The organism is Streptomyces sp. NBC_01142, from assembly GCF_026341125.1.
In the GTDB taxonomy this organism is placed as follows: Bacteria; Actinomycetota; Actinomycetes; order Streptomycetales; family Streptomycetaceae; genus Streptomyces.
In genome coordinates this window covers 1,542,039-1,772,724 of the sequence record NZ_JAPEOR010000002.1, presented here as the reverse complement: position 1 = coordinate 1,772,724, position 230,686 = coordinate 1,542,039, and the positions used below count along the sequence as shown (strand labels likewise).

Here is a 230,686-nt window from a genome sequence, read left to right as displayed (position 1 = left end):
GCCAGCCGCAGAAAGGACTGTGAACAAGGCTTGACTTGGATCAAGCCGTCGTTCCTGTGGATGATGTACCGCTGCGGCTGGGGCACGAAGGAGGACCAGGAGACGGTCCTCGCCGTCGAGATCACTCGCGCGGGTTTCGACTGGGCGCTGCGCCATGCCTGCCTCTCGCACTATGACAGTGACGTGCACCCCGACCAGGCAACCTGGAAGCGGGAGTTGAAGCGCGCCCCGGCACGTGTGCAGTGGGACCCCGAGCGGGATCTGCGGCTCAACCCGCTGCCGTACCGCTCTCTTCAGCTCGGGCTGTCGGGTGAGGCCTCGCGGCGGTATGCGGACGAGTGGACGGTGTCGATCACCGATGTGACCGAGAAGGCGCGCCGGATCCACGCCCTCGTACGGGACGGTGAACTGGAGGCCGCGGACAGACTGCTGCCCGAGGAGCGCCCGTACCCGGCTGGGGAGGAGCTCCTCGGGCAGTTGGCCGGCTGAACGCCCGCCGGACCCTGGTTGGACCAGGTCGGACCCCGGCTGAACGCCGGTTGGACCCGGATTAGAACAGCGAGTACAGCAGCTTGTTCGGGGAACCCACGCGCGGGTCCTGGACCTTGCCGCTTGTCGCCTTGTTCACCACGGCGTCCCGGACCTGGGCCGGGGTCGCCGTCGGGTGGGCCGACAGATAGAGCGCCGCGACGCCCGCTGTGTGCGGGGCAGCCATCGAGGTGCCCGAGATGGTGTTCGTCGCCGTGTCGTTGTCCTTCCACGCCGATGTGATGCTCACGCCCGGTGCGAACAGGTCCAGGCAGGTGCCGAAGTTGGAGAAGGAACCCCGCCGGTCGGAACTGTCCGTCGCGCCGACCGTGATCGCTTCGGGGACCCGCGCCGGGGAGAAGTTGCACGCGTTCTGCGGCAGACCGAGGAAGTTGCCGTTGCCCGCCGCGATCGAGTAGCTGACTCCCGAGGCAACGGACTTCTTCACCGCGTTGTCCAGCGAGACGTTCGCCCCGCCGCCCAGGCTCATGTTCGCCACCGCCGGCTTCTTGGCGTTGGCCGTCACCCAGTCGACGCCCGCGATGACACCGGCCGTTGTGCCCGAGCCGTTGCAGTCCAGGACGCGTACGGCGATGAGCTTGACGCCCTTGGCGACGCCGTACGTCCTACCGCCGACCGTGCCCGCGACATGGGTGCCGTGGCCATGGCAGTCCTGGCCGTTCTGGCCGCTGCCCACCGTGTCCGTGCCGACGCTCGCGCGGCCGCCGAACTCGCTGTGGGACGTGCGGATTCCGGTGTCGATGATGTACGCGTTCACATTCGACGCCGGGGTGTTGTGGGTGTAGGTCTTCGACAGCGGCAGGTTCCGCTGGTCGATACGGTCGATGCCCCAGGTGGCGTTGGGCTGCGTTTCGTTGATACGGACCGTGGCGTTCTGCTCGACATACGCCACACGCGGGTCGGAGGCGAGGCCGGCGGCCTTTGCCTTGGACATCGTGGTGGAGAAGCCCTGGAGGACGCTGCGGTAGGTGTGCTTCGGCGTGACGCCCAGATCGGCGGCGCGCGTCGTGCCGTCCTTCAGGACGACGATCCAGCTGTTCTGTACGGCAGTTGCAGTGGGGGCGAGACGAAGATCGCCGAGGGGTGCGCTCTGCGCAGTGGGGGCACCGGCGAACTGGAGACCGGCCGCTAGGGCGACTGCGGGTATCAGCGCCCCGAAGCGACGGGCAGTGGCTCTCATCTCGTGCATCTGAACCTTTCTTTGACCGATCACGGACAAGGACGGGTTGTGCATCGTGCCAGGTGGTGCCGTTGCGCGGACCAGAGTCTCGCGCTGTGACCTGCGCCACAAGATGAGGGCATGACAATAGAATCGACGAGGGTCGGGCCGCGAACTCCCGCTGGAACAGGGCGGGTTGGTCTATCGGCGCGGTCCCCTCAGCCGGTGTGCAGCTCCCATGTCAGCATCGTGAAGATCCCGTCGCGCTTCGCCCCCGCCGCACGGTAGGTCGCCAGCGCCGGATCGTTGCCGGTGTCCACGCCGACCCACATGTCGTAGCAGCCCCGCTCCCGCGCGACCTCGAGCAGTGCCTCGGTCAGCGCCCGCCCGATGCCCCGCCTGCGGTACGCCTCGTCCACCGACAGCTCGTACAGGCACATCTCCGTCCCCTTGTCGGGGTGAAGCATCTCGATGCCCGAGACCATCCCGGCCGGTGTCCCGTCGGCATACGCGATCAGCATCAGATGCCCGGGTGCGGCGAGAAACCGCTCGGCCCACTCCGCACGCGCCGGACCGTCGTAGAGGTGCTCGGCAGCCGTGAGCTCGGCCACGGTGGTCGCGCGCCGGATGTCCATACGGTCTCCTCTGGCGGCGGTGCATACCGCGTCTGGTGTACGGCGACCGTACTGCGTACTACTCGAGGAGGCTCGTGAGTTCCGCCTGGCGGCAGCCGAAACCGTATGGGTGCTCCGCTTAGGGTTTCCAGCATGCAGATCCGACTTCCCCGGCCGCGCGGCCGATGGCTCGCAGGCGTCGCCGCCTTCGCCGTCCTCGGCGGCGCCGGCACCTGGACCGCGGTTGCCGATGACAGCGCACCCGCCGTGCACCGTGAGGACCGGGTGCAGGAGATGCCCGGGGCGAAGATCGACACCTCCTACTTCACGACGGGCGGCAAGGACCGCCGGCCCGCCGTGCTGCTCGGGCACGGCTTCGGCGGGAGCAAGGACGACGTACGCGCCCAGGCCGAGAAGCTGGCCCGCGACGGATACGCGGTGCTGACGTGGTCCGCCCGCGGCTTCGGAGAGTCCACCGGCCGGATCGGGCTCAACGACCCGGACGTCGAGGGCAAGGACGTCTCGCGGCTGATGGACTGGCTGGCGAAGCGGCCCGAGGTGCAACTCGACGCGGACGGCGACCCGCGCGTCGGTGTCACCGGTGTCTCGTACGGCGGGGCGGCCGCCCTCCTCGCGGCCGGACACGACAAGCGGGTCGACGCGATCGCGCCCCAGATCACCTACTGGAACCTGGCCGACGCCCTCTTCCCGGACGACGTCTTCAAGAAGCTCTGGGCCGGGATCTTCTTCTCGACGGGCTCGATGGCGGCGACCGGCTCGCCGGACTCGGCCGACGCGCCCGCGCCGGACGGCGCACCGGACGGCGCACCGGACGGCGCACCGGACGGCGGATCTGGCGGAGCGGCTGGTTCGGCCGGATCGTCGACGGCCGAGGACGCGGCCGGGGCCACCGGGGCGCCCCGGGCTCCCGGCCCCGCCAACCCGGGCGGATGCGGGCGCTTCGAGCCCGCGTTGTGTGCCATGTACGAGCGCGTCGCCGTCGCCGGAAAGCCCGACGCCGCCGCCCGTACCCTCCTGGAAAGCCGCAGCCCCTCCGCGGTCGGCGACCGCATCAAGGTCCCCGCCCTCATCGTGCAGGGCCAGTCCGACTCGCTCTTCACGCTCGCACAGTCCGACGCCATGGCCAGGAAGATCAGTGCCAACGGCGCGCCCGTCTCGGTCGAGTGGATCGCCGGCGGCCACGACCGCGGGGACCGGGAGACCGACCGTGTCGAGGGCCGGATCAGCTCCTGGTTCGACCGGTATCTCAAGCAGGACAAGGGTGTGGCCACCGGACCCGCCTTCCGTGTCAGCCGGACCGGAGGCGTCGACTCCACCGACGGCCAGGCTCTGCTGCGCGGCGCGACCGGTGACCGCTACACCGGTCTGCACAGCGGCGCGCGGCAGGTCGCGCTCACCGGCCGCAAGCAGACCTTCCACAACCCCGCCGGCGCCAACCCGCCCGCCATCTCCGCGGTCCCGGGTCTCGGCGGAGGCGTCTCCCAGCTCTCCTCGCTCGGCCTCGGCCTCTCCCTCGACTTCCCCGGGCAGTACGCCCGCTTCGACTCCCGGCCCCTCCAGCAGTCCGTGCGGATCACCGGCTCGCCGACCGTCCGCGTCAAGGTCACCGCCGAAAACGGGGACGCCGTCCTCTTCGCGAAGGTGTACGACGTCGCGCCCGACGGCCGCCGGCAGGTGCTGCCGGCCCAGCTCGTCGCACCGGTCCGCGTCGAGGGCGCCGAGCAGGGCAAGGAGGTCCAGCTGACCCTGCCCGCCGTGGACCACGAGGTGGACTCCGGGCACCGGCTGCGGCTGGTCCTGTCCGCGACCGACCTCGGTTACGCGTCTCCGGCCGACCCTGGCTCGTACACCGTCGAACTTCTCGACGGCGCCGCGCTGGCCGTACCCACCGCACCCGCCGTGCAGACCCAGGCGGCCGGGCTGCCCTGGTGGGTCTGGGGTCTCCCGGCCGCGGGAGCCCTGGTGGCGGCCGGGCTGCTGATCACCGCCCGCCGCCGCGTCGTTGCCCCGCCCCCCGACGCCGACCTCGCGGAAGTGCCTCTGGAGATCACCGGGCTGACCAAGAAGTACGCCAAGTCCGCCGACCGGTACGCCGTACGGGAGCTGTCCTTCCGTGTCGAGAAGGGCCAGGTGCTCGGCCTCCTCGGCCCCAATGGCGCGGGCAAGACCACCACCTTGCGCATGCTGATGGGGCTCATCCGCCCCGACGACGGCGAGATCCGTGTCTTCGGTCATGCCATCAGGCCCGGAGCGCCCGTCCTCTCCCGGGTCGGCGCGTTCGTCGAGGGCGCGGGCTTCCTGCCGCATCTGTCAGGACGCGAGAACCTGGAGCTGTACTGGCGGGCAACCGGCCGGCCCCCTGGCGACGCGCATATCGAGGAGGCTCTGGAGATCGCCGGCCTCGGCGACGCCCTCGCCCGCGCCGTACGCACGTACTCGCAGGGCATGCGCCAGCGGCTTGCCATCGCCCAGGCCATGCTCGGCATGCCGGATCTGCTCATCCTCGACGAGCCGACGAACGGACTCGACCCGCCCCAGATCCGCGAGATGCGAGACGTGATGATCCGGTACGCGGCCGCAGGCCGGACCGTCATCGTCTCCAGTCACCTCCTGTCGGAGGTCGAACAGTCCTGCACCCATCTGGTGGTCATGGACCGCGGACGGCTGGTGCAGGCAGGACCGGTCGCGGAGATCACCGGCGAGAGCGACACCCTGCTCGTCACCACCGCTGTCGAACTGCCGGATCCGATGGTCGAGAAGATCGCCGCGCTGCCGGGCATCGGCTCCGCGGTCCGCACGGACGACGGTCTGCTCGTACGTCTCGACGGGGCCACCGCCACCGCGATGATCTCCGAACTCGTCCGCCTGGACGTGCCGCTGACGGGCGTCGGTCCGCACCGCCGCCTCGAGGACGCGTTCCTCACCCTGATCGGAGGATCCGCATGAGCGCGCTGGTCGAGTCGGCCCCGGGCTACCGGGCACGGCACACACTGCCGCTGCGCGTCGAGGCAGTACGGCAGCTGAAGCGAAGGCGGACGCTGGTGATGGCCGGCGTCCTGGCCGCCCTGCCCCTGGTGCTGATCGCCGCCTTTGCGATCGGCGGGTCGCCGGACGGCTCCGAGAGCGGCCGGGTGACCCTGATGGACACCGCCACCGCGTCGGGCGCCAACTTCGCAGCCACCGCGCTGTTCGCCTCGGCGGGCTTCCTGCTGGTGGTGCCGGTGGCGCTGTTCTGCGGGGACACGGTGGCATCGGAGGCGAGCTGGTCCTCCCTGCGCTATCTCCTGGCCGCTCCGGTCCCGCGCTCCCGGCTGCTGTGGTCCAAGCTGGCGGTGGCGCTCGGCTTCAGTGCGGCGGCGATGGTGCTGCTGCCGGTGGTCGCTCTGGCGGCGGGCACCGCGGCGTACGGCTGGGGGCCCTTGGAGCTGCCCACGGGTGGCTCCCTGGCCACCGGCGACACGCTGCCGCGTCTCGCGCTCGTCGTCGCGTTCATCTTTGTCTCCCAACTGGTCACCGCAGGACTGGCGTTCTGGCTTTCCACCAAGACCGACGCCCCGCTGGGCGCGGTCGGCGGAGCGGTCGGGCTGACGATCATCGGCAATGTGCTGGACGCGGTCACCGCGCTCGGTTCCTGGCGGGATGTGCTGCCCGCGCACTGGCAGTTCGCCTGGATCGACGCGCTCCAGCCGCAGTTGGAGTGGGGCGGCATGGTGAAGGGCGCGGCGGTCTCGGTGGCGTACGCCCTGGTGCTGTTCGCGCTTGCCTTCCGGCACTTCGCCCGCAAGGACATCGTGTCCTAGGGGTCGTGTCCCAGGCGTGTTCTCAGAGCCGTGTCCCGGAGCCGTGCCCGAGCCACCCAGGCCATCCGTTCACCCAGGCCATCCGTACCGCCAAGGTTGGTCAGGCCGTCCGCGCCGCTCAGGTCGGTCAGGTCGGTCAGGTCGGTCAGGGTATGCACCGCCTCATGTCCCGTCACGCCCAGCCGCGACGAGCTGCTTCCGCTCCCGCGCGGAAACGGCTCGTCGTGCCGAGGGTGGCCAGCAGCTCACCGACACGGCGGCTGTACGTACGCCCGGACATGCCGAGCCGGGTCGCCGCCGTCTCGTCGGTGAGCCCGGCCAGCATGGCCTGGAGGACCGGTTGCAGATGGGGCGGCAGCGCGTCGGGCGCGGCCTGCCGGCTCAGTTCGTCGCCGCTGTCCCACCAGGAGCGGTGGACCCGGACCAGGGCTTGGACGATGACGGGGTCGCGGATCAGCAGCACGCCGTTGTAGTGCAGTTCGAGGTTGAGAGGGACCGCGGCGACCGTGCGGTCCGCGACAACCATCTTGAACGGGATGGAGTCGGCCACCCGCGCCCCACCGGGGCAGAGCCAGGGCGCGGGGAGGTGGGTCAGCCCGTGGCGGGGCGCGATCCGCCGGACTGTCGTTGCCTGCACGGCCGCCGCGCGGACACACGCCGCGGCGAACTCGAGGAAGGGCTCCGGGATGCCGTGGCCGAGGGCGCCGGCCGGGTCGTCGAAACTGAGGAGCTCATGGCGGGCGGAGCGGACCAGGTCGGTCAGGGCCGCGGTCACCCGAGCCACACCCTGGACGGGCTGCCCCGGCACCTCCCGCAGGGCAGACCGGGAGGCCTCCCGGCCGAGCGCGCAGCCCGGAACAACCGTCACGGCCGATCACCCCCGCCATCCGCGCGGCCCCTCCCCTGGGAGCCGTCCTCCGCCACTCCATGTACGCATACGATTGCGTACCGTGACAAGTGCCTGTTCGGTAGTGGCGAGTCCTTGCCAGCTCCTTCGGTTCCGCCGACGCGGCGCGGCACGCCGAGGTGGGCCCCGAGTGGGGGATTTGTGGGGCAGAACGGGGTAACTCCCGTCCGCCGTTGCCGCATTGAGATTCATCCGCAACGTCCTCGTCTGCTCCTTCTTGCCGCCTCGAACGTCACATTCACAAGTGCTGACGATCCAAGGGGGAGTCCGGATGAAGCTCTGCGCAAGGACGTACAGGGGTGCGGCGGCCGTGATGCTCGCCGGCAGCCTCCTGCTGACCGCCGGCTGCGGCGGAGGCCAGGACGACCGCGCCGGCTACAGCAAGGGCAAGCAGCGGGCCGACGACGGTGCCGGGCCCGCACCCGCGCCGGTCGCGCCGGACGGCGGCGGAGGAGCCCCCGCCCAGGGGGTGGAGGGCGGGACGGAGACGGAGCGCAAGGGCGACGCCTTCCGGGAGTCCAGGCCGCCGGCCGACTATCTGTCGACCTTCGCGCTCGACGTGGACACCGCCTCGTACGGCTACGCCCGCCGCACGCTCGAGGACGGAAAGCTCCCCGAGGCCGGTGACATCCGGCCCGAGGAGTTCATCAACGGCTTCCGCCAGGACTACCCGCGGCCGGAGGGCAATGGCTTCTCGGTGACCGTCGACGGAGCGCGCCCCTCCGGCTCCGAGGGCGAGGGCGAGGGCGGCGGCGAGGAGTGGTCCCTGGTACGCGTCGGGCTCTCCACCCGCCCGTCCGGGCGCGAGGGCGAACGGCCGCCCGCCGCCCTCACCTTCGTCATCGACATCTCCGGCTCCATGTCCGAGCCCGGCCGGCTCGACCTGGTCAAGGAGTCGCTGGGGATCCTCACCGACCAGCTGCGCGACGACGACTCGATCGCCCTGGTCACCTTCAGCGACGAGGCGGAGACGCGGCTGCCGATGACCCGCGTCGACGACAACCGCGACCGTATCCACACGGTGATCGACAGCCTGGAGCCCGCCGACTCCACCAACGTGGAGGCCGGTGTCCGGACCGGCTACGACGAGGCAGTCGAGGGCCGCAGGCGTGGAGCCACCAACCGCGTCGTCCTTCTCTCGGACGCCCTCGCCAACACCGGCGAGACCGACGCCGACGCGATCCTCGACCGGATCGAGGACGCCCGCAGCGAGTTCGGCATCACGCTCTTCGGTGTCGGCGTGGGCAGTGAGTACGGCGACGCGCTGATGGAGCGGCTCGCCGACAAGGGCGACGGCCACACCACGTACGTCTCCAACAGTGAGCAGGCCAGGAAGGTCTTCGTCGACCAGCTGCCCACGCATGTCGAACTGCGGGCGCGGGACGCCAAGGCGCAGGTGGCCTTCGACCGGGAGACGGTCAAGCAGTTCCGGCTCGTCGGGTACGAGAACCGTGCGGTCGAGGACGAGGACTTCCGCAACGACCGGGTGGACGGCGGTGAGGTCGGGCCGGGCCACACGGTGACGGCACTGTATGCCGTACGGCTCCGGGAGGGCGCGAGCGGGCATGTCGCGACGGCGACCGTGCGCTGGCTCGACCCGAGGACACGGGCACCGCACGAGCAGACGGGATCGGTCGAGACGGACGCGGTCGACGGCGCGCTGTGGGACGGAGCCTCCAAGCGGCTCCAGGTCACCGCGGTCGCGGCGTACTTCGCCGAATCGCTGCGGGGCGGTTCGATGCCGGGAGCACCGGGGCTCGGTGAGCTCGCCGAGCGGGCCGGGAAGCTGGCGCGCTCGACCGAGGACAGTGCGGTGCGTCAGCTGGCCGAGGCGATCGAGCAGGCGCAGCGGCTGAAAGGGTGAGCGATTGAGGGGCTGAGGGCTGAGGGCTGAGCGGTTGAGGGGCTCAGCCCTCAGGAGCTGAGCGGTTGAGCGGTTGAGGGCAGACCCGGCGTTTTCGATTCTTACCCGAAACGCGGCTGCAACACCCGCCCCACCGCGTCATGATGTGGTCATGGCCACCCTTCTGCTCGCCCTCGCCGTTGTCTGCAACGGCCTGTACGCGGGATTCATGCTGATTTTCCAGACCGGGATCATGCCTGCGCTCGCCCGGCTGTCGGACGACCAGTTCGTCGCGTCCATGCGCCGCATCAACGAGTCCGTGCCGCGCGCTGTGTTCCTGCTGGTCTTCGTCGGACTGGTGGCGTTCCCCGCTGTGGCCCTCGCCGTCCCGGTCGACGACCGCTCGGACAGCCAACTGTGGCTGATTGTCGCGGGCCTGGTGTGCGGTGTCCTCAACCACCTCATCACCATCGGCGGCAACGTTCCGCTCAACAACGCCCTTGCCTCGTCCGAGTCTGCCTCGCCGCCGATCCCCGACAGCGAGGTCCGCGCGGCCTTCGAGTCCCGCTGGAACCAGCTCCACCTCGTCCGTACGGTGCTCATCGTCGCGGCATTCGCGCTGTTGGTCGCCGCCTCGCTGGCGTGATCGTCGCGGCCGCCGGCCACGCTGTCCCCGCAGGACCGGAAACAGCCCCTGACATGCGGGTTGATCTGCACGGATCGCTAGAATCGCCCACCCGGAGGAGGACGCGGGCGACAGTCGGAGGAACCGTGATGACAGGTGATCAGCACTCTGAGCCGCAGGCGTCCGAGAGGATAGGCGCGAGAGAACTCTCGTCGCTGGAACTCCTCCTCACCTCGGGCAAATCTCTGTGCCGCGGTGATCTGGCCGAGCGGCTCGGGATATCCGAGGGGCAGACCGGAGAGGTGGTGGAGCGGCTCCTGTCGGCGGGGCTGATCCGGGAGAAGGACGGCGCAGGGCTCGGCGGGCGGACCCTGGTACCCGGCGCCTCGGATTTTGTGTACGCACGGCTCCTGGAGATCCAGCAGGAACAGCTCGCCGGGCAGATCCAGTTCCAGAAGTCCACGACCTCGATCGTCAGAGCGCTGAGCGACCGGCTGCACGCCGGCGACGACGACCATCCGCAGTGGAAGGTGCTGCGCGGTTACGAGCCAATCTCGGCGGCACTCGAAGGCGCCGCCTACCGCGCCCGCCGCAAGGTGCTGAGCATGCACCCCGGGATTCCGCTGTCACCGGAAGACCTCGCCGACAGCAGGCCGCGCAATCAGCGGGCTCTCGACCGCGGTGTGGCCATGCGATCCATCCATCTCGCCTCGATGACGCGGGTACCGCACGGGCGCTCCCATCTGGAGGCGCTGGCCGAGTCCGGTGTCAAAGTCCGGGTCGCGCAGTCACTTCCCTTCCGGCTCATCGTCATCGACGACGCGATCGCCTACACCTCGATCAACGGGACCGACGGTGAGCCCGCCGCTCTGGAGCTGCGCGGCCCCGAACTGGTGTCGATGCTGCGCGAGGTCTTCGAGTTCTGCTGGCTGGATGCACAGCCTGTGCGTACCGCCGAGTCCGAGCCCGAAGGCCATCTGCTGTCGGAGCGAGGGCTGGCCATTGTGCAGCTTCTCTCCGAGGGGCGCACCGACAGCGCGATGGCCCGGTCGCTCGGGGTTTCACCCCGGACCTTTCGCCGGCTGATCGGTCAGGTCATGGAGCAACTGGGCGCGGAGAGCCGCTTCCAGGCCGGCATCCGTGCCATGGAGCTCGGACTGCTGGGACGCTGGCAGCCGCCGGACGGCGAGCCGCGTTCCCGCTGATCGTGAGGGGCGGCACGGCGGTCGCGCCACTCGGCCAGGCGAGGTCCCCGCACGGCTGAGGAGTGTGGGACAGCCGATGGCTGCGCGACGGCCGAGGGCCGCGAGACGGTTCATGACTGCGGGACACGTCATGACTGCGAGATGGTTTGTGCGACGAGGTGGCTGATATGAGGCAGGAAAGACATTGCCTGCCAGTCGTCTTGTGCACTTACTTCCCCTATCGGTGTGGACGGACGATGTAACGTGCCGCGATTCCCCTCCTGAACCGTGGCGACGCGCCGGCCTCTCGGCGCATCACGATGGGTCAGGTGTGCGGCACACCGTGTGATCACACATTGCGGCATAAGTATGCAGTGACACGGATAGCAGTCCAACGGGTATAGACAACTTGGCGAGTTCCTTGCGCCGCGTACCAGTAGATGGCCGAACGGCGTCCCACCGCCGCAACAAGGGGTTGGCCTTGGTGTGCCGTGTCCGCAGCCGGACAGGCTCAGGTGCCGGTCAGACGTTGAGTCGGCGGGCTGTCCAGTGATTGGCTCAACGGCCGGAAGCAGGCGACGAGTCACAACTCGGCACAGCAGGGGGAACGTTGAAGTACTCGATTTCCTGGAACGGCGGAGCAATTCTCACCACCGACCAGCGCTCGCTGCCGCATCAGGAGAGCCCGCTGCGGCTGACCACGGTGGACGGCGTCATCGATGCCATCCGCACCCTGGCGGTCAGAGGCGCACCCGCCATCGGTATAGCCGGCGCGTTCGGGGTGGCGCTGTCGGCCCTCCGGCACGGCGCAGAAGGCGCAACGGCAGAAAGCGCTACGGCAGAGGGCGCTCAGGGGGGCGACGCTCAGGGGGGCAGTGCTACGGCAGAAGGCAGTCCCGCGGTGGGCGCCCTGGACGAGCGTGCCCAGGCGGCCGTGCGGGCCGACGCCGCCCGCATCGCCGACTGCCGGCCCACCGCCGTGAACCTCTCCTGGGCCGTGGCCCGGGTGCTGACCCGGCTGCCCGAAGGCCCGCAGGCGATCCTGGCCGAGGCCGAGGCGATCCTTGCCGAGGATGCGCGGGCGAACCGGGCGGCAGCCCGCCGGGCCGCGGATCTCGTCGAACAGCTCTGCCCCGACCGGCCGTTGCGCGCGCTGACGCACTGCAACACCGGTCGCCTCGCCACAGCGGCTGGGGGCACCGCTCTCGGCGCCATCCTCGAACTCGCCGAGCGCGGACGGATTGTGGAGGTGCTGGTCGACGAGACCAGGCCGCTGCTGCAGGGGTCGCGGCTCACTGCCTGGGAGCTGGCCGAGGCCGACGTTCCGTACCGGATCTGCGTGGACTCGGCCGCGGCCTTCGCGATGGCGCAGGGGCTGGTCGACGTGGTGCTGGTCGGGGCCGACCGGATCTCCCGCAACGGGGATGTCGCCAACAAGATCGGTACCTACGGTCTTGCGCTCGCCGCGGCGCGGCACGGCATCCCGCTCGTGGTCGTCGCGCCGGAGTCCACCGTCGACGAAGCTCTGGAGAGCGGCTCGGGCATCGTGGTCGAGGAACGCAGGGCCGACGAAGTGACCTCGGTGGCAGGCACTCGTACGGCCCCGGCCGGAGCGGGGGTCTACAACCCGGCCTTCGACGTCACTCCGGGGGAGCTGGTAACCGCCGTCGTCACCGAGAGCCGCGTACTGGAACCGGCCCGGGACGACCTGGCCGCGCAGGTGGCCGCCCACACCGTTCACATCCCCGACCACCCCATTGAGGGCGTGGATTTCCAGGATCTGATGCCCGTCTACACGCAGCCCTGGCTCGTGGACCGGCTCGCGCGCGCCGTGATCACCCGGTTCCGCGGCGAGTTCGACCATGTTGCGGGCATTGAGGCGCGGGGCTTTCTGCTGGGGATGGCCATCGCCCAGGCGGCGGAATGTTCCTTCGTGCCACTGCGCAAGCCCGGGAAGCTGCCCCCGCCGGTGCACGCGGTGGAGTACGAGCTCGAATACGGCACGGACACGCTGGAGCTGGGGGAGGAGGCACTCCCCGCCGGAGCGCGTGTGCTGATTGTCGACGATGTCCTGGCCACGGGTGGCACGGCTGCCGCCGCCGCGAAGCTGGTCGGGCAGTCCGGTGCCGTGCCGGCCGGCTGCGCGGTGATCCTTGAACTGACCGGCCTGGCAGGACGGGACCGTCTGTCCCTCCCGGTCTTCGCTGTACGCGCCATCTAGCCCGCCACAGCCCGGCAGCCGCTGCGCGGCGGCTCCTCACGAACTCGACGGCCCTCTACCGGCGCCGCCTGCGGCACCGGGCATCCGAAAGAGTCTGATATGTGTGGAATTGTTGGATTGTTCGTTGGCTGTAGTGCCCTGTCGTACTGTCCCAAGAAGATGATCCTCGACTCGGCGACGTCGGCAGCGACAACAACGGCGGGATCCGTCCCCAGCCCTGTTCCCAGCCCCAGCCCCGGTCCCGTTCCTGCTTCCGGTCCCGTTGCCGTTCCCGAAGTCCCCGACTACAACAGTCCTTTCCGGTCCTGGGACGCCCGCGCCAGCGTCCGCTCCACCGAGCGGCGGCAGCTCCGCGACGGCGATGCGGCGCGCCCCTACTTCTCCCCTGATCTTGTGCCGCTCGCCCGGCACAAGTACATCCAGGACCTCAGGCCCGACCTCTACGACGAGGTGCTGATCCAGCACCTCTACCGCTACCTCGACTTCACCATGAAACTCGAGCATCTCGTGGTGAACAGGACCGCCCTGGGGATCGCCCACGGGACCGTCGGCGTCGCGCTGCCGGAGGACATGCAGTTCGACGCGTACAAGGTGTACTGCGACGAGGCCTATCACGCCCTGTTCTCCATGGACCTCCTGCGCCAGGTGCGCAGGCAGACCGGGATCGAGCCCCGGCTGCCCCAAGTGCCGTACTTCATGCGCAGGTTGCAGGAGATGCAGGAGGCGGCGGGCCCCGAGAACCGCTCGCTGACGGAGCTGCTCTTCGTCATCGTCTCGGAGACACTGATATCGGGATCTCTGATGGAGCTGCCGCAGGACGCCGACGTCGTCCCTGCGGTACGCGAGGTGCTGCGGGACCATGCGCTGGACGAGGGACGGCACCACACCTACTTCGCGATCTTTCTGAAGTATCTCTGGGGGCAGCTGAGCCGGAGCGAGCGGCGCACCGCGGCGCTGATGGTCCCGCAGCTCATCCACGCCTTCCTGCGGCCCGATGTCGACGCCATGCGCGGCGAGCTGAAGGGGTACGGCTTCGCCGAGGACGCGGCGCGGCAGGTGGTGGCCGAGGTGCTGCCCGAGTCGCTGATACAGGAGTCGGCCCGCACCTCGGCCACGCAGACCGTCCGGCTGTTCTCCACCCTGGGGGCGCTCGAACTTCCCGAGGTCGTCGCCGAGTTCGAGGACCAGGGCTTCATCTGAACGCCCCGGCCCGGAACGCGGCGCACCGCTCCAGATAGGCCGGCAGCTCCCGGGCGCCGAAGCGGCCGCGGTCCCAGTCGCCGGGCAGAACCAGTTCGTCCGTGGCACACACATATGCGGACGCCGTGCCGCCCGCGACGAGCGCGACCGGCACCAGGTCGTAGAACGGCCCCTCGAAGTCGTCGGCGAGCTGCCACTCCTGCTCGGAGAGGCCGCTCAGCACCAGGCCGGCGACGGCACGGTCCCCTCGCACCAGCCCCGGGAACGGCCGGTCGTGCAGCGGTGCGGCCCGCCATCCCGCGGCGGCGGCGGGCCGGTGCTCCGGTACCCGGCCGAGCACCGCGTCGAGAACCTCGGTGAAGGTCAGGCTTCCGTAGACGAACAAGCTGTCCTGGCGTTCCGTCAGGCGCTCTGTGGCGGCCATGCGCGCAGCTCTCCTCCTCGACCCGTACGTGCGGTGTTCCTCGTGCGTCTCGTACTCCTGCTGCTCATCCGCAAGTTCACCAGTCGCCTTGTGCACGGCACCTGAAAGGGGGGTGGCCGCGTGCGGACGCGGCAGCAGACGGCCAGCCGGAGCGGTGGACCGGGCTGTGTCACGGACAGAAAGATCCTCTTCATGACTGTGGAGCGCGCCCTGCGAGAAACGACCCGAGTGGACGATGCGCTCGCTCTCGGCTGGGAGGACCTGCTGCGTTCCGAGGACCTCTTCCTCGGCGGCAACTGGCTGCGGGTCGCGCAGCGCACGGCCGGCTCCCCGATGCGCTATCTCGCGCGCCTCGACGGTGACGGGCCGGACGCGGCCCCGGCCGCCGCGCTCGCGACGGCCCTGGCGACCGAGAAGTCCCCCTGGGTGCTCGGCCGCCCCGACACCCTGCTGCAGTTCAGCGCGGAGGCGGGCCGGGAAGGGGCCGCCGAGCTGTTGGCCGAGCTGCCGGGGACGCCCGCCGACACCCTGCTGCCGAGCCTGGTGTGCGGCGGACGGCACATGGGGCGGAGCCGCGTACTGCGCAGCCCTGCCGCCGGCCGTGCCGCGGTCGGGGAACTGGTCGCCCGGGCCGAGGAGATCGCCGCGGAACACGCGGCCGCGTCGGTGGCCTTCCCCTTCGTGGAGGGCGGCGACAGCGTGTTGCGCGAGGTGCTCGCCGACCGTGGCTACCGCGCGCACCTCTCGGGCCGCTACAGCTCTCTGCCGGTGACACCGGAAGGCTTCGACGGCTATCTCCGCCGGCTCTCGTCCAAGCGGCAGCGCAGGGTGCGCACCGAGCGCCGGCGGCTGGTGGAGGCCGGGGTCGAGATGCGGACGGAGCCGCTCACCACTGAGCTGATCCCGCGGCTGGGCGTGCTGGAGGAGCAGCTGATGGCCAAGTACGGCATTGCCTGGACGGCCGCCCAGACCGAAGAGGTCCTGCGGGAGACGGTCACCCACTTCGGGGGTGACGCCGTGGTGATGCTCGCGATCGGGGACGGACAGATCCGCGGATTCGGCACGATGCTCCGCTTCCGTGACCACTGGTACGCCCGGCAGGCCGGATTCGACTACGGCTACCAGCAGAAGCTCGCCCTCTATTTCGAGACTTTGTACTACTTCCCGGTGGAGATGGCGGCCGCGTCCGGCATCACCACCATCCACTACGGCCTGGGCAGCGAGGAAGCCAAGCGCTCCCGGGGCTGTGTCGCCGAGGACCAATTCGCGTATGTGCTGCGGCTGCAGCCGGAGGGGACTCCCCATGACTGACCGGTCCGTGCTCGCCATCGTGGAGACAGGCCGTGGAGCGTACGGACTGGGGCCGTTGCTCCTCGCCAAGGAGCTGGGCTTCCGGCCGGTCCTCGTCACCGACGACCTCAGCCGGTACGCCGTCTCGGACAGCTCCCGCGCGGTCATCGAGGACACCACCCACGAGATCGTGTACGCCGACACCCGCGACAGCGCGGCGGTGTGCACGGCGCTGCAGGGCTACCAGGAACGCGGCGAGCTGTGCGGCGTCCTCGCGGTCATCGACTACTACGTCGCCGTGGTCGCCGAGGTCGCCCGCACGTTCGGGCTGCCGGGTCTCGCCCCCGAGGCGGCGCACGCCGCCCGCAACAAGCTGCGCACCCGCGAGGCATGCGCCCGGGCGGGTGTCCCCGCGCCGCGCCATGCCCAGGTCCTGTCACGGGACGAGGCCGTCGCGTTCGCCCGGGAGACCGGCTTCCCGTGTGTCGTCAAGCCGATGACGGAGGCCGCCAGCATCGGCGTACGGCTGTGCCGTACGGCGGAGGAGGTCGCGGCGCACTACGACGTGCTGAGCGCCGCCCCCACCGACCTGCGCGGCCTGCCCCGCCCCGCCGGCGTACTCGTCGAGGAGTACCTCACGGGCTACGAGGTGAGTGTGGAGGTGGTCACCACCGCGACGGGACCGCGGGTCCTCGGCCTCACCGACAAGACGCTCGGCCCGCACCCGAGTTTCGTGGAGACCGGCGAGACCTTCCCCTCCCAGCTCCCCGCCCCTCTGCAGGAAGCGGCGACCGCGGTCGCACTGGACGCGCTGCACGCCATCGGGCACGACTTCGGCGCCTCCCATGTGGAGATCAAGATGACCGCCGAAGGACCGAAGCTGATCGAGATCAACGCCCGCATGGGCGGCGCCCAGGTCGGCCGGAACATCAAGGAAGCCACCGGAATCGATCTCCAGAGGGAGGTCATCCGGATGCACACGGGACTCGACCCCGAACTGAGTCCGGTGGCGCAGCGTGCCTCGGCCTCCCGCTATCTGACGGCCCTGGACGGCGGAGTGCTGAGCGCGGTGGACGGCAGGGAACTGGTCGGGCGGCTGCCCGGGGTATGCGACCTGGACATCTACGTGCAGCCCGGGGACCGGGTGCAGCGCGCCCGGAGCAACGCGGACGTCCTCGGCCATCTCGTCGTACGTGCCGATACTCCGGCCGAGGCCGCGCGGTGGGCCGATACGGCGCTGCTCCAGCTCACGGCCCGGGTGAGCACGGACACGACCTCCGCGACCGGTGGCGCCGCCGGGGCCACTGTCCGGGCGGGCGCGGCCGTCCGGGCCGGCGCTTCCCGGTGAAGGGTCTCGGCGCCTCCCTTCCGCGCGGGAAAGGCGTGCGGTGGTTCGGGGCGGCGTGCCTCGTCAACGCCGTCGGCACGGGCGCCTACTACCCTTTCTCGCTGCTCTTCTTCCAGGCGGAGCTCGGCTTCTCCCTCTCCCGCATCGGGGTCGGGCTGACCATCGCCGCGCTGATCGCGTTGCCCGCGCTGCCGCTGATCGGCAGGCTCATCGACCGGTTCGGGCCCAAATGGGTGCTGTTCGGAGCCGCGTTGATGCGGGCCGCCGCCTTCGCGCTCTACCTCTTCGTCGGCCGGTTCTGGGAGTTCGTCGCGCTGAGCGTCGTCGTCGCACTGAGCCTGCGTACGGAGCAGACCGCGTCCCCGGTGCTGGCGAGCACGCTGGCGGGCGAAGGACAGCAGGGGCGATGGCTGGCCCTGTCCCGCTCCATGTTCAACGCGGGCTTCGGCTGCGGCGCGCTGCTGGCCGGGCTTGCCGCCTCGGGCCGGTCGGACGACCTCGCCACCGTGGGCGCCGTGAACGCCGTGTGCATCGCCGTGGCCACGCTGCTCTATCTGCCGCTCGCCGCCGGGCGGAGCACACCCGCTCCGGCACGTGAGCGGAACGTGGCGGCCGACAAGCCCTGGCGGCACGGAAAGTTCCGCGCCGTCGTGGCGGCCGGAGCCGGACTGTGGATGATCGCCATCGCGGTCGAGTCCGCCATGCCGGTCTACCTGATGCGACACCTCGACACGGGGCCGTGGCTGATCGGCGTGCTGTTCGCCATGAACACCGTGCTGCTCGCGGTGTGCCAGGTGCCGGTCGCGTACCGCCTGGAGAAGTACCGGCCCGGAGCGCTGGTGGCGATCGGGGCCGTACTGCACATCGGTCTGCTGGCGGCCCTGGGTATCGCGGGCGGATTCGGCGCCGGGACGCAGGTGGGTCTCCTGCTGTGCGGCATGGCGCTGTACACGCTGGGCGAACTCATCTCCTCGCACTCCCTGCTCGTCCTTCTCACCTCGATCGCGCCCGAGCACCGGCGCGGCTCCTTCCTCGCCTTCAACCAGATGTTCATCGGCCTTGCCAACGCGGTGACCCCGCTGATGGTGACGCTCTTCCTCGACCACTCGGCGACCGGCCTGTGGTGGGCACTGGCGGCCTGCGCGATGGCGGTCACCGTGATCGGCCGTACGTGGGGGGCCTCGGCCGGGCGAGGGGAGCCGGGGAACGCACCGCGGTCGGATGTACCGCCGGGTGTACCGCCCGGTGTGCGGCCAGAAGTCCCGTCAGATGTTCCGTCAGATGTTGTGCACATCCAGCAGGATCCCAAGGAAAGGACAACCAGGTGACTCTCACCACTCCGGACGTCTCGCTCGGCGGACCGGCCCATGTTCTCATCGACGAGGCGCTCTCGCGCTTCCCCGAGTACCGCGCGTTCCGGCGCGGCGAGCTCAGCCGGACCGACTACTGCGCCTGGGTCGGATCCGGCACGGTGTCACCGTCCGAAACCGGCCTGAACGACGACCAGTTCAACCTCTCCAGTCGGCTGCCGGTCAACGAGTGGGCCTACACCGAGCGGATCCTCGAAGAGCTCAGCGACGCCGGAGTGATCGGCTCGACGGCCTACCCGGCCGACGAGTTCGCGACGCTGAGCGCCGCCGTCGCCACCACCTTCCGGCACGGCCCGCACAACACCTACATCTTCCCGGAGGAGGCGCGTCTGCTCTTCGCACTCGCGCACATCCTGGAGCCGCGCCGCACGGTCTTCCCCGGCTCGTACTACGGCTACTGGGCGGTGTGGGCGATGCCCGGCATCATCGCGGCCGGGGGCAGCGCCACGCTGATCGACATCAACACGAGCACGATGCAGCGGGCGAGGGACAACCTGGAGGCCCTGGGGCTGAACAAGGGCGTCGACTACGTGACGGAGGACGCCATCGCCTTCGGCCGCACGCTCGACCGGATCGACTTCTGCGTCCTGGACGCCGAGGGCCCCAAGGACGCCGAGGACCCGCTGCTGCGGGACAAGGCCATATACGAGCCGATCATGCAGACCACCAGCAGGGCCATCCGTCCCGGCGGAGTCCTCCTGGCGCACAACATGCTGCTCCAGAACCTCACGGACAACCGCTACTTCGCCGGCCGGATAGCGAACAACGAAGCGCAGTACGCGGGCTTCCACAGCCACCTGGACGAGTACTACGACGTGCACGCGGTGTACCCGACGACCGAGGGCGTGGGCGTCTACCGCCGCTCGGACAAGGGTTAGACGAACGGCGACCTGGTGTTCATGAGCAGTCAGCGCACGCTGATCCGCCGGCTGGAAGCCGAGGATCTCACCGCGGTACGGGAGATCTACAACCACGCGGTGCGCCGGTCCAACTCCACCCTGGACACGGAGGAGAAGACCCCCGGCCAGATGCTCCAGTGGCTGGACCACCACGGCGACCGGTACCCGGCGGTCGCGGCCGACATCGACGGCAGGCTCGTCGGCTACGGCTCGCTGAGCCAGTTCGCCTCGCGCGGCGGCTACCGGGCCAGCGCCGAGATCTCCGTCTACGTGGATCCCCGGTTCCAGGGCGTCGGGGTGGGTACGGCGCTGTGCGGCTGGCTGACCCGGCATGCCGAGGACACCGGGTTCACCGGTGTCCTGGCGGTCATCACCTCGGACAACACCAGGTCGAGACGTCTGTTCACCCACGCCGGATACACGTACACCGGCGTCCTCAACGACATCGGATACAAGCGCGGGAGCCTGGTCGATCTCGCGCTCTACCAGCGTGGCTTCCCCGCCAACCGGGCGCGCTACGGCAGCCCGGGGGCGGGGGACGCGGGTACGCCGGCGGCCGCATGTCTGCCGGACACGGACTCCGCGTTCGCCCGTGCCGTCCACGGTCAGGCCGACGCGGTCACCGCACTGCTGAAGCGGGACGAGGCGCCCGCCCTGGACACATCCCGTCCGATCGTCCTGGCGGGCGCCGGGCCCTCGCTGCACTCCTGCCACACCGCGGCGGCCTGGGCCCGGCTCCTCAGCGCAGGACGCGTACGCCCCGTGGTGCTGCCCGCGCACACCCTGTCGGCGGAGGAGCCGCTCCACGCCGCCGACCAGCTGGTGCTGGTGCACTCGGGAACCCCCGAGGAGCTGCCCGCCGGGCTGCGGGCCGCGGCCGGGTTCGTGGTCGCCGACCACGGTGTGCAGGGCGGCATCGCTCTCGGCGGGGGCAGGGGCAGGGGCGGGCGAGCCCTCGCGCGCGCCGTGGAACTGACCGTACTGGCGCAGATGATCGCCGCGAGCCTGGGGGGCGGCGCGGCACAGGAGCTGACGTCCGCTCTGCGTACGGTCGCCGACGCGCTGCGCCGCACTCCGGGCCTCCCGCCGTCCGACGGCGCCGTCCACGCGCTTGCGCCGGGGCACGGCATGCAGGGCCACCCGGCCCCGCTGATCGTCGCGGGCAGCGGACTCGATGCGCACACCGCCGCCGAGGTCGCCGAGAACATCAGGCACGGCACGTACCGCTGGGCGGAGGGAATCCACCTCGACGCGGTCCCGCACGCCGTCCCGGAGGCCTGCGGATTCACCACGGCCGTCTGTCTCATCAGACCACCGGGGCCTGCGGGACGGCAGGCGGACCGGCAGGCCGATCTGCTGCGCTCCCGCGGCGTACGGGTGCTCATCAGCAGCGACGACGAGGAATCAGACATGCCCTTTCCCGAAGTCCCACCCCTGGTGAGGCCGTTCGTCACGGTGCTGCCCTTCCAGCGGCTGGTGTCCGCAGGGGCGGTGACGAAGTGAGCGTCACCGAGGCCTATCTCCAGGAATGCCTGTCCACGGACAGCGGCCTGCGCGACGTGGTGAGCCGTACGCAATTCCCGCCGGCCTTCCAGGAGTGCTGGGGCCCGCGGATGCTGGCCCGACCTCTGTTCGTACCGGAGCAGGAACTCGCCGCTGCCGCCCAGGACATCGAGACGGTCTTCGGCATCCTCGGCTCGCTCCCCTTCCGGCTCTTCGGCGGGGACCTGGACCGCTACTGCTCGCTGCTCGGCATCGACCCCGAAAGGGCCGCCGTGCTCCGGCGGTTCGCCACCGCAGAACCGGTCCGCTACGGACGCGCCGACCTGTATCACGACGGCACCGGCTTCAAGCTGCTGGAGTTCAACGTCGCCAGCGATCTGGGCGGCACCGACCGGGCCGAGATGCAGCGGTCCCTGTTGCACACCCCGCCCTTCGGCGACTTCGCGGACCGGCACGGGCTCGGCTACGTCCACACGGGGGAGGAGATCGTACGAGCGCTGCGCGCCGCCTGCCGGCCGATCACCGGGGAGCGCACGCCACGGGTCGCTCTGGTGTGTGCGCGGGGAGGCCTGGCGAGATTCCGGCACCTTCTGCTGGCGTTCCGGGAAATGCTGCTGCGTCTCGGCCTGCCGATCAGGCTGTCGGAGCTCGACGACGTCGAAGAGCGCGCGGGCGGACTGCTGGTGGCGGGCGAGTCCGTCGACGCCGTCTTCCGGTTCTTCACCGTCGACGACATCTGCGCGGACCCCTACGCCGCACGGCGGGCGGAGCTGATCCTCCGGGCGCACGAGGAGGGCCGGGCGGTCCTGTGGACCCCCATGGACAGCTCCCTCTACTCCAACAAGGGCGCCCTGTCCCTGCTGTCCGACCCGGACCACCCGTACTACCCGGACCACCGGGAAGACCGGGAAACCAGCGCCGTACTCACCGATGCGGAACGGCAGGCCGTCGACCGGCTCCTGCCGTGGACGCGGCTGCTGGCCGACGGACCGGCCCGCGTCGGTACGGAGACGGTCGACCTGGTCGACCACTGCATCGAGCACCGCACCGAACTCATCGTGAAGCCACTGCGGGACTTCGGAGGCACCGGCATCCTCGTCGGCTGGGAGCTGAGCCCCCACGAGTGGGAGTCGGCCCTGCGGGACTGCCTCAAGGACCACTACATCGTGCAGAAGCGGGTGACGCCCCGCGCCGAGCCGGTCGTGGATCCGCGGACGGCCGCTGTGACCGACTGGATCGCGACCTGGGGGGTGTTCGTCACTCCTGCGGGTTATGCCGGGACCGATGTGCGGGCCTCGCCCGTGGACTCCGGTGCCATCGTCAACTACGGAACCAATCAACAGACCTGCACCACAGGGGTTTTCACGTACTGAGGCCACGGAAACACACCGAGTCCCCCTGCCCGTACGCGTCCCGTCCGGCTCACGGCCGTTCGATACAGTGACGGAGCAGCTGCCCCACCATCACCAGGAGTGACGTGTCGTCTCCCGCTCTCAGCCCCGAAGCCTGGCTCGCCCAAGCGACGATCGCCCCGGAGGTCCTGGCCCTGCGCCCCGACTACCGTGCGCTGCTCGTCGTCGCCGAGGGACTGCGCCCCGGCCCCAGTGACGAGACCAGCGAGCGGCTGCTGGCCGAGGCCGAGCGCACGGCCAGGGCCCTGTTCGCGGACACTCCGCTCGAGGAGCACCCGCACGTCGCCGCCTGGCGGGAGGCGTTCCGTGCTGCCGGGATGAAACCCCAGCGCACCCGGCCCAGCGTGGACGCGCTGCTGCGCAGGCTGGCCGACGGGCTGCCCCGCATCAACCGGCTCACCGACATCTACAACGCGGTCTCCATCGCGCATGTGCTGCCGCTCGGCGGCGAGGACCTCGACCACTACCAGGGGCCTGCCCGCCTGGTCCGGGCCACCGGCGAGGAGACCTTCGACACCAGCGCGAAGGGCGAGGCGGTCGTGGAGTCCCCGGACAAGGGCGAAGTGGTCTGGCGCGACGACCTGGGGGTCACGTGCCGGCGCTGGAACTGGCGCCAGTGCACCCGTACACAGCTGACCGGCAGCACCACGCGGGCACTGTTCATCCTGGACGCCCTCGGACCGATGGACGACGCCGCGCTCGAGCGGGCGGGACAGGCGCTCGTCGAAGGGTTCCGGGAGGCCGATCCGCAGGTGCGTACCGCCGTACGGCTCGTCACCACGGCGGCGAGTGAGCAGGTCTCATGCTGATCCATCCCTGGGACGCCGCGTTCCACGACGGGGAATGGCGCCAGTGGCTGTCCGAGGGACGCGACTTCGGGCAGCTCGTGGTGAACAACGCCCCGGGCGAGCCGCCGGTGGTCGTCCCCAGCCACTTTCTCCTCGAAGGTGACACGGTCCTGCTGCACTTCGCCCGGGCGAATCCGGTGTGGAAGGCGCTGGAGGCCGCACCCACGGTGCTGATCAGCGTCATCGACGACTACACCTACATTCCCTCCGGCTGGCGGGCCAAGGACGGCGAGCCCGAGCAGAACGGCGTACCGACGGCGTACTACAGCGCGGTGCATCTGGTGGGGGATGCCGAGATCGTCGACGACCCCGCGGAGAAGGCGGAGTTGCTGACGCGCCAGCTGGCCCACCACCAGCCCGAGGGCGGGCACGCGCAGGTGGCCGCGGGAGCGCCGCCGTACGGACGTCAGCTCTCGGTCATACGGGGCATCCGCGTACAGCTCACGTCCGTCGCGGCGAAGTTCAAGTACGACGACCACCGCCCCGGGGAGCAGCGCGAGCGCATCGCCCACCGGCTCGCCGACCGTGCAGGGCACAACGACGCGAATGCCGCCAAGCAGCAGCTCAGGCGGCTGCGCGAGAGCATCGAACGCGACGGCGGCGGCCCGCCCGCTACGTAGTTCTCCGCCGCGATGTAGTTCCCGGCCGCGCTCCCGCTGCCGTCCCCCGGCCACGCACCCACCCGGCTCAGGAACCCGACAGGGACAGGAAGTTGTCCAGCAGGGTCCGAACCTGATGCCGGTACGCGGGGTAGTGCCGGGGGACGTCGGCCCGGGCGGCGGCCACGACGGCGGCGTCCACGGCCTCACCGGGAGGGGCGTCCGCGGCCGCGCCGAGCCAGGCCTGAAGCAGCCGTTCGTCGACTTCGACGTGATACTGCACGCCGTAGGCGCGGGCGCCGATACGGAAAGCCTGATGGGGCGAGCCCGAATCCGCGTACACCAAGGACTCGGCACCCACGGGGAGTTCGAACGAATCGGCGTGCCACTGGAACATGTGCTGTTTCTCGGGCAGACCGGAGAACAGAGGGTCACGAGTGCCCGCATCGGTCAAACGTACGGGCTGAAATCCGAAATTCACCTGCGTACCCCGGTGAATGACGGCACCCATGGCATGGGCCAGCACCTGCGCGCCGAGGCATATGCCCAGACAGGGCTGTCCGCGCTCCACCACGCGCCGGAGCAGCTCCTTCTCCTGCGCCAGGTAGGGGTGGAGGTCGTCGTCCGCCGCGTGCTGACCACCGCCGAGGACGATGACGGCGTCATGGCCGAGGCCGTCGGGTATCGGGTCCTTCTGCGCAAGGACGACGTCGTACTCCACGCCGGCCTCCCGCAGCGCCGACCCGATGTCCCCCTCCGACGCGGTGGAACTGTTCTGGACAATCAGAATCCGGGACAAGGGGGAAAGCTCCTTAATGGCAACGGGTTATCCATTGAAGTAAGAAACCAGAAGCCCGGCAGCGACCGCCCACATCATGCAGCCGACTGCGATATCCAGAATTTTCCAGGCCAGCGGCTTCTTGAAATAGGGAGCCAGCAGAGTGGCTCCGTAAGCGAGACTGAAGAACCATACCGCCGATGCGATCATGGCTCCGATACCGAAAGCGAACCGCTCGAATCCGGCGTAATGGGAGCCGACGCTTCCGACCAGCACCACGGTGTCAAGATATACATGCGGATTCAGCAGGCTGAGCGCCAGGGCGGCAATAGCGGTGGAGCGCAGAGTCCCGACCGGTGCGGTGGCCTCCACGTCCATGCTTTTCACCTGGGCGGCGGATCGGAATGCCTTCACGCCGTAGAAAAGAAGGAACAGCGCGCCGCCCCAGGTCGCGATCGCCGTCACGGTGGCGCTGGCCGCGATGGCCGTACCCACGCCCGCCACACCGATGCCGATCAGCGTGATGTCGCAGATGGCGCTGACGCCGGCCACCGCCAGGACATGCTTCCGCATCAGTCCGTGACGGATCACAAAGGCATTCTGTGCGCCGATCGCGATGATCAGGCCGGCTCCGACGGCGAATCCCTGTACCAGGGGTACGGCAGTCAAAATTTTCCCTTTCCTTGCACGGAACCCTATTCCCTTGCGTGAAGTGTGTTCCGGCTGTGTTCCGGCAATATGTGGATTCGCGACCACCATTTGCGCCGACGGTCTCAGAGCTTGAATCATGTAGTTCTGTCGCGAAGAGTGTCAAGCCCGACTGTCCACGGCCATCCCCATCTCCCCGGCCGATGCTGGCCATAACGGCCATGGCACCAACTGGCCAGTGCGGCGTGTGCCGATTCCTGGTAAATGTCTGAGTGGCGACTGCGAGGATCTTGCATGCGACCGACGGCGGCCCGGATGGGTTCAGGCCGTTTTCATCCCGCCGAATCCTGAGGAGTGGCCCGGTGGCAATCACAACCGATCAGGAAACCCAGCAAGCCCAGGAAGCCTTGGTGCCGGCCCTGGTGTCGATGTCACGCGCGCTGTACGGGCGCGGCTGGATGGAAGGCACCTCGGGCAACCTCTCCGCCAGGCCGTCGGCCGACAAGAACCTGACCCTCGTGACCGCGAGCGGGCGTTCCAAGGGCGAGTTGACCGACGAGGACATCGTGACCGTGGAGGTGTCGACCTCGAAGCCGCTGCGCACCGGCGGGCCGCGCCCCTCCGCCGAGACCGCCATTCATACGGCGCTGTACCGGTCGGCCCCCGGGTGCGAGGCGGTCATCCACGCGCACGCGCCGCACGCCACGGCGGTTGCCTCGCTGGCGGCACGCCGGGGCGAGACCTCCGTCCGTATCTCCGACTTCGAACTCATCAAGGGATTCGGACTGGCAGACCCCACCTCGGTCACCGTGCCGGTCTTTCCCAACTGGCCGGACGTGCCGCGGATCGGCTCCGACGTCGAGGCCCACTACAGCGCCTTCGCCGAAACGGCGGCCGGTGGTACGCCCGCCGCCGACGCACCGCCCCCCGTCCTGCTGATCGCCCATCACGGCGCCACCGTCTGGGGCCCCACCCTGGAAGCCGCCCGCAACCGGCTGGAATGCCTCGAAGGCATCTGCGAACTGCTGCTCCTGACGACCTGACCGAGAGGACCGGACACCATGACACTGCTGCGGACCATGCCCGTACAGGACCCGAGCAGCACCCTGTTGAGCACCGAGGACCCGGCCGAGATCACCAAGCACCTCGCCGAGGCCGGCATCCACTACGAACGCTGGAACACGGACCGGGGCCTGGCCGACGACGCCGGTCAGGAGGAGATCCTCCAGGCCTATCGGTCCGAGATCGACGCCGTCAGCGCCTCCAACGACTACGAGTTCATCGACGTCGTGCAGATGCGCCCGGCGCCCGAGGACCCCGAGTGGCCCGAGAAGGCCCACGCCGCACGGTCCCGCTTCCTCGAGGAGCACCGGCACGCCGAGGACGAGGTCCGCTTCTTCCCGGCCGGCCGCGGCTGCTTCTATCTGCACATCGGCGACCGCATCCACGCGGTGGTCTGCGAGGCGGGTGATCTGCTGTCGGTGCCGGCCGGCACGGTGCACTGGTTCGACATGGGAACCGTCCCCGAGTTCACCGCCGTCCGCTTCTTCCAGAAGGAAGACGGCTGGGTCGGCGACTTCGTCGAGAACTCGATCGCCTCGAGGTTCCCGACGCTCGACCAGATCATGGCCGAACGGTGATCCGAGCGGTGATCCGTACGGTCGTACTGGACATCGAGGGGACGACCAGTTCGCTCTCGTACGTCCGGGACCATCTCTTTCCGTACTCACGGCAGCGGCTGGAGTCCTGGCTGAGCAAGCCGCTGCCCGAAGTGGCCGAGATCGCCGCCGAGATCCGCAAGCGCATCGGCAGCCCCGAGGCCTCGGCGGACGAGCTGGCCGAGGCGCTGCGCGGCTGGATCGACGACGACGTCAAGGAACCGGCGCTCAAGTCCCTCCAGGGGCTGATCTGGCAGCACGGTTACGCCTCCGGCGAGCTCACCTCGCACGTCTATGACGATGTCCTGCCCGCCCTGACCAGGTGGCAGGAGCAGGGCGCCACCCTGTACGTCTTCTCCTCCGGCTCGGTGCTGGCCCAGCAGGACTGGTTCCGGCACACCGGCAGTGGAGACCTGCTGCACTTCTTCTCCGGGCACTTCGACACCCGTAACCCCGGCCCCAAGGCTGATCCCGCCTCGTACGCGTCCATTGCCTCCCAGACGGCGACGGAGCCCGCGGAGATCCTCTTCTGCTCCGACAGCGAGCCGGAACTCGACGCCGCGCGGACGGCGGGGTGGCACACGCTCGGGGTCCAACGCGCGGACGGATTCGCCACGGCCGTCCACCGCCACTCCACGGTCCCCTCGTTCGACGGGGTGGACCTCCTCGCTCGCCCCCAGGAGACACACGCATGAGCCAGGCAACCGAACCCGTCCGGGCCGAGATCGGCGTCATCGGAGGCAGCGGGTTCTACTCCCTTGTGCAGGACGCCCGCGAGGTGCCGGTGAGCACCCCGTACGGAGACCCCTCGAGCCCTCTGATGATCGCCGAGGTGGCAGGACGCTCCGTCGCCTTCCTGCCGCGCCACGGCCACCACCACGCTTTGCCGCCCCATCGGATCAACTACCGGGCCAACCTGTGGGCGCTGCGCTCGGTCGGCGTCCGGCAGGTGCTGGCCCCCTGCGCCGTCGGGTCTCTGCGTCCCGACTACGGGCCCGGCCGGATCCTGGTCCCGGACCAGCTGGTGGACCGTACGCAGGGGCGGATCCAGACGTACTTCGACAAGGGGGCTGTCCATGTCCCCTTCGCCGACCCGTACTGCGCGGCCGGCCGGGAGACGGTGCTCAAGACCGCGGCGGACAGCGGTGTGACGGATGTGATCGACGGCGGAGCGATGGTGGTCATCGAGGGACCGCGCTTCTCCACGCGCGCCGAGTCCCGCTCATACGCCCGCCAGGGCTGGCCGATCGTCAACATGACCGGGCACCCGGAAGCGGTCCTCGCCCGTGAACTCGCCCTGTGCTACACCGCCATCGCGCTGGTCACCGATCTGGACGCGGGCGCGGAGGCCGGCCAGGGAGTGAGCCAGGCCGAGGTCTTCGAGGCCTTCGGGAAGAACATCGAAAAGCTCCGGAAGCTTCTGCTGCATGTGATCGGTTCCCTGCCCGGCAACCGGGACTGCGCCTGCACACAGGCCCACGAAGGGCTCACGCTGCCCATCGAACTGCCGAACTGAGCGCCGCTGCCGCTGCCGCTGTTGCCGCCGCTGCGGCTGCTGTGCCGCCGTACCGCCGTACCGACTGAGACGTTGCCGTACCGACCGAGAGGGCTGGAACACCCATGTCACTGGTGAACGCGCACAACGAGTGGGACCCGCTGGAAGAGATGATCGTCGGAGTCGCGGAGAACGCCCGGGTGCCCTCGCCGGATCCCGGACTGTTCGCGCTGGACTACTGCGAGAACCACGCCTCCCAGGAGGAGATACCCACAGGTCCCTACGACCAGCAGGTCGTCACCGAGGCGCATGAGGACCTCGAAGCCTTCGTCGATCTGCTCAAGGGCGAGGGCGTGACCGTGCGCCGCCCGGCGATCACGGACCACGCCAAGTCCTTCGGCACGCCCGACTGGTCGACCGACGGGGAGTACAACTACTGCCCCCGCGATGTGATCCTGCCGATCGGGCAGACCATTATCGAGACTCCCATGGCGCTGCGCTCCCGGTTCTTCGAGCCGTTCGCGTACAAGGAGATTCTTCTCGACTACTTCAAGAGCGGCGCCAAGTGGATCTCGGCGCCCAAGCCGCGCCTGCTGGACGACACCTACCACGTCCGCCCCGAGTCCGGCCTGCCGCTCGCGAACCTTGAACCGGTCTTCGACGCCGCCAATGTCATGCGCGTCGGCAAGGACATTCTCTATCTGGTCTCGTGCAGCGGGAACGAGCTGGGCGGCCAGTGGCTCCAGCAGATCCTGGGCGACGAGTACCGCGTGCACTTCATCCGTGGTGCGTACGAAGGCACCCACATCGACACCACGATCATGGTCGTACGCCCCGGTCTGGTCGTGCTGAACCCGGAGCGCATCCGCGAGGACCAGATCCCGCCCGTCTTCAAGAACTGGGACATCATCTGGGCCCCAGAGATGGGGGACACCGGCTACGCCTGGTCCTACCCGCGCGCCTCCATCTGGCAGGGCATGAACTTCATCATGGTCAGGCCGGACCTTGCGGTGATCAACGACCAGCAGGGCCCGCTCATCCAGGAGATCGAGAAGCGCGGCATCGAGGTCGCTCCCTTGAAGATGCGTCAGGCACGCACCCTCAGCGGCGGCTTCCACTGTGTCTCGGTCGACGTCAGGCGCCGGGGCACGTTGGAGGACTACTCCGCCTGATCCAGGAGCCCCATCCTGGAGCCCGAACCTGGAGCCCGAACCAGGGCCCCGTCCAGGAGTTGTCCTGTCCGCGCCCGCTTCCGCCCTCTCCGGGCGGCGGAGGCGGGCGCGGCTCTGTCTTCGGCCGCACCATTCGCCACACCCTTAGGAGAAGTAACGGTGAGTCGCCGCCTGTTCACCTCGGAGTCCGTGACCGAGGGTCACCCCGACAAGATCGCTGACCAGATCAGCGACACGATTCTCGACGCGCTTCTGCGGGAGGACCCGACCTCCCGGGTCGCCGTGGAGACGTTGATCACCACCGGTCTGGTGCACATCGCGGGCGAGGTGACGACCAAGGCGTACGCCCCGATCCCCAAGCTCGTGCGCGACAAGATCCTCGAGATCGGTTACGACTCCTCGAAGAAGGGCTTCGACGGCGCCTCGTGCGGCGTCTCGGTGTCGATCGGCGCGCAGTCGGCGGACATCGCGCAAGGTGTCGACACCGCGTACGAGAAGCGGGTCGAGGGTGCCGCCACAGGTGAGGGAGAGGACGAGCTCGACAAGCAGGGCGCGGGCGACCAGGGCCTGATGTTCGGTTATGCCTGTGACGAGACGCCCGAGTTGATGCCGCTGCCGATCCACCTGGCGCACCGGCTCTCCCGCCGGCTGTCGGAGGTCCGCAAGAACGGGACCATCCCGTATCTGCGTCCGGACGGCAAGACGCAGGTCACCATCGAGTACGACGGTGACAAGGCGGTCCGTCTGGACACCGTCGTCGTCTCCTCGCAGCACGCGTCCGACATCGACCTGGACTCGCTGCTGGCTCCCGACATCCGTGAGTTCGTTGTCGAGCACGTGCTGAAGCAGCTGATCGAGGACGGCATCAAGCTGGACACCGATGGCTACCGGCTGCTGGTCAACCCGACCGGTCGTTTCGAGATCGGCGGCCCGATGGGTGACGCCGGCCTGACCGGCCGCAAGATCATTATTGACACGTACGGGGGCATGGCCCGCCACGGTGGTGGCGCGTTCTCGGGCAAGGACCCGTCCAAGGTCGACCGCTCGGCCGCCTACGCCATGCGCTGGGTCGCCAAGAACGTGGTGGCGGCCGGTCTGGCCTCGCGCTGCGAGGTCCAGGTCGCGTACGCCATCGGCAAGGCCGAGCCGGTCGGACTCTTCGTGGAGACCTTCGGCACCGCCACGCTGGAGGTCGACAAGATCGAGCAGGCCATCGCGGAGGTCTTCGACCTGCGTCCGGCCGCGATCATCCGCGACCTCGACCTGCTGCGCCCGATCTACGCGCAGACGGCTGCGTACGGCCACTTCGGCCGCGAGCTGCCGGACTTCACCTGGGAGCGCACCGACCGCGTGGAAGCCCTGCGCAAGGCCGCGGGCCTGTAGCGACGGCCACCGGACCGGGCTCGGAGCTGTTCCCCGCACCCCCGCGTCCCCGCCTCCCGCCGGAGTGCCCTGCCGGCCCTCCGTCCCGGAGCGCCCCCGCGACCGACCGGGGGCGCTCCGGCTGCCGGCTGCCGGGTGCCGCGGTTTGTCGCCCCGTCGCCACTGACGTGCAGGGAAGGCCGTCCGCGGGGGAGGGCAGATCATCGTGCGGGAAGGGCGCCCTTGGTAGGACTCGCACCTGCCGCCAAGGGGTTGGAAGGCGCTTCGACACGCATCCGACAGGCACGGCTTGCGTTCCACGTGGCTGCCAGGTGCCGAGCGTGTCCCATTGGGCGTTGCCGCGTTTCCCGCGTTCCTGCGCCGCCGGTGCGCCCCTAAGCCCGCCCCGGTCGGCGGGGGCCGGCCGCGGCACAGCGCACGCAGGTGCTCGCCGCCGGGCGCACCTCCAGACGCTCCGCCGGGATCGGCTCGCCGCACCCCTTGCACCGCCCGTAGTCGCCTCGCTCCAGCCGTTCCAGCGCCCGGTCCAGCTCGGCCAGGTGGTCGCGCGCCTGTGCCAGCAACGCGGCGACATGGGCCCGCTCGAAGGCGGTGCTCGCCCCCTCCGGGTCGTGCTCGTCATCGATCGCCACCAGGGCATTCGCCTCGACGATCCCGTCGAATTCACGGCTCAATGCCGCGATCTGCGCGCTCGTGCCGGCACTCTCGGCCGCCAGCCGCTGGCGGACGGACTCACGCTCGACCGGGGGCAAAGCGGCATGAGGGGACGAATCGCTCACCCATCCGACAACATCGGCAGTCGGGTTCGCATTCCGCGCGCCCACGGCTCGGGTGCCGAAGACCCGTCCGTGGCTGCCGCGCCACTCAGGTCAGGGCTGAAGCCCGGTGACCTCCTCTCCCCGGAGGGCAAACGAACATGTTCTCCGGCTCGGCCTTCCGGCGCGCCTGGCGGCATGCTCGACAGGAAACCCTGACGTCCGAGGAATTCGCCCCGCCGCTCGGCAAGCGCGTGTACGACCTGCGGGACACTTGCCTGACGGCGTGGCGCAACGCGGGGATCCCGCCGGCACAAGCCGCCAAATGGGCGGGCAAGCGTGCCGGTCCTGCTCGCCACGTACGCCCGATGCATCTCTGGTCTGCCCAAGGATCACCAGAGGTGGACCGAGGCGGGGGGAGCTCCCCCGACCTGGCGGAGGATCGCTGAACCGCCCCGCGAAACGTCGACAGGTATGCGACAGGGCCACCCGCAGGAACCCGGTGGCAGCCGGGCGGCACCGGGCCGCCCCTCGTGATCACTGAGAGCGGTCCGGTGCTTACGCGTCTGCTACCGCCGCCTCGCTACACTTCCCTGACCAGCAAAAAGGCCCTCCCGTGAGGAGGGCCGATCGGCCTCGCAGTATGTGCGCCCCCGGCAGGACTCGAACCTGCGGCCAAGCGCTTAGAAGGCGCCTGCTCTATCCACTGAGCTACGGGGGCCGGATGGTGGCCTCGGTGGCCCGGAGCCCTGATCGGGCGGCCCGTGACCTTGCCGGGCTCAAGGATAGGGCTCCGATCGCCTTGACCCGGTTGCTTCACCTGCGTGGCACGATGTGGAGGTTCGGTGAAGCGAACCGATAATCGCAGGCAGGTGCGATTCCTGCACCGCTTTTGACGTCTCGCGTCCCGGGTGTTGTGCACTCGTTATGCCTGCGCCCCACTCATCCCGTCTGTCCCGTCTCTCGGGTCGGCGCGCAGAGATACCCATACGCTTCAAAAAGCCGCCAAAGTTGGGCATTCTTCGCATGTGGTGACCTTGGATGCACGGCCTCAGCTCATCGATGCACTTTCCGCCCTGCGCGACCGTGTCGCCGCCGTGCGTCTCCCTCTTCCCCTTCCTGGTGCCCCACGCGCCCGGCAGACGCGCGTCGAGCTGCTGGCGCAGCTCGACGACTACCTCGTGCCTCGGCTCAAAGAGCCCGAAGCTCCACTCCTCGCGGTCGTCGGCGGATCCACCGGAGCCGGAAAGTCGACGCTCGTCAACTCCCTTGTGGGGCGGAGGGTCAGTGACGCGGGGGTGCTGCGGCCCACCACGCGCACGCCCGTGCTGGTGTGCCACCCCGACGACCACCACTGGTTCGCGGGGATGCGGGTGCTGCCCCACCTCAGCCGCGTATGGCTGCCGCAGCAGGAAGAGACGGAGGGGGTGCACGAGGGCGCGGGCGATGCCGCCGAGGAGAACTCGCTGCGGGTCGAGACCGCCGCCGCCCTGCCCCGCGGACTCGCCCTCCTCGACGCCCCCGACATCGACTCGCTGGTCGTCGAGAACCGGCTGCTGGCCGCCGAGTTGATCTGCGCCGCCGATGTGTGGGTGATGGTGACGACCGCCTCGCGCTACGCCGACGCAGTGCCATGGCATCTGCTCCGTACGGCCAAGGAGTACGACGCCACGTTGGTCACCGTGCTGGACCGGGTGCCGCACCAGGTCCTCGCGGATGTCTCGCGGCAGTACGGGGCGCTGCTCACCAAGGCCGGTCTCGGCGAGGTGCCGCGGTTCACGATCCCCGAGCTGCCCGAGTCGGCCGGCGGCGGCAACGGGCTGCTGCCCAACAGTGCCGTCGCGCCGCTGTTCAACTGGCTGGCCCACCGGGCGCAGGACCCGGCGGCCAGGCAGCAGGCACTGGCCCGTACGGCAGCGGGTGTGATCGATTCGCTCAATGCGCGGATGCCCGAGCTCGCGAGCGCGGTGGCCGGGCAGTACGCGGCGGCCGTACGGCTCACGGGGGCGGTCGATGAGGCGTACGAGACGGAGCGCGCGCGGGTCCGCGGCAGGCTGCGCGCCGGCGCAGTGCTCTCCGGGGACGCACGGACCCGGTGGCGCGGCTACCCCCGCTTCAGCTCCGCGGGCGAGCTCCTCGACTCCTTGGTCGCCAGCCTCTCCGCGCTGCTGCAGTGTGCCGTCGCCGCCGCCGACGAGCACGTACTGGAGGCGTGGCGGCGCGAGCCGGCCGCTGCGGCGGTCGCCGTTCAGGGCCGCGTCGACCTGGAGTCGGTGGAGCGGATCGGGATCGCCGTACGCCGATGGCGACGGGAGGTGGAGGAGCTCGCCGAGGAAGAGGTGCGCCGGCTGGAGCGGACCGTCGCGCCCGACCCCGAGACGGTGGCCGCGCTGCTCGCTGCGGCGCTGTTCGGCGGGCGCCGGGCCCGCACCGCGGGGGAGCGGCTCGCCGAGCTGATCGGGGCCCAGGGCGCGCTGCGGCTGCGCGACAAGGGCGGCGAGCTGGTGGCGGCGCACATCGATCGCGTACTGCACAGCGAACGGGACCGGCGTCTCGCGCCGCTGGACGCACTCGAAGTGAGCCCTGAGCCGCAGGCAGAACTGATCGCCGCGCTGTCCGTACTGCAGAAGGAGAGGTGACCGCGGTGACCGCCATCACTGACGACGAGAACGAGACCGGCGACCGCTGGGACGACGGGCTGATCGCCCGGCGCGCGGCGGAGCCGGACGAGGACGGGGAGACGGAGGCCGAAGCCGCGGAGGCTCTCCTCGACGAGGAGCATCTGCCGATCGGCGGGCCCTACGTCGGGCCGCTGCGGGTACGGCTCGACGCCCTGCGCGAGCTGATCGGGCTGTCACAGACCCGGCTGGACGGGAAGACCCTCGCCGAGGCCGGCCGGGTCCTCGACGAGGCCGCCGCCCGGCAGCGGCTCTCCGCCCGGCACACCGTCGTCGCCATCGCGGGAGCGACCGGGAGTGGGAAGTCGGCGCTGTTCAACGCGCTGGCCCAGGTGCCGATCTCGGAGACCGGACTGCGCAGGCCCACCACCTCAGCGCCCATCGCCTGCACCTGGTCCGACGGTTCGGCCGGGCTCCTGGACCGGCTTGCCATCCCGCCCCGGCTGCGGCGCCGGCCGCTGGCGGGAGGCGACGAGGAACTGTTCGGACTCGTCCTGGTCGATCTGCCCGACCACGATTCGGCGGTGGTCAGGCACCGGGAGCAGGTGGACCGGGTGCTGGCACTGGTCGATGCGGTGATCTGGGTCGTCGACCCGGAGAAGTACGCGGACGCCGCCCTGCACGAGCGGTATCTGCGGCCGCTCGCCGGGCATGCGGAGATCACCTTCGTGGTGCTCAACCAGGTGGACCGGCTGCCGGGCGAGGCCGCCGACCTGGTGCTCGACGATCTGCGCCGGCTCCTCGACGAGGACGGCATGGCGCTCGGCGAACACGGCGAGCCGGGCGCCACGGTACTCGCGCTCTCCGCGCTCACCGGAGAGGGAGTCGGTGAACTGCGGGACCTCATCGGCAAGTTCGTGCAGGACCGCAACGCCGCTGCGCGCCGGCTGTCCGCCGATGTGGATGCGGCCGCGACGAAGCTCCGCTCGGTGTACGTCGCCGACGGGCGTACCGGTCTCGGCGAGCGGTCGCGCGAGGACTTCTCGGCACGGCTGGCGGAGGCGGTCGGCGCGGCGGCGGCCGGCGAGGCGGCGGAGCGCGAGTGGACCAGGAATGCGGGACGGGCGTGCGGGACGCCCTGGCTGCGGCTGTGGCGCTGGTACGAGCGCACCCGGATGCCGGGGGGCCGGCTGCCCGAGGCCACGGTGCCGGTCGAGGAGGAACTCACGGCACGGCAGCGGGTCGAGCAGGCGGTGCGTACGGTCGCGGACGAGGCGGCGCAGGGGCTGCCCGCGCCGTGGGCAACGGCGGTGCGCGAGGCGGCGGTGCGCGGGGCCGAGGGGCTGCCGGAGGCGCTGGACGAGCTGGCGGTGCGCGAGGTGGATGTCCGGGGCCGGCGGCCGCTGCGGCCCGCGTGGTGGCCGGCCGCGGTACTCGCGCAGGCGTCGATGACGCTGCTGCAGATCTACGGCGGGCTGTGGCTGGTGGGCCAGATCGTCGGCGTGCTGGAGCCGGGGCTGCTGGCGCCGGTGCTGGTGATGCTCGCCGGGATCGTGGGCGGGCCGCTGGTGGAGTGGGCGTGCGCGGCGGCCGCACGCGGGCCCGCGCGGCGGTACGGGCAGGACGCGCAGCGCCGGCTGCAGGAGGCGGCCGCGGGGTGCGGGCGGGCGAGGGTGCTCGATCCGGTGGCGGCGGAGCTGCTCCGGTACCGGGAGGTGCGGGAGCAGTACGCGACCGTGTCGGGGTCGGGTTCGGAGTCGGGTTCCGGGCCGGGGACGGGGGGGACGGGCGTGGGGTCCGGCGTGGCGGCGAGAGCGCGCGTCAGGTGACGGAGAGGGGGGCGGGCGGGAGCCGCCCGGAGTGTCCGGCCCGGGGTGCCCTTTCGGGTGGCGGAGTTGTCCACAGAAGCGCGGTGGTCCACAGGCGTCGGCGGGAACTTCCCGTCCGGTCCAGCATGGAGACCGGTCGGTAGCGGCCGGTCAATGCAACCGGACGGGGAGGTGTGCCGTCATGAACGACACGATGGTGACGGTGGTGGGCAATGTCGCCACGAATGTGGAGTACCGGGAATCGGCGACAGGAGGGGTGGCGCGATTCCGATTTGCGGTGACGCCGCGTCGGTGGGACCGGCAGAGCGGGAGCTGGTCGGACGGACACACCAACTTCTACACGGTCTTCGCCCGGCGGGCGCTGGCCATGAATCTGGCAGGCTCGGTCTCCGTCGGTGAACCTCTTCTCGTACACGGGAGACTGAAGGTGCGCGAGGAGGAGCGGGACGGGCAGCGCAGAACATTCGTGGACATCGAAGCGGTGGCGGTGGGACACGACCTGTCGCGGGGAACGTCGGCATTCCGCCGGGTGGTGAAGGGGGAACCGAATCTGACGGAGCGTCCCCTGGAGGTTGCTGCGCCGGCTCCTGTGCCCTGACCTGGCGGCCCGGGTCGTCCGGGCCTGTCCTGGGCGGGAGTTGTGAAGATTTGCCGAATCCGAAACGGGCAAACGGGGGTGGCGGGTCGGCGGCGATAACGATTCCGAGTCGGAATGGTTGTCTGACGGTATGACGGGGGACGGGGGTGCGCGGCATCCTTAGGATTTCCGGGTACTCACGGGGCACTTGAGTCTGCAGGCGAGGCACTCCCCCCACGCGTCACGCGAAAGGCCTCGCCCGGAGGGGAATTCTGTGTTTGCTGTGTTCTCTGCGTCAGCTGTACGCAGGCGGGGCGCTGCTCGTCGTCTTACTGCCGCGGCCATGATTTCCGGCCTGATCGCGACGGGCTCCATGGCGGGTGCGAGTGCGGCCGCCGCAGACGAGAGCCCTCAGCACCAGGGCGGCGCGGTCGCCACTCTCGACGGGCTGAAGACTTTCGACCGCGCCGTGCTCCGCGCGAACGGCAAGAACCACGAGATTCCCGCCGGGCTGTTCGAGATGACCGTCGACGGGGGCGGCCGGCTCAAGACGTACTGCATCGACATCCACAACCCGACCCAGGACCAGGCGAAGTATCTGGAGACCCCCTGGAACCAGACGTCCCTGGGCGGCAACAGGAGCGCGGGCAGGATCCGCTGGATCCTGCAGCACTCCTACCCCCAGATCGACGACCTGGCGGCGCTGGCCAAGAACGCGGGCACCGGGTCCCTCACCGAGAAGACCGCGGCGGCCGGCACCCAAGTGGCGATCTGGCGCCACTCGGACGGCGCGGACGTCCAGGCCATCGACCCGCAGGCGGAGAAGCTCGCGGACTGGCTGGAGGCCAAGGCGCAGAACGTCGCGGAGCCCAAGGCCTCGCTCAGCCTCGAGCCGAACGCGGTCTCCGGCAAGGCGGGCGGCCGCCTCGGCCCCGTCACGGTCCGCACCGACGCCGGGCAGGTCACCGTGAACCCGCCGGCCGACGCGGCCGCCAGCGGCATCAAGATCACGGACGCGGCCGGCAAGCCCGTCACCTCCGCGGTCAACGGCAGCAAGCTGTACTTCGACGTCCCGTCCCGGGCCGCGGACGGTACGGCGACGCTGACCGCGCAGGCCACCACCTCCGTGCCGGTGGGCCGGGCGTTCGCCGGGGTGACCAAGAGCCAGACCCAGATCCTGGCGGGCTCCAGTGAGTCCACGGTCTCCGCGAACGCCACCGCGACCTGGGCGAAGGCGGGCGCGATACCGGCCCTGTCCGCCAAGAAGAACTGCGTCAAGAACGGCGTGGACATCACCGCCACCAACAAGGGCGACGCGCCGTTCACCTTCGAGCTGATGGGCTTCAAGCACTCCATAGCGGCCGGTGCGTCCAGGACCGTCACCATCCCGGTCGCCGAGGACCAGGCCTACGACTTCACCATCACCGGACCCGGCGGCCTCACGAAGAACTTCAAGGGCGTGCTGGACTGCAAGACCACCGGCAGCACGATCACGACCGCAGGGGCGCCCGCGCCCCAGCCGAGCCCCGCCTCGGCCGGCGGCACCACCGCGGGTCTTGAGGGCGACCTCGCCGAGACGGGCGGCTCCACCGCCACCCCGAAGATCGCGGGCATCGCGGTCGTCCTGGTCGTGGTCGGCGGCGGCGCCGTCTTCTTCCTCCGCAAGAAGACGACCCCCACCGGGGAGTGAGCGAGCGTCAGCGCAACGCGAGGCCGCGCTGACGAAGGCCCCGGCAGGCCAGGCTCACGCCGAGCGTCCCGGGGCCGGCCTCTACCGTCAGCACTCGTGTGCGCTGCCCGTCGAGCTGTGAGGATGCCGCCGGTGCCGCCCGAGGTGTCTGACCCTCCATCCGGCCGCCGCATGCTGCCTTGTTGATGAGTCGTGCGCTCAGCGGGGTCCCTTGGTCGATCCCTGGCCGCGGCCGGGGTGGTCGCCGGAGTTCCCCTTGCCCGGCGCGCTCGTGGTGGAGGCGGCTGTGGTCGTGGGTAGCGCGGTGGTGGGTTCGTTGCTCTCGCCGCCGGTCTTGGAGGCGCTCGCCGAGGGGTTCGGGTTCGCGGACCCTCCGGGCGTGGCGGACGGGGCGGCGGTGGGTCCGGCGGTCGAGCCGGGCCGGTCCGTGGCCGTCGTCGAGCCGTCCTGTTCCTGCTTCTGCAAGTGCTTCTGCGTCCGCTCCTGCTGCCTCCAGGGCAGCGGGCCGCCGGAGGGCACCGAACTGAAGAATCCGGCTGTCGCGACGGCGATGAAGACAGCACAGAGCGCCGCGGCAGCGAGGACCGCACGGCGGAACAGCCGGCTGCGGCGGCCCGATGGATCGACGAAGACCGAGCCGTCGTTGTGCCCGACGTCGTCAGGCACAACCCCGTGACCGGTCGCCGCCGTCTCCTGCCACCCGTGCGCCGCCGCCGGATCCACGTATCCGTCATAAGCCTGGGCCCCATCGCCGTTCGGGTGGTACACGGCCGGCGGGCCCGGGGTGACGCCACCGTCCTGGTAGGCGCCGTTCCCCGCGTGTACGCCAAGGGTGCCGTCCGCGACGTTCGCTTGGTTCGCGTCGTACACACTCTCGGCGCCGCTTGCGCCGTACGCACCGTAGTTGCGCTGAGGGTCCCAGGACATGGGGGCAGAGTGTAGAGACTCCCTGCTGGGCACCGGCATGCGGGCCCTGGCCTGTGGACTGTCCGTGGACACACGAAGGGGGCGGTCGCACTCGACCGGCAGCTCCTGCCGTGCGGGGATGCCCGAAGCGACAGAAGATGGGTGCGTCCTCACGTCACCGGGCTTGTGCACGAAAGGCGGGTGCCATGACCTCCCTTGCCGGCGATGTATCAGGAGGCGCGCTCGGCACCCTCGCCAAGCGCGCCTGGCAGGTCCTCCTCGGTGCCGGAATCGCCGCCATCGCCCTGGGTGCCTGCATCCTTGCCTGGCCCGAGGCGACGCTGGTGGTGGTCGGTGCCCTCTTCGGTGTCTACCTGCTGGTCAACGGCGCTTTTCAGCTGGCGGGCGCCTTCGGGTCGCATGTGCCCGGCAGTATGCGGGTGCTGCATTTCGTCACCGGAGCGCTGAGCGTGCTGCTCGGACTGCTCTGCTTCCGCGGAGCGGCACAGTCGTTGTTCCTCTTGGCCCTGTGGATCGGATTCGGCTGGCTGCTCCGCGGGATCATGCTGGTGGTCGTGGCGGTTTCCACCGAGGGGCTGCCCGCCCGCGGCTGGCAGGTGTTCCTCGGCGCCGTCACCCTCCTGGCCGGCGTCGTACTGATCATCTTCCCGTTCGGCTCGCTCGCGGCCCTCGCTCTGGTGTCCGGCCTCTGGCTGATCGTTCTGGGCGTGGTCGAGGTGGTCTACGCCCTTCGTCTCAGATCTCTGGCAGCCCGCCACGCCGCCTGACCCAGCCGCCCCACGTGTGCCCGCACCGGACTTGACCGGACGGGTGCCGGCTTCCCGGTGTCTTCTGCCGACGGCTTCCCCGGCCGTCCCTGGGCCGTGCAAGCCGCCCGGCAGTGACCGATGGCGACATTCAGTGCCAGATCGACGACGAGTGCGATCAAGGAACGACCAGGTCATGGACCCTCGGCCATACTGGTTTCCTTCGCGGGGTGGCGGTCAGGCAAGATGGGGTGTATCTGCCCACCCACTCCTCCTGCCGGACGGTTTCTCTTGGCTGAGTTCATCTACACCATGCGCAAGACGCGCAAGGCGCACGGCGACAAGGTCATCCTTGACGACGTCACCTTGAACTTCCTGCCTGGCGCGAAGATCGGTGTGGTCGGCCCGAACGGCGCCGGTAAGTCCACCGTTCTCAAGATCATGGCGGGGCTTGAGCAGCCCTCCAACGGTGACGCGTTCATCTCGCCCGGATTCAGCGTCGGCATCCTCATGCAGGAGCCGAAGCTCGACGAGTCGAAGACGGTCCTCGAGAACGTCCAGGACGGCGCCGCCGAGATCATGGGCAAGCTGCAGCGCTTCAACGAGGTCGCCGAGCTGATGGCGACCGACTACTCCGACGCGCTGATGGAGGAGATGGGCAAGCTCCAGGAAGACCTGGACCACGCCAACGCCTGGGACCTCGACGCCCAGCTGGAGCAGGCCATGGACGCGCTGGGCTGCCCGCCCGGTGACTGGCCCGTCACCAACCTCTCCGGTGGCGAGAAGCGCCGCGTCGCGCTCTGCAAGCTGCTGATCGAGGCGCCCGACCTGCTGCTCCTCGACGAGCCCACCAACCACCTGGACGCCGAGTCGGTGAACTGGCTGGAGCAGCACCTCTCGAAGTACGCGGGCGCCGTTGTCGCCGTCACTCACGACCGGTACTTCCTCAACAACGTCGCCGAGTGGATTCTCGAGCTGGACCGCGGCCGCGCGCACCCGTACGAGGGCAACTACTCCACCTACCTGGAGAAGAAGGCCGCGCGCCTCAAGGTCGAGGGCCGCAAGGACGAGAAGCGCCAGAAGCGGCTCAAGGAAGAGCTGGAGTGGGTCCGGTCCAACGCCAAGGGCCGTCAGACCAAGTCCAAGGCCCGTCTTGCTCGTTACGAGGAGATGGCCGCCGAGGCGGACAAGATGCGGAAGCTGGACTTCGAGGAGATCCAGATCCCGCCGGGCCCCCGTCTGGGCTCGATCGTCGTCGAGGTCGAGAGCCTCTCCAAGGCGTTCGGTGAGAAGGTCCTCATCGACGACCTGAGCTTCACCCTGCCGCGCAACGGCATCGTCGGCATCATCGGTCCGAACGGCGCGGGCAAGACCACGCTGTTCAAGATGATCCAGGGCCTGGAGACGCCGGACGCCGGCTCCATCAAGGTCGGCGACACCGTCAAGATCTCCTACGTCGACCAGAGCCGCGCCAACATCGACGCCAAGAAGACGCTCTGGGCGGTCGTGTCGGACGAGCTGGACTACATCAACGTCGGCCAGGTCGAGATGCCGTCGCGCGCGTACGTCAGCGCCTTCGGCTTCAAGGGCCCGGACCAGCAGAAGCCGGCCGGAGTCCTCTCCGGCGGTGAGCGCAACCGCCTCAACCTTGCGCTCACCCTCAAGGAGGGCGGCAACCTGCTGCTCCTCGACGAGCCGACCAACGACCTCGACGTCGAGACCCTCTCCTCGCTCGAGAACGCGCTCCTGGAGTTCCCGGGCGCCGCAGTGGTCATCTCCCACGACCGCTGGTTCCTGGACCGAGTGGCGACGCACATCCTCGCCTACGAGGGCGACTCGAAGTGGTACTGGTTCGAGGGCAACTTCGAGTCGTACGAGAAGAACAAGATCGAGCGTCTCGGTGCGGACGCGACCCGCCCGCACCGTGCCACCTACAAGAAGCTCACCCGGGGCTGAGTCGGACATGGCCCGCCACATCTACCGCTGCCCCCTCCGCTGGTCGGACATGGACGCCTTCGGGCATGTCAACAACGTCGTCTTCCTGCGCTACCTGGAAGAGGCGCGGATCGACTTCATGTTCCGGCTGGCGCCGGGGGACGGCTCCCCGTCGTTCTCGGGCGGGTCCGTCGTGGCACGGCACGAGATCGACTACAAGCGGCCGCTGGTCCACCGGCACGAGCCGGTGATCATCGAGTCGTGGGTGACGAAGATCGGCGCGGCGTCGCTGACCATCGCGTACGAGGTCAAGGACGCCGAGGGCCCCGGCGCGCAGATCTATGTGCGGGCCTCGACCATCGTCGTGCCCTACGACATGAGTGCCGAGCGCCCGCGCCGGATCAGCGCGGAGGAGAAATCCTTCCTCCAGGAGTACCTGGACGACGCTGACGAGGGCGCTCTCGTCGCATGAGCGTGCCCGTGCAGAGTCTGCACCTTGCCGATGCGAGGGAGGCGGAGGATCTCGCCGCCTTCCTCGCCCGGTTGATCCACTACGATCGCGCCGCCGCGGTCAGGCTTCAGGCCTGGGGCGCCGGCAGGAATGAACACAGCCTCGCCGTTTTCGGGCGCCCGCCCTCCTTCGAGGTGCTCGCGATCCGTACGGCGCGGCTCGACGACCCCGTCGAACTGGATGTCACCGTCTCCGCGGGCGAGCTGCTGGAGTCCATCGGCGGGGAGAGCGGGGCGGAGTTCACCGTGCCCACCGCCGTCACCGGGCCCCCGTGGGCCGGTGTGCTGCCGCCCCGCGGCGGCTGGCGGGAGCTGACCGGGCTGCCCGAGGTGGGTGCGATGCGGGGCGCTGTGGCCGCCGCCGTCGCCGAGTTCCGCATCCGCGACGAGGCGCTGCCCGAAGAGCGCCGCACCCGCAGCGAGCGGGACCGTATCGGGCGCGAGATCTGGTCGCGCACCGTCGGCGGGACCGGGCTCCCGCTGCGTGCCGTGCACGCCGCCCAGTCGCTCGGCTTTCTGCGCCCGGGCGTCCCCGTTGCCCTGCTGTCCGCGGGCGCATGGCTCAGATTGCGTACACCCTTCGGGTCGATCGCCGTACGCACCAATGGTCTCGGCGGACTGAGTGTCACCCCCACCCGACCCGGTTAACCTCCGCCCAATGGGGCAGGCGCGCACGCACATGGTGCATCGTTGAGCGCGATACGCAACGCAATGCGGGGGTACGGATGACGGAAAAGTCCAGCGCCGTGCAGTCGGTGGACCGCGCAGTGAGCGTGCTCGAGAGCCTCGCCCGGCACGGTGAGGCGGGCGTCACGGAGATCGCCGACGAGCTGGGCGTGCACAAGTCGACCGCGTTCCGGCTGCTCGGGGCGCTGGAGAACCGCGGCCTGGTCGCCCAGTCCAAGGACCGGGGCAAGTACTACCTCGCGGCGGGAATGCTCCGCCTCGCGGGCGCCGCCGCCATCCGGCTCGACATCTCGCAGGAGGGCACACCGCTCTGTCGTGAACTGGCCGACGAGGTGGGCGAGACCGTCAATATCGCGATCCTGGACGACGACGCGGCCGTCAATGTCGCCCAGGCCCGCGGGGCCGCCTCGGTGACAACCTACAACTGGCTCGGCCGGCGCACGCCGCTGCACGCCACCTCCAGCGGCAAGATCCTGCTCGCGTACGCCCCGGTGGCCGCCCGGGACCGGGCACTCGCCGCCGGACTCGAGCGGTTCACGGAGCGTACGGTCACCTCGGCCGCCGAGCTGGGCGCGCAGCTCACCACGGCCGCCGGGCAGGGGTACGCCCTCGCGGTCGAGGAGCTGGAGATCGGGCTGAACGCGGTCGCGGCGCCGGTGTACGCGCACGACGGGGTGGTGACCGGGGCGCTCAGCGTCTCCGGGCCCGCCTACCGGATGGGCGAGGAACTGCTGCCGAAGCTGGCCAAGCGGACGATGGCGGTGGCCGAAGAGCTCTCCCGCCGTATGGGCTACGGGGGTTGAACCCCGGCGGCTACAGGGGCTGAACCCAGCGGCTACGGGAGTTGAACCCGGCGGTCTGTTTCGGCCAGCGGTCCGCGGCTCGCGGCGGCGCCCTCTGGTGTTACATCGAGGGAAATCACACCGTGTGTTGACGCTCAGCCCTTGACGGTGACCGTGCGGCGTTCCCACTATGTCTCCCATCGCGCAACCCGTCGTGCACAGCGCAACAGCTGGGGGTTGAGGCATGCCCAGTACATCCGCCGGCGCATCCGTCGGCACGCCCGTCGTCATCATCGGGGCCGGCATCGTCGGCTGCTCGCTCGCCGATGAACTCACCACACGCGGCTGGACCGACGTCACGGTCCTGGAGCAGGGCCCGCTGCCCGCGCCCGGCGGCTCCACCTCGCACGCACCCGGACTGGTCTTCCGGACCAACCCGTCCCGCACGATGACCTCCTTCGCCGCCTACACCGTCGAGAAGTTCACCGCGCTGGGGGCCTTCGACGCGGTCGGCGGCCTCGAAGTCGCCACCACCGAGGCGCGGTTGGCGGATCTGCACCGCAAGGCCGGGCTCGCCGCCTCCTGGGGCGTACCGGGCGAGGTGCTCGGCCCGCGCCGTTGCAAGGAGCTGTGGCCGCTGCTGGACGAGGAGCGGGTCCTCGGCGGCTTCCACACCCCGGGCGACGGGCTGGCGCGCGCCCTGGACGCGGCCCGGGCCCAGATGGAGCGGGCCAGGGCCCGCGGCGCCCGCTTCCTGGACCGGCACACCGTCACCGGCATCGAGCGGGAGCGCGGCCGCGACGGCAGCCGGGTCACCGCAGTCGTCACCGACCGCGGCTCCTTCCCGGCCGGCCATGTCGTCTCCGCGGCCGGGTTCTGGGGCCCCGTGATCGGCGCGATGGCCGGGGTCGACGTACCGCTGCTGCCGCTCGCCCACCAGTACGCGAGGACCGCAAGCCTGGACGGCACGACCGAGGGTCCGGACGGCACGACCGAGGGTCCGGGCGGCACGACCGAGGGACTGCCGATCCTGCGGCACCAGGACCGCGATCTCTACTTCCGGCAGCACGGCGACCGCATCGGCATCGGTTCCTACGCCCACCGGCCCATGCCCGTCGACCCGTTCGCCGTCCCGGCCTACGACGACGCACCCGTCATGCCGTCCTCCCTCGCCTTCACCCCGGACGACTTCGCGTCGAGCTGGGACGACGCGGTCGAGCTCCTGCCCGCCCTCGAGGAGAGCGCGGTGGACGAGGGCTTCAACGGGGTCTTCTCCTTCACCCCGGACGGGATGCCGGTCCTGGGTGAATCCCGCCGGCTGCGCGGTTTCTGGCTCGCCGAGGCCGTCTGGGTCACCCACTCCGCCGGAGCCGCCCGGGCCGTCGCCGAGTGGATGACCGACGGACGGCCGGGCACCGACATCCACGAGTGCGACATCGCCCGCTTCGAGGAGGCACAGCGCTCACCCGCGTACGTCGCCGAGCGCAGCGCGCAGAACTTCGTCGAGGTGTACGACGTCATCCACCCCCTCCAGCCCCTTGAGCAGCCCCGCCCGCTGCGTACCAGCCCCTTCTACGGCCGGCAGCAGGAGCTCGGCGCGTACTTCCTGGAGGGCGGGGGCTGGGAGCGGCCGCACTGGTACGCGTCCAACTCCCCGCTCACGGAGGAGCTGCCGGTCCCCGGGCGGGACGCGTGGTCGGCGCGGTACTGGTCGCCGATCGCCGCCGCCGAGGCGAAGGCCACCCGCGAGAGGGTCGCGCTGTACGACATGACTCCGCTGCGCCGCCTCGACGTGACCGGGCCCGGCGCGCACGCCTTCCTCCAGCGGATGACCACCAACCAACTGGAGAAACCCGTCGGCTCGGTGACGTACACCCTGCTGCTCGACGAGACCGGCGGCGTACGGTCCGATCTGACGGTGGCCCGGCTGGCGGACGAGAGCTTCCAGGTGGGTGCCAACTCGCCCGCCGACCTCGACTGGCTGCTGCGGCACGCGCCCGCCGCCGTGCAGATACGGGACATCACCCCCGGCACCTGCTGCATCGGAGTCTGGGGGCCGCTCGCCCGCGAGCTCGTCCAGCCGCTCACCCGCGACGACTTCGCGCACCGAGCCTTCGGCTACTTCAAGGCCCGGCAGACGTACATCGGCCAGGTGCCGGTCACCGCGCTGCGGCTCAGCTACGTCGGCGAGCTGGGCTGGGAGCTGTACACCACGGCAGATCTCGGGCTGCGGCTCTGGGACACCCTCTGGGAGGCGGGACAGCGCCTCGGGGTGGTCGCGGCGGGCCGCAGCGCCTTCAACTCCCTGCGGCTCGAGAAGGGCTACCGGGCCTGGGGTCAGGACATGACCGCCGAGGACAGCCCGTACGAGGCGGGGCTCGGCTTCGCGGTACGGCTGGACAAGGGGGACTTCACCGGCCGGGACGCCCTCGACCCCGAGCGGATGCCGCGCCGTCTCACCTGCCTCACCCTCGACGACCCGGCGGCCGTAGTCCTCGGCAAGGAGCCCGTGTACCTCGACGGCGCACCCGCCGGATATGTCACCAGCGCCGGATACGGCTACACGATCGGCCGCTGTATCGCGTACGCCTGGCTGCCGCCGCTGGAGCCCGGCACCGCCGTCCATGTGGAGTACTTCGGCGAGAAGGTCGCGGCGACCGTCGCCGAAGAGCCCCTGTTCGACCCCAAGATGACTCGCATCCGCCGCTAGAAGGGATACACATGGCGCCCGCGTACGACGTGATCGTCCTCGGCCTCGGAGGCATGGGCAGCGCCGCCGCCGCGCATCTCGCCACCCGTGGCGCGCGCGTGCTGGGCCTGGAGAAGTTCGGCCCGGTGCACAGCCGCGGCTCCAGCCACGGTGGTTCGCGGATCACCCGTCAGTCCTACTTCGAGGACCCCGCCTACGTCCCGCTGCTGCTGCGCGCCTACGAGCTGTACGAGGAGCTGGAGCGGGACACCGGCCGCGACATCGCCACCCTGTGCGGCGGGGTGATGGTCGGCAGGCCCGAGTCCCGTACCGTCTCCGGCTCCCTGCGCTCCGCCGAGCAGTGGGACCTGCCGCACGAGATGCTCGACGCGAAGGAGATCCGCCACCGTTTCCCGACGCTGACGCCCGCCGACGACGAGGTCGCGCTGTACGAGGCGCGGGCCGGGCTGCTGCGGCCGGAGAACACCGTCGCCGCCCACCTCCAGCTCGCCACCCAGCGCGGCGCCGAGCTGCACTTCGAGGAGCCGGTCACCCGTTGGGAGCCGTACCGCGACGGAGTCCGCGTCCACACGGCCGAGAACACCTACACCGCGGGCCAACTGGTCATCTGCCCCGGTGCGTGGGCGCCGCAGCTGCTCACCGACCTGAAGGTGCCGTTCAGCATCGAGCGGCAGATCATGTACTGGTTCCAGCCCGAGGGAGGTACCGGGCCGTACGTCCCCGAGCGGCACCCCATCTATGTCTGGGAGGACGCGGCGGGCGTCCAGATCTACGGCTTCCCCGCCATCGACGGACCCGACGGCGGCGCGAAGGCCGCGTTCTTCCGCAAGGGGACCGTCTGCACGCCCGAGACCATCGACCGCACCGTCCACGACCATGAAGTACGGGAGATGGCCGAGCAGTTGGGGTCCTGCCTCCCGACCCTGCCCGGCACCTTCATCAAGGCCGCCACCTGCATGTACTCCACCACCCCCGACGAGCACTTCGTCATCGCCCGGCACCCGGCACACACCGGTGCCGTCACCGTCGCCTGCGGATTCTCCGGGCACGGCTTCAAGTTCGTGCCCGTGGTCGGCGAGATCCTCGCCGACCTGGCGCTGGACGGCACCACGCACCACCCCATCGAGCTCTTCGACCCCGGTCGCATCGCGACCGCGCCCGCCTGATGGAGGCCGCCACCATGACGACCACGCCGACCACGCCGCTCTCGTCGAGCCTGCTCGCCACGCTCCCCGGGCACTGGTACACCGATCCCGGGCTCTTCGCGCGGGAGCAGGAGAAGATCTTCGAGTCGCTCTGGTTCTGCGCGGTGCGCTCGGGCGATCTGGCCGGGCCCGGCGCGTTCCGTACGGTCCAGATCGGGCGCGAGAGCATCGTGATCACCCGCAACCGCGACGGGGAGCTGCGAGCCTTCTTCAACGTCTGCCGGCACCGCGGGGCCCGGCTGTGCACCCAGGAAGCGGGCGAGGTCCGCCGTACGCTGCGCTGTCCGTACCACGCCTGGACCTACGACCTGGACGGGCGGCTGGTCGCCGCGCCCAATCTGGCGAAGATGCCCGACATCGACCGCGCCGCGTACGGCCTGCGCACCGTCGCGCTGCGGGAGTGGCTCGGCTACGCCTGGGTGTGCCTGGCGGACGAGCCGCCGTCCTTCGAGGAGTCGGTCATGGGCGGTGTCGTCGAGCGGCTCGGCGACACCGCGGCCATCGAGCGCTACCGCACCGAGGACCTCGCCCTCGGCAAGCGCATCACCTACGACGTCGGAGCCAACTGGAAGCTGATCGTCGAGAACTTCATGGAGTGCTATCACTGCGCCACGATCCACCCCGAACTGACCTACGTGCTCCCGGAGTTCGCCCGTGGATACGCCGCCCAGTACTACGTCGGACACGGCGCGGCCTTCGCGGAGGGCGCGAAGGGCTTCACCGTCGACGGCGGCGAGGGCTTCGACCGGCTGCCGGGGCTCGCCGACGAGCAGGACCGCCGCTACTACGCCGTCACCGTCAAACCGCAGGTCTTCATCAACCTCGTCCCCGACCATGTGATCGTGCACCGGATGTTCCCGATGAGCCATGACCGTACGGTCGTCGAGTGCGACTGGCTGTACGCGCCCGAGATCGTCGACTCCGGGGCGGACATATCCCGCTCCGTGGAACTGTTCCACCGGGTCAACGTCCAGGACTTCGACGCCTGCGAGCGCACCCAGCCCGCGATGGACTCGCGCGCCTACCGGGCGGGCGGGGTGCTGGTGCCCAGCGAGCACCACATCGGCGCGTTCCACCGCTGGGTCGCGGAGCGGGTGGGCTCCTGACCGCGCCGGCCGGCGGTGCTCCGGCCGGCGGTGCTCCTGCGGCGGTGTTTCGGCGGCGGTGATTCGGCGGCGGTGATTCGGACGGCGGCGTCTCAGCCGGTGGTGTCCTGGCCGGTGGTGTCCTGGTCGGCGGTGTTCACCATGGAGGCCGCGGCGTAGGTGAGGTAGTTCCAGAGGGTCCGCTCGTGCTCCTCGGAGAGCCCCAGCTCGTCGACCGCGGTGCGCATGTTCCTCAGCCAGGCGTCGTGCGCGGCCCGGTCGACGGTGAACGGCGCGTGGCGCATCCGCAGACGGGGGTGGCCGCGGTGGTCGCTGTAGGTGCGGGGGCCGCCCCAGTACTGGATCAGAAAGAGGACGAGCCGCTCCTCGGCCGGGCCCAGGTCCTCCTCCGGGTACATCGGCCGCAGCAGCGGGTCCTCGGCAACGCCCTGGTAGAAGCGGTGAACGAGGCGCCGGAAGGTCTCCTCGCCGCCGACCTGCTCGTAGAAGGTCTGCTCCTGAAGGGTGCCGCGCGGAATCTCTTTCACGTAATAGGCCTCGCAATGTCTCTCTGGTCAGCCCCGAGGGGTGTCGGCCGGGGGTCCGGCCCGTGGCCGAGCCGCAGTCGGGTGCAGCCCCCCGGGAGTCTCCTGGGAGCCCCCTGGGAGATGCGGCACCTGTCCATGGTCTCAGACGGCCCGGCCGAGGACCCCGGACCTAGGACTACTCAGCCACTCGCCTCAAGGACCGACACGCAGGAAAGTGGAGATATGGGTGCACACGTGGACCAGTACGCCGAGCCCGCCGTCGAGGCACGACGCTCGCTGGTGCGCGACATCGTCGCCGACGGCGGTCTGACCGACCCGGCCTGGCGGGCGGCGTTCGAAGAGGTGCCGCGGCATCTGTTCGTGCCGTACTACTTCGCGAGCCGGTCGGGCGCCTACGAGCGGCTGTGGTGCGAGGACCCGGATCCGGTGCGACGGGTGCGGTGGCTGAGAGGGGCGTACGAGGACGGGCCGCTCGCCACCCGGGTGCGCGACGGCCGTCTCTTCTCCTCCAGCAGCCAGCCTTCCCTGATGGCGCGGATGCTCGAAGAGCTCGATGTACGGGACGGGGACGCCGTTCTCGAGATCGGCGCGGGCACCGGCTACAACGCGGCGCTCCTTTCTCACCGGCTGGGCGACGGCCTGGTGACGACCGTCGATCTGGAACCGGAGATCACCGAGTCCGCGCGGTCGCATCTGGCCGTCGCCGGCTACCGCCCGGCCGTGATCACCGGCGACGGGGCGCGTGGCTGTCCCGAGCGCGCGCCCTTCGACCGGATCATCGCGACCTGCACCCTGCAGTCCGTGCCCTTCGACTGGCTGCCGCAGTGCCGGCCGGGGGCGCGGATCCTGGCGCCGCTCTCCACCGGGCTGATCACGCTGCGCGTGCGGGACGAGGACGGGCAGGGCCACAGCGCGGAGGGGCACTTTCTGCGGACCTCCGCCTACTTCGTACCGCTGCGGGGCGGCGTGCTGCGCCCGGAGGGGCACATCGGCGGGCTGCCGCGGCGCGCGATCGAGAACGACCTCTTCCGCTTCCTGCTGACCCTGACCGCGGGCAGCCTGGATCCGCACGAGGCGCTCTCGCTGTGGGAGCGCGAGCGGCGGCCGCAGCGGGACCGGTTCGGGGTCACCGTCAGCGGACGCCACCAGTGGGCCTGGCTGGACGACCCCGAAGGGCCGTACACCTGGCCGCTCGGCACACCGGCCGGCTAGCGGCGCCGGATGCGCCGGCCGCGGCGGGCGCCGAGGAGCCCTGGCCGCGGCGGATGCCGAGGACGCGCTAGCCGCGGCGGACCGTGATGGTCGTCCAGGCCCCGACATGGACCCGGTCGCCGTCGTTCAGCGGGATCGGGACATAGGGCTGGATCGGGTCCTCGGCGAGGTTGACCGTGGTGCCGTTGGTGGAGTTCTGGTCGACGACCGCCCAGGATCCGTCGGGCTGCTGCACCAGCACCGCGTGCTGGTGCGAGACGCCCGGGTCCTCCGGCGGCACGGACAGGTCGACGTCCGGGGACTCGCCCGTGGACTGCCTGCGGCGGCCGATGGTGATCTGGCTGCCCGTGAGCGGGAGGTGCTGCTCGGGGGAGTACGCGGGCAGATTGAGGCCGGTCGCCTCGGGGCCGCTGCGCTGCATCATCGCCAGGAAGTACTCGCGATCGGGCGCGACGACGGCGGTCCAGCCTGCGGGGCTCTGGTACTGGGGCGGCTGAGGGTGCCCCTGGTGGCCGGGCTGCTGGGCGTGCTGTTGGGCGTGCTGCGGCGGCATCGGCTGCTGCGGGCCCTGCTGCGGCCCCTGCTGCTGGAAGGGCGACTGCTGCTGCGGCGCCTGGGGCTGGAAGGGCGACTGCTGCTGCGGTGCCTGGGGCTGCGAGGGCGGGGGCAGCATCCAGTCGTCGCCGCCACCTGTGTGCTGGGGCTGCGGCGGCGCGGGCGGAGCCGACTGCTGGTACGAGGGCGGCGCCGGCGGACCGGGCGGGCCCGGCTGCTGCTGGAAGGGCGGCGGGGGCGGCGGACCGCCCTGCTGCTGGAAGGCCTGCGGCGGCTCGTTCATCAGCGGCTCGGCCGGCCGGTTCATCTGCGAGGGCCGCGAACTCTGGTACTCGTACGGATCACGCGGCTGCGGCGGTTGCTGCTGCTGAGGGGGCGGCGGAGGCGGCCCCTGCTGGGACTGGAAACCCGGCGGCAGGTTCAGCCCCGCGGACTGCTGCTGGGGCGGGGCCAGGGGCGTGTAGGACGTCGCCGTATGCGTGAGGAAGTTGTACCGGCACTCCTCGCAGAACGGGGCCATGGCCTCGCGCGGGGTGCGGCACTGGGGGCAGAGCTCCGCCTGTGCGGTGGCGTTCGGGTCGCCCTGGCCGGGGTATCCGTAGCCGGGCGGCGGTGGCGGGGGCGGCGGCATGGCACCCGCGGGAGCGCCGGCACCGGCCATGCGGTGGCCACAGACCTCGCACCAGTCGTCGGAACCCGACTGGTGTCCGTTCGGGCAGGTCGGCATGTCGGCGCTTCCCCCTCTCCTCGTCCGGCCCGAGGGCCGTTCACATCGGTACTTTTGCTGCTACTTCTTCACGCGAACTGTCTTGGTGGAGCGCGTTTCGAGGGTCATCTCGTCGGCTTCCGCGACCTTCGCCTTCAGTCGCACAGTACCGGTCGCCGCATCGACGACGTCCACCACCTTCGAAAGGAGTTTCGCAGTGTCCTCGTTCCCGGAATCCGCCGCGAGCTGCACCGCACGGCCCAGCTTCGCGGTCGCGCCGTCGAAGTCGCCCGACTTGCGGGCATCCAGACCTTGTTGGATGACTTGTGCCAGTTCGGCCTGTCCTGTGTAGTGCGCGACCTGCGGATTGATCGATGTGGATGCCGTCATGTCGTCCGTCCACACCGCCCGAACGAGACCCTGCGACAGCACCTGGGGAGCGCCGCCGTCCGCCGCCGGAATGATCAGCGACGCCCGGGCCGCGAGCATCTCCTGCCCGACCCCGGCCTCCGGGACCTGTACGCACACGTGGTAGTCGCGGGACTCGTCGCCCCAGGAACCGGTGGGGTAGTCCCCGGCCCGCGGCCCCGCCTCCGTACGCCGCCCGGTCAACTCCTCAACCGTCGGGGCCACTTGCTTGACGAACTTGATCTCCACGCCGACGGGCGTCCACAGCCGCAGCGCCACGTCCGCGACCTCCTTGCCCATCGCGTTCTCCATCATCCGCGTGAAGTCCGCGGACAGCTCGTCCGGGTTCGCGACGATGTCGGCCGTGCCGAGCAGTGCGGAGGCGATGGCGGTGACCTCCTTGACCTCCCAGTCCGTGCCGACCCCGCGGGCGTCGCAGGTGAAGCGGCCGGCATTGGCGTCGAGCGCGGCCCGCAGATCCTCCGGCGACTCGTGCTCATTGCGTCCGTCGGTGAGCAGGATCCCGTGGCGGATGGCGACATCGGAGGAGGACAGCAGCCGGTCGGCCAGCCGCAGCCAGGTGCCGATCGCGGTGCCGCCGCCCGCGCTGAGCCGACGCAGGGCCTCCTTGGCCTGGGTGCGGGTCTGCGGGTCGGCGACCGCGAGACGGCCGTTTCCGGGGTAGACCTCGTTCGCCACATGCGTACCGGCGACCACCGCGAAGGCCGTGCCGTCGCGCAGGGTGTCGATCGCGGCGGCCGTCGCGTCACGGGCGTTGCGCATCTTCGTCGGCGGATAGTCCATGGAGCCGGAGCAGTCGACCATGATCACTACAGCGGCGCTCGGCCCCTGCCCCGGTATGTACGAGGGGGAGGCCGACGCTCCGGTCAGCGGCGCGCCGCCGCTGGTGCCGCCTCCGGTGGAGGTGACCGTGACGATCGCGTTGACCTCGCGGCCGCCCTCCGGCAGGTATGCGTTCTGATACACCTCGACGGAGAACTGCGGCACCTGGGACTTGGAGAAAACGGCCATCTGCATCGGCTCCTTGAGGCTCCACTGTGGCAGAGATGAGTAAAGAGGGGCAGCGGGCGGCAGGCAGCGGGTGGCAGCTCGGCGCCCGGCAGCCCGACGGGCGGCAGTTCGGCGGACCGACGGACAAAGAGGGCTCAAGCGCTGTTGTAGGTCGATCCTGCCCCTTGCGACGGCACGGCGAACGGCAGGACCGCCACTGTTACGTTGTCGTGGCCCCCACCGTCGAGCGCATGCCCGACCAGCACCTGCGCACTGTGCAGCGGCCGTCCCGCAGCATCCACGGGGATGGCGCGGGCCATCTCCTCGGCGCCCTCCGCGTAGTTCCACAGGCCGTCCGTGCAGACCACGACCACACCGGAGCGATCCGGCTTGAACGAGGCGGTGTGCGGCTCGAGTTCGTACGCATCGGCCCCCAGCCAGCCCGTGATGGCGTGGGCGCGCTCGTCGGCGTACGCCTCCGCCTCGCTCATCAGGCCGGCCGCGACCATCTGGGCGGCCCAGGAGTCGTCCTCGGTGAGCCGCGCGGGCGGGCCGCTGCGGTCGTCGGGCACCCAGTAGGCGCGGCTGTCGCCGACCCAGCCGACGACCAGCAGACCGGCGGCCGTCACCGCGCCCACGATCGTGCACGCGGGCGCGTTCTGGTGGCGGTGCGGATCGTGCTCCATGGCTTCCCCGTGACCGGGCTCGGCGGCGAGGGAGTTGACGGCCTCGGAGGCGGCGACGATCGCCTCGTGCATGGCCTGCTGGGGATGCGTGCCACGGGGCAGCGTCTCCAGGAGCACCTCGTTGGCGGCGCTCGCGGCGGCGGCCGATGCCTCGTCGGGGCGGGTCGCCGAGGAGACGCCGTCGCAGACGATCGCGACCACGGCCGGGGAGCCGTCGGGCAGGGCGGTGGAGGACACCGCGAAGGAGTCCTCGTTGCGGTGGTGACGCAGCCCGCGGTCGCTGACAGCGGCGACGGAGCCCAGCTCCTGCTCCATGTGGTCGCGTTCGCGGGGCTGGGCGTGGCCGCAGTTCTCGCAGTAGCCGTCGGTGTCGACATGCCCGGCGCGGCACGCCACACAGAGCTTGGTGCCGGCCGGGGGAGTGGGCGCGGCCGGGGGGACGGGCACGGATTCCACGGCCCGCGGATCGGCGGCCACGGCGGTCCCGGCCTCGGGTGCGGCCAGCTCGAAGTCCTCCGACGGGCCGGGCGAGGTGCCCGGTGCAGGGCCGGCCGGGCCCGCCGAAGCGTCCGCGGACGACTCGTGGCGGGGCGGGCCGTCGAAACGCACCGGCGAGACGGGCAGTTGGCCGCCGCCCGAGTCCGTTCCCGGCAGGTCTTCGGGCAGGTGCACCGGCGCAGGGGTGCCCGCGGTGTCCGTCCCCGTGGCCCTCGGCCACTCCACGGGTGTACCGATCGCGATCGTGGGGTGGTCGTCCGGCGGCGCGGGCACGACCGACAGGTCGTACCCGCACGCACCGCAGAACAGGTCACCCGTCTCCAGCGGCTCCTCGCAGCTGGGGCAGGTCGACCCGGCAGTCAGCTGGTGCATCTGAGACATCACTCACACCCACGTCCGGGGGCGGAAACGGTTCGCCCGCTCCACCAGGTCTATCCGCTCCTCGCCGCGCTGGGCGAGCCGGGCGAGCACCCGGTACGAGCGTTCCAGCCCGAAGCGCAGGCCGCGCTCGTCCAGTTCGCTGCCGAGCAGCACGGTCTGTGCGCCTTGCGTGTTCGGTGCGTTCGGGTCGGACGGCCGGGCTCCGGGACTTCCGGAGAGTACCCAGTCCAGAGCCGTACCGAGTACTTCTGTGGACAACTGCTCGCGGCGCACAGCGTCCAGACCGAACTCCTTCAGGGCCTCCACCTGCGCGGCAGCCGCCGCCAGATCGTCTCTCAGCGCGTCGTGCGCGGCGCGTCGCCGCAGCCTCGCCCGTACCGCCGCGACCCGCGCCGCCGTGTAGTGGATCGACGCCTCCGGCACCGACTCCAGGGTCCGTACGGCCCCGTCCCGGTCGCCGGCCGCGAGCTGCACCCGGGCGAGTCCGAACGCCGCGCTGACATAGCTCGGGTCGGTCGTCCATACGAGGCGGTAATACTCCGCGGCGTTGTCCAACTGGCCGAGCACCTCGGCGCAGACACCCAGCGCCAGCTTGGGCGCGGGCTCGCCCGGGAACGCGTCGTAGATCGCGTCGAACGAGAGCGCCGCGACCTCGTTGTCCCCGGTCACCAGCGAGGTGAGGCCGCGGTACCAGACGACCCGCCAGTCGTCGGGCTGCCGGCTCTCCAGGGTCGCCAGCGCCCTGCCGGCGGAGTCCAGTTCGCCCATCTCCATGCGGGCGCGCAGCTCGCGCAGCAGGGTCTCGGGCGAGCCGGCGGCCGCGGAGTGCAGCGCGGCGATCAGTTCGGCGGGAGCGGAGGCCATCAGGCCGGCCAGGAAGCCGGCGTTGGGGTCGTTCGGATCGACGCGCGGTACGGGCAGCGCGAGCGAGGTCGCCCGGGCGTCGAGCACCGCGAGGTGCGGGGCGAGGGCCGGGTTCGCCGGGGGTGCGGCGAGGGTGCCCGGGGCCTCGGTGCGGGGCGCGGGGACCGCGGTATGGGTGGCGGCGTACGGAAGCACGGCAGGGGCGCCGCCGTGCCCGCCCGCGCCGTGCAGCCCGCCGTGCGCTCCGCCGTTCCCGCTCACGCCGGTGAACCCGCCCTGCGCGCCGGGCAGCTGCCCGGGTGGCCCGGCAAAGTTCACCCCTGCCGCGCCGTTCACCGCGTTGACCCCGACCGCGCCGTTCACTCCGACCGTGCCGTTCACCGCCGCGGACCGCGTCCCCCGGCGGCGGCCCGCCGGAGCGCCGGCCCTCCCGCCCAGCTGTGACACGTCACCCGTCAGCTCCGCGAACAACTCCGTGTCCGTGACCCGCAGTTCCGGGCCGAACAGCGTCGACAGCGACGGGCGCGGGCGGCCCGTCTGGATCGCCACGACCTCCCTGAGCACTCCCGTCAGCTGCTCCGCCATCTCCTGTGCCGAGGCGAAACGCCGCGCAGGATCCGGGTCCGTCGCCCGCACCAGCAGCCGGTAGAAGGACTCGTACGTATGGAAGACCTTGATGTTCTCCGGGTCCGGCAGGGAATCCACGAACACATTCGTGTAGCCCTGGAAGTCGAAGGTCAGCACGGCCAGCGTGCGGGCGACCGTGTAGAGGTCGGAGGCCACCGACGGGCCGGCCTCGGCGACCTCGGGCGCCTGGTAGCCGACCGTTCCGTAGATCGCGGACTCGTCGTCGTCCATCCTGCGGACCGCGCCCATGTCGATCAGTTTGAGCTGGTCCTGCTGCTGGATGGCGTTGTCGACCTTGAAGTCGCAGTACAGCAGGTTCCTGCTGTGCAGATGACCGAGCGCCTCCAGCGCCTCGATGCCGTACGCACACGCCTGCTCGACCGGCAGCGGATCCCGCTTGCCCGCCGGGTCCCGCCGTTCGTTGGCGATCTCCTTCAGCGACTTGCCGCCGACGTACTCCATGACGATGTAGCCGTCGAGCGAGCCGGTGCGCTGGTCGAGGTGCTCCACGAAGTTGTAGATCCGGACGATGTTGGAGTGCTCGATCTCCGCGAGGAAGCGGCGCTCCGAGATCGCGGCGGCCATGGCGTCCTGGTCGCCGGTGTCCAGCAGGCCCTTCAGCACGACCCAGCGGTCGGACACCGCGCGGTCGACGGCCAGATAGACCCAGCCGAGGCCGCCGTGGGCGAGACAGCCCGCGACCTCGTACTGCCCGTGCACGATGTCGCCCTCGACCAGCTTCGGTACGAAGGAGTACGGATGGCCGCACTTGGTGCAGAACCCTTCCGTACGGCCAGGACGCTCACCGCGCGAACGGCCCACCTGTGCCCCGCAGTCGGAGCGCGAGCAGTATCTCTTGCGTTCGGGGACCTCGGGGTTCGCCATCACCGCGGAGCGCGGGTCGGGGCGCGGCACGTCCGGTACGGAGACCAGGCCCGCGCCCAGACGGTTGCGGCCGGACGCACCCGTGCTGGTGCCGGAGCTGCGCACCGAGACCGACCGGGACGAGGTGCTGCTCCCGGTCAGCGAGCGCGACAGCCGCCCGGAGACGGACCGGCGCGAGGTGGACGAGCGCGACGAGGCCCGTGAGGAGCGTGAACTGCCGCGTGCCGAGGAGGAGCCCCGGCCGCCGCCCGTGATGCCGGTGGGCGGCGAGGAGACCATGCCGGTGGGTGAGACGACGGGGGCGAGCCCGCAGGTGTCGCAGTACAGCTCACCGCCGCCCATGTCCTCGTAGGAGCCCTCGCACCCGGGGCGCTGGCAGTCGTTCTTCTCGCTCACGAGTCCCCCCTGCGGTCAGTGGGCCCGGACGGTCCGGACTGTCTCGGTACCAGAGCTTCCGCGGCGGCCTGCTGATAGCGCAGCACCGCCTGCTCGGCGACGCGCAGATCGCACGGTGCGCTCCACAGCATCCGGCGGGCCGCGTCGTACCGCTCGATGAGCAGCGGGTCCTCCGCCATCCCGTGCCGGGCCATCTTCGCCTTGTACGCGTCCAGCCGGCCGCGCAGCTCGGCGCGGACCGCGAGCGGCGCGGTGACAGCGGTCAACGACTCGCGGGCGCGCAGCAGTTCGTCCTCCGCCTCGCGCTCCAGGGACTCGAGCAGCGGAGAGAGCCGGTTCCACTGGGAGTGCCTGCGGTACTCGGCGGCGGTGGCGAGCCGCTCGTGCAGCGCGGTCGGCGGACCGCTGACCGCAGGAACCTCGGAGGCCGCGATCTTGGCCAGCACCTCGCCGCGCGCCGACCGGGCCTCGGTCAGCGTCCGGTCGGCGCGCGAGAGTACATCCCGCAGCCGCATCAGCCGCGCCTCCGAGTCCTGCCGGACCTGGAGCACCGCCTCGATCTCGCGGCGGATGTCCTCCAGGGCGCGGGCCGCCCGGTCGTAGCGGTCGGTGTCGGGCCGGCCGCCGCCCGGGGCCGAACTGCCGGGCGCGGGCCGCCAGAACGCGAGCGGGTCGGAGATCACCTGGGCGCGGAGGGTCGACAGCTCATGGGTGATCGACTCCAGCTCGTCGCCCGCGGGGTGCTCCCCCGGCCGTACGCCGACGGAGTGCGCGAGCGAGCGGGTGCGCTGCAGCTCGGCGGAGAGGAGATCTATCCGGGCGGGCAGCGCGGACCACACCGAGTCGGCCGTCACCACCATGTTGAGCGAGCTCGCGTACAGCTTGTTCATCCGGGAGACCAGCTCCTCGAGCGAGAACTGCTCGGAGAGCTTGGCGGGCCCGGTGATCGAGGGCGCGGGGTGGGCGGCGGAGCTCGCGACCGTCACGCTGCGGCCGCGCAGCCGGTCGGTCAGCTCCACCAGGTCCTCACGTCCCGGCCAGCGCCGTCTGGCGCGCAGCTCCTGGGTGTCGTGCAGGGCGGCGGCGTACGCCTCGAAGTACCCCCACAGCAGGGTGATCTCCTGCTCGGCGGAGGCCCAGCGGTCCTTGGTGACGCCCGTCAGCTCGGCGCCTTCGAGGAGTCTGCGGCCCGCATGGTCCTGCAGGGCGAGGAGCGAGGTCTCGATGGCCTCGTGCTCCGCGCCGAGCCGCGCGAGCGCACGGTCCACCTCGTCCCGGTCCATCACCGGCCCTGGGGGTCGCCCCGCGAAGCTGGGGGAGGGTCCCGCGACGCCCATCGATCACCTCTCCGCTCTTCCTGGCAGGACTAGTCTTCCGCGTTCGGTCTGTCGCGTTGCTTTCGCATTGCTTTCGCGCTGTCTTCGCGCTGTTTCACGTGCTGCGCGTGGGTTGGCCTTCTTGGGTGTTCCGTCGGCTCCACGCGGTTCAGCCGTCCCGGTACTTCGGCTCCGGCGGCGCGGTGATCCCGGGCAGATCGGCCGCCAGCCACTTCGTGTACGCCTGCATCCAGGGGCCCTTGCGGTAGTCGACGAGCACGTGGTTCACCCGGCGCACCAGGTCGTTCTTGCCGAGCTTGGTGGCGACGCCGTAGTACTCGGTGGTGAAGGGCTTGCCGCCCTTCAGTTCGACGGCCGGATCCTGGGCCGCCTGGCCCGCCGCGAGGGCGTTGTCCGTGACCACCGCGTCGACCAGACCCAGCTGAAGCCTGACCAGACAGTCGAGCTGGTTGGGCACGGTGAGCCGGTCCTCGTCACCCGGCTTCCCGTCGTGCTCGTCCTTGAACGTCGCGCCGAAGCTGTTCTTCTCCAGGGCCTCGTACGCCGTCGAGCCTTCCGCCGAACAGACGTTCTTCCCGGCGAGGGACGTGTTGTACCCGGTGATGGAGGAGCCCTTGGGTGCGAGCACCTGCTGGCCCGTCTGGAAGTACGCGGTGGAGAACGCGGCCTGCTTGATGCGTTTGCAGTTGATCGTCATCGTACGGACGACGATGTCCACCGTGCCGTTGTCCAGCGCGGGTATGCGCTGGTTGGTCGGGATGGCGCGGAAGATGACGGCGTCGGGACTGCCGAGGATGTCGTCGGCGATGGCCCGGGCGAGATCGATGTCGAAGCCCTCGAGGTCGCTGGTGGCCGGATTGCGGTAGCCCCAGCGGTAGCTGTTCTGGTCAACGCCGACGATCAGCTTGCCGCGCTCCTTGATCGCGTCGATGTTCGGTCCGTCGTCGGCCGACGGGGGCAAGGAACGCTCCGGGTCCTCGCAGCTGTCCGCCTTGACGGCACCGGCCGATGCCAGGCCCTGGCCGGACGGCCCCGAACCGAGGGAGTCCGCGCCGCCGTGGGACAGCGGCAGCAGTGTGACGGCGGCGGTCAGCGCACAGGCCGCGGCCATCCCCGCGACGCCGCCCCAGCCGCGGAACCTGGTCCTCGCGCCGGTCATCGCTCCCCCTCTCACCGGTACTCCGAAAGCCTGCGGTTGATGCCGAGGACGGCGCCCGCAGCGCCCAGCACGGCCAGTGCCGCGGCTCCGATCGGCAGCCCGGTCAGCGCGCCGCGCCCGTTCTTCGCCGCCTCGGTGAACTCGCGCTGCTCGTGCCCGAGCGCATTCTCGAGCGCGGCGTCCACCTGGTCGAAGGACTGGCCGGTGGAGTCCTTGCTGCCGATGACCTTCTCCAGCGCGCCCTCGTAGTCGCCGGCCTTGTCGGTCTTGCTGGCGCTGTCGTGCCGGACCTTCCACTCGGACACGCCCTTGACGGCGTCCTCGACCGGTCCGCGTCCTTCGCCGTCGTCGGCGAGTTTCTGCGCCTGGCTCAGCTGCGTGCGGAGCTTGTCCATCCCGGTGATGTAGTCCGTTTCGTACTTGTCGCTCTTGCCGTCGTCGGTGAGGACGGCGCCCCGCGCGACAAGGGTGAGGTTCTCATTGGCGCGTGCCTTGAGGGAGTTGATCCGCGCGTCGTTGAGCACCTTGAGGGAATTCTGGCCGTGGGCCCTGGCGTCGTTCAGCTCGGCGCGGGCCACCGTGTGCCCCACGGCCAGCCAGAGCAGTACGACGGTGGAGGCGGCGGTGGCGGCGAGCAGCCCGTGGTTGAACACGCGGTTCGTGCGCCGGTAGTTGCGCCGCTGGGCCCAGACGAGCCCGCCCAGCGCCACCACGCCCACCACGATCGAGAAGAGGGGCCAGAAACGGGCGTCGTCGTCGTCCTGGTCGAGCCGGGCCGTCTCCGCGTCGTACAGCTTCTGCGCGGCGGGCAGCAGATCCTTGGTCATCTGCTCGTTCGCGAACCGCAGATAGGCGCCGCCGAGCGGCCTGCCCAGCCGGTTGTTGGCACGGGCCGTCTCGATCAGGCCCGTGTAGCGGGGGAGCTGCTCATTGAGGGCGGCTATCTGACGGCCGGACTCGCTGGAACTGTCGGTGTTCGTCGCGGCCTTGATCAGCAGCCGGGAGGCGCGTGCGATGTCCTTCTGGTACCGCTCGTGCACCTCGCGGGGCTCCTCCGCCCCGGCCAGGAAGCCGCTGGAGGCCGTAGTGTCCGCGTCGGCCAGCGAGCGGTAGATGGACGCGGCGTCCGCGCTCAGCGGCTGACTGCGGCTCACCACGTTGTCGGCCGCGGAGGCCCGGTCGGAGATCTCGAACGCCGTCACCGCGCCGAACGCGACCACCAGAGCGGCCAGTACGGCCCCGATGATCTGCAGCCGCCCGGGCTCGGTCGTCGCCGCCGTACGCAGCCGCTCCCTGCCCACGGCCCAGGCGCCGCGGCCCGCGGGCGGCTGTGCGGCCGGTGGCTGTGCGGGCGCGGGCGCATGCGTCGGAGCCGACTGGGGCGCGGTGCGCACATTCGGCGGGTATGTCACGTGACCTCCCCCTCGGTCGCTGACGTCGGCCCGCCCCCCGGCGGGTCTGGGGACGTTCCTGGCCAGCAGTATGGCCGCAATGACCGACACCTACACCAGGATTGACTGGATCTTGTTCCTTTCGCAGCAATCCAGGTCCTCGCCAGGCCGATCTCCCCACCATGAATACGCCTGCCGGCCTTGATCGGTTCCCGATGTGCGCCGGGTACAGCGGGGACTGGGCCATGCCCCGCACCCAGTGCACCGGCTTGGTCCGGATCGCGGGATCGTCCGGGTCGCAGCCCGTCCCGGCCCACAGCAACTGCCTGCACGCGTCGGCCACTTCCGCCGGGAAGGCCCCTTCGGGCTTCACGAACCCGTCCGCCCCGAAGCGCCTTCACGAACCCGTCCGCCCCGAAGTGCTCACGCAATGTCCCACGCGCCCGATCCTCACCCCGTGCTTCCGCTCTCCCTTTTCGGGGCGATGCGTACGTTCAAGGCGATGCGTAGTGCGCGCGCAGCCGGGCGCGGGCCTCGGCCGGGGCCCCCGTGCGGTCCAGGCCCAGCAGGGCCGCCCCCAATACCGGCGGGGCCGTCACCACCTCGATGACCGCCTTGGGGGCCTTCGCCGCCAGCAGCTTGCCGATCTGCTCGTCCAGCTCCGCGTGCCGGGCCGTCAGGACGCTGCCGCCCAGCAGCACCGGAACCTCTTCGTCGAGCAGTTCCAGGCGGGCCAGGGCGACCGTGGACAGCGCGACGACCTCCTGCGCGAGCCGGTGCACCAGCGAGCGGGCGACCGGGTCGCCCGCCGCGCCGATGGCGAAGAGGACCGGGGGCAGCTCATGCTTGCGCGCGGAGGGGATACGGCCCCGATGCAGCGCCTCGATCAGGGCGTACATGGAGTCCAGGCCGAAATGCGCAGGCAGCGCACGGGCCAGGGCCGTCGGCTCGCCGCGGCCGTCCTCCGCCCGCGCCGCGAACCACAGCGCTTCCTCCGCGAGACCCGAACCCCCGCCCCAGTCGCCCGAGATCCGGCCGATCGCGGGGAAACGGGCGGTACGGCCGTCCGGCAGCATGCCCACGCAGTTGATCCCCGCGCCGCACACCACCGCGACGCCGCGCGGCTCATCCACCCCCGCGCGCAGGATCGCGAAGGTGTCATTGCGTACCTCGGTCGAACGGCCCCAGCCGCGCGCCTGCACCGCCGCCGCCAACTCGCGCTCCTCGACCGGAAGATCGGCGTTGGCGAGGCAGGCGGAGACATGCGCGACGAAGGGACGCCCGGACCCGGCGGTGATACCGGCGTCCGGGAAACCGGCCGCGGCCGCGGTCGCGGCCGCCGCCACCGTCCGGGCAAGGGAGTCGACGGCCGCCTCGACACCGACCGCAGGCGGCTGGAAGCCACCGCCGCGGGCCCTGCCGAGGACGGTTCCGTCGGCGGCGACCACCGCGACGTCGGTCTTGCTGTTGCCGGCGTCGATGGCCAGGACGCCACGTGCGGTCATGCCCACGCGAGGTGCTCCCGGTTGTGCGCGATCAGCTTGTCGGTGAGCGCCTCGGCGTACTCGTACTGGCCGATCAGCGGATGCGACAGCAGCGCCTTGAAGACACGGTCGCGGCCGCCGCGCAGGGCGGCCTCCAGCGCCAGGTCCTCGTACGCCGTCACCTGTGCGACAAGCCCCGCGAACAGCGGGTCGAGATCGGGCACGGCGAGCGGAGTGGCGCCGCTCCCGTCGACCCGCGCCTGCACCTCGATCACCGCGTCGTCCGGCAGGAAGGGCAGCGTGCCGTTGTTGCGGGTGTTCACCACCTGCACCGGGCTGCCGCTCCCGCCCAGCAGCGCCGCCGCGAGATCCACGGCTGCCTCCGAGTAGAAGGCGCCGCCGCGCTTGGCGAGCAGCTCCGGCTTCTCGTCGAGTGCCGGATCGCCGTACATCCGGAGCAGCTGCTTCTCCATCTCGGCGACCTCGGCAGCCCGGGAGGGCTTGGTGCGCAGCTCCCGTACGGCCTCGTCGTGCGCGTAGAAGTAGCGCAGGTAGTACGAGGGGACGACACCGAGCCGGTCGAGCAGCGGGCGTGGCAGCCGCAGATCGTCCGCGAGGGCGTCACCGTGCTCGGCCAGCAGCTTCGGCAGCAGATCCGCGCCGTCGGGACCACCGATACGTACACCCGTCTCCCAGGTCAGGTGGTTGAGGCCCACATGGTTCAAGTGGACGTCGGCCGGGGCGACGTCGAGGAGTCTCGCGAACCGGCGCTGGAAGCCGATGGCGACGTTGCACAGACCGACGGCCTTGTGTCCGGCCTGCAGCAGCGCCCGGGTCACGATGCCCACCGGATTGGTGAAGACGATGATCCACGCGCCGGGATTCGTCCGCCGCACCCGCTCGGCGATGTCGAGGACGACCGGGACGGTGCGGAGCGCCTTGGCGAGGCCGCCCGCGCCCGTCGTCTCCTGCCCGATGCAGCCGCACTCCAGCGGCCAGGTCTCGTCCCGGTGGCGCGCCGCCTGCCCGCCCACGCGCAGTTGCAGCAGCACCGCGTCGGCGTCCGCGACACCCGCGTCCAGGTCGGAGGTGGTCACGATCCTTCCGTCGTGGCCCTGCTTGGCGAAGATCCGCCGCGCCAGGCCGCCGACCAGCTCGAGACGGTCGGCCGCGGGGTCGATGAGGACCAGCTCGGTCAGGGGCAGGGTGTCGCGCAACCGCGCGAACCCGTCGATCAGTTCGGGGGTGTAGGTGGAGCCTCCCCCCACGACAGCGATCTTCTTCGCCCGGGGGTTCGGGGGTTGTCCCCCGTGGGGATACAGCATGGTCAGCCCTTCACTCCGGTCAGTGTGACGCCCTCGATGAAGGCCTTTTGCGCGAAGAAGAAGACCACGATCACCGGTGCCATGATCATCACCGTAGCGGCCATGGTCAGGTTCCAGTCGGTCTGATGGGCACCCTTAAAGGACTCGAGGCCGTAGCTCAGGGTCCAGGCGGCCGGGTTCTCGGAGGCGTAGATCTGCGGTCCGAAGTAGTCGTTCCAGCAGTAGAAGAAGTGGAAGAGGGCCACCGCCGCGATGGCCGGCTTCGCCATCGGCAGCACGATCCTCACCATCGTCCGGAACTCGCTGCAGCCGTCGATCCTGGCCGCCTCCGTGTACTCCTTCGGGATGGTCAGCAGGAACTGGCGCAGCAGGAAGATGGTGAACGCATTGCCGAACGCGAAGGGAATGATCAGCGGCCAGAGCGTGCCCGCCAGGTCCAGCTGCTTCGCCCAGAAGAGATACATCGGGACGACGACCACCTGGGGCGGCAGCATCATCATCGCGATGACGAGCATCATCGCGAGGTTCCGGCCGCGGAAGCGGAACTTCGCCAGCGCGTACGCCACCGGGATGCTGGAGCCGACGGCGAGGACCGTGCCGAGCCCGGCGTACAGCAGCGTGTTGCGCCACCAGGTCAGAAAGCCCGGGGTGTTCCAGACCGTGGCGAAGTTGCCCCACTCCCAGGTGTGCGGCCACAGTTCGCGGGTCAGTGCCTGATCACTGCTCATCACCGCCGTCAGGAACACGAACACGAACGGCAGCAGGAAGAAGAGCGCGGCCGCGATCGCCAGTGAGTGGACGGCGATCCACTCCAGCGTGGCCCTGCGGCGTGCTTCACGCCGGGCGCCGCCGGTCTCCTCGGGGAGGGTGGACGGGAGCGGGGTGAGGGTCGGCCCAGTGGTGGTGGCCATGGATCAGTCCTCCGCCGTCATGAAGCCGGAGCGCCGCCGCATCAGGACTGCCGTGAACGTCATGGCCAGGGCGAACAGCACCAGAGCCACCACACAGGCCGCACCGGTGTCGAACCGCTGGAACCCGAGGTTGTAGACGATCTGCGGGACGGTCAGGGTGGTCCTGTCCGGATAGCCCGGCTCGAACTGCTGGCCCGAGCCGCCGATCACACCGCTCGCGACCTTGGCCGCCACCAGTGGCTCGGTGTAGTACTGCATGGTCGCGATCACTCCGGTGATCACCGCGAAGAGCACGATGGGCGAGATGTTCGGCAGGGTGACGAAGCGGAAGCGGTGCCAGGGCCCGGCGCCGTCCAGCTCCGCCGCCTCGTACTGCTCCTTCGGCACGTCGAGCAGCGCGGCCATGAAGATCACCATCAGATCGCCGATGCCCCACAGGGCGAGCAGCGTCAGCGAAGGCTTCGACCAGCTCGGATCGGTGAACCAGCCCGGTTCCGGCAGCCCGAGCGCGTTCAGGACCGTGTTCGCCGGTCCCGTACCGGGGTTGAGCAGAAAGACGAACGACATGGTCGCGGCGACCGGCGGGGCCAGGTACGGCAGATAGAAGAAGGTCCGGAAGAGCCCCGCCCCCGTCTTGATCTTCGTGATCAGCAGGCCGATGCCGAGCCCGAAGAGCACCCGCAGCGACACCATGACCAGCACCAGCCAGAGGGTGTTGCGCAGCGCCGGCCAGAAGAAGGGGTAGTCGCTGAAGACATAGGTCCAGTTCTTCAGGCCCACCCACGTCGGCGGGGCGAACCCGTCGTACTTCATGAAGGAGAAGTAGACGGTCGAGATCAGCGGGTAGGCGAAGAAGACGCTGAACCCGATCAGCCAGGGGGAGAGGAAACCGAGGGTGCGCAGGTTCGCCTTTCTGCGCTTCGCCCTCAGCCCCGGGTGGACGGTGCTCATCAGCCGGCCTGCTCGTTGTCCTTGTCGACCTGCGTGTCGGTCTTCTTCAACCCGCCGGCCAGGTCCTTCTCACGGCCGGCCTCGTACTTCACACCGAGGTCCTGGGCCGTCAGCAGGAACGCGCCGCCGTTGACCGAGGACGGGGCGTGGGCGCTCTTGGGGTGCTGCGCGATGTCCACGAACGTGCGGTACAGCGGGTCGTTGTTGAGCTTCGGCGACTTCAGTGCCTCCACCGTGGAGGGCACGTTGTGGATCGCGTTGGCGAAGGAGACGACCGCGCCGGTGTCGGTGGAGAGGTACTTCACCAGCTCCCAGGCGGCGTTCTGCTTCTTGCTGATGCGGGCGATGCCCAGGACGGTGCCGGACAGATAGCCCTTGCCGTAGTCGGCGACCTGGTCGTCCGGAACCGGGAAGGGAGCCGCGCCGATCTCGAAGCCCAGCTTGGCGTCCCCCGCCATCTTGCCTCGCCATTCGCCGTCGAGCTGCATGGCGACCTGGCCGGTGTGGAAGGGATGCCTGGGGCCCCACTCGTCACCGAGTCCGGTACGGAACTTCTCCAGCTTCTTGTAGCCGCCGAGCTTGTCGACCAGGCTCTTCTGCCAGGTGAACAGCTTGGTGGCGGCGGGGTCCGAGGCGAGGTTGGACTTGCCGGAGCCGTCGAAGTACTGCACACCGAACTGTGAGGCGTAGTGCTCGAAGGTGGTCTCGTACCCCTGGAAGTTGGGCATGAAGCCGAGCTGCCGGTAGCTGTCGCCCTGGGTCTTGGTGAGCTTCTCGGCGGCCTTGTCGAACTCCGAGAGGGTCTTGGGCGGCGCGGTGATTCCCGCCTCGGCGAAGGCCTTCTTGTTGTAGTAGAGGCCGTACGCGTCCCCGAGCAGCGGCACCGTGCAGCGCCTGCCCTCGTGCTCGGTGTACTTGGCCATCGGGGGCAGGAAGGTCTTGACCGGGTCGATCTTCGACTTCTCCAGGAAGGGCTTCAGATCCGCCAGCGCGTTGGTGGTGCAGAAGCGCCCCACGTTGTCGGTGGTGAAGGAGGAGACCACATCCGGCGCCTTCGAACCGCCCGCCCGCAGCGCCTGGTTGAGCTTGTCGTCGGTGATGCCCTTGACGACGTTCACCTTGATATGGGGGAACGCGTCCTCGAACGCCTCGATGTTCGCCTCGATCGCCTTGACCTCGCCGGGCGCGGACCAGCCGTGCCAGAAGGTGAGCGTGGTCCCGGCGTTCGGATCGTCCGTGGCGCCGCTCTCCGTCGACCCCGTACAGGCCGGGGCGAAGAGGGATATCGCGGCGGTCGCCGCGAGCGCGACAGCCGTGTTCCGGCGGATTCTGGGCATGGCGGTGTCTCCCTGTGACGAATCGAGGGGGCGAGGGGCGTACGAGGGAATCGGGGTGCGGGACGGGCTGGTGGCTAGGGGGTACCCGGCTGTTCAGCGGGAGGTGTCGAAGATGTCGTCCCGCGTCGTCGCCAGGGCGCTCTCCAGCGCCCCGCGCAGGACCGGGTGCTGTCGTACCGACCCGAGCACCAGGCGCGGCCGGGACGCGGCGAGTTCGGTGAGCTCGGCCTGCACGCGCGTCCGCAGCGGCTCCCCGCCCGCGGCGATCACTTCACCGGACAGGACGACGAGTTCGGGGTCCAGGACGGCGACCATGGAGGCGAGACCGGTCGCGAGACCCGTCGCGTACGCGTCGAGCAGCCGCCGGTACGGCCCCGAGTCGGCGTCGGCCGCCCGGGAGACCAGGGCGGTGGCGACCTCGCTGTGCGGACCGTGGCCGACGCCCTCCACGCCGAGCTCCCGGGCGAGACGGGGCAGCGCCTGTGCACCGGCCAGCTCCTGGAAGCCGCCGCTGTTCGCCTTGGTCACCCGGCGCACCAGCGGGGTGCCGGGGACCGGCAGAAAGCCGACCTCGCCGGCGCCGCCGGTGAAGCCACGGTGCAGCCGGCCGCCGATGACGAGGGCGGCGCCGAGGCCCTCCTCGTTCCACAGCAGCACGAAGTTCTCGTGGCCGTGCGCGGCTCCCAGGCGCTGCTCGGCGACCGCTACCAGGTTGACGTCGTTCTCGTACTCGACGGGCATCGGCAGTACCGCGGCCAGCTCCTCGAGCAGGGTGGGGGAGTGCCAGCCGGGCAGATGGGAGGCGTACCGCAGCCGCCCGGTGGACGGGTCGAACGCCCCGGGGGTGCCGATGACCAGGCGGTTGATGTCCGAGCGGGTGATTCCGGCGGCCTTCACCGCGCCGTCGAGCGCGTCGGTCACCTGCCGTACGACGCTCTCGGCGCGCCGCCCCGGGGTCGGCAGCTCGAACTCGCCGACGGTGGCGCCGGTGATGTCGGCGACGGCGGCGCGGATGCGCTGCGGGGTGACATCGAGCCCGGCGGCGAAGGCGGCCCGCGCGTTGACGGCGTACAGCTGTGCGTTCGGTCCTGGCCGTCCCTCGGTGGTGCCGGTGGCGACGACCAGGCCCGCGGCCTCCAGCCGTGCCAGCAGCTGGGAGGCGGTGGGTTTGGACAGCCCGGTGAGCTTGCCGATCCTGGTGCGGGAGAGCGGCCCGTGCTCCAGCAGCAGATCGAGCGCGGCACGGTCGTTCATGGCGCGCAGCACCCGCGGCGTACCGGGTGTGGTTCCTGCTGCCGTTCCGGGTGTCCCGGGTGTCCCGGGTGTGGTTCCGGCCACGGCGGATGCACCTGCCCTTCGGCTTGCTGCTCACTTCCCCACTGCACTGTTAGGAAAGTTTCCTATTCGGTGGGAGGAACGTAGGCCGCACGCCGGGGGGCCGTCAATGGCAAGCGCCCCCTAGGCAACCAAAGCGTTACCTGGGGGGCGCTGCGTGTGTGCGATGGGCCGAATCCGCTACTTCGAAAGAGCCGTCGGGGCGGGGATCGGAGACGCCGCCAGCGACTGGGGCGAGGTGGGGCTGGCAAGCGCGGACGGGGCCGACATACCGGCCGTCGGGTCGGTCGACGGGGCCTCCTCGGCCGCGGCCGGCAGACCGCCGACGATCCGTATCCCCGCCGCGTCGAACGCCAGCTTGATCCGCCAGCGCAGCTCCCGCTCCACCCCGATCGCCTTGCCCGGCATCGTCTTCGCCGCGATCCGTACGGTCATCGAGTCCAGCAGCACCTCGTTGAGCCCCAGCACCTCGACCGGGCCCCACAGCTGCTCGTTCCACGGCTCGGCCTTCGCCAGATCGTCCGCGACCTCGTTGATCACGCTGCGGACCTGGTCCAGGTTCTCCGACGAGCGGACCATCACGTCGACGGTGGCCGTCGCCCAGCCCTGGCTGAGGTTGCCGATCCGCTTGACCTCGCCATTGCGTACGTACCAGATCTCGCCGTTGTCGCCGCGCAGCTTGGTCACCCGCAGGCCGACCTCGATCACCTCACCGGAGGCGACGCCCGCGTCGACGGAGTCACCGACGCCGTACTGGTCCTCGAGGATCATGAAGACGCCGGAGAGGAAGTCGGTGACGAGATTGCGCGCGCCGAAGCCGAGCGCCACACCGGCCACACCCGCGGACGCCAGCAGCGGAGCCAGATTGATCTGGAACGCGCCCAGGATCATCAGCCCGGCCGTGCCGAGAATCACGAAGGAGGCGACGGACCGCAGCACGGATCCGATGGCTTCCGAGCGCTGGCGCCGCCGCTCGGCGTTGACCAGCAGCCCGCCGAGCGCGGTGCCCTCGACGGCCTGGGCGGAGCGGTTCATCCGCTCTATCAGCTTGGTGAGCGTGCGCCGGATGGCGATGCGCAGCAGGATCGCGATGATCAGGATGAGCAGGATGCGCAGGCCGGTGTTCAGCCAGGTGGACCAGTTCTCCTCCACCCAGCCCGCGGCATCGCCGGCCTGCTGGGCGGCCTCGTCGAGCGAGCCGGGCCCGGGTGACGGGGCGGCAGCCATGAGGGCGGACCAGGACACGGTGGGAACCTCCAGGCATTACGACGTCGGACCAACCACCCTAACGGGGCATCCCGTGTGCTCCGTTGCGATGCCCGAGGGAGAGAGAAGGCTCACCTGGGACTGAAGGAGAGAGGTGGAAAGAGTGTGCTGTAAAACACCTCGAGCCCGTTACCTGCACGTGGTGGCGCTCGGACCTGGCATGAGGAGACACTGAGAAGCAGATCGTCCCGGCGCGAGCCACGCGCCGCCGGCGTACAAGGAGGCATCCACCGTGCCGCACGTCCTGGTCCTCAATGCGTCGTACGAGCCCCTCGGCGTCGTACCGCTTCGCCGCGCGCTCATCCTCGTCCTGGAGAACAAGGCTCTCTGCCTCGAGGAATCCGGCGCCTTCATGCACAGCGCGACCCGCGTCATCGCCGCACCCAGCGTCGTACGGCTGAAGCGGTTCGTGCGGGTCCCCTACCGGGGGCCCGTTCCCCTCACCCGCAAAGCGCTCTTCGCCCGAGACGGCGGGCGCTGTATGTACTGCGGTGGCGTCGCAACCAGCGTCGACCATGTCGTTCCACGCAGCCGTGGCGGGCAGCATGTCTGGGACAACGTGGTCGCGGCCTGTCGCCGCTGCAACCACGTCAAGGCGGACCGGCATCTGCGAGAGCTGGGGTGGCGGCTGCGCCATCATCCCGCCCCGCCGAGCGGGCTCGCGTGGCGCATCATCGGGACCGGGCATAGGGATCCGCGCTGGCTGCCCTACCTGCAGCCGTTCGGCGCGGAAGACGCGATGGCCCGGATCGACGGCATCTCCGCCTGAGATCGGGGCCCCTTCTTTTTGGGGCCCTTCTTTTGAGGGCCCGGTTCGCCTCCGGGCGCGTTGAGCGTGTGTCGACGGTCGACCGCGCCCTTCGGCTCACTCGCCGAGGGGCGCGGGGCGGGCAAAGGCGGGGCGCGGGCTCCGGTGTGCCCGGGCGCTCACGAGACGGTCGACGGTCGCGCGCGCCTCGGTTCACTCGCCGCGGGGTGGAGGCGTGGCGCGGCCCGGGGGCTTGGGAGCCGGGGTGGAGGCGTGGCGCGGCCCGGGGGCTTGGGAGCCGGGGGCTGCGGTGCCCGGAGCACGGCTCACTCCGCGACGGCGTAGGCCTCCACCGACCAGAGCGAGTACCCGTACTCGGTGGCGCGCGCCTCGCCCTGGACGCGGATGAAGCGGGCGTCCTTCGCGTCCATGCGCACCGCCTCGCGTCCGCCCTTGCCGTCCCGCACCGTCGCCGCCGTGCGCCAGGTGCGGCCGTCGGCGGAGACCTGGATGCGGTACTGCCTCGCGTACGCGTCCTGCCAGTGCAGCACCACCTGGCCCACCCGGGTGGGCCGTGCCAGCTCCAGCTGCCACCAGGCGCCGTCGTCGACCGGCGAGGACCAGCGGGTCCCGGTATCGGTGTCGATCGCCGCCGCCGCCGGGAAGTCGGGCGTCTCGTCCCCGGACGAGGAGGCCTTCGCGCCGACGGTGCGCGCGAGATCGGGGCCTGCCGTGCGCGGATAGGCACGCACCGTGAGCGTGCGCTCCTGGCCGGCGAAAGTGAGCGGCACCCGGTACTCGCCGGCAGGCGTGTCCGCGGGGACGGAGACCTCGACCGGCACGGTCGTATGCAGCCCGCGCGGCACCGTCGTCTGCTTCGGCACCGTCACCTTGATCCCCGCAGGGGCCTTCGCGGTGATCGCGCCGCGCACCTCGCCGGGGCGCTGCGCCGTCAGCCGGACACCCGCGCGCTGCGGGTCGCCGCCGATCTCCGCGCTCGTCTCGCCGCGGACGAGATCGAGGCCGGCGGGCGGCTCGTCCGCGAACCAGGGCACCACGGAACGTACGGCGACGGGCTCGGCGCCTGCCGAGGCGACCCGCACCGCGTCGACCCGCAGGCCCTTGGTGTCGCTCTGGGTCCAGCCGCTCGCCGACAGGGGGCCGAGCGCGCGCCAGCCCTCGCCCGGGACGTGCGCCTCCAGTCGGCCCCCGGAGCCCGTGGCGCCGCTCGCGGGCCGGGTCATCGCGGTCACCGCCGTGACGGGCCGGGCCCGGTCCAGCCACACGGTGTCCTCGCCTGCCGTGTCCCCGACGCGGTCCGCGCCCGTCCACGCCGCGGACTCCTTCGCGGACCGGTCCAGGAACGGGTTCAGTACGCCCTTGCCGACCGTGGCCCGGCTCTCCTTGAGGGCGCCGCGCAGCGGCTCCAGAGCCAGCGAGGCCCGCCAGGCCGCCTCGCCGTCGCCGCGCCCCTGCGCCTGGAGCATGTCCACGCAGAGCTCGCCGGCCCGGCCGTACCGCGCCAACTGTTCCAGCCACGGCCGTACTTCGTCGTCGAGAGTGCCCTCCGCGGTCTGCTTCAGCCGCTGCGGCGCCTCCCGCATCACGGTGAACGCGGCGCGCAGCGAGGCCGCCGCCCGGTCCCTGGCCGCCGCGTCCGTGGTCGTACGGGACCGCCAGAACTCCTTCAGCAGGGGCTGCAGATACCCGGACTCGTCGGGGCTGAGGATGGAGGAGGAGTGGTTGCCGGCCAGCGCGCGCAGCGCCTCGCGGGTCTTCGGGTCGCCGCCCGAGAGGTCCTCGATGGCGGCCTGCCAGGACTCCTGGGGTCGGTACCCCTTGGGGTTCCAGGCGTAGTCGGCGGCGGTGAACAGCGGGATACGGGAGGCGGATGCCTGCTCCATGGCATTGGCGAGCAGCGCGGCGGAGCCGGACGCGACGGCCGGCTCCCGGCCCGTGTACGGGCCGAGGAAGATGCGGTCCTGGGCGTAGTCGTTGACCGGGTAGTTGTCCATGGTGACCAGCGGGTGCCCGAACGCCTCGCGGGCCCCGGCCAGTTCGCGTCCTGTGATGGTGCGCGGCACCACCCCGACACCCGTCCACGCCACCTGGACGCGGCCGTCCAGCTCCTTCGCGAGCGCCCGCCGGTAGTCGGTGACGCCGTCCTGGTAGTACTCCGTCGGCATCACGGTGAGCGGCTCGGCGCCCGGATGCCGGTCCGCCAGATGCTGGGCCACCTCGCCGGCCAGGCGCGCCTGTGCCCTGGCTGCCGCCTCCGGGCCCGAGCCGAAGACGTCCGCGTCCTTGTCGCAGTGCCACTCGCTGTAGCTGACGTCCTGGAACTGCAGCTGGAAGGCGCGTACGCCCAGCGCCCACATCGCGTCGATCTTGCGCTTCAGTGCCTTGACGTCACCGTCGTCGGCCAGACACATCGACTGCGCGGGCGCGACGGCCCAGGCGACGGTGACGTGGTTGGCGCGGGCGCGCTCCGCGAGCTCACGGAACTCGGCGCGCTGGGCCGGGGGGTAGGGGTCGCGCCAGCGGGCCTGCCGGAAGGCGTCGTCGCCGGGTGCGTACAGATAGCGGTTCTGCTTCGTACGCCCCATGAAGTCGAGCTGCGCCAGCCGCTGCTGACGGCTCCACGGCTGTCCGTAGAAGCCTTCCGTCATGCCGCGTACGGCGGTGCCGGGCCAGTCGCGTACGAGAACTCCCGCGACGGTCGGCCGCTCGCCCTGCCGCACTGTCAGCTGGCGCAGGGTCTGGACGCCGTGGAACAGCCCGTCCTCGCCGACGCCGTCGAGTGCGACCGTGTCGCGGCCGCCGACGCGGCCCACCGCGAGCCGGTACCCGCCGGAGGGCAGGTCGGTCCGGTCGGGTGCGCGCAGGGCGCGCAGCGCGTCCTGCGCGCCCGTACCGCCGAGGTGCAGGACGGGCCCGCGGCCGGGCAGCGCGGTGTGCACGGTCCGTACGCCGGATGCACGCAACAGCTCCTTCAGCTGCTCCACGGCATACGGATCGGCGCCCGGGTCCGCGACGAGGGTCGCCTCCGCACCCAGCGGCACCGGCGATCCCGCCGCGCGCAGCGTCTGCGGGCGCGGCCATACGGAGGGCAGCGCGGCCTCGTCCTCGGGGTCCTGCGCCGTGGTGGCGGGGGAGCCCGGGTCGCCGGGCTCGGCGACCGCCCCCTGCGCGCCGCCGAGCAGACTGCCGATGACGGCGACAGCGACCGCCGTGGCCGTTCGCCTCCTGCGCCCGAGCCGCACGCCGGTCCCCCCTCGTCTCCCCGTCACTCCGGTCGGTTTCGAGCCCACCACCCGCACAGTGAGGGTGTCAATGCGCGTGGCCGTTCTGCGCCTTTTGCCTGTTGTGATGGATGATTTGATCCAACTTCCGCGAGAGGAACGGAATGTGAGCCGGAACACGTTGACTCATCGAGTACGTCTGCGGTCGTGCCCACTGGGTAGGTCTGCTGTGTCCCATTCCCACCCGCTTGGAGTAACACCGTGGCCGCATCCGCACACCTGCTGCTCTCCGCCCTGTCCAAACAGGTCCCGGGTCCCGCCCCCCGGATCAGCAAACCGATGATCAGCAAGCTGCCCCTCACCAGCGTCCCGCTGACCATCGAGCCCGCCTTCGCCACCGCCGCCCCGCTCACCAGCGAGCCCCCGCTTCCCGACGCCGCTCCCCTGACCAGCGAGCCTCCTCTCGCCGCCGTCGCCTCCCTGACCAGCGAGCCGACCGCCCCCTGCGCGGCCGACGGCACGCAGTTCCCAGGAGTCTGAGTCCCAGGAGTCCCGATGGGCCTTGCCCGGCTCGCCGCGCTGCACGGAGTCGCCACCGCCTACGCGCCCGCCGAGGGGGTGAGTGTCCCGGTCTCCGACGCCACGGTCGTCGCGGTCCTCGGCGCCCTCGGCGTCGACGCCTCCACACCTCAGGCACTGCGTGGCGCTCTGGACCGGGCCGAGTCCGCCGCCGCACACCGGCTGCTGCCGCCGACGGTGGTGCTGTGGCGCGAGACGGGGAGTGCGGCCGGCCGCGAGGCCGACGACCGGGCCGCGAGGGCCGTCCACGACGGGGCGGCGAGGGTTGCCGGCCGCGAGGCCCACGACGGGGCCGCGAGCGTCGCCGGCCGCGAGGCCGACGACGACGCTCCGGCTGCCCTGGCGGAGCTCCCCGCGGGCACCGTCCTACGGGTCGAGACGGAAGAGGGCGCCGCGGTCGAGGGGCCCCCGTGGGGGCGGCTTCCCTACGGCGTGCACCGATTGCACGCCGAGGCCCCCGACGGGCGGAGCGCCCGGTCCACCCTTGTCGTCGCGCCCGCCCGGGCGCCCCGGCCCGGCGGCCGCTCGCACGGCTTTCTCGTACAGCTCTACTCCCTGCTCTCCGCCCGCTCCTGGGGCATGGGCGACCTCGGGGACCTCGCCGAGCTCGCCGGCTGGTCGGGGCGGTCGCTCGGGGCCGGCTTCGTACAGGTGAACCCGCTGCACGCGGCCGTACCGGGCACGCCGACCGACCCCTCCCCGTACCGCCCCTCCTCGCGCCGCTTCCCCGACCCCGTCCATCTGCGCATCGAGGACATCCCGGAGTACGCGTACGCGGCCGGCCGGGACAGGGAGCGGCTGGACGCGCTGCGCGAGAAGGGCGCCGTGCTGCGCGAATCCGTGCTGCGGAAAGGCGCGTTGATCGACCGGGACGCGGTGTGGACGCTGAAGCGCGAGGCCCTGGAGATCGTGCACCGCATCCCGCTCGGGCCCGGGCGCCGGGCGGCGTACTGCGACTTCCTGGCCGAGCAGGGCCAGGCCCTGGAGGACCACGCCACCTGGTGCGCCCTTGCCGAGGCGCACGGCCCCGAGTGGGACTCCTGGCCCGCCGAGCTGCGCGACCCGCGCTCGCCCGGGACCGACCGGGCCAGACGCGAGCTGATGGACCGGGTGGACTTCCACGGGTGGCTCGCCTGGCTCACCGACCGGCAGCTGGCCGCCGCCGGACAGACAGCACGCGAGGCGGGCATGGGCGTCGGCATCGTCCACGACCTCGCCGTCGGTGTGCACCCGGGCGGCGCGGACGCCTGGGCGCAGGGGGAGGCCTTCGCCGCCGGGATGTCGGTCGGCGCCCCGCCGGACGCCTTCAACGCACGCGGCCAGGACTGGGGCCTGCCCCCCTGGCGCCCCGATGTGCTGGCCGCGTCCGGATACGCCCCGTACCGCGGACTGCTCAGCGGTCTGCTGCGGCACGCGGGCGCCCTGCGCATCGACCACGTCATGGGTCTGTTCCGCCTCTGGTGGGTCCCTGAGGGCAGTCCGCCCACCGAGGGCACGTATGTCCGCTACGACGCCGAGGCGATGCTCGCGGTGCTCGTCCTGGAGGCCCACCGCGCGGGCGCCGTCGTCATAGGGGAGGACCTCGGCACGGTCGAGCCGGGTGTGCGCGAGGCCCTGACGCGCCGCGGTGTGCTGGGCACCTCGGTGCTCTGGTTCGAGCGCGACTGGGCCGGCACTGGCCGCCCGCTGGAGCCGGCGCGGTGGCGCGAGGGGTGCGTGGCCACCGCCACCACCCACGATCTGCCGTCCACCGCGGCCCGGCTGACCGGCGACCATGTGGAGCTGCGCCACCGGCTGGGGCTGCTGACGCGCCCGCTGGAGCAGGAGCGTACGCAGGACTCGGCGGACGTCGCGGAGTGGCTCGGCCTGCTCGGCGGCCTCGGGCTGCTGCCCGAGGGCACGGGCGACGAGGAGGGCCGGATCCGCGCGGTCTACCGCTTTCTGCTGCGTACGCCCGCCCGTATGGTCGGCGTCTGGCTGCCGGACGCGGTGGGCGACCGCCGCCCGCAGAACCTCCCGGGAACCTGGGACCAGTACCCGAACTGGCGACTGCCCGTCGCGGACGCCGACGGCCGTCCGGTCAGTCTGGAGGAACTGGCGGCCTCGCCCCGGCTGCACGCGCTGCTGGAGGTCTTCGGCCCCCGTACGGCACCCCCGGACGCGCGCCCCTGATGGCCGTTCGCTACGTTGGCACCGTGGACAAGAAGAACGCTTTGCGCGCCGGCGCCGTCGCGGCCGGTACGACGCTGATGATGCTGCTCATGTCGTCCCCCGCGCTCGCGAACACCCCCGACGACGGTGACGACCCGGGCCCCGGCCTGAGCGTGGTCGAGACGGTCGGCCTCTTCGTCGCGGCGCCGATCGGACTCTTCCTGCTGATCGCGGGCCTCGTGATGGTCCTCGACAAGTCCAGGAAGCAGAGCTGACGCACTAGCTTTTCCAGGGCGCCCCGGGGTGTGTACGCACCCCGGGGCGCCCTTGCCATGCCCTCCCGGGCCGCACACGGCAGGCGCTCTCAGGCCTCGCCGCTCCGTGCGGCCCGCCTCCTGGCCGTGCCCGCCCTGACATGCCCTCCCGGGCCGCGTGCCGGCCGACGGTGGCTCAGTGCGCGGCGAGCAGCCGCCGCAGCAGCTCGTTCAGCTGCTCCGCCTGCGCCTCGTCCAGCGCCGCCCCGAACACCTCGTGCTGCACGGCCAGCCCCGCCGTCACCGCCTCGTCGATCATTTCCAGACCGCGGTCCGTGAGCGTGACCCGCAGGCCGCGCCGGTCGTTCGGATCCGGGTTGCGGGTGAGCAGCCCGGCTTTCTCCAGCTTGTCGAGCCGCCCCGTCATCCCGCCGGTCGTCAGCATCAGCGTCGCCGAGAGCTGCCGCGGTGAGAGGGTGTACGGCTCGCCCGAGCGCCGCAGCGTCGCCAGGACGTCGAACTCCCCGCGGGAGATGCCGAAGCGGGCGTACTCCTTCTCGATGCGGTCGCCCATGGCGCGCCCGATCCGGTAGATGCGGCCGTAGGCGCCCATCGGGAGGGTGTCGAGATCGGGCCGCACGGCGGCCCACTGCTCGGTGATGGCGTCGACGGCGTCGCGGGGAGCCGTCGCGGCCGGGGAGTCCGCCGGAGAGGTCGAGTCCGCCGGAGAGGTCGAGTCCGCCGGAGAGGTCGAGTCCGCCGGAGCGGCCGAGGGGTCCGCCGGAGAGGTCGAGGAGGTCATGGGTCCAGTATCCGCAGAGAGTGGGTCATTCGCAAGAAAGTTGCTTGACGGTAAGTCGCTTACGAGTAAGCTACTTTCCATCGACCTTCCTTCCTCTCAGGGACTCGCCATGAATCGCGCCGGACTCGTCGCCCTCACCGCGCTCGCCCCCATCTCCTGGGGCTCCACCTACGCCGTCACCACCGAGTTCCTCCCGCCCGACCGCCCGTTGTTCACCGGCCTGATGCGCGCCCTGCCCGCGGGTCTCGCCCTCCTCGCGCTCACCCGGGTGCTTCCGCGCGGTGTCTGGTGGGGGAAGGCGGCCGTCCTCGGGGCGCTCAACATCGGGGCGTTCTTCCCGCTGCTCTTCCTTGCCGCCTACCGCCTCCCCGGCGGTGTCGCGGCCGTCGTCGGCTCGGTCGGTCCGCTCTTCGTGGCCGGGCTCGCCGCCCTGGTGCTGAGCGAGCGGCCGACCACCCGTACCTTGCTCACCGCGACAGCGGCGGCGTTCGGCGTCAGTCTCGTCGTGCTGCGCGCCGGTGCCGCGCTGGATCTCGTCGGCGTACTGGCCGGTCTGGTCTCCTCCGCGTCCATGGCCGCCGGCACCGTGTTCACCAAGCGCTGGGGCCGTCCCGAGGGAGTGGGGCCGCTGGCCCTGACGGGATGGCAGCTCACCGCCGGCGGGCTGCTGATCGCCCCGGTCGCCTTCTTCGTCGAGGGCGCGCCGCCCGCTCTCGACGGCCGCAACCTCGCCGGATACGCCTACCTCGCCCTTGCCAACACCGCGGTCGCGTACTGGCTCTGGTTCCGCGGTATCGAGCGGCTCACCGCCACCTCCGCCACCCTCCTCGGCCCGCTCTCGCCGATCACCGCGGCCGTCATCGGCTGGGCGGCGCTCGGTCAGGCGCTGTCGCCGGTGCAGCTGCTGGGCATGGGGATCGCGTTCGGGGCCACGCTGCTGGGGCAGTTCCGGCCGCGCGGCGGCGGACGGGGAGGAATGTTCAGTTCTGCTTCACGTAATGCTCAAAAAGGTTCGATGGACCTAAGTGATCTGTCGGTGCGACGGTAGAGCGCGTAACCGAGAGGCCCCCGGGAGGGGGAGAGAGGCAAGGGGCCCGATGGCAGTTCTGGACCACGTCCGCAGCGGAGGGGCGACCACCGCGAAGAGGCTGCGGCAGGCCTCCGGCCCCGGGCTCCTGCTCGCCGCCGTCGCGACGGTCGTCTGGTCCGGGAGCTTCGTCACCTCGCGCGCCCTCCATGACTCCGTCCCGCCCGTGCAGGCCGCCTTCTGGCGCTGGATCGTCGCCATCCTCGCCGTCGCGCCGTTCGCGATACGCGAGACCTGGCGTCAACGGTTCCTCGTCCGCCGCCACTTGGGCCATCTCGTCCTCGCCGCACTGCTCGGCGTCACCGTCTACAACACCCTCGTCAACCAGGCCGGCCTGTCCACCCCGGCCGGCAACATGGCCATGATCATGGCCGCGTCCCCCGTCCTGATGGCGGTGTACGAACGCCTCGGCGGCAAACGTCTCGGCGTGCGCCGCATTGCCGGAACCGCCATCGCCTGCGCCGGAGTTCTGCTGCTGGTCGGCAAGGGATCCCTGGCGATGGAGTTCGCCGCCGGCGACCTGTGGATGTTCGCCGCGGCGCTCAGCTTCGCCTCGTACAGCGCACTGCTGCGCCGCCGCCCCGCCGAGATCGGCGGACTCGCCTTCCTCTTCACCACGTTCGTGCTCGGAGTGCTGATGCTGGCCCCCGCGTTCGGCGTCAGCCTCGCCCTCCAGGGGGGCTTCGAACCGACGGCCGGCACGGTCGGACCGCTGGTGTACGTCGGCGTCTTCTCCTCCGCCGTCGGCTTCTTCGCCTGGAACAAGGCCATCGCCCTGATCGGCGCGGCGCGGGCCGGGGTCATCTACTATCTGCAGCCCGTCTGCGTGGCCGGGCTCTCCTGCGCCGTCCTGGGTGAGTCGACCGGCCCGACGCAGATCCTGTGCCTGGTGCTGATCCTCGGCGGCGTGACGCTGGGGGCGGGGGTCCGAGCAGGAACGGAACAGGAGGAAGCCGGTGTTGCTGTCAGAAGTTCTGACAGGCCGTGATCCCCGCCTCGATCTGACCTTGGAGGTCATGCTGCCCGGGCCTCGTCCGGGCGGACTTCGACCGTGCCACCCGTCGACGTCGGCCGATGAGCACTCCGCCGCCCGGGACGGCAGAGTGGAGGCCCTGCTCCGCCGACCCGCACGTGAACGCCGTCCGCCGGGCCACCGCGGGCCGGCGCGCGCCATCGAGCAGCATGCCTTGCTCCGGGCGGCCGAGGAGTGAGCCGGACCCGGTGGCGCGGCGTGACGGTGATCTTGGGCGGTTGAGGGTCCTCGCCGGGATGTGAAGCCCCGGCCGGTGCTCAGATCCCGGCAGTCGGCCGGTAAGGGCTGTGCATGGTGAGAAATCGAATGTCGAGGTCGGACTCCAGGTAGTCCATACGCCGCTCCCAGAAGGCCTGCATATGAGGGAGGGCCAGGTGGGCGTCGAGATCAGCCTGAGAGCGCCATGCCTCGTAGAAGACGAAGACCCCTGGCTCGTCGCGATCTTCGTGGAAGTGGTACTCCAGGCAACCGGCTTCCTGCCGGGTCGGCTCGACGAAAGACAGCAGCAACTCCTTCAGCTCTGCGGCCCGTTCGGGCTTGGGGTGGGCAGTGCCGACGAGCGTGAACGGCTGAGTCATGGCTCTCTCTCCTCGATAGGTACGATCAACTTCGTACCTAAAGCACGCTAGCGAACCCTGAAGGTATGATGCAAGCCGTACCTTGTGCCGTGATGAGGGAGGCTCTCAGATGCCCGACGACGAAGGCCACCCGGCCGTCGAGGAGATCGAGCTCGGCCCGGTGCTCGCCGCGCTGGCGGACCCGCTGCGCCGCCGGGTGGTGCGCGAGTTGGCGCTCGCGCCCGACGGCACAGCGCGGACATGCAGCTCGTTCGGGCTGCCGGTATCCAAGGCGACCGTCACACACCACTTCCGCACTCTGCGCGAGGCCGGGCTGATCCGGCAGGTCGACCGAGGCAACAGCAGGATGGCCGGTCTCCGCCGGGCTGACATTGACGGGCGATTCCCCGGGCTCCTGGGCATCGTGACGGCTGAGGCGGAGCACAGCGTCGGGGCACAACGGAACAGCCCCCTCTCACGGGGCTAGCGCTCAAGCTGCACGGTCCATGGCGGCACGCTTGCGGAGAAGCGCCCGCACGCGACGGTCACGAAGGCCGCCCACCGGGCGGATCCGGCGCTCCCCGCGGACCTGGCGGCCACGCTCGTGCCCCGGAAGGCAGGCGGTACTCGGAGCTGGAGCGGCGGCCGGCCATGGAGGAGGAGGCTGCGCACGCCGCTGCCGGGGGCCGGCCGCTCGCGGGCGGATAGGTTGCGGAGCATGACCGAGTGGGACATCAAGAAGCTCCGGATCCTGCGCACGCTGAACGAGCGCGGGACCGTGACGGCCACGGCCGAGGCGCTGCTGATGACGCCCTCGGCCGTGTCCCAGCAGCTGTCGAATCTGGCCAAGCAGCTCGGCGTGCAACTGCTGGAGGCGCACGGGCGGCGGGTGCGGCTCACCGATGCGGCGTATCTGGTGCTGCGCCACGCCGAGGCGGTATTCGCACAACTGGAGAGCGCGGACGCGGAGTTGACCGGCTATCTGCGGGGCGAAGCCGGGGAGGTGCGGGTCGGTGCGTTCTCCACGGCGGTGCCTGCGCTCGTCGTGCCGGCCGTGCAGCATCTGCGTACGGTCCATCCCGCGCTGGAGGTACGGGTCCGGGAGGCGGAGGCGGCCGAGGCGTACGCGCTGCTCGCCGACGGCGAGGTGGACCTGGCGCTGTCACTGGCGGCGCATGCGCCCACGGCCCGGGATCCGAGGTTCAGCCGGGTCCCGCTGCTCACCGACCCGCTGGATGTCGCCCTGCCTGCCGGGCATCCGATGGCGGCGGTGGCCGGGTTGCGTCTCGCGGACCTGTCGGGGGAGCCGTGGATCTTCGGCGGGAGCGGGCCGTGGTCGGAGATCACGCTCGCGGCATGCGAGGCGGCGGGATTCGTTCCGGAGCAGGCGCACAGCGCGGCAGGCTGGACGGCGATCCTCGCGATGGTGGAGGCGGGCATGGGCGTCGCGCTGGTGCCGCGGATGGCGGCGGCGGAGCGGCGCACGGGCGTGGTGATGCGGGTGCTGAGCGCGGACCAGCCGCGCCGCCATGTGGTGGCGGCGGTCCGCCGGGGGGCCGAGGAGGGGCGGGCGGTGGCCCGGGTGCTGGGGGCGCTGCGGGAGGTGGCAGCGGCGCGGTCCCCCCGGTGAGCACGGGGGTCCGTGCCGCCGCCCATGTGCGACGGGACGCCCTTCCCGACCGCGGTGTGGCCAACGAAAAGCTGATCCGTGCCAAGGCGGGGGAGCTCGGGCAGCGAGCCGCCGAGTGGATCGACGCCTTCGGTAGCTACCCGGACACGACCGAGCGCGCATGGGGGCTGGCCACCCACAGCGCCGACTTCACCAGCCGGATCATCCCCTACGGCGGCATCGAGCCGGTGCTGCTGTTCGTCGAGTGGAACTACTGGGCCAACGCCGTCGACGACTGGCAGGACTCCGGCTCCACCGCGACCCGCACGGCGGACGTCGCCGACCACAGCCTGCGCCCGGTACGGACCATCGAGGCGCCGGGGTCCCGGTTGCTGCCCCTGGGTCCGCTCACCACCGCACTCGACGACCAGCTGACCCGTACGCGTGCCATCCTCACGCCCTTCCAGCTGTGCCGCTTCACCGAAGGCACCAGGGATTGGCTGTTCGCTGTGGGCTGGCAGACGTCCAACGCCGAGCGGAACGTGATGCCGTCGCTCAACGACTTCGCTGCGATGCGGATGTCGGTCAACGGCACCCGCTTCACGCTCACATCAAGGTTCTCGCGGTGCCCGAGCACCAGCCAGGCAGGTCGCCCTGGACGAGGACGGGAGCCACCGCGCCGTGTTCGGCACGGAGCTTCTCGTACAGGCCCATCGGGTCGGCCTCGGCCTCGGGGCCGTACCGCCAGGTGTGCCGGGCAGCCCGGCGGCGGAGTGGGGGGGCTCACGATGCCTCCGTGGTCACGGCGAGGGACTGGAGATAGCGCATCAGCGCCATCAGTACGTCACGGCTGGAGCCGCGCAGGCGCGCGTCGCACTCGACGATCGGTACCTCCGCCGGCAGATCGAGGGCGGCGCGGATCTCTTCGACAGGGTGGACGGGCGCGTCCGCGAAGGAGTTCAGGGCGACCACGAACGGCACGCCGCGTTCCTCCAGACGCCCGATGACATCGAAGCTGACCTCCAGCCGGCGGGTGTCGACCAGCACCACCGCGCCCAGCGCGCCCTCGAACAGACCGCGCCACAGGAACCAGAAGCGCTCCTGGCCCGGGGTGCCGAAGAGGTACAGCACCAGTTCCTCGTTGATGCTGATCCGGCCGAAGTCCATGGCGACGGTCGTCGAGGTCTTGCGCTCCACGCCCTGGGTGTCGTCGACTCCGACCCCGGCCTGGGTCATCGTCTCCTCGGTGGTCAGCGGCCGGATCTCGCTCACCGAGCCGACCAGGGTCGTCTTGCCGACTCCGAAGCCGCCGACGATGACCACCTTGACGGCGGCGGCGGCCGTCTCGGGCAGCACGTCCTCACTCCGCGGCCCCACGGCCTGCTCAGAGCTTCTGAAGTCCATCGATCACTGCCTCAATCAAAGCGCGGTCGGGGAGTTGGGCGGGCGGGACCGGTGCGCGGGCCAGCACCCGGTTGTCGGCCAGCAAATCGCTGAGCAGCACGGTGACAACGCTCACCGGCAGGCTCAGATACGCGGAGATCTCGGCCACCGAGAGCGGTGCATGGCAGATCCGTACGATCGCGGCGTGTTCCGGTGGCATGCCGGGCCGGGGGCCGGACCTGGCCACGATCAGCGTGACCAGGTCGAGCGCGGTGGGTGCGGAGGAGCCGCTGCGGCCGCCCGTGATGACGTAGAGCCGCTCGGGACTGCTCTCCTCCCAGCCACCGCCCGGGTTGTTCACGCGGTCTGTCCCTCGTTCCGCGGCGTTGTGCTCAGGTGTTCGCCGATCCGCAGCACGAGGTCCCGCATCCGGTGGCCCATCAGCCCGGCGTCGACCCCCTCGTCGGCGAGCACGGCGAGATAGGCGCCCGAGCCGGCTGCCATCAGATAGAAGAAGCCGCCGTTCATCTCGATGACGACCAGGCGCATCTGGCCGTCGCTGTGCGGGAGTTCGGAGGCAACCGCGCCGGCCAGGCTCTGCAGACCGGCGCAGGCGGCGGCAAGCCGGTCGGCGGTGTCGGTGTCCGCGCCGTACTGAGCCATGCGCAGCCCGTCCGCGGACAGCACGACCACGTTTCTGGTCTGTGGTACGCCTTCCGCCAGGTCCTTGAGCATCCAGTCCATGTTGGTCTGGTTGGACTGCCGCTGAATCATGGCTGCTTGTTCCCCTTGTTTGTCTGGGTGGTCTCACCGGACACGCCGCTCTGGAAGGCCGCCAGCCACATGCCGGGCTGCACCGGGGGAGCGGACTCCGGCTCCGGCTCGGCCACGGCTGCTGCGGCCGGTGGAGCCGGGACGGCCGGCGCGGTGGCGGGGGCCTTGCGGCGCCGTTGCGGCAGGCCGTTCATGGTGCGTTCGGTCACGAAGGGGACCTCGTCGTCCATCGGTCCGATGGCCGGCCGCGGCTGCCGTCCGTCGGGCACCCCGTCGGTCGGGCGGGGGCCGGAGGAGGCGCCGATACCGTGCGCGAGGCCGGTGGCCGAGGTGGCCGTGGTGATGAGCGCCTGCGGAACGATGAGGACGGCGCGTACACCGCCGTACGCCGAGGAGCGCAGCGAGACCTGGAAGCCGTACGCCTGCGCCAGCCGGCCGATCACGGCGAGGCCGAGGCGAGGCGTCTCCCCCAGGTCGTTGACATCGATGCCCTGCTGAGCCTTGCTGAGCATGCGCTCGGCCCGCTTGCGGGCCTCCTCGCTCATGCTGACGCCGCCGTCCTCGATCTCGACGGCGATGCCCGACTGCACCTCGACGGCGGTCAGATGGACCTTGGTCTGCGGCGGCGAGTAGCGGGTGGCGTTGTCGAGCAGCTCGGCGAGCGCGTGGATCAGCGGCTCGACCGCGGTGCCCACGACCGCGACCTCGGAGACCGAGTGCAGCTCCACCCGCTGGTAGTCGATGATCCGCGACATGGCGCCGCGCATCACGCTGTAGAGGGGTACGGCCTTGCTCCACTGGCGGCCGGGCCGCGCACCGCCGAGCACGGCGATGGAGTCGGCGAGACGGCCGATCAGCGCGGTGCCGTGGTCGATCCGGAGCAGATCGCCGAAGACGTCCGGGCTCCGGCCGTGCCGGTCCTCCATCTCCCGCAGTTCCTGGGCCTGTTGGTGAACGATGGCCTGAACCCGTCGGGCGATGTTCACGAAGGCCCGCTGTGCGGACTCGCGCAGATCCTCCTCGGCGACGACGGCGTCGAGCACCGACTGGAGCACAGCCCGGTGCTCGGCCGGGGCGTCGAGCGAGGCGAGCACGTCCTCGGGAAACTCGCCCTTGCGCAGCCGCTCCACCACCTGGGGCAGCAGTTCTCCGGCCAGGCGCGCGGTCTCGGCCTTCTGTCGCGCCAGCACCGTCTCGTGCTCCACGAGCCTGCCCCTCAGCTCCGCGACGAGCTTGCCCCGGCGGGCCGCCTCGGCGCAGGCCACGGCCACCGCGAAGACGGCCACGACGCCGATCCAGACCACGGGGGTGCGGGCCGACGCGGAGACCAGGGAAACGGCTGTCGCCGCGGCAGCGACGGTCGCCGCGACGGGCAGCAGCCACACAGCGGAGGCCACGGGCCTCGGACTTCCGGTCGACGCTTCCTGTCGAACCATCAGCACCCTCAAACCATCGAACGAAAAAGATCATATGACGACGGGCGGGAGCATATCCGGGTCAGGTTACGGAGATTGACGCAGGGTCATGAAAATTGGCGCGTTGTTTTCGGCCGGGACGCACCAGGGCCCGGAACGCACGGGGGACATGCTCGGGACATACAGGGGCAGGACATGCAAGGGCGCCCCGGGCCGCACGGCCCGGGGCGCCCTTGTCGTACTCGTTGCGCCTCGTACTCGTTACGCCGCTGCCGCGTCCGCCGCCTGCGCCTTCAGCGCACGCTCGACACCCGACCGCGACTCCGAGACCAGCCGTCGCAGCGCCGCGTTCGGCTCGGCGGAGTCCAGCCACGCGTCCGTCGCGTCCAGGGTGGCCTGCGAGACCTGGAGGGAGGGGTAGAGCCCGACCGCGACCTGCTGGGCCATCTCATGGCTGCGGGACTCCCACACGCCCTTGACCGCCGCGAAGAACTTCTCCGCGTAGGGAGCCAGCAGCTCGCGCTGGTCGGTCTGCACGAAGCCCGCGATCACCGACTCCTGTACGGCGTTGGGGAGTTTGTCGGACTCGACGACCGACGCCCAGGCCTCGTCCTTCGCCTCGGCGGTCGGCCGGGCCGCGCGCGCCGTCGCCGCGTGGCGCTCGCCCGCCGCCGTCCTGTCCCGCTCGTACTCCGCCGCGATCTCGTCCTCGTCGAGCAGGCCGACCGCGGCCAGCCGCTCCACGAAAGCCCACCGCAGCTCGGTGTCCACGGCCAGGCCCTCGACCGACTCCGTCCCGTCGAGCAGCGCCTGCAGCAGATCCAGCTGCTGCGGCGTCCTGGCGGTCGCGGCGAAGGCGCGGGCCCACGCCAGCTGGTGGTCGCTGCCCGGCTCGGCCGCCCGCAGATGCGCCAGCGTCGCGTCCGTCCACTGCGTCAGACCCGCCTCGCGCCACCCGGGCGCCGCGTACAGGTCGATCGCCAGCTTCACCTGGCGGTGCAGTGACTGCACGACGCCGATGTCCGACTCCTTGCCGATCCCGGACAGGACCAGCGCCAGGTAGTCGCGTGCGGCGAGCTCGCCGTCGCGCGTCATGTCCCAGGCGGAGGCCCAGCACAGGGCGCGCGGCAGCGACTCGGTGAAGTCGCCCAGGTGTGCGGAGACGATGCCCAGCGACTGCTCGTCGAGCCGCACCTTGGCGTACGACAGGTCGTCGTCGTTGAGCAGTACCACCGCGGGCCGGCGGGTGTGCTGCGGGTACGGCACCTCGGTCAGCTCGCCGTCCACGTCCAGCTCGATCCGGCTCGTACGGACCAGCTTGCCCCGGTCGTCCAGGTCGTAGCAGCCGATCGCGATCCGGTGCGGGCGCAGCGTCGGCTCGCCCTTGGCGCCGGCGGGCAGGGCCGGGGCCTCCTGCCGTACGACGAAGGAGGTGACGTACCCGTCCTCGGAGAGCTCGATCTCGGGGCGCAGGATGTTGATGCCCGCCGTCTGGAGCCACTTCTGCGACCAGGTCGTCAGATCACGGCCGGACGTCTCCTCCAGCGCGCCCAGCAGGTCGGGCAGCCGGGTGTTGCCGTAGGCGTGGGCCTTGAAGTACGACTGGACGCCGGTGAAGAACGCGTCCTCGCCGACGTAGGCGACGAGCTGCTTGAGCACCGAGGCGCCCTTGGCGTAGGTGATCCCGTCGAAGTTCACCAGGACGTCGTCGAGGTCGCGGATCTCGGCCATGATCGGGTGCGTGGACGGCAGCTGGTCCTGCCGGTACGCCCAGGTCTTCTCCGAGTTCGCGAACGTGGTCCACGCGTTGGGCCACTTCGAACCGGGCACGGACGCCTGGCAGGCCACCGAGGTGTAGGTGGCGAACGACTCGTTCAGCCACAGGTCGTTCCACCACTCCATGGTGACCAGGTCGCCGAACCACATGTGGGCCAGCTCGTGCAGGATCGTCTCCGCCCGCCCCTCGTAGGCCGCGTCCGTCACCTTCGAGCGGAAGACGTACTGGTCGCGGATGGTCACCGCGCCCGCGTTCTCCATCGCGCCCGCGTTGAACTCCGGCACGAAGAGCTGGTCGTACTTGGCGAAGGGGTAGGCGTAGTCGAACTTCTCCTGGAACCAGTCGAAGCCCTGCCGGGTGACCTCGAAGATCGCGTCGGAGTCCAGGAACTCGGCGAGGGAGGGGCGGCAGTAGATACCGAGCGGGACGGACTGGCCGTCCTTCTCGTAGCTGCTGTGGACCGCGTGGTACGGGCCGACGATCAGCGCCGTGATGTACGTGGAGATGCGCGGCGTCGGCTCGAAGACCCAGACGTCGTCCTGGGGCTCCGGCGTCGGCGAGTTGGAGATCACTGTCCAGCCGGACGGTGCCTTCACGGTGAACTGGAACGTCGCCTTCAGGTCCGGCTGCTCGAAGGAGGCGAAGACGCGGCGCGCGTCGGGCACCTCGAACTGCGTGTAGAGATACGCCTGCTGGTCCACCGGGTCGACGAAGCGGTGCAGACCCTCGCCGCTGTTGGTGTACGCGCAGTCCGCGACGACCTTCAGCTCGTTGGGGCCGGCCTGCAGATGCTTCAGTGCGATCCGCGCGTCCCGGAAGACGGCCGCGACATCCAGCGGCTTGCCGTTCAGTACGACCTGGTGCACGGCCGGGGCCACCAGATCGATGAAGGTCTCCGCGCCGTCCTCGGCGGACGCGAAGCGCACGGTGGTCACGGACCGGTAGGTGCCGCCCTCCTGTGCCCCGCTCAGGTCGAGATCGATCGCGTACGAGTCGACGGTCAGCAGACGGGCCCGCTGCTGTGCCTCTTCGCGGGTCAGATTCGTGCCAGGCACGCTGTCATCTCCTCGGTTCGTGACGTTTGCGGCCATCCTTCCATGGGGCACGGGTCGGCCGCCCCCGGGAATCGGCGGCCGCCGTCGCCCCCGTGACGGCCTCGGCGAAGGCCCGGATCCGCTCGGTCTCCGCGCCCCGCCGCCAGACCATGCCGAGCACCGAGTCGGGCAGACCGTCGACCGGGACAAAGGCGATATCGCGCCGGGCGTGGTACTCCGCGGTCGGGCCGCACAGCAGCATCGCGCCACGGCCGGCGGCGACCAGGGTGAGACCCTCCTGAAGCGTGCCGACCGAGGGACCCGGCGTGCCCGTGGGGGCATGGGCCTCGATCCAGTACGCGGGGGCCGGGGCGGACGCCGTGATGAGGGGCTCCCGGTCGAGTTCGCCGGCGGTCAGGGACGGGCGGTCCGCGAACCGGTGGCATACCGAGACGGCGAGGGTCTGCCGCTGCTCGGAGAAGACCGGGCCGAGTACGAGATCGGGCTCGGCGACCGGCAGCAGCACGATCGCGGTGTCCACCTCACCGCGCCGCACCGCCCCGAAGGGGTCGCAGAACGGGATCTCGGTGAGCGCGGTGGCGCAGGCGGGGTGCGCCTCCTGGAAGGCGGCGAGCGCCCGCATCAGCCGGTCGTCGGCCGTGCCCTGGAAGCCGATCCCGAGCGTGCCCTCGATGCCGCGGGCCGCCGCCCTCGCGTCCTCGACCGCGCTGTGCAGGGCGTCGTAGGCGGGGCGCAGCCCGGCGAGGAAGCGCTCGCCGAGCGGGGTCAGGCGCACCCGGCGGCTGGTGCGCTCGACGAGCCGCGCGCCGATGCGGCCCTCCAGGGAGCGCAGCAGCTGGCTGACCCGGCTCTGGGACACGTACATCCGCTCGCCCGCCCTGCCGAAGTGCAGCTCCTCGGCGAGCACCAGGAAGCACTCCAGTTCCCGGATCTCCACTCCGTACCCCTCTGTATCCGCATCTCTGTGTCCGCATCCCCGGATCCGCATCGATGAGCCCGGCTCATAGAAGGATGAGATCTTCGCCGTTGTTCCCGGTGGGAAGTCGGCGAACGCTGGAGCACATGATCAAGAGTCCACAACTCGCCGTACTCACCGTCGCGTTCGCGACCTTCTGCGTCGTCACCACCGAGATGCTGCCGGTCGGCCTGCTCAGCCCGATCGCCGCCGGAATGCGTGTCTCGGACGGCGCGGCGGGGCTGACCGTCACCCTGCCCGGTCTGGTCGCCGCCGTCGCCGCGCCCGTACTCACCGTCGTCACCGGGAAGGCGGACCGGCGCACGGTCCTGTGCGCGCTGACCGCGCTGCTGGCCGCCGCCAATCTGCTCTCCGCCCTCGCGCCGAGCTTCGCCGTGCTGCTCGCCGCCCGGGTGCTCGTCGGGGTCTGCATCGGGGGAGTGTGGGCGATCGCGGCGGGCCTCGCGGTGCGCCTGGTGCCCGAGGAGTCCGCCGGCCGCGCCACCGCCGTGATCTTCAGCGGGATCGCGGTCGCCTCCGTCCTCGGCGTACCGGCCGGGACGCTGATGGGCGAACTGGCCGACTGGCGCGCCGCGTTCGCCGCGACGGGAGTGCTCGCGCTGGTCCTGACCGTGCTGCTGGCCGCCGCCCTGCCGCCACTGCCCGCCGCGGGCCCGGTCCCTCTCGGCGCGGTGACCGGGCTCTTCGCCGAGCCGCGGATACGCGCCGGTCTGCTGGTCGTGCTGCTCCTGGTGACCGGGCACTTCGCCGCGTACACCTATGTCCGCCCCGTCCTGGAGCGGGTGGACGGCATCGGCGCGGGCCTGATCGGCGGACTGCTGCTGGCGTACGGCGGTGCGGGCATCGCGGGCAACTTCGCGGCCGGCGCGGCCGCGGCCCGCGCCCCGCGCCGGACCCTGCTCGCCCTCGCCGCCGCGCTCGGCGCCGTGATGATGCTGCTCCTCCCGGCGGGTGGTTCGCTCGTGGCCACCTCCGTGCTGCTCGTCGGCTGGGGACTGGCGTACGGCGGGGTGTCGGTGAGCACCCAGAATCTGCTGACCGCCGCCGCGCCAACGGGCCGCGAGGCCGTGTCGGCACTGTTCGTCGGGGTCTTCAATGTGGCGATCGCGCTGGGGGCGCTGCTCGGCGGACGGGCGGTGGACGCGTTCACCGTCACCGCGGCGCCGGTGCTCGGCGGCGTACTGGCGGCCCTCGCCGCGGTGGTGCTCCTGCTGTCGCGGGACCGCACGCTGAACTCCACGTCCGATTCCCGCCGGAAACAGGAGCCGCGCGACGCCACGCTGTAGCCATGACACAAGCACTGTGGACCGCACTCCCCATCGAAGCAGCCGTTCTCGAGGAGCTCCGCGAAACCGACGACGCCGGGCTTCCCTGCGTCCCGTACACCGACGAGGAGGGCGGCGGTCCGCTGCGCTGCTGTCTGCGGCCCGTCCGGGCCGGGGAGCGGATCGCCCTCGTCTCGTACGCGCCGTTGCGCCGCTGGGCCGCCGAGACCTGGGCCAAGCCGGGCGCGTACGACGAACAGGGACCCGTCTTCATCCACGCCGACGCGTGCGCCGGGCCGGCGGCGATGGACGGCTACCCCTTCGCCAGCCCCGGAGCGCTGCGCGTGCTGCGCCGCTACAACGCCGAGGGCCGTATCGTCGGCGGCCGGCTGCTGGAGATCCCGCAGACGGCCACCGAGGCGTTCGACCAGGCCTTCACGGAGGCCTTCGCCGACCCGGAGGTGGCTCTGGTGCATGTACGCGCCGTCGAGTACGGCTGCTTCCAGTTCGCGGTCGGCCGCCCGCAGTGACCTGTCCGTCCCGGGCATGCACAGGGGGGCGATCACCTCTCGGTGATCGCCCCCCTGTGGCCGTGCGTGCGCCGGAATGACCGCGGTGTCAGCCCCGCAGCTCGTCCGCGACCAGCTCCGCGATCTGCACGGCGTTCAGCGCCGCGCCCTTGCGGAGGTTGTCGTTGGACAGGAACAGCGCGATGCCGTTCTCCACGGTCTCGTCCACGCGGATACGGCCGACGTACGAGACGTCCTGGCCGGCCGCCTGCAGCGGGGTCGGGATGTCGGAGAGCTCGACCCCCGGGGCGGCCTTCAGCACCTCGTACGCGCGCTCCACGCTGATCGGGCGGTCGAAGCGGGCGTTGACCTGCAGCGAGTGGCCCGAGAAGACCGGGACGCGCACACAGGTGCCGGAGACCTTGAGGCCGGGGATCTCCAGGATCTTGCGGGACTCGTTGCGGAGCTTCTGCTCCTCGTCGGTCTCGAAGGAACCGTCGTCGACGAGGTTGCCCGCCAGCGGCAGGACGTTGAAGGCGATGGGGCGCTTGTAGACGGCGGGCTCGGGGAACTCCACCGCGCCGCCGTCGAAGGTGAGCTGGTCGGCGGTCTCGGCCACCGCGCAGGCCTGGGTGCGCAGCTCTGCGACACCGGCCAGGCCCGAGCCGGACACGGCCTGGTAGGTGGTGGCGACCAGCGCGGTCAGACCGGCTTCCTCGTGCAGCGGGCGCAGCACTGGCATCGCGGCCATCGTCGTGCAGTTCGGATTGGCGATGATGCCCTTGGGGCGGTTCTTGATCGCGTGCGGGTTGACCTCGGAGACCACCAGCGGGACCTCGGGGTCGCCGCGCCATGCGGAGGAGTTGTCGATCACGACGGCGCCCTGGGACGCCACCTTCTCGGCGAGCGCCCGGGAGGTGGCGCCACCGGCGGAGAAGAGCACGATGTCCAGGCCGGAGAAGTCGGCGGCGGCCGCGTCCTCGATGGTGATCTCCTGGCCCTGCCACTCGATGGCCGAACCCGCGGAGCGGGCCGAGGCGAACAGTCGCAGCTCGTCGACCGGGAACTTCCGTTCGGCGAGGATCTTCCGCATGACTCCGCCGACCTGACCGGTGGCTCCAACGATTCCGACCCTCACTGACGACTCCTTTATCCCGATTCGTAACTGTTCTGCTGGCCTGGATCCTGCTCCATGATGCGTATGTCCATGGCTGCCTTGTCCAATCGGTTATCCGAAGGGCGAGATGAGCCGAACGTTTCGCACGGCTCCCGGGCACGCTCCGTGACCACCTGGAATATGTCCGGAAGCGGCTGGTGAAGGCGCTCCCCGGCACCCGAGGTGCCGAGGGGGCGGCCGAGCGGGGACCGGGATACCCGGGGACGGCATGCGCAAGGGCGGGCGCCCGTCACGGGCGCCCGCCCTCTTCCGTATCCTCCGCCCCTGCCGCCCCTTCCGCGCGAGGGCGCGGCGGGGCTACGGGGCTAGGGAGCTACGGCGTGACCTTCTCGATCACGACGCTGCCGCTGCCCGCGACCGTGCCGCGCCCGGTCAGCAGCTGCACCTCGCCGAAGAACTGCCGTCCCTCGGGAGCCGCGCCGCCCACCAGAACCTCGGCGCTGACCTGCGCCGACGCACCGTTGGCGAGCTTGACCGGCTGCGTGGCGTCGACCTTGAGCGAACCGAGCGACTCCGCGAAGAACACATCGCGGTAGTTGTACGCGGTGGTCCCGGCGGGGACGGAGTAGCCGTCGACCACGATGGTGTACGTCCCCGCGGCCGGCTTGGTCAGGCTGACCGCCTCCTCCGAGTCGCCGTCCGCGGCCTGGCCGACCCGGACACTGCCCAGGTAGACCGCCAGGTCCAGGTCGGCGCCGTTGTCGGAGACCCCGCCGATGGCGACGTCGAGCCGCTCCACGCCCGCACCGATGGTGACCGTGGACTCCTGCGACTCACCCTGCTTGATCGACGGGCGGGCGACCTTCGCCGAGCCCAGCGAGCCGCCGGCGAGCTTGCCGTCGATGGCGGCGAAGGCGTTGTTGACCGTCCACTCGACGGGGGCCGGCGCGCCGGCCTTCGCCTCGGGGAGCGTCTTGACGGCCGGGTCGAAGGTGGCGCCGAGCACCGTGACGTCCAGCTGGTACGGGTTGTGCAGCAGCGGGGACGTACGCCGCGACTCGACCTCTATCTCCCAGACGCCCGGCGTCGGCTCGGCGTACGAGCGCAGATCCGGACGGCAGACGTTCGCCGGGTTCGCGTAGTTGGCGTAGCAGAAGATCGTCGAGCTGTCGTCGACCGGGACACCGTAGGGGTGGATGCCGATGAACCGGGTCTGGCTGCCCTTGTCGAGCCCGCCGAGCGCGACCTCGAGGTTCTTCGCACCCTCCGGCACGGTGATGAAGTACGACGTGGTGCTGTTGCGCTGCACCGAGGCGGACGTGGAGAAGCTGTACTCCGGCTTGGCCAGCTCCTTGGAGACGACCACCGTGGCGAGGATCTGCTTGTCGACGCCCTCGGTGCGCGGGTCGTCCGCCTCGAGGACGGCGCTGTGCACTCCGGCGCTGCCGGGCTTGGCCTCGACCTTGACGGTGACCGGCTGGTTCAGCGGCAGCGAGACCGCGCCACTGCCGGGCAGCCGGAAGGTGCCGTCGTTGTACTTCCAGTCCAGCTCGTGCCGCACGGGGCGGTCCGGGCCGGTGGTGCGGGTGATGACGACGTCGTACGCCTTCTTCTGGCCGGCCTTCAGGCCGCCCTCACGGTCGTAGAGACCGGCACCGAAGCCCGGGGTCTTCAGCGCGAAGTCGATCGCGGTGTCGACCGGAGCCTTGACGGCGTACTCGTGGGCGGTGGCGCCGTCCTTGATGGCCTTCCACGCGTCCACGATGTTGATCCGGCCGGAACCCTGCTCATGCGCCTGCAGCCCGGGGATGCGGTCCGCGGTGCTGGTCAGCGCGGTGCGCAGATTCGCCGGGGTCAGGTCGATGCTGCGCTGCTTCGCGGCCGAGAGGAGCAGTGCGCTCGCGCCCGCGGCCTGCGGCGAGGACATCGAGGTGCCCTGCAGCATGGAGTAGCCGGCCGGGAGCTTGTAGCCGGCCTCGGCGACCGGGCCGCCGGGGGCCCAGGTCTGGGTGGTGTTGATGGCCGAGCCGGGTGCGGTGATGGTCGGCGTGAAGCCGCCGTCCTCGCGCGGGCCGCGGGAGGAGAACGGCATCATGTTGTACTGCTTCGCCACCTGGGACCCGTAGTTGGCGGCCCAGGTCTCCTTGGAGATGGCGGCGCCGACCGAGATCACCTTGTCGGCGACGGCCGGGTCGCCGAGGGTGTTGGTGCCCGGGCCCTCGTTGCCGGCCGAGATGACCAGTTGCACGCCGTAGGTGTCGATGAGGCGGTTGTAGAGCTCGGCGCGGGCGTTGTTGCCGTCGTTCAGCGGCGGCAGACCGCCGATGGACATGTTGACGATGTCCACGCCGCGGTCGATGACCAGGTCGGCCATGCCCTCGGTGAGCGCGATGTTGGTGCAGCCACCGCTCCAGGTGCAGGCGCGCGAGGAGACCAGCTTGGCGCCGGGGGCGGCGCCGTTCATCTTGCCGCCGAAGAGGCTGTTGGCGGCGGTGATGCCGGCGACGTGCGTGCCGTGCGAGCCCTCGATGATGCCGATGTTGACGTAGTCGGCCGTGGCGCCCGCGGCGTTGTGGACGACGTCCTTGCGCACCTCGATGGTGAACGGGATGCGCTCGACGACGTCGGTGGCCGGGTTGTCGGTGCCGAAGTAGCCGGTCTGGAAGCCGTTCTTGTACGGCTTCATCACGGTGTCGTTGGCGAAGTTCGCGTCGTTGTCGAGGTCGACGCGGACGGTCCTGGTGCCCTCGTCGTACAGCACGGCCCACACATCGGTGGTGTCGCCGTCCCGGTTGAGGTCACCGGCCATGTCGCCGCCCTTGGTGGCGGCTTCGGCGAAGAGGCTGAACCGGTACGCGCCCGCCGGGGCGGAGTACGTACGGCCCTCGACCGCGAACGTCGGGCCGCTGACGGCGCGCTTCATCTGGAGCCAGGTGCCGTCGCCGTCGGCGACCGGGTCGGTCGCGGTGACCCAGTCGACGATCTTGCGCTCGCCGGTGGTGGTCTTCTGCAGCGCCGGGTGAGCGACATCGACTCCCGAGTCGAGGATGCCGATGGTCACTCCGCGGCCGTCGGCCTTGGGGTTCTTCTTGACGAAGTCCACCGCACCGGTCTCGAAGGACGGGTTGTACGGGTTCTTCGCCGGGGTGTTCTTCCCGGGCGCCGGGTACTTCTCGGCCTGCGCGCCGGCGGTGCCCGCGGCCTTGGCCCGGTCCCCGGCCGGCGTCGGGTCGTCCAGCTCGATCTCGTGCTTGAGATCGATGCCGTGGACGCTGGAGAGCTTGGCGGCCGCCTTGAGGGCGGCCTCCGCCTTGGCGGTGGGCAGCGTGGCCCGCACATACCCGAGCTTGTCGTACGTCCTGCCGACCGAGGCACCCGCGACGGCGTCCAGCTGCCCGGCGACCTGCTCGGTCGCGCCGGGTGCGGTGGCCACCATCACGGTGACGCTCTTCTCGCCCTTGGCCTCGGCCTGGGCGAGAAGTTCGGCGTCGGCCGAACCGAGCTTGTCGGAGGAGGACGTGGCGGCCTTGACGCCGGAGGTGCCGGTGCCGGCCGGATCGTCGGCGGGCGCTGCGGCGAAGGCCGGTGCGGCACCCGCGGCGACCAGTGCGGTCACGAGTGAGGCGGCGGCCGCGATCCTGGCCACGCGTCTGTGCCCGGGTGTCGAACGTCCTGCTGTGGAGCTCTGGGACTCGGGGGTCATCAGCATCCCTGTTTTGTGAAAGAGAGGGTCCGGAATTCGGTGCCGGATGACCGCTCAGCCTTTCCTAAGTGACAGGGGTTTGTGGAGAGTTGGCAGAGACAGCTTGCTGCCATGGCGGATATCCGCCATGGCAGCACTAAGCGCCATGAGGGTAAATGGCCGTTATGGGCGTTCGGTGCCAGGGCGTGCGAGCCCGGCAGGATCCGGAAGGTGCGCCTCAGTCCTCGCGGCTGCGGGCGTAGTGCCGGGACGCCTTCGCGCGGTTGCCGCACTGCGCCATGGAGCACCAGCGGCGGGTGCCGTTCCGCGAGGTGTCGAAGAAGTGCAGGATGCACGCCCCATGGGCGCAGGCGCGGATCCGGTCCGGCGCCGTGCGCAGCAGATCCAGATGGCCGCGGGCGGCAAGCCAGCCGGGGCCCCAGGCCGGGTCGGCGAACTCCGCCTCCTCGCCGGGACCGTCTGTGGTGAGTTTGGCGCGGATGCGCCCATGTCCGAGCACCTCGTCGACGCGGGCGGTCGCGGTCGGGTCGCCGGGGCTGTCGACGAGTGCGGCGAGCGCGCCGCGGGCGGTCACGGTCCGTTCCAGGGTGGCCGCGTCCGCGGTGAACCGTTCCGCGAGGCCGTTGGCCGTCAGCCAGATGAGCAGCCCGTCGACCCCGGTCAGCAGGTCCTGGCGCACGCCGTCCTGCATCCACTGGGTGTTGAGCAGGTCGAGGGAGACCGGCTCACCGGTGAGCGGCCGCGGATCGGACATGGCGGGCATCCCTGGGCTCCTCCCGTAGCTGACCCCAGCTAACCCCTCAAGAGTACGTGACTGGTTGACGTGCTCGACTCTAACCTCTAAAGTCAAATTAAGTGGTTAGTTCGTATCGATCCTTCCGGAAGGTGTGCCATGACGGCGACCAGTGCTCTGCGTACCGGCCATATCGGCCTCAACGTCACCGACCTCGACCGTTCGCTCCCCTTCTACGGGGATGCCCTCGGCTTCGACGTGCTCGGGCAGGGCAAGGACGAAGGCCGCCGCTTCGCCTTCCTCGGCCGGGACGGGCAGCTCGTCCTCACGCTCTGGCAGCAGGCGAACGGGGCGTACGCGCCGGCGCTCGCCGGGCTGCACCACCTCGCCTTCGAGGTGGAATCCATCGAGCAGGTCCGCGCGGCCGAGGCGCGGCTGAAAACGCTCGGCGTCGACTTCGCCCACGAGGGCGTGGTCGCCCACGGCGAGGGTGCGGCCTCCGGCGGGATCTTCTTCCATGACCCGGACGGCACCCGCCTCGAGATCTACGCCCCCTCGGGCGCCGAGGGCGCTCCCGTGCCCACCGAGGCTGCGCCCACCTGCGGTTTCTTCTAAGGGAGTTGGTCACCGTGGACCCGTACCAGGAGCCGTACCACCATGGCTCGCTCGCTGTGCAGCGGCGCGTCGGCGTATCCGACCAGGCCGCGCACGTGGGCCGCTCCATCGGCGACGGCATCAAGCCGGTCGCCGCCGCCTTCCTGGCCCTCCAGCCCATGCTGGTGCTCGGCGCGGCGGATGCGAGGGGCCGGATGTGGGCGTCGCTGCTCACCGGCCCGCCCGGTTTCGTACGGGCCACGGGGGCGCACTCCCTCTCGGTCGCCGGCGGAGTCCACCAGGGCGACCCGCTCGCCGGCGCCCTCGCCGCGGGCCCCCTGCCCGTCGGCACGATCGCACTCGACCCGCGCACCCGCCGCCGGATGCGGCTGGACGGTACGGCCCGCCCGTCCGCCCGCGGTCTTGCGATCGAGGCCGAGCGGGTCTTCGCCAACTGCCCGAAGTATCTGCAGAAGCGGGAGCTGTACGCAGTCGCCCCGGACGGCGTTGGCCCGGACGCAGCCGGCCCGGCCGACCGCGCCCGGCGCGGCGGGCAACTCACCCCTGACCAGGAGAAGTTCGTCCGCTCCGCCGACACCTTCTTCATCGCCACCGGCACACCGGAAGGCGTCGACGCCAGCCATCGCGGTGGCAACCCCGGCTTCGTGCAGGTCACCTCGTCCACGACGCTGAGCTGGCAGGACTACCCGGGCAATGCGATGTTCCTGACGCTGGGCAACCTGGAGAGGGACCCCCGTGCCGGACTGCTCTTCCTCGACTGGAGCACCGGCACCACGCTCCAGCTCGCCGGTACCGCGCACACCGACTACTCCGATGCGGGCCGCACCATCCGGTTCACCGTCGAACAGGTCGTCGAGACCGAGGCGGCCAGCCCGCTGCGCTGGTCCGCCCCCGAGTACTCGCCCGCCAATCCGCCCGTCCAGGACCCGCCCGTCTGAAGTCGGTCGGCCTCCGTGCCTCTACCCTCACCAAATGAACAGGCAGTTGCGGAACAGGGAGTTGAGGGTCGCGGCCTACGCCGTGTGCGTACGGGAGGAGCAGATCCTGCTCGCCCGCTGGGTCGCGGGCGACGGCGCCAAGAAGTGGACACTGCCCGGCGGCGGCATGGACCACGGGGAGGACCCGCTCGACACCGTCGTACGCGAGGTCGAGGAAGAGACCGGCTACGCGTCCGAGATGACCGCACTGCTCGGCCTCGACTCGATCCGCCGTCAGTATCCCCGCAGACTCGGCGCCTTCGCCGACTTCCAGGGGCTGCGCATCATCTACGAGGGCCGGATCACCGGTGGCGAGCTGCGCCATGAGACGGACGGGTCGACGGACCTGGCCGCCTGGCACGCGCTGGACGCGGTGGCCGGCCTGGAGCGGGTCGAGCTGGTCGACATCGGGCTGGCGCTCCGGCGCTCCCGGCCCCCGGTCGGCCGGCTCGCCGGTAACGGCCGGTAACGGCTCAACCCTCGCGCCCGGGGCAACGCCGCAAGCCTCGCCGGAGTCCTGTCCGTCGACCGCAGTCGCAGAGCTGCCGACGCGCAGCCGAAGACAGGGGGCTGATATGTCAGTACGCAGGGTTCGGACGGCCTTGATCGCAGCCGTGGCCGTGGTGGCGGCCGCCACCACCGTCCTGGTGAACCCCGCCGCCGCGGACGTCGGAACGGACAGCGACCACCACCCGGCCCAGCAGGCGATCGAAGCCGCCGTGCGCGACGGTGTGCCCGGGGTCGTGGCCCAGGCGCGGGACCGCCGCGGCACCTGGAACGGCACGGCCGGCGTCGCCGACCTGCGGACCGGACGCGAGCGCCTGCCGCAGGACCGCTACCGCGTCGGGTCCATCACCAAGACCTTCGTGGCCACCGTGCTCCTCCAACTGGAGGCCGAGGGCGGTCTCCACCTGGACGACACCGTGGAGGACTGGCTCCCGGGTGTGGTGCGCGGCCACGGCCACGACGGACGCCGGATCACTCTGCGGCAGCTGCTCAACCACACCAGCGGGATCTACAACTACACCGTGGACCCCGGCTTCCGGGCGAAGGTCTTCGGCGACGGCTTCTTCCAGCACCGCTACGACACCTGGCGGCCCCGGCAGCTGGTGGCCCTCGCCATGCGCCACCGGCCCGACTTCGCGCCCGGCACGGAATGGAAGTACTCCAACACCAACTTCATCCTCGCCGGGATGGTCGTCGAGAAGGCGACGGGAAGTCCGTACGGCCGGGAGATCGAGCGCCGGATCCTGCGCCCGCTCGGCCTGCGCGCCACCTCCCTGCCCGGCACCGACGCCCGGATGCCGCGCCCCAGCGGCCGGGCCTACTCGACGTTGTCCGAGGACCCCGAGGCGAAGATCCACGACGTGACGGAACTGAACGCGTCAGCCGCCTGGGCGGCAGGCGAGATGATCTCCGACAACGCCGATCTGCAGCGCTTCTACCGGGCACTGATGAAGGGCGCGTTGCTGCCGCGGCAGCAGCTGAAGGAGATGACCACCACCGTCGCGATGGACCCGCAGAGCCCGGACAACCGCTACGGACTGGGACTGCTGCGGGTCAAGCTGAGCTGCGGCAAGGACGTCTGGGGCCACGGGGGCGGCATCCACGGCTCCTCGTCCGGGGCGATGACCACGCGGGACGCGAGCCACTCCCTCGCCCTGAACTTCAACGGCGACTGGTCGGGGGACACCTGGTCGGTCGTGGAGGCGGAGTTCTGCGGTCAGCGCGGGAGGACCACCACATAGGCGGCCGGGTCCCGGTCCGCCGCCGCCATCAGTGCGGTGCGGACCACCGTCGCCTGCTGCTCCTGCGACTCCCGCAGCTTCTTCGGCGTGATGTGTACGACGGTGATGCCGAGCCGCTCCAGATGCTCCCGCTTGCGGGCGTACTCCGACCACAGTGCCTCCTCGTCGTGGCGGGGTGCGCGGGTGTCGAGCTCCACGGCGACGGCCTGCTCGGGCCAGTAGGCGTCCACACCGCCGAGGTGCGGGCCGCCGGGCAGGCGCAGATCCACGTTCCAGACGGGGTCGGGGAGGCCCCAGGTGCTCACCATGTTGTACAGCCGGTCCTCGGTCAGTGCCCGCCCCTCGGCGAGCAGTGAGTCGACGGCGTCCACGACATGTCGCCGGGTGAGCAGCCGTGCGCGGCTCAACTCCTTGACGACGACGGCGGGTTCGCAGTGCCCGCCGCGTACCGCCTCGGTGAGGAGGCGGCGTACGGCATCGGCGTCGGTGAGCTGCGCGACGGCGTCCGCGAGCGCTCGGGGTACGGGAGCGACGGGCACGCCCGTGATCTCCAGCGGTCGCGGCAGGGCGTGAGCCCGCACCAGCCGGACGCACCCGGCCGACCGCAGCCGCCGGGTGCGCGGTACGAGGACGTCGATCCGGTCGAGGGAGAGCAGTGGGGGAGCGGACGGGAATCGGTGCAGGGCGAGCGCGGCGAGCCCGGTGATCACGGCCTCGCAGTACAGGACGGGGGCGGGGGGCGGCTCCGCCCCCTGGGCGGGCGCGGGCGGCCGCCCGGCGTACAGCAGCGCGCCGTGCAGCCGCTCCTCGTCGGTGGCCGGACCGGAATGCAGGAGATACACACCGGGCAGAAGCTGCTGCCACTGCCCGCCGGGCCGGCACTGTGCGCTGGTCCGTGCGGCGGAGACGCCGTGCGCCCGCAGCTGTGCGACGGAGAGCACGCGCCGCTGCACATCGGCGAGGTGGCTGAGGGGGAGGGGGGAGAGCGGGGTGTTGGGGTTCATGTCCCGGGGATGCCCGTGTGTGACCGCTCCGCTAACCGCTGTTACAAGCTCGTCGACAATTCAGGACAACACCGTCCTAAAGTACGGACGTTCGACTGCCGAAAAGGCCTCTTTCGTGCGGGGGTGCGACGAGGTCGCCGCGCCCCCGCCCCGGAGCGGGGGCGTCTTGTCCCGCTCACCCGCCTCCCGCACGATCGCTGCCCATCGCGGATTCGGGCGTGGGCGGTTGCGGCGGTTGCCCGTGCGGCCCGCGAAGTTGCCGCCCCGGCTGCTCGACGGCGCGAGGCTGCCACTCGCTCCGGCCGGGGCCTGTGCCGGGTCGGTGTCCGGCCCGCCCGGTCACCTGCCTGCGCGCGTGCTCCGGCGGACGTGAAGTCGCTGCCGCAGCGACGTGGCGGCGCAATGCTGCCGCTCTCGACCCCCGCCCCGGCGCGGGGGCGCCCCGCCCCCCGGGGTCCGGGGGCCTGACCCCGGTTCGGGAAGGGGCGGGGTGGGGAAAGGCGTCCCCTCAGGAACCCGCCCCCGCTGCCGCGTCGCTCGCCTGCGCCCGCAGCGCCCTTGCCAAGTCGTCCCGCGCCTCCAGAACCAGACGGCGCAGTGCCGGCGGGGCCTCCGCGTGGGCCTCCAGCCACGCGTCCGTCGCGTCCAGCGTCGCGGTGTTGTCCTGCAGGCTCGGGTACAGGCCCCTCACCACGTCCATCGCGATCTGGATCGACCGCTCCGCCCACACCCGCTCGATCGCCGCGAAGTACTTCGGCGCGTACGGTGCGAGCAGCTCCCGCTGCCCCGGCTGAGCGAAGCCCGAAATCGTCGCCTCCGCCAGCGCGTTGGAGAGCGTGTCCGACTCGACGACCTGCGCCCACGCCTGGTCCTTGACCGCCGCCGACGGCCGCGCCGCCAGGCACCGCACCTGGTGGCGCCTGCCCGAGGCCGTGTCGTCGCGGGCCAGCTCCGCCGCGACGACACCCTCGTCCGCCACCCCGTGCGAGGCCAGCGGTTCCAGGAACGCCCATCGCAGCTCCTGGTCCATGTCCAGGCCGTCGATCTTCGCCGTACCGGCCAGCATGCCCTGCAGCAGCTGCAGGTCCGCCGCCGACGATGCCGTCGCAGCGAAGAACCGCGCCCACGTCAGCTGGTGCTGGCTGCCCGGCCCGGCCAGCCGCAGCTCGCGCAGCGCGCCCTCCGCCAGCAGCTGCCCGCCCTCCTCGCGCCAGGCGGGCGCCGCGTAGTGCACGAGCGCCGACCGGGCCCACGCGTGCAGCATCTGCAGCACGCCGATGTCCGACTCGCGCCCCGCGAACCGCAGCACCAGGTCGATGAAGTCCCGCGCCGGCATCAGCGCGTCCCGCGTCAGATTCCACAGCGCCGTCCAGCACAGCGCCCGCGCCAGCGGGTCCGTGATGTCGTCCAGATGCGCCCGCAGCGTCGCCAGCGAGCCCTCGTCGAAGCGGATCTTGCAGTACGTCAGGTCGTCGTCGTTGACCAGGATCAGGTCCGGCTTCTCCGCCCCCGTCAGCTCCTCCACGACCGTCCGCGGCCCGGCGACGTCCAGCTCTGCCTGCGCGTAGGGCTCCAACTCCCCGCCGGGATTCCGCCGGTACAGGCCCACCGCCACCCGATGCGGCCGCAGCTCCGGATGAGAGGGAGCTGCCTCCTGCACCACCGCGAGCTGTGTGATCCGGTCCCGAGCGTCATAAGTGACCACGGGCGTGAGGGAGTTGACCCCGGCCGTCTCGAGCCAGGACCGCGACCACGCTGTCATGTCCCGCCCGGACGTCTCCTCCAGCACCGCCAGCAGGTCGCCCAGCCGGGTGTTCCCGTACGCGTGCCGCTTGAAGTAGCGCCGCGCGCCCTCCAGGAAGGCGTCCTGTCCGGCGTACGCGACCAGCTGCTTGAGGACCGACGCGCCCTTGGCGTACGTGATCCCGTCGAAGTTGAGTTTGGCGTCCTCCAGGTCACGGATGTCGGCCGTGACCGGGTGCGTGGACGGCAGCTGGTCGGCGCGGTACGCCCACGACTTGCGGTTGTTGGCGAAGGTCACCCAGCCATTGGTGAACCTCGTCGCCTCCACCAGGGAGAACGCGCCCATGAAGTCCGCGAACGACTCCTTCAGCCACAGGTCGTCCCACCACTGCATGGTGACCAGATCGCCGAACCACATGTGCGCCATCTCGTGCAGGATGACGTTGGCCCGGCGCTCGTACGACGCCTGGGTGACCTTCCCCCGGAAGACGAACTCCTCACGGAAGGTCACACACCCCGGGTTTTCCATCGCGCCGATGTTGTACTCCGGCACGAACGCCTGGTCGTACTTCCCGAAGGGGTACGGATAGTCGAAGTGGTCGTGGAAGAAGTCCAGCCCCTGCTTGGTCACCAGGAAGATGTCGTCCGCGTCGAAGTGCCGGGCGAGCCCCTTGCGGCACATCGCGCCGAGCGGGATCTCCAGCGTCGTACCGTCGTCGAACGTCCGGGTGTAGAGGTCGGTCTCGTAGTGGTACGGACCGGCGACGACCGCGGTGATGTACGTCGAGATGGGCTTCGTCTCCGCGAACCGCCACACCCCGTCGCTCTCGAGTGCGCCCGCGCCGTTGCTCCACACCGTCCAGCCCTCGGGCGCGGTCACCTCGAAGCGGAACGGCGCCTTGAGGTCCGGCTGTTCGAAGGTGGCGAAGACGCGGCGCGCGTCGGCCGGCTCGTACTGCGTGTAGAGATAGACCTCGCCGTCCTCCGGGTCGACGAAGCGGTGCAGTCCCTCGCCGGTACGGCTGTAGGCGCACTGCGCGTCCACGACCAGCACGTTCTCCGCGGCGAGGCCGGTCAGCGCGATCCGTGAGCCGTCGAAGACGGCCGGGTCCAGCTTCTCGCCGTTCAGCGTCACGGTGGTGACGGAGGGCGCCAGGAGATCCACGAAGGTCGTGACGTTCGGCTCCGTGGACCGGAAGCGGATCGTGGTCACCGAACGGAACGTGCGCGGCCCCGAGTCCTCCGGGGCCTCCCCGACCGCCGAACGCAGGTCGAGGGCCACCTCGTACCCGTCGACGGACAGCAGCTCGGCCCGCCGACGGGCCTCGTCGCGGGACAGATTCTCACCGGGCACGGGCACTCCTTCGTGTCTCGTTCGAACAGGACCGATCCTCCCATGTGCACCTGGCACGCGGTATCCGGGAATCCCCGGCCGGCCGGGGGTGTTGCCCGTTGGAGGCACACGCGACGTACTGACGAGGAGAGACATGTCCGAGAGCGGCAAGACGCCCGTTGACTTCTGGTTCGACCCCCTGTGCCCCTGGGCCTGGATGACCTCCCGCTGGATGCTCGAGGTGGAGAAGGTCCGCGACGTCGAGGTCCGCTGGCATGTGATGAGCCTCGCCGTCCTGAACGAGCCCAAGCTCGACGAGCTCCCGGAGGAGTACCGCGAGGTCATGAAGCAGGCCTGGGGCCCGGTTCGCGTGGCGATCGCCGCGCAGCACAAGCACGGCGACGAGATACTCGGTGACCTCTACACGGCGATGGGCACGCGCATCCACAACCGCGGCGAGGGGCCGACCCGCGAGGCGATCGCGGGCGCGCTGGAGGAGGTCGGCCTGCCGGCGGAGCTGATCGAGTACGCCGACTCCGACGCGTACGACACCGAGCTGCGCGCCTCCCACAAGGAGGGCATCGACAAGGTCGGCCAGGACGTCGGTACGCCGGTCATCGCGGTCCCGGGGGCGGACGGCGAGCAGATCGCCTTCTTCGGCCCGGTCGTCACCCCTGCCCCGAAGGGCGAGGAGGCGGCGAAGCTCTGGGACGGCACGTTGCTGGTCGCCTCCATCCCGGGCTTCTACGAGATCAAGCGCACCCGCACCCAGGGACCGGTCTTCGACTGACCGCCCCACCGCGTGCGAAAGGCCCCCGCGAGTCATGTCCTCACGGGGGCCTTCCGTTTTATCCGCCTGCAAGTGAAGGTTGAGAAGACGATCACGAGCAGGACGACTGCGGGCGCCTACGGCGCCGGTGTCACGGGACGAGCAGCAGGTTGGTGGCGTGCTGCTTGGCGGACGCGAAACGCTTGGCCACGTCCTGCCAGTTGACGACCTTCCACATCGCCTCGATGAAGTCGACCTTCTGGTTCTTGTACTGCAGATAGAAGGCGTGCTCCCAGGCGTCGAAGACGAGGATCGGGACCGAGCCCTGACCGACATTGCCCTGGTGGTCGTAGATCTGCTCGACGATCAGGCGGCCGCTGAGCGGCTCGAAGGCGAGGACGCCCCAGCCCGAGCCCTGCGTCGTCGCGGAGGCCTTCGTGAGCTGGGACTTGAACTTCGCGAACGAGCCGAAGGACTCGGCGATCGCGTCCGCGAGCTCGCCGACGCCGTCCTTCTCCAGCGGCTCGCCGCCGCCGTCGCCCGTCATGTTCGTCCAGTAGATGCTGTGCAGGATGTGGCCGGAGAGGTGGAACGCCAGGTTCTTCTCCAGGCCGTTGATCGCGCCCCAGGCATCCTTGTCGCGCGCCTCCTCGAGCTGCTCGAGGGTGTCGTTGGCGCCCTTGACGTAGGCCGCGTGGTGCTTGTCGTGGTGGAGCTCGATGATCTGCGGGTTGATGACCGGCTCGAGCGCCGCGTAGTCGTACGGAAGTTCAGGGAGTGTGTAGGTGGCCATGTCCGGTCCGGTCCCTCCGACTGCTTATTGCACATCTTATGCATCTGCACGTTAGCAGCAGGAGGGTCAGGAAATGATCAGGCGCTGGTCTTAGTACTGCAACGGTGCTTGCCGTGACGGTTGGGCAGGTCGGTCGTTTATCAGGTCATGGGTGGGGAACTTGCTGATGCCCGGTCGTGGGCCGGTGAACTGAAGGCCTTGCACGAGCGGTTCGTGCACCGTTTCTCCAGGTCGGAGCCGCGGGAGTCGGCTCTCGCCTATATGCGGGGGCTGATAGCTCCGCTGGAGCGGAAGAACGGCTGGACGCTTGCCGAGGAGGCCGGGCATGGCGGCCCGGACCGGATCCACCGGCTGCTGAACCGGATCGACTGGAGCGCGGACGAAGTCCTGGACGACGTGCGGGACTACGTCGTCGAGCACCTCGGCGATCCGGATGCGGTGCTGATCGTGGACGACACCGGGTTCCTGAAGAAGGGCATCCGCTCGGCCGGGGTCCAGCGCCAATACTCCGGAACCGCCGGCCGGACGGAGAACTCCCAGATCGGGGTCTTCCTCGCCTATGCCGGCGGACGCGGCCGCACATTGATCGACCGCCGCCTCTATCTGCCCACCTCATGGACCGATGACCGCGACCGGTGCCGGGCCGCGGGCATCGACGACACGGTCGCCTTCGAGACGAAAGTGGTGATGGCCAAGGCCATGGTCCGCCGGGCGATCACGGACCGGATCCCGTTCCGGTGGGTGACCGCCGACGCCGCCTACGGCTTCTCCAAGGGCTGGCGTTCTGAGCTGGAGCGGGCGGATGTCTTCCACGTGATGGCCACCACCCGGCATGACACCGTCGTCACCCGCTGGGCCATGGACCACCCCGTTCACGATCTGTTTCCCGGGCTGTCCCGGCAGAAGTGGAAGCGCCGTTCCTGCGGCAACGGCGCCCACGGCCCGAGGGTCTACGACTGGGCGAGGGTCGAGGTCCGTCCCTGGCACCGCGAGGACCGTCGTCACTGGGTGATCGCCCGCCGAAGTGTCCGCCGGCCCGAGGAGATCTCCTACTACATCGCCTACTGCCCGGCCGACACCACACTCGACGAGCTGATCCGCATCGCGGGCAGCCGGTGGGCGGTCGAGGAGTGCTTCCAGACCGCGAAGCAGGAGTGCGGCCTGGACGACTACCAGGTCCGCCGCTACGACGGCTGGCACCGCCACATCACCCTGGCCATGGCCGCACACGCCTGCCTCACCGTCCTGCGGGCCCGTGAACTCGACACCGGGAAAGCAGAAACGGATCCTCCCAGCTCATACCCCTGACCCTCCCCGAACTCAGACGCCTGATCACCCGCCTCACTCGACCCCGCCCAAGCACCGACCACGTCCTGCACTGGTCACACTGGCGCCGCAGACGACAACACCAAGCCCGCATCAGCCACTACAAACGACGCGGCCACACACCACCAGAAGCCAACAAACCATCAGAGCAAAGACCGTTGCAGTACTAGGACTCAAGGCCCCCTGACTCGGGGCGGGCACCCCGGATTCGGGCCGTCGGGACTCGAGGTCCGGCGATCACCGGCGTCACGTCCTGGGCACGCGGGCACGGGCACGGGCGGTGGCCAAGCGGTCCAGATGTTCCTCGTACGCCTGCGCATAGAACCCCGACCGCGCCGGGTCAGGTTCGACGACCGCCGTCGGGGCGGTCCAGGACGCTGCGTCCAGCCCCACTCCGTACCGCTCCGCCGCCGCCAGAACCGCGCCGCGCGCGCCCACCTCGCCCTCGACGATCCGCAGCGGACGGCCCAGCACCTCCGCGAACAGACGCATCCAGGCGGGCGAGCGGGTGCCGCCGCCGCAGATCGCCAGCGACCCGGTGAGGCCCGCCGCCTCCAGGCAGTGGCGGGCGGCGAACCCGATGCCCTCGCAGGTGGCGCGGATCAGATCGGCGCTGGTCGACTCCAGCGAGATGCCGGACAGCTCGGCGCGCAGATGCGGCTCGACGAAGGGGGCGCGTTCCCCGGAAGGCGCGAAGTAGGGCAGCACACGGACGCCGTGCGCACCGGGTGGGGTGGCATCGAGCAGGGCATCGACCTCCGTGTGGGGTACGCCCGTGGTGGCGAGTACCCAGTCGAGTGCCGCCGTCCCCACCATCGCGGGCATCGCGCGCAGCCAGTGGCCCGGGCGGTCCGTCGAGATGTACAGACCGGCCGGCTCACCGGACAGGTCGAGGTCCGCGGTGGCGACGAGGGACGCCAGACAGGTGCCGACGATCAGCAGACCGTCGCCCGGGGCGGTCACCCCCGCGCCCAGCGCGCAGGCGGGCAGATCGTACGGACCGTTGGCGATCCGCGTTCCGGAGACCCCGGAAGCCCCGGAGACCCCGGAAGAAAGCACCCCCGTCGCGACCGGATCGCTGACGGGGGCCAGCAGATTGCTGCGGTGGGCGAGCCCGAGCGCCTCGACCACCTCCGCCGAGTACGCCCGCGTCCGCGGGTCCAGGAAGGGCATCGACGCGTCCGAGACATCCGTCGCCCGTACGCCCGTCAGCCGCTGGAAGACCATGTCCTTGCAGTACAGCGCGGTCGCGGCCGCATCCAGCGACTTCGGTTCGTGCCGGTCCAGCCAGGCCAGCACCGGCCCCGGGCAGCCCGGGAACATCGCGCTGCCGGTGTGCCGGAAGACCGACTCGAAGACCCCCGATGCCTGCCACCGGTCGACGAGCTCATGGGCCCGGCCGTCCATCCAGGAGATCGCGGGGCGGACCGGGCGGCCGGAGTCGTCGACCAGCCAGACGCCGTCGCCCTGCCCGGTGAGGCCCACCAGCTCGACCGGCTCCCGCACGGAGGCGGTCAGCGCATCGAGGACGTCGAGGACCGCGCCGTACACCTCGTCCATGTCCTGCTCGACCCGCCCGCCGCGGATGTCCAGGGCCACCGGACGCGACTCGACGGCCAGGGTGCCGCCCCGCTCGTCGAAGGCCGCGGCCTTGACCATCGATGTGCCCACATCAATGCCGACGTACATCGCAGATCTCCTCAGGTCAGACAGTGCGCGAGAGGTTCGCCCCGGACATGACGGGCCACTTCGGCCGCGGCGATACGGGCCGCCTTCCGGGCGACGGCACGGCTGGCTCCGCCCAGATGCGGGGTGAGGACCAGACCCGGGGTGGTGAACAGCCGGGACCCGGCGGGCGGCGGCTCCTGTTCGTAGGTGTCCAGCGCGGCCGCCGTCAGCTGCCCGCTGTCCAGGGCGTCGCACAGCGCCCCGGTGTCCAGGAGACCGCCGCGCGCGGCGTTCACCAGCACCGATCCCCGGGGCAGCAGCGCCAGTTCGCGTGCGCCGATCAGTCCTTGCGTCTCGGGGGTGAGACGGGCGTGCAGGGTGACGACCCGGGAGCGGGAGAGCAGCGCGTCGAGCGACGTCGCGCGCATACCGTGCACATCGCCGCGTACGTAGGGGTCGTACACCTCCACCTCGGCACCGAAGGCGGCCAGCACCCGGGCGACCCGGCTGCCGACCGCGCCGTAGCCGATCAGCCCGACCGGAGCGTCCTCCAGCTCCGTACCGCAGCGGTCGTACGTGAAATGCGTGGCATCCCAGCTCCTCTTCACCGCAAGGGAGTGATGCGCCTGGGGGATGTGGCGCAGAGCCGCCAGCATCAGACCGACGGTGAACTCCGCCGTCGCCGCGGCATTGCGTCCCGGCGCGGAACACACCTGTACGCCTCTGGCCTGCGCCGCCCGGAGGTTGACATTGACGGGTCCGCCGCGGCAGACGGCGATCATCCGCAGGGAGGGGGCGGCGGCCAGCACCCGTTCGGTGAAGGGCGCCATCTGGGTCACACACACCTCGACCCCGTCGAGCGCCTCGATCAGCGCGTCCTCGGCATCGCTCGCCTCGTCGACCTCGGCGACCTTGCCGAAGGGCTCCAGCGGCCAGGGGAGAGTGAGTTCGGCGAGTTCCAAGGGGGAGCCGGCGAGGTCGTGCCGCAGCGCCTCGGCGATGAGGTTGTTGCGGACGAAGTGGTCGCCGGCAGCAAGGACTTTCACGTCAGGGCCTCTTCCGTCTCGGCGTCGAAGACATGCGTGTGCTGTGGATCGGTGGACACATGCACGATTCGGTCGCGCTCCAGTCGCACCTCCGGTCCGGTCTGCACGACCAGCGGACGGTCCACCCCGTCCAGCGCGAGGGTGGCGACGCCCGTCTCCAGCAGCGGCTCGTACGCGCCGACCGTCGCCCGTACGCCGTGGTCCGTGAGCCGCAGATCCTCGGGGCGGATGCCCAGCACCACCGACCGGCCGGCGGCCAGTGGGCGCGGCAGGGGGATGCGTACGGCAGGGGAGAGCCGCACCTGGCCGCCGTCCTCCTCCACCACTCCCGGCAGCAGGTTGATCACGGGCTCCCCGACGAAGTCCGCGACGAACAGATTCGCGGGCGCGTCATAGATCTCGTACGGCGTGCCGAGCTGCTGGATCACGCCGTCCTTCATCACCGCGATCCGGTCGGCGAGCGAGAGTGCCTCCTCCTGGTCGTGGGTGACCAGGATCGTCGTATGCCCCAAGTCCCGTTGAATGCGCTTGAGTTCACGGCGGGTCGTGTCGCGCTGGCCGGCGTCCAGATGGGACAGCGGCTCGTCGAGCAGCAGCACGTCGGGCTCCCGGATCAGCGCCCTCGCCAACGCCACCCGCTGTTTCTGGCCGCTGGAGAGCCCGGCCGGGCGCGCATCCAGCAGCTCGGCCAGGCCGATGCGGTCCGCCATCGCGGCCACCCGCCGAGCGATCTCCGCGCGGCCGCAGCGGCGGCGGGCCGCCAGACCGAAGCCGAGGTTCTCGGCGACCGTCAGCGGCGGATAGAGCGCGTAGTTCTCGAAGGCGACCCCGATATTGCGCTGCTGTGCGGGGAGCCGGACCACGGACGCGCCGTCGATCCGGATGTCCCCGCCCGTCACCGGCTCCAGGCCCGCGATCATCCGCAGTGTGGTGGACTTGCCGCAGCCCGAGGGGCCGAGCAGGCCCAGCAGCTCCCCGGAGCGCAGCTCCAGATCGATGCCGCGCACCGCGTCGACCACGGGGCGGCCCCGGGAGGCGTAGGTCTTGCGCAGCCGGTGCAGGGTCAGCTCAGTCACCGCCGCCCACCTCGCAGACCTGGTAGGGGACCTTGTGCTCGTCGAGGTCGCGCAGCGCCTCGGCCGGCGCGCCGTCGTCGACGAGCACCAGGTCGAAGCGGGAGAGCGGGGCGAGGCGGTGCAGCGCGACCCGGCCCAGCTTGGAGTGGTCGAGCAGCAGCACGTTCTTCGCCGCCGAGTCGAGCATGGCCCGCTTGACCGACACGATGTGCTGCTCCTGGTGGTACGCGAACCCGCCCGACACCGCGGAGGTGGAGGTGAAGCAGATGTCGACCTGAAGCAACTGCACGGCCTCCACGCACGAGACCCCCAGGAAGGAGGAGTGCAGCGGGTCGTAGTCGCCGCCGAGCGCCATCAGATGGATGCCGCGCTCCTCGGAGAGCAGGGTCAGCGCCTCGAGGAAGTTGGTGACCACCGTCAGCGGGGTGATCGGGCCGAGCCGGCGGGCGATCTCCAGGGTGGAGGTGGAGTCGTCGAGCATCACCGCCATGCCCGGCTCGATGAGAGTGAGCGCGTGCGCGGCGACCGCGGCCTTCTGCTCGCGCATCGTCTTCAGCCGGTAGGCGACGTTCGACTCGAAGACCCCGGACGGCTGGGCCGTGACCCCGCCCCTGAACTTCCGGACGACGCCCTGCCGTTCCAGCTCGTCCAGGTCGCGGTGGATGGTCATCAGACTGACGTCGAACCGCTCGGCCAGCTCGGCGGCGGTCCCCTCGCCCTGGGCGAGGACGTACTCGGCTATCGCCGCCTGGCGGGGGGCGGGGCCGCGCTGCTGCCGGCTGCTCATGAGGTGATCCCCTTGATCCTTCGTCCTGGTCTCCGCGGCCCGTCGGCCTCGAACAGCAGCAGGTTCTCGGGCCGCGCGGTGAGCCGGACCGGATCGTCGGGACGCAGGCCCGCCGTGTCGGCGCGGGGTGCGACGAGCGAGAGCTGCTGCTCGCCGATGCGGACGGTGACCTCGACGGCCCGCCCGAGGACTTCGGTGATGTAGACCGTGCCGGTCAGCTCCAGCCCCTCCCCGCCCAGGGCGAGATCGCGCGGGCGCACACCCAGCTGGACGGGTGTGCCGGGCGGTGCGGGCACGGTCAGCGCCAGTTCGTACGACCCGTCGACGGAGCGGAAGTTCCCACCGCCGGTCACCGTCCCCGGCAGCAGATTCATCCGCGGCCTGCCGAACGAGCGGGCGACAAAGGTGTCGTAGGGCCGGTGCCAGATCTCCTCGCGGGTGCCCGTCTGCACGATCCGTCCGTCCCTGATCACCCCGATCCGGTCGCCGAGGGAGAGGGCCTCCACCGAGTCATGGGTGACATAGAGGGTGGTGGTGCGGCGTACGGCCCCGATCGCCTTGAGTTCGGCGCGCATCGCCTGCCGGAGTCTGGCGTCGAGGTGGGAGAGCGGCTCGTCGAGGAGGAAGGCGCGGGCGGGCCGTACGAGCACCCGGCCGAGCGCCACCCGCTGCCGCTGGCCGTTCGACAGCTGTCCCACCGGCCGGTCCAGCAGGCCGCTGATGCCCAGGAGACCGGCGATGGTACCGATCCGCTCGCGCGCCTGGATCGCGGGGAGGCGGTGGCGCGGCGAGCGGAGCGGGGAGGCGAGATTGTCATATGCAGTGCGGTGCGGATAGAGGGCGTACGACTCGAAACACATCGCGACGCCCCGGTCGTACGGTTCGACGCCGTCCATGTCCGTTCCGTCCAGCTCGACCGTGCCCGCGGTCGGCTGCTCCAGGCCGGCAATCGTCTTGAGGGTGGTGGTCTTGCCGGCGCCGGACGGGCCGAGAAGACAGAAGAACTCGCCCGCGGCCACCTCCAGGTCGAGCCCGTCGAGGGCGGTGGTCTTCCCGTACGACGTGTGGATGCCGCGGAGTGCGATACCGGGCGCGGTCATGACTTCACCGCCCCGAAGGAGAGGCCGCGGACGAGATAGCGCTGGATGGTGAGCGCGAGGAGGAGCGGCGGGACGACGGAGACCAGGGCGGCGGCGGCCGTCAGGTTGTACTTGGGCCGGTCGCCGCCGAGGAAGGACAGGGCGCCCACGGTGACGGTCTGGGCCTCGGAGGAGGTGAGGATCAGCGGGAAGACGAAGTTGTTCCAGGCGAAGATGAAGGCGAGGAGCGAGACGGCGGCGATGCCCGGCTTGACGAGGGGCAGGGCCACCCGGAAGAAGGCCTGTTTGCGTGTGTAGCCGTCGAGGAGCGCGGCCTGTTCCAGCTCCGGGGAGAGGTCGGAGAAGTACGAGCGCATGATCCAGACGATCAGCGGCAGGGTGACCAGCTGAAGGACCCAGATCATGCCGACGTAGGTGTCGAAGAGGCCGAGCTGCTGGTAGAGCACGAACAGCGGGATGATCACGGTCAGTTCGGGCGCGAACCGGAACGAGAGCAGCGTGAACATCAGGTTCTCCGACCCGCGAAACCGCCACCGGGCGGCGGCATAGGCGGCGGGCAGCCCGATCACGAGGGACAGACCGACGGCGCCCAGCGACACGACGAGGCTGTTGAGGAAGAACCGTACGAAGGGCACGCCCTGGTCCTGGCCGGCTCCGAGGACGGTGCGGTAGGAGTCCAGGGTCGGCGTGAAGGAGAAGTACGTGCTGAACAGCTCGTTGGCGGGCTTGAGGGAGAGGATGACCATCCAGGCGATCGGAAAGAGCGCGAGGACGAAGTAGCCGATGAGCGCGGCATCGGCGACGATCCCGCCCACCCGTCGGCGCCGCCGCCCGGGCACACGCGGGAGGGCGCCGGCTCCGGCCGGGGTGTCCGGGGTGTCCGGTGCCGCGGGCCCTCGGACGGAGTTGGCGGCCTCGTCCGCGACCTGGTCCGCGACTTGGTCCGCGGCCTGCTCCGCGACCTGCTCCGTGGCCTCGTCCGCGGCCTCGCCCGGGATGTCGTTGCGTGTCACCTCCGCACCTCCGCCGCGCGGGTCTGGATCCGGCCCAAGTACCGCACCAGCACCATCGCCGCCAGATACACCACCGCCCACAGCACGATCGTGTAGCTGATCCCGAACGAGTAGCGCTGGAAGCGGATCGCCTCCAGATACGCGCGGATCTGGAGCACCACCGTCGAGTCGCCCGGCCCGCCCTCCGTCAGTGCGTAGATGATGTCGAAGACCTTCAGCGAGTCCATGAACCGGAAGATCACCGCCACCAGCACATACGGCCACAGCATCGGCAGCGTCAGCCTGCGGAAGGTGAACCACCAGCCCGCCCCGTCCACCGCCGCCGCCTCGAACGGGGACGTCGGCAGTGAGCGCAGGCCCGCCAGCGCCAGGATCGCCACGAACGGCGTGTAGACCCACGCATCCACCGCGATCGACGTCAGCAGCGCCCCGGCCGGGGTGTCCGTCCACTGCACCCCGCCAAGACCGAAGGGTTCCAGCAGGTGGTTGATGACGCCCACGGACGGCTGAAGCATCAGCTTCCACATGATCGCGGCGATCACCGGCGCGATCATCAGCGGCAGGATCAGAATCTTCTCCAGCACCCGCCCCACCCGCGTGGATCGGAACAGCAGCAGCGCCACCCCCACGCCCAGCACCGTCTCGACCGCCGCAGCTCCCACCGCGTAGAGCACCGTCACCCGCGCCGATTCCCAGAACGCGGACTGGCCGAAGATCCGGCGGTAGTTCTCCAGACCCACCACATCCGGCTGCGGCGTGCTCGCCGCGAAGTCGAAGACCGTGTAGTACAGGCCGAGCCCGAAGGGATAGAGGATCCCGCCGGTCAGCAGCAGCGCGGGCACGATCAGCAGATACGGGCGCAGCGAGCGGCGCCGGCGCGACACGCGGCGCGCCGCTCGCTTCCCCTCCTCGCGTGAGGCCGCCCCGTGGCCGGTCTCCCTCAGCGAGGACACCTCTCAGCCCACCTTCGACGCCAGGTCGCCCGCCAGTCCGTTCAGCACCGACTTCGCGTTCTTGCCGCCGTAGATCTCCTGGAGCGCCGCCGCCCAGCTCGTCGTCGCGTCGAAGAACTGCTCCTGCGGCGTGAACTGGATCGTCGTCCGGTCGACGACCGTCTCGAAGGTCTCGATGAAGCCCGGGATCGCCTTCATCTTGTTCTTGTACGCGGCGTCCTCGCTGACCGACTTCCGCACCGGGTCGATGTGGTGGTGCTGCACCGCGCCCTTGAGCAGATGCTCCTTGCCCGTCGCCCACTGCAGGAACAGCCAGGCCGCCGTCTTCTTCCTGCTCCTGGCGTTCATGCCGAGCGACCAGATCCACATGTTGGTGGCGAGCGAACCGCCCGGCCCCTTCGGCCCCGGATGGAAGGCGATCTTCCCCGAGGCCGGGGAGGCGCCCTTCACCGCCTGGAAGTACGCGGCGGTGTCGGCGTCGAAGAGCATCCCGGCCTTCTTCGCCCCCAGATCGCTGGAGCACTGGTACCAGGTGTAGGACGTCCAGGACGGCGGCCCGCCCTTCTTCACCATCTCCGCCCAGTCCCGGGTGAAGGCGACGGCCTCCGGCGCATTCATCGCCGGCTTCACCTTCCCGTCCTCCACGGTGAAGTCCTTGAGTCCGTTGCGCGCGTACATCGTCATGAAGCCCGGATGGATGGTGGCCCAGCTGCGCGAGCCGCGCACCGCCACCCCGTACATCCCGTCGAAGCCCGCGCCCGGCGCCTTGCGCTTGATCGTCCCGGCCAGCTCGCGCAGCTCGTCGAAGGTCTCGGCCGGCTTCAGGCCCAGCTTGGCGAAGACCTCGGTGTTGTACGCGACGACATTGGTCTCCCAGCCCCACGGCAGCGCGTACTGGCCGCCCTGCCCCAGCGGCGCACCCGCCTTCAGCGACCACTGGTCGGCCTGCAGCAGATTGGGGAAGAAGTCCGCCTGGTCCCAGTCGGCGCCGGTGGCCGAGGAGTTGCGCATCCACGGGCCGAGGTCCTCCAGCCAGCCCGGCGGGCCGTACTGCCAGACCATGTACGCGCCGAGCATGAAGACGTCGTACGAGGCGCGCCCGCTGGACAGATCGACGGTGAGCTTGTCGAAGTAGTTGTCCTCGGGGAAGACGTCGTACTCGACCTTGATGCCGGTCTTCTCGGTGAAGGACTTCAGGTCCGCCAGCAGCGCGTCGGTGTACGGATGCTTGTTGAGCAGCGCCTTGACGGTCTTGCCCTCGGCCCGCTTCCAGTCGAAGGAGCCGGTGACGTCGTCGGCCGCCGAGCCGTCGCCCTGCTTGCCGCCGTCTTTGAAACCTGCGCCGCAGGCGGTGAGCAGCGGGGCGGCCGACACGGCCGCGGTGAGCGCGAGGAACCTTCGCCGGTCGTGTGAGTGTGCCGCGGGAAGCATGTCCATCCGTGACCTCCACGGTCCGGCCGGAGATGTTGTTAACACGTTCTGTCGACTGGTTAACAGAGCTTGGAACAGCGGAAGTTGGGCGTCAATCCCTCGCGCAGCGGAAAATCTCGGTGCAGAGTGAGAAGTTCACAGGGAGAGCCGATATATGGATGGGCGTGCGACGCCTCTCGCCAGGCGCTGCGCGCGAGACCCCCCGCACCGAGTCGTGTCCGACGATGGTGGGCGAACCGGAGCGGCGCGGCCGGCTGCCCGAGCCCGTCGCCGCGCACGCCCGCACCCGTACCGAAAGGACGACATGACCACGAGGAGCACGACTCTGCTGCTGGCCCGGCACGGACAGACGGTCTGGCACGCGGAGAACCGCTACGCCGGGGTGAGCGACGTCGCGCTCACCGACGAAGGCCGCCGCCAGGCCCACCGGCTGGGCATGTGGGCGGCCCGGCACCCCGTCGATGCGATCTGGACCTCCACGGTCTCCCGTGCGATCGAGAGCGCCGAGCCCGCCTGCCGCGGGCTGGGTCTCGTACCGCACCGCGAACACGAGCTGCGCGAATGCGACTTCGGGGTCGTCGAGGGCCGCACCCTCGCCGAGTTCGAGGCCGAGGATCCGCAGCGGGCGGCGGCCTTCCGCGCGGACCCGGCGGCGAACCCCTTCCCGGACGCGGAGGACCCCCGGGCCGCGGCGGCCCGGGGGTCTTCTGCGTTGCGCCGCATCGCGGCGGCCCACGAGGGGGAGCGGGTGCTGGTGGTCGCCCACAACACGCTGCTGAGACTGGTGCTCTGCGAGCTGCTGGGCATCCCGCTCGGCGACTACCGCAGGGTCTTCCCGCAATTGCGCAACACCGCGGTGAGCGAGCTGCGGCTCAGCGAGGGCGGCCGCCGGGCGGCGCTGCTGTCGCTCAACCTTCCGTGCGCTCCGCAGCCGTAGCCGTCGGTTCCTGAGCCGGCTTGCGGTTCTTCTGCAGGATGAAGCCCGTCACGGCCAGCACCAGGGTCATCACACCGGTGGCGAGCAACTGGTCGCGGGTGCCGGGCTCGCGGAGCATGAGGACGAAGATGCCCAGCATGCCCGCGATGGCGACCCAGGTCAGCACCGGGTACAGCCACATCTTCACGACCAGCTTCTCCGGCGCCTCGCGCTCGGTGCGGCGGCGCAGCAACAGCTGGGAGACGGCGATGAACAGCCACACGACGAGGATCACCGCGCCGATCATGTTCAGCAGCCAGGGGAAGACGTCGTCGGGACGCCAGTAGCTGAGCAGCACGCACAGGAATCCGAAGACCGAGGACACGAGCACGGCGATGCGCGGCACCCCGCCGGAGACCCGGCCGATCGCCTTCGGGCCCTGGCCGCGGGCGATCAGTGAGTACGCCATGCGGGAAGCGCCGTAGATGTTGGCGTTCATCGCGGAGAGCAGGGCGACCAGCACCACGATCTGCATCGCGATGCCCGCACCCGGGATGTCGAGGTGGTTCAGCGCGGTGACGTACGGGCCCTTGTCGGGGTTGGCGACGTCCGGGTCGTCCCACGGCACCAGCGTGACGATGACCGCCATGGAACCGATGTAGAAGAGAGCGATGCGCCACATCGCGGTGCGCACGGACTTGGCCACTCCCTCGACGGGGTGCTCGGACTCGGCGGCGGCGATGGTGACCGTCTCCAGACCGCCGTACGCGAACACGGACGCGAGCAGACCGATGACCAGGCCCTCCGAGCCGTTCGGCAGGAAGCCGCCGTCGCCGGTGAGGTTGGCGGTGCCGGGGGCCTCCGTGCCGGGCAGGATGCCGAGGATCGCGAGGCCGCCGATGATCAGGAAGAGCGAGATCGCGCCGACCTTGAGGGCCGCGAACCAGAACTCGAACTCGCCGAAGTTCTTCACCGCGGCCAGGTTGGTGCCGCAGAACACCAGCATGAAGAGGGCGACCCAGGCCCATTCCGGGGTGCCGGGCAGCCAACCGCTGACGATCTTCGCCGCGCCGATGCCCTCGAGGCCGACTGCGACGGACAGGAGCACCCAGAAGGACCAGCCCGCCGTGAAGCCCGCCCACGGGCCGATCGCCCGCTCGGCGTGCACCGAGAACGAGCCGGAGGCCGGGTTCGCAGCCGACATCTCGCCGAGCATGCGCATCACGAGCATGACGAGCAGCCCGGATACCGCATAGGCGATGACGATGGACGGACCGGCCGCGGCGATGCCCGCGCCGGAGCCCACGAAGAGGCCGGCGCCGATGACACCGCCGAGGGCGATCATCGACAGATGGCGTTGCTTGAGTCCGTGCGAGAGCGCTGTGCCGACCGGGCGGTCGACGGGCGCGGGCGCGGAAGTCCGAGACATGTGCATGCCCTTGTTCAGTAGCTGAGACGGGGGAGCGGACCACAGTCTGGGGGCGTGTACCGCTTACACGGAACGGATGTCCGCTATACGGGCACGATGCTCACACATGGTGAACACACCCTCACATCCGCCCCACACGCAACTCCCGTACTCCCGCGATCAGCAGAACCGCCGCGGTCGCCCCACCCGACCACAGGACCTGCCCACGCGCCGCGTCATCGGTCAGCATCAGTACCAGCACGGCAGCCATGGCGGCCAGCGCCGCCCACGTCAGCCAGGGGAAGGCCCACATCTTCAGGGTCAGCTTCTCGGGGGCCTCGCGCTCGATCCGGCGGCGCAGGCGCAGCTGCGAGACGGCGATCAGCGCCCAGACGAACAGCAGTACCGCGCCGACCGAGTTGAGCATGTAAAGGAAGACGGAATCCGGCCACTTGAGATTGAGCAGTACGGAGACGAAGCCGAAGGCGACCGAGGCGAGGACCGCCCGGCGCGGCACACCGCCGCCCGAGACCTTCAGCAGGCCGCGCGGGGCCTCGCCGCGCTCGGCGAGCGAGAAGACCATCCGGGAGGCGCCGTACAGATTGGCGTTGAGTGCCGACAGCAGCGCAACGAACACGACGATGCTCATGATCTGGCCGGCCCGCGGCACGCCGATCGAGTCCAGGACAGTGACATACGGGCTGAGCCCCGCCTGCTGTGCCGTCCACGGCAGCAGTGTCACGATGACCAGCATCGAGCCGACATAGAAGAAGAGGATGCGGAAGACGGCGCTGCGTACGGCGCGCCCGACCGCGCGGGCCGGATCGTCGGTCTCCGCGGCGGCGATCGTGACGACCTCCAGGCCGCCGAAGGCGAAGACCACCGCGAGGACGCCGGAGACGACGCCCTCCCAGCCGTTGGGCAGGAAGCCGCCGTCGCCGACGAGATGCGTGAAGCCCACCGGGTCCGTGTCCGGGAGCAGTCCGAAGACAGCCAGCGTGCCGAGCGCGAGGAACAGCACGATCGCGCCGACCTTCAGCGCCGCGAACCAGAACTCGAACTCGCCGAAGTTCTTCACCGCGGCGAGGTTGGCGACGGTGAAGACCACCATGAAGACCAGCACCCAGGTCCACTGGGGCACGGCGGGCGCCCAGCCGTGGGCGATGGCGGCCGCGGCCGTCGCCTCCACCGCCAGAACGACCACGAGCAGGAACCAGTACAGCCAGCCCACGCTGAACCCGGCCCAGCGGCCCAGCGCCCGCTCCGCGTGCACCGAGAAGGCTCCCGAGGCCGGCATCGCGGCGGACATCTCGCCGAGCATCCGCATCACCAGCATCGCGATCGCGCCCGCGATCAGATAGGAGAGGACGATGCCGGGCCCGGCGACGGCGATGCCCGCGCCCGAACCCACGAAGAGTCCGGCGCCGATCACCCCGCCCAGTCCCAGCATGGTCAGATGACGCTGTTTGAGCCCGTGGGCAAGGGGCTCGGCCTCAGTGGCCAGGGGCGTGGGTGACACGTCGTGCATGGCGTAAGTAGCTCTCGGATCACTCTGGATGAGTTATGGGGAACCTACAGTCTCGCCGAGCCCCCGCTCTCGCTGCAAAAGCGGCCCTCTCGCCCACCGCCTCAGTGACGAGCGTCACGTGATCCAGTGGCGTCGGCACGTCGTTTGTCCGAACCCCACCAAGCGGTCAACCCCCGCTTTGTGGGCGGCTGCTGGTGATCGAGTGATCTCCGTGGGCTACCGTCAGCCTGTCCCTGCCTGCCCTCACCTTCCCCCACCCTTGCGGAGTCCCGATGAGCACTGCTTCCGTCACCTCACGCCCCGGAGCGGTCCTCGCGGACCTGCTGCCCGCATCCCGTGCGAAGAACGCAGTGGACACGGCACTCGTCGTCGGAGGCGCCGCGCTCACCGGCATAGCGGCCCAGATCGCCGTCCCGGTCCCCGGCTCCCCGGTTCCGGTCTCCGGCCAGACCTTCGCCGCGCTCCTCGTCGGCACCGCGCTCGGCGCCCGCCGCGGCTTCCTCTCCCTCGCGCTGTACGCCCTGGTCGGCATGGCGGGCATGCCGTGGTTCGCTGAGGGCGCTTCCGGCTATGCGATGCCGTCCTTCGGCTACATCCTCGGCATGCTGCTCGCGGCCACGGTGGTCGGCGCCCTCGCGCGCCGCGGCGCCGACCGCTCCATGCTGCGCACCGCAGGCGCCATGGTGCTCGGCTCGGTGATCATCTACGCGGTCGGCGTCCCCTACCTGGCCCTGGCCACCGGTATGTCGTTCAGCGCCGCGATCGCCGCCGGCCTGGTGCCCTTCCTCATCGGCGACGCCCTGAAGGCGGCCCTGGCGATGGGCGCGCTGCCCACCGCCTGGAAGCTCATCGGCCGCCGGGGCTGATGTTGTAGTTCTGCCTGAAGAGGTTCGCCGGATCGTAGAGGGACTTGAGCCCGGCGAGCCTCTTCAGCGTTTCGGGGTCGTACAGCCCCTGCGTACGGTCCCCGGCGCCGAAGGCGAAGTTGAGCGCGCGGCCCATGGTCAGCGGCCGAAGCACCCCGAAGACCTGTCCGTGCAGGGCGTGGACCGTCTCCCTCTCCGTGCCGTCCAGCGGGTTCAGCAGCCGCACCAGACAGCGCGCGTCGCGGAACGGCACCGCGTTCGGGGTCTGGGGGTCCCGCGCCAGTGCCCCGCCCAGATGGTTGATCTGCACCACGGTCATCGCCGGTGCGTCGGGGCCGGTCAGCGCCAGCACCTGACGCGCCGAGCGGACATCCAGATCGCGCAGTACCGCACTGTCCCCGTAGTAGGCGTGCGGGAAGTCCGGGTCGCTGTGGATGGTGTGGCTGTCGGTGTACGGCATCTCCCGCAGCGAGTCCCCGAGCGTGGGCCCGATCGCCCGCAGCGGCGCCACCAGCCGTTCCCCCTCCGCAGCGTCCCCGGTGTACGCCACCCGGATCGAGGCCGTGTAGCGCCCGCGCAGGAGCTCCGGAACCATCGGCAGATCCGGGAACTGCACCATGGCCATCGACGAGGTCACCTCGTCCGGCAGATCGGCCGTCCACTCCAGATAGGTGCCCACGGCCTTCTCGACCAGCTCCGCGCCGAAGAGGAGCGACCCGCCGTACAGCCGGGCCACCGGCACCAGGTCCATCTCCAGCGCCGTCACCACCCCGAAGTTGTGGCCGCCGCCCAGCAGCGCCCAGAACAGATCCGGGTCGCTGTCGGGGGTGACGTGCCGCAGCTCGGCGTCCGCGGTGACCACGTCCAGGGCGCGCACATGGTCTGCGGCGTACCCGAACTCTCTTGCCAGGATGCCCAGTCCGCCGCCGAGCGTGTACGCGACCACGCCCACACCGGGCGCCGAGCCGTTCAGCGGGGCCAGGCCGTGCTCGGCCGCGGCCGCCACGACCTGCCCCCAGCGCACGCCCGCCTCCACGCGCACCGTGCGCGCTCCGGCGTCGACGCGTACGCCGTCCATCCGCTGCGTACTGATCAGCACCCCGCCCTCGGCGGAGCCGGGCAGTCCGTGCCCGGTGGCGCGGACGCCGACCGTCAGCCCGCGCTCGGCGGCGTACGCGACGGCCGCGCGCACCTCCTCGGCGTCCGTGGCGCCGACGATCAGCGCCGGACGCTGGGTGAAACCGGTCTGGAAACCGGCCAGTTCGTCCGCGTACCCGGCGTCACCGGGGCGGAAGGTGGTCTTGGCGGGGGCAAGCATGAGGGAGGCTCTCCGTTCGTCCACGTTGGGCTTCACGGAGAGCCTCCCTCGATAACCTGACATCTGCCGTCAGGTTTGTCGCGCGACGGACGACACGGAGTCGCCGTCGGCCCGACGGGTTACGACACGCTGACCGAGTCGCTCACATCGCTCTGGCCGTCGCCGGAGTCGGCAGCGCCGTCGGCGACTGCATCCGGAGCGGACTCGCCGGAGGCCTTCCGTACGCGGTCGAGCACCACGCCGACGGTGATCACGAGCGCAGCGACCAGCAGCGACAGCAGCACGACCTCGCGGTTGGCGTCGTCGAAGAGCATGTAGACCAGGACGAAGGTGATCATCGCCGCGGTCGCCCAGGTGAGGTACGGGAAGAGCCACATCTTCACCGTCACCTTCTCCGGCACCTCGCGCATCAGGATTCCGCGCATCCGCAGCTGGGTGAAGCAGATCACCAGCCAGACGAACAGCGCCACCGCACCCGAGGAGTTCAGCAGGAAGGTGAAGACCGTGTCCTTGAACGCGTAGTTGAAGTAGACGGCGACGAACCCGAAGACCACGGAGGCCAAAATGGCGACGGCCGGCACACCCTTGGCGTTGACCTTGGCGAACGCCTTCGGCGCGTCACCGCGCTGGCCCAGCGAGAAGGCCATGCGGGAGGCGGTGTAGAGGCCCGAGTTGAGGCAGGACAGGACGGCCGTCAGCACGATGACGTTCATGATCTGGCCGGCGTGCGCGATGCCGATGGAGTCGAGGGCCGCGACGTAGGAGCCCTTGTCCACGATCGACTTGTCGTTCCACGGCAGCAGGGTCAGGACGACGAAGATCGAGCCCAGGTAGAAGACACCGATCCGCCAGATCACGCTGTTGGTGGCCTTGGTGACCGCGCGCCGCGGGTCCTCGGACTCACCGGCGGCCAGCGTGACGATCTCGCTGCCCATGAAGGAGAAGACGACCATCAGCACACCGGTGAGGATGGCGCCCGCACCGTTCGGCAGGAATCCGCCGGCGTCGGTGAGGTGGGCGAAGCCCGCACCCGGGTTGTCGGAGCCCGGCAGCACACCGAAGACGGCCAGCAGACCGATCACCACGAAGGCGCCGATGGCGACGACCTTGATGCCCGCGAACCAGAACTCGAACTCGCCGTAGGACGAGACGGAGGCCAGGTTGGTGGCGGTCAGCACGACCATCACGATCAGTGCCCAGGCCCACTGCGGCACCGAGGGGACCCAGCCCTCCAGGATCACCGCACCGGCCGTGGCTTCCACGGCCAGCACGACAACCCAGAAGAACCAGTACAGCCAGCCGATCGAGAAGCCTGCCCAGCGGCCGAGCGCGCGGTCGGCGTATGCGGAGAAGGAGCCCGAGTTCGGGCTGGCCGCGGCCATCTCGCCGAGCATGCGCATCACGAAGACGACCAGAGCGCCGACGAGCGCGTAGGAGATCAGGATGGCGGGGCCGGCCTTGGCGATACCACCGGAGGAACCGACGAACAGGCCGGCCCCGATCACACCGCCAATGGCGATCATGGAAAGATGGCGGTTCTTGAGTCCGGCCTGGAGACCGCCGGAGGGCTGCGGGTTCCCGGGTGTTCCGGGCTGTCCGCCTTCCTTCATGAGGGTCTGCTGCGAGGTCATGGACGAATCCTTAGGTTCGAGAGCACTCGGGTTACGAGCCCCCGCATTAAAAACCCGTATCCACTCGAGACGGAAGACCTGAATCCGGATCGTTAGGTGAGCCACATTGGCGGGGGCTGCACGTCCTGAAGGTCCTGACCCCGCTGACCGCTACCCAGCCGCTTGCGTGCCACACTCGGAACATGCGCGTGTACCTCGGCTCCGACCATGCCGGCTACGAACTCAAGAACCACCTCGTCGAGTGGCTCACGGCCCACGGCCACGAGCCCGTCGACTGTGGTCCCCACATCTATGACGCCCAGGACGACTACCCCCCGTTCTGCCTGCGTGCGGCCGAGAAGACCGCCGCGGACCCGGACAGCCTCGGCATCGTGATCGGCGGCTCCGGCAACGGCGAGCAGATCGCCGCGAACAAGGTCAAGGGAGTGCGCGCCGCACTCGCCTGGAGCGAGCAGACCGCCGCCCTCGGCCGCGAGCACAACAACGCCAATGTCGTCGCGATCGGCGGCCGGATGCACACGGTCGAGGAGTCGACCAAGTTCGTCGAGATCTTCCTCACCACGCCGTACTCCGGTGAGGAGCGTCACACCCGCCGGATCGAGATGCTCTCGGCGTACGAGACGACCGGCGAGCTCCCCCCGATCCCGGCCCACCACCCGCAGCAGGGCTGAGCGTGCCCGAGGGCCACACGATCCACCGACTGGCCGCCGACCACTTCGAGAGGTTCGGCGGCCGGCCTGTGCGCGCCTCCAGCCCGCAGGGGAAGTTCTCCGGCAGCGCGGCGCTGGTCGACGGCCGGGCCATGGAAAGCACCGAGGCACACGGCAAGCACCTCTTCCTCGGCTTCGGTCCGCTCGGCTGGGTCCATATCCATCTGGGCCTCTTCGGCAAGGTGACCTTCGGTGACGCCCCCGCTCCGCCGCCCACCGACACGGTCCGGCTGCGGCTGGCGGGCCCCGCCGCGTACGTCGATCTGCGTGGCCCGACCACCTGCGCGCTGATCACCGACGGCGAGAAGCGGGCGATACACGAGCGTCTGGGCCCCGATCCGCTGCGGGCCGCGGACGCCGCGGTCGCGTCCGGTGGCGAGCGGGCCTGGGACCGTATCTCCCGCTCCCGCACCACGATCGCCGCGCTGCTGATGGATCAGAAGATCATCGCGGGCGTCGGCAATGTCTACCGTGCCGAGGTTCTCTTCCGGCACGGCATCGACCCCTACCGCGCGGGCAAGGACATCCGCCGCGCCGAGTGGGACGCGATGTGGACGGACCTCGTGGAGCTCATGCGCGAGGGCGTACGGAACAATCGCATCGACACCGTCCGCCCCCAGCACACTCCTGAGGCGATGGGCCGCCCGCCGCGCGTCGACGACCACGGTGGCGAGGTCTACGTCTACCGCCGGGCACAGCTGCCCTGCCATGTCTGCGGCGGCGAGATCCGCACCGCCGGTCTCGCCGCTCGCAATCTCTTCTGGTGCGCTTCCTGCCAGCAGTGCTAGCCGATCGGAAGGGGCGGGAGGGGCGACCGGACCGGGACGGGCGGCTAGAACCCGTGCGGCAGCCAGGGCGCGACGTCCGAGGCAAAGGCCACCGATGCCCCGGACAGCGCCCCCTGTCGCAGCTCCCGCACCCGCCCCGCGCCCGCCAGCGCGGCCAGCGACACTCCGCCCAGGTACGCCGCGCCCAGCTCCCGTACGGACAGCGCCAGATCGGCGGACGTGCCGACGGGCGTCCGCTTGCAGGACGCGCCCTTGCCATCGCCGGTCAGCCGCCAGCGCCCGGCGTTCCAGGGACAGAAGGTGTCCTCGACGTCGAACACCACATCCACCGGCTTCTGGTACGTACGCGCCTCCAGCGCGGCCCCCACATCCACCAGCCGCACGAACATGCCGTCCCGCACCCGCGCCTCGCACCGCCGCGGATCGCTGACCAGGTGCAGCAGCGGATCGTCCACGGGCCGGTTGCGCGCCACGACCTTGTCGGTCAGGTCGATGTCGAAGAGGAAGCGCCACAGAACGGCGTACGTCACGGGGTCGAGCGCCTCGATGTGCCGCAGCACAATGCTGCCGTTCGGGCCGCCCGCCCCCCACGCCGGCTTGTTGTGGAAGCGGACGAAGCCAACGATCTCGCCCGCCCGCTCGGCGACCACGCACAGCATCGGCGAAGCACCGTCACGATCGGCCGGCGGGTCGAGCAGCGGCAGCCGCTCCCAGCCCGGCCTGCGGGCGAGCATGCCCGGCCGTGAGCCGATGCTGCGGACGTACACCGCCTCGCACTCCTGCGCGACATCCGCGACCTTCGCGAACCGTAGCCGCACCTCGTCGGCGCCCTCAGGAGCCTTGATCCGCGTCCGGAGTGTGTCGATCTCCGCGGACATCTGCTGGGTCGCGATCCCGTACCCGAACCGTCCGTAGATCCCCGGCTCGGAGGCCGTCAGCAGGGCCAGTGGCTCGCCCAGCTCCCGTACGTCGTCGAGCTGGCGGCGCATCATCGAGGTGAGCACCCCGCGCCGCCGGTGCGTCGCCGCCACGCTCACCATCGTCACGCCCGCGGCGGGCACCATCGCGCCGCCCGGGACCGAGACCCCGAACGAGAACGCCCCGGCCGTTCCGACGCAGTCGTCCCCGTCCCAGGCCCCGATCGAACGTTCGTGCTCGGTCAGCGCGTCCCACAGTTCGCGCTCCTGCGGAGCCTCGGGAACTCCGCCGAAGGCGAGTATCAACTTGCCGTACCAGTCGTCCCATTCGGACGGACGCAGCACCCGGAGCTCGATCGTCATATGCCATGCCTACCAGGGCCACGACCCCCGGGCGACCCGATTTCGAACACATTGTCACCGGGGTCCCCCTGCGCGGGAGGCGAACGGGTGGATAGGGTCCACGGCAATGGCCCGCAGCTCTGCAGCAGACGCGTACACGGCCCGGTTGCGGAAAGCGACGCACCGGGCACGCATCGCGCTGCGCAAGTCCGGGGTCGACTACTTCCGGGGCGACGGCTCCGACTGGATCGCACTGGCCGGACTGCTGTTGACGATCCCGGCGTTCACCTGGGGCACGATCGTGATGCCGGTCTGGGTCTCCCCGGCGGCGCTGGTCCTGCCCATCGTGGCCGGAGGCCTCCTGCTGCGCCCGGCGAGCCTGCTCAGTCTGTACGCGGCAGCGGCAGGGGCCCTGATCGTGGAGTCCGTCGTGCTCGGCCCGTACACCGACGGCCCGTCGGCCCGGGTCACACCGGGCATCGTTCTCACGGTCGCGGCCTGCGGTTTCTTCGGCCTTCTCATCGCCCAGTTCAGAGCCCGTGTCGGCGTCCCCTGGCGGCGCGGCGGAACGATGCTCTTCGACCTGCGCGAACGCATCCGGGTCCAGAGCGCCCTGCCACGGCTGCCGAAGGGCTGGCACCGCGAGATGGCGCTGCGCCCGGCGGGCGGCCAGTCCTTCTCCGGCGACTTCGTCGTCGCGGCCCGCACCAGTGGCGGCCGCACCCTCGAGGTCGTCCTCACCGACGTCTCCGGCAAGGGCATGGACGCGGCCTCCCGCGCCCTGCTGCTGTCCGGCGCGTTCGGCGGCCTGCTCGGCTCGCTCCCGCCGCACGGCTTCCTGCCCGCGGCCAACGGCTATCTGCTCCGCCAGGACTGGGACGAGGGCTTCGCCACCTCCATCCATCTCGTCCTGGACCTGGACTCCGGCGACTACGAGCTGCTGTCCGCCGGTCACCTTCCCGCGCTCCAGCTCCACGCGGGCAGCGGCCGCTGGGAGGAGAAGGACACCGAGGGCCCTCTCCTCGGCATCTACGACGGAGCGCAGTTCGACCCGGTCAAGGGCTCGCTGCGCCCCGGCGACGTACTGATGCTCTTCACGGACGGCCTGGTCGAGGCGTCGGGCCGGGACATCAGCGAGGGCATCGACCGCCTCACCGGCGAGGCCGACCGGTATGTGTCCTCGGGCTTCGAGGGTGCGGCCTGGCATCTGATCGAGGCAGTCGCGAAGGATGTCAACGACGACCGCGCGCTTCTGCTGCTGTGCCGGGAGGCGTAACGGGTCCGTCCGGAGCTCGAGGACGCGGCCGGAGGCGGTGCGGCCCGGCAGCCCGGCAGCCCGGCAGCAGTCCACGGGCGGCCGGCACGGGATGGGCCACCCGGCCGTACAGTCGGAGCCATGCCGCAGCAGAACCTGACCCTGGCCGAGGTCGAAGCGATCGCCCGCGAGGCGCACGCCACGCAGAGCGACAAGGCGGGACGACCGTACGCCGAGCACCTTCAAGCCGTGGCCGAAGGGGTACGCGCCCGGGGCGGCAGCGACGAGCAGATCGCCGCCGGCTGGCTGCACGACTCCGTCGAGGACGACGCGCTCTCCCGGCAGTGGCTGGCGACGGCCGCGCTGCCGCAGCCGGTCAAGGACATGGTCCTCGCGCTCACCAAGCACAAGGGCGAGGAGCTCGGGGACTACACCGGGCGCATTCTGGCCACCCCGGGCGCCCGGCTGGTCAAGGAGGCCGATCTTGCGCACAACGCCGACCCGGCGCGGCTCGCCGTGCTGGACGAGGCGACACGGGGCAGGCTGACCGCGAAGTACGCCGAGGTGCGCCGGCTGCTGGGGCTGACCGCTGCGGACGGCAGCCCCGGCGAAACCGGCGGCACGACAGGCGCCCGCGTCAGCGCCGCGGGCCCAGCTCCGTCAGATCCCGCTTGAACGCCCAGGCCATCTCCGGCTCGGTCACCCATCGCAGCGCGCGCCGCACCGGCGGGGTGCACATCAGCGTCACCACTGCCGCCATGAACAGCGTCACCACGATCTCGCCGCTCGGGGAGCGCAGCCAGCCGTACGACTCGACGATGCCCGAGTAGTCCGCGCCCTTGACCAGGAAGCCGTGCAGCACATAGCCGCAGATGGTGCCGGCACCCAGCACCGTGAACCAGGTCCTGCGGCGCGGCACCCACGCCAGGAAACCGGCCGTGAGCAGCACCGCGCATCCGAAGAGCGCGAAGTTCATCACCACGCCCGACCACCACGGCACACCCAGCTCCTGGCCGCTCTTGGAGTGGTAGAACCAGCCAAGATTCATCCGGGGTGCGGCCCAGTACGCGACGACGGCGGCGCCCGCGAACAGCGGCAGCGCCAGCAGCCGCACCTCGAGCCGCCGTACCAGCTGGAAATGCTCGGGTTTCAGACACAGCCCCAGCACGAAGAACGGCAGGAACTGGAGCACGCGCTGAAGATTGAGATCGTCCCCGATCTTCGGCGTCAGCACGGCGAGCGAGGCGAGACCGAGGGCGACCGGCAGCGGCCACCGGATCAGCTGCCACAGGGGAGTGGTCAGCCGCCAGATGAACAGCGCGGCCAGGAACCAGGTCAGATAGAAGGGGTCGAGCAGACTGATGGGATGCCCCGGGTCGTCGTTCCCCCACCGGGCGAGGAGCGAGTACGCCACCTCGAAGACGACGTACGGCAGGGCGATGCCGGTCAGCAGACGTCTGAGCTGGTGGGGCTTGCCGCTGTAACTCCGCGAGAAGTAGCCGGAGATGACGATGAAGGCCGGCATGTGGAAGGTGTAGACGAGCATGTACAGGGCACGCGAGACCCTGCTGCCGTCCATCACCGGCTCCCATGCATGCGCGACCGCCACGAGCACGATCGCCAGATACTTCGCGTTGTCGAAGTAGGCGTCTCGACTGGTGGACTTCGCGATGGACTTCTGAGCGGACTTCTCGCCAGGCGCGGGAAGGGCAGGGGCACTCGCCTGCTGCGTCGTAGGGAGGGGATCCGGCTCCCGGGCCTGGGGGAGCGGGGCCCGCTGAAATCCGAGCGGAGGGTGGAACATCTGAGGCACCCTAGCCTCGTCGATTCGATTTCGTAAAACTCCCTGCGCATACGGCCCATTCGAATCTGAAACAGTCACCAACCGGGCACTATGCCCCAGTTAATCCCCCTTAATTGGGGCATTTCGCCACGCTGGTGTGCGCGGGTGAATTTCCTCACCACTCATCTTCGAATTTCTCGTGACCAACATGTGGGGGCATGGAAACGATCAGATCGAATTCGTCCCCGTATTTCACCCTGCCGGGGCCGGTCGCCTTCGCCCACGGGCGTGCGCGGGGGCGCAGTTGGCGTGATCCAGTCTTCGATCATTCGTCAGCGGGCAGCATATGGAGGGAGGTTGGTGGCACGATGGAGGCGGCGGGGGTGTGTGGGCTGCACGCTCCCGGGCGGGCAAGGCGGGACCGACCGAGGGTGTGATCAGTTGTGGCCATTTCACTGTCTGTGGTGCTGCTGTTGGCGGTCGTCCTCGTGGTGCTCATAAGAGGAGGCTCGATCAAGGCCGGCCCCGCCATCGTCGCGGTGCTCTTCGGCTTCTTCCTCGCCTCGACGGGCATGGCCCCGTCGATCAACAGGTTCCTCGACTCGATAGCCGACACGATCAACCAGATCAACTTCTGATTCCGGCCGGTTCCGAGCAGCCGCCCCGCGCGGCCTGCCGACGCCCCCGGCCCCCGCCCGCGGCCCGCGCCCGCGCCGAAGCGCGCAGAGACCTGGAAGCACCTCGGGCCCGGCCCGGTGAGTCACTCACCGGGCCGGGCCCGAGGTCATGCGCAGAGCGGGCGCGTGGCCACGGCTCATGTTTGCGCCCACTCGCGCAGGAGGGCCTCACGCAGGTGCGGTTTCGGAGTGCCGTGGCTGCTGTTCTGCCGGCCCCAGGCGACGACGGTCCGCGGGTCGGCCGTTCCCGCCACGAAACGGGCCAGCAGGGACTGGGAAAGGGCGATCTCCTCGGGGTCGTAACCGGCTGTCGCCGAGTACAACGGAACCCCCTCCGCGTCACCGCCCACCGTCTCCAGGCGCAGAATCATCTCCGCCGGCTCGTTGCCGAGGCCGGACGCCGCCGTGAGCAGCACTTCCAGGGTCATCCCCAGTCGGCTGCCCAGCGTGCCGCGTACGGGTGCCGCCTCGACCGCCGCGGAACGCAGGTCCGTCCACGTCCACGCCCGGGAGCCCTCGGGGCCCACGGCGTCCAGCCCGTCGGCAGTAAGCCGGACACAGCGCCCGTCCCCGGTCGGCGGGGAACCCACGTACACCGAGTCCTCGCTGATCCAGAACAGTCCGACCATCGCCACGGTTCACTCCCACCTCTTGGTTCCCGTGCGGGGCGCGCGGGAATGTGAGGGCGCGGGTGACAAGCGCGATGCTTTGCAGATCCCTGCCGCCCATGTGAGCCGGATTGGGCTCTTTTGTCTCCAGTTTCGCCCGACTCCGGCCTGTCAGCCAGCGACGAGGTCGGCAGAGCGGCTACCCCTCTCACAGGAACCCTTCGTGTGCGCCGGAACGTGGCCGAACTCCGCAGCGGCAAGCGGCTGGTGAAGGAACCCAGGAGCGCGGCGGGCAAGAGCGCCGGGGTGATCGGGCCGTGATCGTGACCGATCTGGCTACGCATCTCGCTGTACTCGCCCAGCCGGGACCGGACGGCGGCCGGATCTTCGTCGGCGCCCTGTTGTTTTCATGATCTTCAGCACACGCGGGGACGCCCTCACTGCGGCGACCGGTGCCGACACGCGTGAGCCGATGACCAGAATGGGCCACAGTGCCGCCCGTGCCGCGCTGATGCAGCAGCACGCAACTGCCGAACGGGAGCGGCTGATCGGCCGGGCCGTGAGCGCCGTTGTCGAGCGGGCACGGAAGCAAGATCCCCAGCCGAACGGGCACGCAGCGGGCACCCGGGCCGGATCGAAGGCAGAAACGCATCAGGGCCAGGCTGGAGGATGAACCTCTGACCTGGCCCTGAACGTTCGAGAGCGGGCGACGGGAATCGAACCCGCGTAGCTAGTTTGGAAGACTAGTGCTCTACCATTGAGCTACGCCCGCAAGCGTCGCACCGCAGGTCACGAGGGCCGCGGTACGAAGAGCATCGTAGCGGGTCCTCACCCGTCGGCGCACACCCCGTTCCGGCTCGGTGCCCCTCCCGGAGAATGCGGCAGCCGCACTGCCTGCGGGCATGTACCCTACGTGTCGCACCGACGGGGTGTGGCGCAGCTTGGTAGCGCGTCCGCTTTGGGAGCGGAAGGTCGTCGGTTCGAATCCGGCCACCCCGACCACCATCACCATCGCCCTTCAAGATCGCGTTGTGGGGCGCATCCTGCTTGCGGCTACTATGCAAACTGCGTGCCCGTGTGTCTGACGAGTCTGACGAAGAGCCGGGCCGAATCCGCTGAGCCGCCTCCAGTGCGGCGGACGCAGCAGAACCCCAGAATCAGCCACCAAGGAGACCGAACCGTGAAGAGCGCCGTGGAGACCCTGAACCCGACTCGGGTTCGGCTCACTGTCGAGGTGCCCTTCGAGGAGCTCAAGGACAGCCTCGACGCGGCGTACAAGAAGATCAACCAGCAGGTCACGGTCAAGGGCTTCCGTAAGGGCAAGATCCCGGCCCGAGTGATCGACCAGCGGTTCGGCCGTGGTGCGGTGCTGGAGGAGGCTGTCAACGACGCCCTCCCGAAGTTCTACACCGAGGCGGTCAACGAGGCCGAGCTCAACCCGCTCGGCCAGCCCGAGGTCGACATCACCGAGCTGAAGGACGGCGAGACGCTGGCCTTCACCGCCGAGGTCGACATCCGCCCGGTCATCGAGATCCCGGACTACTCCGGCATCGAGGTCACCGTCGACGCCGTCGAGGTCAGCGACGAGGACGTCGAGAAGGCCGTTGAGGAGCTGCGTGGGCGCTTCGCCTCCACCAACCCGGTCGAGCGCGCCGCCACCGAGGGCGACATCGTGACGATCGACCTCGAGGCCAAGGTCGACGGCGAGGTCCTCGAGGACGGCGTCGCCAGTGGCGTCCAGTACACGATCGGCTCCGGCGAGCTGCTCGAGGGCATCGACGACGCGGTCACCGGCCTGGAGGCCGACGGCGAGGCCACCTTCACCTCCGAGCTCAAGGGCGGCAGCGCCGAGGGCAAGGAGGCGGAGGTCACCGTCAAGGTCACCGCCGTCGCCGCCCGTGAGCTCCCCGAGCTCGACGACGACTTCGCGCAGATGGCCAGCGAGTTCGACACCCTCGAGGAGCTGACGGCGGACAGCCGCAAGCGTCTCGAGAACATGAAGCAGTACGACCAGGCCACCCAGGCGCAGGAGCGCGTCCTGGAGGAGCTGCTGAAGCTGGCCGAGGTGCCGATCCCCGAGAAGCTTCTCGAGGACGAGATCAACACCCGCAAGCACAACCTCGTGAACCACCAGCTGGGCCAGATGGGCCTCGACCTCGCCAAGTACCTGGAGATCCAGGGCAAGACCGAGGAAGAGTTCGATGCCGAGACCAAGGAGCAGGCGGTCAAGGGCATCAAGACCCAGTTCATCCTCGACGAGCTCGTCAACAAGGAGAAGCTGAACGTCAACCAGGAGGAGCTCACCGAGCACCTCATGCGGCGTGCGGCTTCCTCCGGCATGAGCCCGGACCAGTTCGCCCAGGCCGTCGTCGAGGGCGGCCAGGTGCCGATGCTCGTCGGCGAGGTCGCCCGCGGCAAGGCGCTCGCCGTGGTCGTCGAGGCCGCCAAGGTCACCGACACCAACGGTGAGACCGTCGACCTCGAGGACGACGAGGAGGAGACGGCCGAGGCCGCCGCCGAGACCGCCGACGCCGACGCTGCCGTCGACAGTGACGCCGACGCGGACGCCGAGAAGGCGGAGAAGAACGAGGCCTGAGCCTCGCGCTGACTCTCACGTCGGGCTCCGGACGCACCACGCGCCCGGAGCCCGACGCGCTTTCCCGGCGCCCTCGTACCGCCGACTGCGGCGGTGCGGTGAGCGCCCCGCAGAGATCCCTTGCGCCCCCGGTCACCTTGCGCTCCGAGCGAACAGTTCGGGAAGCGGGATGGCGTTGTCCCACCTGCGCGTTAGGGTCCATGAATACGAGGGCAGAGCAGTCCCCGCCCCCAGTACGAAGACGCTGAGACGGCGCCGGAGCCGTCAGAGACGAGCAGGTGGATACGTGACGAATCTGATGCCTTACGCCGCGGGTGAGCCGTCCATCGGTGGTGGCCTCGGCGACCATGTCTACAACCGGCTGCTCGGCGAGCGGATCATCTTCCTCGGCCAGCAGGTCGACGACGACATCGCCAACAAGATCACGGCGCAGATGCTCCTCCTGGCCGCCGAGCCGGACAAGGACATCTACCTCTACATCAACAGCCCCGGTGGCTCGGTGACAGCCGGCATGGCGGTCTACGACACCATGCAGTACATCCCGAACGACGTGGTGACCATCGGTATGGGCATGGCGGCCTCGATGGGTCAGTTCCTGCTGACCGGTGGCGCCGCCGGGAAGCGCTTCGCGCTCCCCAACACCGACATCCTCATGCACCAGGGATCGGCCGGCCTCGGCGGTACCGCCTCGGACATCAAGATCCAGGCCGAGTACCTGCTCCGTACGAAGAAGCGCATGGCGGAGATCACCGCCCAGCACTCCGGTCAGACCGTCGAGACGATCATCCGCGACGGTGACCGCGACCGCTGGTACACCGCTGAAGAGGCCAAGGCGTACGGCCTCATCGACGAGATCATGGCCTCCGCATCGGGCGTTCCGGGCGGCGGCGGCACCGGCGCCTGAGCCTTTGCGCCAGGCAGTCAGCGCCCCCAGTCTCCCCAGCCCGCAGAACGCCACCAGGATGGTGAACACCGACATGAGCAACCTCCCCAACGCCTCCGCAAGCGGCCTCTACACCGGCCCGCAGGTGGACAACCGCTACGTCATCCCGCGCTTCGTGGAGCGCACCTCGCAGGGCGTGCGCGAGTACGACCCGTACGCGAAGCTCTTCGAGGAGCGCGTGATCTTCCTCGGCGTGCAGATCGACGACGCCTCCGCCAACGACGTCATGGCGCAGCTGCTGTGCCTGGAGTCGATGGACCCGGACCGTGACATCTCCATCTACATCAACAGCCCGGGTGGCTCCTTCACCGCGCTGACTGCCATCTACGACACGATGCAGTTCGTGAAGCCGGACATCCAGACGGTGTGCATGGGCCAGGCGGCCTCCGCCGCGGCCGTGCTGCTCGCCGCCGGTACGCCCGGCAAGCGGATGGCCCTGCCGCACGCCCGCGTGCTGATCCACCAGCCGTCCTCGCAGACCGGCCGTGAGCAGCTCTCGGACCTGGAGATCGCGGCCAACGAGATCCTGCGTATGCGCGAGCAGCTGGAGGAGATGCTGGCCAAGCACTCCACCACGCCGATCGAGAAGGTCCGCGACGACATCGAGCGCGACAAGATCCTGACCGCCGAGGGTGCGCTCGCGTACGGCCTCGTCGACCAGATCGTCTCCACCCGCAAGAGCACGGCCGCAGCGGCCGCCTGAACCGCTGCGGCGGCCTTGGCGCGGTGCACGACAAATGTGAACCGCGCCAAGGGGGGCCCGAACGGGGGCCCCGGCAAGGTACCGTCGGATATGAGGCACCAGGAGTCGGCTGAACCAAGCTGCTCCCAGGCGAAGGGGAAGCACCTCGTGGCACGCATCGGTGATGGCGGCGACCTGCTCAAGTGCTCGTTCTGCGGAAAGAGCCAGAAGCAGGTGAAGAAGCTCATCGCAGGCCCGGGTGTGTACATCTGCGACGAGTGCATCGACCTCTGCAATGAGATCATTGAGGAGGAGCTCGCAGAGACCTCCGAGGTGCGGTGGGAGGAACTCCCCAAGCCGCGCGAGATCTACGAGTTCCTCGAGGGGTACGTCGTCGGGCAGGAGCCCGCGAAGAAGGCCCTCTCGGTCGCGGTGTACAACCACTACAAGCGCGTCCAGGCCGGCGAGAACGGCGGCGGTGCGAGCCGCGACGACGCGATCGAGCTCGCGAAGTCCAACATCCTCCTGCTCGGCCCCACCGGTTCGGGCAAGACGCTCCTCGCGCAGACCCTGGCCCGCATGCTCAACGTCCCGTTCGCCATCGCCGACGCGACGGCGCTGACGGAGGCGGGTTACGTCGGCGAGGACGTCGAGAACATCCTGCTGAAGCTGATCCAGGCGGCCGACTACGACGTCAAGAAGGCCGAGACCGGGATCATCTACATCGACGAGATCGACAAGGTCGCCCGTAAGAGCGAGAATCCGTCGATCACTCGGGATGTGTCGGGCGAGGGCGTCCAGCAGGCGCTGCTGAAGATCCTGGAGGGCACGACGGCCTCCGTCCCGCCCCAGGGCGGCCGCAAGCACCCGCACCAGGAGTTCATCCAGATCGACACGACGAACGTGCTCTTCATCGTGGGCGGCGCGTTCGCCGGCCTCGAGAAGATCATCGAGTCGCGGGCGGGCGCGAAGGGCATCGGCTTCGGAGCCACCATCCGCTCCAAGCGCGAGATCGAGGCGAGCGACCAGTTCCAGGAGGTCATGCCGGAGGACCTGGTGAAGTTCGGGATGATCCCGGAGTTCATCGGCCGCCTCCCGGTCCTCACCTCGGTCCACAACCTCGACCGCGAGGCACTCCTCCAGATCCTGGTCGAGCCGCGGAACGCGCTGGTGAAGCAGTACCAGCGCCTGTTCGAACTGGACGGCGTGGAGCTGGACTTCGACCGCCCGGCGCTGGAGGCCATCGCGGACCAGGCGATCCTGCGGGGCACCGGCGCGCGTGGCCTGCGGGCCATCATGGAAGAGGTCCTGATGTCGGTGATGTACGAGGTCCCGTCCCGCAAGGACGTGGCCCGCGTGGTCATCACGGAGGACGTGGTCCACAACAACGTGAACCCGACGCTGGTTCCGCGGGAGCCGCGGATCGTGAAGAACGACGGCCGCCACGAGAAGTCCGCGTAGCGGTTGCTGCATAAGCCGAAGGGGCGCCCGGCCAGTGAACTGGCCGGGCGCCCCTTCGTGTTGAGTGCTTTGGCTAGGCCTTGACGCGAACGTCGTTGCGCAGCTTGGCGGTGAGGCTCGCGGCCTGCTCCGGCGAACTGGCCTTGCCACCCATCATGCCGGCGACGTCGACAGGAATCACCATGCCCATCGTGCTGTGGTCGCCCCATGCACACATGGTGACCGTGACGTCCTTGGGGCCGGTGCCTCCGGAAGCCCCGGCCCCAGGGCCAGGGCCCTTGATCTCCTGGCACTTCAGGACGGCACCCTCGAGCTCGTCCGGCTCGTACGACTTCGGGCTGCCGACCAGCTCCGCCTTGTCGTCCTTGTCCTTCTCGGACTCCGCCTTCATGTGGGCGAAGAATGCGTCGACGACCTTCTCCGGGTCGTCGATCTCCCCGTAGACGCCGCCGAAGGTCAGCAACTTCTGGGTCAGCGGGTTGCTCTTGTCACCCGACTCGTACTGGGCGCTGATCTCCTTGCCGTTCTTGACGCCCCACTTCGCGGCGTCCTCGAGGTCGTTGCCGGACGAACTGCTGCTGTCCGTCTTCTTGTACTCGCCGCCGAGCACTGTCGCCGGCGTCGTCAGCTTGTGCGGCCCGTCGTCGGCGATCGAGGCGCCGCCACCCCCCACCAGGAAGTACACCCCGCCGCCGATCACCGCGAGCGCCACGACCACCGCGCCGATGATCAGGCCCGTCTTCTTCTTCGGGGCCGCCGGCGGGGGCGGCATGTAGCCGCCGGGGCCGCCCGCGCCGTACTGGGGCTGCTGGCCGTAGGGGCCCGGCTGTTGCGGCTGGCCCCACTGGCCCGGCTGCTGCTGCGGCGGAACGCCCTGCGGGGGCTGCTGGGGGTATCCGTAGCCCGGCTGCAGCGGAGGCTGCTGTTGCGGGTACCCGTAGCCGGGCTGCGGGGCCTGCGGCGGCTGCTGGCCGTAGGGACCCGGCTGACCGTACGGTCCGGGCTGCTGAGGCTGGCCGCCGTACGGGCCCGGCTGGTTGTGGCTCATTACTACGTTCCCCTCCAGATACTTATGTCGTCCGAACATCCTGACCCAACCGCCAATGTCGTGGGGCGGCAGGGGTCACACCGTTACCGAACATTCCAGTTTCAGTACGGCCCTGTGACACCTCTAAACTGAGCCCGTGACCGAGAACGCTCAGCAGCAGCCAGCCAGCAACCCCGAACTGCCGACCCAGTACGCGCCGGCCGAGGTAGAGGGGAAGCTGTACGAGCGCTGGGTAGAGCGCGGTTACTTCGCGGCCGACCCCAAGAGCGAGAAGCCGCCGTACACCATCGTCATCCCGCCGCCGAACGTCACGGGCAGCCTGCACCTGGGCCACGCCTTCCAGCACACGCTCATGGACGCCCTCACCCGTCGCAAGCGGATGCAGGGGTACGAGGCGCTCTGGCTGCCGGGCATGGACCACGCCGGGATCGCCACGCAGAACGTCGTCGAGCGCGAGCTCGCCAAGGAGGGCGTCTCCCGTCACGACCTGGGGCGCGAGGACTTCGTCGAGCGCGTCTGGCAGTGGAAGGAAGAGTACGGCGGCAAGATCCTCGGCCAGATGCGGCGTCTCGGCGACGGTGTCGACTGGTCGCGCGAGCGCTTCACCATGGACGAGGGTCTGTCCAAGGCCGTCCAGACCATCTTCAAGCGGCTGTTCGACGACGAGCTGATCTACCGCGCCGAGCGCATCATCAACTGGTGCCCGCGCTGTCTGACCGCCATCTCGGACATCGAGGTGGAGTACCAGGACGACGACGGCGAGCTCGTCTCCATCAAGTACGGCGACGGTGACGAGACGCTCGTCGTCGCGACCACCCGGGCCGAGACGATGCTGGGTGACACCGCTGTCGCTGTCCACCCGGACGACGAGCGGTACGCGCACCTCATCGGCAAGCAGATCAAGCTGCCGCTGACCAATCGCACGATCCCCGTCGTCGCGGACACGCACGTCGACCCGGAGTTCGGTACCGGCGCGGTCAAGGTGACTCCGGCGCACGACCCGAACGACTTCGCCATCGGGCAGCGGCACAACCTCGAGTCGCTGACCGTCATGGACGAGCGCGGGGTCATCACGGTCCACGGGCCCTTCCAGGGACTGGACCGCTTCGAGGCCCGCTCCACCATCGTCGGCGCGCTGCGCGCCGAAGGACGGATCGTCGCCGAGAAGCGTCCGTACACGCACTCCGTCGGGCACTGCTCGCGCTGCAAGACGACGCTCGAGCCGCGACTGTCCATGCAGTGGTGGGTCAAGGTCGGGCCCCTCGCCCAGGCCGCCGGTGACGCGGTCCGTGACGGCAAGGTCCAGATCCACCCGCAGGACATGTCGAAGCGGTACTTCGACTGGGTCGACAACATGCACGACTGGTGTATCTCCCGCCAGCTGTGGTGGGGCCACCGGATTCCCGTCTGGTACGGGCCGGAGGGCCAGGTCGTCTGTGTCGGACCGGACGACGAGGCGCCGGCCGGCGACGGCTGGACACAGGACCCGGATGTCCTGGACACCTGGTTCTCCTCGGCCCTGTGGCCGTTCTCGACGCTCGGCTGGCCCGAACAGACCCCGGACCTCGAGAAGTTCTACGCGACCGACGTGCTCCTCACCGGACACGACATCATCTTCTTCTGGGTCGCCCGGATGATGATGTTCGGTCTGTACGCGATGGACGGCGAGCCGCCGTTCCACACGATCGCGCTCACGGGTCTGGTCCGCGACCAGTTCGGCAAGAAGATGTCCAAGTCCTCGGGCACTGCGGTGGACCCCTTGGACTGGATGGACGCGTACGGCTCCGACGCCGTGCGGTTCACCCTGGCCCGCGGCGCCAACCCGGGCGTTGACGTCCCGATCGGCGAGGACTGGGTCCAGGCGTCCCGCAACTTCGCCAACAAGATCTGGAACGCGACCCGCTTCGCGCTGATGAACGGCGCGACGGTGGAAGGTGAACTGCCGCCCGTCGAGCAGTTGTCGGCGGCCGACCGGTGGATCCTCTCCCGGCTCAACGCGACCGTGGCCGAGGTCGACGCGTTCTACGAGGACTACCAGTTCGCGAAGCTGTCCGACGCGCTCTACCACTTCGCGTGGGACGAGGTCTTCGACTGGTACGTCGAGCTCTCCAAGACGACGTACTTCGCCGGCGGGGAGCAGGCCAAGGTCTCCGGCCGCGTCCTGGGCGAGGTCCTGGATGTCACGCTGCGGCTGCTGCATCCGATCGTTCCGTTCGTCACCGAAACGCTCTGGACCACGCTCACCGGCAAGGAGTCGGTTGTCATCGCCGACTGGCCGGGCGACAGCGGCTTCCGCGACAGGGCGGCCGAGCTGGAGATCGAGCTGGTCCAGCGGGTTGTCACCGAGGTCCGCCGGTTCCGCTCCGACCAGGGGCTGCAGCCCGGCCAGAAGGTCCCGGCCCGCCTGGATCTGTCCGGTACTCAGCTCGCGCCGCACGAGGCCGCCATCCGGCAGCTGCTCCGGCTTCAGCCGGAGGGCGAAGGTTTCAGCGCCACGGCGACCCTCCCGGTCGCGGGGGCCACGGTCGCGCTGGATCTGTCCGGCACGATCGACGTCGCCGCCGAGCGCAAGCGTCTGACGAAGGACCGCGACGCGGCCGAGAAGGAGAAGGTCCAGGCGCTGGCGAAGCTCGGCAACGAGGCGTTCCTCGCCAAGGCCCCCGACAACGTGGTCGACAAGATCCGTGGCCGGCTCGCCAAGGCCGAGGAGGACATCGCGCGGATCACCGCGCAGCTGGACAGCCTGCCGCAGGCGTGACGCCACAGGCGTAACGCCCGGAAACACAGAAAGGCCCCGGGTCTCGGTCCGGGGCCTTTTCGTGTCCGTGCCCGGGTCCGAAGACCTCGGACGAGGGACACCCCGCTGGCACCCCCACCACCATCCGGGTGAGCGGCCTTGCCGTGCACCGTGCACCGTGCACCGCGCACGGCCTTGCGGCCACAACGGCGGATCGTGCCTCGGCGGCCCCGTGGCCTCGTGGCCGCTGGTCACGCCGTCCCTGAGCGGATGGATCGCGGTGAGCGAACCCGGAGTGCGGCCGATGGTCTCCTCGGCCTGCATACCGACGGCGAGGGCCGTCCGGCGCTCTCCCCGACCGTGGCCACGGACGGTTCATTGAGCACAATGCCCTGGCCACGGGCGTAGAACAGGGCGCCGGCGGTGCCGAGGCCGATCCCTGTTTCCTTGATCGCCAAGTCTGCCGGGACAGCCGGGGACCCGGGCCGACGGTCCCGAGGAGGGCGGGCCGAACGTCCTGTCACTGCTTCTCCGTAGACTGGTCCCGTGAGTGAGCAGCCTGACCCCCTTGACGAGATCGCCGACACCGACGAGACATCGCCCGCCGACGCAGCGCGGGACCGCGACCCCGACCTGGCGGTGATCGAGGCCGGCAGCCGCACTCTGCGTGCGCAGGCCGGGTCGCCCCAGGGTGATGCTGTGCCTGCCCGGCCCGCCGATCCGGAGGTGGACAAGGCGCTGCGCGCGGTGGAGCAGGAGCTCGCCGGGCGCTGGGGCGAGACCAAGCTGGAGCCCTCGGTCTCCCGGATCGCGGCGCTGATGGACGTGCTGGGCGAGCCCCAGCGGGCGTACCCCTCGATCCACATCACCGGGACCAACGGCAAGACGTCCACGGCCCGCATGATCGAGGCCCTGCTGTCCGCCTTCGATCTGCGCACCGGCCGGTACACCTCGCCGCACGTCCAGTCGATCACCGAGCGGATCAGCCTGGACGGCACCCCGATCGAGGCCGAGCGCTTCATCGAGACGTACAACGACATCAAGCCGTACATCGAGATGGTCGACTCCTCGCAGGACTTCCGGCTCTCCTTCTTCGAGGTGCTCACCGGGATGGCGTACGCCGCCTTCGCCGACGCGCCCGTGGACGTCGCGGTCGTCGAGGTCGGCATGGGCGGCAGCTGGGACGCGACCAACGTCATCGACGCGTCGGTCGCCGTGGTCACCCCCATTGACCTCGACCACACCGACCGGCTCGGCTCCACGCCCGCCGAGATCGCCGTGGAGAAGGCCGGGATCATCAAGCAGGGCGCGACGGTCATCCTGGCGCAGCAGCCGGTGGACGCCGCGCAGGTGATGCTGAAGAAGGCCGTCGAGGTCGACACCACCGTGGCCCGCGAGGGCATGGAGTTCGGTGTCGTTGCCCGTGAAGTCGCGGTGGGCGGCCAGCTGGTGACGTTGCGTGGGCTCGGCGGGGAGTACGAGGAGATCTTCCTTCCGCTCTACGGAGCCCACCAGGCGCACAACGCGGCGGTGGCGCTCGCAGCGGTCGAGGCGTTCTTCGGCGTCGGCGCCGAGCAGACCCGCACGCTGGACATGGACGTGATCCGCAAGGCGTTCGCCTCGGTGGCCTCGCCCGGCCGTCTCGAAGTCGTACGCCGCAGCCCGACGGTCGTCCTGGACGCCGCGCACAACCCGGCGGGCGCCCGCGCGAGCGCCGCCGGCATCACCGAGTCGTTCGGGTTCTCCCGGCTGATCGGCGTGGTCGGCGCGAGCGCTGAGAAGGACGTCCGCGGCCTCCTCGAGGCCTTCGAGCCGATCTTCGCCGAGGTCGTCGTCACCCAGAATTCCAGCCAGCGGGCGATGGACGTCGACGAGTTGGCGGCGGTCGCCGTGGAGGTCTTCGGCGACGACCGGGTGGTCGTCGAGCCGCGCCTCGACGACGCGCTGGAGGCGGCGATCACGCTCGCCGAGGAGGAGTCCGAATTCGCCGGTGCGGGCGTCCTGGTGACCGGCTCCGTGATCACGGTCGGCGAGGCCCGGCTGCTCCTGGGGAGGGGCTGACATCTGATGCGTACGCTCTGTGCATCCACCTTGATCGGCGAGTTCTTCGTGATCGGCTTTGCCGGTCTGGTCGCCATGAAGTCCGACGACCTCTCGATGGCGACGGTCTGGACGGTCTGCGGCATCGGGATGCTGCTCTCGGTCCTGCTCTGCGGGATGATCAGCCGCCCTGGCGGGGTGCAGCTCGGATGGGCGCTGCAGATCGCGCTGATCGCGAGCGGCTTCGTGATCCCCACGATGTTCTTCCTGGGCGCGCTCTTCGCGGTCCTGTGGTGGGCCTCCATCCACTACGGCGCCAAGATCGACGAGGCCAAGGCCAAGTGGTCCGCGCAGGCTGAGCCTGGGCCTGACGCTGCGTAATCGGCGTCGGGTCCGGCCCTGTAGCCTCTGAAATCCTGCATCCGCACCTGAAGGAGCCCGCACCGTGAGCCAGCGCACGCTCGTCCTGCTCAAGCCCGACGCCGTACGCCGCGGCCTGATCGGCGAGATCATCGGCCGTATCGAGGGCAAGGCCGGCTGGACCATCAGCGCGATGGAGCTGCGCACCCTCGACCAGGAGACCCTCGAGCAGCACTACGGCGAGCACAAGGGCAAGCCCTTCTACGAGCCGCTGGTCGACTTCATGGCCTCCGGTCCCATCGTCGCTCTCGTCGTCGACGGCGAGCGGGTCATCGAGGGCGTCCGCGCGCTCGCGGGCCCGACCGACCCGATCGCCGCCGCGCCCGGCTCCATCCGTGGGGACTTCGGCACGATCGTCCGGGAGAATCTCATCCACGCCTCGGACTCCGAGGAGTCCGCCATTCGGGAACTCAAGATTTTCTTCCCCGGCCTTTCCTGATTGGCTGTCAGCCATACAGCGCTCATGACCTGGGGCGACCGATTGAATTTCGGTCGCCCTCCGGCATATGAGAGCGCATTGCGGGAACGCATCGCAGCGACACCTCGTCACTTATAGAGAGGTGGACCACCGCGCCGTGTCCGTGCAGGCGGCACTACGATGGAAGCCTTCACGCCACAGCACCCACCTCGCCGTCCAAATAAGCCATCAATGCTCGATTTGGGAAGGCCAGACGCATCCTCATGGGGTACAACATGTCGTTCATCGGCCGTGACATGGCTGTCGACCTCGGGACCGCCAACACGCTGGTGTACGTCAGGGGCCGGGGGATCGTCCTCAACGAGCCGTCCGTCGTCGCCATCAACACCAACACGGGCGGCATTCTCGCGGTCGGTTCCGAGGCGAAGAAGATGATCGGCCGGACACCGGGCAACATCGTTGCCGTCCGGCCGCTGAAGGACGGCGTCATCGCCGACTTCGAGATCACCGAGCGGATGCTCCGCTACTTCATCCTGAAGATCCACAAGCGTCGGTACCTCGCCCGGCCGCGTGTCGTCGTCTGTGTGCCCTCCGGCATCACGGGCGTTGAGCGCCGCGCGGTCATCGAGGCCTCGACGCAGGCGGGCGCCCGACAGGTGCACATCATCGAGGAGCCCATGGCCGCGGCCATCGGCTCCGGACTCCCGGTTCATGAAGCCACCGGCAACATGGTCGTCGATATCGGTGGCGGTACCACCGAAGTCGCCGTCATCTCACTCGGCGGAATCGTCACAGCACAGTCCATTCGCGTCGCCGGCGATGAGCTGGACAATGCGATCATCCAGCACATCAAGAAGGAGTACTCCCTCCTGCTCGGTGAGCGGACCGCCGAACAGATCAAGATCACGATCGGTTCGGCGTACGACATGGACAAGGACGAGCACACCGAGATCCGCGGCCGTGACCTCGTCTCCGGTCTGCCCAAGACCGTGGTCATCTCCGCCGCGGAAGTCCGCAAGGCCATCGAGGAACCGGTCAACGCGATCGTCGATGCCGTGAAGACCACCCTCGACAAGTGCCCGCCGGAGCTCTCCGGCGATGTCATGGACCGCGGCATCGTGCTCACCGGCGGCGGTGCCCTGCTGCGTGGACTCGACGAGCGGCTGCGCCGCGAGACCGGAATGCCGATCCATATCGCAGAGGATCCGCTGGACTCGGTGGCGCTCGGATCCGGCAAGTGTGTCGAGGAGTTCGAAGCGCTCCAGCAGGTCCTCGATGCCCAGCCCCGCCGCTATTAGGGCGTGCTGCAGAAGGAGCCCCGTCCGCCCGCAGGGCGGGCCCTGCGGCGTCCGGTGCGTGCGATCGCACAGCGGAGGATCGCTCTCGTACGGGCCGGAGTCGTACGGGCCGGAGTCGTTCGAGACGGACTCGTGCGGCTCCGACAACGGCGCGTGGGCGCACCTCCCAGCGGTAACCCGGGGAGTGTGTGTCAGGGGCCGCGGGGCAGACGGGACTTCACGAGCACGCCCTGGGGGAAGGGCCGGGTCGCAGATCCTCCCCATGGGCCTGCGGCCTGGGGGGACCCCCTGTATGGGGGCTTGCCGACCCGTACGGCGGATCGTTGATATACAGACACCAATATTCCTACGAGGAAGGCACGGCCGCCGCACGTGAGGGACACACGAGAGAGCCGGCTGCTCCTGGTCCTGCTGATCGTCATCGCGTTCGCATTGATCACGGTGGACATCCGCGGGGGCGAGGAGTCACCGGTCGACGGCGCCCGGCAGGGGGCCGCCACGGTCTTCGGACCGGTCGAGAATGGCGTTGCGGCCGCCGTCGAACCGATCGGCAACGCCATCGGGGCCGTACGTGACTCCGGTGAGCGCCACGACCGCATCAGCCAACTGGAGCGCGAGAACGCCGAGCTGAAGCAGAACCTCGGCAGCGACGAGCGCAACCGCAGCCGGTCGCGCCAGCTCGACAAGATCTACAAGGCCGCCAGTGCCGGCCAGTACGGCATCAAGGGCGCGGAAGTCATCGCCATAGGAGCGGCCCAGGGCTTCTCCTGGACGGTGACCATCGACATCGGCTCCGCGGACGGCATCCGGCGCGACATGACCGTACTCAACGGCGACGGGCTCGTCGGCCGGGTCACCACCGTCGGCCCGAACACCGCGACCGTACTGCTCGCCAGCGACCCGGACTTCACCGTCGGCACCCGGATGGAGAAGACCGACGAACTGGGCTTCGCCACCGGCCAGGGCGACCGGCCGCTGCTGGTCCAGCTGCTCAACGGCAAGGCCAAGGTCAAGCCCGGTGACCGGCTGGTCACCTTCGGCTCGCAGGCCGACAAGCCGTTCGTGCCCGGGGTTCCGGTCGGCGAGGTCGTCCGGGTCGATCCCTCGGGCGGCGACCTGATGCGAAACATCTACGTCCGTCCGTACGTCGGCTTCTCCAAGCTCGACATCGTCGGCGTCGTCGTCGAGGCACCCCGTTCCGATCCCCGCGACGCGGTCCTGCCGAGCAAGCCGAAGCCCGCGCCGACCGTCACGGTGACGGTCACCCCCTCGCCCGACGGCCAGGACCAGGGCACCGGCCAGGACAGTGGCACTGCTCAGGACAGCGATGTCGCCGACGGCCAGAACGACGAGCAGTAGGAGCTGATCCGTCATGCGTTTCAACCGGATGCTGCTCTCCACGACACTGGTCGTGGTCGCCCTCGTCGTCCAGGTCTCCATCCTCGCCCGCCTCCAGCTTCCCGGCGCCGTCCCCGACCTGCTGCTGCTCACCGTCCTCGGACTCGCCTTCGTGTACGGGCACATGGCCGGTGCCTTCATCGGCTTCGGCGCGGGCCTGCTCGCCGACCTCGCCCCGCCCGCCGACCACGCCGCCGGCCGCTACGCGCTCGTGCTCTGCGTGATCGGCTACCTCGCGGGCCTGGTGCGCCCCGACAACGGCCAGCTCAAGTCGGCCACCGGACCGATGGTCGTCGTCGTCGCGGCCGCCATCGGCTCGACGCTGCTGTACGCGGGTGTGGGAGCCCTGGTCGGCGACACCGCCGCTCGCCACGTGGGCCTGGGGAGCCTGCTGTTCACGGCCGCCGTCTACGACCTGCTGCTCGCGCCGTTCACCGTGCCACTGATCATGGCGCTGGCCAGACGCGCCGACAGCGATCCGCTCGCCGAGGGCCAGAGCAGCAGCGGCGGCGGCAACGACATCGCCTCGGGCTGGCGTTCCGCCGGCACGGGTCTGCGTATCGGCCGCCAGCGCGGCGGACTGCGGGTCAAGGCCGCCAGGACACGTGCCGCCCGTGCAGGGCGTATCAAGGGAGTCAAGCGACTGTGACCGAGGGGGCAGCGTGAGCAACATTCCGGAGACCGGGCGGACGCCCCGGGTCCAGATCCGGCTGATCATCATCCAGGTACTTGTCTTCTCCCTCCTGCTCACCCTCGGCGGCCGCCTCTGGTACCTCCAGATCCGCAACGGCCAGGAGTACACCGACGAGGCGAAGAACAACCACGTCCAGCAGGTCGTACAGCCCGCCGTCCGCGGCTCGATCCTCGACGCCCGCGGCGTCCCGCTCGCCGACAACGAGACCCGGCTGGTCGTCTCCGCGTCCCGCACCAAGCTGATGAGGATGAAGGACGACGGCAAGGGCGTCCTCACCCGGCTCGCGGGCGTCCTCGGCATGAAGCCGAAGGAGGTCATGGACAAGGTCCGGCTCTGCGACTCCAAGACCCCGCAGCCCTGCTGGAACGGCTCCCCCTACCAGCCGATCCCGGTGACCGACGAGGCCACCACCCAGCAGGCCCTGCAGATCCGCGAACGTGCCGAGGACTTCCCCGGCATCACCGCGGAGCCCACCGCCGTACGCCGCTACGCCGCGCCCGGCAAGGCCAACACCGCGCAGGTCCTCGGCTATCTCTCGCCCGTCACCGACGAGGAGATCGAGAAGGCCAAGGACACCGACTCGCCGTTCCTCCGCTCCGACCAGGTGGGCCGCTCGGGCATCGAGCGCACCTACGACAAGGCGCTGCGCGGCAAGGCCGGTGTCACCCGCTACGAGGTCGACAACCTCGGCCGGGTCATCGGCGAGGCCGAGAGGGACGAGGCCCAGGCCGGTGCCAACCTCGTCACCTCCATCGACGCCCGCGTCCAGGCGGTGGCGGAGTACGAGCTCAACGGGGCGATGAAGGCCGCCCGCCTGGAGCACGACAGGAACACCAACGAGAACTACAAGGCGGACGCCGGCGCCGTCGTGGTCATGGAGAACAAGACCGGCCGGATCGTCTCGATGGCCTCCCAGCCGACGTACGACCCCAACGCCTGGGTCGGCGGCATCTCCGGCAAGGACTACACCAGGCTCACCACCAAGGGCTCCAACTACCCGCTGCTGAACCGCGCGATCCAGGGGCAGGCGGCCCCCGGCTCGATCTTCAAGGTCATCTCCTCGACCGCCGCGGTCAACGCCGGGTACCCGTTCGACGGCAACTACCCCTGCCCCAGCTCGTACTCCGTCGGCGGGCAGGTCTTCAAGAACTTCGAGTCCAAGGGCTACGGCAGCATCAGCCTGGGCCGGGCCCTGGAGGTCTCCTGCGACACCGTCTTCTACGGCCTCGCCCACCGCGAGTGGCTGAAGGACGGCGGCACCAGCCCCAAGAAGAGGACCAACGACTGGTTCTACAAGACCGCCCACCAGTTCGGCCTCGGCAAGGAGACCGGCATCGACCTCCCCAACGAGGTCTCCGGCCGCGTCCCCGACCGCCAGTGGAAGCAGAGCTTCTGGGAGGCCAACAAGGACGGCTGGTGCAGGCAGGGCAAGAAGAACGGCGGCTACGTCGAGAAGATCGCGTACGAGAACTGCCTCGAAGGCAACCGGATGCGTGCGGGTGACTCCGTCAACTACTCCATCGGTCAGGGCGACACCCTCGTCACGCCGATCCAGATGGCGACGATCTACGCCGCCATCGCCAACGGCGGAACGCTCTACAACCCCACCATCGGCAAGGCCGTCATCAGCCCGGACGGCAAGTCCGTCGAGCAGATCAAGCCCCGGTCGCACGGCAAGCTGCCGATGGACGCCAGGACCCGGTCGCAGATAGACAAAGCCCTCGCCGGCGTCACGACCGTCGGTTCCGCCGCCTGGCGCTTCGGCGGCTGGCCGCAGGACAAGATCCCGATGCACGCCAAGACGGGCACCGCCGAGGTCTACGGCAAGCAGACGACCTCCTGGTTCGTCTCGTACACGCAGGACTACACGATCATCATGACGATCGCCCAGGGTGGTACGGGATCCGGCGCCTCCGGTCCGGCCGTGCGCAAGATCTACGAGGCGATGTACGGACTCGACGAGGAGGGCAACCAGGACCTGAAGAAGGCTCTGCTGCCCGCGCCCCGGACGGCGCTGCCGAAGATCGAGAAGGACGGCTCCATCGACGCCCCGAAGATCGAGCCGTACCGGCCCAAGAAGAAGGAATCCCCGGACGGGAACCAGCAGCTCGCGGGGCCGCCCGCGTGGAGGGACTGAGGCATGGCCGGCAGCAATGGCTTCTCCGTCTCCGGCTACGGCCCCGAGCGCGGCGGTCTGTGGTCCCAGCTCTCCGCCCGCGACTCCGTCATGCGCAAGCTCGACTGGCCGCTGCTGTTCTCCGCCCTCGCGCTCTCCTTCGTGGGTGCGCTGCTGGTGTGGTCCGCGACCCGCGGCCGAACCGAGCTCAACCACGGCGATCCGTACTACTTCCTGTTCCGGCACATCCTCAACACCGGCATCGGTCTTGCCCTGATGGTCGGGACGATCTGGCTCGGGCACCGCACGCTGCGCGGCGCGGTCCCGGTCCTGTACGGACTGTCCGTCGTGCTCGTGCTGCTGGTCCTCACCCCGCTGGGCGCGACCATCAACGGCGCCCACGCGTGGATCGTGATCGGCGGCGGGTTCTCCCTCCAGCCCTCCGAGTTCGTGAAGATCACGATCATTCTGGGGATGGCGATGATGCTGGCGGCCCGGGTGGACGCGGGCGACCAGGTGCACCCCGACCACCGGACGGTCGCCAAGTCCCTGGGCCTGGCCGTACTGCCGATGGCGATCGTCATGCTGATGCCGGACCTCGGCTCGGTGATGGTGATGGCGGTGATCGTGCTCGGGGTGCTGCTCGCCTCCGGTGCCTCCAACCGCTGGATCCTCGGGCTGATCGGCGCCGGCGTCGGCGGAGCCGTACTGGTCACCATGCTCGGCCTGCTCGACGAGTACCAGATCAACCGCTTCGCGGCGTTCGCCAACCCCGAGCTCGACCCGGCCGGCGTCGGTTACAACACCAACCAGGCGCGGATCGCGATCGGCTCGGGCGGGCTGCACGGCGCGGGTCTGTTCAACGGACACCAGACCACCGGCCAGTTCGTACCGGAACAGCAGACCGACTTCATCTTCACCGTCGCGGGCGAGGAACTGGGCTTCCTCGGCGCCGGGCTGATCCTGGGCCTGCTGGGCGTGGTGCTGTGGCGCGCCTGCCGCATCGCGCGCGAGACGACCGAGCTGTACGGCACGATCGTCGCCGCCGGGATCATCGCCTGGTTCGCCTTCCAGTCCTTCGAGAACATCGGGATGACGCTCGGCATCATGCCGGTGGCGGGTCTGCCGCTGCCGTTCGTGTCGTACGGAGGAACCTCGATGTTCGCGGTCTGGATCGCCGTCGGACTGCTCCAGTCGATCAGAGTGCAGCGACCCATAACTGCCTGAGGGGTGCCTTTCGGACCAGGCGCGAGCGCCGGCAAGATCCGAAAGACCCCCCGGATCAGCGCATGGGGTGCCGCAGAGCGCCGCGAAGAACTAAATTCGGTTCATGGCGGACACGAAGCGCGAGATCGAGCGGAAGTACGAAGCCACCCCCGACACCCGGCTGCCGGACCTGACCGGGGTGGCCGGTGTCTCGGCCGTCCTCGACCAGGGCGTCGCCGAGCTCGACGCCGTCTACCACGACACGGCGGACCTCAGGCTCGCCGCCGCGTCCATCACCCTGCGGCGCAGAACGGGCGGCGCCGACGCGGGCTGGCACCTCAAGCTCCCCGTCGCACCCGGGGTACGGGACGAGATCAGCGCGCCCCTGTCCGACGAGGTCCCGCGCGCTCTCGAAGGTCTGGTCCGCGCCCGCATCCGGGGCAGCGAGCTCGTACCCGTGATGCGGCTGCTCTCCTCCAGGGAGGTCTGTCATCTTCTCGACGCGGACGGCGCGCTGCTCGCCGAGCTGAGCAGGGACGCGGTCCGCGCGGAACGCCTCATCGACAGCAGCCGCACGGCGCAGTGGGACGAGATCGAGGTCGAGCTCGCCGACGACGGTGACCCGGCATTCCTCGACACGGTCGAGAAGAAGCTCCGCAAGGCGGGCGTGAAGCCGGCCGATTCACCGTCGAAGCTCGCCAGGGCGCTGGCGGATACCGCCACCGAGAGGGACGAGCGGTCGGGGCCCGCGGCGGAGCCGGCCGGCCTGCCGCCGCGGACCGCGGGCGGCCACATCCTCGCCTACCTGCGGGAACAGGCCGACGCCCTGCTCGCGTACGACCCCGCCGTGCGCCGCGATCTGCCGGACTCCGTCCACCAGATGCGGGTCGCCACCCGGCGGCTGCGCAGCGCTTTCAAGACTTTCCGGAAGGTCCTCGACAGGGACGTCACCGATCCGATCGGTGACGAGCTCAAGTGGCTCGCGGCGGAGCTGGGCGTCGCCCGCGACCAGGAGGTGCTCACCGAGCGGCTGCGGGCCGCCCTCGACGCCGTGCCCAGGACCCTGCTGCTCGGTCCGGTCCGCGGGCGGCTGCGCTTCTGGACCGTTGCCCATGGCTCCGGCGCCCGCCGCACAGCGGTCGCCGTACTCGACACCAAGCGCTATCTCGCGCTGCTGGAGTCGCTGGACACGCTGCTCGGTGACCCCCCGCTGCTCAGGGCGGCGGGCGGCGCGGCCGACAGGGTGATCCCCAAGGCCGTACTGAAGGACTACGACCGGCTGGCCGCCCGGATCGACCACGCCCTCGCGCTTCCCCCGGGCGAGGAGCGGGACGTGGCCCTGCACAACGCCCGCAAGGCGGCCAAGCGCGCCCGGTACGCGGGCGAGGCGGCGACGCCCGCGCTGGGCAAGGCGGCCAAGAAGTTCGCCAAGGCGATGAAGTCCGTGCAGTCGGTGCTCGGCGACCACCAGGACAGCGTCGTGGCCCGCGCAGCCCTGCGGAATCTCGCGATCCAGGCTCATACGGCGGGGGAGTCCGCCTTCACCTGGGGACTGCTCTACGGCCGGGAAGAGGCGCGGGCGGCAGAGCGGGAGGCCGAGCTGCCCGGGGTGTGGGAGAAGGCGTCCGGACCAAAACTTCGGGCGGATCTGACCGGCTGAGCATCAAGGTACGCTTGATGGTCACCCCTGCCCGCTCACGAGAGACACCATGATGCCTGTCGAGTCGGTCTTCCCACGCCTGGAAGCGCTTCTCCCGCACGTCCAGAAGCCGATCCAGTACGTCGGTGGAGAGCTCAACTCCACCGTCAAGGACTGGGACACCTGCGACGTTCGCTGGGCGCTCATGTACCCCGACGCGTACGAGGTCGGACTGCCCAACCAGGGCGTCATGATCCTCTACGAGGTGCTGAACGAGCGCGAAGGAGTCCTGGCCGAGCGCACGTACAGCGTCTGGCCGGACCTCGAAGAGCTGATGCGGGAGCACAGGGTCCCGCAGTTCACCGTGGACGCGCACCGCCCGGTGAAGGCCTTCGACGTCTTCGGGCTCTCCTTCTCCACCGAGCTCGGCTACACCAACATGCTCACCGCCCTCGACCTCGCGGGCATCCCGCTGGAGTCCCGGGACCGGACCGTCGACGACCCGATCGTGCTCGCGGGCGGCCACGCCGCCTTCAACCCCGAGCCGATCGCGGACTTCATCGACTGCGCGGTCATCGGCGACGGCGAGCAGGCGGTCCTGGAGATCACCGAGATCGTCCGCGCCTGGAAGGCCGAGGGCCGCCCGGGCGGGCGCGAAGAGGTGCTGTTCCGCCTCTCGAGGACCGGCAGTGTCTACGTACCGCGCTTCTACGACGTGGAGTACCTGCCCGACGGACGCATCGGCCGGGTCGTCCCGAACAAGTCCGGTGTCCCGTGGCGCGTGTCCAAGCACACCGTCATGGACCTCGACGAGTGGCCCTACCCCAAGCAGCCCCTCGTGCCCCTCGCCGAGACCGTCCATGAGCGGATGTCCGTCGAGATCTTCCGCGGCTGCACCCGCGGCTGCCGTTTCTGCCAGGCCGGCATGATCACGCGCCCCGTGCGGGAGCGAAGCATCACCGGTATCGGCGACATGGTCGAGAAGGGTCTCAAGGCGACCGGCTTCGAGGAGGTGGGCCTGCTCTCGCTGTCCTCCGCGGACCACAGCGAGATCGGCGAGATCGCCAAGGGCCTGGCCGACCGGTACACCGAGGACAAGGTCGGTCTGTCCCTGCCCTCCACCCGGGTCGACGCCTTCAACGTCGATCTGGCCAACGAGCTGACCAGGAACGGCCGTCGGTCGGGTCTGACGTTCGCCCCCGAGGGCGGCTCCGAGCGCCTGCGCAAGGTCATCAACAAGATGGTCTCGGAAGAGGACCTGATCCGTACCGTCTCGACGGCGTACGGCAATGGCTGGCGCCAGGTGAAGCTGTACTTCATGTGCGGGCTGCCCACCGAGACCGACGAGGACGTCCTGCAGATCGGCGACATGGCGGTCAACGTCATCGCCGAGGGCCGCAAGATCTCCGGGCAGAACGACATCCGCTGCACGGTGTCGATCGGTGGCTTCGTACCCAAGCCGCACACGCCCTTCCAGTGGGCCCCGCAGCTGAGCGCCGAGGAGACCGACGCGCGGCTTCAGAAGCTGCGCGACAAGATCCGTGGCGACAAGAAGTACGGCCGGTCCATCGGCTTCCGCTACCACGACGGCAAGCCCGGCATCGTCGAGGGCCTGCTCTCGCGCGGTGACCGCCGTATCGGCTCCGTCATCCGCGCCGTCTACGAGGACGGCGGCCGCTTCGACGGCTGGCGCGAGCACTTCTCGTACGACCGCTGGATGGCGTGCGCCGACAAGACGCTGCCCGCGTTCGGTGTGGACGTCGACTGGTACACGACCCGTGAGCGTACGTACGAAGAGGTCCTGCCCTGGGACCACCTGGACTCCGGTCTCGACAAGGACTGGCTCTGGGAGGACTGGCAGGACTCGCTCGACGAGACCGAGGTCGAGGACTGCCGCTGGACTCCGTGCTTCGACTGTGGCGTCTGCCCGCAGATGGACACGCACATCCAGATCGGCCCGACGGGCAAGAAGCTGCTGCCGCTGACGGTCGTCAAGTAGCGCTCGTACAAAGGCGTCAGGGCCCGGCCGCGGGGGAACCCCGTGGCCGGGCCTTCGCGCGTCCCGGCACAATGGGGCGATGCCGCAGCTCACAGCGCCGGACACGCGCTACCACGCCTCCTTTCTCGACGCGATGAAGGAGTTCGCCGCCGAGGGATCGGATCGGGACGCGCTCCTCGCCCACGAGACCGAGGAGTTCGGCGGCACCTGGCACCGGCCCGAGGTCTTCGCCGCCTACGTGGCGCGGCTCAACGCCGAGACGCTGGAGGAGACCCCGCGCCCCGAGGGCTGGGTCCCCAGCACCAATCTCTGGTACGTCGACGGCGATGCGTTTCTCGGACGGCTCGCGATACGCCACCACCTCACCCCGTTCCTCCGTGAACTGGGCGGGCACATCGGCTACGCCGTACGGCCCGGCGCCCGGCGGCGCGGCCACGCCACCGCCATGCTGCGCGACTGCCTTCCGTACGCACGCCGGCTCGGCATCGAATCCGTCCTCGTCACCTGCGACACCGTCAACTCCGCCTCGCGCAGGGTGATCGAGGCGAACGGCGGCGTTTTCGAGGACGAGGGCGGCAAAAAGCGCAGGTACTGGATCCGGACGGGCCTGTGACGCGTCATGTCTGACATGGAGTTCGAGAAGTCGCCTCAGGCCCGCGGGAAGCACCAGGCACCCGCGCACTACGAACCGGGCGAGGGCTGTCTGACCACGGTCATCCGTATTCCGGTGCGGATCGTGGTGCTGCTCGTGGTCCTTCCCGTACGGATGATCTGGGACCTTCTCGTCGTCTGCGCCCGTGCGGTCCACCGGGCGCTGCTGCGGCCGCTGGGCCGGGCACTGGGATGGCTCGGCCGGGTCCTCGTCGTGACCCCGCTGGTCTGGCTCTTCGAGAAGGTGCTCACCCCGCTCGCACTCGCCGTGACCTGGCTGGCCGTCTTCATCGGCAAGGCGCTGTTCGTGTGGCCGTGGGTGGCGCTGTGGCAGTACGTGGTCGTGCCGGTGGTGACGTACGGGCTCGTGGTGCCGGTGGTGTGGATCTACCGGCAGTTGCTCACTCCGCTCGGCCACGGGCTCGCCTGGCTCGCCCGGAACCTGCTGGTCGCGCCCGTGAGCTGGATCTACCGCCGGCTGCTCACCCCGGCCGGGCACGGGATCGCGGCGGTGCTGGCGTGGCTGGGCAAGGCGCTGTTCGTGTGGCCGTGGGTGGCGCTGTGGCAGTACGTGGTCGTGCCGGTGGTGACGTACGGGCTCGTGGTGCCGGTGGTGTGGATCTACCGGCAGTTGCTCACTCCGCTCGGCCACGGGCTCGCCTGGCTGCTGAGCGCCGTCGGGCACGGCATCGCCGCCGTCTGCCGCGGTGTGTGGGCGGCGGCCGCCTGGCTGGTCATGACGCTGCTCGTCACGCCCGTCGTCTGGGTGTACCGCCATGTCCTCGCCCCGGTCGGCCGCGAGATCGCCGCGGCGGCCGGTGTCGCCTGGCGCATCGCCGGGTACATCTCGCGCGCGGTCGGCCGGGCCCTGAAGTGGCTCGGCCGGAACCTGGTCGGCCGGCCCGTGCGCTGGTTCTACCAGGGCGTCTGCACCCCCGTCGGGCACTTTGTGCGTGACGGGGTCTGGCGTCCGGCCAGGAAGGCCGCGGTCGAGACCGGGCGGGCGGCCCGGGCGGCGCTCCGGTCGGCCGGCGAGACGGTGCGGCAGGCACGGCAAGACGCCTGGCGGGCGCTGGTCGGTGGGCCCCGGGAGCCACGGCCCGTGGAACCGGCAGTGCCTCGGGCGCGTACTCTGGGTAGTACAACGACCGTTCCCGCAGTGGCGGCCGAACCCGAGATCTCCCTGCACAAGCGGGGGTGAGCCGGGGCGGGCCCCCAGGGAACACCCCGCAGGAACCGAGGGCGGCGCGCCACCAGCGCCCGCCCCGCACCGAGGAGAAGAACCACTGGGCAAGCGACAGCCCGAAGGCCCGCCGCCCGCACCCGCAGTGCAGCGCATCCGACTGCGCTACACCAAGCGCGGCCGCCTCCGGTTCACCAGTCACCGCGACTTCCAGCGTGCCTTCGAGCGGGCGCTGCGGCGTGCCGAGGTGCCCATGGCGTACTCGGCAGGCTTTACCCCGCACCCCAAGGTGTCGTACGCCAATGCCGCACCCACCGGCACGGGCAGCGAGGCCGAGTATCTGGAGATCGCCCTCACCGAGTACCGCGACCCCGACAAGCTGCGCGAGCTGCTCGACGAGTCGCTGCCGGGCGGGCTCGACATCACCGACGCCGTCGAGGCCCGGATCTCGGGTCTCGCCGACCGGCTCACCGCCTCCGTGTGGGAGCTGCGGCTCGACGGCACCGAGGTCGAGGACGCCGAGCGTGCCGTGGCCGCCTTCCTCGCCGCCGAGACCGTCGAGGTCGAGCGGAAGACGAAGAACGGCTTGCGGACCTTCGACGCACGGGATGCCGTGGCCGAGCTGCAGGCGCTCCGTCCCCCGGCTGATAGGCCCGGGGTCGGGCCCTGTGCGATACTGCGGCTGGTTGTTCGGCACGTGACACCTGCCGTACGACCCGACGACGTCCTGTCCGGTCTCCGAGCTGTGGCCGACCTGGCGCCGCCGGTCCCCGCAGCGGTGACCAGGCTGGCGCAGGGGCTCTTCGACGAGGAGTCCGGCACGGTGACCGACCCGCTCGCGCCCGACCGCGAGGCAGTCCTGGCCGCCCCATCCACGGCCGCCGAGACCGCTTCAGCGACGGCGCCGGAAGGTCCCGCCGCGTAAGGACGGTCGTTGTAGCGCAGCCCTGGCACTCGGGAGCCACCTGGGTCGGGCCGCGCAAGACCAGGAGACTTTCGCCAGGCCGTACGTGCATTGCGTACGGAACCGGCGAGCCATACATCAGCTCCCGTGCGGCGCCCGCGCCCCGGACGGCGGCACCGCGTACATCACGCGGGCCGCGCCGGACCGGAATCAGGCGTGGCGCCCGGGAGCGTGACGGGAGAACCGCCCGCATGCTCGAGTCGAACGAATCCGGCACCGCCGGAGACACCGAGAACAACTCCCCCAGCGACACGCTGCCGCCGCGCCGCAGGCGCCGCGCCGCGTCGCGTCCCGCAGGACCGCCGAGCGCGGCCGCGGGCACCAAGGGCACGGACGCCGCGGACACCACCGCCGGCACCGATGTCACAGGCGTCACCGAGACCGCCGCTCAGGCCGCTGCGGAAGACGCCGGGCAGGAGGCCGCCGCGCCGCGTACGCGTCGCCGTGCCACGCGTAAGGCGACCGCGCCCGCGGGTGCTCCGCAGGCCGTGGAGGCTGTCGAGGCCGCCGAGCCCGTGCAGACAGCTGAGCCCGCCGCCGAGGAGGCCCCCGCGCCGCGTACGCGTCGCCGTGCCACCCGTAAGGCGACCGCGCCCACCGGTGAGCCGCAGGCCGTAGAGGCCGGCGAGGCCGCTGGGACTGCCGAGCCGTCCGAGCCCGAGGCCGAGGTGGCGGCGCCGCGTGCCCGTCGCCGTGCCACCCGCCAGGTGGCCGCGCCCGAGCCGGTCGCCGAGGCAGCGCCCGCCGAAGCTGTTGCCGCTGCCTCCACCGAGGACGAGACCGCTGCCTCCACCGAGGCCCCCGCGCCGCGTACGCGTCGCCGTGCCACGCGTAAGGCGACCGCGCCTGCCGGTGCGCCGCAGGCCGTGGAGGCTGTCGAGGCCGCCGAGCCCGTACAGGCCACTGAGCCCGCTGTGCCCGCTGAGCCCGCGGAGGAGACGGCCCCGGCGGGCCGTACCCGCCGCCGTGCCACCCGTAAGGCCACCGCGCCCGCCGGTGCTCCGCAGGCCGCCGAGGCCGCCGACGCCGACGAGAACGGCTCCGTCGCCGGGGCGGGCGAGAGCCTGCCGTCGGACGCGGTCGCACAGATCACCGCGGACGAGGCCGAGGTCGCGGCCGCCGAGAGGGCGGCGACGCGGGGCCGTACCCGCCGCCGTGCCGTCTCGCCCGAGTTCACCGCCCGGCCGGAGAAGGCGGCGGCGAAGAGCGAGAAGGCCGAGAAGAGCGCCGAGAAGGCCGAGAAGAGCGAGGCCCCCGCCCGCGGCCGGCGCGCCACGCGGCCCGCCGTGGCCGTGTTCCAGGCCCCGGTCTTCACCGAGCCGATGTTCCAGACCCCGGAGACGGCCGCCGCGGCCGCCGCCGCTGCCGTGGAGGAGCCGGAGGAGGACGAGGACGTCGTCGAGCCGGTCGCCGAGACCGCCGCGCCTGCCGCGCCCGCCGAGCCCGCCGGACGTCGCCGTCGCCGTCGCCGTGGTGAGCCCGCCGAGCCCGTCGAGGCCCCGGCGCCCGCGGACGAGGAGACCGAGCCCGCGGCGGAGACCGAGCCCGAGCAGGCCGGCGAGGAGTCGGACGAGTACGAGGACCGCCCGTCGCGGCGCCGCCGCCGTGGTGGCCGCCGCCGTCGCCGTGGCGAGTCCGCCGACGCGGACGAGTCCGCGGAGTCGGAGGAGCAGTCGGACGAGGCTGCCGCCGAGGACATCGAGGACGAGGACGAGGACGAAGAGGGCGACGCCGAGACCCCCTCGGCCGCCGGCACGAGCAGCAGCCGTCGCCGTCGCCGTCGTCGTCGTCGCAGCGGTGACGCGGGCGGCGAGGACGAGTCGGGTACCAGTGACCCGGAGCGTACGGTCGTCAAGGTCCGTGAGCCGCGCGCCCCGCGTGCCAAGAGTGACGAGCCGTCCGACGAGGTGCAGTCCATCAAGGGCTCGACCCGTCTGGAGGCGAAGAAGCAGCGCCGCCGCGAGGGCCGCGAGCAGGGCCGCCGCAGGGTCCCGATCATCACCGAGGCCGAGTTCCTGGCGCGCCGCGAGGCCGTCGAGCGCGTCATGGTCGTCCGTCAGAACGGCGACCGCACCCAGATCGGCGTCCTCGAGGACAACGTGCTCGTCGAGCACTACGTCAACAAGGAGCAGGCCACTTCGTACGTCGGCAATGTCTACCTGGGCAAGGTGCAGAACGTACTGCCGTCCATGGAGGCCGCCTTCGTCGACATCGGCAAGGGACGCAACGCCGTCCTGTACGCCGGCGAGGTGAACTTCGAGGCGCTGGGCATGGCCAACGGCCCGCGCCGTATCGAAGTCGCCCTCAAGTCCGGCCAGTCGGTCCTCGTCCAGGTGACCAAGGACCCGATCGGCCACAAGGGCGCCCGCCTCACCAGCCAGGTCTCGCTGCCCGGCCGCTACCTCGTCTACGTGCCCGAGGGCTCGATGACCGGTATCAGCCGCAAGCTGCCCGACACCGAGCGCGCGCGGCTGAAGACCATCCTCAAGAAGATCGTTCCCGAGGACGCGGGCGTCATCGTGCGTACCGCCGCGGAGGGCGCGAGCGAGGACGAGCTGCGCCGCGACGTCGAGCGTCTGCAGGCGCAGTGGGAGGACATCCAGAAGAAGGCGAAGAGCGGCGGCAGCTCCAATGCCCCCACGCTGCTCTACGGCGAGCCGGACATGACCGTCCGGGTCGTCCGGGACATCTTCAACGAGGACTTCTCGAAGGTCATCGTCAGCGGTGACGAGGCGTGGGAGACGATCCACGGATACGTCAACCATGTCGCCCCCGACCTGACCGACCGGCTGTCCAAGTGGACGTCCGAGGTCGACGTCTTCGCGACCTACCGGATCGACGAGCAGCTGATGAAGGCGCTGGACCGCAAGGTCTGGCTGCCGAGCGGCGGTTCGCTGGTGATCGACAAGACCGAGGCCATGGTCGTGGTCGACGTCAACACCGGCAAGTTCACCGGTCAGGGCGGCAACCTCGAGGAGACCGTCACCAGGAACAACCTGGAGGCGGCCGAGGAGATCGTGCGTCAGCTGCGGCTGCGCGACCTGGGCGGCATCGTCGTCGTCGACTTCATCGACATGGTGCTGGAGTCCAACCGGGACCTGGTCATGCGGCGTCTGCTCGAGTGCCTTGGCCGGGACCGGACGAAGCACCAGGTCGCCGAGGTCACCTCGCTCGGCCTGGTCCAGATGACCCGCAAGCGCGTGGGCCAGGGTCTGCTGGAGTCCTTCTCCGAGACCTGCGTCCACTGCAACGGCCGTGGCGTCATTGTCCACATGGAGCAGCCGACCGCCGCCGGTGGCGGGGGCGGCGGCAAGCGTTCCAAGAAGCGCGGCCGCGGCGGTGCGCACGAGCACGTCGAGGCGCTGGAGACGGTCGAGACCGAGACCGAGACCGAGACCGAGGCGGAGGTCGCCGCGGAGGTGGCTGCCCCGGTGGCGCTGGCCGAGCCCGAGTTCGTCCCGGACGAGGACCTGTACAGCAGCGCCGCGGAGGCGGAGGCGGCCGCGACGCGCGGTCGTGGACGCCGTCGCGCGACCCGTAAGGCGACGGCCCCGGCCGGTGCGCCGAAGGCTGCCGAGGCCAAGGCGGAGCCCGCGGTCAAGGCCGAGCCCGAGGCCGAGGAGGCCGCCCCGGCTCCGACCCCGGTCGCCGAGCCGGAGGCTCCCGCGGAGGAGGCGGCCCCGACCGGCCGTACCCGCCGCCGGGCCACCCGTAAGGCGACGGCCCCGGCCGGCCCGCCGGCCACGTCGACGCCCACGGTCGTGGAGACCACGGTGCCCGAGCCCGCGGCTGAGCCCGAGCCCGAGCCCCAGGCCAAGGAGGCCGCCCCGGCCCCCGCCGCCGAGGAGGCGCCCGTCGCGGCTCCGCCGCGTGCGCGCCGCCGGGTGACGCGCAAGGTCACCGCCCCCGCGGGCTCGCCCTCGGGCGCCGAGGATGCCGCGGTCGTCGTGGTCGGGACCACGGAGCCCGAGCCCGATCAGGCCCCGGCGCAAGCCGAGGCCGAGACCGAGGCCGCCGCTCCGGCCAAGAAGGCGGCGCGCAAGACCGCCAAGAAGGCCACCGCGAAGAAGGCCGCCACCAAGACGACGGCGGCCAAGAAGACGACTGCGAAGAAGACGGCCGCGAAGAAGGTCTCGAAGAAGACCGCGGCGGCCGAGCAGACGTCGGCTCCCGGTGTGTCCGCGGACACCTCGGAGGCGTAAGGCACAAGTTCCACCGATAGCAGCACGGCGATGGGCCCCCCTTTCGAGGGGGGCCCATCGCCGGGTTGTGGGGGTCGGTGAGCTTCTGTTCATAAAACGATAACGGAAATAGGGGTGATTTCCGTTATGGTGTTTATCTGGCGTGCAACGCCAATGGTCATGTAGCGGAACCTGGTGGGGGAATTCGTGAATACGCTCAGAGTCAGCATTGTCGTGCCCGTTTATAACGCGGGCCCCTATCTCGAGCGTTGCGCTCCCTCGCTGATCGGGCAGACTCTCGACCCGGGTGAATTCGAGATCATCTACGTGGACGACGGTTCCACGGACGGCTCCGCGGAACGCCTCGACCGGCTCGCCGCCGAGCACCCGAATGTGCGCGTCCACCACCAGGAGAACTCGGGCTGGCCGGGGAAGCCCCGCAATGTCGGCATCGAGATGGCCCGCGGTGAGTACATACAACTGGTCGATCAGGACGATGAGTTGGCCCCCGAAGCCCTCGAACGCCTCTACGGCCTGGCGCAGCGCAACGGCTCCGACATCGTCCTGGGGAAGATGGCCGGCACCATGGTCGGCCCGAGCAATGTCTTCAAGCGCACCATCGAGAGCTGCACCGTCGCCGACGCGCCGCTGATCGAGACCCTCACCGCCCACCGCCTCTTCCGCCGGGACTTCCTGCGCGAACACGACATTCGCTTTCCCGAGGGCTACTGGCGCATGGAGGATCTGCTCTTCATGGCCCGCGCCTATCCGCTGGCGAAAACCGTCTCCGTGCTCGCCGACTACCCCTGCTATTTCTGGAACCGGCGCGAGGACGGCGGCAACAACAGCACGGCCGCCTTCGATCTCGCCGGGCATTACGACCGGCTGCGCCTCATCATCGGTGCGCTCAGGGACGCCACCGACCCGGGCGCCCTCCAGGACCATCTGCTGCGCCGTCTCTACCGTGTCGAGACCCTGTCCCGGGTGGGCGATCCGTTCATCGTCGACGCCGGAGAGGAGGAGCGCCAGGAGGCGTACGAACTCGTCCGTGCCGTCGCGCTCGAGTGCTTCCCGCCCGGAGTGCGCGAAGGGATGCCCGCCGTGCAGAAGCTGCGGGCCACCCTGCTGGAGGACGGCAGGCCCGACGGTCTGCTCGAACTGGGCCGCCGGCTGCCGGACGTCAGGCCGCACCTCGACATCGCGGACCTCGGCTGGCGCGAGGACGGCACGCTGTCGATGAAGGTCCGCCTCACCCTGCACCGTGAGGGCGTCGGACCACTGGCACTCGTCGAGCAGGGCGAAAGCCTCGTCCTGGACCCGGAGTTCACCGACGGCATCCCGGGCGCGGCCGCTCTGCCGGTCGCGGATCCGCTCTCGTACGCCTACGGAGAGCTGATCGTCCACGACCGGGACCGCAATCTGTGGTGGTTCCCCGAGGGTGAGCTGGTTCCCCGTCTGGAGTCGCTCGGCGAGGGCCGGAGCCAGGTCGTCGTCGAGGGGGTGGCGGTCATCGACCCGCTGACCCTGGCCGGCGGGCAGCCGCTGCTGCCGGGCTCGTACGACATCTGGCTCGGGGGCCAGGTGCTGGGTGTCGGCCGCCGGCCCCGGCTCAACCCGGCCGACTCCCAGCAGCGCACACCCGTGGGCGCTACGGAGCTGGGCGGGACCGGCCGTACGGTGACGGCCACCTGGTCGGGGCCGGGCAAGCAGCTGCGCCTGGTGGTCAGGAATCCGGCACCCGCGCCCTCCCCGCGCCCGGCGCCCTCCCCGGTCCCGGTCGTGGCCCCGCCCACCGGCGCCCGTCGCCTCTACCGTGCCGGTCTGCGGACGCTGCCGAAGGGGCCGCGCCGGACGGTTCGCCGGCTCGCCGCCTCGGTGCTCCGCCGGCTGCGCGGCTGACGGCGAAGGCCCGGCCGTACGCCGAAAGGCGCGCAGTCCCCCCAGCCCCCGCAGTCCGCCCGTCCGGTCAGTGCGTGAACCGGGCGGGCGGGCAGGGGAGTTCAGTGCCGCTTCAGTACGCGCCGCAGCCTGCGTCTTATGCGCCTGGCCGCCCGCGGCCGGGGCGCGGCGGCAGCCGGGCCCCGGAGCCGTACGACCCGGCCGCGCCGTACGACAGCGGTGGCGAACTGCCCGGTCTTGGCGGTGGGGGCTGTGGCGGTCAGCAGGGTGACGGGATGCTGTCCGTCGGGCAGGCCGATCCGGTCGGCCACCGACAGGGCGCACCGCACGCCGGCGGTGACGACCGCGGAGACCACTCGGGCGGCCGCGCCCGTGCCGATGCGGACCTCGAGCGCGAGCGGTCCGGTGCCCGTGGCGGCGGTCATGGACAGCGGCAGCGACGCCCGCCCCCCGCGCGGGCGCTCGCCGACGGCCTTGCTCCCGCCCGCGGCCAGCTCGGTGCCCAGGCGGCGCAGCCGCTCGTCCATGTCGACGGCGAGCTGCCCGCCCTTGGTCCAGTACGGGATGGCGATCCTGGCGGATGCACCGACCAGAGCGGGACCGGCCGCCCCGACGCCCTTGCCGGGATCGGCCGCCTGACCGCCGAGGCGGGGCTGCCGGCCGATCCCGAGGAGCTGGAAGTAGGCCCAGACGTCATGCGGGCCGTTCTGCAGCGGGCGGCCGCCGGCCAGGGCGAGGGGATCGATGCGGAGTGTCCCCGCGGCGACGAGACGGCTGCGTCCTTCACCCAGCGGCTCGAGCCGGATGTCCAGTTCCCCCTCGGGGAACCACCAGTCCTCGCGGTCACGGTCCTTGACGATGAATTCCGCGTAGGCGTGGCTCATGGGGTCCTCGACCTCCCAGTCGCCGACTCCGGGAAGGTCCCGCAGCAGCTCGGGGTCGAGCAGCAGACGGCCGTCCTGTTCCACCAGAACCAGCGCCTCGCCGTCGGGACGCAGCAGGCTCAGCCGGACCTCGGCGCGGAACTCGCCGTCCTGCCAGCGCGGGGCGCTGACCTCCGTATGGGCCCTGACCTGCCGGATCCGGTCGGCCAGCGCGATGAGAGAGTCCAGCCGCCCCTGCTCGAGCAGCGTCGCGCGCAGCTTGGTCACGGCGGCGAAGGCGTCCCGTACGCCGGGCGGGAACTCCTCGACGGCCAGCGCCCGGGCCGCTTCGTACCGGCGCTGCCGCTCCTCGGGATCGAGGTTCAGCACCTCGCCCTCGCTGACCCGCTGCAGGACCTCGGCGCGGTAGAGGCGGTGCAGCATCCCGTTCTGCCGTTCGCCGGGCTCGGTGTGCTCCTTGACCGTACGAATGGCGTGCCGGAGGTTCCCGAAGAAGTCGTGGCGGTCGCTGAACATCGCCCCGGTGTTGTTGCCGCCGTCGTCCCGCTTCAGCCAGTAGTAACAGGGGTAGTCGCCCAGTATCGAGATCCGCTCGGCCTTGAGGTAGGCGGCGATGACGAAGGGCATGTCCTCGAGGATCCAGGGGCCTTCGGGAAAGCGCAGCCCGTGCTGAAGAAGGAACTCCCGGCGGAACATCTTGTGCGGGGTGAGGGTCTCCATCAGCTGGAAATTGTCGGCCGTGCACGACTCGACGGTGCGCTTGTGCACGCTCTTGGGCCGGACCATGGTGCTGGAGACCTTGCCGAGGACGACGTCGGAGCGGTTGCGCACGGCGAGGTCGTGCATCCGCTCCAGGGCCTCGGTCCCCAGAAGGTCGTCCTGGTCGACGAAGTGCACGTACTCGCCGCGGGCGAGCTCGATCCCCACGTTGCGCGGCTTGCCGGCCCAGCCGGAGTTCCGCAGCGTGTGGATACGTACGTGGGAGTGCTCGGCGGCGAGTTTCTCCAGCCGTCCCACGCTGTCGTCCGTGGAGCCGTCGTCGACGTAGATGACCTCGTAGGTGTCGGGGCCGAGGCTCTGGCCCAGCAGTGAAGGGGCACAGTCGTCCAGATACCGGCCCGCGTTGTACACGGGCACGACGACGCTGACCTTGATCACAGGAATCCCCAGGATGAAAAGGCGGAGTGAAGTAAATGTGTAGAGGGAGTTCCCGTGGTCGGCGTTGCGTCGCTGCGGTGATCTTCTGCCGGGTGCGGCGGGTCCGGCCGGAGGGGCGCACTGAAGGTCACTCGGACGGCGGGTGGGAAGGTCACCCGGAAGGTCGCGCCGAGGGGCGGCAGGACCCGGTTTGACCCGCCGGGCGGCGGCCCGTAGCCTTGACCCTCGGCGTGTTTCCGTGCGCCTACCCCTGAGCAACTCCCTCCCGGTCCGCCGGGAGAGGCCGCTCGTCCATTCGGATCATCCCGGGCCCCGGCCCGTGTGAGCGGCTGGCATCAGGGGCTCCGGTTCCGAGCGAGAGAGAGACCCGCGTGTACGCCATCGTGCGCAGCGGTGGTCGCCAGCACAAGGTTGCTGTCGGCGACATCGTTGAGGTTGACAAGATTTCCACTGCCCAGGTTGGCGACACGGTCGAGCTCTCGACCCTGCTCGTTGTCGACGGCGACGCTGTGACCAGCGACCCGTGGGTGCTGGCCGGTATCAAGGTCACGGCCGAGGTCGTGGACCACCACAAGGGCGCGAAGATCGACATCCTTCGCTACAAGAACAAGACCGGCTACCGCCGTCGCCAGGGTCACCGCCAGCAGTACACGGCGATCAAGGTCACCGGCATCCCCACGGCTGCGAAGTAAGGGACTGAGGAGAGATGGCACACAAGAAGGGCGCATCGTCCACTCGGAACGGTCGCGACTCCAATGCTCAGCGGCTCGGCGTGAAGCGCTTCGGCGGTCAGGTCGTTCTCGCCGGTGAGATCCTGGTCCGCCAGCGCGGCACCCACTTCCACCCGGGTACGGGCGTCGGTCGCGGTGGCGACGACACCCTCTTCGCGCTGAACCCCGGTGCGGTGCAGTTCGGCACCCACCGCGGCCGCAAGGTCGTGAACATCGTTCCGGTCGCCGAGTAATTCGGTACCCGTAGAGCGGTTTTCTTCGCGAGGGCGGACCTCACTTCCCGGCAACGGGAAGCGGGTCCGCCTTTCGCGTGTTGATAGACAGACATGACGTACGTACTGGAGGCACACCCATGACCACCTTCGTGGACCGCGTTGAGCTGTATGCCGCCGCGGGTAACGGAGGCCACGGCTGCGCCTCCGTTCACCGGGAGAAGTTCAAGCCGCTCGGCGGACCCGACGGCGGCAACGGTGGCCGTGGCGGTGACGTCATCCTGGTCGTCGACCAGTCGGTGACCACGCTGATCGACTACCACCACAGCCCGCACCGCAAGGCCACCAACGGTGCGCCCGGTGCCGGCGACAACCGCTCCGGCAAGGACGGCCAGGACCTGGTCCTGCCCGTCCCCGACGGCACCGTCGTCCTCGACAAGCAGGGCAATGTGCTCGCCGACCTGGTCGGCGAGGGCACCACCTTCGTCGCCGGTCAGGGCGGCCGCGGCGGCCTCGGTAACGCCGCGCTGGCCTCCGCCCGCCGCAAGGCCCCCGGCTTCGCCCTGCTCGGCGAGCCGGGTGAGGCCCGTGACGTCGTCATGGAGCTCAAGACCGTCGCCGATGTGGCGCTGGTCGGCTACCCGAGCGCCGGAAAGTCCTCGCTGATCTCGGTGCTGAGCGCCGCCAAGCCGAAGATCGCGGACTACCCCTTCACGACGCTGGTACCGAACCTGGGCGTGGTCACCGCCGGATCGACCGTCTACACCATCGCGGATGTCCCCGGCCTGATCCCGGGCGCCAGCCAGGGCAAGGGGCTCGGCCTGGAGTTCCTGCGCCATGTCGAGCGCTGCTCGGTGCTCGTGCATGTGCTGGACACGGCGACGCTCGAATCCGACCGTGACCCGGTCTCCGACCTGGACATGATCGAGGACGAGCTCAGGCTGTACGGCGGGCTGGACGACCGGCCCCGGATCGTCGTTCTCAACAAGATCGACATCCCGGACGGCCAGGACCTCGCGGACATGATCCGCCCGGACCTGGAGGCGCGCGGCTACCGCGTCTTCGAGGCCTCGGCCGTCGCCCGTACGGGTCTGAAGGAGCTCTCCTTCGCCCTCGCCGGCATCATCGCGGAGGCGCGCGCGGCCAAGCCGAAGGAGGAGGCGACCCGGATCGTCATCCGCCCGAAGGCGGTCGACGACGCGGGCTTCACGGTCAAGCAGGAGGAGGACGGCATCTTCCGCGTGCGCGGTGAGAAGCCGGAGCGCTGGGTCCGCCAGACCGACTTCAGCAACGACGAGGCCGTCGGCTACCTCGCCGACCGCCTCAGCCGCCTCGGCGTCGAGGACCAGCTGATGAAGGCCGGCGCCCGGTCGGGCGACGGCGTGGCGATCGGCCCCGAGGAGAACGCGGTCGTCTTCGACTGGGAGCCCACGATGATGGCGGGCGCGGAAATGCTCGGCCGGCGCGGTGAGGACCACCGTCTGGAGGCTCCGCGTCCGGCGGAGCAGCGTCGTCGTGACCGCGAGGCGGAGCGGGACGAGGCCCAGCAGGAGTTCGAGGGCTTCAAGCCCTTCTAGGCCCCGTCGGGCCCTCTCGGGGCCGTGACGCGCGTCCATGGATCAGGCGCCTCCCCGCGCGCGGGGAGGCGCCTTTTGGCTGCCCCGAGCGGCTGGTTTTCGGCCACGTCGGCCTGTTGCCGGAGGCGATGACCTGCGGATCGAGCAGGCCGGCGCTTCCGGGCCGGATGAACACGCAACCCTTCGTCGCTGTTACCCGTCTCTTCTGGTTGATGGCGGGGTTGCTCACCCTGTTACGGGTCATTTCGTGACAGGGCGGACAACATCGGACATGCCGTAAAATCTCGGCTGAAGATGCCCTCGCCAGGCCAAGAGATTGAGAGCCTGCGAGCCGCAACGGGACTACCCGTTCGTCCCCGAGCAGAATCGAACGGAGCACTGATGAAGATCTCATTCCTCATCCACACCATCTACGGCATAGGCGGAACCATCCGCACGACGCTGAATCTGGCTGAGGAACTGGCCAATCGCCATGAGGTCGAGATCGTCTCGGTCTTCCACCACCGCGACACATCCGCTTTCGTCATCGACCCCCGCATCACCGTCGTACCGCTCGTCGACATACGCCCCGACAGCCCGGCCGACGACAAGCAGAACCCTCTGTTCTCCCAGCCGTCCACGGCGTTCCCGCGCGCCGAGGCCCGCTACAAGGAGTACAACCGGCTCGTCGACGACCGCGTCCGCGAGCACTACGCCACCTCCGACGCCGACATCGTGATCGGCACCCGGCCCGGACTCGTCGCCTATGTGGCCCAGTTCGCGCCCTCCAGTGCAGTCCGCGTCGGCCAGGAACACATGACGCACAATCACCACAAGGCCGCCTTGCGGGAGGAGATGTACGAGCACCTCGATGCGATCGACGCCTTTGTGACGGTCTCCGAGGGCGACGCGGCGGTCTGGCGGGAGAAGACGCCGCTGCCCACCACCCGGGTGCTCGCCATCCCCAACAGCGTTCCGGAGCCGCCGATCGCGCCGTCCGACGGGACCGGCAAGACCATCGTCGCCGCCGGGAGGCTCGCCTCGGAGAAGCAGTACCACGTGCTCATCGACGCCTTCGCCAAGGTCGTCGCCCTCCGCCCCGACTGGATGCTGCGGATCTACGGCTCCGGCGACCAGCGCGACAAGCTCCGCAGCCGCATCAACGAGCTCGGCCTGTACAACCAGATCCACCTCATGGGCGCCCACTCGCCCATCGAGCCGGAGTGGGCCAAGGGCGCCATCGCCGCCTCCACCTCCCGCCACGAGTCGTTCGGCATGACGGTCGTCGAAGCCATGCGCTGCGGCGTGCCCATGGTCAGCACCGACTGCGACTACGGGCCGCGCGAGATCATCCAGGACGGCGTCGACGGACTGCTCGTCCCGGTCGGTGACGTCGAGGCGATCTCGCAGGCGCTGCTGCGGCTGATCGACGACGAGGGCCTGCGCCGCCGGATGGGCGCCGCAGCGGTGCGCAACGCGCGCCGGTTCGACCCCGGCGTGGTCACCAAGCAGTACGAGGCGCTGTTCGACGAGCTCGCCGCGGACGCGGCACACCGGGGCAACGGCCGTGGGATCGCGCCGGTCGCGGACTGTGTGGTGGATTCCGACGGCTCGCTGACCCTGACGCTGGTGCCCCCGCTCCCCGAAGGCGCCGAGCGGGGCGCGCGGCTGGTGTGCACCCGCACCGGAAAGGGCGGCGAGGTCCGCGCGTTCGACTTCAACGCCGGCGGATCGGTGACCGTGCCGGCCGACGAGGTGTTCCCCGAGGGCCTGTGGAACGCCTTCGTCGAACTGGCGGCGTCCGGGGCCCGGGGCCGTATCACCGCCCGCGTCGTCGACCAGCGCGGCGCGATGCACGCGGCGGAGCGGCTCGCTCCCGGTGAGTCCGTCCGCAATCTCCTGCCGTACGAGGACAAGGCCAAGGGCAACGCCCTGATGCTGCGCGCCTGGTCCAGGCCGGTCCATGCGGAGGCCGACGACGTCCAGGTCGACGGCACCCGGATCACCCTGTCCGGGAGCCTGTTCGGCCCCGCCACCGTGTCCGGCCGGCCGGCGCTGCTGCTGCGCCGTCGCGGCAAGCCCTCCGACGAGCTCTCCTTCCCCGGCGAGCAGAAGGGGGCGAATGGTTTCTCCTTCACCTTCTCCTCCACCGCGCCGGCCGCCGTCCAGACCTCCGCCCACGATGTGTGGGACGCCTTCGTGCGGTATGCGCCGGACGCCAAGCCGGTGAAGATCGGCAGGGTGCTGGACGACGTGGTGATGAAGAAGGACATCTACATCTACCCTCAGAGCGTTCTGCCGAAGCGACGGACGGGCAGCCTGGCGCGCGCAGCGGCCAAGAGGGCGCTCGGCAGACCGCGTGCCCGCGTCCGGGCCCGTGTCTACTACACGCTCTCCAATGACGTCGCACTGAACGTGGTGGATCTGTAGCCGGGCCCTGTCCTGCTCAAGAGTGGTTCATGCCACTCACATGTGTGGTGTCGGTCACCTTGTACGAGGCTTTGGCTGCGGGCAACACCCCTGTTCACGCGGTGAACAGAAGGTTTCCCGGTGTCGTGGGGCGGGCGTCGCCCGCCTTGCGGGACGGTAACGGAGAGTGCAACCATCAGTTTCGTTCCCCAGCCCTCGCAAGGTAGGTCGTCTGTGTCTGTGCAGCACATAGCCAAACCCCGAACCACAGCAGTCGTGCTCGCCGGTGGAACCGGTCAGCGCGTGGGTCTGTCGATCCCGAAGCAGCTGCTGAAAATCGCAGGCAAGGCAGTCATCGAGCACACACTGTCGATCTTCCAGCAGGCGGACTCCATCGACGACATCATCGTCCTGATGGCTCCGGGCTATGTGCCCGACGTCGAGAACATCGTCGCCAAGGCCGGACTGACCAAGGTCACCAAGGTCATCGAGGGCGGTTCGACCCGCAACGAGACCACCGAGCGTGCCATCGCGGCCCTCGGCGAGGGTCTGGCCGAGGGTGAGGACCGCAACGTCCTCTTCCACGACGCCGTGCGCCCGCTGCTCTCCGAGCGTGTGATCAACGACTGCGTGGACGCGCTGGAGCGCTACCAGGCCGTCGACGTCGCCATCCCGTCCGCGGACACGATCATCGTGACCCGCACCCACGGCGAGGACGGCGAGTTCATCACCGAGGTCCCGGACCGCTCGCGGCTGCGCCGCGGCCAGACGCCGCAGGGCTTCAAGCTCTCCACGATCCGCAAGGCGTACGAGATCGCGGCCGGTGATCCGAATTTCCAGGCCACCGACGACTGCTCGGTCGTGCTCCGCTACCTGCCCGACGTGCCGATCTACGTCGTCGCGGGTGACGAGTACAACATGAAGGTCACCCAGCCGGTCGACGTCTTCATCGCGGACAAGCTCTTCCAGCTGGCGTCCAGCACCTCCCCGCGCCAGGCCGACGAGGCCGCCTACCGTGAGCTGCTCGACGGCAAGACCCTGGTCGTCTTCGGCGGCTCGTACGGCATCGGAGCGGACATCGCCTCGCTCGCCGAGTCGTACGGCGCCAGCGTCTACGCGCTCGGCCGCTCCACCACCGGTACGCACGTGGAGAACCCGGAGCACGTCGACGACGCGCTCTCCAAGGCGTACGCCGAGACCGGCCGCATCGACTACGTCATCAACACCGCGGGCGTGCTGCGCATCGGCAAGCTGGCCGAGACCGACAACACGACCATCCAGGAAGCGCTGAACGTCAACTATCTGGCGCCGGTGCAGATCGCGCGGGCCTCGCACAAGTACCTGGCCGAGACCAAGGGCCAGCTGCTGCTCTACACCTCCAGCAGCTACACCCGCGGTCGCGCCGAGTACAGCCTCTACTCCTCCACCAAGGCCGCCATGGTGAACCTCACCCAGGCCCTCTCGGACGAGTGGGCGGGCGACGGGATCCGGGTGAACTGCGTGAACCCGGAGCGCACCGCGACCCCGATGCGCACCAAGGCGTTCGGCGCCGAGCCGGCCGGTTCGCTGCTCTCCTCCGAGGCCGTGGCCCGCACCTCGCTCGACGTACTGCTCTCCGAGCTGACCGGCCACGTCATCGACGTACGGCAGCAGGACCCGACCCGTGGCGCCTCCGAGGCATCGGGCTTCGAGCAGGCCCTCGCGTCCGTCCTGGACCGTCAGGAAGATGTGTAATACTTCTTGACAATCGGTTTTTCGGGCCTCTGTAGTCGCCGTCACACAGCGCACTGCGGGGGCCCGAGTCCGTGGAGGCCCGCCTTCACACCTCCTTCGCAAGGCAAACAGTCGTACCCCCTGGAGCAGGTTCTTCGTGATTTCCAAGGCCATTCGCATGGCTCGCGTCGGCAGCGGATCGGAGCTGGCCGCCGCACTACTGCTGGTGCTGGGATTCCCGTGCGTCATGCTGGCCGCGATAATCCCCAGCATCTGGTTCTTCGCGGCGGCCGTTGCCGTCACGTACCTCGCGGACCGGTTTCTGCACCAGCGATCCAGCTATCTGATCAACCGTCTCGCCAAGGTGCGGGCCGGTCTGTCGATCCGGTTCCTGGTGCGTCAGCTGATGCTCATCCTGCTGATGGCCCGCATGGGTCTCGCGGAGCAGCCGGTCTTCTATGTGACGGTCGCCTGCCTGCTGGGGTTCTACGGGCTCCAGGCACCGCACGGCGCGATGGTCCAGCTGCTGCGTCTGCGCCGCAAGCTGCCGGTGGTCACCCGCAATATCGACCTGAAGCACGTGCGGATCCCGGACGCGCCGCCGCGCGGGCTGCTGGAGCGCTCCGCGGAGAAGATGCTGCACCTCGACGTCCTCGCGTTCGTGGGTGTGCTGGTCGCGATCGGGACCGACAACAACGCCTTCGCGTACGCCGGGCTCGCGCTCACCCTGGTCCTCGCGGTCGGCTATCTGGCCGTACTGGTGCCCTATCTGCGGCCGAGCCGGCTCGTTCCGCCCGCGGACAAGGTGCTCCAGGGCATCGACACGTGGCTGGGGGAGTACCAGCCGACCGTGATGCTGTATTTCTCCGGCTCCAAGGACTCGGCGTACCAGGTCAACATGTGGCTCGAGACCATGGCGGAGCTCGACGGCCGACCCGTGATCTTCCTGCGCGAGCGCAACATCGTGCCGCAGCTCGCCTCCACCGCGGTGCCGGTGGTGTGTGTGCCGGGCGGCGTGCATCTCATGAACATGGACCTGTCATCGGTGCGGGTCGCGCTGTACGCGGCCAACGTCGGCAAGAACATCCACCTGCTGCGCGTGCCGACCATGAAGCATGTCTTCATCGGGCACGGCGACAGTGACAAGCTCGCCAGCGTCAACCCGTTCAGCAAGGCCTACGACGAGGTTTGGACCGCCGGCCGGGCGGGCCGTGACCGGTACGCCCTCGCCGACGTCGGTGTGCTCAGCGAGGACATCGTCGAGGTGGGCCGCCCGCAGCTGGCCCCCATCAAGACGGGGACCGGTACGCCGAAGCACCCGATTCCCACCGTGCTGTACGCCCCCACCTGGGAGGGCTGGGACGACAACCCGGGCAACACCTCCCTCCTGCTCGCCGGCGAGAACATCGTCAGGCGACTGCTGAACGCCGAGAAGCCGGTACGGCTGCTCTACAAGCCGCACCCCTTCACCGGCACTCGCAGCCCCAAGGCCAAGGCCGTGCACCAGCGCATCACCGCGATGGTCGAGCAGGCCGCCGCGGATCGCGCCGCCGACCCCCGCTGGGTGAAGGAGGCGGCCGCGCTCGCGCAGGACCAGGCCGCGGCGCGTGCCGAGCTGAAGCGCATCGAGGTCCGGCTGGCCGAGATGTCCGGCACCACGCGCGCCGTCCGGGACGAGGCCGAGGAGTCCCGCGACTCCCAGGCCGACCCGGTGCGCGAGGCCGAGACGGCGAAGCTCAAGGACGAGTGGAACGCCGCGTACTGGCGCTCCTTCGGCTGGTGGGAGCACAAGGTCATCACCGGTCCCGAGCCGCGTCTGTACGACTGCTTCAACGAGTCGGACGGCATGGTCTCGGACATCTCCAGCGTGGTCTCGGACTTCATCGCGAGCGGCAAGCCGTACGCGGTCACCGACTCCGCGGCCCTGGGCGAGGAGGAGTTCAAGCGGCAGAACACCGCCGTACGGGCCGCGGTGGTCCTCTCCAACAGCGCCAAGGAGCTCGACGAGCTGCTCGAGGCCGTCGCCGACCCGGCGGCGGACACGCGCGCGGAGGCACGCCGCGCGCTGAAGGCGTACCTCCTGGGTCCGGACGAGCCGCCCTCGATGCTGCAGTTCAACGCGGCGGTGCAGGCTCTGGCGCTCAAGTCGGAGGCGCGCAACGCCGGTGTGGAGCAGCGGCTGGCCGAGCCCGAGCAGTCTCCTGGGCTCGACGACCAGCCCGTGGGCGGCTGAGAGGTCACCCGTACGGCCCAACACGGCCCGGCGGCGCGCTCTGTGACAGAGCGTGCCGCCGGGCCGTTGTCGTCGACGGCCGCTGACGGATGTTCCGGGGGATCACGTTTCTTCCGGATGGTTCGATTCCGGACAACCTTCGTCCATCTTCGGTTGTCTTGCGTTTAATGAATGACAACCTTGTGCCCGACGTCACCGTTGTCGTCGGAGCCTACGAAGCCATGCCCTACCTCGTCCGTTGCCTGGAATCGGTCGAGGCGCAGACGCTGGGCTCGGACCGCATCGAGATCGTCGCCGTCGACGACGGGTCCACCGACGGGACCGGTGAGTACCTGGAGGAGTTCGCCGCCCGGTCGAAGGTGTCCACCCGGGTGATCCGGCAGGCCAACTCCGGTGGCCCCAGCGGCCCGCGCAATACCGGCCTGGGCCTGGCACGGGGCCGCTATGTCTTCTTCCTGGACGCCGACGACTACTTCGGCGAGGAAGCGCTGGAGCGGATGGTCGCGATGGCCGACCGTGCCGGTACGGACGTGGTGCTCGGCAAGATGGAGGGGGTCAACCGGACTGTCGCCAGGTCGATGTTCGCCCGGACGCAGGAGCGTGTCGACGTCTGCACCTCCCGGGTCATCTTCGCGCTGAGCGCACAGAAGCTGTACCGGCGTGAGCTGCTCGTGCGCCTGGGGCTGAGGTTCGACGAGGACCTCGTGACGGGTGAGGACGCGCTCTTCACGATGGAGGCGTATCTGAGCGGCAATGGCGTGTCCGTCATCGCCGACTACGTCTGCTATTACCTGGTCCGCCGCGACGACGGCAACCACGCGACCGCCAGAGGCAGCTATCCGGCGCGCTTCGAGGCGCTCCAGGCCCTGATGACACTCATAGCGAAACTCGTGCCGCCGGGTGACAAGCGCGACCTGCTGATGGTCAGACCGTTTACGATCGGGCTGCTTCAGCAATTCGGGCCAGGGCTGCTCAGGCGGCCGGAAAACGAGCAGCGGCACAAAATGGAACTGGCCATTCCGATGATGGCCGCGTACTGGACCAGCGGCGTCGCCGGCCACATCAAGGTGGGTGAGCGGCTGATTCTCACCTGTGTCGCCATGGGCCGCCTCGATCTGCTGAAGGATGTACTGGAATTCATCCACGCCAAGACGGCGCCGGAGGTGGTCCATCAGGGCCGCGCGGCCCGGCCGTATCTCGCCTATCCGCACTTCCGTGACCAGCAGGCGGGGATCCCCGACGAGGCGTACGCGGTCACCGTGCCCGACTGGTCCGGCAGCCTGCGCGTCATGCCCCCCAAGTCCCGGCCGTCCCTGGCCCGGCGGGCGGTGCGGAAGGTCCGCAGGCACATACGGAGTCTGCGGACCGAGGGTAATCCTCGGCGCGGCAGCCGGACACTGAACGATAGGTAAAATCGAGCCCGCCGGAGCGATTTTCGCTCGGGGGAACAGCTCTCAACTCGAGGACAGGAAACGTGAAGGCACTCGTACTCTCCGGCGGAGCAGGCACGCGTCTGCGCCCCATCACGCACACCTCGGCCAAACAATTGGTCCCTGTGGCGAACAAGCCGGTGCTCTTCTACGGCCTGGAGGCCATCGCCGACGCCGGAATCACCGAGGTCGGCGTCATCGTGGGTGACACGGCCGACGAGATCAGGGAAGCGGTCGGCGACGGTTCCGAGCTCGGGATCAACGTCACCTACATTCCGCAGGACCAGCCGCTCGGGCTCGCCCACGCGGTCCTGATAGCAAAAGATTTCCTCGGCGACGACGACTTCGTCATGTACCTCGGTGACAACTTCATCGTCGGGGGCATCAGCGGCCTGGTCGACGGGTTCCGTACCGACCGCCCCGACGCGCAGATCCTGCTGACGAAGGTTCCGAACCCGACCTCCTTCGGTGTGGCGGAGCTCGACGGCAACGGCCGCGTCGTGGGTCTGGAGGAGAAGCCGAAGAAGCCGAAGAGCGACCTCGCGCTCGTCGGTGTCTACCTCTTCACCCCGGCCATCCACGAGGCCGTGCGCTCCATCGAGCCGTCCTGGCGCGGCGAGCTGGAGATCACCCACGCGATCCAGTGGCTGATCGACCAGAAGCGCGACGTCCGCTCCACGACGATCGCCGGATACTGGAAGGACACCGGCAACGTCACCGACATGCTGGAGGTCAACCGCTCGGTGCTGGAGACCGTGGAGCCCGCCTGCGAGGGTACGGTCGACGAGACCAGCGAGATCATCGGCCGGGTCCGGATCGAGGCGGGCGCGAAGGTCAGCGGCAGCCGTATCGTCGGTCCCGTGATCATCGGTGCCAACACGGTGATCAGCGACGCGTACGTCGGCCCGTTCACCTCGGTCTCCGAGGGATGCCGCATCGAGGACAGCGAGATCGAGTACTCCATCGTTCTGCGGGGCGCGTCCATCACCGGCGTACGCCGCGTGGAGGCGTCGCTCATCGGCCGTGAAGTCGAGGTGACCCCCGCGCCCCGTAACCCCTCCGCCCACCGACTCGTGCTCGGCGACCACAGCAAGGTGCAGATCTCTTCATGACGACCAAGATCCTGGTGACCGGCGGCGCCGGCTTCATCGGCTCCCACTACGTCCGTACGGTGCTCGGGCCGCAGGGCCCCGGCGACATCGCCGTCACGGTGCTGGACAAGCTCACCTACGCCGGCAACCCGGCCAACCTCGACGAGGTCCGTGAGCACCCGGGCTTCGCCTTCGTCGAGGGCGACATCTGCGACCCCGAGCTGGTCGGCAAGCTGATGGCCGAGCACGACCAGGTGGTGCACTTCGCCGCCGAGTCGCACGTGGACCGCTCCATCGACGGCGGCGCCGAGTTCGTCCGTACGAATGTCGTCGGCACCCACACGCTGATCGACGCCGCCCACCGGGCCGGCATCGAGACCTTCGTGCACATCTCCACGGACGAGGTCTACGGCTCGATCGACGAGGGTTCCTGGCCCGAGACGCACCCGCTGGAGCCGAATTCGCCGTACTCCTCGGCCAAGGCCTCCAGCGACCTGATCGCGCTGTCCTACCACCGCACCCACGGCCTGGACGTGCGCGTGACCCGTTGCTCCAACAACTACGGGCACCACCACTTCCCCGAGAAGGTCATCCCGCTGTTCATCTCGAACCTGCTGGACGGCAAGAAGGTCCCGTTGTACGGCGACGGCGGCAATGTGCGCGACTGGCTGCACATCGACGACCACGTCCAGGGCATCGAGCTGGTCCGTACGAAGGGCCGCGCGGGCGAGGTCTACAACATCGGCGGCGGCACCGAGCTCTCCAACAAGGAGCTCACCGGGCTGCTGCTCGAGGCGTGCGGCGCGGACTGGGACACCAGCGTCGAGTACGTCACCGACCGCAAGGGCCACGACCGCCGCTACTCCGTGGACTGCACCAAGATCCGCGAGGAGCTCGGCTATGTGCCGCGCAAGGACTTCGCGACCGGCCTGGCCGAGACGGTGCAGTGGTACCGCGACAACCGCGCCTGGTGGGAGCCCCTGAAGGAGCGTGCGGCGCTGTGAGTGTCTGGCTCGTCACCGGCGCCGGAGGCATGCTGGCCGGGGACGTCCTCGCCCGGCTGGCGGCGGACGGCATCGAAGCCGTTGCCGCCGGCCGCGCGGACCTCGACATCACCGACCCCGACTCGGTGCGCGCCGTCATGGCGCAGCACCGTCCCGCCGTGGTCGTGAACTGCGCCGCCTGGACGAACGTCGACGGCGCCGAGGAGCAGGAGGAGGCGGCTCTCGCCGTCAACGGCACGGGACCCCGGTTCCTGGCCGAGGCGTGCAAGGAGAGCGGCGCCGTGCTGCTGCAGGTCTCCACCGACTACGTCTTCGCCGGGGACGGGACGGAGCCGTACGCCGAGAACGCCCCCACGGGGCCGCGCAGCGCCTACGGACGCACCAAGCTGGCCGGGGAGCGGGCCGTGCTCGAGATCCTCCCTGAGACGGGTCATGTGGTCCGTACGGCCTGGCTGTACGGCGCGGGCGGCCCCAACTTCGTCCGCACCATGATCAAACTCGAGGGGATCAAGGACACGCTGGACGTCGTCGACGACCAGCGCGGCCAGCCCACCTGGACCGTGGATCTTGCCGACCGGCTGGTCAGGCTCGGCCGCGGCGCCCTGGAGGGGACCGTCAAGGCGGGCGTCCACCACGGCACCAGCAGTGGCGAGACGACCTGGTTCGGCTTCACCCGGGAGATCTTCCGGCTGCTCGGCACCGACCCCGAGCGGGTCCGCCCGACGACCAGCGCCGCCTTCGTCAGGCCCGCGCCCCGGCCGTCGTACAGCGTGCTCGGCCACGAGGGGTGGCAGCAGACGGGTATCGAACCGATCCGCGACTGGCGCGAAGCGCTCGCCGAGGCGTTCACCGGGTTGGTCGAAGCTGAACGCGGAATTGCTTCTACCGGCGAGTAGGCGTTTACGTACAGGCCAGGGACAGGCTAACTTCACTGGGAATCAATCCAGTTGATTCCCAGTGAAGGGCCCCTCAGGTGGACCGCCACGGCTTCCTGCGCCAACTGCACCGCGTCTACAAGCCCCGCAATTACCTCGAGATCGGGGTCAACGACGGGCGCAGTCTGGCACTGTCCCGCGTTCCCTCCGTCGCCATCGACCCGGCTTTCAAGGTGGTGACGGACATCAGTTGTGACGTCCACCTGGTCAGAGCCACCAGCGACGACTTCTTCGCCCGCAAGGACCCGCTGCTCCATCTGCGCAACGGCCGCAATCCGTTCCGCGCGCTCGCCCGCAAGGACCCGATGAACGTCCTCGGGGCCGACCCGAAGCTGGAGCTGGCGTTCATCGACGGCATGCATCTCTTCGAGTACGCGCTGCGCGACTTCATGAACGTCGAGAAGCACTCCCGCTGGTCCAGCGTGATCGTGCTCGACGACATGCTGCCGCGCGATGTCGACGAGGCCGCGCGCGACCGGCACACCAAGTTCTGGGCGGGTGACGTCTACAAGGTGGCCGAGGTGCTGCGGAAGTACCGCCCCGACCTGCTGGTCGTCGAGGTGGACACGCAGCCCACCGGTGTGGTCGCCGTCTTCGGCGCCAACCCGGACAGCACCGTGCTGAAGGACGCGTACGACAAGATCATCGAAGAGTACGTCGTGCCGGACCCGCAGACGGTCCCCGACGAGGTACTGGTGCGCAAGAACGCGGTACAGCCCGAGGCGCTGCTCGGCGCAGACTTCTGGCCCGGCCTGATCCGGGCCCGCAGCCTCCGCCGCCCCCGCTCGGCCTTCGCGCAGGTGCGCAGGAGCATTCGGGCCGTCACGGGCTGATCTCACACGGATACGGAAAGCCCCCGAGGTCCAGGACCTCGGGGGCTTTCACGCTGGTGACGACTGTCAGTCGCGGGCGCGCAGCTCCGCGTAGTACGCCTGGCACGCCTCGTGCGTCGGCAGCAGTCCCTGCTCCTCGGCCTCGGCCAGCGTGGGGGCCGCGGCGTCCTTGTCGGACAGCAGCGGGGCGATCCCCTCCGGCCACTCGATCCCCAGCTCGGGGTCGAGCGGGTTGATGCCGTGCTCGCGCCCGGGAGCGTACCCCTCGGAGCAGAGATAGACGACGGTCGCGTCGTCCGTCAGCGCCATGAACGCGTGGCCGAGCCCTTCCGACAGATAGACGGAGTGGTGGTCGACGTCGTCGAGGCGGACCGCTTCCCACTGCTTGTAGGTCGGCGAGCCGACCCGGATGTCGACGATGACGTCGAGGACCGCGCCACGTACGCACTTGACGTACTTGGCCTGGCTCGGCGGTACGTCGGCGAAGTGGATGCCGCGCAGCGTGCCCCTGCTCGAGATCGAGTAGTTGGCCTGCGCCAGCTGGAGCCCGTGCCCGGCCGCCTCGGCGAAGTCCGGCCCCTTGAACCACTCGTGGAAGCTGCCCCGGCTGTCCGGGAAGACCTTCGGCTCATGCACCCAGGCTCCGGAGATGGAGAGCTGCCGCACGTGATCACGTCCTTGTTCTGGTACTTCAGATGCTTACGGGAGTTGCTGACCGGTGCCGATCGGGTGATCGCCCGGTCAGCCGACCACGCGGGCCGCGAGGCGGCGGATCTTCTTGCGGGCCGACGGGGGAAGCCGGCGCATGATCGGGCCGAGCGTGTGGCGCAGCCGCGAGTTGCGGCGGCGCGCTGTCAGCTTGCGCACGAGGGAGGCATCGGCCGTGGGGAGGGTCTCGTCGAGCCGGATCCGTCCGGTCCTGTCGACGCTCACTCCGCAGAGCGGCAGCGCGGGGCCCTTGGCTCCGTCCAGGCGTACCGAGAGCTTCCAGCTGCCGGCCGGGGCGTTCGGCAGGCGGGTGGGCACGGTCAGGTGGGAGCGGCCCTGGACGGGGCGCAGCGCGACCGGAACGGTGTGCACGACGGTCGCGGCGGCCGCCTCGCCATCGGCCTCGGCTCCCTGCGACACCTCGGCGGGGGAGCTCAGTACCAGCTCCGCCTTGGCGGTGGCGGTGGCGGCCGTGGTGAAGATGTCCAGCCGGAGCTCGGTCGGGCTGCCGGGGATGCGCAGCACCGGACGGCCCTCGAGGTAGGTGGCGATCTTCTTGGCGCGGCGCGCGACATCGAGGGTGAGATTGCCGTGCGGGTCGGTGAAGTACGGAACGACCGCGCGGGCGGGGGAGGCGAGCAGTCCGGGCAGGCAGTTGTCGCCGACGTGGTCCGCACGGTCGGCGCCGAGGCGGGCCTTGCGTACGAGTCCCAGACCGCGCAGCGGTACCCAGACGTCCCAGAAGCCGCGGCTGACCGGGCCGCGGCCGGGTCCGCCCTCCGAGGAGAGATAGCCGCTGCCGCGCAGAACGACCTGGCAGACGTCGTCGCCCAGGTCCTCGGTCTCGGTGCTGAAGGTGGCAGGGCAGGCCCACTCGACCGCCGTCTCACGGTTGCGCAGCGAGATCTCGGCCTGGAACGTACGCAGGTCGTCGGTGACGTCGAGGAGCTCGCCCTCGGCCATCAGCCCCGAGGTGATGTCGGGGTCCACATAGAGCCGGCCGTCGCGGCGGAGCAGCGTCAGCGGCTTCTGGTCCTCGCCGTGCACCAGCTGGCCGCTGACCTTGACGGCGATCCGGCCGTCCGGCTGCCAGTCGAACTCCTCGAGGCGCGCCGTGGCCTTGACGGAGGCGGCGAAGCGGCCGAGCCGGACCAGGCCCTGCTGGTTGTTGTCACGCAGCAGTGCCGAGCGGAGGCGGAGAACCGGCCCGAGACCGGCGACCACACCCTCGCCCATGAAGTCCTCGGCGAGGGGACGTACGGCCTCGGTCATCTCGGCGAGGTAGGCGTCGTCGTACTTGAGCACCTGCGGCTCGCTGAGGCGCCCGAGCATCTCCACGCGGTAGAAGCGGCGCAGCAGAAGATCCCGGAATTTACCCGGCTCGGTGTTGTCGACGACGACGTCGAGAACCTCGCGGAGGTTTCCGTAGTAGCCGGAGGGGACGATCTTCGCGGATCCCGCGTTCTGTCCGTCGTCCCGCTTCGAGTAGTAGTAGCAGGTGTACGAACCGAGAATCGACACGACCTTGGCGGGAAAGTACGCCTGCATCATGTACAGCTGGTCCTCGAGACGCCGCTTGCCCTCGGGGTAGGCGATGCTGTTCTCGCGGAGGAATTCGGTACGGAACATCTTGTGCGGCGTGAGGCTGTCGTACAGCGGGGCATCCTGGAGGGTGCACTTCTCGCGGTTCTTCTTGAAGACGCCGTGCGGGACGCCGCGGAAGTTGCTGGCCACCTTGCCGATGACGATGTCAGAGCCATTGCGGTGTCCCATCTCGAAGAGACGGCGCAGGGCGTCGGAGGCGAGGTAGTCGTCCTGATCGACGAACTGGACATACTCGCCCTCGGCTTCGGAGACACCGATGTTCCGCGGCTTTCCGGGCCATCCCGAATTCGGGATGTGGATGACACGGAAATGCGGGTGCTCGGTCGCCAGTTTATCGAGTCTGGCCGGAGTGTCGTCAGTCGATCCGTCGTTGACGAAAAGTACTTCGAAGTCCTCTGCGGGGAGTGTCTGGCGAAGCAGCGAATCAATGCAGGGATCGATGTACTTACCCGGGTTGTAGACCGGGATGACGACACTCACTTTGACTGACACGACTGTGCCCCATCTCTTGTGGGAAACCCTGGACTCTAAGGTCGGGGATGGTTCCGGCTTGGCCGACGAGGGGCGCGGGCCGCCGCCCGTATGCACTCTATCGGGTGATCGACACACCGCGTGCGCGCGCTGCCATACAGTGCGGGGCGGCGCGACGGGAACAGCAACGTCCTCAAGTGACGTACCTTACGATCCTTTGACACCCGGAGTGACGGGTGGGGAGACTTGGGCGCTTTAGTTGCGCTTTTCTTGGGGGCACCACCATTTTCTGGCACATACGCAGCGGCCCCACCCGCCGCATGCGCTGGACGCACGGCTCCGTAGCCGAGCGCTTCTCCGGCAGGAACAACAGTCTCGGCTTCATCCGGCTGTCGCTGGCGACCGCCGTCGTGGTCTCCCACGCGAGCATCCTGGGCTTCGGGAGTACCGAGTTCGGCCACTACTTCAGCCACGGCCAGACCGACCTGGGCAAGCTGTCCGTCTACGGATTCTTCGTACTGTCCGGCATCCTCGTGACCCGCAGCGGGAAGCGGCTCCCCCTGGGACGCTTTCTGTGGCACCGCGCGCTGCGGCTGCTGCCCGGCCTGTGGGTCTGTCTCGCCGCGACGGCCTTCGCCGTCGCCCCCCTCCTCTACTGGTACCAACAGGGAAGCCTGGACGGCTTCTGGGGTCATGCGTCGGGCCCACTGGACTATCTGCACGCCAACTGGGCCGTCGCCCTGGAACAGCGCGACATCTCCGGAGTGATGAAGACGGCCCGTGAAGCCGGCCTCGCCACCAGTCCGAGCTTCGACGGCGCACTGTGGTCGCTGCGCTACGAGGTGCTCTGCTACTTCGCGGTGGGCCTGCTGGCGGTGACCGGAGCGCTCAAGCGAGCCCGCTGGACGGTCCTGGTCATCACGGCCCTGCTGGGCTGGCTGGTCGTCAGGGACGCGGTGCAGAGCCCCTTCTGGGCCGGCACGTCGGACGCCTCCTACGCGCAGAGCATCACGCTGATCCCCGCGATGGGGACGATCGACCCGGACGTGATCCTCTATCTGGGCTTCGCGTTCGCCCTGGGCACGCTGATCGAGCTCTACAGCGACCGGATTCCCGTCAGCGACGTACTGGGCGTGCTCTCCGCGCTGGTGCTGCTCGGCAGCCTGCGGTTCGGCTACCTCTACACCGTGGGTCTGCCCGCCTTCGCCTACCTGCTGCTCTGGCTGGCGATCCGGCTCCCCGCGCCGTTCCGCCGGATCGGAGCCCGGCACGACTACTCGTACGGCATCTACATCTACGGCTTCGTGGTGCAGCAGTCGCTGGTCGTGTTCGGGCTCGCCCACTGGGGATTCTGGCCCTACCTCGCCTTGTCGCTGGCCGGTGCGCTGCTGGCCGCGGTGGCCTCCTGGCATCTGGTGGAGCGCCCGGCGATGAAGCTCAAGGACCTGGGGCGCCGGCCTGAGCGTCCGCGCGGCGCACCGGCCGGGGCGGAGCCCGAGAAGGTCCTCGCAGGCAGCGGCAGCCGCTGACACGCCCGTAGGCACGAGGAGGGGCCCGTACGGTGCGGTTCGCGCCGTACGGGCCCCGTGTCCGTTTCTGCGGCTGCCTTAGGGCCGGGCGAGGATGTCGCTCACCCGGTGCGCGTAGATCACGCGTCCGCAGGGCGAGCTGTCACCCGCCTTGCACGAGGCGTCCGGGGTGTTGGAGCGGTGCTCCGACACCGACCACAGCAGCGGCGCGTTCCCGGTCTGCTGCCCGTGCTCGACATAGAGGTCCTCCGGCCCCACGGCCGTCGGCGCGTGGGCCTCGACGGTCAGTCCCCTGCGGGGATAGATCTTGGCCCGCAGCAGAGTGCCGTTGGAGTACTTGTGGCTCTGGTTCAGATAGAACGTGTCCTTGAACCGCGCGGCTCCCTGCATGCCCTCCTTCGGGAGGAAGAAGCCCCAGGGGGACGTCTTGGTGACCCCGCCGCCGGAGACGATCCGCCCCGTGTCGCCGTCGAGCGGATAGGCGCTGAGCCGGCCCGTGGACGGGTGGGTCTTGGTGCCCCGGCAGTACTCACCCATCACCAGTTCGTCCGGTGAGGCGGAGCGGTCCACCGAGAGGTACGAGGCCTTCGGCGCGCCCGATCCCGCGCAGTACGTGATCGCCTTGCCGCCCTTGGTCCTGGCCTTGTTGTACTGCTTGGACTTGAAGGTCCAGGTGGCGACCTGCGGCATCACGTAGCGGTAGCCGAAGCTGTACCAGGACTTGCCGTGCCGGCCGATCTTCTTCTTGTTCTTGACGTTGACCTTCATGCCGCCGGCGACCTTGTCATGGGTGCCGACCTTGTTGTCCGGGTTGAGGTCCATGATCTTGCGCATGTCGAAGACGCGGATGCCGTTGAAGGTGTCGGCGATGTACAGATAGTTCCCGTACCAGGCCATGCCGCCGATGTGGACACCCGTCTGGTGCTTCTTCTCGTTGGCGTGCACCGCGTCGTAGCTGATCTTCTTCGTCTTCTTGCTGACGTACGGCCAGACCAGCAGCGCATGGCGGTACTTGTTGGTACCCGGGTCGAGGAAGGTGATGCGCACACCCTTCTCGTTGCACTTGTCCGACTCGTTGGCCTTGCAGCCGTTGCCGCGCCCAGGGTTCTGGCTGTCGTACGAGCCGATCAGGACGGGGCGCCTGGAGCCCCACTGCTCGTCCTTCTGGGCGTCCGAGACGCCGGTGATGGCCTGCGGGACCCACTCGGCGCTCGTGGCGTCGTCCTTCTCCCAGCAGTACTTCCTGGCAGGGGCGAGCGGCGTGCCCTTGTCGCCCTTGCCGAACGGGTCGGTGGTGCACGACGCGCCGGTCCTGATGGTGCGGTTGGCGTCCTTGAGTACCTTCTGGATGCCCTGTTTGGGCAGTGCGCCGTCGAGCTTCTTGACGCGGCCGGTGAGGCTGCCTCCGGCCTTCAGCGCGAACGCACTTGAGGGTGTGGCGGTGCCGGGGCCGCCCCATGCCTTGGTGGTGAATGCGGGCACGGGCGCGTCGGCGTCCGCGAAGTCCGCTTCCGGCTGCTCGGCCCCCGTGGCCGTGGCGGTCATGGTGGTGGGGTCGGACCCAGGCGCCTCGTTCCCCATGGCGGGGATGACGAGAAGGCCGGCGGCGACCGCCGCGACGGCGCCGGCGGCAATGATCCGCCCACGACGCATGACCGGTATTCGACGTTTCGACAAAGTTGTCTCCGAGACTCGCGTTGCCAATGAGGCAAACGGATGCTCGCAGAGCAAACATTCGGTGAGCAAACTCCTTCTGATGGCAGGTCAGGGTGACGAAAGCTCACTTTTCACCTCCCTCAACTCCGTGTTTGAGCCTGGGCATTGGGCGATCGGGGCGCGTTTCACCGCGGGGCATTCGTACAGCATCTTCACCCCGTGACCGACCTGTGCGATGTTCGCGACCGCGTACGACGGTCCACGGCCGAGGACTGACGGCCCCTCACCGGGCGGCAGACTCGACCTGGTTGGTGCGGTTCGAAGCGGAATCGCTCATTCATTGCCATTGAATCCCCGTGCTGTCAGCATCTGTTCGCCTCAGAGGCTCAGTGACAACGGAGGACACGTGACTGTCAGTCGGATACGCAGAACCACGAACGCGAGACTCGGCCGGTGGCTTGCGCTCGGCGCCGCCGCCACCGTCCTGGCCGCCGGATTCACCGCGCCCTCCCAGGCCGCGCCCTCCCAGGCCGCGCCCTCCCGGTCCGCCCGCTCGGCGGCGCCGGCGGCCGTCGCAGCCGCTTCCGCGAGCCCCGACCCGTGCGCGGTCACCGCCCTGTCCCGTACGGCCGACGCCCGGGCGCTCAAGTCACCCGAGAACAGCGAGATCCAGGAGCCGCGCGTCGAGACCGCCCCGGCCCCCGCGTCCGGCTTCGGAACCCTCGCCTGGACGAGCCCCGGCGGGAAGGCCGACCCCGCCGACGCACGGATGGTGCGCGGCAGCGACCTCTGCCCGAAGGTGCGCGCGCTGGACGCGGCCCTTCCCAAGCAGGGTGTGGTGAAGCTGCTGAACGACGCCAACCGCACGATGCGGGCCGGCGCCCAGTGCACCGGCGACCCCTTCGGTGCCGGGGACGACGGCTCGCCGCTCTCGCCCGTCGACCGCTACTGCTTCGACGACGACGACTCCATCTCGCGCGAGTGGATTCCACAGGCGGTCACCGGAGTCTCCGACGCCCAGGACGACGAGAAGTGGGGCAGCGGCACCGACACCAAGCGCCCGATCCTCATCGGCTCGTACGACGACTGGAACCCGGGACGCGACCACGAGTACCCCGCGAGCGACCCCAACGAGAACAAGAAGGTCGCCTACAGCGAGTGCGCGGACGGCGAGAACGTCCCCGACTCGTGCAACGAGAAGGGCGTACGCGTCTCCTTCCTCGACCCCGCCACCAACCGCTACCGCCATGTGCTGCTGGTCTGGCCCTACGTCAACAACCCCGGCAACACCTCCTTCGACGGCGTCAAGTCCAGTGACGCCAAGGAGCAGACGGGCATCCACGTCGGCGGCATGGTCTGGTACGGCAACTACCTGTACGTCGCCGACACCCGCGCGGGCATCCGGGTCTTCGACATGCGCTACATCATGGATCTCAACCCGGACAACGACGCCTCGACCAATGACAAGACCCCGGACGGACTCACCAGCAACGTCCAGGACAAGCGTCAGATCGGCCGTCAGAACAACGTCTGGTACAGCTACGGATACCGCTATGTGATGCCGCAGGTCGACACCTGGGGGTTCCAGAAGGACCCGACCTACCCGGCGGGCGCCACGTACTGCGCGAGCACCGGTGCGCCGAAGATGTCGTACGTCTCCCTCGACCGCAGCGTCGAGCCCGACGAGCTGGTCATGGGTGAGTACTGCAAGCCGGACGGCACGCACCCGTCGACCGGACGCGTCTGGGGCCTCCAGCTCGAGTCGACGACCGCCCAGCCCAAGTTCGACTCCGCCACCGGCCTGACCAAGGTCTCGACCTGGAGCAACTACCTGCCCATGGCCTCCGGCGGGGCCCAGGGAATCGCCCGCCGCAGCGGCAACTTCTACATCAACCAGAGCCACGGCCACAGCAACGGCACGATCCACCGGGCGAAGGTCAACGCCTCCGGCGTGCTGGCCACGACCGGAGGCGGCGTCCAGACCGCCGTCGGCCCCGAGGATCTGTATGTGGAGCACCGGGAGACCATCGGCGGCGAGCCGATTGCGTGGTCGGTCTCGGAGCACCGCGAGAACTACACCTACCCGAGCTGCGCGGCCACGGACCCGTCGCCCTGCGGCCGGGTCCTGTACTCGCACCGGCTGAGCAGCATCGACATACAGCCGTGACGCAGCCGGTCCCCGCCGCCGCGACGCCGCCCGCCACCAGGGCCGCGGCGGCGGGGACCGGATGTCCAGCGATCGGAATGCATGCGCGCCCCGCGCCCGCCCTGACATAGATTCGGCCCTGTGACAGTGGCAAGACAGCAGGTAACGCAAGCCCGCAGGATCGTCGTCAAGGTCGGCTCGTCCTCCCTGACCACCGCCTCCGGCGGACTCGACGCCGACCGCGTGGACGCTCTCGTCGACGTACTCGCCAACATCCGCAGCGGCGGCGAGAAGGAGATAGTGCTGGTCTCCTCCGGCGCCATCGCCGCCGGCCTCGCGCCACTGGGCCTCGCCCGCCGCCCCAAGGACCTCGCCCGCCAGCAGGCCGCCGCCAGCGTCGGTCAGGGCCTGCTCGTCGCCCGCTACACCGCCTCCTTCGCGCGCTACGGCGTACGCGTCGGACAGGTGCTCCTCACCGCCGACGACACCAGCCGTCGCGCCCACTACCGCAACGCCTACCGGACCCTCGACCAACTGCTGGCCATGGGCGCCGTCCCGGTCGTCAACGAGAACGACACCGTGGCGACGGACGAGATCCGCTTCGGCGACAACGACCGGCTGGCCGCGCTCGTCGCCCATCTCGTACGGGCCGATCTGCTGGTCCTCCTCTCGGACGTCGACGGGCTCTACGACGGCGATCCGGCCAAGCCGGGCACCTCGCGGATCGAGGAAGTACGCGGCCCCGAGGACATCGCCCATGTGCAGATCGGCAGCGCGGGCAAGGCAGGCGTCGGCACCGGCGGCATGGTCACCAAGGTGGAGGCGGCCAGGATCGCGGCGGCCGCGGGCGTCCCCGTGGTCCTCACCTCCGCCAGCCGCGCCGCCGACGCCCTCGCGGGCCGCGCCACCGGCACGTACTTCCGCAGCACCGGACGCCGCTCCGCCGACCGGCTGCTCTGGCTCGCCCACGCCTCCACCCCACAGGGCGCGCTGACCCTCGACGACGGCGCGGTACGGGCCGTCGTGGAGGGCAAGAAGTCGCTCCTGGCGGCCGGGATCGCCGCGGTCGAGGGCGAGTTCAGCGCCGGGGACCCGGTCGAGCTGCGCGACACCACGGGCCGGGCCGTGGCCCGCGGGCTCGTCAACTTCGATGCCAAGGAGATCCCGCAACTGCTCGGCCGCTCCACCAGGGAGCTGGCCAAGGAGCTGGGGGCGGCCTACGAGCGGGAAGTCGTACACAGGGACGATCTGGTCGTCCTGCACCCCTGAAACGGCTGAAAGTCCGGCCTCGGGGCAGAGACCTTCACCAAAAGCGCCCCACGTTCCGCGCCGGACTGGTCAACTTTGTTGCGGAGCAATGGCGGGGGACAGCAACACGACGCATGCAACAGGAGGCCGCCGGTGAGACGAGCGCGCCCAGGGGATGTGCCCCGAGGGAGTGTGGGCATCCCTCACGCCCGTAGGGCCGTGGGCGAGGAACGAACCCTGACCAGCGTCGGAGCGGGCCCAGACTTCGACGACGGAGAAGAGAGCGGGGAGACGGGAGCGGAGACGGGCACGTACGGCGACGAGCACGTGCTGTCCAAGCTCTGGCACATCACGCTCAGCGTCTCCGGCGCCGAGGCCCCGCTGAAGGAGGTCCGCCGCGGTCTGGAACAGCTCGCGCACGACCATCCCTTCCTGCTGACCAGCAGGTATGCCAACGATCACGCGGAGATCCGCTACTGGGAGGAGGCGCGGGACCTGCACGACGCGGCGGCCGTGGCACTGCGACTGTGGGGCGAGCACCGCTCGAGCGCCAGACTGCCGCCGTGGGAGATCGTGGGCCTGGAGGTCATCGACCGCCAGACGTACCACCAGCGCATCGCGGAGGGCTACGGCCCGCCGCCGGCGGCCCCGGTGGGCGTACACCCCTTCTGAGCCTTCCGTCTCGCAGTACGGGATAGGTGATGGATGCCCGCGGGGAGGCCATTACCCTGCGGGTATGACCTCGCTCTCGCCGTACGACAACCTCTCCCCGGTCGCCCAGGCCGCCTATCGGGCCAGGGCCGCTGCCGCCGACCTCGCGCCGCTGCCGCGTTCGGCGAAGGACGACGCGCTGCTGGCGATCGCGGACGCGCTCGAGGTCCGTGCGAGCGAGATCGTCGCGGCGAACGCCGAGGACATCACGCGCGCCCGGGAGGCCGGGACCAGCGAGTCGGTCATCGACCGGCTCACGCTGACCCCGGAGCGGGTGCGGGCCATCGCCGCCGACGTACGGCACGTGGCCGCGCTGCCCGACCCGGTCGGTGAGGTGGTGCGCGGCTCGACGCTGCCCAACGGTATCGACCTGCGCCAGGTGCGGGTCCCCCTCGGCGTCGTCGGGATCATCTACGAGGCCCGCCCGAACGTCACGGTGGACGCCGCAGCCCTCTGCCTGAAGTCCGGCAACGCCGTGCTGCTGCGCGGCTCGTCCTCCGCGTACTCCTCCAACACCGCGCTGGTGAAGGTCCTGCGGGACGCGGTCGGAGGCTCAGGTCTGCCGGCCGACGCCGTGCAGCTGGTGCCCGGTGAGAGCCGGGAGTCCGTACGGGAGCTGATGCGCGCCCGCGGCCTGGTCGACGTACTGATCCCGCGCGGCGGAGCCTCGCTGATCCGTACGGTCGTCGAGGAGTCCGTCGTCCCCGTGATCGAGACCGGCACCGGCAACTGCCATGTGTATGTCGACGCCCAGACCGACCTCGACATGGCCGTCGACATCCTGATCAACTCCAAGGCGCAGCGCCCGAGCGTCTGCAACGCTGCCGAGACGCTGCTCGTCCACCAGGACGTCGCGGCCGACTTCCTGCCGCGTGCCCTGGACGCGCTGGCCGCGGCCGGTGTGACTGTGCACGGCGACGAGCGGGTCCTGGCATACGGCGAAGGCACCAAGGCCACCCTCGTGGCGGCCACGGCCGAGGACTGGGAGACGGAGTACCTCTCCTACGACATTGCCGCCGCCGTCGTCGACTCGCTGGACGCGGCCGTCGCCCACATCCGCCTCTGGTCCTCCGGGCACACCGAGGCGATCGTCACCACCTCGCAGGCCGCGGCCCGCCGCTTCACCCAGTTGGTGGATTCCACGACGGTCGCGGTGAACGCGTCCACCCGTTTCACGGACGGCGGCCAGTTCGGATTCGGCGCCGAGATCGGAATCTCCACCCAGAAGCTGCACGCGCGTGGGCCCATGGGCCTGCCGGAGCTGACCTCGACGAAGTACATCGTGACAGGAGACGGTCACACCCGGTGACCGCCCCGGTGGCTGCCCCGGTGATCGCCCCGGTGGCTGCCGCGATGGCTGCCCCGGTGACCGGCCCGGTGGCCGGGTGACCGACCGATCGCCGTTTCCCGTGGTCGCCCGGGCAACTGCCGGCAGCTGTCAAGGGCGCGGCGCGAGGCGTCACCCGCGCAGGGAGAGTTCACGCTCTCCCTGCCCAAACCGACCGCCCCGGTCTACTCTGAAGGCGTGCCGGACGACGTGGGGGGCAGGCCGTTCCCGGACGGCTGGGAGCCCGACGACGACCGCGGGGGCGCGGACGAGGACTTCGCCTCCGTGGTGTTCGACGAGGACTTCGTACGAGCCGCCGAGATCCACGAGCCGACCGCTGTGGAGCGGCTGCTCGCGGCCGCCCAGGCGCGCGCCGAGGCCGAGGCCACCCGCTCCAGATCCGGCGGCGGGCCGTCCGACGACGATCTCTACGACGAGTACGACGACGGTGGCGAGTACGGCCGTGGCCGGGCGTACGACGACGATGACGGCGGGGACCCCGACGACGAGTACGGCGGCCCGTACGGACGGCATGGCGGCGCCCTGCGCCCCTACCGCGGAACGGCCCGCTGGCACCGCCCGGTGGCCTGGATCCTGGCCCTGGTGATGGGCATCGGGATGGTCGCCCTCGCCTTCACGGCCGTCTACCGGGGAGCCGCGGCCAACCGTCAGGACCGGGTGCCGCCGCCCGCGACGACCGGCGTCGACACCGCACCCACGAGCAGCTCCGCCACGGACCGCATCGGCGGGCCCTCCGCCTCCGCCGAGTACTCGGCGCCGCCCGTATCCGCCGATCCCCGCACGCCCTGATCCCCCTGAGCGACTGCGGGAGATCTCGTCAGAACTTGTCGTGTACCAGGGCGTTTATCGTGGCCCTGCCGGACCTAACCTGAAAGTATGGCTGGGCGCAGAGACCCGCCCGAGGGGACACCCGAGGGACTCCCCGGCGGTGGTGAGGACGAGTACCGGTCCGTCGTCTTCGACGAAGCGTTTGTACGGGCTGCCCGGGTGCAGGAGTTCTCCGCCGTGGAGCGCATGGGCGAGCACGCGCGAGCCGTGCGCAGCCTCCCCGCCTGGAAGGGCCGGAAAGCCTCCAAGCAGATCCTGTTGTTCGTCCTGCTGATCTCGATCGCCTTCGGAACAGCGATCTATCTGGGCGTCCGGCACCCCTACCCGACGTCATCCGCCAAGCGCGTCGAACCGCTGCGCATCACGGTGGTCCCGCTCGCGCCGCAGGGCCGGGTCCCCGGCGGCGCCCCCGCGCAGCTCTATGCGCACAGCCCCGCCGCCCAGTTCCGCATCGGAGCCTCCGGCGTCACCCTGCCCGCCGCCCGGCGCACCGCGCACTTCTCGGAGAGCCAGGTGATGACCGCGCTGACCACCGCCAAGGACTACCTCGTGGAGTCCTCGCTCGACCCCGATGTGCTCACCGGCGGCGCGGTGCGGCCGGTGCGGGTGCTGCTCGACCCGGACCAGCTGGAGCAGTTCGACCGCAGCATCGCGTCCCCGGCCGGCGACGGGCGCCATGCCGCCGCCGGCTGGCTGGTGCGCTACGACCCCGCCAAGGTGGCGCTGGCCGGGGACGAGGTGCGGGTGCAGGGCACGCTGCAGGTCACCGAGACGCGGTCCGACGCCCTGGAGGTGACGTCGGACCACACCTTCACCTATGCGCTGCGGCGGGCCGCGGCGGGCGAGCCGCAGTCGAGCGAGGCCTCACTCTTCACCGTCCGCCGCGAACTGCACTTCCGCTTCGACCGGGACGATCTGCGCCACCACCGCGCGGAACTGCTGGTCAGCTATGTCCAGGCCGGCCCGCAGGCATGCTCGGCGGACACTTCGGGCACTCTGCGCCCGCTGCTTGCCGGCCAGCGGGCCGACGGGAGCGGTCCGGCGGGCACCGACCCGTATGCGCCGGGCCGGGCCACCGCCGCGCTCTGCGGGTCGCTGGCGCCCGGAGCTCAGCCCTCGCCCTGACCGGGGCGCCCGGAGCTCAGCTCTCGCCCTGACCGGCACCGCCGTCGGTCTTCGGCGCGCTCCCATTGCCGCCGGAGCTCCCACCGCTGCTGGTGCCCGCGCCGGTGAACTTGTCCCGCAGCTTGCCGCCCAGGTCGCCCGCACCGCCCGCTATGTCGCCGACCAGCTTCATCAGCGGATCCTTGCTCGTGCGCACCGTGTCGGCGTAGTGCGAGGCGGACTCGCGGAAGGAGTCGGATACCGAGGTGTCCTTGTCCTCCGTACGGCGCGGGTAGTGGCCGTCATGGATCCGCTGGTAGTCGCGGCTTTCGGCCCACTTCTTCAGCTCCGCGGCACGCACCGTGGTGAACGGGTGCGAGCGGGGGAGCACGTTCATAATCTTCAGCACCGAGTCGCGCAGATCGCCGCCGGCCTCGTACTCCTCGGCCTGCGCCAGGAACGCGTCGACATTCATTTCGTGCAGGTGGTTGCCGCCCGCGATCTTCATCAGGCCGCGCATCGAGGCTTGCAGGTCCTGGCCGACCAGCAGCCCGGCGCGGTCCGCCGAAAGCTCCGACTTGCGGAACCACTCGCGCAGCGCCATCACGATCGCCATGATCGCGACATTGCCGAGGGGGATCCAGGCGATCTTCAGGGCCAGACTGGTGAGGAAGAGCAGGATCGTGCGGTAGACGGAGTGGCCGGAGAGCGCATGGCCCACCTCGTGCCCGACGACCGCCCGCATCTCCTCCTCGTCGAGAAGCTCCACCAGCCCGGTCGTGACCACGATGATCGGCTCGTCCAGACCGATACACATGGCGTTGGGCCGCGGATCCTGGGTGACGTACATGGCCGGGACCTTCTCCAGGTCCAGGATGTAGCAGGCGTCCCGCAGCATGGTGTTCAGATGCGCGAACTGTGCGTCGCTCACCCGCACCGAATCGGAGAGGAAGAGCAGTCGCAGGCTGCGCTCCGGCAGCAGTCCGCTCAGCGCCTTGAAAACGGTGTCGAATCCGCTGAGCTTGCGCAGGGCGACGAGCGCCGAACGGTCCGCCGGATGTTCGTACGCCCGTGAAGAGATGCCCGGGAAGCGCTTGCGCTGCCTGCTCGGTACGTTCTCGTGACTGCTTTCGGTCATCATGCCCCCTGTTGGTGCGAGTCCTGGCTCGTCCCCCTGACGGACCCCAGCGTAGGTGCTGGAGCCACCGTGCGCCGGGGGCTGTGGATAACGCCCTGCTCGCCTGGTTTCTGCTGCGCAGCCACGGCGAAGACGGCGGCGACGACCGGAACAACGACTGAGTCGACGTGAGCGTGCCCGGGCGGCCCGCATACGATGTGCGCGACGTCTCCGCTCCGACTCGCAGCTCCGACTCCCGAGCTCCGACTCCCGATCGATTGGTCCTGCCGAAGATGAGCCTCGCCAGCACCGCTGCCAACCTGGTCACTCTCGCCGAGGGCACCGAGCACGGTGGCAACCACGAAAGCCTCAGTCCCTACCTCACCGGCGGCGGCGCGCTCCTCGCGCTCCTTCTGCTGCTGTGGATCACCACCCGCTTCAACCGCGACCGCTGAGTCGGAGTCGTAGAGCCGTGCCAGTAGGCTCTGCACGCATGGGAGAGCAGGAAGTGTCTCGCGGTTCCGTTTCCGGAAGGCGCCGGATCGGCGTAATGGGCGGGACGTTCGACCCGATCCACCATGGACACCTGGTGGCCGCCAGCGAGGTGGCCGCTCTGTTCCACCTCGACGAGGTGGTGTTCGTACCGACCGGGCAGCCGTGGCAGAAGACTCACAGGGCGGTCTCTCCGGCCGAGGACCGCTATCTGATGACGGTCATCGCCACGGCGTCCAACCCGCAGTTCTCGGTGAGCCGTATCGATATCGACCGCGGCGGGCCGACGTACACGATCGATACGCTGCGGGACCTGCGCTCCCTCAATGACGACGCGGATCTTTTCTTCATCACCGGAGCCGACGCGCTCTCCCAGATCCTCGGCTGGCGGAACGCACCCGAGCTGTTCTCGCTCGCCCACTTCATCGGTGTGACTCGTCCGGGTCACGACCTGACGGACGACGGACTGCCCGAGGGCGGGGTCTCTCTGGTGGAGGTCCCGGCACTGGCCATCTCGTCCACCGACTGCCGGGCGAGGGTCGCCAAGGGCGATCCGGTCTGGTATCTGGTGCCGGACGGTGTGGTGCGCTACATCGACAAGCGCCAGTTGTACCGCGGCGAATGAGCCACGGAGAGGGGCACCGGTGAACGACCAGCAGAATCCGTACGACCCGTACTACCAGCAGCCGCAGATCATCGGCTACGACGAGTACGGGCAGCCGGTGTATCAGCAGCCCCAGCAGTACGACCCCTACGCGCAGCAGCAGCCGCAGCACTCTCAGCAGCCGCAGAGCCAGGGTCACGACCAGGGCCGCCATCAGGACCAGGGTTACGGATACGACCCGTACGCCCAGCCCCAGCAGTACGACCCGTACGGCAGCCAGCAGCCGCAGCCCCAGCAGCCGCAGAGCCAGGAGTACGGGTACGAGGGCTACGGCTACGACACGGGCCGGCAGCCCGCGGCCGTCGACACCACCCAACAGTGGAACTTCCCGCAGCAGCAGCAACACCAGCACCAGCAACAGCAACAGCAACAGGATCAGCAGCAGCAATATCAGGCACAGCAACAGCAGCAGCAACACCAGGCACAGCAGCAATATCAGTCGCAGTCGCAGCAGCAGCAGCAGCAGCAGCCCGCCCCGCCCGCGCCTTCGGCGCCCGCGCCGGAGCAGGCCGTCGTGCCCGAGCAGCGCCGTCCCGCGGCCGACCGGGACTACCGGACCGAGCAGTTCTCCTTCATCGAGGAGCCGGACGAGGACTCCGAAGACGTCATCGACTGGCTGAAGTTCACCGAGAGCCGCTCCGAACGCCGCGAGGAGGCCAAGCGCCGGAGCAAGAACCGCGTCGTCGCGCTCGCGGTCGTCCTGGCGCTCGCGGTCGTGGGAGGTGTCGGCTACCTCTGGTCCGCCGGCAAGCTGCCCGGCTTCTCGGACTCCGGCCAGAAGAACAACACGGCCACCGGCCCGCAGCAGCGGGACGTGATCGTGGTGCATCTGCACAACACCAAGAAGGAGGGCACCTCCACGGCCCTCCTTGTCGACAACGTCACCACCGAGCAGGGCACCACCGTCCTGCTCCCCAACGCGCTCTCCGTCGGCAACGACGACGGCACCGCCACCACGCTGGGCAAGTCCGTCGAGGACGACGGTTCCACAGGCACCCGCGAGGCGATCGGCTCCCTCCTCGGAGCCAAGATCACCGGCACCTGGCGGCTGGACACTCCGTATCTGGAGAATCTGGTCGAGCAGGTCGGCAGTATCGACCTGACCACCGACACCGAGGTGCCCGCCGCCAAGAAGGGCCAGGAGCCGGTGGTGAAGAAGGGCGAGAACCAGACACTGAACGGGCGGATGGCCGTCGCCTACGCCACCTACCTCGGGCCCGGCGAGGCCGAGGCGAAGCAGCTCCAGCGCTTCGGCCAGGTCATGCAGGGCGTCCTGCGGAAGTTCCCGGACGACCCGAAGTCCGCGACCCTCGCCGTGGAGACGCTGGCGCAGATCCTCGACCCGTCCCTGCGCGAGAGCGACCTGGGCGCCTCGCTCGCCAAGCTCGCCGAGCACGCCAAGGGCGGCGACTACAAGACGGCGGTGCTCCCGGTGCAGCAGGACGGCACTCTCACCCAGCAGACCGCCAACAGCGTCGTCAAGGACGTCCTGGGCGGCTCGGTCACCGCACCGGAGAAGGGCGCGGCCGTCCGTGTGGGCATCAAGAACGCCACCGGCAGCACCGGCGCCACGGAGGCCGCGCGGATCTCCCTGGTCAACGGCGGCTACGCGGTCATCGACGGAGGCAAGGCCGACACGGCGTCGTCCTCGCAGGTCACCTATGGAGACGAGGCGCAGAAGGCCAAGGCCGTGGAGGTCGCCAAGACCCTGGGGCTGCCGGCGAGCGCCGTGAAGAAGGGCAAGGCGGTCACGAACGCCGATGTCTCGGTCGTGCTCGGGCAGGACTACAAGGTCGAATGATCAGGGCCTGAAACAATCCGGCAGGGGCTGTCGGCGGTCCGTGAGACCCTTGAAGGGTTCTTGACCGCCGACGAAAGCCTGCTTGTGACCGCCACGGATCGCTCCATCGAGCTCGTCAACGCCGCCGCCCAGGCAGCGGCCGACCGGCTCGCGCACGACATCATTGCCTACGACGTCAGCGATGTGCTGTCGATCACCGACGCCTTCCTGCTCGCCTCCGCGCCCAACGACCGCCAGGTCAAGTCGATCGTCGACGAGATCGAAGAGCGGCTGAACAAGGAGCTCGGCGCCAAGCCGGTGCGCCGTGAAGGCGACCGCGACGCCCGCTGGATCCTGCTCGACTACATCGACATCGTCGTGCACGTCCAGCACAGCGAGGAGCGCGTCTTCTACGCCCTCGAGCGGCTGTGGAAGGACTGCCCCGAACTGCCGCTGCCCGAGGACGCCCTCAAGACCCGCGGTAAGGCCGAGGAGCACGCACAGCTCGCCGGCAACACGGAAGGTGAGCTGAGCTGAACGGCAGAGACAACAGCAAGCGCAGCACGGGGCGCCGCATCGTCCTGTGGCGGCACGGCCAGACCGCCTGGAACCTGGAGCGCCGCTTCCAGGGTTCCACGGACATCGAGCTGACCGAGACCGGTGTCGCCCAGGCGCGCCGGTCTGCCCGGCTGCTCGCCTCGCTCAAACCCGATGCGATCGTCGCCTCCGACCTCAAGCGCGCGTCGGCCACGGCCGGCGAGCTCAGCGGGATCACCGGGCTTGCCATCTCCTACGACGCTGCCCTGCGTGAGACCTACGCGGGTGCCTGGCAGGGGCTGACCCACGACGAGATCGTCGCGCAGTACGGCGAGCAGTACGCGGCATGGAAGCGCGGCGAGCCCGTGCGGCGCGGCGGCGGCGAGCTCGAGACCGAGGTCGCCGACCGGGCCGCTCCCGTGGTGCTGCACCACGCCGAGAAGCTGCCCGATGACGGCACGCTCGTCGTCGTCAGCCACGGCGGCACCATCCGCACCACCATCGGCCGGCTCCTCGGCATGGAGTCCCACCACTGGGAGAGCCTGGGCGGGCTCACCAACTGCTGCTGGTCGGTGCTCGGCGAGGGCGCGCGAGGCTGGCGCCTGCTCGAGCACAACGCCGGTACGCTCCCGGAACCGGTCCTCGGCGACGACGACTGAGCCCGGCCGCCTCCGGTGTCCCGCCCGGGGTTCGGGCCGGCGCCCCCGGATTTCACTTTCCGGCAGGTCGCAGGCTAAAGTTCTTCTTGTTCGCAGCGCGGAGCGCGAAGAACACGCGGGGCTATAGCTCAGTTGGTAGAGCGCCTGCATGGCATGCAGGAGGTCAGGAGTTCAATTCTCCTTAGCTCCACAAACCCGGATCCCGTCCTCGTCAGAGGGCGGGATTTCGCGTTTCCCCGGCCCTTCGGCTTCGCCCCCACGGCCCCACCGCCCCCTCGCCCTCCGCTCGCCCCTGGCTCTCCGCCTGCGCCCCCAAGCCCCTTGGCTTCACTCCCGGCCCCGCAGGTCACGCAGTGTCTCTATCCGCCCGCGGCTCTCCTCGTCGTTCGGCGTGTAGGCAACGATCCGGCACTCCGGCATTCCGTTGATCGACAGCGAGACCGAGGTCATCCGCACCTCGCCGACGGCATCGTGCCGGAAGGTCTTCACCCGCGGCCCGGGCGGGACGACGTCCCCGCTCTCCCACAGCTCGGCGAAGTACGCACTCGACGCCGAGAGCCGGTGGACGAACGACTCCCAGGCCGGCTCGCCCACATGGCGTCCGTACGCACCGCGCAGCTGCGCCACCATCAGCGGCAGCTCCGACTCCCGGAAGACCAGCGGGCAGGAGGGCTCCGGCACCATGAAGAGCGTCCACAGCACATTGCGTACGCCAAGGGCCTCCAGACCGCGCAGCGCGAACAGATCACGGTAGGCGGGGTTCGTGGCGAGGATGTCGTACCGCGCGTTGTAGACCACGGCGGGATGCGGGTCGAGGGCGTCGATGATGCCCTGGATCTCCGGGCCGACGTTCTCCGCGTCCGCCTGTCTGTCCGGGGCGTACGGCACCCCTGCCAGGTGATAGAGGTGCTCCCGCTCCGGCTGGTCGAGCCGGAGCGTACGCGCCACGGCGTCCAGGACCTGGGCCGAGGCATTGATCGGGCGGCCCTGCTCCAGCCAGGTGTACCAGGTGATGCCGACACCGGAGAGCTGGGCGACCTCCTCGCGGCGCAGCCCGGGTGTGCGGCGGCGCAGCCCCGGCGGCATGCCCACATCGGCGGGCGTCACCCGCGCCCGGCGGCTGCGCAGGAACGTGGCCAGCTCCGGTCTGCGGCGCTGCTGTGCCGCGCCGTGTGCCGCACCGCTGGCCGTGCCATGCGCCGCACCGGTCGTGTTCATCGCCGTCATCGTGGTCACACCCCCCATGGTCGAGGCCCGGGACCCCGCTTGCCAGGTGCTGTCAGTACCAGCATCGGTGGGCTCTCGTTACCCGTACCGGAAGGCCGTCAGGCTCGCAGCCATGACGACGACCTCTCCGGAAACTCCACTGCTCAGTAAAGCCCCCGGCACTGACAACGGACCACGCCTGCTGCTCGCGGTCGTGCTGGCCGCGCAGTTCATGGCGCTGCTCGACACCTTCATCGTCAACGTCGCCGCCCCCACCATCCGTACCGAACTCGACGCGTCCGGTGCGGGGTTGCAGCTGGTCATCGCCGGGTACACCATCGCGTACGCCGTTCTGCTGATCACCGGAGCCAGGCTCGGCGATCTGCTCGGACACCGACGGGCCTATCTGGGCGGCCTGTTGCTCTTCACGGCCGCCTCGCTCGCCTGCGGACTCGCCGTGGGCACCGGCCAGTTGATCGCCTTCCGGCTGGTCCAGGGCGCGGGCGCGGCCCTGATGATCCCCCAGGTGCTCAGCCTGATCCAGCGGAACTTCACCGGTGAGGGGCGGGTGCGGGCCCTCGGCGCCTACTCCGCGGTCCTTGCCACCGGAGCCGCCGCCGGGCAGGTGGTGGGCGGTGTGCTGGTCAGCGCGGACCTCTTCGGCGCGAGCTGGCGCCCCGTCTTTCTGGTGAATGTTCCGATCGGTGCGGCACTCCTGGTGCTGGGCGCGCGGGTGCTGCCGAAGGACCGGCGGGACGAGCCCGAGCGCGCCCGGGGGCTCGATCTGCCCGGTCTGGTGCTGCTCGCCGCCGCCGTGTCCCTGTTCACCGTCCCGCTGGTGCTCGGGCAGGAACAGGACTGGCCCCTCTGGTCCTGGCTCTCCCTGGCCGTGTCCACGGCACTTTTCGGCCTCTTCCTTGCGTACGAGTCGCGGCTGGCGGGCCGCGGCGGCGCGCCACTGATCGCACCGCGCGTACTGCGCATCCCGGGGATGGGGCGTGCGGTGCTGCGGATCGCCGTGGTGATGGCGGTGAACGCGGGCTTCCTCTTCGTCCTCACCCTCCATGTCCAGGGCAGTCTCGGCTACAGCGCGCTCCGCGCGGGGCTGATGTTCGCGCCGACCGCGCTGGTCTTCGGGGCGGTCGGGCTGACCTGGCGGCGCTGGCCCGCCGGACTCCAGAAGATGCTGGTCGCGGGCGGTTTCACGCTGACCGCACTCGGGTCGGCGGCGGTCGGTGCGGTGCTGCGGGACGGTGGCGACGGCGGGCCGTGGATGTACGTCGCCTTCGTGGCCGTCGGCGTCGGTCTCTCGCTGGCCTTCAGCCCTACGCTCACGGGTGCGCTCGCGACCGTGGAGCCGCAGGACGCGGCGGATGCCAGCGGGCTGCTGGTGACCGTCACCCAGCTCGGCCAGGTGATCGGCGTCGCCGTATTCGGCACACTTTTCCTGAATCGGCAGACGGTTCCCGGGGCACAGGGGTCCGCCGATGCACTGTGGGTGTGCGCACTCGCGCTGGCGGCGGCGTCGATCTTGGGTGCCGTGGCCGGTCTCGTACATAAACGCCGCTGACGCTCTTGCGTGGCCATGGCAGAATCGGACGGCCGGAGGGACACCGGCCAGAACGGGAGGGAGAGCACGATGTCCGCCAGCAGCAGCGAGGAGGCCGATGAGGCCGATGAACTGCTTGTCACGGCGGAGGTACGCGCTCGTCTCAGCTGCCCGTCCTGCGGTTCCGGGCATGTCGCCCAAGTCCTCGGCGACAACGGCGGGGTTTCCTACGTGTGCACGGCCTGCGGCCACAGCTGGAGCTGAGTGATGGGTGCACACAGGCGGAAATGTGACTGGTGCGGCAGTGGTACGCCTATCGTCCGGGACATGGACCCGATCAATCCCGAGTACCAGTACTGGTGCGAGGAGTGCGCGCGGGCGCTGATCATAAAGGGCGACCCCATCGAGACCTACCGGGAGCTCGAGGGGGAGCCGATCTACGGGCGTCTCCTCGATGAGCACTGCACCCTCAAACGGTTCTACTCGTTCGCCACGGCATGAGCAGGATGCCCGCCGCCGTGAGCGAGTAGAGGGCCGACAGCGCCATCTGGCCCCCGTGCTGGGCCAGTTCGAGCCGTCCCGGACCGTGCGGAACCCACCACAGGGCGTACGAACAGAACACCAGCCCCACCACGGCCGCACCCCTCGGGGCGCCGTGCGCCACCAGGAACAGCACCATGGGCACACACCACACCCAGTGGTGCGACCAGGAAACCGGGCTGATCAGCAGCGCCGTGGCGGCGCAGGTGACGATCGCGCGGCCCCGCTCCCCGCGCAGCGACGCCCGCACGGCCACGGTGAGCCCGGCCGCGGCGACCAGAGCGGCCGCCGCCGCCCACCACATCCCCGGATCGGGGGTGTGCAGCAGCCGGGCGAGCACCCCGCGCAGCGACTGATTGGCAGTGTCCTCGGCGTGGCCGACGCGGTCGGCGGCGAAGACCGCCCCGGTCCAGAAGCGGCGCGAGTCGTACGGAAGGGCGGCGGCGGCCGCGAGTGTCGTGCCCACGAAGACGGCGGCCGCCGTCGCGGCCCGGCGCAGCCATGGGTTCCAGCCCTCCCGCCGGGCCCGTACCAGCCCTGTGATCAGCACAAAGAGCGCGAAGAGCGCGGGAGTGAGCTTCACCGCGGCGGCGAACCCGATGCCGGCGCCCGCCCATCTGTGGCCCGCGCGACGGGTGAGGTCCCAGAGCACGGCGACCGCGAGCAGCAGATTGATCTGGCCGTACCGAAGCGTCGTCCACACCGGCTCGCACCACACGGCGGCCGCGGCCACCCAGAGCGTCGCCGCGCGCGGGTCCGCGTGCGGGTGGGTCACCCGCAGCGAGAGGCCGGCGAAGGCGACGAGCAACAGCAGGTTCCCGGCGGTGGCCAGGGTGCACATCGCCGGGACGTCGAGCAGCGTGAGCGGTGTGAACAGCAGTGCCGCGAACGGCGGGTAGGTCGTCGGGAGGTTCGCCTCGGTGGCGCGCATCGCATACAGGTCCGCTCCGGCGCGTACGGACTCGCCCTCGGCGCGGTAGACCATCAGGTCGATCATCGACACGTCGGCGGCGCGCTGTGCCATCCAGAAAACCGTGAAGGAGAGCAGACAGACCGAGGCTGCGGCGAGGGTCGGCCGGCGAGAACTGGACAGTGCGATCACGGTCACGAAGAGGGACGTTACCGGCCTAGTCCGTACAGACCGGAAACGATTTGGTGATGCGCCGGAGAGAGCGTTAATGTTGGCGACGTCGCCGAGGGGGAAACCTTCCAGCAAGACGACACATCGCACGGGGCTATAGCTCAGTTGGTAGAGCGCCTGCATGGCATGCAGGAGGTCAGGAGTTCAATTCTCCTTAGCTCCACAGAAGCAGTACACACAAGGAAGCGGGCCACCCGATCGGGTGGCCCGCTTCCTTGTGTGCGGGGGGTGTCCGTCAACTGCGGCCGCTGCCCAGGGCCTTGCGGTTGCTGCCGGGCAGGGCGGGGCGACCGGCGGGCGCGGGGGCCCGGTCGGCCGGTGCCTGTTCGATACGGAGCGCCAGCGCGGGGCACCGGCGTACGGCCCGCTGGGCGCGGCCCCGCAGATGCATCGGAACGGTCGCGTCGGCCACCGCCGGGTAGCCGTCGGGGCCGAGCCGGATCAGCTCGGGGATGAGGTCCGCGCAGAGTCCGTGGCCCTGGCAGAGCGTCCAGTCCACAGCGACCTTCTCACCGCTCGGAATCGACTCTTCCGCCTCCTCGTAGCCGGGGCTGGGGAGCGGCAGCACGCCGATCGTCTCGCGTCCGCAGCCGCCGTCAAGCACATGGGCGGCAAGGTCGTCGGTGAACGCGGACAGCGTCGAGGCGAAGAAGCGCGCGGAACCGTCGGGGTGCTTGCACGCGCCCCGGCCCTTCACCGCCTGGGTCACCTCGCGCAGCGCCTCCAGAGCGGCCGGGCCGCCGCCGTTCATGACGTCGGACAGACCGCCGGCCGCGGCGGGCAGGCCCAGTTTGCAGGGTCCGCACTGGCCGGCGGTCTCGGCGGCCAGCCAGTTGGCCACGCGCAGCGCCTCGCCCAGCGGGCAGGTCTCGGGGCCGATCGGCAGGATTGCGCCCGCGCCCAGGGCGCCGCCCACGGAGGCCAGGGACGCCTTGGAGACGACGGCCTCCTGGACGGCGACCGAGTCGATCCAGTTGCCGTGGTAGCCGCCCGTCAGGACGCCCTGGGGCAGCGGCGGGGCGCCGGCCAGCTGGAGGACGTACCGCAGCGGTACGCCCGTGGGGACCTCCACCACCATGGGGCGCGCGACGGCGCCGGAGATCGTCAGCATGACCGTGCCCGGCTCGGTGTCCAGACCGGTGTGGGCGTAGCGGCGGGGGCCGATGCGGGCGCCGATGGCGAGCTGCGCGAACGTCTCCGCGTTGGAGAGCAGGGTCGGGGCGCCGCCGACGCCGGTGTCCGAGGCGCGCTCACGTCGGCCGGGCGGCAGGGCGGGGCCGCCGTTCACGGCGCGGATGACGGAGGAGGCCTCACCGGAGACCATGCGCTCGGGGGTACGGACCACCCGCGCACGCAGCTGCTGCCCGCGCCGGTCGGAAAGTCCGCGCTCGGCCAGTGCGGCGCGGATGGAGACCTCCGTGGAGTTGCGGGTGACCGCGACGACCAGGGTGCGCGCGCCCAGCGCCTCGGCGGCCAGCAGAGCGCCGTCCAGGATGAGGTGGGGCGCGCGGTTGAGCAGCACCGTGTCCTTGCGGCAGGCGGGCTCGCCCTCACTGCCGTTGACCACGACGACGGGCCGCACGCCGCGCCGGATGGCGGACTTGGCGACGGCGCGGAGCTTCTTGCCGAACGGGAATCCCGCGCCGCCGCGCCCGGTCAGGGATATGTCGTCGGCGAGCTGAGCGAGCAGCTCACCGGTCACGGGTTCGAGCGGTCCGTGCACCTTGAGGTGCATGGCGAGGTCGAGCCGTTCCACCAGGTCGAAACCCTGTGTCAGCTGGGGAAGGCCGACGACACGGACCTCGGGGACATCGGGGAGAGGGGTGTTCACGGTCGGTCTCCTGCAGGTGCGTGCCAGGGTTCTCCGGCCGGGGGCTGGAAGAGGGGCCCTGGCATGGGCGCGGTGTCGTCGTACGCCGGGAAGCTTCCCGTGTCGTACGAGGGGGAGGGTGTGTCGTACGAGAGGGGGTCGTACGAGGGGGAAGGAGCGTCGTACGAGGGGGTGTCGTACGACGGGGAGGGGGCGTAAGCGGTGGAGGGGTCGTAGGCGGGAGGGGCGTCGTACGAGGGCGCTGTGTCGAAGAGGGGAGGGGGAGGGGTGTCGTACGAGGGAGGCACGGCGGGCACGGCCGGCGCCTGCGCGGGCGGCGGGGGTGAGGGGGTCGGCCACAGGCCGCCCGGAGGGGGGCCCGATTCGGACACGACGGGAATCTCCTCGGTCATGGGCACACGCTCGGCCAGCGGGGCGCCCTGCTCGCCGGCGAGGGAGACCGCGCGGTAGGCCGCGGCGATCCCGGGGCCGGGACCGGCACCGAGGCCGGCACCGAGGCCGGTGCCGGTGCCGACACCCGCACCGGCATCCGCACCGGTCACGATCGGTTCGGGCGTGGGAGGCGGCGGGGCCTCGTACAGCTGCGGGGCGGGGGCCGCGAGCCGGCGGGGCTGCGTGCGCGGCTGGCCGAGGGGTGTCTCGCGCTGCAGTTCCTGCTCGTACGGGCGCTGCGAGGGGATGCCGTTCATGCCGCTCCTGCCGCTCCTGCCGTTCAGGTCGGCCGGTCCGGTCAGGCCCGTCGTGCCGGGAAGCGGGGAGACGGCCAGATCGCGCTGCCGCTGCTCCTCCGCCGCCGCGCCACCGGCGCCGGTCAGGGACATGATCTTGTTGGCGATACGCCGCTGCACCGGACGCGGCATCAGCCGCACCGAGACGGCGACAGCGACTCCGAGGAGTGCCAGGGAGTACATCACCACGACCCAGGTCGCGGCGGGCCGACCGGTGTACAGGCCGTGGACCAGCGCCGAGCACCAGGCCGGGTAGGCCAGCATGTGCAGCGGCCGCCAGCGGCCGGCTGCGCGTATGTTGCCGGCCAGGGCACTGCGCAGTGCACCGGTCGTGGCGGCGATCACCATGAGGAAGCCGGCCAGCGAACCGAAGCCGATCAGGCTGGACGTACCGGTGATACCGAGTCCGAAGGGGACAAGGGCGCCGAGCAGTTCCACGTGCCCCAGCGACACCTTCACGGTGCCGTGCAGCAACAGGAAGCCGAGCGAGGCGATCGCGGTGGTCCGGTGGATGCCCTGGGCGAGCAGGCGGTGGCGCGTGGAGAGCAGCAGCCGGTCGGTGGCGATCAGACCCCACGCGATGGATGCGGTCAAAGACACCAGGGAGAGAACCCCGGTGGTGAAGTCGAGCGCGGCGCGGAAACTGTCGCTTCCTCCGATAGCGAGCACGGGTATGAGTACCAACGCCGCTACGGACAGTCCGCCTTGTACCGGGCGACTCAGACCGGTACTCGGCGCGGGCGAAGAACGCGTCTTGCGATGAGGCTTCATGGGGCGACTCCGAATGGTGCGGGAAAGCGGTCCCGTTGACGCATGCTAGGTCGACCCAAACCGAACAGTACGACGTTTTGGCGTTTAGAGAGCGGAAGCACAGTCAACTGACTCTGGGGTTGCCCTGGATAGGGGCGATACGCGGAGTAACCCCTGCCGTTTGGGGCGTGCGCCGGGCGCTCGACGGGGCGTACTCGTGCTCCTTGCGGAATGGACCCGAGGCTCGCCGACGGCCGACCGGACGCTGTTAGAGGTACGTACCGGATGCTCCTGTGGTCCAAACCGGAAGCCCCGGAGGTCCGTACCAGGTGCCCCCTGCGGGCCGTGCCGGGATTCCCCTATGCGCCCGGTTCGCTCGCTGCGGTACCCTGACGCCATGCGTGCCGTACGCCTTCTGCTTAGTGAGCCGCGCTGATCAGTCCCGACGGATGAAAGATCCGGTTGGAATCGGCGCGGCGTCCCCTCCTGTGCGAGGGGTTTTTTCGTTTTCGAATCCACTGGCAGAGACGAATCGATGGAGCTTCAAGGATCATGAGCGAGACGAATCCCTCCCCGGCAGCCTCCGGCGCGGGAGGTACCCCCATCGCTGCAGAGGGGACCGCGGCGCACCGCTACACCGCTGCCATGGCCGCCGACATCGAGGCACGCTGGCAGGACTTCTGGGACGCCGAGGGCACCTACGAGGCGCCGAACCCGAGCGGCGACCTGGCCGGGGACTCCGCCCTGGCCGCCAGGCCCAAGAAGTTCGTCATGGACATGTTTCCGTATCCCTCGGGCGCGGGCCTGCACGTCGGGCACCCGCTCGGCTACATCTCCACCGACGTCTTTGCCCGTTACCAGCGCATGACCGGGCACAACGTCCTGCACACCCTGGGCTTCGACGCCTTCGGCCTGCCCGCCGAGCAGCACGCGGTCGCCACCGGCACGCACCCCCGCGTGTCGACCGAGGCCGCCATGGACAACATGAAGGCCCAGCTGCGCCGGCTGGGCCTGGGCCACGACAAGCGCCGGTCGGTCGCGACGATCGACCCGGAGTACTACAAGTGGACCCAGTGGATCTTCCTGCAGATCTTCAACTCCTGGTACGACCAGGACGCCAAGAAGGCCCGTCCGATCGACGAGCTGGTGGCACAGTTCGAGAGCGGAGAGCGTGCGGTGCCGGGCTCCGCGCGCGCGTGGAGCGAGCTGAGCGCCGCCGAGCGTGCCGACGTGCTGAGCGGATACCGGCTGGCATACGCCTCGGACGCTCCCGTCAACTGGTGCCCGGGGCTGGGCACCGTACTGGCGAATGAAGAGGTGACCGCGGACGGGCGCTCCGAGCGAGGCAACTTCCCCGTCTTCAAGTCGAAGCTGCGTCAGTGGAACATGCGCATCACCGCCTACGCGGACCGGCTGCTGGACGATCTGGACGCGCTGGACTGGCCGGACGCCATCAAGCTGCAGCAGCGCAACTGGATCGGCCGCAGCGAGGGTGCGCGCGTCCACTTCCAGGTCGGCGGCAACGACGGCGCGCAGATCGACGGCGCGCAGATCACGGTCTTCACCACGCGTCCCGACACCCTGTTCGGCGCCACCTACATGGTGCTGGCCCCCGAACACGGCCTGATCGACTCCATCGTCCCCGCCGAGTGGCCGCAGGACACCAAGGAGGCCTGGACCGGCGGTGCCGCCACTCCGGCCGAGGCCGTCGCGGCGTACCGCAAGCAGGCCCAGACGAAGAGCGATGTCGAGCGCCAGACCGAGCACAAGGACAAGACCGGCGTTTTCACCGGCGCCTATGCCGTGAACCCGGTCACCGGCGGGCGGATCCCCGTCTTCGTCGCCGACTACGTCCTGATGGGCTACGGCACCGGCGCCATCATGGCCGTCCCCGGTCAGGACGAGCGCGACTGGGAGTTCGCCGAGGCCTTCGACCTGCCCATCATCCGTACCGTCCAGCCGCCGGAGGGCTGGGAGGGCGAGGCCTTCGGCGGGCAGGGCCCGGCGATCAACTCCGCCAACGACGAGATCTCGCTGGACGGTCTGGGCGTCGCCGACGCCAAGGCCAAGATCACCGAGTGGCTGACCGAGCGCGGCATCGGCGAGCGGACCATCAACTTCCGGCTGCGTGACTGGCTGTTCAGCCGGCAGCGCTACTGGGGTGAGCCCTTCCCGATCGCCTACGACGAGGACGGCATCGCGCACGCGCTGCCCGAGTCGATGCTGCCGCTGGAGCTGCCGGAGGTCGACGACTACTCGCCGCGCACCTTCGACCCGGACGACGCGAACACCCGGCCGGAGACGCCGCTGTCGCGCAATGAGGACTGGGTCCATGTGGAGCTGGACCTGGGCGACGGCGTCAAGCGCTATCGCCGGGAGACCAACACCATGCCCAACTGGGCGGGTTCGTGCTGGTACGAGCTGCGCTACCTGGACCCGCACAACAGCGAGAAGCTGGTCGACCCCGCGATCGAGCAGTACTGGATGGGACCGCGCGAGGGACGGCCGCACGGCGGTGTCGACCTGTACGTGGGCGGTGCGGAGCACGCCGTACTGCACCTGCTGTACGCCCGGTTCTGGTCCAAGGTGCTGTTCGACCTGGGGCACATCTCCTCGGTCGAGCCGTTCCACAAGCTGTACAACCAGGGCATGATCCAGGCGTACGTCTACCGGGACAGCCGCGGCTTCCCGGTGACTGCCACCGAGGTCGAGGAGCGGGACGGAAAGTTCTTCTTCGAGGGCGAGCCCGTCAAGCGCGAGCTGGGCAAGATGGGCAAGTCCCTGAAGAACGCCGTCACTCCGGACGAGATCTGCGCGGAGTACGGCGCGGACACCCTGCGTCTGTACGAGATGGCGATGGGGCCGCTGGATGTGTCCCGGCCGTGGGACACCCGGGCCGTTGTCGGCCAGTACCGGCTGCTGCAGCGGCTGTGGCGCAATATCGTCGACGAGGCGACCGGTGAGGTCACGGTCGTCGACACCGAGGCCGACGAGGCGACGCTGCGCGCCCTGCACAAGGCGATCGACGGCGCCGGACAGGACCTGGCGGGCCTGCGCTTCAACACCGCCATTGCCAAGATCACCGAGCTGAACAACTACCTGACCAAGGTGGGCGGCCCGCTGTCGCGGAACGTGGCGGAGCAGTTGGTGCTGGTGGTCGCTCCGCTGGCCCCGCACATCGCGGAGGAGCTGTGGCACAAGCTGGGGCACACCGACTCGGTCGTGCACCAGGACTTCCCGGTCGCCGACCCGGCGTATGTCGTGGACGAGAGCGTGACCTGCGTGGTGCAGATCAAGGGCAAGGTCAAGGCGCGGCTGGAGGTCTCTCCGTCGATCGCGGACGAGGAGCTGGAGGCGCTGGCGCTGGGTGACGCGGCGGTCGTCGCGGCGCTGGGTGGCGCGGGTGTCCGCAAGGTGATCGTGCGGGCGCCGAAGCTGGTCAACATCGTTCCCGCCTGATCGCTCCCGCCGTGTCCCGCGGCTGGTCGCTGCCGCCGTGTCCCGCGGCTGGTCGCTGCCGCCGTGTCCTTCCGGCTGGTCGTTCCGGCTGGCCGTCCCCGCCTGACGGGACGCAGCGGGTGGGAAGCCGTGCAGGCTTTCCGGGTCTTCCCCTACGGGCAGGTTGGGGGTTCCGATGGAACCCTCGGCCTGCCCGTTCCGTTTACGGTGGAGGGACCACAACCGACGCTGGAGGGCGCTCATGACCGCCGTGCTTATCATCCTGGCACTGCTTTTTGTCGCCTTTGTTGCGTTGGGAGCGTATGTGACCGTGAAGGTCGTCAAATCGGCCAAGCGAGGTGTGGAGCGCACAGTCACCCAGGCGCGACGCACTGTCGAAGAGACCACGCTGCGGGCGAAGAGCTTCGGACAGGTCGGCGTGGGCGGCGAGCTTGCCCAGCTGAGGCTGGCGCTGCGTACGTCGATGAGGGCGACGCAGGACGCGCTGCACGCGGGCGTCGCGGAGGACGCCTCGCTGTCGGAGTCGCTGGCTCTCTTCCGGCGGCTGAGCGCGCACGGGCACGAGTTGGACGACGAGCTCAAGCGGCTGGAGCGCGAGCCGGACCGGGCGAAGGTGGCCTCGCTGATGCCCAGCCTGCGTGAGCGCACCGAGCGCATCACGCACTCCGCCGAGTCGCTCCGCTGGGCGGCGCGGGACCGGGCGCGTAAGTTCGCGGACGATGACCTGGACTCGCTGAGCACCCAGATCGACATGGAGGCGGGTGCGCTGCGGCACTGGTCGACCGAGGGTACGGGGCTGGGCGCGGATGCGGGTACGGGCGTGCCGGCTGCCCAGGCCGAGCCGCCGTCCTGGCCGGAGGCCGGGCGGACGGACGGGGCCCATGGGGCCGGCCCGGGCGCCGTCGCGGCGGAGCAGACGTGGCCGGAGTCCCCGTCCGAGTCGCAGGCGGCGGGGCAGCCGCAGGCGATCACGGCGCGTGATCCGCGGCAGCAGACCTACCCGTGGCAGAAGACGGCCCGGCCGGAGACCACGAACTGACCCGCAGGCAGGCCGCGAAGTGATCGCCGGTCGGCCTGCCCGCGGCCTGTCGGCGATGCGCCGGCCGGGGCGACGCGATCATTGGTAAGGGGCCGGGCTGCCGTGCGGCGGCCTCGGCGGGTAACCTCCCGCTCATGTCCCGCCATGTCGCGATCGTCACCGATTCAACGGCCTACCTGCCGACACCGACGATGGAGCGGCACGGCATCATCGCGGTGCCGCTGACCGTCGTTCTCGGCGATCAGGCGCTCGAGGAGGGCAACGAGATCTCGGCCCGCTCGCTGGCGCTGGCCTTGCAGAAGCGGCGTCCGGTGACCACGTCGCGGCCGAGCCCGGAGGTGTTCGCCGCGGCATACCGGGCGCGCGCGGAGGCCGGTGCGACCGGGATCGTATCGCTGCATCTGTCGGCCGAGTTCTCGGGAACGTACGACGCAGCAGTGCTGGCCGCCAAGGACGCTTCGGTGCCGGTGCGCGTGGTGGACACGGGGATGGTCGCGATGGCCCTCGGCTTCTGTGCGCTCGCAGCCGTGGAGGTGGCGGAAGCCGGCGGCACCCTGGACGAAGCGGTGGCCGCCGCGGAGAAGCGGGCCGCGGGCACGTCCGCGTACTTCTACGTCGACACACTGGACTATCTGCGCCGCGGCGGCCGCATCGGGTCGGCGCAGGCGCTGCTGGGTTCGGCGCTCGCGGTGAAGCCGCTGCTGCAGCTGGACGGCGGTCGGATCGAGATGCTGGAGAAGGTGCGTACGGCCTCGAAGGCGATCGCCCGGCTGGAGGAGATTGTCGCCGACTGTGCCGGTACGGGCAGTGTGGACATCGCGGTCCACCATCTGGCAGCCCCGGAGCGGGCCGCGGCGCTTGCGGAGCGGCTGCGCGCGCGGGTCCCGGGTCTGGTCGACCTGCATGTCAGTGAGGTCGGCGCGGTGATCGGGGCGCACACCGGGCCGGGGTTGCTGGGGGCCGTGATCTCGCCGCGCTGAGGCAGCTGTCACCTGGGAGGGTGACCGAGTTGTCCACAACAGGGTGGTTGTCCACGGAAATTGGGGCTGCTCAGCGGGGTCGGGCGAAGGTGCCTACCGTCCTGTGGCATGGCTCTCCGATCACGCTCCGCAACCAGTGGCCCGGGCCGCGCCCCGGCCTCGGACGGCCGCGCCCGTCACGGCCGCGGCTCCGGCTCCGGCCACCGCCGTGGTTCCCGTTCTGGCAGTGGCTCCGGCCCCAGCCGTGACGCCGGCCGTGACGCAAGCCGTCCCGTCGGCTCGGGCCGCGCGGGCCGACTGCGCGGCAGACATGCGTCCACCGCATCGGTCGCCGCCCTTCGCCGGCGTGCGGACGCTCTGTTCGACGGTGCGCCGCGGGGTGGGGGCGGGGAGGCCGTCCCAGCACGCCCGGCGGGTGGGGCTGTGCTGGACGGGCATGGTGGTCCTGACGGGGCTGTTGGGCGCTTCCGTACCGCGGCGCGCGGGGGCGCGGCTGCGGACATCGGCGCTGTAACCGGCCCTGCTGCCGGCACCGGGACGGGCACGGGCACCGGGACGGGCACGGGCACGGGCCTGGGCATGGGTACGAGCCCGAGCCCGAGCACGGGTACGAGCACGGGCACGAGCCCGAGCCTCGGGGCAGGGGTGCGGCAGCGGGCAGGGTTCGCGCTGCGGGAACGGTTGCCGTTGTGGGTGCAGCTCAGATGCGGGCTCGAGCCGAGAACTCTCGCCGCGCTGGGCGTCGTTCTGGTGATCGCCGCGGTCTTCGCGGTCCAGCACTTCTGGGCCGGGTGGCCGAAACCCGTACGTGCCCCGCAGCTGGTCCAGCAGGGCGCGGCCACGCCGGAGCCCCAGTCGCAGCCACAGCCTTCGCCGGGGCTGCCGCCGTCCCACGCGGGGCCCGGCGGGCGGATCGTCGTCGATGTGAGCGGCAAGGTGCGGCATCCGGGCATCCAGCGTCTGCCCGCCGGATCGAGGGTCGCCGACGCACTGCGGGCGGCCGGAGGTGTGAGGGCCGGGACGGATCTGACCGGTCTCAATCGGGCGCGGCTGCTCATGGACGGCGAGCAGGTGGTGGTGGGAGTTCCCGCGCCGCCCGTACCGGCAGCCACCGGATCGGGCGCGGGCGGCACGCAGCCCACGGGGCCGGTGAGCCTCAACTCTGCCACCGTGGAACAACTCGAGACCCTGCCCGGGGTCGGTCCCGTACTTGCCCAGCACATCATCGACTACCGCACCCAGCAGGGGGGTTTCCGGTCCGTCGACGAACTCCGCGAGGTCGACGGCATCGGTGACCGTCGGTTCGCGGACCTCCAGCCCCTGGTGCAGCCATGATGCGCCCGGCGGTTCATGCCGCGTCGGGTCATCGGCTGGGTGCTGCCGACCCGCGGCAGGAGGGACCGGCAGACCTGCGCCTGTTGCCGCCGGCCTTGGCGGCCTGGGGCGCGGCGGCTCTCGCGCTGGGTGCGCGGGGGTGGTGGACGGCCGTGGCAGTGACGGCCTGCCTCGTGATGGCGGCGCTGTTACTCGTACTGGGGCGGATTCCGGGACTGATTCCGGGACTGGCATCGGGACCGGCTTCGGCGATGGCGCGCGCGGTGCGGATCGGAACGGGCACGGCCCTGGTGGCGGGAGGCACTGCGGTACAGCGTCGCCGCCGCCTCAACGGCACTGCAGCCGCCGCAGTGTTGCTGTGCGCCGCGGCGGGCGCGGCCTCGGCCGGACTGCATGGCGTGGATCTGCGGCGTGGGCCGCTCCCCATTCTCGCCCGCCAGTACGCGCGGGTCACCGTCGAGTTGACGGTCACCTCTGATCCGCGGCCGATCAGCCCCCGGATCCGTGGCGACCACATGGCGGGCGTATTCGTCGTGCTGGACGCGGAGGCGACCCGGGTGACTGCTCCCGGCGGGGCGGTCACCCGGGCGCGGACGCCGGTCCTGGTGATCGTGCCGTCCGGCGGTGCGGTAAGGCAGTGGCAGCGGCTGCTGCCCTCCACCCGGCTGCGACTGACCGGACGGCTCGCGCCCCCGCTCGACGCGGATGACCGCTTCGCCGCCGTACTGCGGCCGCGGGGAGACGGTCCGCCACGGATCACCGGCCCGCCGACCACCCTCCAGCGCACGGCCGGGGACCTCCGCGCCGGGCTGCGTGAGGCGACGGACGGGCTGGCCCCGGACCCCCGCGCCCTGCTGCCCGGACTGGTCGTCGGCGACACCTCACGGATTCCGCCGGACCTCAAGGACGCCTTCGAGGCGACGGACCTCACGCACCTGCTGGCCGTATCGGGAAGCAATCTGACCATCGTGCTCGTCCTGCTGATCGGACCGCCGGGCACCGCACTGCTGGCCGAGAGACGGGGCCTCGCACCCCGGCTGGGCATCACCCTGCGAGGAACGGCACTGGTGGGAGGAGCGCTCACGCTCGCCTTCGTGATCGTGTGCCGGCCCGAGCCGAGCGTGCTGCGGGCCGCGGCCTGCGGGCTCATCACGCTGCTCGCCATCGGCACCGGACGCCGCCGGTCGCTCATCCCCGCGCTGGCTGCCGCCGTACTGCTGCTCGTGCTGTACGACCCCTGGCTTGCGCGCAGTTACGGCTTCCTGCTCTCCGTGCTGGCCACTGGTGCCCTGCTCACCATCGCTCCCGGCTGGAGCGCGGCGCTGCAACGGCGAGGGGTACCGCCCCGGCTCGCCGAAGCGCTGGCCGCGGCCGCCGCGGCACAGGCCGTGTGCGCTCCCGTGGTGGCCGTCTTCGCGGCCAGGGTCAGCCTTGTGGCGATCCCCTGCAATCTCGTCGCCGAACTCGCGGTCGCCCCGGCCACAGTCCTCGGCTTCGCCACGCTCGCTACGGCCCCGGTGGCGATGCCGGTCGCCGAGTTACTGGCCCGCTGTGCGGGGTGGCCCGCCGGGTGGCTCGCCTCCGTCGCCCGGACCGGGGCGGCACTGCCAGGGGCGGAGGCGGACTGGCCGGGCGGCTGGCGCGGCGGGTTGCTACTCGTCGCGATCACAGTCGTGGTCGTGCTCCTCGCCCGCCGGTTACCGCGCCATCCCTGGGCGGCCGCTGTCTGCGCTCTGCTGGTCCTGCTCGCCGTACTACGCCCACCCCCGCTCACCAGGGTCATCACCGGCTGGCCGCCGCCTGGCTGGACGTACGCGATGTGCGATGTCGGACAGGGAGACACCACGGTGCTCGCGGCGGGCGACGGTGCGGCGGTGGTCGTGGACGCGGGGCCCGACCCGGAGCTCGCCGACCGCTGTCTGCGCGACCTGGGCGTCACCCGGATTCCTCTCGTCCTGCTCACGCACTTCCATGCCGACCACGTCAGGGGGCTGCCAGGGGTACTGCGGGGCAGGACCGTCGGCGCGGTTCAGACGACGACATTCGACGAGCCGTACGAACAGAGCCTGTTCGTACGGAGAACGACTGCCGCGGCCGGGGTGCCTGTCATCCACGCGGGAGAGGGGGAGCGGCGCAGGGTCGGACGGCTCGCCTGGCAGGTGCTCTGGCCCCGCGCGGCATCCGGCCCCGGCTCGGGCTCCGCCCCGGAAGGTCCCAACGACGCAAGCGTCACGCTGCTCGTACGGATCGAGGGTGGTCCGACGCTGTTGCTCCTGGGCGACCTCGAACCACCTGCCCAGCGAGGACTGTTGCGTGCCCACCCGGCGCTCCCGCCGATCGATGTCCTCAAGGTCGCCCACCACGGCTCCGCCCACCAGCACCCCGGTCTGCTGCACGACGTGCGCCCGCGCCTGGCCCTGATCTCCTGCGGCCGGGACAACCTCTACGGCCATCCTTCTCCCCGTACCGTGGCCGCGCTGCGCGCCGGGGGAGCGGTGGTGCTGCGCACGGACACGGACGGAGCGATCGCGGTGACAGGAGGCGGCCGAGACCTGCGGGCGGTCCCGGTCCGGCATCCGGCCAAACGGCGGGGACGTGAACCCGAACCCGACCCCGAACCCGGCCCGAAGCCGGACCCTCGCCCCGAACCCGGCCCGAACCCGGCCCGAAGCCGGACCCTCGCCCCGAACCCGAACCCGAACCCGAACCTGAACCCGGACCTCGCCTAGGCCTCGCCCCTCGCCCCCGCCCGGAGCCTGACCTCTACGCCCGTCCCGGTCCGGCGCCGGGCACGGAGGTCGTCGCGCCGCCTCTCAGCGGCCCGACGTCCGTCGAGCCACTCGCCGGCCCGCATCAACTCCCGCCTGGCCGACACGTTCTGCCTGGGCTGTTCCCGGCCGCGCGGCGGCGCCGACTCCTCATTCGTCATGATCCGAACGTCGGCGGCGCACCCGCCCCTGGCGCCTCGGTCGTAAGGTCTAGGACCAGAGGTGCATGGCTTGCGGGCCACCGCCGCGCGAGACTCTTCCCATGGATGCCTACCTCCGCCGGATCGGTGCCACCCGCCCGGCACGCACCGACGCCGCTGCCCTGCGCGACCTGCAGCTTCGCCACTTGCAGACAGTTCCCTTCGAGAACCTCTCCATCCACCTCGGCGAGGACATCGTGCTGGAGGAGAAGCCGCTCCTCGCCAAGGTTGTGGACGCCCGCCGCGGCGGATTCTGCTACGAACTCAACGGCGCCTTCGCCGCGTTGCTGCGCGACCTCGGCTTCACCGTCACCCTCCTCCAGGCCCGAGTCTTCGGTCCGGGAGGACAGCTCGGCATCCCGTACGACCATCTCGCACTGCGCGTCGAGACGGCGGACTCCTCCCATTCCTGGCTGGCCGACGTCGGCTTCGGCGACCACAGTCACTACCCCCTCGCCTTCGACGAGCGCGGCGATCAGCAGGACCCGGCCGGTACGTTCCGGATTGCAGAGGGTCCCGAGCTCGGGGATCTGGACGTCTACCGCGACGGGAAACCGCAGTTCCGCCTCGAGACACGACCGCGCTCCCTCGCGGACTTCACGGCCGGAGCCTGGTGGCACCGCACCTCGCCCGCCTCGCACTTCACCCAGTCCGTCGTCTGCTCCCGGCTCACCCCCGAGGGCCGGATCACGCTCAGCGGGCGCAAGCTGGTCACCACCGAGCACGGCGAGCGCCAGGAGCAGCCGCTGGCCGACGACGCCGCGGTCCTGGCGGCCTACCGCGACCACTTCGGGCTGCTGCTCGACCGCGTGCCGCCCACCCCCGAGCCAACGGAGATCTAAGCGGTGTCGGGCACCTCCAGCCACCCCTCGTACTCCGCGGCGAACTCGTCCAGCGCCGCGGGGTCGAGACGCCGGTGCTCGTCCTCCACCACCACCAGCCACTGCGCGTCCTCGGCATCGTCCTCGCCGGCCAGCGCATCGCGTACGAGCTGGGGCTCCTCGGCCACCCCGAAGCGGCCCGCCAGCTCCTGAGCCACCTCCTCGGCGGCGTCGCGGTCGGGCAGTACAAGTACGTGTCTCACATCGCTCACGGGCACATTCTCCGGTACGTACGGGAGTGTCAGTGCCCCGTGGGATGCTGGACCGCGATGGCCACCAGGAAGAACTCGACCGACGATCCCCTCGCCCCCGTCACGCTCGCCGTGGGCCAGGAGGACCTGCTCCTCGACCGTGCCGTGCAGCAGGTCGTGGCTGCCGCCCGGGCCGCCGACGCCGACACCGACGTACGCGACCTCACCTCCGACCAGCTCCAGCCCGGCACGCTCGACGAGCTGACCAGTCCCTCGCTCTTCGCCGAGCGCAAGGTTGTCATCGTGCGGAACGCGCAGGACCTCTCCGCCGACACGATCAAGGACGTCAAGGCCTACCTCGACGCCCCGGCCGAGGAGATCACCCTCGTCCTGCTCCACCCCGGCGGTGCGAAGGGCAAGGGCCTGCTGGACGCTGCCCGCAAGGCAGGCGCCCGCGAGGTCGCCTGCCCCAAGACCACCAAGCCCGCGGAGCGGCTGACCTTCGTACGGTCCGAGTTCCGTGCGCTGGGCAGGTCGGCGACTCCCGAGGCGTGCCAGGCCCTGGTCGACTCCATCGGCAGTGATCTGCGGGAGCTGGCCAGCGCGGTCTCGCAGCTCGCCTCGGACGTCGAGGGCACGATCGACGAGGCCGTCGTCGGGCGTTACTACACGGGGCGGGCCGAGGCCTCCAGCTTCACGGTCGCCGACCGTGCGGTGGAGGGCAGGGCGGCCGAGGCGCTGGAGGCGTTGCGCTGGTCGCTGTCGACGGGGGTCGCCCCGGTTCTGATCACCAGCGCCCTGGCCCAGGGCGTGCGGGCGATCGGGAAACTCTCCTCCGCGCGGGGCGGCCGGCCCGCCGACCTGGCTCGCGAGCTGGGCATGCCGCCGTGGAAGATCGACCGGGTCCGGCAGCAGATGCGCGGCTGGACCCCGGACGGGGTGGCGGTGGCGCTGCGCGCGGTTGCCGAGGCGGATGCGGGCGTCAAGGGTGGCGGCGACGATCCGGAGTACGCGCTGGAGAAGGCGGTCGTGGCGATCGCCCGCGCGGCGCGCACGGGCCGCAGCTGAGCCTTTCGCCCCGCCCGACCCTTCCCGTATCCCTGCCTGACCCCTTCCCGTATCCCCCTGCCCACCTCTTCCCGTAACCGGGGGCGGGGGCGTGGGCGGGTGCGGCCCCCGAGTTACCCGGCCGACGTCCCCCGGGTCCCCCCAGGCAGCACGAAAGCCCCGGTCCGGTGTCCTGGGGAAGGACGAGGACGGGGCTTTCGGCGGGGTCTGGGATGTGACCCGGAAACCCGTAGAACTGGGTGCGCCGCACCCGCGTGGCGAACGCGTTCGGTGTGCGGCGCGGGGTGCCGGTCAGGAGCGGGAGAGAGGGCCCGCTGGGTCCTTACCGGCGACATTCAAGAGGTTCAGCCCTTGAGGGAGCCAACCTTGATGGCCAGCGCCGACTTCTTGTTGGCGGCGGCGTTCTTGTGGATGACACCCTTGGAGACGGCCTTGTCGAGCTTCTGCGACGCCTCACGGACGGCCACAGTGGCCTTCTCGACGTCACCGGAAGCGACAGCCTCACGGGCCTTGCGGATCGCGGTCTTGACCGACGACTTGACGGCCTTGTTACGCAGGCGCGCCTTCTCGTTGGTCTTGTTCCGCTTGATCTGGGACTTGATGTTCGCCACGAAAGAGCCTTTTCAGGTTCGATGATCTTTGAGGTTGCGTTTCGCGCATGAGAGGGCACGAGACACAGCTGCCCAGGCTACCAGTAGCCCCTCGAGCGGCCCAAACCGAGCGCAGTCCCGTACCCGTGGGACGATAGAGCCTACGTATCGATCCGACATCGACCCGAGCCGAGCCGTACCGACCCGGCGTCTCCAAGAATCAGGACCCTGCGTGCCCGCGATCCCCAGCCACGTGCCCGAGCCGAGCCGTACCGACCCGGCGCTGATCCGCAACTTCTGCATCATCGCCCACATCGACCACGGCAAGTCGACCCTTGCCGACCGGATGCTCCAGCTGACCGGGGTGGTCGATCAGCGGCAGATGCGCGCTCAGTACCTCGACCGGATGGACATCGAGCGCGAGCGCGGCATCACGATCAAGTCCCAGGCGGTCCGTCTTCCCTGGGCGCCCACCGAGGGTGAGGGTCACGACAAGACCCACATCCTCAACATGATCGACACCCCGGGCCACGTGGACTTCACCTATGAGGTCTCCCGTTCGCTCGCGGCCTGCGAGGGCACGGTCCTCCTGGTCGACGCCGCGCAGGGCATCGAGGCGCAGACCCTCGCCAACCTCTACCTGGCGATGGAGAACGACCTCACCATCGTCCCGGTCCTCAACAAGATCGACCTGCCGGCCGCGCAGCCGGAGAAGTTCTCCGAGGAGCTCGCCAACCTCATCGGCTGCCAGCCGGAGGACGTCCTCAAGGTGTCGGCCAAGACCGGCGTCGGCGTGGAGGCCCTGCTGGACCGTGTGGTCCGCGACGTCCCCGCCCCGGTCGGCGTCGCCGACGCGCCCGCCCGCGCGATGATCTTCGACTCGGTCTACGACTCGTACCGCGGTGTCGTGACGTACGTGCGTGTCGTCGACGGGCAGCTCAACAAGCGCGAGCGCATCCGGATGATGTCCACCGGCGCCACGCACGAGCTGCTGGAGATCGGTGTCTCGTCGCCGGAGATGACCCCGGCCGACGGAATCGGCGTCGGCGAGGTGGGCTACATCATCACCGGCGTGAAGGACGTCCGTCAGTCCAAGGTCGGTGACACGATCACCTCCCTGCACAAGGGCGCCACCGAGGCACTGGGCGGCTACAAGGACCCCAAGCCGATGGTGTTCTCCGGCCTCTATCCGCTGGACGGCTCGGACTACCCCGAGCTGCGCGACGCCCTGGACAAGCTGCAGCTCAACGACGCCGCGCTGGTCTACGAGCCGGAGACCTCCGCGGCCCTCGGCTTCGGCTTCCGTGTCGGCTTCCTGGGGCTGCTGCACCTGGACGTCATTCGCGAGCGGCTGGAGCGCGAGTTCGGGCTCGATCTGATCGCCACCGCCCCCAACGTGGTCTACCGCGTGACCATGGAGGACGGCGCCGAGCACACGGTCACCAACCCGAGCGAGTTCCCCGAAGGCAAGATCGACAAGGTCCACGAGCCGGTCGTGCGGGCCACGATCCTCGCTCCCAGCGAGTTCATCGGCTCGATCATGGAGCTCTGCCAGACCCGCCGCGGCACCCTCCTCGGCATGGACTACCTCTCCGAGGACCGGGTGGAGATCCGCTACACCCTCCCCCTCGCCGAGATCGTCTTCGACTTCTTCGACCAGCTGAAGTCCAAGACCCGCGGTTACGCCTCCCTGGACTACGAGCCCACCGGCGAGCAGGCCTCCAGCCTGGTCAAGGTCGACATCCTGCTGCACGGCGACAAGGTCGACGCCTTCTCCGCCATCACGCACAAGGACGCCGCCTACGCGTACGGCGTACGGCTCGTCGCCAAGCTGCGCGAGCTCATCCCGCGGCAGGCGTTCGAGGTGCCCATCCAGGCGGCCATCGGCTCCCGCGTCATCGCCCGCGAGACCATCCGCGCCATCCGCAAGGACGTCCTCGCCAAGTGCTACGGCGGTGACATCTCCCGTAAGCGGAAGCTGCTCGAGAAGCAGAAGGAAGGCAAGAAGCGGATGAAGATGGTCGGCAGCGTGGAGGTCCCGCAGGAGGCCTTCATCGCGGTGCTGTCCAGCGACGACAGCGGCAAGGCCAAGAAGTAGCCGAGCCGTCCGCATGCTCCGCGGAAGCGCCCGCCCGGTCTCCGGGCGGGCGCTTTCTGTGTGCTTGCGGATTTCGTGTGGAGGCACTGTCCGATAATTGTGCGATACACCCACCGGTGGCTTCACCGTTCGGGACGGCGTCCCGTTCGTTATGAAGCGGCAGCCCGCAGACTCTTACGCGCAGGTCCCGGGCGCTCTACCCTGATCACGGCTCGATGGTTACTCGCCAGTTAAACAACCAGCCAGTCGTGCAGTACTGCCGCAGGCCCGGAGGACGTCGTGAGCGACACACAGACCCTGATCGAGAACCGACCGCCCTCCGTGGCGACCCTCTTCACCGAGCGCGTCGCGGCCACGCCGGATGCCGAGGCCTACCGTTATCCGGTGGCCCCCGCGTCCGGCCAGGGGCCCGACGACTGGAAGTCGCTGAGCTGGGGACAGGCAGCCGAGCGGGTCTACGCCATCGCGGCCGGCCTGATCGATCTCGGCCTGCAACCCGAGGACCGGGTCGCTCTCGCCTCCTCCACGCGGGTCGAGTGGATCCTCGCCGACCTCGGCGTGATGTGCGCCGGCGGTGCGACCACGACGATCTACCCGTCCACCAACGCCGAGGAGTCGTCGTACATCCTCTCCGACTCCGAGAGCCGGGTCCTGATCGCCGAGGACGCCTCCCAGCTGGCCAAGGCGCGTGAGCGACGGGCCGAGCTGCCGGACCTGAAGCATGTCGTGGTGATCGACGCGGCCGACGTGCAGCCGGACGAGAGCGACCCCGAGGGATGGGTGCTCTCGCTCGCCGACCTGGAGGCGCGCGGCGCGCAGTACCTCGACAAGCACCCGGGTGCCGTCAAGGAGCGGGTCAAGGCGATCACCGCCGACCAGCTGGCGACCCTCATCTACACCTCGGGCACCACCGGCCGGCCCAAGGGTGTGCGGCTGCCGCACGACAACTGGTCGTACATGGCGAAGGCCATCGCCGCGACCGGCCTGGTCACCACGGAGGATGTGCAGTACCTCTGGCTGCCGCTGGCGCACGTCTTCGGCAAGGTGCTGACCTCCGGGCAGATCGAGGTCGGGCATGTCACCGCCGTGGACGGCCGGGTCGACAAGATCATCGAGAATCTGCCGATTGTGCAGCCGACGTACATGGCCGCCGTGCCGCGCATTTTCGAGAAGGTCTACAACGGAGTCGCGGCCAAGGCGCGGGCCGGCGGCGGCGCCAAGTACAAGATCTTCCAGTGGGCGGCCGGAATCTCGCGCGAGTACGCCAAGGCGGCGCAGGACAACTTCCGCCGTACGGGCCAGTCTTCCGCTCCCTTCGGGCTGACCGCCAAGCACAAGGTCGCCGACGCGCTCGTCTACTCCAAGCTGCGCGAGGCCTTCGGTGGGCGGCTGCGCGCCGCGGTCTCCGGGTCCGCCGCGCTCTCGCCCGAGATCGGCTACTTCTTCGCCGGCGCCGGGATCCACATCCTCGAGGGATACGGACTCACCGAGTCGAGCGCGGCCAGCTTCATCAACCCGGGTGAGGCGTACCGCACCGGCACGGTCGGCAAGCCGCTGCCCGGCACCGAGGTGCGCATCGCGGACGACGGCGAGATCCTGCTGCGCTCGCCCGGCATCATGGAGGGCTACCACAACCTGCCCGAGAAGACCGCCGAAGTCCTCGAGTCCGACGGCTGGTTCCACACCGGGGACATCGGAGAGCTGTCCGCGGACGGCTATCTGCGGATCACGGACCGCAAGAAGGACCTGATCAAGACCTCCGGTGGCAAGTACATCGCGCCGGCCGAGGTCGAGGGGCAGTTCAAGGCGGTGTGCCCCTTCGTCTCCAACATCCTGGTGCACGGCGCGGACCGTAACTTCTGCACCGCTCTGATCGCGCTGGACGAGCCCACCATCCTCGCCTGGGCCAAGGAGAACGGTCTGGACGGCAAGCCGTACGCCGAGGTGGTGGCCTCCCGGCAGGCCGAGGAGCTCGTCGAGGGCTATGTGAAGCGGCTCAACGAGGGCCTGCAGCGCTGGCAGACCATCAAGAAGTTCCGCCTGCTGCCGCGAGACCTGGACATCGAGCACGGTGAGCTGACGCCCAGCCTCAAGCTGAAGAGGCCGGTCGTCGAGCGCGAGTACAAGGATCTGATCGAGGGGATGTACGCGGGCTCCCGCGAGGCGTAGGGGCGGGCGTGAGGGCGTGAGGTGCAGGGGCGAGCGTCAGGGCGTGAGGGCGCGAGGCACAGGGGCTGACCGGCGGGCGCGCCCGCCGGGCTTTTCCTCACCCCGCCCCTTCCCCCGGCCCGGGGCTCGCTCCGGCCCCTGCTTCTCCATCGCCGACGAGGCTGGAAACCAAGTTCCGTCGGCGATGAGAGCCCTTACTGGCTCCGCCCGCGCTGCAGTTCCTTCAGGATCTCCTCCACCCGGGTCAGCTGCCCGCGTACCTCGGGCACATCGTCCGGGCCGCTCCGCCCCAGTTCGCTCTCTATCGCGGTCAGGCGCGCCGATATCTGGCCGAGCTGCCCTTGATCCTGCGCGAGCAACCGCTCCAACTGGCGGTTCTTGCGGTGCAGATCGAGGAACACATTGACCTTGGCGCGCAGTATCCAGGGGTCGAAGGGCTTGGTCAGAAAGTCCGCGGCCCCCGTGGCGTACCCCCGGAACGCATAACCGCTGTCGGCCTCCGTCCCGGTCAGGAAGATGATCGGGACGTCCTTCGTCCGGTCGAGCCGCCTGATGCTGGACGCCGTCTCGAAGCCGTCCATGCCGGGCATCCGGACGTCCAGCAGCACCACCGCGAACTTCTGCAGCAGCAGGGCCCTCATCGCCTCTTCCCCGGAACGCGCCCGGACCAGCGGCTCGTTGAGGGCCCCCAGGACAGCCTCCAGGGCAACGAGATTGTCCTCCATGTCGTCCACGAGGAGGATGCTCGCGCGGTCGGCGGTGGTCGCCTCTGTGCTCATCGTGTCTGCCTCACGTGATCGTCGGAGGGACAGCCGGCTCCCCAATGCCGGTTGAGTGCTGCGGTGCTGCGGTGCTGCGGGTGGTGCGGTGGTGCGGGTGGTGCGACTGCCTGCCGTGCGACTGCCGGTGGTCCGGCGGACGACGTGCCGTCCGGATCCGCCGTCCTGCGCTCCGGGTCCAGGAGGGCGCAGACGACGGTCAGCACACGGTCCACGTCCCCAGGCTTCTTCGGTACGTACTCGAGAGCCCCTGCACCTTGGCGCGCCCGCCGAGCCGGCCCTCGGTGCGCCCTCGGTGCCGACCTGCCGCGCGACCCGGGCCACGTCGCCCGTGAACAGGGACAGCCGGGTCGTCCGGCCGACCGTGCCGTACGGCTTTCCTGCGCGCCCGTGTCAGTTCGTCGGCGCCCCCGTCGAAGGCGGGCCGGCCGGCCCGCCAGGAAGCCGGCCGGGCGGGCGGCAGCGCGCGGTCTCTCTTCATATTCGCCCACTTCGGTGACTCGACGCTTATGGGCGGGCTCAGTCTGTCACTCTGTCGGTGTCATAAGCGGCGCATTTGCCAGAACCGACCAGGAGCCGCACCGTGGGGCCAATTCCGATGCAGCGCGACACCGTTCACACAGGCCACCGTTCAACACCGCTGTACCCGCTCAGGGGTGACCTGCGGTCGGTCGCGCGCACCAGTCTGCCCGGCAATCCCCTGGCGCCGTCGGCCGCGCGCCGCTTCGTGCGGGCCGCCCTTGCCGACTGGACCAACCTCGGGCTGCTCGCCACCTGCGCGTTCTGCCGGGGGAGCGGGGGCTGCCCACCGGGACAGCACAGTACGGACCGGCTCGCGGACGATGCCGTACTCATCGTCAATGAACTGGTCACCAACGCCGTCGTGCACGCGGGCACCACCGTCGAACTGCTCTGCAGGCTCGAGGAGTCGGCGGAGGGCGAGCCCGCCGCGCTGGTGATCGAGGTCTCCGACCACCACCCGGCCAGGACCGTACGCAGCGAGCCGCAGGGCGACGCGGAACATTCCGGCACCCCCGAGTACGGGCGCGGCCTCCAGCTCGTCGGCGCCCTCGCCGAGCGCTGGGGCATCACCTACCTCGGTGCCCTCAAGGCCGTCTGGGCTCGGCTGCCCGTCGACGGCTGGGACGCCTGCCCGCTTCCCGGCGCCGAACCCGCGCTGCAACGCGGGCTGCGCGCCGCCGAGATCCTCGCCCCCTCGCCCCGGCGCACCGTGCGCGACGATCAGGACTGGATCAGCCGCGGCGCCCTCTCCTTCCTCGCCGAGGCCTCCGATCTGCTTGCCGGACAGCTGGACGAGGACCTGGTCGCGGCGCTCGCCGGACAGCTGCTGGTGCCGCGGCTCGCCGACTGGTGCGCGATCTGGCTGGACGGCGAGGCGGGACGCTCGGGGTGGGGCAAGGGTGGCGGAGCGGGGGCCGCGTCACGGCTGGCCCGGGTCTGGCACACCGACGAGGCCCGTATCGAGCAGCTGCGCGAGGTCCTGGACAAGGAGCCGCCGCTGTTGCCGGACAGCCCGCGCAACGGGCCCGTGCCGATCCCCTGGCCCGGTGAGGGGGAGCCGGGCGCGGGTGAGGGCACGGCGCTGGCCTACCGGCTGGTCGCCGGCGGACGCGGGCTCGGCACCCTGCTGGTCGCACGGCACGGGCTGGCGCGTGTCCCCGACGAAGTGACCGCGCTGATCGAGGACTTCGCGCGGCGGGTCGCCCTGGCGATCAGCGCGGCCCGTCAGTACACCCGGCAGGCCACCATCAGCCGGGTCCTGCAGCGCGGACTGCTGCCCAGCAAGGTCGGCCAGATCCCGGGCGTCGACCGCTTCCTGATCTACGAGCCGAGCGACGACGGCGTCGCGGGCGGTGACTTCTACGACATCTTCCCGGCCGCCGGCACGGCCGGCCGCTGGTGCTTCATGCTCGGCGACGTCCAGGGCAGCGGCCCCGAGGCCGCGGTCGTCACCGGCCTCGCCCGGCCCTGGCTGCGGCTGCTCGCCCGCGAGGGCTACCAGGTCGGCGAGGTGCTCGACCGCCTCAACGGACTGCTTCTCGACGACGCCATGGAGGCGGCGGAGTCGGCCGCGCTGATGGTCGCGGCGGCGGGCGGGCAGGGCGGTCAGGGCGTTCCGGAGGGGCAGCAGGCGCGGTTCCTGTCCCTGCTCTACGGCGAGCTGGTGCCGTCGCCGCGGGCCGGTGGGGGTGTGCGGTGCACCCTGGCGAGCGCCGGGCACCCGCTGCCGCTGCTGCTGCGACCCGACGGCAGGGTCGTGACGGCCGCCGAGTCGCAGGTGCTGCTCGGGGTCGTCGACGATGTGGCGTACCAGAGCCAGACCTTCGACCTGGAGCCCGGCGACACGCTGCTCTGTGTGACGGACGGGGTGACGGAGCGGCGCTCCGGGCCGCGGATGTTCGACGACGGGGACGGGTTGGCGCAGGTGCTGGCGGGGTGCGCGGGCCTGACCGCGCAGGGGGTCGCGGAGCGGATCAAGCAGGCGGTGTACGAGTTCGCCGAGGCGCCGCCGGAGGACGATCTGGCGCTGCTGGTGCTCCAGGCGCAGTGACGGTCCGGACGGTGACGAGGCGCGGGCCGAGCGGCGCGGGGCGGACGGCCCGGCCGAGGTGACCGCTCTGGTGTGGCCGCTCTGGTGTGACCGCTCTGGTGTGGCCCGTCCGGCGTGCCCGGGCCGAGGGCGAAACGGTTCGACGTAGCCGGTCCGAGGTGGCCGGTCCGAGACGAGCGGTCCGAGGTTCCTCGCGAGGTGACGGACAATGGGGGGCATGCCTTCCGTACTGCCCGATGGTGAGCCCATGCCCGAGGACGGGTCGCTGCCCGCATCCTCCCTCCAGGGCGCCGGGGACCGGCCGCTCGCCTTCTATCTGCATGTGCCGTACTGCGCGACGCGCTGTGGCTACTGCGATTTCAACACCTACACGGCGACCGAGCTGCGCGGCTCGGGCGGCGTGCTGGCCTCCCGTGACAACTATGCCGAGATGGTCGCGGAGGAGGTGCGGCTGGCCCGGAAGGTCCTGGGAGACGACCCACGTCCGGTCCGCACGGTCTTTGTCGGGGGAGGTACGCCGACGCTGCTCGCCGCGAGTGATCTTGTACGGATGCTGGACGCGGTCCGCGAGGAGTTCGGGTTCGCGGAGGACGCGGAGATCACGACCGAGGCGAACCCGGAGTCGGTGGACCCGGCGTATCTGGCGGAGCTGCGTTCCGGGGGCTTCAACCGGATCTCGTTCGGGATGCAGAGCGCTCGGCAGCATGTGCTGAAGGTGCTGGACCGTACCCATACGCCGGGCCGGCCCGAGGCGTGCGTCGCGGAGGCGCGGGCGGCCGGGTTCGACCATGTGAACCTCGACCTGATCTACGGCACCCCGGGGGAGAGCGACGACGACTGGCGGGCATCGCTCGCGGCGGCGGTCGGCGCGGGCCCCGACCACATCTCGGCGTACGCGCTGATCGTGGAGGAGGGCACGCAGCTGGCGCGGCGCATTCGCCGGGGCGAGGTCCCGATGACCGACGACGACGTCCACGCGGACCGATATCTGATCGCGGACTCGGTGCTGCGGGAGGCGGGCTTCGACTGGTACGAGGTCTCCAACTGGGCCACGACGGAAGCGGGCCGCTGCCTCCACAACGAGCTCTACTGGCGCGGCGCGGACTGGTGGGGCGCCGGCCCCGGCGCGCACAGCCATGTGGGCGGGGTCCGCTGGTGGAACGTGAAGCACCCCGGCGCGTACGCGGCGGCGCTCGCGGAGGGCCGCTCCCCGGGTGCGGGCCGCGAGCTCCTCTCGGCGGAGGACCGCCGGGTGGAGAGGATCCTGCTGGAGCTCCGGCTCCGGGACGGCTGCGAGCTGGAGCTGCTGCGCCCCCAGGGCCTCGCCGCGGCGCGCCGTGCCCTGTCCGACGAGCTGCTCGAGGAAAGGCCGTACGAGCAGGGGCGCGCGGTCCTGACCCTGCGGGGACGCCTGCTGGCGGATGCCGTGGTGCGGGACCTGGTGGACTGATCACTCTCCGGAGTGAACCCCTGCGGATCGGCGGTGTACCTGCCTAGGCTGGCCCTAGCCTGCTGCTCAAAGAATGCGGCGGATGAGGAGGGCCACGGAGATGACCGCTGTGGATGACCGACCTGTTGCATCGATTGCTGAGATCTTCGAGAACCTCGACGTTCCCGAGGGTTTCAAGGCGGAGCTCCTGCGGGGGGAAATCGTGATGATGGCCGGGCCTGACTGGGTCCACAACATGATCGTTCTGTTCGTCCAGAGGCAGATTCCGCTCGACCGCTGGTACCCGCTCCAGACACAGGACATCGCCATCCCGGGCGAGTCGAGTGAACCGCAGCCGGACCTCGTCGTCTACGAGCACGGGGCCTTCGAGGGCCCCGGCCGGCTCATCCCCGCCCCCGCGGTCACGCTGGTCCTGGAGGTGGTCTCCAAGACCAGCGCCGACCGCGACTACCGGCTCAAGCCGTCGATGTACGCGGCCGGTCAGGTGCCCGCTTATCTGCTCGTGGACCCCTTCGCGGCCACGTGCGTCCTTCACACCGAACCGGTCGGTGCGGGCGACGAGGCCAAGTACCAGGTGGAGCGCACGGTCAAGTTCGGTGACCCCATGCCGGTCGACGTGCTCGATCTGACCCTGGAGACGTCCGGGTTCCGGACCCTTCCGCGTCTCTAGTCCGGTCCGGTCCGGTCTAGTCCGGCGCCGTCACGAAGTCGATCAGCTCCTCGACCCTCCCCAGCAGCTCCGGCTCCAGATCCCGGTAGGAGTGGACCCGGGACAGGATGTGCTGCCAGGCCGCGCCCGTGTTCTCGGGCCAGCCCAGGGCACGGCACACCCCCGTCTTCCAGTCCTGGCCCCGCGGCACCACCGGCCATGCGCGGATCCCCACCGACGACGGCTTCACCGCCTCCCACACGTCGATGTACGGATGGCCCACGACCAGCGCGTGGTCGCCGGCGACCTGGCCCGCGATACGGGACTCCTTCGAGCCGGGAACCAGATGGTCCACCAGCACCCCCAGGCGCGCGTCCGGGCCGGGGGCGAAGTCCGCGACGATCGACGGCAGGTCGTCGATGCCCTCCAGGTACTCCACGACCACACCCTCGATCCGCAGATCGTCTCCCCAGACCCGCTCCACCAGCTCCGCGTCGTGGCGGCCCTCGACATAGATACGGCCGGCGCGCGCCACCCGGGCCCGTGCTCCCGGGACCGCGACCGAGCCGGAGGCCGTACGGGCCGGCCGGACCGACGCAGGAGCTGCCGCCGTGGGGCGGACCAGGGTCACCACCCGGCCCTCCAGCAGGAAGCCGCGCGGGACCAGCGGGAAGACCCGGTGCTTGCCGAAGCGGTCCTCCAGCGTGACCGTCGGGCCCTCCGCCGTCTTCTCCGTACGGATCACCGCACCGCAGAAGCCCGTGCCCACGTCCTCCACGACCAGATCGGGATCGGCCGGGACCTCGGGGGCGGGCTGCGACTTCTTCCAGGGCGGGGTCAAATCCGGGCTGTAGCTGCGCATTTGGCCGACGCTACGATACGCCGAAGCGCGCCGCCAGCACATCCCGCTGCGCGCGTACGAACGCCGCGTCGACCGCGGCTCCGTGCCCGGGGACGTACACCGCGTCCTCGCCCCCCAGGGAGAGCAGCCGGTCGAGCGCCGCCGGCCAGCGGGACGGGATCGCGTCCGGGCCCGCCTGCGGTTCGCCCGACTCCTCCACCAGATCGCCGCAGAAGACGACCTCCGGGCTTCCCGGGCCGCCCGGCACCAGCACCGCCAGATCGTGCCCGGAGTGACCGGGGCCGACATTGGCCAGCAATACCTGGCGCCCGCCCAGCTCCAGCGTCCACTCGCCGCACACCAGATGGTGCGGCACCACCAGCACGTCGATGGCCTCGGCGGCCGCGGACAGAGGGACCCCGTGCCGTACGGCGGTGTCGCGGATCTCCTCCCGTTCCCGTCTCATCAGCGCATCCACGCCCACCGCGCCGTAGACCTCTGCCCCCGAGAACGCCGCGGTGCCCAGCACATGGTCGAAGTGGGGGTGGCTCAGTGCGATATGCGTCACCCGGCGGCCGCCCAGCAGTGCCTGTGCCTGGGCGCGGAGCTCGGCGCCCTCACGGACCGTGGAGCCCGTGTCGTACAGGAGGACGGCGTCCTCACCGGCGATCAATCCGATGGTCGCGTCCCAGATCGGCATGCGGCGACGGCCCACCCCGTCGGCCAACCGCTCCCAGCCGAAGTCTTCCCAACTGACGTCCATACCGCGACGCTATCGGCAACGACCAGCGGCGTCGCGGTAGCGTGATCGGTCGCCCCGGCTGCCCGCCCTTGCTGGGGGAGTACCCCTCGGCCGTACACTGGCCGGGGAGAATGCTGGCACTCGGATCTATCGAGTGCCAGGCAGTCGCCGAGGAACCACAGCTGGAGGTGTGCGCGGTGCTCAGCGAACGCAGACTCGAAGTGCTGCGCGCCATCGTCCAGGACTATGTCGGCACCGAGGAGCCCGTCGGCTCCAAGGCCTTGACCGAGCGGCACAAGCTCGGTGTGTCTCCGGCGACGGTCCGTAACGACATGGCAGTGCTGGAGGAGGAAGGGTTCATCGCCCAGCCTCATACGAGTGCCGGGCGGATCCCCACCGACAAGGGATACCGGCTCTTCGTCGACAAGCTGGCGGGCGTCAAGCCGCTGTCGTCGCCCGAGCGCCGCGCCATCCAGAACTTCCTGGACGGAGCGGTGGACCTGGATGACGTGGTGGGCCGTACGGTACGGCTGCTGGCGCAGCTGACCAGGCAGGTCGCCGTCGTCCAGTACCCCTCGCTGACCCGGTCCACGGTCCGGCACGTGGAGCTTCTCTCCCTCGCGCCCGCCCGTCTGATGCTCGTGCTCATCACGGACACCGGCCGGGTCGAACAGCGCATGATCGACTGCCCCGCGCCCTTCGGCGAGACCTCGCTCGCCGACCTGCGGGCCCGGCTCAACAGCCGGGTCGTCGGCCGCCGCTTCGCGGATGTGCCGCAGCTGGTGCAGGACCTTCCCGACTCCTTCGAGCCGGAGGACCGCGGCACCGTCTCCACGGTGCTCGCGATCCTGCTCGAAACCCTGGTCGAGGAGACCGAGGAGCGGCTGGTGATCGGCGGCACCGCCAATCTGACCCGCTTCGGGCACGACTTCCCGCTGACCATCCGGCCGGTGCTGGAAGCGCTGGAGGAGCATGTGGTGCTTCTCCGGCTGCTCGGCGAAGCCAATGACTCGGGCATGGGCATGACCGTACGTATCGGTCATGAGAATGCCCACGAGGGCCTCAACTCCACTTCCGTGGTCGCCGTCGGCTACGGTTCGGGCGACGAGGCAGTTGCCAAACTCGGCGTGGTCGGACCGACCCGCATGGACTACCCCGGAACGATGGGAGCGGTACGCGCAGTGGCACGTTACGTCGGACAGATCCTGGCGGAGTCCTAAGTGGCCACCGACTACTACGCCGTACTCGGCGTACGCCGCGACGCATCCCAGGACGAGATCAAGAAGGCCTTCCGCCGGCTCGCCCGTGAGCTCCACCCGGATGTGAATCCGGACCCGAAGACGCAGGAGCGCTTCAAGGAGATCAACGCGGCGTACGAGGTGCTGTCGGACCCGCAGAAGAAGCAGGTCTACGACCTCGGCGGCGACCCGCTGTCCCAGGCGGGCGGCGGTGGCGCGGGTGGCTTCGGAGCCGGTGGCTTCGGGAACTTCTCCGACATCATGGATGCCTTCTTCGGGACGGCGTCGCAGCGGGGGCCCAGGTCGCGTACGCGACGGGGCCAGGACGCCATGATCCGTCTGGAGATCGA

Annotated in this window: 188 protein-coding genes, 5 tRNA genes and 3 pseudogenes (1 of these 196 running past the window's edge); 123 read left to right on the top strand and 73 right to left on the bottom strand. The window is 70.2% G+C overall.

Annotation, left to right across the window (positions count from 1 at the left end):
* The first annotated feature begins 60 nt into the window (after positions 1-60).
* A complete protein-coding gene (locus tag OG883_RS25500) occupies positions 61-489 on the top strand; it encodes a DUF4291 domain-containing protein (RefSeq protein ID WP_323181026.1) in 429 nt (142 codons plus the stop codon).
* 61 nt (positions 490-550) lie between these two features.
* Here OG883_RS25500 and OG883_RS25495 read toward each other — a convergent pair whose 3' ends face one another.
* Positions 551-1,738 carry a S8 family peptidase gene (locus OG883_RS25495; protein WP_266545144.1) on the bottom strand — a complete coding sequence of 396 codons (1,188 nt, stop codon included), beginning with the start codon at positions 1,736-1,738 and terminating at the stop codon, positions 551-553.
* A 188-nt stretch (positions 1,739-1,926) separates the two neighbouring features.
* Positions 1,927-2,343 (bottom strand): GNAT family N-acetyltransferase, encoded by a 417-nt coding sequence (locus OG883_RS25490; protein ID WP_266545141.1) that lies wholly within the window; start codon positions 2,341-2,343, stop codon positions 1,927-1,929.
* 132 nt (positions 2,344-2,475) lie between these two features.
* Between OG883_RS25490 and OG883_RS25485 the strand changes: the two genes are divergently transcribed.
* Both OG883_RS25485 and OG883_RS25480 read left to right on the top strand, forming a co-directional pair.
* Positions 2,476-5,289: an alpha/beta fold hydrolase gene (locus OG883_RS25485; protein ID WP_266545138.1), complete on the top strand. Its 2,814-nt coding sequence runs from the start codon at positions 2,476-2,478 to the stop codon at positions 5,287-5,289.
* Positions 5,286-6,143, top strand: coding sequence for an ABC transporter permease (locus OG883_RS25480; RefSeq protein WP_266545135.1), 858 nt, complete (start codon positions 5,286-5,288; stop codon positions 6,141-6,143). The genes OG883_RS25485 and OG883_RS25480 overlap by 4 nt, the downstream gene beginning before the upstream one ends.
* Here the strand turns inward: OG883_RS25480 and OG883_RS25475 are convergent.
* Entirely contained in the window at positions 6,140-6,301 is a 162-nt protein-coding gene (locus OG883_RS25475) for a hypothetical protein (RefSeq protein ID WP_266545133.1), read from the bottom strand. The genes OG883_RS25480 and OG883_RS25475 overlap by 4 nt on opposite strands.
* Positions 6,302-6,315: 14 nt before the next feature.
* Positions 6,316-7,011, bottom strand: a complete 696-nt coding sequence (locus OG883_RS25470; RefSeq protein WP_266545130.1) for a DNA-binding response regulator — start codon at positions 7,009-7,011, stop codon at positions 6,316-6,318.
* A gap of 310 nt (positions 7,012-7,321) precedes the next feature.
* Between OG883_RS25470 and OG883_RS25465 the strand changes: the two genes are divergently transcribed.
* The 5 genes from OG883_RS25465 (at position 7,322) to OG883_RS25445 (ending at position 14,123) form a co-directional block, all read left to right on the top strand.
* A complete protein-coding gene (locus OG883_RS25465) occupies positions 7,322-8,914 on the top strand; it encodes a VWA domain-containing protein (protein ID WP_266545127.1) in 1,593 nt (530 codons plus the stop codon).
* Positions 8,915-9,065: 151 nt separating this feature from the next.
* Positions 9,066-9,539 (top strand): DUF1772 domain-containing protein, encoded by a 474-nt coding sequence (locus tag OG883_RS25460; protein WP_266545124.1) that lies wholly within the window; start codon positions 9,066-9,068, stop codon positions 9,537-9,539.
* 128 nt (positions 9,540-9,667) lie between these two features.
* Positions 9,668-10,723 (top strand): LuxR C-terminal-related transcriptional regulator, encoded by a 1,056-nt coding sequence (locus OG883_RS25455; RefSeq protein WP_266545122.1) that lies wholly within the window; start codon positions 9,668-9,670, stop codon positions 10,721-10,723.
* A 589-nt stretch (positions 10,724-11,312) separates the two neighbouring features.
* Positions 11,313-12,923, top strand: coding sequence for an S-methyl-5-thioribose-1-phosphate isomerase (gene mtnA / locus OG883_RS25450; protein WP_266545119.1), 1,611 nt, complete (start codon positions 11,313-11,315; stop codon positions 12,921-12,923).
* Between the two features lie 159 nt (positions 12,924-13,082).
* Positions 13,083-14,123 (top strand): diiron oxygenase, encoded by a 1,041-nt coding sequence (locus OG883_RS25445; protein ID WP_266545116.1) that lies wholly within the window; start codon positions 13,083-13,085, stop codon positions 14,121-14,123.
* Here OG883_RS25445 and OG883_RS25440 read toward each other — a convergent pair.
* The gene (locus OG883_RS25440; protein WP_266545113.1) at positions 14,116-14,547 is read right to left on the bottom strand and encodes a gamma-glutamylcyclotransferase family protein; all 432 of its coding nucleotides are present in this window, start codon (positions 14,545-14,547) and stop codon (positions 14,116-14,118) included. The two genes, OG883_RS25445 and OG883_RS25440, sit on opposite strands and share 8 nt — an antisense overlap.
* 192 nt (positions 14,548-14,739) lie before the next feature.
* Between OG883_RS25440 and OG883_RS25435 the strand changes: the two genes are divergently transcribed.
* From OG883_RS25435 to OG883_RS25400, 8 genes are all read left to right on the top strand, one after another.
* The gene (locus OG883_RS25435) at positions 14,740-15,858 is read left to right on the top strand and encodes a GNAT family N-acetyltransferase (RefSeq protein ID WP_266545110.1); all 1,119 of its coding nucleotides are present in this window, start codon (positions 14,740-14,742) and stop codon (positions 15,856-15,858) included.
* On the top strand, positions 15,851-17,185 hold the full coding sequence (locus OG883_RS25430) for an ATP-grasp domain-containing protein (protein ID WP_266545109.1): 1,335 nt from the start codon (positions 15,851-15,853) through the stop codon (positions 17,183-17,185). Before OG883_RS25435 ends, OG883_RS25430 begins: the two co-directional genes overlap by 8 nt.
* A gap of 35 nt (positions 17,186-17,220) precedes the next feature.
* Positions 17,221-18,513: an MFS transporter gene (locus OG883_RS25425; RefSeq protein WP_266545106.1), complete on the top strand. Its 1,293-nt coding sequence runs from the start codon at positions 17,221-17,223 to the stop codon at positions 18,511-18,513.
* Positions 18,510-19,433, top strand: coding sequence for an O-methyltransferase (locus OG883_RS25420; protein ID WP_266545104.1), 924 nt, complete (start codon positions 18,510-18,512; stop codon positions 19,431-19,433). Before OG883_RS25425 ends, OG883_RS25420 begins: the two co-directional genes overlap by 4 nt.
* A 21-nt stretch (positions 19,434-19,454) precedes the next feature.
* On the top strand, positions 19,455-20,957 hold the full coding sequence (locus OG883_RS25415; protein ID WP_266545102.1) for a GNAT family N-acetyltransferase: 1,503 nt from the start codon (positions 19,455-19,457) through the stop codon (positions 20,955-20,957).
* On the top strand, positions 20,954-22,330 hold the full coding sequence (locus tag OG883_RS25410; RefSeq protein ID WP_266545100.1) for a hypothetical protein: 1,377 nt from the start codon (positions 20,954-20,956) through the stop codon (positions 22,328-22,330). Before OG883_RS25415 ends, OG883_RS25410 begins: the two co-directional genes overlap by 4 nt.
* Positions 22,331-22,434: 104 nt before the next feature.
* Positions 22,435-23,178 (top strand): B3/4 domain-containing protein, encoded by a 744-nt coding sequence (locus OG883_RS25405; RefSeq protein ID WP_266545098.1) that lies wholly within the window; start codon positions 22,435-22,437, stop codon positions 23,176-23,178.
* Positions 23,172-23,837, top strand: coding sequence for an FMN-binding negative transcriptional regulator (locus OG883_RS25400; RefSeq protein WP_266545096.1), 666 nt, complete (start codon positions 23,172-23,174; stop codon positions 23,835-23,837). Before OG883_RS25405 ends, OG883_RS25400 begins: the two co-directional genes overlap by 7 nt.
* Before the next feature lie 67 nt (positions 23,838-23,904).
* Here OG883_RS25400 and OG883_RS25395 read toward each other — a convergent pair whose 3' ends face one another.
* Positions 23,905-24,615, bottom strand: a complete 711-nt coding sequence (locus OG883_RS25395) for a type 1 glutamine amidotransferase (protein ID WP_266545093.1) — start codon at positions 24,613-24,615, stop codon at positions 23,905-23,907.
* A gap of 27 nt (positions 24,616-24,642) precedes the next feature.
* Positions 24,643-25,353, bottom strand: a complete 711-nt coding sequence (locus OG883_RS25390) for a LysE/ArgO family amino acid transporter (protein ID WP_266545090.1) — start codon at positions 25,351-25,353, stop codon at positions 24,643-24,645.
* Between the two features lie 251 nt (positions 25,354-25,604).
* Between OG883_RS25390 and mtnB the strand changes: the two genes are divergently transcribed.
* The 6 genes from mtnB (at position 25,605) to metK (ending at position 30,950) form a co-directional block, all read left to right on the top strand.
* Complete coding sequence (mtnB, locus tag OG883_RS25385; protein ID WP_266545087.1) at positions 25,605-26,285, top strand: methylthioribulose 1-phosphate dehydratase; 681 nt, start codon at positions 25,605-25,607, stop codon at positions 26,283-26,285.
* Between the two features lie 18 nt (positions 26,286-26,303).
* On the top strand, positions 26,304-26,882 hold the full coding sequence (locus tag OG883_RS25380) for an acireductone dioxygenase (protein WP_266545084.1): 579 nt from the start codon (positions 26,304-26,306) through the stop codon (positions 26,880-26,882).
* Positions 26,879-27,595 (top strand): acireductone synthase, encoded by a 717-nt coding sequence (gene mtnC / locus OG883_RS25375; RefSeq protein ID WP_266545081.1) that lies wholly within the window; start codon positions 26,879-26,881, stop codon positions 27,593-27,595. The genes OG883_RS25380 and mtnC overlap by 4 nt, the downstream gene beginning before the upstream one ends.
* Positions 27,592-28,416, top strand: a complete 825-nt coding sequence (locus OG883_RS25370) for an S-methyl-5'-thioadenosine phosphorylase (protein ID WP_266545079.1) — start codon at positions 27,592-27,594, stop codon at positions 28,414-28,416. The genes mtnC and OG883_RS25370 overlap by 4 nt, the downstream gene beginning before the upstream one ends.
* Positions 28,417-28,520: 104 nt before the next feature.
* Complete coding sequence (locus OG883_RS25365; protein WP_266545076.1) at positions 28,521-29,567, top strand: inosamine-phosphate amidinotransferase 1; 1,047 nt, start codon at positions 28,521-28,523, stop codon at positions 29,565-29,567.
* Between the two features lie 159 nt (positions 29,568-29,726).
* Positions 29,727-30,950 (top strand): methionine adenosyltransferase, encoded by a 1,224-nt coding sequence (gene metK, locus OG883_RS25360; RefSeq protein WP_266545073.1) that lies wholly within the window; start codon positions 29,727-29,729, stop codon positions 30,948-30,950.
* A gap of 374 nt (positions 30,951-31,324) precedes the next feature.
* Here metK and OG883_RS25355 read toward each other — a convergent pair whose 3' ends face one another.
* Both OG883_RS25355 and OG883_RS25350 read right to left on the bottom strand, forming a co-directional pair.
* Positions 31,325-31,729: a TraR/DksA C4-type zinc finger protein gene (locus OG883_RS25355; protein WP_266545072.1), complete on the bottom strand. Its 405-nt coding sequence runs from the start codon at positions 31,727-31,729 to the stop codon at positions 31,325-31,327.
* 624 nt (positions 31,730-32,353) lie between these two features.
* Positions 32,354-32,426: transfer RNA gene (locus OG883_RS25350), tRNA-Arg, on the bottom strand.
* Between the two features lie 307 nt (positions 32,427-32,733).
* Here OG883_RS25350 and OG883_RS25345 point away from each other — a divergent pair.
* From OG883_RS25345 to OG883_RS25330, 4 genes are all read left to right on the top strand, one after another.
* On the top strand, positions 32,734-34,344 hold the full coding sequence (locus OG883_RS25345; RefSeq protein ID WP_266545070.1) for a dynamin family protein: 1,611 nt from the start codon (positions 32,734-32,736) through the stop codon (positions 34,342-34,344).
* Between the two features lie 5 nt (positions 34,345-34,349).
* Positions 34,350-36,152 (top strand): GTPase, encoded by a 1,803-nt coding sequence (locus OG883_RS25340; RefSeq protein ID WP_266545067.1) that lies wholly within the window; start codon positions 34,350-34,352, stop codon positions 36,150-36,152.
* Between the two features lie 181 nt (positions 36,153-36,333).
* Complete coding sequence (locus OG883_RS25335) at positions 36,334-36,750, top strand: single-stranded DNA-binding protein (RefSeq protein WP_266545064.1); 417 nt, start codon at positions 36,334-36,336, stop codon at positions 36,748-36,750.
* Positions 36,751-37,072: 322 nt separating this feature from the next.
* Positions 37,073-38,419, top strand: coding sequence for an LAETG motif-containing sortase-dependent surface protein (locus tag OG883_RS25330; protein WP_266545061.1), 1,347 nt, complete (start codon positions 37,073-37,075; stop codon positions 38,417-38,419).
* A gap of 198 nt (positions 38,420-38,617) precedes the next feature.
* On the opposite strand, the gene OG883_RS25325 is transcribed toward OG883_RS25330, so the two are convergent.
* Entirely contained in the window at positions 38,618-39,346 is a 729-nt protein-coding gene (locus OG883_RS25325; protein WP_266545059.1) for a hypothetical protein, read from the bottom strand.
* Positions 39,347-39,531: 185 nt separating this feature from the next.
* On the opposite strand from OG883_RS25325, the gene OG883_RS25320 reads away from it, so the two are divergent.
* The 8 genes from OG883_RS25320 (at position 39,532) to OG883_RS25285 (ending at position 49,027) form a co-directional block, all read left to right on the top strand.
* Positions 39,532-40,113 (top strand): HdeD family acid-resistance protein, encoded by a 582-nt coding sequence (locus OG883_RS25320; RefSeq protein WP_266545056.1) that lies wholly within the window; start codon positions 39,532-39,534, stop codon positions 40,111-40,113.
* A 270-nt stretch (positions 40,114-40,383) separates the two neighbouring features.
* The gene (ettA, locus tag OG883_RS25315) at positions 40,384-42,048 is read left to right on the top strand and encodes an energy-dependent translational throttle protein EttA (RefSeq protein ID WP_266545053.1); all 1,665 of its coding nucleotides are present in this window, start codon (positions 40,384-40,386) and stop codon (positions 42,046-42,048) included.
* 7 nt (positions 42,049-42,055) lie between these two features.
* Positions 42,056-42,499, top strand: a complete 444-nt coding sequence (locus OG883_RS25310; RefSeq protein WP_266545051.1) for a thioesterase family protein — start codon at positions 42,056-42,058, stop codon at positions 42,497-42,499.
* Positions 42,496-43,185 (top strand): hypothetical protein, encoded by a 690-nt coding sequence (locus OG883_RS25305; RefSeq protein ID WP_266545049.1) that lies wholly within the window; start codon positions 42,496-42,498, stop codon positions 43,183-43,185. Before OG883_RS25310 ends, OG883_RS25305 begins: the two co-directional genes overlap by 4 nt.
* A gap of 77 nt (positions 43,186-43,262) precedes the next feature.
* The gene (locus tag OG883_RS25300; RefSeq protein ID WP_266545046.1) at positions 43,263-44,027 is read left to right on the top strand and encodes an IclR family transcriptional regulator; all 765 of its coding nucleotides are present in this window, start codon (positions 43,263-43,265) and stop codon (positions 44,025-44,027) included.
* Between the two features lie 223 nt (positions 44,028-44,250).
* On the top strand, positions 44,251-46,716 hold the full coding sequence (locus OG883_RS25295; protein ID WP_266545043.1) for an FAD-dependent oxidoreductase: 2,466 nt from the start codon (positions 44,251-44,253) through the stop codon (positions 46,714-46,716).
* Between the two features lie 11 nt (positions 46,717-46,727).
* Positions 46,728-47,882 (top strand): N-methyl-L-tryptophan oxidase, encoded by a 1,155-nt coding sequence (gene solA, locus OG883_RS25290; protein ID WP_266545041.1) that lies wholly within the window; start codon positions 46,728-46,730, stop codon positions 47,880-47,882.
* Positions 47,883-47,896: 14 nt separating this feature from the next.
* Complete coding sequence (locus OG883_RS25285; RefSeq protein WP_266545038.1) at positions 47,897-49,027, top strand: aromatic ring-hydroxylating dioxygenase subunit alpha; 1,131 nt, start codon at positions 47,897-47,899, stop codon at positions 49,025-49,027.
* A gap of 92 nt (positions 49,028-49,119) precedes the next feature.
* Here OG883_RS25285 and OG883_RS25280 read toward each other — a convergent pair whose 3' ends face one another.
* Positions 49,120-49,554, bottom strand: coding sequence for a globin (locus OG883_RS25280; protein ID WP_266545036.1), 435 nt, complete (start codon positions 49,552-49,554; stop codon positions 49,120-49,122).
* A gap of 222 nt (positions 49,555-49,776) precedes the next feature.
* Here OG883_RS25280 and OG883_RS25275 point away from each other — a divergent pair, with 222 nt between their 5' ends.
* Positions 49,777-50,766, top strand: coding sequence for a methyltransferase domain-containing protein (locus OG883_RS25275; RefSeq protein ID WP_266545033.1), 990 nt, complete (start codon positions 49,777-49,779; stop codon positions 50,764-50,766).
* A 67-nt stretch (positions 50,767-50,833) separates the two neighbouring features.
* On the opposite strand, the gene OG883_RS25270 is transcribed toward OG883_RS25275, so the two are convergent.
* The 15 genes and pseudogenes from OG883_RS25270 to OG883_RS25200 form a co-directional block, all read right to left on the bottom strand.
* The gene (locus OG883_RS25270) at positions 50,834-52,048 is read right to left on the bottom strand and encodes an FHA domain-containing protein (protein ID WP_266545030.1); all 1,215 of its coding nucleotides are present in this window, start codon (positions 52,046-52,048) and stop codon (positions 50,834-50,836) included.
* Positions 52,049-52,108: 60 nt separating this feature from the next.
* Entirely contained in the window at positions 52,109-53,467 is a 1,359-nt protein-coding gene (locus tag OG883_RS25265; RefSeq protein ID WP_266545029.1) for a VWA domain-containing protein, read from the bottom strand.
* A 134-nt stretch (positions 53,468-53,601) separates the two neighbouring features.
* Entirely contained in the window at positions 53,602-55,011 is a 1,410-nt protein-coding gene (locus tag OG883_RS25260; RefSeq protein ID WP_266545026.1) for a PP2C family serine/threonine-protein phosphatase, read from the bottom strand.
* Between the two features lie 3 nt (positions 55,012-55,014).
* A complete protein-coding gene (locus tag OG883_RS25255) occupies positions 55,015-57,729 on the bottom strand; it encodes a serine/threonine-protein kinase (RefSeq protein WP_266549416.1) in 2,715 nt (904 codons plus the stop codon).
* Between the two features lie 50 nt (positions 57,730-57,779).
* Positions 57,780-59,120 carry a hypothetical protein gene (locus OG883_RS25250; RefSeq protein WP_266545024.1) on the bottom strand — a complete coding sequence of 447 codons (1,341 nt, stop codon included), beginning with the start codon at positions 59,118-59,120 and terminating at the stop codon, positions 57,780-57,782.
* 148 nt (positions 59,121-59,268) lie between these two features.
* Positions 59,269-60,279 carry a glutamate ABC transporter substrate-binding protein gene (locus OG883_RS25245; RefSeq protein WP_266545021.1) on the bottom strand — a complete coding sequence of 337 codons (1,011 nt, stop codon included), beginning with the start codon at positions 60,277-60,279 and terminating at the stop codon, positions 59,269-59,271.
* 11 nt (positions 60,280-60,290) lie between these two features.
* The gene (locus tag OG883_RS25240; RefSeq protein WP_266545019.1) at positions 60,291-61,691 is read right to left on the bottom strand and encodes a hypothetical protein; all 1,401 of its coding nucleotides are present in this window, start codon (positions 61,689-61,691) and stop codon (positions 60,291-60,293) included.
* A 211-nt stretch (positions 61,692-61,902) separates the two neighbouring features.
* Positions 61,903-62,043, bottom strand: a pseudogene (locus OG883_RS25235) (phytanoyl-CoA dioxygenase); the annotation flags it as partial.
* A 121-nt stretch (positions 62,044-62,164) separates the two neighbouring features.
* Complete coding sequence (locus OG883_RS25230) at positions 62,165-63,175, bottom strand: N-acetylglucosamine kinase (RefSeq protein WP_266545017.1); 1,011 nt, start codon at positions 63,173-63,175, stop codon at positions 62,165-62,167.
* On the bottom strand, positions 63,172-64,479 hold the full coding sequence (locus OG883_RS25225; RefSeq protein WP_266545015.1) for a 6-phospho-beta-glucosidase: 1,308 nt from the start codon (positions 64,477-64,479) through the stop codon (positions 63,172-63,174). Before OG883_RS25225 ends, OG883_RS25230 begins: the two co-directional genes overlap by 4 nt.
* Before the next feature lie 2 nt (positions 64,480-64,481).
* Positions 64,482-65,390 carry a carbohydrate ABC transporter permease gene (locus OG883_RS25220; protein ID WP_266545012.1) on the bottom strand — a complete coding sequence of 303 codons (909 nt, stop codon included), beginning with the start codon at positions 65,388-65,390 and terminating at the stop codon, positions 64,482-64,484.
* Positions 65,391-65,393: 3 nt separating this feature from the next.
* Positions 65,394-66,341 (bottom strand): carbohydrate ABC transporter permease, encoded by a 948-nt coding sequence (locus OG883_RS25215; RefSeq protein WP_266545010.1) that lies wholly within the window; start codon positions 66,339-66,341, stop codon positions 65,394-65,396.
* A complete protein-coding gene (locus OG883_RS25210) occupies positions 66,341-67,678 on the bottom strand; it encodes an ABC transporter substrate-binding protein (protein ID WP_266545007.1) in 1,338 nt (445 codons plus the stop codon). The genes OG883_RS25215 and OG883_RS25210 overlap by 1 nt, the downstream gene beginning before the upstream one ends.
* 93 nt (positions 67,679-67,771) lie before the next feature.
* Positions 67,772-68,932, bottom strand: coding sequence for an ROK family transcriptional regulator (locus OG883_RS25205; RefSeq protein ID WP_266545002.1), 1,161 nt, complete (start codon positions 68,930-68,932; stop codon positions 67,772-67,774).
* Between the two features lie 261 nt (positions 68,933-69,193).
* Positions 69,194-70,258: a mechanosensitive ion channel family protein gene (locus OG883_RS25200; protein WP_266544996.1), complete on the bottom strand. Its 1,065-nt coding sequence runs from the start codon at positions 70,256-70,258 to the stop codon at positions 69,194-69,196.
* Between the two features lie 253 nt (positions 70,259-70,511).
* Between OG883_RS25200 and OG883_RS25195 the strand changes: the two genes are divergently transcribed.
* On the top strand, positions 70,512-71,048 hold the full coding sequence (locus tag OG883_RS25195; protein WP_266544993.1) for an HNH endonuclease: 537 nt from the start codon (positions 70,512-70,514) through the stop codon (positions 71,046-71,048).
* A gap of 305 nt (positions 71,049-71,353) precedes the next feature.
* On the opposite strand, the gene OG883_RS25190 is transcribed toward OG883_RS25195, so the two are convergent.
* Positions 71,354-74,290 carry a beta-N-acetylglucosaminidase domain-containing protein gene (locus tag OG883_RS25190; protein WP_266544990.1) on the bottom strand — a complete coding sequence of 979 codons (2,937 nt, stop codon included), beginning with the start codon at positions 74,288-74,290 and terminating at the stop codon, positions 71,354-71,356.
* A gap of 240 nt (positions 74,291-74,530) precedes the next feature.
* Here OG883_RS25190 and OG883_RS25185 point away from each other — a divergent pair, with 240 nt between their 5' ends.
* From OG883_RS25185 to OG883_RS25175, 3 genes are read left to right on the top strand one after another with little or no spacing between them, the layout of a single operon-like run.
* Positions 74,531-74,809 (top strand): hypothetical protein, encoded by a 279-nt coding sequence (locus tag OG883_RS25185; protein ID WP_266544987.1) that lies wholly within the window; start codon positions 74,531-74,533, stop codon positions 74,807-74,809.
* 15 nt (positions 74,810-74,824) lie between these two features.
* Positions 74,825-77,020, top strand: coding sequence for a 4-alpha-glucanotransferase (gene malQ / locus OG883_RS25180; RefSeq protein WP_266544984.1), 2,196 nt, complete (start codon positions 74,825-74,827; stop codon positions 77,018-77,020).
* Between the two features lie 23 nt (positions 77,021-77,043).
* Positions 77,044-77,274: a hypothetical protein gene (locus tag OG883_RS25175; RefSeq protein WP_266544981.1), complete on the top strand. Its 231-nt coding sequence runs from the start codon at positions 77,044-77,046 to the stop codon at positions 77,272-77,274.
* Between the two features lie 175 nt (positions 77,275-77,449).
* Here OG883_RS25175 and OG883_RS25170 read toward each other — a convergent pair whose 3' ends face one another.
* A complete protein-coding gene (locus tag OG883_RS25170) occupies positions 77,450-78,055 on the bottom strand; it encodes a MarR family winged helix-turn-helix transcriptional regulator (RefSeq protein WP_266544973.1) in 606 nt (201 codons plus the stop codon).
* A gap of 109 nt (positions 78,056-78,164) precedes the next feature.
* Here OG883_RS25170 and OG883_RS25165 point away from each other — a divergent pair, with 109 nt between their 5' ends.
* A complete protein-coding gene (locus OG883_RS25165) occupies positions 78,165-79,103 on the top strand; it encodes an EamA family transporter (protein WP_266544970.1) in 939 nt (312 codons plus the stop codon).
* 49 nt (positions 79,104-79,152) lie between these two features.
* Positions 79,153-80,130 carry a DMT family transporter gene (locus OG883_RS25160; protein WP_266544967.1) on the top strand — a complete coding sequence of 326 codons (978 nt, stop codon included), beginning with the start codon at positions 79,153-79,155 and terminating at the stop codon, positions 80,128-80,130.
* A gap of 302 nt (positions 80,131-80,432) precedes the next feature.
* Here OG883_RS25160 and OG883_RS25155 read toward each other — a convergent pair whose 3' ends face one another.
* The gene (locus OG883_RS25155; RefSeq protein ID WP_266544964.1) at positions 80,433-80,753 is read right to left on the bottom strand and encodes a putative quinol monooxygenase; all 321 of its coding nucleotides are present in this window, start codon (positions 80,751-80,753) and stop codon (positions 80,433-80,435) included.
* A gap of 109 nt (positions 80,754-80,862) precedes the next feature.
* Between OG883_RS25155 and OG883_RS25150 the strand changes: the two genes are divergently transcribed.
* From OG883_RS25150 to OG883_RS25140, 3 genes and pseudogenes are all read left to right on the top strand, one after another.
* Complete coding sequence (locus OG883_RS25150; RefSeq protein ID WP_266544961.1) at positions 80,863-81,219, top strand: helix-turn-helix transcriptional regulator; 357 nt, start codon at positions 80,863-80,865, stop codon at positions 81,217-81,219.
* 231 nt (positions 81,220-81,450) lie between these two features.
* The gene (locus OG883_RS25145; protein WP_266544958.1) at positions 81,451-82,362 is read left to right on the top strand and encodes a LysR family transcriptional regulator; all 912 of its coding nucleotides are present in this window, start codon (positions 81,451-81,453) and stop codon (positions 82,360-82,362) included.
* A pseudogene (locus OG883_RS25140) lies at positions 82,359-82,892 on the top strand (terpene synthase family protein); the annotation flags it as partial. The gene OG883_RS25145 and the pseudogene OG883_RS25140, both read left to right, overlap by 4 nt.
* Positions 82,893-82,945: 53 nt before the next feature.
* Here the strand turns inward: OG883_RS25140 and OG883_RS25135 are convergent.
* From OG883_RS25135 to OG883_RS25105, 7 genes and pseudogenes are all read right to left on the bottom strand, one after another.
* Positions 82,946-83,082, bottom strand: a pseudogene (locus tag OG883_RS25135) (cytochrome P450); the annotation flags it as partial.
* Between the two features lie 42 nt (positions 83,083-83,124).
* Positions 83,125-83,745 carry an ATP/GTP-binding protein gene (locus tag OG883_RS25130; protein WP_266544956.1) on the bottom strand — a complete coding sequence of 207 codons (621 nt, stop codon included), beginning with the start codon at positions 83,743-83,745 and terminating at the stop codon, positions 83,125-83,127.
* A complete protein-coding gene (locus OG883_RS25125; protein WP_266544953.1) occupies positions 83,726-84,085 on the bottom strand; it encodes a DUF742 domain-containing protein in 360 nt (119 codons plus the stop codon). The genes OG883_RS25130 and OG883_RS25125 overlap by 20 nt, the downstream gene beginning before the upstream one ends.
* Entirely contained in the window at positions 84,082-84,498 is a 417-nt protein-coding gene (locus OG883_RS25120; protein ID WP_266544950.1) for a roadblock/LC7 domain-containing protein, read from the bottom strand. The genes OG883_RS25125 and OG883_RS25120 overlap by 4 nt, the downstream gene beginning before the upstream one ends.
* Positions 84,495-85,934: a sensor histidine kinase KdpD gene (locus OG883_RS25115; RefSeq protein ID WP_266544948.1), complete on the bottom strand. Its 1,440-nt coding sequence runs from the start codon at positions 85,932-85,934 to the stop codon at positions 84,495-84,497. Before OG883_RS25115 ends, OG883_RS25120 begins: the two co-directional genes overlap by 4 nt.
* A 240-nt stretch (positions 85,935-86,174) precedes the next feature.
* A complete protein-coding gene (gene pepN / locus OG883_RS25110; RefSeq protein ID WP_266544945.1) occupies positions 86,175-88,745 on the bottom strand; it encodes an aminopeptidase N in 2,571 nt (856 codons plus the stop codon).
* 4 nt (positions 88,746-88,749) lie between these two features.
* Positions 88,750-89,733, bottom strand: coding sequence for a LysR family transcriptional regulator (locus tag OG883_RS25105; RefSeq protein ID WP_266544943.1), 984 nt, complete (start codon positions 89,731-89,733; stop codon positions 88,750-88,752).
* Positions 89,734-89,807: 74 nt separating this feature from the next.
* Between OG883_RS25105 and OG883_RS25100 the strand changes: the two genes are divergently transcribed.
* The gene (locus OG883_RS25100; RefSeq protein WP_266544941.1) at positions 89,808-91,007 is read left to right on the top strand and encodes an MFS transporter; all 1,200 of its coding nucleotides are present in this window, start codon (positions 89,808-89,810) and stop codon (positions 91,005-91,007) included.
* Between the two features lie 2 nt (positions 91,008-91,009).
* Positions 91,010-91,516, top strand: a complete 507-nt coding sequence (locus OG883_RS25095; RefSeq protein WP_266544938.1) for a DUF1203 domain-containing protein — start codon at positions 91,010-91,012, stop codon at positions 91,514-91,516.
* Between the two features lie 88 nt (positions 91,517-91,604).
* Here the strand turns inward: OG883_RS25095 and OG883_RS25090 are convergent, their stop codons facing one another.
* The 3 genes from OG883_RS25090 to OG883_RS25080 form a co-directional block, all read right to left on the bottom strand.
* Positions 91,605-92,633 carry an aspartate-semialdehyde dehydrogenase gene (locus tag OG883_RS25090; RefSeq protein ID WP_266544934.1) on the bottom strand — a complete coding sequence of 343 codons (1,029 nt, stop codon included), beginning with the start codon at positions 92,631-92,633 and terminating at the stop codon, positions 91,605-91,607.
* A gap of 352 nt (positions 92,634-92,985) precedes the next feature.
* Positions 92,986-96,321 (bottom strand): S8 family serine peptidase, encoded by a 3,336-nt coding sequence (locus OG883_RS25085; protein ID WP_266544932.1) that lies wholly within the window; start codon positions 96,319-96,321, stop codon positions 92,986-92,988.
* Between the two features lie 211 nt (positions 96,322-96,532).
* Positions 96,533-97,078, bottom strand: a complete 546-nt coding sequence (locus tag OG883_RS25080) for a CGNR zinc finger domain-containing protein (RefSeq protein ID WP_266544930.1) — start codon at positions 97,076-97,078, stop codon at positions 96,533-96,535.
* Positions 97,079-97,207: 129 nt separating this feature from the next.
* On the opposite strand from OG883_RS25080, the gene OG883_RS25075 reads away from it, so the two are divergent.
* From OG883_RS25075 to OG883_RS25060, 4 genes are all read left to right on the top strand, one after another.
* Positions 97,208-97,663 carry a VOC family protein gene (locus OG883_RS25075; RefSeq protein WP_266544927.1) on the top strand — a complete coding sequence of 152 codons (456 nt, stop codon included), beginning with the start codon at positions 97,208-97,210 and terminating at the stop codon, positions 97,661-97,663.
* Positions 97,664-97,677: 14 nt separating this feature from the next.
* Positions 97,678-98,601, top strand: coding sequence for a pyridoxamine 5'-phosphate oxidase family protein (locus tag OG883_RS25070; protein ID WP_266544924.1), 924 nt, complete (start codon positions 97,678-97,680; stop codon positions 98,599-98,601).
* Between the two features lie 34 nt (positions 98,602-98,635).
* Complete coding sequence (locus OG883_RS25065; protein WP_266544921.1) at positions 98,636-99,109, top strand: NUDIX hydrolase; 474 nt, start codon at positions 98,636-98,638, stop codon at positions 99,107-99,109.
* Between the two features lie 106 nt (positions 99,110-99,215).
* A complete protein-coding gene (locus OG883_RS25060; RefSeq protein ID WP_266544918.1) occupies positions 99,216-100,388 on the top strand; it encodes a serine hydrolase in 1,173 nt (390 codons plus the stop codon).
* On the opposite strand, the gene OG883_RS25055 is transcribed toward OG883_RS25060, so the two are convergent.
* Complete coding sequence (locus tag OG883_RS25055) at positions 100,364-101,392, bottom strand: hypothetical protein (RefSeq protein WP_266544915.1); 1,029 nt, start codon at positions 101,390-101,392, stop codon at positions 100,364-100,366. The genes OG883_RS25060 and OG883_RS25055 overlap by 25 nt on opposite strands.
* A 508-nt stretch (positions 101,393-101,900) precedes the next feature.
* The gene (pepN, locus tag OG883_RS25050) at positions 101,901-104,489 is read right to left on the bottom strand and encodes an aminopeptidase N (protein WP_266544913.1); all 2,589 of its coding nucleotides are present in this window, start codon (positions 104,487-104,489) and stop codon (positions 101,901-101,903) included.
* 133 nt (positions 104,490-104,622) lie between these two features.
* Between pepN (OG883_RS25050) and OG883_RS25045 the strand changes: the two genes are divergently transcribed.
* Entirely contained in the window at positions 104,623-105,258 is a 636-nt protein-coding gene (locus tag OG883_RS25045; RefSeq protein WP_266544909.1) for a DsbA family protein, read from the top strand.
* Positions 105,259-105,388: 130 nt separating this feature from the next.
* Here OG883_RS25045 and OG883_RS25040 read toward each other — a convergent pair whose 3' ends face one another.
* On the bottom strand, positions 105,389-106,030 hold the full coding sequence (locus OG883_RS25040) for a superoxide dismutase (RefSeq protein WP_266544907.1): 642 nt from the start codon (positions 106,028-106,030) through the stop codon (positions 105,389-105,391).
* A 147-nt stretch (positions 106,031-106,177) separates the two neighbouring features.
* Here OG883_RS25040 and OG883_RS25035 point away from each other — a divergent pair, with 147 nt between their 5' ends.
* Positions 106,178-107,338: an IS701 family transposase gene (locus OG883_RS25035; protein ID WP_266533120.1), complete on the top strand. Its 1,161-nt coding sequence runs from the start codon at positions 106,178-106,180 to the stop codon at positions 107,336-107,338.
* Between the two features lie 264 nt (positions 107,339-107,602).
* On the opposite strand, the gene OG883_RS25030 is transcribed toward OG883_RS25035, so the two are convergent.
* From OG883_RS25030 to OG883_RS24995, 8 genes are read right to left on the bottom strand one after another with little or no spacing between them, the layout of a single operon-like run.
* Positions 107,603-109,045 carry an FGGY-family carbohydrate kinase gene (locus OG883_RS25030; RefSeq protein WP_266544904.1) on the bottom strand — a complete coding sequence of 481 codons (1,443 nt, stop codon included), beginning with the start codon at positions 109,043-109,045 and terminating at the stop codon, positions 107,603-107,605.
* Positions 109,046-109,056: 11 nt separating this feature from the next.
* Complete coding sequence (locus OG883_RS25025; RefSeq protein WP_266544901.1) at positions 109,057-110,070, bottom strand: 2-hydroxyacid dehydrogenase; 1,014 nt, start codon at positions 110,068-110,070, stop codon at positions 109,057-109,059.
* Positions 110,067-111,146, bottom strand: coding sequence for an ABC transporter ATP-binding protein (locus OG883_RS25020; RefSeq protein WP_266544894.1), 1,080 nt, complete (start codon positions 111,144-111,146; stop codon positions 110,067-110,069). Before OG883_RS25020 ends, OG883_RS25025 begins: the two co-directional genes overlap by 4 nt.
* Complete coding sequence (locus OG883_RS25015) at positions 111,139-111,933, bottom strand: DeoR/GlpR family DNA-binding transcription regulator (protein ID WP_266544890.1); 795 nt, start codon at positions 111,931-111,933, stop codon at positions 111,139-111,141. Before OG883_RS25015 ends, OG883_RS25020 begins: the two co-directional genes overlap by 8 nt.
* Positions 111,930-113,033: an ABC transporter ATP-binding protein gene (locus OG883_RS25010; protein WP_266544887.1), complete on the bottom strand. Its 1,104-nt coding sequence runs from the start codon at positions 113,031-113,033 to the stop codon at positions 111,930-111,932. Before OG883_RS25010 ends, OG883_RS25015 begins: the two co-directional genes overlap by 4 nt.
* Positions 113,030-114,046 carry a carbohydrate ABC transporter permease gene (locus OG883_RS25005; protein WP_266544884.1) on the bottom strand — a complete coding sequence of 339 codons (1,017 nt, stop codon included), beginning with the start codon at positions 114,044-114,046 and terminating at the stop codon, positions 113,030-113,032. The genes OG883_RS25010 and OG883_RS25005 overlap by 4 nt, the downstream gene beginning before the upstream one ends.
* Entirely contained in the window at positions 114,043-114,999 is a 957-nt protein-coding gene (locus OG883_RS25000; RefSeq protein ID WP_266544880.1) for a carbohydrate ABC transporter permease, read from the bottom strand. Before OG883_RS25000 ends, OG883_RS25005 begins: the two co-directional genes overlap by 4 nt.
* A gap of 3 nt (positions 115,000-115,002) precedes the next feature.
* Positions 115,003-116,436: an ABC transporter substrate-binding protein gene (locus OG883_RS24995; RefSeq protein ID WP_266544877.1), complete on the bottom strand. Its 1,434-nt coding sequence runs from the start codon at positions 116,434-116,436 to the stop codon at positions 115,003-115,005.
* Between the two features lie 298 nt (positions 116,437-116,734).
* On the opposite strand from OG883_RS24995, the gene OG883_RS24990 reads away from it, so the two are divergent.
* Positions 116,735-117,367, top strand: coding sequence for a histidine phosphatase family protein (locus OG883_RS24990; RefSeq protein WP_266544875.1), 633 nt, complete (start codon positions 116,735-116,737; stop codon positions 117,365-117,367).
* Here the strand turns inward: OG883_RS24990 and OG883_RS24985 are convergent.
* Together OG883_RS24985 and OG883_RS24980 are read right to left on the bottom strand one after the other, a co-directional pair.
* Positions 117,339-118,775, bottom strand: coding sequence for an amino acid permease (locus tag OG883_RS24985; protein ID WP_266544872.1), 1,437 nt, complete (start codon positions 118,773-118,775; stop codon positions 117,339-117,341). The two genes, OG883_RS24990 and OG883_RS24985, sit on opposite strands and share 29 nt — an antisense overlap.
* Before the next feature lie 121 nt (positions 118,776-118,896).
* The gene (locus tag OG883_RS24980; protein ID WP_266544869.1) at positions 118,897-120,282 is read right to left on the bottom strand and encodes an amino acid permease; all 1,386 of its coding nucleotides are present in this window, start codon (positions 120,280-120,282) and stop codon (positions 118,897-118,899) included.
* A 272-nt stretch (positions 120,283-120,554) separates the two neighbouring features.
* Between OG883_RS24980 and OG883_RS24975 the strand changes: the two genes are divergently transcribed.
* Complete coding sequence (locus tag OG883_RS24975; protein ID WP_266544866.1) at positions 120,555-121,148, top strand: biotin transporter BioY; 594 nt, start codon at positions 120,555-120,557, stop codon at positions 121,146-121,148.
* Here the strand turns inward: OG883_RS24975 and OG883_RS24970 are convergent.
* Together OG883_RS24970 and OG883_RS24965 are read right to left on the bottom strand one after the other, a co-directional pair.
* A complete protein-coding gene (locus tag OG883_RS24970; RefSeq protein ID WP_266549415.1) occupies positions 121,129-122,466 on the bottom strand; it encodes an FAD-binding oxidoreductase in 1,338 nt (445 codons plus the stop codon). The two genes, OG883_RS24975 and OG883_RS24970, sit on opposite strands and share 20 nt — an antisense overlap.
* Before the next feature lie 119 nt (positions 122,467-122,585).
* Entirely contained in the window at positions 122,586-124,097 is a 1,512-nt protein-coding gene (locus OG883_RS24965; protein ID WP_266544863.1) for an amino acid permease, read from the bottom strand.
* Positions 124,098-124,279: 182 nt separating this feature from the next.
* On the opposite strand from OG883_RS24965, the gene OG883_RS24960 reads away from it, so the two are divergent.
* The gene (locus tag OG883_RS24960) at positions 124,280-124,768 is read left to right on the top strand and encodes a ribose-5-phosphate isomerase (protein WP_266544860.1); all 489 of its coding nucleotides are present in this window, start codon (positions 124,280-124,282) and stop codon (positions 124,766-124,768) included.
* Positions 124,769-124,770: 2 nt separating this feature from the next.
* Entirely contained in the window at positions 124,771-125,595 is an 825-nt protein-coding gene (locus tag OG883_RS24955; protein ID WP_266544857.1) for an Fpg/Nei family DNA glycosylase, read from the top strand.
* 44 nt (positions 125,596-125,639) lie between these two features.
* Here OG883_RS24955 and OG883_RS24950 read toward each other — a convergent pair whose 3' ends face one another.
* On the bottom strand, positions 125,640-126,875 hold the full coding sequence (locus tag OG883_RS24950; RefSeq protein WP_266544854.1) for a GNAT family N-acetyltransferase: 1,236 nt from the start codon (positions 126,873-126,875) through the stop codon (positions 125,640-125,642).
* Positions 126,876-126,981: 106 nt separating this feature from the next.
* Between OG883_RS24950 and OG883_RS24945 the strand changes: the two genes are divergently transcribed.
* Entirely contained in the window at positions 126,982-128,130 is a 1,149-nt protein-coding gene (locus OG883_RS24945; RefSeq protein ID WP_266544852.1) for a PP2C family protein-serine/threonine phosphatase, read from the top strand.
* A gap of 120 nt (positions 128,131-128,250) precedes the next feature.
* Positions 128,251-128,784 (top strand): HD domain-containing protein, encoded by a 534-nt coding sequence (locus tag OG883_RS24940; protein ID WP_266544850.1) that lies wholly within the window; start codon positions 128,251-128,253, stop codon positions 128,782-128,784.
* On the opposite strand, the gene OG883_RS24935 is transcribed toward OG883_RS24940, so the two are convergent.
* Positions 128,747-129,913 (bottom strand): acyltransferase family protein, encoded by a 1,167-nt coding sequence (locus tag OG883_RS24935; RefSeq protein ID WP_266544848.1) that lies wholly within the window; start codon positions 129,911-129,913, stop codon positions 128,747-128,749. The two genes, OG883_RS24940 and OG883_RS24935, sit on opposite strands and share 38 nt — an antisense overlap.
* A gap of 422 nt (positions 129,914-130,335) precedes the next feature.
* On the opposite strand from OG883_RS24935, the gene OG883_RS24930 reads away from it, so the two are divergent.
* On the top strand, positions 130,336-130,530 hold the full coding sequence (locus OG883_RS24930) for a hypothetical protein (RefSeq protein WP_266544845.1): 195 nt from the start codon (positions 130,336-130,338) through the stop codon (positions 130,528-130,530).
* A 176-nt stretch (positions 130,531-130,706) separates the two neighbouring features.
* Here OG883_RS24930 and OG883_RS24925 read toward each other — a convergent pair whose 3' ends face one another.
* Positions 130,707-131,204, bottom strand: a complete 498-nt coding sequence (locus OG883_RS24925) for a hypothetical protein (protein WP_266544842.1) — start codon at positions 131,202-131,204, stop codon at positions 130,707-130,709.
* Between the two features lie 382 nt (positions 131,205-131,586).
* Between OG883_RS24925 and OG883_RS24920 the strand changes: the two genes are divergently transcribed.
* Positions 131,587-131,850: a hypothetical protein gene (locus OG883_RS24920; protein ID WP_266544840.1), complete on the top strand. Its 264-nt coding sequence runs from the start codon at positions 131,587-131,589 to the stop codon at positions 131,848-131,850.
* A 28-nt stretch (positions 131,851-131,878) separates the two neighbouring features.
* On the opposite strand, the gene OG883_RS24915 is transcribed toward OG883_RS24920, so the two are convergent.
* Positions 131,879-131,949: transfer RNA gene (locus tag OG883_RS24915), tRNA-Gly, on the bottom strand.
* Positions 131,950-132,102: 153 nt separating this feature from the next.
* Here OG883_RS24915 and OG883_RS24910 point away from each other — a divergent pair.
* The 5 genes from OG883_RS24910 to clpX all read left to right on the top strand — a co-directional run bounded on the left by OG883_RS24910 (position 132,103) and on the right by clpX (position 136,859).
* Positions 132,103-132,179: transfer RNA gene (locus OG883_RS24910), tRNA-Pro, on the top strand.
* A gap of 178 nt (positions 132,180-132,357) precedes the next feature.
* Positions 132,358-133,773, top strand: a complete 1,416-nt coding sequence (tig, locus tag OG883_RS24905; RefSeq protein WP_266544838.1) for a trigger factor — start codon at positions 132,358-132,360, stop codon at positions 133,771-133,773.
* Between the two features lie 286 nt (positions 133,774-134,059).
* Positions 134,060-134,677, top strand: a complete 618-nt coding sequence (locus OG883_RS24900; protein ID WP_323180965.1) for an ATP-dependent Clp protease proteolytic subunit — start codon at positions 134,060-134,062, stop codon at positions 134,675-134,677.
* Between the two features lie 58 nt (positions 134,678-134,735).
* Positions 134,736-135,419 (top strand): ATP-dependent Clp protease proteolytic subunit, encoded by a 684-nt coding sequence (locus tag OG883_RS24895; RefSeq protein ID WP_323180964.1) that lies wholly within the window; start codon positions 134,736-134,738, stop codon positions 135,417-135,419.
* 147 nt (positions 135,420-135,566) lie between these two features.
* Positions 135,567-136,859 (top strand): ATP-dependent Clp protease ATP-binding subunit ClpX, encoded by a 1,293-nt coding sequence (clpX, locus tag OG883_RS24890; RefSeq protein WP_266544833.1) that lies wholly within the window; start codon positions 135,567-135,569, stop codon positions 136,857-136,859.
* A 73-nt stretch (positions 136,860-136,932) separates the two neighbouring features.
* On the opposite strand, the gene OG883_RS24885 is transcribed toward clpX, so the two are convergent.
* Positions 136,933-137,907: a hypothetical protein gene (locus OG883_RS24885; protein WP_266544831.1), complete on the bottom strand. Its 975-nt coding sequence runs from the start codon at positions 137,905-137,907 to the stop codon at positions 136,933-136,935.
* Positions 137,908-138,043: 136 nt separating this feature from the next.
* Here OG883_RS24885 and OG883_RS24880 point away from each other — a divergent pair, with 136 nt between their 5' ends.
* From OG883_RS24880 to OG883_RS24800, 16 genes are all read left to right on the top strand, one after another.
* A complete protein-coding gene (locus OG883_RS24880; protein ID WP_266544828.1) occupies positions 138,044-140,665 on the top strand; it encodes a valine--tRNA ligase in 2,622 nt (873 codons plus the stop codon).
* Between the two features lie 555 nt (positions 140,666-141,220).
* Positions 141,221-142,705 (top strand): folylpolyglutamate synthase/dihydrofolate synthase family protein, encoded by a 1,485-nt coding sequence (locus OG883_RS24870; protein ID WP_266549411.1) that lies wholly within the window; start codon positions 141,221-141,223, stop codon positions 142,703-142,705.
* Positions 142,706-142,711: 6 nt separating this feature from the next.
* Positions 142,712-143,065: a DUF4233 domain-containing protein gene (locus OG883_RS24865; RefSeq protein WP_266544826.1), complete on the top strand. Its 354-nt coding sequence runs from the start codon at positions 142,712-142,714 to the stop codon at positions 143,063-143,065.
* A gap of 64 nt (positions 143,066-143,129) precedes the next feature.
* The gene (gene ndk / locus OG883_RS24860) at positions 143,130-143,543 is read left to right on the top strand and encodes a nucleoside-diphosphate kinase (RefSeq protein WP_266544823.1); all 414 of its coding nucleotides are present in this window, start codon (positions 143,130-143,132) and stop codon (positions 143,541-143,543) included.
* Between the two features lie 254 nt (positions 143,544-143,797).
* On the top strand, positions 143,798-144,820 hold the full coding sequence (locus OG883_RS24855) for a rod shape-determining protein (RefSeq protein WP_266549409.1): 1,023 nt from the start codon (positions 143,798-143,800) through the stop codon (positions 144,818-144,820).
* Positions 144,821-145,192: 372 nt separating this feature from the next.
* Positions 145,193-146,179 carry a rod shape-determining protein MreC gene (gene mreC / locus OG883_RS24850; RefSeq protein ID WP_266544820.1) on the top strand — a complete coding sequence of 329 codons (987 nt, stop codon included), beginning with the start codon at positions 145,193-145,195 and terminating at the stop codon, positions 146,177-146,179.
* 13 nt (positions 146,180-146,192) lie between these two features.
* Positions 146,193-146,867 (top strand): rod shape-determining protein MreD, encoded by a 675-nt coding sequence (gene mreD, locus OG883_RS24845; RefSeq protein ID WP_266544819.1) that lies wholly within the window; start codon positions 146,193-146,195, stop codon positions 146,865-146,867.
* Between the two features lie 13 nt (positions 146,868-146,880).
* Positions 146,881-149,049, top strand: a complete 2,169-nt coding sequence (mrdA, locus tag OG883_RS24840; RefSeq protein WP_266544815.1) for a penicillin-binding protein 2 — start codon at positions 146,881-146,883, stop codon at positions 149,047-149,049.
* A 3-nt stretch (positions 149,050-149,052) separates the two neighbouring features.
* Entirely contained in the window at positions 149,053-150,255 is a 1,203-nt protein-coding gene (gene rodA / locus OG883_RS24835; protein ID WP_266544813.1) for a rod shape-determining protein RodA, read from the top strand.
* Between the two features lie 103 nt (positions 150,256-150,358).
* Positions 150,359-151,894: a CYTH and CHAD domain-containing protein gene (locus OG883_RS24830; protein WP_266544810.1), complete on the top strand. Its 1,536-nt coding sequence runs from the start codon at positions 150,359-150,361 to the stop codon at positions 151,892-151,894.
* Between the two features lie 52 nt (positions 151,895-151,946).
* Entirely contained in the window at positions 151,947-153,872 is a 1,926-nt protein-coding gene (locus OG883_RS24825; protein ID WP_266549407.1) for a TIGR03960 family B12-binding radical SAM protein, read from the top strand.
* Between the two features lie 79 nt (positions 153,873-153,951).
* Positions 153,952-154,485, top strand: coding sequence for a GNAT family N-acetyltransferase (locus OG883_RS24820; protein ID WP_266544808.1), 534 nt, complete (start codon positions 153,952-153,954; stop codon positions 154,483-154,485).
* Between the two features lie 15 nt (positions 154,486-154,500).
* Positions 154,501-155,724, top strand: coding sequence for a hypothetical protein (locus OG883_RS24815; RefSeq protein ID WP_266544805.1), 1,224 nt, complete (start codon positions 154,501-154,503; stop codon positions 155,722-155,724).
* Between the two features lie 127 nt (positions 155,725-155,851).
* Positions 155,852-156,631: a TIGR03936 family radical SAM-associated protein gene (locus OG883_RS24810; protein ID WP_266544802.1), complete on the top strand. Its 780-nt coding sequence runs from the start codon at positions 155,852-155,854 to the stop codon at positions 156,629-156,631.
* Positions 156,632-156,861: 230 nt separating this feature from the next.
* Positions 156,862-160,872, top strand: a complete 4,011-nt coding sequence (locus OG883_RS24805; RefSeq protein ID WP_266544799.1) for an Rne/Rng family ribonuclease — start codon at positions 156,862-156,864, stop codon at positions 160,870-160,872.
* Positions 160,873-161,058: 186 nt separating this feature from the next.
* Positions 161,059-162,750, top strand: a complete 1,692-nt coding sequence (locus OG883_RS24800; RefSeq protein WP_266544797.1) for a glycosyltransferase — start codon at positions 161,059-161,061, stop codon at positions 162,748-162,750.
* A 101-nt stretch (positions 162,751-162,851) separates the two neighbouring features.
* Here OG883_RS24800 and OG883_RS24795 read toward each other — a convergent pair whose 3' ends face one another.
* Entirely contained in the window at positions 162,852-164,792 is a 1,941-nt protein-coding gene (locus OG883_RS24795) for a glycosyltransferase (RefSeq protein ID WP_266544794.1), read from the bottom strand.
* Positions 164,793-165,163: 371 nt separating this feature from the next.
* Here OG883_RS24795 and rplU point away from each other — a divergent pair, with 371 nt between their 5' ends.
* The 11 genes from rplU to OG883_RS24740 all read left to right on the top strand — a co-directional run bounded on the left by rplU (position 165,164) and on the right by OG883_RS24740 (position 178,939).
* Positions 165,164-165,484 (top strand): 50S ribosomal protein L21, encoded by a 321-nt coding sequence (rplU, locus tag OG883_RS24790; protein ID WP_256523109.1) that lies wholly within the window; start codon positions 165,164-165,166, stop codon positions 165,482-165,484.
* Between the two features lie 14 nt (positions 165,485-165,498).
* Positions 165,499-165,756: a 50S ribosomal protein L27 gene (gene rpmA, locus OG883_RS24785; RefSeq protein WP_108148674.1), complete on the top strand. Its 258-nt coding sequence runs from the start codon at positions 165,499-165,501 to the stop codon at positions 165,754-165,756.
* A 119-nt stretch (positions 165,757-165,875) separates the two neighbouring features.
* The gene (gene obgE, locus OG883_RS24780; protein WP_266544786.1) at positions 165,876-167,312 is read left to right on the top strand and encodes a GTPase ObgE; all 1,437 of its coding nucleotides are present in this window, start codon (positions 165,876-165,878) and stop codon (positions 167,310-167,312) included.
* 381 nt (positions 167,313-167,693) lie between these two features.
* Entirely contained in the window at positions 167,694-169,721 is a 2,028-nt protein-coding gene (locus OG883_RS24775) for a glycosyltransferase family 4 protein (RefSeq protein ID WP_266544783.1), read from the top strand.
* Between the two features lie 213 nt (positions 169,722-169,934).
* Entirely contained in the window at positions 169,935-171,434 is a 1,500-nt protein-coding gene (locus OG883_RS24770) for a bifunctional cytidylyltransferase/SDR family oxidoreductase (protein WP_266544781.1), read from the top strand.
* Positions 171,435-171,570: 136 nt separating this feature from the next.
* On the top strand, positions 171,571-173,646 hold the full coding sequence (locus tag OG883_RS24765) for a hypothetical protein (RefSeq protein WP_266544778.1): 2,076 nt from the start codon (positions 171,571-171,573) through the stop codon (positions 173,644-173,646).
* Between the two features lie 167 nt (positions 173,647-173,813).
* Complete coding sequence (locus tag OG883_RS24760; RefSeq protein ID WP_266544775.1) at positions 173,814-175,058, top strand: glycosyltransferase family 2 protein; 1,245 nt, start codon at positions 173,814-173,816, stop codon at positions 175,056-175,058.
* A 62-nt stretch (positions 175,059-175,120) separates the two neighbouring features.
* Positions 175,121-176,188, top strand: a complete 1,068-nt coding sequence (locus OG883_RS24755; RefSeq protein WP_266544773.1) for a glucose-1-phosphate thymidylyltransferase — start codon at positions 175,121-175,123, stop codon at positions 176,186-176,188.
* A complete protein-coding gene (gene rfbB, locus OG883_RS24750) occupies positions 176,185-177,171 on the top strand; it encodes a dTDP-glucose 4,6-dehydratase (protein WP_266544771.1) in 987 nt (328 codons plus the stop codon). The genes OG883_RS24755 and rfbB overlap by 4 nt, the downstream gene beginning before the upstream one ends.
* Positions 177,168-178,067 (top strand): dTDP-4-dehydrorhamnose reductase, encoded by a 900-nt coding sequence (rfbD, locus tag OG883_RS24745; protein ID WP_266544768.1) that lies wholly within the window; start codon positions 177,168-177,170, stop codon positions 178,065-178,067. Before rfbB ends, rfbD begins: the two co-directional genes overlap by 4 nt.
* Positions 178,068-178,144: 77 nt before the next feature.
* On the top strand, positions 178,145-178,939 hold the full coding sequence (locus tag OG883_RS24740; protein WP_266544765.1) for a class I SAM-dependent methyltransferase: 795 nt from the start codon (positions 178,145-178,147) through the stop codon (positions 178,937-178,939).
* Positions 178,940-179,005: 66 nt separating this feature from the next.
* Here OG883_RS24740 and rfbC read toward each other — a convergent pair whose 3' ends face one another.
* A complete protein-coding gene (gene rfbC, locus OG883_RS24735; protein ID WP_266544762.1) occupies positions 179,006-179,605 on the bottom strand; it encodes a dTDP-4-dehydrorhamnose 3,5-epimerase in 600 nt (199 codons plus the stop codon).
* A gap of 75 nt (positions 179,606-179,680) precedes the next feature.
* Complete coding sequence (locus OG883_RS24730) at positions 179,681-181,744, bottom strand: glycosyltransferase family 2 protein (RefSeq protein ID WP_266544761.1); 2,064 nt, start codon at positions 181,742-181,744, stop codon at positions 179,681-179,683.
* A 299-nt stretch (positions 181,745-182,043) separates the two neighbouring features.
* On the opposite strand from OG883_RS24730, the gene OG883_RS24725 reads away from it, so the two are divergent.
* Positions 182,044-183,252, top strand: coding sequence for an acyltransferase (locus tag OG883_RS24725; RefSeq protein WP_266544753.1), 1,209 nt, complete (start codon positions 182,044-182,046; stop codon positions 183,250-183,252).
* 78 nt (positions 183,253-183,330) lie between these two features.
* On the opposite strand, the gene OG883_RS24720 is transcribed toward OG883_RS24725, so the two are convergent.
* On the bottom strand, positions 183,331-184,905 hold the full coding sequence (locus OG883_RS24720) for a hypothetical protein (RefSeq protein ID WP_266544751.1): 1,575 nt from the start codon (positions 184,903-184,905) through the stop codon (positions 183,331-183,333).
* Positions 184,906-185,314: 409 nt separating this feature from the next.
* Between OG883_RS24720 and OG883_RS24715 the strand changes: the two genes are divergently transcribed.
* From OG883_RS24715 to OG883_RS24690, 6 genes are all read left to right on the top strand, one after another.
* Positions 185,315-187,075, top strand: coding sequence for a hypothetical protein (locus tag OG883_RS24715; RefSeq protein ID WP_266544748.1), 1,761 nt, complete (start codon positions 185,315-185,317; stop codon positions 187,073-187,075).
* A 120-nt stretch (positions 187,076-187,195) separates the two neighbouring features.
* Positions 187,196-188,323, top strand: coding sequence for a glutamate 5-kinase (gene proB / locus OG883_RS24710; RefSeq protein WP_266544745.1), 1,128 nt, complete (start codon positions 187,196-187,198; stop codon positions 188,321-188,323).
* Between the two features lie 132 nt (positions 188,324-188,455).
* On the top strand, positions 188,456-188,974 hold the full coding sequence (locus tag OG883_RS24705) for a hypothetical protein (RefSeq protein ID WP_266544742.1): 519 nt from the start codon (positions 188,456-188,458) through the stop codon (positions 188,972-188,974).
* Positions 188,975-189,038: 64 nt separating this feature from the next.
* On the top strand, positions 189,039-190,322 hold the full coding sequence (locus tag OG883_RS24700; protein WP_266544739.1) for a glutamate-5-semialdehyde dehydrogenase: 1,284 nt from the start codon (positions 189,039-189,041) through the stop codon (positions 190,320-190,322).
* Between the two features lie 216 nt (positions 190,323-190,538).
* Positions 190,539-191,150: a hypothetical protein gene (locus OG883_RS24695; RefSeq protein ID WP_266544736.1), complete on the top strand. Its 612-nt coding sequence runs from the start codon at positions 190,539-190,541 to the stop codon at positions 191,148-191,150.
* Between the two features lie 87 nt (positions 191,151-191,237).
* Positions 191,238-192,314 carry a hypothetical protein gene (locus OG883_RS24690; RefSeq protein ID WP_266544733.1) on the top strand — a complete coding sequence of 359 codons (1,077 nt, stop codon included), beginning with the start codon at positions 191,238-191,240 and terminating at the stop codon, positions 192,312-192,314.
* 16 nt (positions 192,315-192,330) lie between these two features.
* Here the strand turns inward: OG883_RS24690 and OG883_RS24685 are convergent, their stop codons facing one another.
* Complete coding sequence (locus OG883_RS24685; protein ID WP_266544731.1) at positions 192,331-193,431, bottom strand: M48 family metallopeptidase; 1,101 nt, start codon at positions 193,429-193,431, stop codon at positions 192,331-192,333.
* Positions 193,432-193,703: 272 nt separating this feature from the next.
* Between OG883_RS24685 and OG883_RS24680 the strand changes: the two genes are divergently transcribed.
* The 6 genes from OG883_RS24680 to OG883_RS24655 all read left to right on the top strand — a co-directional run bounded on the left by OG883_RS24680 (position 193,704) and on the right by OG883_RS24655 (position 197,732).
* Positions 193,704-193,865 carry a hypothetical protein gene (locus OG883_RS24680; protein WP_266544727.1) on the top strand — a complete coding sequence of 54 codons (162 nt, stop codon included), beginning with the start codon at positions 193,704-193,706 and terminating at the stop codon, positions 193,863-193,865.
* Positions 193,866-193,903: 38 nt separating this feature from the next.
* A complete protein-coding gene (gene nadD / locus OG883_RS24675) occupies positions 193,904-194,527 on the top strand; it encodes a nicotinate-nucleotide adenylyltransferase (protein ID WP_266544724.1) in 624 nt (207 codons plus the stop codon).
* A 19-nt stretch (positions 194,528-194,546) separates the two neighbouring features.
* On the top strand, positions 194,547-196,367 hold the full coding sequence (locus tag OG883_RS24670) for an LCP family protein (RefSeq protein ID WP_266544722.1): 1,821 nt from the start codon (positions 194,547-194,549) through the stop codon (positions 196,365-196,367).
* Between the two features lie 84 nt (positions 196,368-196,451).
* Complete coding sequence (gene rsfS / locus OG883_RS24665) at positions 196,452-196,883, top strand: ribosome silencing factor (protein WP_266549405.1); 432 nt, start codon at positions 196,452-196,454, stop codon at positions 196,881-196,883.
* On the top strand, positions 196,880-197,542 hold the full coding sequence (locus OG883_RS24660) for a histidine phosphatase family protein (protein WP_266549403.1): 663 nt from the start codon (positions 196,880-196,882) through the stop codon (positions 197,540-197,542). The genes rsfS and OG883_RS24660 overlap by 4 nt, the downstream gene beginning before the upstream one ends.
* Positions 197,543-197,659: 117 nt before the next feature.
* A tRNA-Ala gene (locus OG883_RS24655) sits at positions 197,660-197,732 on the top strand.
* A gap of 137 nt (positions 197,733-197,869) precedes the next feature.
* Here the strand turns inward: OG883_RS24655 and OG883_RS24650 are convergent.
* On the bottom strand, positions 197,870-198,760 hold the full coding sequence (locus OG883_RS24650) for a helix-turn-helix transcriptional regulator (RefSeq protein WP_266549401.1): 891 nt from the start codon (positions 198,758-198,760) through the stop codon (positions 197,870-197,872).
* A 121-nt stretch (positions 198,761-198,881) separates the two neighbouring features.
* Between OG883_RS24650 and OG883_RS24645 the strand changes: the two genes are divergently transcribed.
* The 3 genes from OG883_RS24645 (at position 198,882) to OG883_RS24635 (ending at position 200,798) form a co-directional block, all read left to right on the top strand.
* Positions 198,882-200,318, top strand: coding sequence for an MFS transporter (locus OG883_RS24645; RefSeq protein ID WP_266544719.1), 1,437 nt, complete (start codon positions 198,882-198,884; stop codon positions 200,316-200,318).
* Positions 200,319-200,387: 69 nt separating this feature from the next.
* Positions 200,388-200,561, top strand: a complete 174-nt coding sequence (locus OG883_RS24640; RefSeq protein WP_266549697.1) for a hypothetical protein — start codon at positions 200,388-200,390, stop codon at positions 200,559-200,561.
* Between the two features lie 3 nt (positions 200,562-200,564).
* On the top strand, positions 200,565-200,798 hold the full coding sequence (locus OG883_RS24635) for a hypothetical protein (RefSeq protein WP_040916346.1): 234 nt from the start codon (positions 200,565-200,567) through the stop codon (positions 200,796-200,798).
* On the opposite strand, the gene OG883_RS24630 is transcribed toward OG883_RS24635, so the two are convergent.
* Positions 200,767-201,945 carry a glycosyltransferase 87 family protein gene (locus tag OG883_RS24630; RefSeq protein ID WP_266544717.1) on the bottom strand — a complete coding sequence of 393 codons (1,179 nt, stop codon included), beginning with the start codon at positions 201,943-201,945 and terminating at the stop codon, positions 200,767-200,769. The two genes, OG883_RS24635 and OG883_RS24630, sit on opposite strands and share 32 nt — an antisense overlap.
* Before the next feature lie 123 nt (positions 201,946-202,068).
* Here OG883_RS24630 and OG883_RS24625 point away from each other — a divergent pair.
* Positions 202,069-202,141: transfer RNA gene (locus OG883_RS24625), tRNA-Ala, on the top strand.
* A gap of 72 nt (positions 202,142-202,213) precedes the next feature.
* Here the strand turns inward: OG883_RS24625 and OG883_RS24620 are convergent.
* Positions 202,214-203,809 carry an NADH-quinone oxidoreductase subunit NuoF family protein gene (locus OG883_RS24620; RefSeq protein WP_266544714.1) on the bottom strand — a complete coding sequence of 532 codons (1,596 nt, stop codon included), beginning with the start codon at positions 203,807-203,809 and terminating at the stop codon, positions 202,214-202,216.
* Positions 203,806-205,206, bottom strand: coding sequence for a hypothetical protein (locus OG883_RS24615; protein WP_323180963.1), 1,401 nt, complete (start codon positions 205,204-205,206; stop codon positions 203,806-203,808). Before OG883_RS24615 ends, OG883_RS24620 begins: the two co-directional genes overlap by 4 nt.
* Positions 205,207-205,839: 633 nt before the next feature.
* Between OG883_RS24615 and leuS the strand changes: the two genes are divergently transcribed.
* The 6 genes from leuS to OG883_RS24585 all read left to right on the top strand — a co-directional run bounded on the left by leuS (position 205,840) and on the right by OG883_RS24585 (position 215,910).
* Positions 205,840-208,746, top strand: coding sequence for a leucine--tRNA ligase (gene leuS, locus OG883_RS24610; RefSeq protein WP_266544708.1), 2,907 nt, complete (start codon positions 205,840-205,842; stop codon positions 208,744-208,746).
* 241 nt (positions 208,747-208,987) lie between these two features.
* Positions 208,988-209,785 carry a hypothetical protein gene (locus tag OG883_RS24605; RefSeq protein ID WP_266544706.1) on the top strand — a complete coding sequence of 266 codons (798 nt, stop codon included), beginning with the start codon at positions 208,988-208,990 and terminating at the stop codon, positions 209,783-209,785.
* Between the two features lie 134 nt (positions 209,786-209,919).
* The gene (locus tag OG883_RS24600) at positions 209,920-210,765 is read left to right on the top strand and encodes a DegV family protein (protein WP_266544704.1); all 846 of its coding nucleotides are present in this window, start codon (positions 209,920-209,922) and stop codon (positions 210,763-210,765) included.
* 108 nt (positions 210,766-210,873) lie between these two features.
* Positions 210,874-212,100, top strand: a complete 1,227-nt coding sequence (locus OG883_RS24595; RefSeq protein ID WP_266544701.1) for a ComEA family DNA-binding protein — start codon at positions 210,874-210,876, stop codon at positions 212,098-212,100.
* Positions 212,097-214,829 carry a ComEC/Rec2 family competence protein gene (locus OG883_RS24590; protein WP_266544698.1) on the top strand — a complete coding sequence of 911 codons (2,733 nt, stop codon included), beginning with the start codon at positions 212,097-212,099 and terminating at the stop codon, positions 214,827-214,829. Before OG883_RS24595 ends, OG883_RS24590 begins: the two co-directional genes overlap by 4 nt.
* 301 nt (positions 214,830-215,130) lie before the next feature.
* Positions 215,131-215,910, top strand: a complete 780-nt coding sequence (locus OG883_RS24585; protein WP_266544695.1) for an arylamine N-acetyltransferase — start codon at positions 215,131-215,133, stop codon at positions 215,908-215,910.
* On the opposite strand, the gene OG883_RS24580 is transcribed toward OG883_RS24585, so the two are convergent.
* Complete coding sequence (locus OG883_RS24580; protein WP_266544692.1) at positions 215,907-216,161, bottom strand: hypothetical protein; 255 nt, start codon at positions 216,159-216,161, stop codon at positions 215,907-215,909. The genes OG883_RS24585 and OG883_RS24580 overlap by 4 nt on opposite strands.
* A gap of 57 nt (positions 216,162-216,218) precedes the next feature.
* On the opposite strand from OG883_RS24580, the gene holA reads away from it, so the two are divergent.
* Positions 216,219-217,208 (top strand): DNA polymerase III subunit delta, encoded by a 990-nt coding sequence (gene holA / locus OG883_RS24575; RefSeq protein WP_266544689.1) that lies wholly within the window; start codon positions 216,219-216,221, stop codon positions 217,206-217,208.
* A gap of 344 nt (positions 217,209-217,552) precedes the next feature.
* Here holA and rpsT read toward each other — a convergent pair whose 3' ends face one another.
* Entirely contained in the window at positions 217,553-217,819 is a 267-nt protein-coding gene (gene rpsT / locus OG883_RS24570) for a 30S ribosomal protein S20 (RefSeq protein ID WP_266544686.1), read from the bottom strand.
* Between the two features lie 211 nt (positions 217,820-218,030).
* Here rpsT and lepA point away from each other — a divergent pair, with 211 nt between their 5' ends.
* Positions 218,031-219,896, top strand: coding sequence for a translation elongation factor 4 (gene lepA, locus OG883_RS24565; RefSeq protein ID WP_266544683.1), 1,866 nt, complete (start codon positions 218,031-218,033; stop codon positions 219,894-219,896).
* A gap of 279 nt (positions 219,897-220,175) precedes the next feature.
* Entirely contained in the window at positions 220,176-222,065 is a 1,890-nt protein-coding gene (locus OG883_RS24560; RefSeq protein ID WP_266544681.1) for a long-chain fatty acid--CoA ligase, read from the top strand.
* Positions 222,066-222,259: 194 nt separating this feature from the next.
* Here the strand turns inward: OG883_RS24560 and OG883_RS24555 are convergent, their stop codons facing one another.
* Positions 222,260-222,844 (bottom strand): two-component system response regulator, encoded by a 585-nt coding sequence (locus OG883_RS24555; RefSeq protein ID WP_266544678.1) that lies wholly within the window; start codon positions 222,842-222,844, stop codon positions 222,260-222,262.
* A gap of 598 nt (positions 222,845-223,442) precedes the next feature.
* Between OG883_RS24555 and OG883_RS24550 the strand changes: the two genes are divergently transcribed.
* The 3 genes from OG883_RS24550 to OG883_RS24540 all read left to right on the top strand — a co-directional run bounded on the left by OG883_RS24550 (position 223,443) and on the right by OG883_RS24540 (position 227,536).
* Complete coding sequence (locus OG883_RS24550; RefSeq protein WP_266549399.1) at positions 223,443-225,416, top strand: ATP-binding SpoIIE family protein phosphatase; 1,974 nt, start codon at positions 223,443-223,445, stop codon at positions 225,414-225,416.
* A gap of 208 nt (positions 225,417-225,624) precedes the next feature.
* Positions 225,625-226,866 (top strand): radical SAM family heme chaperone HemW, encoded by a 1,242-nt coding sequence (gene hemW / locus OG883_RS24545; RefSeq protein WP_266544675.1) that lies wholly within the window; start codon positions 225,625-225,627, stop codon positions 226,864-226,866.
* Between the two features lie 100 nt (positions 226,867-226,966).
* Positions 226,967-227,536 (top strand): Uma2 family endonuclease, encoded by a 570-nt coding sequence (locus OG883_RS24540; RefSeq protein WP_266544673.1) that lies wholly within the window; start codon positions 226,967-226,969, stop codon positions 227,534-227,536.
* Positions 227,537-227,552: 16 nt separating this feature from the next.
* Here the strand turns inward: OG883_RS24540 and OG883_RS24535 are convergent, their stop codons facing one another.
* Together OG883_RS24535 and OG883_RS24530 are read right to left on the bottom strand one after the other, a co-directional pair.
* Positions 227,553-228,377, bottom strand: a complete 825-nt coding sequence (locus OG883_RS24535; RefSeq protein WP_266544672.1) for a DUF3097 domain-containing protein — start codon at positions 228,375-228,377, stop codon at positions 227,553-227,555.
* Between the two features lie 10 nt (positions 228,378-228,387).
* The gene (locus OG883_RS24530) at positions 228,388-229,119 is read right to left on the bottom strand and encodes an MBL fold metallo-hydrolase (protein ID WP_266544669.1); all 732 of its coding nucleotides are present in this window, start codon (positions 229,117-229,119) and stop codon (positions 228,388-228,390) included.
* 176 nt (positions 229,120-229,295) lie between these two features.
* On the opposite strand from OG883_RS24530, the gene hrcA reads away from it, so the two are divergent.
* Both hrcA and dnaJ read left to right on the top strand, forming a co-directional pair.
* Positions 229,296-230,318, top strand: coding sequence for a heat-inducible transcriptional repressor HrcA (hrcA, locus tag OG883_RS24525; RefSeq protein ID WP_266549398.1), 1,023 nt, complete (start codon positions 229,296-229,298; stop codon positions 230,316-230,318).
* Positions 230,319-230,686: the 5' portion of a molecular chaperone DnaJ gene (gene dnaJ, locus OG883_RS24520; RefSeq protein ID WP_266544666.1), read on the top strand. Its footprint extends 769 nt past the window's final position; 368 of the gene's 1,137 nt are visible here — the first part of the coding sequence; its start codon is at positions 230,319-230,321; its stop codon lies beyond the right edge, outside the window.

Excerpts from the sequence above, each read along its gene's own strand:
- OG883_RS25500 (WP_323181026.1), top strand. The coding sequence starts at position 61 with ATGATGTACCGCTGCGGCTGGGGCACGAAGGAGGACCAGGAGACGGTC.
- OG883_RS25215 (WP_266545010.1), bottom strand. The coding sequence starts at position 66,341 with ATGAGCACCGTCCACCCGGGGCTGAGGGCGAAGCGCAGAAAGGCGAAC.
- OG883_RS25210 (WP_266545007.1), bottom strand. The coding sequence starts at position 67,678 with ATGCCCAGAATCCGCCGGAACACGGCTGTCGCGCTCGCGGCGACCGCC.
- OG883_RS25285 (WP_266545038.1), top strand. The coding sequence starts at position 47,897 with ATGACGACCACGCCGACCACGCCGCTCTCGTCGAGCCTGCTCGCCACG.
- OG883_RS24965 (WP_266544863.1), bottom strand. The coding sequence starts at position 124,097 with ATGACCTCGCAGCAGACCCTCATGAAGGAAGGCGGACAGCCCGGAACA.
- OG883_RS25165 (WP_266544970.1), top strand. The coding sequence starts at position 78,165 with ATGAATCGCGCCGGACTCGTCGCCCTCACCGCGCTCGCCCCCATCTCC.
- OG883_RS24540 (WP_266544673.1), top strand. The coding sequence starts at position 226,967 with ATGACCGCTGTGGATGACCGACCTGTTGCATCGATTGCTGAGATCTTC.
- OG883_RS24690 (WP_266544733.1), top strand. The coding sequence starts at position 191,238 with ATGGCTGGGCGCAGAGACCCGCCCGAGGGGACACCCGAGGGACTCCCC.
- malQ (WP_266544984.1), top strand. The coding sequence starts at position 74,825 with ATGGGCCTTGCCCGGCTCGCCGCGCTGCACGGAGTCGCCACCGCCTAC.
- OG883_RS24555 (WP_266544678.1), bottom strand. The coding sequence starts at position 222,844 with ATGAGCACAGAGGCGACCACCGCCGACCGCGCGAGCATCCTCCTCGTG.
- rodA (WP_266544813.1), top strand. The coding sequence starts at position 149,053 with ATGGCCGGCAGCAATGGCTTCTCCGTCTCCGGCTACGGCCCCGAGCGC.
- OG883_RS25430 (WP_266545109.1), top strand. The coding sequence starts at position 15,851 with ATGACTGACCGGTCCGTGCTCGCCATCGTGGAGACAGGCCGTGGAGCG.
- OG883_RS24640 (WP_266549697.1), top strand. The coding sequence starts at position 200,388 with ATGTCCGCCAGCAGCAGCGAGGAGGCCGATGAGGCCGATGAACTGCTT.
- OG883_RS24855 (WP_266549409.1), top strand. The coding sequence starts at position 143,798 with ATGTCGTTCATCGGCCGTGACATGGCTGTCGACCTCGGGACCGCCAAC.
- rfbB (WP_266544771.1), top strand. The coding sequence starts at position 176,185 with ATGACGACCAAGATCCTGGTGACCGGCGGCGCCGGCTTCATCGGCTCC.
- OG883_RS25400 (WP_266545096.1), top strand. The coding sequence starts at position 23,172 with ATGCTGATCCATCCCTGGGACGCCGCGTTCCACGACGGGGAATGGCGC.
- OG883_RS25160 (WP_266544967.1), top strand. The coding sequence starts at position 79,153 with ATGGCAGTTCTGGACCACGTCCGCAGCGGAGGGGCGACCACCGCGAAG.
- OG883_RS25495 (WP_266545144.1), bottom strand. The coding sequence starts at position 1,738 with ATGCACGAGATGAGAGCCACTGCCCGTCGCTTCGGGGCGCTGATACCC.
- OG883_RS24820 (WP_266544808.1), top strand. The coding sequence starts at position 153,952 with ATGCCGCAGCTCACAGCGCCGGACACGCGCTACCACGCCTCCTTTCTC.
- OG883_RS25330 (WP_266545061.1), top strand. The coding sequence starts at position 37,073 with ATGATTTCCGGCCTGATCGCGACGGGCTCCATGGCGGGTGCGAGTGCG.
- OG883_RS24535 (WP_266544672.1), bottom strand. The coding sequence starts at position 228,377 with ATGCGCAGCTACAGCCCGGATTTGACCCCGCCCTGGAAGAAGTCGCAG.
- OG883_RS25015 (WP_266544890.1), bottom strand. The coding sequence starts at position 111,933 with ATGAGCAGCCGGCAGCAGCGCGGCCCCGCCCCCCGCCAGGCGGCGATA.
- OG883_RS25045 (WP_266544909.1), top strand. The coding sequence starts at position 104,623 with ATGTCCGAGAGCGGCAAGACGCCCGTTGACTTCTGGTTCGACCCCCTG.
- OG883_RS25465 (WP_266545127.1), top strand. The coding sequence starts at position 7,322 with ATGAAGCTCTGCGCAAGGACGTACAGGGGTGCGGCGGCCGTGATGCTC.
- OG883_RS25390 (WP_266545090.1), bottom strand. The coding sequence starts at position 25,353 with ATGGTGGTCGCGAATCCACATATTGCCGGAACACAGCCGGAACACACT.
- OG883_RS25150 (WP_266544961.1), top strand. The coding sequence starts at position 80,863 with ATGCCCGACGACGAAGGCCACCCGGCCGTCGAGGAGATCGAGCTCGGC.
- hemW (WP_266544675.1), top strand. The coding sequence starts at position 225,625 with ATGGGGGGCATGCCTTCCGTACTGCCCGATGGTGAGCCCATGCCCGAG.
- obgE (WP_266544786.1), top strand. The coding sequence starts at position 165,876 with ATGACCACCTTCGTGGACCGCGTTGAGCTGTATGCCGCCGCGGGTAAC.
- OG883_RS25225 (WP_266545015.1), bottom strand. The coding sequence starts at position 64,479 with ATGCTGTATCCCCACGGGGGACAACCCCCGAACCCCCGGGCGAAGAAG.
- OG883_RS25415 (WP_266545102.1), top strand. The coding sequence starts at position 19,455 with ATGAGCAGTCAGCGCACGCTGATCCGCCGGCTGGAAGCCGAGGATCTC.
- OG883_RS25255 (WP_266549416.1), bottom strand. The coding sequence starts at position 57,729 with ATGGGCGGCGGTGAGCTGTACTGCGACACCTGCGGGCTCGCCCCCGTC.
- OG883_RS24805 (WP_266544799.1), top strand. The coding sequence starts at position 156,862 with ATGCTCGAGTCGAACGAATCCGGCACCGCCGGAGACACCGAGAACAAC.
- OG883_RS25065 (WP_266544921.1), top strand. The coding sequence starts at position 98,636 with ATGAACAGGCAGTTGCGGAACAGGGAGTTGAGGGTCGCGGCCTACGCC.
- OG883_RS24550 (WP_266549399.1), top strand. The coding sequence starts at position 223,443 with ATGCAGCGCGACACCGTTCACACAGGCCACCGTTCAACACCGCTGTAC.
- OG883_RS25105 (WP_266544943.1), bottom strand. The coding sequence starts at position 89,733 with ATGCGGATCCGGGGATGCGGACACAGAGATGCGGATACAGAGGGGTAC.
- OG883_RS25305 (WP_266545049.1), top strand. The coding sequence starts at position 42,496 with ATGAGCGTGCCCGTGCAGAGTCTGCACCTTGCCGATGCGAGGGAGGCG.
- OG883_RS25440 (WP_266545113.1), bottom strand. The coding sequence starts at position 14,547 with ATGGCCGCCACAGAGCGCCTGACGGAACGCCAGGACAGCTTGTTCGTC.
- OG883_RS25055 (WP_266544915.1), bottom strand. The coding sequence starts at position 101,392 with ATGAACCCCAACACCCCGCTCTCCCCCCTCCCCCTCAGCCACCTCGCC.
- OG883_RS24940 (WP_266544850.1), top strand. The coding sequence starts at position 128,251 with ATGCCGCAGCAGAACCTGACCCTGGCCGAGGTCGAAGCGATCGCCCGC.
- OG883_RS24995 (WP_266544877.1), bottom strand. The coding sequence starts at position 116,436 with ATGGACATGCTTCCCGCGGCACACTCACACGACCGGCGAAGGTTCCTC.
- solA (WP_266545041.1), top strand. The coding sequence starts at position 46,728 with ATGGCGCCCGCGTACGACGTGATCGTCCTCGGCCTCGGAGGCATGGGC.
- OG883_RS24945 (WP_266544852.1), top strand. The coding sequence starts at position 126,982 with ATGGCCCGCAGCTCTGCAGCAGACGCGTACACGGCCCGGTTGCGGAAA.
- OG883_RS24970 (WP_266549415.1), bottom strand. The coding sequence starts at position 122,466 with ATGCTTGCCCCCGCCAAGACCACCTTCCGCCCCGGTGACGCCGGGTAC.
- OG883_RS25335 (WP_266545064.1), top strand. The coding sequence starts at position 36,334 with ATGAACGACACGATGGTGACGGTGGTGGGCAATGTCGCCACGAATGTG.
- OG883_RS25220 (WP_266545012.1), bottom strand. The coding sequence starts at position 65,390 with ATGGCCACCACCACTGGGCCGACCCTCACCCCGCTCCCGTCCACCCTC.
- OG883_RS24865 (WP_266544826.1), top strand. The coding sequence starts at position 142,712 with ATGCGTACGCTCTGTGCATCCACCTTGATCGGCGAGTTCTTCGTGATC.
- OG883_RS25060 (WP_266544918.1), top strand. The coding sequence starts at position 99,216 with ATGTCAGTACGCAGGGTTCGGACGGCCTTGATCGCAGCCGTGGCCGTG.
- OG883_RS25095 (WP_266544938.1), top strand. The coding sequence starts at position 91,010 with ATGACACAAGCACTGTGGACCGCACTCCCCATCGAAGCAGCCGTTCTC.
- OG883_RS24960 (WP_266544860.1), top strand. The coding sequence starts at position 124,280 with ATGCGCGTGTACCTCGGCTCCGACCATGCCGGCTACGAACTCAAGAAC.
- leuS (WP_266544708.1), top strand. The coding sequence starts at position 205,840 with ATGAGCGAGACGAATCCCTCCCCGGCAGCCTCCGGCGCGGGAGGTACC.
- OG883_RS24600 (WP_266544704.1), top strand. The coding sequence starts at position 209,920 with ATGTCCCGCCATGTCGCGATCGTCACCGATTCAACGGCCTACCTGCCG.
- OG883_RS25250 (WP_266545024.1), bottom strand. The coding sequence starts at position 59,120 with ATGGGCGTCGCGGGACCCTCCCCCAGCTTCGCGGGGCGACCCCCAGGG.
- OG883_RS24725 (WP_266544753.1), top strand. The coding sequence starts at position 182,044 with ATGCGCTGGACGCACGGCTCCGTAGCCGAGCGCTTCTCCGGCAGGAAC.
- OG883_RS25205 (WP_266545002.1), bottom strand. The coding sequence starts at position 68,932 with ATGAACGACCGTGCCGCGCTCGATCTGCTGCTGGAGCACGGGCCGCTC.
- OG883_RS24775 (WP_266544783.1), top strand. The coding sequence starts at position 167,694 with ATGAAGATCTCATTCCTCATCCACACCATCTACGGCATAGGCGGAACC.
- OG883_RS25275 (WP_266545033.1), top strand. The coding sequence starts at position 49,777 with ATGGGTGCACACGTGGACCAGTACGCCGAGCCCGCCGTCGAGGCACGA.
- OG883_RS24720 (WP_266544751.1), bottom strand. The coding sequence starts at position 184,905 with ATGCGTCGTGGGCGGATCATTGCCGCCGGCGCCGTCGCGGCGGTCGCC.
- OG883_RS24645 (WP_266544719.1), top strand. The coding sequence starts at position 198,882 with ATGACGACGACCTCTCCGGAAACTCCACTGCTCAGTAAAGCCCCCGGC.
- OG883_RS24680 (WP_266544727.1), top strand. The coding sequence starts at position 193,704 with ATGAGCCTCGCCAGCACCGCTGCCAACCTGGTCACTCTCGCCGAGGGC.
- OG883_RS24635 (WP_040916346.1), top strand. The coding sequence starts at position 200,565 with ATGGGTGCACACAGGCGGAAATGTGACTGGTGCGGCAGTGGTACGCCT.
- OG883_RS25365 (WP_266545076.1), top strand. The coding sequence starts at position 28,521 with ATGTCACTGGTGAACGCGCACAACGAGTGGGACCCGCTGGAAGAGATG.
- OG883_RS25455 (WP_266545122.1), top strand. The coding sequence starts at position 9,668 with ATGACAGGTGATCAGCACTCTGAGCCGCAGGCGTCCGAGAGGATAGGC.
- OG883_RS25310 (WP_266545051.1), top strand. The coding sequence starts at position 42,056 with ATGGCCCGCCACATCTACCGCTGCCCCCTCCGCTGGTCGGACATGGAC.
- OG883_RS25370 (WP_266545079.1), top strand. The coding sequence starts at position 27,592 with ATGAGCCAGGCAACCGAACCCGTCCGGGCCGAGATCGGCGTCATCGGA.
- holA (WP_266544689.1), top strand. The coding sequence starts at position 216,219 with ATGGCCACCAGGAAGAACTCGACCGACGATCCCCTCGCCCCCGTCACG.
- OG883_RS25115 (WP_266544948.1), bottom strand. The coding sequence starts at position 85,934 with ATGGTTCGACAGGAAGCGTCGACCGGAAGTCCGAGGCCCGTGGCCTCC.
- OG883_RS24830 (WP_266544810.1), top strand. The coding sequence starts at position 150,359 with ATGGCGGACACGAAGCGCGAGATCGAGCGGAAGTACGAAGCCACCCCC.
- OG883_RS25010 (WP_266544887.1), bottom strand. The coding sequence starts at position 113,033 with ATGACCGCGCCCGGTATCGCACTCCGCGGCATCCACACGTCGTACGGG.
- OG883_RS25435 (WP_266545110.1), top strand. The coding sequence starts at position 14,740 with ATGACTGTGGAGCGCGCCCTGCGAGAAACGACCCGAGTGGACGATGCG.
- OG883_RS24825 (WP_266549407.1), top strand. The coding sequence starts at position 151,947 with ATGCCTGTCGAGTCGGTCTTCCCACGCCTGGAAGCGCTTCTCCCGCAC.
- OG883_RS25295 (WP_266545043.1), top strand. The coding sequence starts at position 44,251 with ATGCCCAGTACATCCGCCGGCGCATCCGTCGGCACGCCCGTCGTCATC.
- mreD (WP_266544819.1), top strand. The coding sequence starts at position 146,193 with ATGCGTTTCAACCGGATGCTGCTCTCCACGACACTGGTCGTGGTCGCC.
- OG883_RS24605 (WP_266544706.1), top strand. The coding sequence starts at position 208,988 with ATGACCGCCGTGCTTATCATCCTGGCACTGCTTTTTGTCGCCTTTGTT.
- OG883_RS24530 (WP_266544669.1), bottom strand. The coding sequence starts at position 229,119 with ATGGACGTCAGTTGGGAAGACTTCGGCTGGGAGCGGTTGGCCGACGGG.
- OG883_RS24935 (WP_266544848.1), bottom strand. The coding sequence starts at position 129,913 with ATGTTCCACCCTCCGCTCGGATTTCAGCGGGCCCCGCTCCCCCAGGCC.
- OG883_RS24650 (WP_266549401.1), bottom strand. The coding sequence starts at position 198,760 with ATGAACACGACCGGTGCGGCGCATGGCACGGCCAGCGGTGCGGCACAC.
- OG883_RS25155 (WP_266544964.1), bottom strand. The coding sequence starts at position 80,753 with ATGACTCAGCCGTTCACGCTCGTCGGCACTGCCCACCCCAAGCCCGAA.
- OG883_RS25265 (WP_266545029.1), bottom strand. The coding sequence starts at position 53,467 with ATGGCCGTTTTCTCCAAGTCCCAGGTGCCGCAGTTCTCCGTCGAGGTG.
- OG883_RS24590 (WP_266544698.1), top strand. The coding sequence starts at position 212,097 with ATGATGCGCCCGGCGGTTCATGCCGCGTCGGGTCATCGGCTGGGTGCT.
- OG883_RS24885 (WP_266544831.1), bottom strand. The coding sequence starts at position 137,907 with ATGAGCCACAACCAGCCGGGCCCGTACGGCGGCCAGCCTCAGCAGCCC.
- OG883_RS25260 (WP_266545026.1), bottom strand. The coding sequence starts at position 55,011 with ATGTCTCAGATGCACCAGCTGACTGCCGGGTCGACCTGCCCCAGCTGC.
- OG883_RS25325 (WP_266545059.1), bottom strand. The coding sequence starts at position 39,346 with ATGTCCTGGGACCCTCAGCGCAACTACGGTGCGTACGGCGCAAGCGGC.
- OG883_RS24920 (WP_266544840.1), top strand. The coding sequence starts at position 131,587 with ATGATCTTCAGCACACGCGGGGACGCCCTCACTGCGGCGACCGGTGCC.
- OG883_RS25485 (WP_266545138.1), top strand. The coding sequence starts at position 2,476 with ATGCAGATCCGACTTCCCCGGCCGCGCGGCCGATGGCTCGCAGGCGTC.
- OG883_RS25300 (WP_266545046.1), top strand. The coding sequence starts at position 43,263 with ATGACGGAAAAGTCCAGCGCCGTGCAGTCGGTGGACCGCGCAGTGAGC.
- OG883_RS25270 (WP_266545030.1), bottom strand. The coding sequence starts at position 52,048 with ATGCCGACCTGCCCGAACGGACACCAGTCGGGTTCCGACGACTGGTGC.
- OG883_RS24700 (WP_266544739.1), top strand. The coding sequence starts at position 189,039 with ATGACCTCGCTCTCGCCGTACGACAACCTCTCCCCGGTCGCCCAGGCC.
- OG883_RS25320 (WP_266545056.1), top strand. The coding sequence starts at position 39,532 with ATGACCTCCCTTGCCGGCGATGTATCAGGAGGCGCGCTCGGCACCCTC.
- OG883_RS25040 (WP_266544907.1), bottom strand. The coding sequence starts at position 106,030 with ATGGCCACCTACACACTCCCTGAACTTCCGTACGACTACGCGGCGCTC.
- OG883_RS24595 (WP_266544701.1), top strand. The coding sequence starts at position 210,874 with ATGGCTCTCCGATCACGCTCCGCAACCAGTGGCCCGGGCCGCGCCCCG.
- OG883_RS25445 (WP_266545116.1), top strand. The coding sequence starts at position 13,083 with ATGATCCTCGACTCGGCGACGTCGGCAGCGACAACAACGGCGGGATCC.
- OG883_RS25230 (WP_266545017.1), bottom strand. The coding sequence starts at position 63,175 with ATGACCGCACGTGGCGTCCTGGCCATCGACGCCGGCAACAGCAAGACC.
- OG883_RS24980 (WP_266544869.1), bottom strand. The coding sequence starts at position 120,282 with ATGCACGACGTGTCACCCACGCCCCTGGCCACTGAGGCCGAGCCCCTT.
- OG883_RS25030 (WP_266544904.1), bottom strand. The coding sequence starts at position 109,045 with ATGTACGTCGGCATTGATGTGGGCACATCGATGGTCAAGGCCGCGGCC.
- OG883_RS24760 (WP_266544775.1), top strand. The coding sequence starts at position 173,814 with ATGAATGACAACCTTGTGCCCGACGTCACCGTTGTCGTCGGAGCCTAC.
- OG883_RS25170 (WP_266544973.1), bottom strand. The coding sequence starts at position 78,055 with ATGACCTCCTCGACCTCTCCGGCGGACCCCTCGGCCGCTCCGGCGGAC.
- OG883_RS25080 (WP_266544930.1), bottom strand. The coding sequence starts at position 97,078 with ATGCCCGCCATGTCCGATCCGCGGCCGCTCACCGGTGAGCCGGTCTCC.
- OG883_RS24685 (WP_266544731.1), bottom strand. The coding sequence starts at position 193,431 with ATGACCGAAAGCAGTCACGAGAACGTACCGAGCAGGCAGCGCAAGCGC.
- OG883_RS25035 (WP_266533120.1), top strand. The coding sequence starts at position 106,178 with ATGGGTGGGGAACTTGCTGATGCCCGGTCGTGGGCCGGTGAACTGAAG.
- OG883_RS25120 (WP_266544950.1), bottom strand. The coding sequence starts at position 84,498 with ATGATTCAGCGGCAGTCCAACCAGACCAACATGGACTGGATGCTCAAG.
- OG883_RS25245 (WP_266545021.1), bottom strand. The coding sequence starts at position 60,279 with ATGACCGGCGCGAGGACCAGGTTCCGCGGCTGGGGCGGCGTCGCGGGG.
- OG883_RS24985 (WP_266544872.1), bottom strand. The coding sequence starts at position 118,775 with ATGTCTCGGACTTCCGCGCCCGCGCCCGTCGACCGCCCGGTCGGCACA.
- rpmA (WP_108148674.1), top strand. The coding sequence starts at position 165,499 with ATGGCACACAAGAAGGGCGCATCGTCCACTCGGAACGGTCGCGACTCC.
- OG883_RS25145 (WP_266544958.1), top strand. The coding sequence starts at position 81,451 with ATGACCGAGTGGGACATCAAGAAGCTCCGGATCCTGCGCACGCTGAAC.
- OG883_RS25130 (WP_266544956.1), bottom strand. The coding sequence starts at position 83,745 with ATGGACTTCAGAAGCTCTGAGCAGGCCGTGGGGCCGCGGAGTGAGGAC.
- OG883_RS25490 (WP_266545141.1), bottom strand. The coding sequence starts at position 2,343 with ATGGACATCCGGCGCGCGACCACCGTGGCCGAGCTCACGGCTGCCGAG.
- OG883_RS25085 (WP_266544932.1), bottom strand. The coding sequence starts at position 96,321 with ATGCTGATGACCCCCGAGTCCCAGAGCTCCACAGCAGGACGTTCGACA.
- OG883_RS25480 (WP_266545135.1), top strand. The coding sequence starts at position 5,286 with ATGAGCGCGCTGGTCGAGTCGGCCCCGGGCTACCGGGCACGGCACACA.
- OG883_RS24585 (WP_266544695.1), top strand. The coding sequence starts at position 215,131 with ATGGATGCCTACCTCCGCCGGATCGGTGCCACCCGCCCGGCACGCACC.
- OG883_RS24895 (WP_323180964.1), top strand. The coding sequence starts at position 134,736 with ATGGTGAACACCGACATGAGCAACCTCCCCAACGCCTCCGCAAGCGGC.
- OG883_RS24815 (WP_266544805.1), top strand. The coding sequence starts at position 154,501 with ATGGAGTTCGAGAAGTCGCCTCAGGCCCGCGGGAAGCACCAGGCACCC.
- OG883_RS24950 (WP_266544854.1), bottom strand. The coding sequence starts at position 126,875 with ATGACGATCGAGCTCCGGGTGCTGCGTCCGTCCGAATGGGACGACTGG.
- OG883_RS24975 (WP_266544866.1), top strand. The coding sequence starts at position 120,555 with ATGAGCACTGCTTCCGTCACCTCACGCCCCGGAGCGGTCCTCGCGGAC.
- OG883_RS25460 (WP_266545124.1), top strand. The coding sequence starts at position 9,066 with ATGGCCACCCTTCTGCTCGCCCTCGCCGTTGTCTGCAACGGCCTGTAC.
- OG883_RS25100 (WP_266544941.1), top strand. The coding sequence starts at position 89,808 with ATGATCAAGAGTCCACAACTCGCCGTACTCACCGTCGCGTTCGCGACC.
- nadD (WP_266544724.1), top strand. The coding sequence starts at position 193,904 with ATGGGAGAGCAGGAAGTGTCTCGCGGTTCCGTTTCCGGAAGGCGCCGG.
- OG883_RS25380 (WP_266545084.1), top strand. The coding sequence starts at position 26,304 with ATGACACTGCTGCGGACCATGCCCGTACAGGACCCGAGCAGCACCCTG.
- OG883_RS25075 (WP_266544927.1), top strand. The coding sequence starts at position 97,208 with ATGACGGCGACCAGTGCTCTGCGTACCGGCCATATCGGCCTCAACGTC.
- OG883_RS24990 (WP_266544875.1), top strand. The coding sequence starts at position 116,735 with ATGACCACGAGGAGCACGACTCTGCTGCTGGCCCGGCACGGACAGACG.